The 230686-nt window shown below is 62.6% G+C and carries 196 protein-coding genes, 5 tRNA genes, 2 pseudogenes and 1 other annotated feature (2 of these 204 cut by a window edge); of the genes and pseudogenes, 123 read left to right on the forward strand and 80 right to left on the reverse strand.

From position 1 onward, the window contains the following. Positions 1-964, forward strand: the 3' portion of a protein-coding gene (locus P0Y65_07185) for an energy transducer TonB (GenBank protein ID WEK06031.1). It extends 29 nt beyond the left edge of the window; only the last 964 of its 993 coding nucleotides appear in the window; the start codon falls outside the window, past its left edge; it ends in the stop codon at positions 962-964. A gap of 177 nt (positions 965-1141) precedes the next feature. On the opposite strand, the gene P0Y65_07190 is transcribed toward P0Y65_07185, so the two are convergent. The 3 genes from P0Y65_07190 to P0Y65_07200 form a co-directional block, all read right to left on the reverse strand. Next, entirely contained in the window at positions 1142-2398 is a 1257-nt protein-coding gene (locus tag P0Y65_07190) for a DUF5996 family protein (GenBank protein ID WEK06032.1), read from the reverse strand. 42 nt (positions 2399-2440) lie between these two features. Next, entirely contained in the window at positions 2441-3376 is a 936-nt protein-coding gene (locus P0Y65_07195) for a pirin family protein (GenBank protein WEK06033.1), read from the reverse strand. A gap of 110 nt (positions 3377-3486) precedes the next feature. Continuing rightward, a complete protein-coding gene (locus tag P0Y65_07200; protein ID WEK06034.1) occupies positions 3487-4356 on the reverse strand; it encodes a LysR family transcriptional regulator in 870 nt (289 codons plus the stop codon). A 112-nt stretch (positions 4357-4468) separates the two neighbouring features. Between P0Y65_07200 and P0Y65_07205 the strand changes: the two genes are divergently transcribed. Then, the gene (locus P0Y65_07205) at positions 4469-5149 is read left to right on the forward strand and encodes a type II CAAX endopeptidase family protein (protein WEK06035.1); all 681 of its coding nucleotides are present in this window, start codon (positions 4469-4471) and stop codon (positions 5147-5149) included. Between the two features lie 282 nt (positions 5150-5431). Continuing rightward, on the forward strand, positions 5432-6670 hold the full coding sequence (locus tag P0Y65_07210; GenBank protein WEK06036.1) for an HWE histidine kinase domain-containing protein: 1239 nt from the start codon (positions 5432-5434) through the stop codon (positions 6668-6670). 162 nt (positions 6671-6832) lie between these two features. Here P0Y65_07210 and P0Y65_07215 read toward each other — a convergent pair whose 3' ends face one another. The 7 genes from P0Y65_07215 to urtA form a co-directional block, all read right to left on the reverse strand. Next, positions 6833-7159 carry a zinc ribbon domain-containing protein gene (locus P0Y65_07215; GenBank protein WEK06037.1) on the reverse strand — a complete coding sequence of 109 codons (327 nt, stop codon included), beginning with the start codon at positions 7157-7159 and terminating at the stop codon, positions 6833-6835. A gap of 10 nt (positions 7160-7169) precedes the next feature. Further along, positions 7170-8399 (reverse strand): acetamidase/formamidase family protein, encoded by a 1230-nt coding sequence (locus P0Y65_07220; GenBank protein WEK06038.1) that lies wholly within the window; start codon positions 8397-8399, stop codon positions 7170-7172. 31 nt (positions 8400-8430) lie between these two features. Next, entirely contained in the window at positions 8431-9120 is a 690-nt protein-coding gene (gene urtE, locus P0Y65_07225) for an urea ABC transporter ATP-binding subunit UrtE (GenBank protein ID WEK06039.1), read from the reverse strand. 2 nt (positions 9121-9122) lie between these two features. Continuing rightward, positions 9123-9881 carry an urea ABC transporter ATP-binding protein UrtD gene (gene urtD / locus P0Y65_07230; GenBank protein WEK06040.1) on the reverse strand — a complete coding sequence of 253 codons (759 nt, stop codon included), beginning with the start codon at positions 9879-9881 and terminating at the stop codon, positions 9123-9125. A gap of 10 nt (positions 9882-9891) precedes the next feature. After that, positions 9892-11010, reverse strand: coding sequence for an urea ABC transporter permease subunit UrtC (gene urtC / locus P0Y65_07235; GenBank protein ID WEK06041.1), 1119 nt, complete (start codon positions 11008-11010; stop codon positions 9892-9894). A gap of 14 nt (positions 11011-11024) precedes the next feature. Continuing rightward, the gene (gene urtB / locus P0Y65_07240; GenBank protein ID WEK06042.1) at positions 11025-11951 is read right to left on the reverse strand and encodes an urea ABC transporter permease subunit UrtB; all 927 of its coding nucleotides are present in this window, start codon (positions 11949-11951) and stop codon (positions 11025-11027) included. A gap of 103 nt (positions 11952-12054) precedes the next feature. Beyond that, positions 12055-13320, reverse strand: a complete 1266-nt coding sequence (gene urtA, locus P0Y65_07245; GenBank protein ID WEK06043.1) for an urea ABC transporter substrate-binding protein — start codon at positions 13318-13320, stop codon at positions 12055-12057. Positions 13321-13575: 255 nt separating this feature from the next. On the opposite strand from urtA, the gene P0Y65_07250 reads away from it, so the two are divergent. Next, on the forward strand, positions 13576-16752 hold the full coding sequence (locus tag P0Y65_07250; GenBank protein WEK06044.1) for an ATP-binding protein: 3177 nt from the start codon (positions 13576-13578) through the stop codon (positions 16750-16752). Next, entirely contained in the window at positions 16749-17663 is a 915-nt protein-coding gene (locus P0Y65_07255; protein ID WEK06045.1) for a DNA-binding response regulator, read from the forward strand. The genes P0Y65_07250 and P0Y65_07255 overlap by 4 nt, the downstream gene beginning before the upstream one ends. A 170-nt stretch (positions 17664-17833) precedes the next feature. Here P0Y65_07255 and P0Y65_07260 read toward each other — a convergent pair whose 3' ends face one another. The 3 genes from P0Y65_07260 to P0Y65_07270 all read right to left on the reverse strand — a co-directional run bounded on the left by P0Y65_07260 (position 17834) and on the right by P0Y65_07270 (position 20518). After that, complete coding sequence (locus P0Y65_07260) at positions 17834-19294, reverse strand: SulP family inorganic anion transporter (protein ID WEK06046.1); 1461 nt, start codon at positions 19292-19294, stop codon at positions 17834-17836. A 64-nt stretch (positions 19295-19358) separates the two neighbouring features. Further along, positions 19359-19414 (reverse strand) — a sequence feature (sul1 is cis-regulatory element that is thought to sense ions involved in sulfur or methionine metabolism; They are found in Alphaproteobacteria). A gap of 161 nt (positions 19415-19575) precedes the next feature. Further along, positions 19576-19650 (reverse strand) — tRNA-Lys (locus tag P0Y65_07265). A 79-nt stretch (positions 19651-19729) separates the two neighbouring features. Next, a complete protein-coding gene (locus tag P0Y65_07270; protein WEK06047.1) occupies positions 19730-20518 on the reverse strand; it encodes a hypothetical protein in 789 nt (262 codons plus the stop codon). 137 nt (positions 20519-20655) lie between these two features. Between P0Y65_07270 and glmU the strand changes: the two genes are divergently transcribed. Both glmU and glmS read left to right on the forward strand, forming a co-directional pair. Continuing rightward, complete coding sequence (gene glmU / locus P0Y65_07275) at positions 20656-22017, forward strand: bifunctional UDP-N-acetylglucosamine diphosphorylase/glucosamine-1-phosphate N-acetyltransferase GlmU (GenBank protein ID WEK06048.1); 1362 nt, start codon at positions 20656-20658, stop codon at positions 22015-22017. Positions 22018-22020: 3 nt separating this feature from the next. Further along, positions 22021-23847, forward strand: a complete 1827-nt coding sequence (gene glmS, locus P0Y65_07280) for a glutamine--fructose-6-phosphate transaminase (isomerizing) (GenBank protein WEK06049.1) — start codon at positions 22021-22023, stop codon at positions 23845-23847. A 59-nt stretch (positions 23848-23906) separates the two neighbouring features. Here the strand turns inward: glmS and recG are convergent, their stop codons facing one another. Continuing rightward, positions 23907-26045 carry an ATP-dependent DNA helicase RecG gene (gene recG, locus P0Y65_07285; protein ID WEK06050.1) on the reverse strand — a complete coding sequence of 713 codons (2139 nt, stop codon included), beginning with the start codon at positions 26043-26045 and terminating at the stop codon, positions 23907-23909. 125 nt (positions 26046-26170) lie between these two features. Here recG and P0Y65_07290 point away from each other — a divergent pair, with 125 nt between their 5' ends. From P0Y65_07290 to P0Y65_07300, 3 genes are all read left to right on the forward strand, one after another. After that, positions 26171-26449: a succinate dehydrogenase assembly factor 2 gene (locus P0Y65_07290; GenBank protein WEK06051.1), complete on the forward strand. Its 279-nt coding sequence runs from the start codon at positions 26171-26173 to the stop codon at positions 26447-26449. Next, complete coding sequence (mfd, locus tag P0Y65_07295) at positions 26446-29931, forward strand: transcription-repair coupling factor (GenBank protein ID WEK06052.1); 3486 nt, start codon at positions 26446-26448, stop codon at positions 29929-29931. Before P0Y65_07290 ends, mfd begins: the two co-directional genes overlap by 4 nt. A gap of 145 nt (positions 29932-30076) precedes the next feature. Then, on the forward strand, positions 30077-30817 hold the full coding sequence (locus P0Y65_07300; GenBank protein ID WEK06053.1) for an invasion associated locus B family protein: 741 nt from the start codon (positions 30077-30079) through the stop codon (positions 30815-30817). A gap of 117 nt (positions 30818-30934) precedes the next feature. On the opposite strand, the gene P0Y65_07305 is transcribed toward P0Y65_07300, so the two are convergent. After that, positions 30935-32086 carry an FAD-dependent monooxygenase gene (locus tag P0Y65_07305; protein WEK06054.1) on the reverse strand — a complete coding sequence of 384 codons (1152 nt, stop codon included), beginning with the start codon at positions 32084-32086 and terminating at the stop codon, positions 30935-30937. A gap of 220 nt (positions 32087-32306) precedes the next feature. On the opposite strand from P0Y65_07305, the pseudogene P0Y65_07310 reads away from it, so the two are divergent. From P0Y65_07310 to P0Y65_07320, 3 genes and pseudogenes are all read left to right on the forward strand, one after another. Continuing rightward, a pseudogene (locus P0Y65_07310) lies at positions 32307-33032 on the forward strand (TerC family protein). Between the two features lie 227 nt (positions 33033-33259). Then, positions 33260-34231 carry a quinone oxidoreductase gene (locus P0Y65_07315; GenBank protein ID WEK06055.1) on the forward strand — a complete coding sequence of 324 codons (972 nt, stop codon included), beginning with the start codon at positions 33260-33262 and terminating at the stop codon, positions 34229-34231. A gap of 54 nt (positions 34232-34285) precedes the next feature. Next, positions 34286-34373: transfer RNA gene (locus tag P0Y65_07320), tRNA-Ser, on the forward strand. 151 nt (positions 34374-34524) lie between these two features. Here P0Y65_07320 and P0Y65_07325 read toward each other — a convergent pair. Next, a complete protein-coding gene (locus tag P0Y65_07325) occupies positions 34525-35472 on the reverse strand; it encodes a DMT family transporter (GenBank protein ID WEK06056.1) in 948 nt (315 codons plus the stop codon). Positions 35473-35563: 91 nt separating this feature from the next. Between P0Y65_07325 and P0Y65_07330 the strand changes: the two genes are divergently transcribed. From P0Y65_07330 to P0Y65_07350, 5 genes are all read left to right on the forward strand, one after another. Then, entirely contained in the window at positions 35564-35893 is a 330-nt protein-coding gene (locus P0Y65_07330; protein ID WEK06057.1) for a hypothetical protein, read from the forward strand. 120 nt (positions 35894-36013) lie between these two features. After that, positions 36014-36190 carry a hypothetical protein gene (locus P0Y65_07335; protein WEK06058.1) on the forward strand — a complete coding sequence of 59 codons (177 nt, stop codon included), beginning with the start codon at positions 36014-36016 and terminating at the stop codon, positions 36188-36190. A 285-nt stretch (positions 36191-36475) separates the two neighbouring features. Then, on the forward strand, positions 36476-37132 hold the full coding sequence (locus tag P0Y65_07340) for an allophanate hydrolase subunit 1 (protein ID WEK06059.1): 657 nt from the start codon (positions 36476-36478) through the stop codon (positions 37130-37132). After that, positions 37129-38022, forward strand: a complete 894-nt coding sequence (locus P0Y65_07345; protein ID WEK06060.1) for a biotin-dependent carboxyltransferase family protein — start codon at positions 37129-37131, stop codon at positions 38020-38022. Before P0Y65_07340 ends, P0Y65_07345 begins: the two co-directional genes overlap by 4 nt. 2 nt (positions 38023-38024) lie before the next feature. After that, positions 38025-38795 carry a LamB/YcsF family protein gene (locus P0Y65_07350; protein WEK06061.1) on the forward strand — a complete coding sequence of 257 codons (771 nt, stop codon included), beginning with the start codon at positions 38025-38027 and terminating at the stop codon, positions 38793-38795. Positions 38796-39023: 228 nt separating this feature from the next. Here the strand turns inward: P0Y65_07350 and P0Y65_07355 are convergent, their stop codons facing one another. The 5 genes from P0Y65_07355 to P0Y65_07375 all read right to left on the reverse strand — a co-directional run bounded on the left by P0Y65_07355 (position 39024) and on the right by P0Y65_07375 (position 44170). Then, positions 39024-39776, reverse strand: a complete 753-nt coding sequence (locus P0Y65_07355) for an ABC transporter ATP-binding protein (protein ID WEK06749.1) — start codon at positions 39774-39776, stop codon at positions 39024-39026. Between the two features lie 14 nt (positions 39777-39790). Beyond that, positions 39791-40555 (reverse strand): ABC transporter ATP-binding protein, encoded by a 765-nt coding sequence (locus P0Y65_07360; protein ID WEK06062.1) that lies wholly within the window; start codon positions 40553-40555, stop codon positions 39791-39793. A gap of 10 nt (positions 40556-40565) precedes the next feature. Continuing rightward, entirely contained in the window at positions 40566-41708 is a 1143-nt protein-coding gene (locus P0Y65_07365; GenBank protein ID WEK06063.1) for a branched-chain amino acid ABC transporter permease, read from the reverse strand. 1 nt (position 41709) lies between these two features. After that, positions 41710-42741 carry a branched-chain amino acid ABC transporter permease gene (locus P0Y65_07370; GenBank protein WEK06064.1) on the reverse strand — a complete coding sequence of 344 codons (1032 nt, stop codon included), beginning with the start codon at positions 42739-42741 and terminating at the stop codon, positions 41710-41712. 70 nt (positions 42742-42811) lie between these two features. Further along, complete coding sequence (locus tag P0Y65_07375; protein ID WEK06065.1) at positions 42812-44170, reverse strand: substrate-binding protein; 1359 nt, start codon at positions 44168-44170, stop codon at positions 42812-42814. A gap of 190 nt (positions 44171-44360) precedes the next feature. Here P0Y65_07375 and P0Y65_07380 point away from each other — a divergent pair, with 190 nt between their 5' ends. The 4 genes from P0Y65_07380 to P0Y65_07395 all read left to right on the forward strand — a co-directional run bounded on the left by P0Y65_07380 (position 44361) and on the right by P0Y65_07395 (position 49329). Continuing rightward, positions 44361-45962 (forward strand): short-chain fatty acyl-CoA regulator family protein, encoded by a 1602-nt coding sequence (locus P0Y65_07380; GenBank protein WEK06066.1) that lies wholly within the window; start codon positions 44361-44363, stop codon positions 45960-45962. 76 nt (positions 45963-46038) lie between these two features. Next, a complete protein-coding gene (locus tag P0Y65_07385) occupies positions 46039-46422 on the forward strand; it encodes a response regulator (protein WEK06067.1) in 384 nt (127 codons plus the stop codon). Positions 46423-46435: 13 nt separating this feature from the next. Next, positions 46436-46633: a hypothetical protein gene (locus P0Y65_07390; GenBank protein ID WEK06068.1), complete on the forward strand. Its 198-nt coding sequence runs from the start codon at positions 46436-46438 to the stop codon at positions 46631-46633. Continuing rightward, entirely contained in the window at positions 46633-49329 is a 2697-nt protein-coding gene (locus tag P0Y65_07395) for a sensor histidine kinase (protein ID WEK06069.1), read from the forward strand. Before P0Y65_07390 ends, P0Y65_07395 begins: the two co-directional genes overlap by 1 nt. Here the strand turns inward: P0Y65_07395 and P0Y65_07400 are convergent. Beyond that, positions 49326-50144, reverse strand: coding sequence for an ion channel (locus tag P0Y65_07400; GenBank protein WEK06070.1), 819 nt, complete (start codon positions 50142-50144; stop codon positions 49326-49328). The two genes, P0Y65_07395 and P0Y65_07400, sit on opposite strands and share 4 nt — an antisense overlap. A gap of 80 nt (positions 50145-50224) precedes the next feature. Between P0Y65_07400 and P0Y65_07405 the strand changes: the two genes are divergently transcribed. From P0Y65_07405 to P0Y65_07420, 4 genes are all read left to right on the forward strand, one after another. Continuing rightward, positions 50225-50725 carry a DUF1993 domain-containing protein gene (locus P0Y65_07405; protein ID WEK06071.1) on the forward strand — a complete coding sequence of 167 codons (501 nt, stop codon included), beginning with the start codon at positions 50225-50227 and terminating at the stop codon, positions 50723-50725. A gap of 146 nt (positions 50726-50871) precedes the next feature. After that, positions 50872-51615: a glycosyltransferase family 2 protein gene (locus P0Y65_07410; protein ID WEK06072.1), complete on the forward strand. Its 744-nt coding sequence runs from the start codon at positions 50872-50874 to the stop codon at positions 51613-51615. Positions 51616-51683: 68 nt separating this feature from the next. After that, complete coding sequence (locus P0Y65_07415) at positions 51684-53435, forward strand: flagellar hook-length control protein FliK (protein WEK06073.1); 1752 nt, start codon at positions 51684-51686, stop codon at positions 53433-53435. Then, positions 53432-53704 carry an EscU/YscU/HrcU family type III secretion system export apparatus switch protein gene (locus tag P0Y65_07420; GenBank protein WEK06074.1) on the forward strand — a complete coding sequence of 91 codons (273 nt, stop codon included), beginning with the start codon at positions 53432-53434 and terminating at the stop codon, positions 53702-53704. Before P0Y65_07415 ends, P0Y65_07420 begins: the two co-directional genes overlap by 4 nt. Before the next feature lie 94 nt (positions 53705-53798). On the opposite strand, the gene P0Y65_07425 is transcribed toward P0Y65_07420, so the two are convergent. Next, complete coding sequence (locus P0Y65_07425; protein WEK06075.1) at positions 53799-54227, reverse strand: hypothetical protein; 429 nt, start codon at positions 54225-54227, stop codon at positions 53799-53801. 174 nt (positions 54228-54401) lie between these two features. Between P0Y65_07425 and P0Y65_07430 the strand changes: the two genes are divergently transcribed. Next, positions 54402-54920, forward strand: a complete 519-nt coding sequence (locus tag P0Y65_07430; GenBank protein ID WEK06076.1) for a DUF2076 family protein — start codon at positions 54402-54404, stop codon at positions 54918-54920. A 44-nt stretch (positions 54921-54964) separates the two neighbouring features. On the opposite strand, the gene P0Y65_07435 is transcribed toward P0Y65_07430, so the two are convergent. Both P0Y65_07435 and P0Y65_07440 read right to left on the reverse strand, forming a co-directional pair. Then, the gene (locus P0Y65_07435) at positions 54965-55441 is read right to left on the reverse strand and encodes a cell wall hydrolase (GenBank protein WEK06077.1); all 477 of its coding nucleotides are present in this window, start codon (positions 55439-55441) and stop codon (positions 54965-54967) included. 172 nt (positions 55442-55613) lie between these two features. Then, positions 55614-55949, reverse strand: a complete 336-nt coding sequence (locus P0Y65_07440; GenBank protein WEK06078.1) for a hypothetical protein — start codon at positions 55947-55949, stop codon at positions 55614-55616. A 161-nt stretch (positions 55950-56110) separates the two neighbouring features. Between P0Y65_07440 and P0Y65_07445 the strand changes: the two genes are divergently transcribed. Continuing rightward, positions 56111-56455 carry a hypothetical protein gene (locus P0Y65_07445; GenBank protein ID WEK06079.1) on the forward strand — a complete coding sequence of 115 codons (345 nt, stop codon included), beginning with the start codon at positions 56111-56113 and terminating at the stop codon, positions 56453-56455. On the opposite strand, the gene P0Y65_07450 is transcribed toward P0Y65_07445, so the two are convergent. Further along, positions 56442-57038: a 5'-methylthioadenosine/S-adenosylhomocysteine nucleosidase gene (locus P0Y65_07450; protein WEK06080.1), complete on the reverse strand. Its 597-nt coding sequence runs from the start codon at positions 57036-57038 to the stop codon at positions 56442-56444. The two genes, P0Y65_07445 and P0Y65_07450, sit on opposite strands and share 14 nt — an antisense overlap. A 124-nt stretch (positions 57039-57162) precedes the next feature. Between P0Y65_07450 and P0Y65_07455 the strand changes: the two genes are divergently transcribed. Next, positions 57163-57462: a hypothetical protein gene (locus tag P0Y65_07455; GenBank protein WEK06081.1), complete on the forward strand. Its 300-nt coding sequence runs from the start codon at positions 57163-57165 to the stop codon at positions 57460-57462. Between the two features lie 3 nt (positions 57463-57465). Here the strand turns inward: P0Y65_07455 and P0Y65_07460 are convergent, their stop codons facing one another. Then, on the reverse strand, positions 57466-57627 hold the full coding sequence (locus P0Y65_07460) for a DUF2934 domain-containing protein (GenBank protein ID WEK06082.1): 162 nt from the start codon (positions 57625-57627) through the stop codon (positions 57466-57468). Between the two features lie 199 nt (positions 57628-57826). On the opposite strand from P0Y65_07460, the gene P0Y65_07465 reads away from it, so the two are divergent. Then, on the forward strand, positions 57827-59176 hold the full coding sequence (locus tag P0Y65_07465; protein WEK06083.1) for an MFS transporter: 1350 nt from the start codon (positions 57827-57829) through the stop codon (positions 59174-59176). Here the strand turns inward: P0Y65_07465 and P0Y65_07470 are convergent. Beyond that, a complete protein-coding gene (locus tag P0Y65_07470) occupies positions 59173-60396 on the reverse strand; it encodes an MFS transporter (protein ID WEK06084.1) in 1224 nt (407 codons plus the stop codon). The genes P0Y65_07465 and P0Y65_07470 overlap by 4 nt on opposite strands. Before the next feature lie 151 nt (positions 60397-60547). Here P0Y65_07470 and P0Y65_07475 point away from each other — a divergent pair, with 151 nt between their 5' ends. Together P0Y65_07475 and P0Y65_07480 are read left to right on the forward strand one after the other, a co-directional pair. Continuing rightward, positions 60548-61039: a helix-turn-helix domain-containing protein gene (locus P0Y65_07475; protein ID WEK06085.1), complete on the forward strand. Its 492-nt coding sequence runs from the start codon at positions 60548-60550 to the stop codon at positions 61037-61039. 114 nt (positions 61040-61153) lie between these two features. Then, on the forward strand, positions 61154-61591 hold the full coding sequence (locus P0Y65_07480) for a peptidylprolyl isomerase (protein WEK06086.1): 438 nt from the start codon (positions 61154-61156) through the stop codon (positions 61589-61591). A 64-nt stretch (positions 61592-61655) separates the two neighbouring features. Here P0Y65_07480 and P0Y65_07485 read toward each other — a convergent pair whose 3' ends face one another. The 5 genes from P0Y65_07485 to P0Y65_07505 all read right to left on the reverse strand — a co-directional run bounded on the left by P0Y65_07485 (position 61656) and on the right by P0Y65_07505 (position 67986). Next, positions 61656-64019 (reverse strand): response regulator, encoded by a 2364-nt coding sequence (locus tag P0Y65_07485; protein WEK06087.1) that lies wholly within the window; start codon positions 64017-64019, stop codon positions 61656-61658. Then, positions 64009-64461, reverse strand: a complete 453-nt coding sequence (locus P0Y65_07490; protein ID WEK06088.1) for a response regulator — start codon at positions 64459-64461, stop codon at positions 64009-64011. The genes P0Y65_07485 and P0Y65_07490 overlap by 11 nt, the downstream gene beginning before the upstream one ends. Then, positions 64454-66652 (reverse strand): GAF domain-containing protein, encoded by a 2199-nt coding sequence (locus P0Y65_07495; GenBank protein ID WEK06089.1) that lies wholly within the window; start codon positions 66650-66652, stop codon positions 64454-64456. Before P0Y65_07495 ends, P0Y65_07490 begins: the two co-directional genes overlap by 8 nt. Next, positions 66649-67233 carry a biliverdin-producing heme oxygenase gene (locus tag P0Y65_07500; protein WEK06090.1) on the reverse strand — a complete coding sequence of 195 codons (585 nt, stop codon included), beginning with the start codon at positions 67231-67233 and terminating at the stop codon, positions 66649-66651. Before P0Y65_07500 ends, P0Y65_07495 begins: the two co-directional genes overlap by 4 nt. A gap of 144 nt (positions 67234-67377) precedes the next feature. Further along, positions 67378-67986 carry an NAD(P)-binding domain-containing protein gene (locus tag P0Y65_07505; protein ID WEK06091.1) on the reverse strand — a complete coding sequence of 203 codons (609 nt, stop codon included), beginning with the start codon at positions 67984-67986 and terminating at the stop codon, positions 67378-67380. Positions 67987-68136: 150 nt separating this feature from the next. Between P0Y65_07505 and P0Y65_07510 the strand changes: the two genes are divergently transcribed. Together P0Y65_07510 and P0Y65_07515 are read left to right on the forward strand one after the other, a co-directional pair. Further along, positions 68137-68367 (forward strand): hypothetical protein, encoded by a 231-nt coding sequence (locus tag P0Y65_07510; protein ID WEK06092.1) that lies wholly within the window; start codon positions 68137-68139, stop codon positions 68365-68367. A 46-nt stretch (positions 68368-68413) separates the two neighbouring features. Then, positions 68414-69151 (forward strand): phosphotransferase, encoded by a 738-nt coding sequence (locus tag P0Y65_07515; protein WEK06750.1) that lies wholly within the window; start codon positions 68414-68416, stop codon positions 69149-69151. Positions 69152-69195: 44 nt separating this feature from the next. Here P0Y65_07515 and P0Y65_07520 read toward each other — a convergent pair whose 3' ends face one another. From P0Y65_07520 to P0Y65_07545, 6 genes are all read right to left on the reverse strand, one after another. Next, positions 69196-69744, reverse strand: a complete 549-nt coding sequence (locus P0Y65_07520) for a cupin domain-containing protein (protein ID WEK06093.1) — start codon at positions 69742-69744, stop codon at positions 69196-69198. 62 nt (positions 69745-69806) lie between these two features. Beyond that, positions 69807-70937, reverse strand: a complete 1131-nt coding sequence (locus P0Y65_07525; protein ID WEK06094.1) for a substrate-binding domain-containing protein — start codon at positions 70935-70937, stop codon at positions 69807-69809. A gap of 64 nt (positions 70938-71001) precedes the next feature. Next, positions 71002-71988, reverse strand: a complete 987-nt coding sequence (locus P0Y65_07530) for an ABC transporter permease (protein ID WEK06095.1) — start codon at positions 71986-71988, stop codon at positions 71002-71004. After that, positions 71985-72965 carry an ABC transporter permease gene (locus tag P0Y65_07535; GenBank protein WEK06096.1) on the reverse strand — a complete coding sequence of 327 codons (981 nt, stop codon included), beginning with the start codon at positions 72963-72965 and terminating at the stop codon, positions 71985-71987. Before P0Y65_07535 ends, P0Y65_07530 begins: the two co-directional genes overlap by 4 nt. Next, positions 72962-74473, reverse strand: a complete 1512-nt coding sequence (locus tag P0Y65_07540) for a sugar ABC transporter ATP-binding protein (GenBank protein ID WEK06097.1) — start codon at positions 74471-74473, stop codon at positions 72962-72964. The genes P0Y65_07535 and P0Y65_07540 overlap by 4 nt, the downstream gene beginning before the upstream one ends. Further along, a complete protein-coding gene (locus P0Y65_07545; GenBank protein ID WEK06098.1) occupies positions 74470-75336 on the reverse strand; it encodes a sugar phosphate isomerase/epimerase in 867 nt (288 codons plus the stop codon). Before P0Y65_07545 ends, P0Y65_07540 begins: the two co-directional genes overlap by 4 nt. 301 nt (positions 75337-75637) lie before the next feature. Here P0Y65_07545 and P0Y65_07550 point away from each other — a divergent pair, with 301 nt between their 5' ends. Next, positions 75638-76654 (forward strand): AraC family transcriptional regulator, encoded by a 1017-nt coding sequence (locus P0Y65_07550; protein ID WEK06099.1) that lies wholly within the window; start codon positions 75638-75640, stop codon positions 76652-76654. A 110-nt stretch (positions 76655-76764) separates the two neighbouring features. On the opposite strand, the gene P0Y65_07555 is transcribed toward P0Y65_07550, so the two are convergent. From P0Y65_07555 to P0Y65_07565, 3 genes are all read right to left on the reverse strand, one after another. After that, a complete protein-coding gene (locus P0Y65_07555; GenBank protein WEK06100.1) occupies positions 76765-77022 on the reverse strand; it encodes a hypothetical protein in 258 nt (85 codons plus the stop codon). 766 nt (positions 77023-77788) lie between these two features. Next, positions 77789-81499, reverse strand: coding sequence for a vitamin B12-dependent ribonucleotide reductase (locus tag P0Y65_07560; GenBank protein ID WEK06101.1), 3711 nt, complete (start codon positions 81497-81499; stop codon positions 77789-77791). Positions 81500-81930: 431 nt separating this feature from the next. Beyond that, positions 81931-82707, reverse strand: a complete 777-nt coding sequence (locus P0Y65_07565) for an aminoglycoside 3'-phosphotransferase (protein ID WEK06102.1) — start codon at positions 82705-82707, stop codon at positions 81931-81933. A 192-nt stretch (positions 82708-82899) separates the two neighbouring features. Here P0Y65_07565 and P0Y65_07570 point away from each other — a divergent pair, with 192 nt between their 5' ends. From P0Y65_07570 to P0Y65_07580, 3 genes are all read left to right on the forward strand, one after another. Next, positions 82900-83283, forward strand: coding sequence for an NADH:ubiquinone oxidoreductase subunit NDUFA12 (locus P0Y65_07570; protein WEK06751.1), 384 nt, complete (start codon positions 82900-82902; stop codon positions 83281-83283). Between the two features lie 52 nt (positions 83284-83335). Then, entirely contained in the window at positions 83336-83728 is a 393-nt protein-coding gene (locus tag P0Y65_07575; GenBank protein WEK06752.1) for a DUF2155 domain-containing protein, read from the forward strand. A 91-nt stretch (positions 83729-83819) separates the two neighbouring features. Beyond that, positions 83820-84317 (forward strand): GyrI-like domain-containing protein, encoded by a 498-nt coding sequence (locus P0Y65_07580; protein ID WEK06103.1) that lies wholly within the window; start codon positions 83820-83822, stop codon positions 84315-84317. On the opposite strand, the gene aat is transcribed toward P0Y65_07580, so the two are convergent. The 5 genes from aat to P0Y65_07605 all read right to left on the reverse strand — a co-directional run bounded on the left by aat (position 84301) and on the right by P0Y65_07605 (position 88371). After that, the gene (gene aat, locus P0Y65_07585) at positions 84301-84939 is read right to left on the reverse strand and encodes a leucyl/phenylalanyl-tRNA--protein transferase (GenBank protein ID WEK06104.1); all 639 of its coding nucleotides are present in this window, start codon (positions 84937-84939) and stop codon (positions 84301-84303) included. The genes P0Y65_07580 and aat overlap by 17 nt on opposite strands. Positions 84940-84985: 46 nt before the next feature. Then, entirely contained in the window at positions 84986-86332 is a 1347-nt protein-coding gene (gene accC, locus P0Y65_07590; protein WEK06105.1) for an acetyl-CoA carboxylase biotin carboxylase subunit, read from the reverse strand. Between the two features lie 10 nt (positions 86333-86342). Next, positions 86343-86834 (reverse strand): acetyl-CoA carboxylase biotin carboxyl carrier protein, encoded by a 492-nt coding sequence (gene accB, locus P0Y65_07595; GenBank protein WEK06106.1) that lies wholly within the window; start codon positions 86832-86834, stop codon positions 86343-86345. Between the two features lie 34 nt (positions 86835-86868). Next, positions 86869-87306: a type II 3-dehydroquinate dehydratase gene (gene aroQ, locus P0Y65_07600; protein ID WEK06107.1), complete on the reverse strand. Its 438-nt coding sequence runs from the start codon at positions 87304-87306 to the stop codon at positions 86869-86871. 195 nt (positions 87307-87501) lie between these two features. Further along, entirely contained in the window at positions 87502-88371 is an 870-nt protein-coding gene (locus P0Y65_07605) for a DsbA family protein (protein ID WEK06108.1), read from the reverse strand. 156 nt (positions 88372-88527) lie between these two features. On the opposite strand from P0Y65_07605, the gene P0Y65_07610 reads away from it, so the two are divergent. From P0Y65_07610 to P0Y65_07620, 3 genes are all read left to right on the forward strand, one after another. Next, entirely contained in the window at positions 88528-89673 is a 1146-nt protein-coding gene (locus P0Y65_07610) for an aminotransferase class I/II-fold pyridoxal phosphate-dependent enzyme (GenBank protein ID WEK06109.1), read from the forward strand. 136 nt (positions 89674-89809) lie between these two features. Continuing rightward, positions 89810-90466 carry a DUF4386 family protein gene (locus P0Y65_07615; protein ID WEK06110.1) on the forward strand — a complete coding sequence of 219 codons (657 nt, stop codon included), beginning with the start codon at positions 89810-89812 and terminating at the stop codon, positions 90464-90466. Positions 90467-90493: 27 nt separating this feature from the next. Next, entirely contained in the window at positions 90494-90994 is a 501-nt protein-coding gene (locus tag P0Y65_07620) for a GNAT family N-acetyltransferase (protein WEK06111.1), read from the forward strand. Positions 90995-91027: 33 nt separating this feature from the next. Here P0Y65_07620 and P0Y65_07625 read toward each other — a convergent pair whose 3' ends face one another. After that, the gene (locus P0Y65_07625; protein ID WEK06112.1) at positions 91028-93712 is read right to left on the reverse strand and encodes a ribonuclease E/G; all 2685 of its coding nucleotides are present in this window, start codon (positions 93710-93712) and stop codon (positions 91028-91030) included. A gap of 597 nt (positions 93713-94309) precedes the next feature. Between P0Y65_07625 and P0Y65_07630 the strand changes: the two genes are divergently transcribed. The 5 genes from P0Y65_07630 to prfB all read left to right on the forward strand — a co-directional run bounded on the left by P0Y65_07630 (position 94310) and on the right by prfB (position 101829). Continuing rightward, complete coding sequence (locus tag P0Y65_07630; GenBank protein WEK06113.1) at positions 94310-95566, forward strand: N-acetylmuramoyl-L-alanine amidase; 1257 nt, start codon at positions 94310-94312, stop codon at positions 95564-95566. Between the two features lie 158 nt (positions 95567-95724). Beyond that, positions 95725-98238 carry a penicillin-binding protein 1A gene (locus P0Y65_07635; protein WEK06114.1) on the forward strand — a complete coding sequence of 838 codons (2514 nt, stop codon included), beginning with the start codon at positions 95725-95727 and terminating at the stop codon, positions 98236-98238. After that, positions 98238-98744 (forward strand): peptide deformylase, encoded by a 507-nt coding sequence (locus P0Y65_07640; GenBank protein ID WEK06115.1) that lies wholly within the window; start codon positions 98238-98240, stop codon positions 98742-98744. Before P0Y65_07635 ends, P0Y65_07640 begins: the two co-directional genes overlap by 1 nt. 72 nt (positions 98745-98816) lie before the next feature. Further along, positions 98817-100616: a methyl-accepting chemotaxis protein gene (locus P0Y65_07645; protein WEK06116.1), complete on the forward strand. Its 1800-nt coding sequence runs from the start codon at positions 98817-98819 to the stop codon at positions 100614-100616. 90 nt (positions 100617-100706) lie between these two features. Next, positions 100707-101829 (forward strand): peptide chain release factor 2 gene (gene prfB / locus P0Y65_07650; GenBank protein WEK06117.1). Its coding sequence is split into 2 segments (ribosomal slippage): positions 100707-100775 and positions 100777-101829, totalling 1122 coding nucleotides; the frame shifts between segments, so codons are not numbered across the junction. A gap of 34 nt (positions 101830-101863) precedes the next feature. Here prfB and P0Y65_07655 read toward each other — a convergent pair. Both P0Y65_07655 and P0Y65_07660 read right to left on the reverse strand, forming a co-directional pair. Further along, positions 101864-103018, reverse strand: coding sequence for a M23 family metallopeptidase (locus P0Y65_07655; GenBank protein WEK06118.1), 1155 nt, complete (start codon positions 103016-103018; stop codon positions 101864-101866). A gap of 65 nt (positions 103019-103083) precedes the next feature. Further along, positions 103084-103572, reverse strand: coding sequence for a peroxiredoxin (locus P0Y65_07660; protein WEK06119.1), 489 nt, complete (start codon positions 103570-103572; stop codon positions 103084-103086). A 233-nt stretch (positions 103573-103805) separates the two neighbouring features. On the opposite strand from P0Y65_07660, the gene P0Y65_07665 reads away from it, so the two are divergent. Next, complete coding sequence (locus tag P0Y65_07665; protein ID WEK06120.1) at positions 103806-107198, forward strand: hypothetical protein; 3393 nt, start codon at positions 103806-103808, stop codon at positions 107196-107198. A gap of 40 nt (positions 107199-107238) precedes the next feature. Further along, the gene (locus P0Y65_07670; protein WEK06121.1) at positions 107239-107514 is read left to right on the forward strand and encodes a hypothetical protein; all 276 of its coding nucleotides are present in this window, start codon (positions 107239-107241) and stop codon (positions 107512-107514) included. Between the two features lie 294 nt (positions 107515-107808). Here the strand turns inward: P0Y65_07670 and tyrS are convergent, their stop codons facing one another. Continuing rightward, positions 107809-109059 carry a tyrosine--tRNA ligase gene (gene tyrS, locus P0Y65_07675; GenBank protein WEK06122.1) on the reverse strand — a complete coding sequence of 417 codons (1251 nt, stop codon included), beginning with the start codon at positions 109057-109059 and terminating at the stop codon, positions 107809-107811. Between the two features lie 131 nt (positions 109060-109190). Beyond that, positions 109191-109853, reverse strand: coding sequence for an alpha/beta hydrolase (locus tag P0Y65_07680; GenBank protein WEK06123.1), 663 nt, complete (start codon positions 109851-109853; stop codon positions 109191-109193). Positions 109854-110142: 289 nt separating this feature from the next. Here P0Y65_07680 and P0Y65_07685 point away from each other — a divergent pair, with 289 nt between their 5' ends. The 10 genes from P0Y65_07685 (at position 110143) to aroA (ending at position 119097) form a co-directional block, all read left to right on the forward strand. After that, the gene (locus P0Y65_07685) at positions 110143-111273 is read left to right on the forward strand and encodes an aminotransferase class V-fold PLP-dependent enzyme (GenBank protein WEK06124.1); all 1131 of its coding nucleotides are present in this window, start codon (positions 110143-110145) and stop codon (positions 111271-111273) included. 64 nt (positions 111274-111337) lie between these two features. Beyond that, positions 111338-112843: a Fe-S cluster assembly protein SufB gene (gene sufB / locus P0Y65_07690; GenBank protein WEK06125.1), complete on the forward strand. Its 1506-nt coding sequence runs from the start codon at positions 111338-111340 to the stop codon at positions 112841-112843. Beyond that, positions 112840-113070 carry a hypothetical protein gene (locus P0Y65_07695; GenBank protein WEK06126.1) on the forward strand — a complete coding sequence of 77 codons (231 nt, stop codon included), beginning with the start codon at positions 112840-112842 and terminating at the stop codon, positions 113068-113070. The genes sufB and P0Y65_07695 overlap by 4 nt, the downstream gene beginning before the upstream one ends. After that, positions 113067-113570, forward strand: coding sequence for a cupin domain-containing protein (locus P0Y65_07700; GenBank protein ID WEK06127.1), 504 nt, complete (start codon positions 113067-113069; stop codon positions 113568-113570). Before P0Y65_07695 ends, P0Y65_07700 begins: the two co-directional genes overlap by 4 nt. 53 nt (positions 113571-113623) lie before the next feature. Further along, positions 113624-114373, forward strand: coding sequence for a Fe-S cluster assembly ATPase SufC (gene sufC / locus P0Y65_07705; GenBank protein ID WEK06753.1), 750 nt, complete (start codon positions 113624-113626; stop codon positions 114371-114373). 3 nt (positions 114374-114376) lie between these two features. Then, on the forward strand, positions 114377-115585 hold the full coding sequence (gene sufD, locus P0Y65_07710) for a Fe-S cluster assembly protein SufD (GenBank protein WEK06128.1): 1209 nt from the start codon (positions 114377-114379) through the stop codon (positions 115583-115585). A gap of 48 nt (positions 115586-115633) precedes the next feature. After that, positions 115634-116854: a cysteine desulfurase gene (locus P0Y65_07715; protein WEK06129.1), complete on the forward strand. Its 1221-nt coding sequence runs from the start codon at positions 115634-115636 to the stop codon at positions 116852-116854. An 11-nt stretch (positions 116855-116865) separates the two neighbouring features. After that, positions 116866-117276 (forward strand): SUF system Fe-S cluster assembly protein, encoded by a 411-nt coding sequence (locus P0Y65_07720; protein WEK06130.1) that lies wholly within the window; start codon positions 116866-116868, stop codon positions 117274-117276. A 51-nt stretch (positions 117277-117327) separates the two neighbouring features. Next, entirely contained in the window at positions 117328-117708 is a 381-nt protein-coding gene (locus P0Y65_07725) for an iron-sulfur cluster assembly accessory protein (GenBank protein ID WEK06131.1), read from the forward strand. Positions 117709-117828: 120 nt separating this feature from the next. Further along, complete coding sequence (gene aroA / locus P0Y65_07730; protein WEK06132.1) at positions 117829-119097, forward strand: 3-phosphoshikimate 1-carboxyvinyltransferase; 1269 nt, start codon at positions 117829-117831, stop codon at positions 119095-119097. Here aroA and P0Y65_07735 read toward each other — a convergent pair whose 3' ends face one another. The 3 genes from P0Y65_07735 to parE form a co-directional block, all read right to left on the reverse strand. Beyond that, complete coding sequence (locus tag P0Y65_07735; protein WEK06133.1) at positions 119098-120162, reverse strand: GGDEF domain-containing protein; 1065 nt, start codon at positions 120160-120162, stop codon at positions 119098-119100. It abuts the gene before it with no gap. Between the two features lie 141 nt (positions 120163-120303). Beyond that, on the reverse strand, positions 120304-121752 hold the full coding sequence (locus P0Y65_07740; GenBank protein WEK06134.1) for a DEAD/DEAH box helicase: 1449 nt from the start codon (positions 121750-121752) through the stop codon (positions 120304-120306). Positions 121753-122077: 325 nt separating this feature from the next. Beyond that, positions 122078-124090 (reverse strand): DNA topoisomerase IV subunit B, encoded by a 2013-nt coding sequence (gene parE, locus P0Y65_07745; GenBank protein ID WEK06135.1) that lies wholly within the window; start codon positions 124088-124090, stop codon positions 122078-122080. Positions 124091-124283: 193 nt separating this feature from the next. Here parE and P0Y65_07750 point away from each other — a divergent pair, with 193 nt between their 5' ends. From P0Y65_07750 to P0Y65_07765, 4 genes are all read left to right on the forward strand, one after another. After that, a complete protein-coding gene (locus tag P0Y65_07750) occupies positions 124284-124598 on the forward strand; it encodes a hypothetical protein (protein WEK06136.1) in 315 nt (104 codons plus the stop codon). Between the two features lie 588 nt (positions 124599-125186). Beyond that, complete coding sequence (locus tag P0Y65_07755; protein WEK06137.1) at positions 125187-126707, forward strand: ATP-binding cassette domain-containing protein; 1521 nt, start codon at positions 125187-125189, stop codon at positions 126705-126707. A gap of 135 nt (positions 126708-126842) precedes the next feature. Then, positions 126843-127493, forward strand: coding sequence for a PilZ domain-containing protein (locus P0Y65_07760; GenBank protein ID WEK06138.1), 651 nt, complete (start codon positions 126843-126845; stop codon positions 127491-127493). Positions 127494-127604: 111 nt separating this feature from the next. Further along, positions 127605-128255: a PilZ domain-containing protein gene (locus tag P0Y65_07765; protein WEK06139.1), complete on the forward strand. Its 651-nt coding sequence runs from the start codon at positions 127605-127607 to the stop codon at positions 128253-128255. A gap of 76 nt (positions 128256-128331) precedes the next feature. Here P0Y65_07765 and glnA read toward each other — a convergent pair whose 3' ends face one another. Further along, on the reverse strand, positions 128332-129741 hold the full coding sequence (gene glnA / locus P0Y65_07770) for a type I glutamate--ammonia ligase (GenBank protein ID WEK06140.1): 1410 nt from the start codon (positions 129739-129741) through the stop codon (positions 128332-128334). A 72-nt stretch (positions 129742-129813) separates the two neighbouring features. Further along, positions 129814-130152 (reverse strand): P-II family nitrogen regulator, encoded by a 339-nt coding sequence (locus P0Y65_07775; GenBank protein ID WEK06141.1) that lies wholly within the window; start codon positions 130150-130152, stop codon positions 129814-129816. 339 nt (positions 130153-130491) lie between these two features. Here P0Y65_07775 and P0Y65_07780 point away from each other — a divergent pair. The 3 genes from P0Y65_07780 to P0Y65_07790 all read left to right on the forward strand — a co-directional run bounded on the left by P0Y65_07780 (position 130492) and on the right by P0Y65_07790 (position 133580). Beyond that, a tRNA-Leu gene (locus P0Y65_07780) sits at positions 130492-130576 on the forward strand. 46 nt (positions 130577-130622) lie between these two features. Then, on the forward strand, positions 130623-132002 hold the full coding sequence (gene tig / locus P0Y65_07785) for a trigger factor (protein WEK06142.1): 1380 nt from the start codon (positions 130623-130625) through the stop codon (positions 132000-132002). A gap of 105 nt (positions 132003-132107) precedes the next feature. Continuing rightward, positions 132108-133580: an NAD(P)H-hydrate epimerase gene (locus tag P0Y65_07790; protein WEK06143.1), complete on the forward strand. Its 1473-nt coding sequence runs from the start codon at positions 132108-132110 to the stop codon at positions 133578-133580. On the opposite strand, the gene P0Y65_07795 is transcribed toward P0Y65_07790, so the two are convergent. Continuing rightward, positions 133577-134833: a cytochrome P450 gene (locus P0Y65_07795; GenBank protein WEK06144.1), complete on the reverse strand. Its 1257-nt coding sequence runs from the start codon at positions 134831-134833 to the stop codon at positions 133577-133579. The two genes, P0Y65_07790 and P0Y65_07795, sit on opposite strands and share 4 nt — an antisense overlap. Positions 134834-134980: 147 nt before the next feature. Here P0Y65_07795 and P0Y65_07800 point away from each other — a divergent pair, with 147 nt between their 5' ends. From P0Y65_07800 to clpX, 5 genes and pseudogenes are all read left to right on the forward strand, one after another. Then, positions 134981-135211 (forward strand): DUF6290 family protein, encoded by a 231-nt coding sequence (locus P0Y65_07800; protein WEK06145.1) that lies wholly within the window; start codon positions 134981-134983, stop codon positions 135209-135211. A gap of 8 nt (positions 135212-135219) precedes the next feature. Then, positions 135220-135321 (forward strand): annotated as a pseudogene (locus P0Y65_07805) (type II toxin-antitoxin system RelE/ParE family toxin). A gap of 106 nt (positions 135322-135427) precedes the next feature. Beyond that, the gene (locus tag P0Y65_07810) at positions 135428-135661 is read left to right on the forward strand and encodes a hypothetical protein (protein WEK06146.1); all 234 of its coding nucleotides are present in this window, start codon (positions 135428-135430) and stop codon (positions 135659-135661) included. A gap of 270 nt (positions 135662-135931) precedes the next feature. Further along, positions 135932-136561: an ATP-dependent Clp protease proteolytic subunit gene (locus P0Y65_07815; GenBank protein WEK06147.1), complete on the forward strand. Its 630-nt coding sequence runs from the start codon at positions 135932-135934 to the stop codon at positions 136559-136561. Positions 136562-136733: 172 nt separating this feature from the next. Then, positions 136734-138011 carry an ATP-dependent Clp protease ATP-binding subunit ClpX gene (gene clpX / locus P0Y65_07820; protein ID WEK06148.1) on the forward strand — a complete coding sequence of 426 codons (1278 nt, stop codon included), beginning with the start codon at positions 136734-136736 and terminating at the stop codon, positions 138009-138011. A gap of 287 nt (positions 138012-138298) precedes the next feature. Here clpX and P0Y65_07825 read toward each other — a convergent pair whose 3' ends face one another. Continuing rightward, on the reverse strand, positions 138299-139375 hold the full coding sequence (locus P0Y65_07825) for a citrate synthase/methylcitrate synthase (GenBank protein ID WEK06149.1): 1077 nt from the start codon (positions 139373-139375) through the stop codon (positions 138299-138301). A gap of 78 nt (positions 139376-139453) precedes the next feature. Between P0Y65_07825 and P0Y65_07830 the strand changes: the two genes are divergently transcribed. Next, positions 139454-140569: a citrate synthase gene (locus P0Y65_07830; GenBank protein ID WEK06754.1), complete on the forward strand. Its 1116-nt coding sequence runs from the start codon at positions 139454-139456 to the stop codon at positions 140567-140569. On the opposite strand, the gene P0Y65_07835 is transcribed toward P0Y65_07830, so the two are convergent. Both P0Y65_07835 and rocF read right to left on the reverse strand, forming a co-directional pair. Continuing rightward, the gene (locus P0Y65_07835) at positions 140554-140952 is read right to left on the reverse strand and encodes an ester cyclase (GenBank protein ID WEK06150.1); all 399 of its coding nucleotides are present in this window, start codon (positions 140950-140952) and stop codon (positions 140554-140556) included. The genes P0Y65_07830 and P0Y65_07835 overlap by 16 nt on opposite strands. Beyond that, positions 140949-141923 carry an arginase gene (rocF, locus tag P0Y65_07840; GenBank protein WEK06151.1) on the reverse strand — a complete coding sequence of 325 codons (975 nt, stop codon included), beginning with the start codon at positions 141921-141923 and terminating at the stop codon, positions 140949-140951. The genes P0Y65_07835 and rocF overlap by 4 nt, the downstream gene beginning before the upstream one ends. A gap of 305 nt (positions 141924-142228) precedes the next feature. Here rocF and lon point away from each other — a divergent pair, with 305 nt between their 5' ends. Both lon and P0Y65_07850 read left to right on the forward strand, forming a co-directional pair. Beyond that, positions 142229-144661 carry an endopeptidase La gene (gene lon, locus P0Y65_07845; GenBank protein WEK06152.1) on the forward strand — a complete coding sequence of 811 codons (2433 nt, stop codon included), beginning with the start codon at positions 142229-142231 and terminating at the stop codon, positions 144659-144661. 713 nt (positions 144662-145374) lie between these two features. Further along, the gene (locus P0Y65_07850; GenBank protein ID WEK06153.1) at positions 145375-145755 is read left to right on the forward strand and encodes a hypothetical protein; all 381 of its coding nucleotides are present in this window, start codon (positions 145375-145377) and stop codon (positions 145753-145755) included. Between the two features lie 100 nt (positions 145756-145855). On the opposite strand, the gene P0Y65_07855 is transcribed toward P0Y65_07850, so the two are convergent. Further along, the gene (locus P0Y65_07855) at positions 145856-146500 is read right to left on the reverse strand and encodes a TetR/AcrR family transcriptional regulator C-terminal domain-containing protein (GenBank protein WEK06154.1); all 645 of its coding nucleotides are present in this window, start codon (positions 146498-146500) and stop codon (positions 145856-145858) included. A gap of 93 nt (positions 146501-146593) precedes the next feature. Between P0Y65_07855 and tet (P0Y65_07860) the strand changes: the two genes are divergently transcribed. The 29 genes from tet (P0Y65_07860) (at position 146594) to P0Y65_08000 (ending at position 175462) form a co-directional block, all read left to right on the forward strand. Next, complete coding sequence (gene tet / locus P0Y65_07860; protein ID WEK06155.1) at positions 146594-147778, forward strand: Tet(A)/Tet(B)/Tet(C) family tetracycline efflux MFS transporter; 1185 nt, start codon at positions 146594-146596, stop codon at positions 147776-147778. A gap of 94 nt (positions 147779-147872) precedes the next feature. Further along, positions 147873-149072 carry a Tet(A)/Tet(B)/Tet(C) family tetracycline efflux MFS transporter gene (gene tet / locus P0Y65_07865; protein WEK06156.1) on the forward strand — a complete coding sequence of 400 codons (1200 nt, stop codon included), beginning with the start codon at positions 147873-147875 and terminating at the stop codon, positions 149070-149072. Positions 149073-149281: 209 nt separating this feature from the next. Further along, positions 149282-149554, forward strand: coding sequence for an HU family DNA-binding protein (locus P0Y65_07870; protein WEK06157.1), 273 nt, complete (start codon positions 149282-149284; stop codon positions 149552-149554). Positions 149555-149703: 149 nt separating this feature from the next. Next, positions 149704-149779: transfer RNA gene (locus P0Y65_07875), tRNA-Val, on the forward strand. A 255-nt stretch (positions 149780-150034) separates the two neighbouring features. Further along, positions 150035-150111, forward strand: a tRNA-Asp gene (locus tag P0Y65_07880). Between the two features lie 117 nt (positions 150112-150228). Continuing rightward, positions 150229-151065 (forward strand): N-formylglutamate amidohydrolase, encoded by an 837-nt coding sequence (locus tag P0Y65_07885; GenBank protein ID WEK06158.1) that lies wholly within the window; start codon positions 150229-150231, stop codon positions 151063-151065. Continuing rightward, complete coding sequence (locus tag P0Y65_07890; GenBank protein ID WEK06159.1) at positions 151062-152906, forward strand: flavohemoglobin expression-modulating QEGLA motif protein; 1845 nt, start codon at positions 151062-151064, stop codon at positions 152904-152906. The genes P0Y65_07885 and P0Y65_07890 overlap by 4 nt, the downstream gene beginning before the upstream one ends. Positions 152907-152915: 9 nt before the next feature. Further along, positions 152916-153962 carry a glutathione synthetase gene (locus P0Y65_07895; protein WEK06160.1) on the forward strand — a complete coding sequence of 349 codons (1047 nt, stop codon included), beginning with the start codon at positions 152916-152918 and terminating at the stop codon, positions 153960-153962. Between the two features lie 149 nt (positions 153963-154111). Beyond that, on the forward strand, positions 154112-154780 hold the full coding sequence (msrA, locus tag P0Y65_07900) for a peptide-methionine (S)-S-oxide reductase MsrA (protein WEK06755.1): 669 nt from the start codon (positions 154112-154114) through the stop codon (positions 154778-154780). Positions 154781-155039: 259 nt separating this feature from the next. Continuing rightward, on the forward strand, positions 155040-155567 hold the full coding sequence (locus P0Y65_07905; protein WEK06161.1) for an outer membrane beta-barrel protein: 528 nt from the start codon (positions 155040-155042) through the stop codon (positions 155565-155567). 302 nt (positions 155568-155869) lie between these two features. Continuing rightward, a complete protein-coding gene (locus tag P0Y65_07910) occupies positions 155870-156436 on the forward strand; it encodes an outer membrane beta-barrel protein (protein WEK06162.1) in 567 nt (188 codons plus the stop codon). A 381-nt stretch (positions 156437-156817) separates the two neighbouring features. Further along, entirely contained in the window at positions 156818-157183 is a 366-nt protein-coding gene (locus tag P0Y65_07915) for an NADH-quinone oxidoreductase subunit A (GenBank protein ID WEK06163.1), read from the forward strand. Further along, a complete protein-coding gene (locus P0Y65_07920; protein ID WEK06164.1) occupies positions 157174-157755 on the forward strand; it encodes an NADH-quinone oxidoreductase subunit B in 582 nt (193 codons plus the stop codon). Before P0Y65_07915 ends, P0Y65_07920 begins: the two co-directional genes overlap by 10 nt. Before the next feature lie 10 nt (positions 157756-157765). Further along, a complete protein-coding gene (locus P0Y65_07925; GenBank protein ID WEK06165.1) occupies positions 157766-158383 on the forward strand; it encodes an NADH-quinone oxidoreductase subunit C in 618 nt (205 codons plus the stop codon). Continuing rightward, on the forward strand, positions 158380-159573 hold the full coding sequence (locus tag P0Y65_07930) for an NADH-quinone oxidoreductase subunit D (protein ID WEK06166.1): 1194 nt from the start codon (positions 158380-158382) through the stop codon (positions 159571-159573). The genes P0Y65_07925 and P0Y65_07930 overlap by 4 nt, the downstream gene beginning before the upstream one ends. Further along, the gene (gene nuoE, locus P0Y65_07935; protein ID WEK06167.1) at positions 159573-160901 is read left to right on the forward strand and encodes an NADH-quinone oxidoreductase subunit NuoE; all 1329 of its coding nucleotides are present in this window, start codon (positions 159573-159575) and stop codon (positions 160899-160901) included. Before P0Y65_07930 ends, nuoE begins: the two co-directional genes overlap by 1 nt. An 11-nt stretch (positions 160902-160912) precedes the next feature. Then, on the forward strand, positions 160913-162220 hold the full coding sequence (nuoF, locus tag P0Y65_07940) for an NADH-quinone oxidoreductase subunit NuoF (protein ID WEK06168.1): 1308 nt from the start codon (positions 160913-160915) through the stop codon (positions 162218-162220). Positions 162221-162225: 5 nt separating this feature from the next. Further along, positions 162226-164328 (forward strand): NADH-quinone oxidoreductase subunit NuoG, encoded by a 2103-nt coding sequence (gene nuoG / locus P0Y65_07945; GenBank protein ID WEK06169.1) that lies wholly within the window; start codon positions 162226-162228, stop codon positions 164326-164328. Positions 164329-164337: 9 nt separating this feature from the next. Continuing rightward, positions 164338-165435, forward strand: coding sequence for an NADH-quinone oxidoreductase subunit NuoH (gene nuoH, locus P0Y65_07950; protein ID WEK06170.1), 1098 nt, complete (start codon positions 164338-164340; stop codon positions 165433-165435). Next, positions 165435-165923: an NADH-quinone oxidoreductase subunit NuoI gene (nuoI, locus tag P0Y65_07955; protein ID WEK06171.1), complete on the forward strand. Its 489-nt coding sequence runs from the start codon at positions 165435-165437 to the stop codon at positions 165921-165923. The genes nuoH and nuoI overlap by 1 nt, the downstream gene beginning before the upstream one ends. A gap of 13 nt (positions 165924-165936) precedes the next feature. Then, positions 165937-166545, forward strand: a complete 609-nt coding sequence (locus tag P0Y65_07960) for an NADH-quinone oxidoreductase subunit J (GenBank protein ID WEK06172.1) — start codon at positions 165937-165939, stop codon at positions 166543-166545. A 15-nt stretch (positions 166546-166560) separates the two neighbouring features. After that, entirely contained in the window at positions 166561-166869 is a 309-nt protein-coding gene (gene nuoK / locus P0Y65_07965; protein ID WEK06756.1) for an NADH-quinone oxidoreductase subunit NuoK, read from the forward strand. Positions 166870-166879: 10 nt separating this feature from the next. Further along, positions 166880-168985: an NADH-quinone oxidoreductase subunit L gene (gene nuoL, locus P0Y65_07970; GenBank protein ID WEK06173.1), complete on the forward strand. Its 2106-nt coding sequence runs from the start codon at positions 166880-166882 to the stop codon at positions 168983-168985. Then, complete coding sequence (locus P0Y65_07975; protein ID WEK06174.1) at positions 168985-170553, forward strand: NADH-quinone oxidoreductase subunit M; 1569 nt, start codon at positions 168985-168987, stop codon at positions 170551-170553. The genes nuoL and P0Y65_07975 overlap by 1 nt, the downstream gene beginning before the upstream one ends. 9 nt (positions 170554-170562) lie before the next feature. Further along, complete coding sequence (nuoN, locus tag P0Y65_07980; protein WEK06175.1) at positions 170563-172008, forward strand: NADH-quinone oxidoreductase subunit NuoN; 1446 nt, start codon at positions 170563-170565, stop codon at positions 172006-172008. Further along, the gene (locus P0Y65_07985) at positions 172009-172836 is read left to right on the forward strand and encodes a biotin--[acetyl-CoA-carboxylase] ligase (protein WEK06176.1); all 828 of its coding nucleotides are present in this window, start codon (positions 172009-172011) and stop codon (positions 172834-172836) included. A 72-nt stretch (positions 172837-172908) separates the two neighbouring features. Beyond that, a complete protein-coding gene (locus tag P0Y65_07990; protein ID WEK06177.1) occupies positions 172909-174582 on the forward strand; it encodes a ribonuclease J in 1674 nt (557 codons plus the stop codon). A 95-nt stretch (positions 174583-174677) separates the two neighbouring features. Further along, entirely contained in the window at positions 174678-174926 is a 249-nt protein-coding gene (locus P0Y65_07995) for a DUF1467 family protein (protein ID WEK06178.1), read from the forward strand. 59 nt (positions 174927-174985) lie between these two features. Beyond that, positions 174986-175462: a hypothetical protein gene (locus P0Y65_08000; protein ID WEK06179.1), complete on the forward strand. Its 477-nt coding sequence runs from the start codon at positions 174986-174988 to the stop codon at positions 175460-175462. On the opposite strand, the gene P0Y65_08005 is transcribed toward P0Y65_08000, so the two are convergent. Then, entirely contained in the window at positions 175459-175794 is a 336-nt protein-coding gene (locus P0Y65_08005; protein ID WEK06180.1) for an MmcQ/YjbR family DNA-binding protein, read from the reverse strand. The two genes, P0Y65_08000 and P0Y65_08005, sit on opposite strands and share 4 nt — an antisense overlap. Positions 175795-176115: 321 nt before the next feature. Between P0Y65_08005 and P0Y65_08010 the strand changes: the two genes are divergently transcribed. The 3 genes from P0Y65_08010 to P0Y65_08020 are packed head-to-tail and all read left to right on the forward strand — an operon-like array spanning position 176116 to position 179526. After that, entirely contained in the window at positions 176116-177465 is a 1350-nt protein-coding gene (locus P0Y65_08010; protein WEK06181.1) for a proline--tRNA ligase, read from the forward strand. A 59-nt stretch (positions 177466-177524) separates the two neighbouring features. Then, positions 177525-178847 (forward strand): ABC transporter permease, encoded by a 1323-nt coding sequence (locus P0Y65_08015; GenBank protein WEK06757.1) that lies wholly within the window; start codon positions 177525-177527, stop codon positions 178845-178847. Next, positions 178840-179526 carry an ABC transporter ATP-binding protein gene (locus P0Y65_08020; protein WEK06182.1) on the forward strand — a complete coding sequence of 229 codons (687 nt, stop codon included), beginning with the start codon at positions 178840-178842 and terminating at the stop codon, positions 179524-179526. The genes P0Y65_08015 and P0Y65_08020 overlap by 8 nt, the downstream gene beginning before the upstream one ends. A gap of 122 nt (positions 179527-179648) precedes the next feature. Here P0Y65_08020 and P0Y65_08025 read toward each other — a convergent pair whose 3' ends face one another. The 8 genes from P0Y65_08025 to P0Y65_08060 form a co-directional block, all read right to left on the reverse strand. Continuing rightward, positions 179649-180065, reverse strand: a complete 417-nt coding sequence (locus P0Y65_08025; protein ID WEK06183.1) for an HIT family protein — start codon at positions 180063-180065, stop codon at positions 179649-179651. Positions 180066-180068: 3 nt separating this feature from the next. Next, complete coding sequence (locus P0Y65_08030; GenBank protein WEK06184.1) at positions 180069-181196, reverse strand: hypothetical protein; 1128 nt, start codon at positions 181194-181196, stop codon at positions 180069-180071. Positions 181197-181252: 56 nt separating this feature from the next. After that, the gene (locus P0Y65_08035; GenBank protein WEK06758.1) at positions 181253-182380 is read right to left on the reverse strand and encodes a GNAT family N-acetyltransferase; all 1128 of its coding nucleotides are present in this window, start codon (positions 182378-182380) and stop codon (positions 181253-181255) included. 69 nt (positions 182381-182449) lie between these two features. Continuing rightward, complete coding sequence (locus tag P0Y65_08040) at positions 182450-183271, reverse strand: endo alpha-1,4 polygalactosaminidase (GenBank protein ID WEK06759.1); 822 nt, start codon at positions 183269-183271, stop codon at positions 182450-182452. Further along, positions 183231-183977: a glycerophosphodiester phosphodiesterase family protein gene (locus P0Y65_08045; GenBank protein ID WEK06185.1), complete on the reverse strand. Its 747-nt coding sequence runs from the start codon at positions 183975-183977 to the stop codon at positions 183231-183233. Before P0Y65_08045 ends, P0Y65_08040 begins: the two co-directional genes overlap by 41 nt. A gap of 72 nt (positions 183978-184049) precedes the next feature. Continuing rightward, positions 184050-184508, reverse strand: coding sequence for a RidA family protein (locus P0Y65_08050; protein WEK06186.1), 459 nt, complete (start codon positions 184506-184508; stop codon positions 184050-184052). After that, entirely contained in the window at positions 184505-185827 is a 1323-nt protein-coding gene (locus tag P0Y65_08055) for a DNA polymerase IV (protein ID WEK06187.1), read from the reverse strand. Before P0Y65_08055 ends, P0Y65_08050 begins: the two co-directional genes overlap by 4 nt. Before the next feature lie 3 nt (positions 185828-185830). Then, positions 185831-186109, reverse strand: coding sequence for a DUF3572 family protein (locus P0Y65_08060; protein ID WEK06188.1), 279 nt, complete (start codon positions 186107-186109; stop codon positions 185831-185833). Positions 186110-186206: 97 nt separating this feature from the next. On the opposite strand from P0Y65_08060, the gene P0Y65_08065 reads away from it, so the two are divergent. Then, positions 186207-186578: a response regulator gene (locus P0Y65_08065; protein WEK06189.1), complete on the forward strand. Its 372-nt coding sequence runs from the start codon at positions 186207-186209 to the stop codon at positions 186576-186578. A 94-nt stretch (positions 186579-186672) separates the two neighbouring features. Continuing rightward, positions 186673-188043: a PleD family two-component system response regulator gene (locus tag P0Y65_08070; protein ID WEK06190.1), complete on the forward strand. Its 1371-nt coding sequence runs from the start codon at positions 186673-186675 to the stop codon at positions 188041-188043. Positions 188044-188449: 406 nt separating this feature from the next. Here the strand turns inward: P0Y65_08070 and rpmG are convergent, their stop codons facing one another. After that, positions 188450-188617, reverse strand: a complete 168-nt coding sequence (gene rpmG, locus P0Y65_08075; protein WEK06191.1) for a 50S ribosomal protein L33 — start codon at positions 188615-188617, stop codon at positions 188450-188452. 195 nt (positions 188618-188812) lie between these two features. On the opposite strand from rpmG, the gene P0Y65_08080 reads away from it, so the two are divergent. Beyond that, a complete protein-coding gene (locus tag P0Y65_08080) occupies positions 188813-189094 on the forward strand; it encodes a hypothetical protein (protein ID WEK06192.1) in 282 nt (93 codons plus the stop codon). A gap of 202 nt (positions 189095-189296) precedes the next feature. After that, a complete protein-coding gene (locus P0Y65_08085; GenBank protein ID WEK06193.1) occupies positions 189297-189545 on the forward strand; it encodes a hypothetical protein in 249 nt (82 codons plus the stop codon). A gap of 70 nt (positions 189546-189615) precedes the next feature. On the opposite strand, the gene P0Y65_08090 is transcribed toward P0Y65_08085, so the two are convergent. From P0Y65_08090 to fgd, 7 genes are all read right to left on the reverse strand, one after another. Next, entirely contained in the window at positions 189616-190617 is a 1002-nt protein-coding gene (locus tag P0Y65_08090; protein WEK06194.1) for a TIGR03842 family LLM class F420-dependent oxidoreductase, read from the reverse strand. 81 nt (positions 190618-190698) lie between these two features. Beyond that, the gene (locus P0Y65_08095) at positions 190699-191484 is read right to left on the reverse strand and encodes an ABC transporter ATP-binding protein (protein ID WEK06195.1); all 786 of its coding nucleotides are present in this window, start codon (positions 191482-191484) and stop codon (positions 190699-190701) included. Continuing rightward, the gene (locus P0Y65_08100; protein ID WEK06196.1) at positions 191481-192518 is read right to left on the reverse strand and encodes an iron chelate uptake ABC transporter family permease subunit; all 1038 of its coding nucleotides are present in this window, start codon (positions 192516-192518) and stop codon (positions 191481-191483) included. The genes P0Y65_08095 and P0Y65_08100 overlap by 4 nt, the downstream gene beginning before the upstream one ends. Before the next feature lie 2 nt (positions 192519-192520). Further along, positions 192521-193642 carry an adenosylhomocysteinase gene (locus P0Y65_08105; GenBank protein ID WEK06197.1) on the reverse strand — a complete coding sequence of 374 codons (1122 nt, stop codon included), beginning with the start codon at positions 193640-193642 and terminating at the stop codon, positions 192521-192523. Positions 193643-193827: 185 nt separating this feature from the next. Beyond that, positions 193828-194760 carry a putative F420-0 ABC transporter substrate-binding protein gene (locus P0Y65_08110; GenBank protein WEK06198.1) on the reverse strand — a complete coding sequence of 311 codons (933 nt, stop codon included), beginning with the start codon at positions 194758-194760 and terminating at the stop codon, positions 193828-193830. Positions 194761-194765: 5 nt separating this feature from the next. Beyond that, positions 194766-195593, reverse strand: a complete 828-nt coding sequence (cofE, locus tag P0Y65_08115) for a coenzyme F420-0:L-glutamate ligase (protein ID WEK06199.1) — start codon at positions 195591-195593, stop codon at positions 194766-194768. A 9-nt stretch (positions 195594-195602) separates the two neighbouring features. Beyond that, entirely contained in the window at positions 195603-196601 is a 999-nt protein-coding gene (gene fgd, locus P0Y65_08120) for a glucose-6-phosphate dehydrogenase (coenzyme-F420) (protein ID WEK06200.1), read from the reverse strand. 153 nt (positions 196602-196754) lie between these two features. Here fgd and P0Y65_08125 point away from each other — a divergent pair, with 153 nt between their 5' ends. From P0Y65_08125 to P0Y65_08155, 7 genes are all read left to right on the forward strand, one after another. Further along, positions 196755-197681 (forward strand): MYG1 family protein, encoded by a 927-nt coding sequence (locus tag P0Y65_08125; protein ID WEK06201.1) that lies wholly within the window; start codon positions 196755-196757, stop codon positions 197679-197681. Between the two features lie 47 nt (positions 197682-197728). Beyond that, positions 197729-198034, forward strand: a complete 306-nt coding sequence (locus P0Y65_08130; protein WEK06202.1) for a TM2 domain-containing protein — start codon at positions 197729-197731, stop codon at positions 198032-198034. Positions 198035-198382: 348 nt separating this feature from the next. Continuing rightward, a complete protein-coding gene (locus tag P0Y65_08135) occupies positions 198383-198844 on the forward strand; it encodes a MarR family winged helix-turn-helix transcriptional regulator (GenBank protein WEK06203.1) in 462 nt (153 codons plus the stop codon). Then, complete coding sequence (locus tag P0Y65_08140; protein WEK06204.1) at positions 198844-199956, forward strand: HlyD family secretion protein; 1113 nt, start codon at positions 198844-198846, stop codon at positions 199954-199956. Before P0Y65_08135 ends, P0Y65_08140 begins: the two co-directional genes overlap by 1 nt. Before the next feature lie 128 nt (positions 199957-200084). Next, complete coding sequence (locus tag P0Y65_08145) at positions 200085-201605, forward strand: DHA2 family efflux MFS transporter permease subunit (GenBank protein WEK06760.1); 1521 nt, start codon at positions 200085-200087, stop codon at positions 201603-201605. Positions 201606-202231: 626 nt separating this feature from the next. Further along, positions 202232-212653, forward strand: a complete 10422-nt coding sequence (locus P0Y65_08150; protein WEK06205.1) for an Ig-like domain repeat protein — start codon at positions 202232-202234, stop codon at positions 212651-212653. Then, complete coding sequence (locus P0Y65_08155) at positions 212632-221598, forward strand: putative Ig domain-containing protein (protein WEK06206.1); 8967 nt, start codon at positions 212632-212634, stop codon at positions 221596-221598. Before P0Y65_08150 ends, P0Y65_08155 begins: the two co-directional genes overlap by 22 nt. A gap of 3 nt (positions 221599-221601) precedes the next feature. On the opposite strand, the gene P0Y65_08160 is transcribed toward P0Y65_08155, so the two are convergent. Beyond that, positions 221602-223467: an adenine deaminase C-terminal domain-containing protein gene (locus tag P0Y65_08160; GenBank protein WEK06207.1), complete on the reverse strand. Its 1866-nt coding sequence runs from the start codon at positions 223465-223467 to the stop codon at positions 221602-221604. Between the two features lie 225 nt (positions 223468-223692). Between P0Y65_08160 and P0Y65_08165 the strand changes: the two genes are divergently transcribed. The 7 genes in view from P0Y65_08165 to P0Y65_08195 are tightly spaced (at most 54 nt apart) and all read left to right on the forward strand, a layout consistent with a single transcriptional unit that may run on beyond the window. After that, entirely contained in the window at positions 223693-224727 is a 1035-nt protein-coding gene (locus P0Y65_08165; GenBank protein WEK06208.1) for a polyamine ABC transporter substrate-binding protein, read from the forward strand. A 54-nt stretch (positions 224728-224781) separates the two neighbouring features. Next, positions 224782-225606, forward strand: a complete 825-nt coding sequence (locus P0Y65_08170) for an ABC transporter permease (GenBank protein WEK06209.1) — start codon at positions 224782-224784, stop codon at positions 225604-225606. Next, positions 225603-226394, forward strand: coding sequence for an ABC transporter permease (locus P0Y65_08175; GenBank protein ID WEK06761.1), 792 nt, complete (start codon positions 225603-225605; stop codon positions 226392-226394). Before P0Y65_08170 ends, P0Y65_08175 begins: the two co-directional genes overlap by 4 nt. A gap of 4 nt (positions 226395-226398) precedes the next feature. Continuing rightward, positions 226399-227460, forward strand: a complete 1062-nt coding sequence (locus tag P0Y65_08180) for an ABC transporter ATP-binding protein (GenBank protein WEK06210.1) — start codon at positions 226399-226401, stop codon at positions 227458-227460. Continuing rightward, on the forward strand, positions 227457-228782 hold the full coding sequence (locus P0Y65_08185) for an amidohydrolase (GenBank protein ID WEK06211.1): 1326 nt from the start codon (positions 227457-227459) through the stop codon (positions 228780-228782). The genes P0Y65_08180 and P0Y65_08185 overlap by 4 nt, the downstream gene beginning before the upstream one ends. After that, positions 228779-230170 carry a M20/M25/M40 family metallo-hydrolase gene (locus P0Y65_08190; protein WEK06212.1) on the forward strand — a complete coding sequence of 464 codons (1392 nt, stop codon included), beginning with the start codon at positions 228779-228781 and terminating at the stop codon, positions 230168-230170. Before P0Y65_08185 ends, P0Y65_08190 begins: the two co-directional genes overlap by 4 nt. Next, on the forward strand, positions 230167-230686 hold the 5' portion of the coding sequence (locus tag P0Y65_08195) for an adenine deaminase C-terminal domain-containing protein (protein ID WEK06213.1). Its footprint extends 1280 nt past the window's final position; 520 of the gene's 1800 nt are visible here — the first part of the coding sequence; the start codon lies at positions 230167-230169; its stop codon lies off the right edge, out of view. The genes P0Y65_08190 and P0Y65_08195 overlap by 4 nt, the downstream gene beginning before the upstream one ends.

The raw sequence follows: 230686 nt of genomic DNA on the forward strand, positions 1-230686 counted from the left end.
CGTCGGCTCTGATGCCGTTCGGCGCTTTGGCATCGGCGACGTAGTACTCTGGGCGTTTTCGCTTGCGCTGGTCTGCAGCGTACAGGCTACTGCGCTATATATCGCGACGACGCAGTCGCAGCCGACCGAAGTTACCGGTGCACCGCCGCCGGCCATCATGATCGAACTGGCTGAAATGGCCATGGCGCCGCAGGTGGAGGACATTGCGGTCGATGATGGAGAACTGTCCCTGCCGCCCGAAAGTGCTGCCTCGGAGCCAAGCCCGGCGCAGGACCTTCCGGACGAGACCGAACCCCCTCCCGAGGTGGAGACGCTACCTGAACCGGAGCCGCTGCCGGAACCGGAGGCCGTCGAAGAGCCCGAGCCATTGCCGGAGCAGGAGCCCGAACCTTCGGAAATGGAAGAGGTGGAGGAACCTCCGCCTGAGGTTGCGCCGGCCGAGACGGCCGAGGTCGCCATTCCGATGCCCGTGTCCTTGCCGGCCGAGATCACTGAAGCACGCCGCCAGTTTGCCCAGCAACAGCAGCGCGAACGCGAAGAACGGGAGCGCGCGCAGCAGGCCGCGCAACAGGCCGCGGCAAGCCAGCAGACGGCGCCGCGCAGCGTGCAGGCCGAACAAAGCCCGCAGATGGCCGCGCCGCAACAGACGACCACTACCCAACGCACGCCGACCATCTCGCCGCAACAATGGCAAAGCCAGGTCCTGGGAATGATCGAGCGGGCCAAGCGCTATCCGCAGGACGCACAGCGACGGCGCGAGGAAGGGACCATCAGGGTGAAATTCGTCATCGACCGATCGGGCACTGTCCTCTCGGCCAGCATTCTCCAGTCATCGGGCCATGCAGCGCTGGACGAGGCGGCCCGCGAACTCATCAACCGCCTGCCAAAGCTGCCGCCGCCACCGGCCACCATCACCGCCAATCCCATCAGCCTCGAAGTTGCGGTCAACTTCAATCTGCGCTGAGACGACAATCACGCAGAATACTCAAATGTCCTATATAGGTTCTACGGCGGCTGCCCTTGTTGGCTTCAAACTTTCCCGAAGCCTCAGGGCTCGCTGTCTGGACGGCAAGCCCTGAAGTCTCGAGCGTAATGCTTCCCCAGGGGAGCCGCCGAATATGGCTTTACACTACCCCGACCCTCAAACCGGCGACCGCTGCAGCACATCCTGCCATTCTGGGTGCCGGTTGATCTGCGCTTTGGCGAAGGGACAGAGCGGCAGGATGGAAACGCCGTCGCGCCTGGCATCCTCGACCGCCTGACGCACTAGGCGTTCGCCGACCTTGCGGCCGCGCAGCGCGTCCGGCACGCCCGTATGGTCGATGATGATGAGCTCAGCACTCATTCGGCTATAGGTCATTTCGGCCTCGTAGCCGTTGATCACCAGACGATAGCGACCCTTGCTCGGCCCATCCTCCCGCTCGACAACGCTGTCGGCAACGGCAGGTGCGGCAGCATGCTGACCCGCATCGTGAGGCCGAACCTGGCGCGGATTGCCCGGGCCACACTCAAGCAGGTCGCGGTCCCAGTGACCGAGATCGGCTGCCGCCTCATAGGTCGAAGTGAGGAAAGCCATGAGGGCTGCGTCCGGGTCGGCTGCCGTTTGCACGGCGGCAAAGGGCAGGATGAACTCACCCATCGTGTCATGCCAGAAGGCGCCGTCGGGCTGCACCTGTGCCGTCTTGAAGCCGTCCGGGGTGGGATAGGCATAGGCATAAAAGGCTGGATAGTCGATGCCGCCGCCACCGGGCCAGAAGCCGACCGAGGAGACTTCTCGATCATAGGCTTCCTGCGCCACTGCGAGCGGCAGGGCCGGTACGCCGCCAGGGTGGAGCGGGGCGCGGCGACCCGAAAAGCGCGTAACGGCCAGGTCGAAACTGCCCCAGAACAGATGTACGGGGCTGGACTTGCCGAGGAAGCCGGTGCGGAACCGTCCGAACACGCGATCCATGGCCACGAGGGCTTGATGGAAGCGCCCGACGGCCGCCCGGTCATAGGGGCGGTCGCGATGGTCCTCGACGAAGGGCACTGGATTGGGCACTTCATTGGGTTCGCCATTGAAGGTCGGCGTACCGCCCAGCGCGGTGATCAGTTGCACGAACCTGGCGTGGAAGGCCGCGACCGTCATCGGCTCGAGGTCAAACGAGGTCTTGTGGCCATTGCCGCAGGTGCCTGTCACCAGATGGTTCTTGAAGTCGAACAGGATTTCGATACCCGGACCATCAGGAATGGGCGAGGAGGCCAGCCCCATCGGGGTGACATAGAAGGTCGCGTGCCAGGAATGGTTGAGCCAGGGCGTATGAGCGAGACGATATTTGCCGGCGATCTGCAGATAAAGATGCAGCGCCGAACAGGTGTCGCGCCAGCCGAGATAGTCGAGTTGAGGCCAATTGGTCATGTAACGTCCTATGCTATGTATGGGCCTGCGGAAGTCGGCGGGTCAGTCGGGCAGGGGGATGAACTCGTTGCGATCATCGACCGGCAGGTCGAAGCGCCCTTGCCCCCAGTTCTGGGCCCGCCACTCCGCCTTGGCCTGTTCGATGCGCTCCTCTGACGAGGCGACGAAATTCCACCAGATGTAGCGCGGGCTGTTGAGCGTCGCGCCGCCGAGGATCATCACCCTGGCGCCGCGCTCACCGGCGACGACGGTGATCTTGTCGCCGGGCCGGAAGACCATCATCTGCGGCGCCTCGAAATCCTGTCCCGCCACCGAGATCGATCCCTCCACGATATAGATGCCCCGGTCCTCGTGATTGTCCGGCATCGGCAGGCGGCTGCCGCCCGCCAGCTGCACGTCGGCATAAAAGGTTTCGGAAAACATGGTTGCGGGGGCTTCCGCCCCATAGGCCTTGCCCAGAATCAGCCGCAGCGAAACACCCTTGTCCTCCAGCACGGGCAGCGCCGGTTTGCCGTGATGCTCGAATGATGGTTCCACGTCCTCGTGGCTATCGGGCAGGGCCAACCATGTCTGGATGCCGAAGAGGCTATTGGGGCCGCTCCTTGCCGTCGCCGTCGTCCGTTCGGAATGGGATACGCCGCGCCCGGCAACCATCCAGTTCAGCTCGCCGGGGCGGATGACCTGGTCGGCGCCAGTACTGTCGCGATGATGGAAATCGCCGCGGAACAGATAGGTGACCGTGCCAAGCCCGGTGTGCGGATGCGGCCGGACGTCGATCCCCTGTCCGGTCAGCAGCTCTGCCGGCCCGGCTTGGTCGAAGAAGATGAATGGGCCAACCATCTGTCGCTGCGGAGCAGGCAGGGCCCGCCGGACCTCGAAGCCACCCAGGTCCCGGCTGCGGGGAATGATGAGCGTCTCGATCGCATCGGCGCCGACATCATCGGGATCGCCCGGCTCCAGACTTGGGTTCCAACTCACGCGCCATCCTCCCGCTTGATTGACAAGTGGGTAAGTGACCATGCGAGGCGCAGCTTAACTAGGTCCGGTCCGTGCGGTTCTGTGTTGCGGAACGCGGAACGCTTTGCCGTTCACTCCGACCCCAGCGTTTCGATGAGCAGCTCGGTCAACACACGGACCTTGCGGGTTGGAAACTGGCTTGGCGGTCGCACCACATAAATCCCCGCAACCGGTGGCGGATAGCGGGTCATGATCTCCACGAGTTCTCCGGAGGCGATATGCTGGTCGACAAGACAGTCCGGCAGCCAGGCAATGCCGATGCCGGCCAGGGCCGCAGCGACGAGAGCGGTGCCATTGTCCGCCTTGAAGCGCCCCTGCGGCTGTACGGTCACGACAGTATCGCCATCGGCGAACTGCCAGTTTTCAGTACCCTGCATTAGGGCATTGTGCGACATGATGTCATCGGGTGTCTCGGGCGCGCCATGGGTCGCGACATAGCCGGGGCTGGCGACCAGCTTTCCATAGAACGGTCCGACCCGTCGGGCGATCAGGTTCGAGTCGGGCAGGTAGCCGACGCGGATCGAGCAATCGAAGCCTTCGGCGATCAGGTCGACAAAGCGATCGCTATATGAAGCATGGACGTGCAGCTGGGGATGGCGCCTGGCCAGTTCGGCCAGCAGGGGTGAGAACTCGCTGGGTCCCACCGAGAGTGGAACGGCGATGCGCAGCCGGCCAGTCAGGTCGCCATCGGGCAGGATGACCTCACGGGCGGCCTCTATTTCCGCCACGGCTCTCGCGGCATGGTCGCGAAAGGCGACACCGGCTTCGGTGAGCGCCGCGCCGCGCGTCGTCCGCGCCAGAAGCTGTACGCCGAACCCTGTTTCAAGCCGGGCCAGCCGCCGGCTGACAATGGATTTCGACACGCCAAGGCGCCGTGCAGCGGCGGTAATGCCACCGGCATCGGCGACTTCAACGAAGGTCTGGAGTTCTTCTATATCCACGCGGTGTTCCTCTTTGGGCGACACAGCACTGCCCGATGCGGCACTATCGCATCAAGTTGTGGAACTGCAATACGAGCTGGGGGCTTTGCGTCTGACAGCAGCAGGAGTGAGCATGACCACGCAAAGCGAAAGACGGCCCGGCTGGCCCGAAATTATCGTCGGACTGATCGGCATTGCCATTTTCGGGATTGGACTGGCGTTTTTCGTCGTGCAGTTGCCGTTGGATCCGGTCGCCATCGGCCTGATCATGACGGCGCTGTCGGGCGTCGGTGGACTGGCGGGATTCTTTTTTGCCTACTTTTTGCGCCTGCGCGAGTGGGGTGCGTTCGGGATTCGGCAAACCACGATGAAGTGGCTGCTGATCGGGGTAGGTGCCGGAGTCTTTGCCTTTATCGCCAAGAGCTTGTCGATACTGCTTTATGTAGCGCTGACGGGCGACAACTCCAACATGCAGGCGGTTTATGGCCAAGGTGGCAGCGGAGGCGCATGGTCGCTGGTGCTAGCGACACTCCTGCTGGCTGTACTGACGCCGCTGGGCGAGGAGTTCCTGTTCCGTGGTGTGGTGACCAGTGCGCTGCTCAAATATGGGGCCCTGGTTGGCGTGGTCGGGGGCGCTGTGATTTTCGCGCTGTTCCACGGCATCAATCCGGTCTTTCCCGCGGCCCTGGTGACGGGGCTGATCGCGGGCGAGGTCTTCCGCCGCAGCGGCTCTATCTGGCCAGCCGTCATGGTGCATTCGGTGGTCAATCTACCCACCGTTCCGGCCTTGGTGCTGGCCGGCGCAACGCAGTGACAGTGGTCAGCGCGCCATTGTTACCACGCACGATTATCGAACCCGATAAACATATCTCTTTCCTCACACGCGGATCGGAATTGCAGGCCGTCGCTTCGTCCTGCCCATGTTTGAAGCGATGACATGATAATGTGAAACGACAAGCCGTCGTCCGTAGGCTACTGTTCGGTATTCCGGTCGCCCTTGGCAGACCGTCCGGGTCGCGTTTGGCATCCAGCGCAAGAAATGGGATGAGCTACCTTTGCGATGTCGGTTGCAGAGGGCGATCCGGGAAGTGGCACCATGACTAACCTCAAGCTCGTTCAAGACGGCGCCGATCCGACACCATATTCCCGCGTCAAGGACGGCAATTCCGATATCGAACTGCTCCATGCCATCAGCAACGAGCTGATTGGCGAGCAGGACAGCGACGCGCTTTATGGCAAAATCCTCGACGCTGCGATGGCGATCATGGGTTCCCAATTCGGAACGATCCAGCTTCTGCGCTCGCATTCTGATGGTTCGGGTGTCGGCCTGCACCTGTTGGTTTCCAGGGGACTGACCCCGCGCGACAAGGCGGTTTGGCAATGGGTTTCCCCGTCAAACCATAGCAGTTGCACAGCCGCCCTGAGGTCGGGCCATCGCGCCGTCATCGGCGATTTTGAGACCTGGGACGAGATTGCAAACACACCGGACCTACAGGCCTTCAGGCAGGCGCGTATCCGATCTGCCCAGACCACACCCCTCAGATCACGCAGCGGTCAGCTGCTGGGCATGATCTCCAACCATTGGTCCTATCCGCATCAGCCATCCGAGCGCGATCTGCGGCTACTTGATATTCTGTCCCGGCAGGCCGCCGATCTCATGGATCGGACGCTGGCAGACGAAGCCCTGCGTGACCGGGAAAAGCAACTCGAAGCGTCGGTCAGCGCCCTGCGGGAAAAAGAGCAGCTTCAGGATATCCTCGCAAACGAGCTGGGGCATCGCGTCAAAAATCTCTTTGCGATGGTTTCCGCGATTGCCTCGTTCACACTGCGTGGGTCCAGTGATCAGGCAAGGGCACTGGTTCTGCAACAGCGGCTTCTGGCACTGAGTTCCGCCCATGAAATCCTGTTGCAGTCCGATTGGTCCTCGGCGGCGATTGCGGATGTGGTGACCGGGGCCGCGAACAATGCTGGCGTGTCCGGTCGGATTCAAGTCAACGGCCCCGAAACGCTTATCGGATCAAAAGCGGCGCTTAGTCTGGCGCTGCTGGTCCACGAGCTGGCGACCAATGCGCTCAAGCATGGGTCCTTGTCCGTCGGCGGCGGCAGTGTCGATTTCAGCTGGCGCGTCGAGCCAAGCGATGGAAAGGACCAGCTGCGTCTCACATGGCGAGAGCTCAAGGGACCCGAAGTCGTGCCGCCAACCGAGAAAGGTTTCGGCTCAAAACTAATCAGTGCCGGCCTTAGCGGATCCGGCGGCGTGATCGTATCCTATCACCCCACGGGGCTCATGTGTGAGATCAGTGCGCCGCTAGAAGATCTGCAGGGTGCCGAATAGGCGCGGCAACAAGACCGCAGAGTTTGACGCATCCCGGTCCGACCCCTGTCGAACCAAGATCTGACGCGATGTATCGACAGCAGTGCCCCGACGTTGGGAACTGGTATCAGTCAGGGCCGGCTTCTCGCAGCTGGCCCTGACTACTCGCTTCAAGGACTTGTCTTAGTGGCTGATCATCCACGGTCGTTTACCCGCAAATGTCTTGCTGCCATTTGGCAGGTGTACCGTGCTCGACGGCTTGGATTTACTCGCCGAGCAACACGAGCACCCGGCACCGTGCGAACGCCTGGGCTCATGGCTGGCTTTTTCATTGGTGGCGAAAGCCGTGCGCCGTGCGGCGTCCATGCCGTTGGCATAGGGCATGGAGAAGAAGGCCCGGGCTGATGGCTGGCCGCAGTCCGGACAATCGTGCTTGTCGGCCGATTGCGACATCGGCCGGATGGCCGTGAAGGGCCCGCAGCTTTCGCATTGATAGTCGTAATAGGCCATGTGCTTACCCTCAGAGATCGTGGGCGATCGGCATGTTGATCGAGCCGTCGAGATATTTCTTCGGCCCCTCATTGCCTGGCATGAGGTCGAACTCGAAGATGTCGGTCGGCAACCAGAGTGTGGCGCAGGCATTGGGGATGTCGACCACGCCCGAGATATGTCCCTGCACCGGGGCGGTGCCGAGGATGGAATAGGCTTGGGCGCCGGAATAGCCGAACTTTTTGAGATACTCGATGGCGTTGAGGCACGCCTGACGATAGGCGGTGGTGACGTCGAGATAGTGCTGGGTGCCGCTCTCGTCGACCGAAATGCCCTCAAAGATCAGGTAGTCGTCATATTTCGGCGCGATCGGTGAGGGCCGAAAGATCGGGTTCTTGACGCCATACTTGGCCATGCCGCCCTTGATGAGGGTGACCTTGATATGCAGCCAGCCGGCCATTTCGATAGCGCCGCAGAAGGTGATCTCGCCATCGCCCTGCGAGAAGTGCAAATCGCCCATGGAAAGCCCGGCACCATCGACATAGACCGGGAAATACACCTTCGAGCCGCGTGACAGATCCTTGATGTCGCAATTGCCGCCATGTTCGCGCGGCGGCACGGTGCGGGCGCCGGTGGCGGCAGCCGCATCGCGCGCATCGCCCTTGAGCGCGCCCATGTGGGCGGCGGCGGTTTCGGGCAGCTTGGCGAGAGACGGCACGCGATTGGGGTCGGTGTCGTTGAGCTTTTTCTCGCGCGTGTTCCACATGTCGAGCATCTTGTGATCGGGCAGGCAGCCGATCAGACCCGGATGGATCAGGCCGGCATATTTGACGCCGGGGATATGGCGCGACTGGGTGAACATGCCCTTGAAGTCCCAGATCGACTTTTGCGCGCTGGGGAAATGCTGGTCGAGAAAGCCGCCGCCATTGTTGAGCGAGAAGAAGCCGTTGAAGCCCCAGAGCGAGTTCTCGAAGGCGCCGATATCGAGAATGTCCACTACCAGCAGATCGCCCGGTTCGGCGCCCTTGACCCCGATCGGGCCGGACAGGAAGTGCACCTGGTTGAGGTCGACATCGCGCACGTCGGCGGCGCTGTCGTCGTTTTTGATCTGCCCGCCGGTCCAGTCATAGGTCTCGACCTTGAAGTCGTCGCCGGGCTCGACCCAACAGGCCATGGGGATGTCCGGATGCCAGCGATTGTGAATTTTTTCATTGGTATAGGGGGAATCGTTGAGATCGACCTTGATCAGCGTGTCGGTCATTTATGGCTCCTCTGGTGTTCGCAGGACTGGACTAGACGGATAGGAAGGACGCGACCTTGTCGGCGTCGATGTCGGCGCGCGGGCTCTCGTGCACGAATTCGCCGTTCTCGATCACCAGCACGCGGTCGGCGATATCGAGGGCAAAGCTGAGCACCTGCTCGGAGACGATGATGGAGAGGCCGCGCTCGTCGCGGATGCGCCTGAGCGTCCGGGCCAGTTCCTTGATGATCGAGGGCTGAATGCCTTCGGTGGGTTCATCGAGCAGCAGCACTTTGGGCCGGCTGGCCAGCGCCCGGGCGATGGCCAGTTGCTGTTGCTGTCCGCCCGACAGATTGCCGCCGCGCCGGCCCTTCATTTCGAGCAGCACGGGGAAGATCTCGTAGAGATCCCTAGGGACCTGGGTTTCGCCGGTGACGGTCAGACCGGTCTCGATGTTTTCCCGGACCGTCATGGTCGAAAAGATCTGCCGGCCTTGCGGCACATAGGCGAGGCCAGACTTGACGCGCTGGAAGCTTTCGCTGGCCTGGATTTCGGCGCTACCGATGCTGATCGTGCCGCTGGCTGTGGGCACCACGCCCATCAGCGATTTCATCAGCGTGGTCTTGCCCATGCCATTGCGGCCCATGATGGCGACGATCTCGTTAGGCGCCACATCGAGCGTGACGCCGTGGATCACTTCGCTCTGGCCATAGGAAACGTGCAGGTTGTCGATGGTGAGCATGATCAGTGTCCCAGATAGACTTCGATGACCCTGGGGTCGGCCTGCACGAACTCCATCGAGCCTTCCGACAGAACCTTGCCCTGGTGCAGCACGGTGACGCGGTGGGCGATGTCCTCGACGAATTTCATGTCGTGCTCGATAACGATCACCGAGTGATGCTTGATGATGGTGTTGAGCAGTTCGGCGGTCTTGATGCGCTCGGCCACGCTCATGCCGGCCACCGGCTCGTCGAGCATGAGCAGTTCGGGGTTCTGGATCAGCAGCATGCCGATCTCGAGCCATTGCTTCTGGCCGTGGCTCAAGATGGCCGCTTCGGTGCGCAGATGGTCCTTGAGGAAGACGAGCTCGGCGATCTGCTCGACGCGGTTGATGACCTCGGCATCGCGGCGGAAGGCGAGGGCGCCCCACACCGTCTTGCCGCGAGGAAAGGACAGTTCGAGGTTTTCGAAGACCGTCAGGTCCTCGTAGATCGAGGGGTTCTGGAATTTGCGGCCCACACCGGCATTGACGATCTGGTGCTCCTTCATTCTGGTCAGTTCCTTGCCGTGGAACTGGATCGAGCCAGAGGTCGCTTTGGTGCGGCCGCAGATCAGATCGAGCACCGTGGTCTTGCCGGCACCATTGGGGCCGATGATGACGCGGATCTCGTTTTCCTCGACATAGAAGGACAGGTCGTTGACCGCCTTGAAGCCGTCAAAGGAGACGGTGAGGCTTTCGACCGAGAGCAGGAAATCCTTGGGGCCTGTGGTTTCGATGGTCATGATCCGTCTCCTATTCGGCCGGCTTGGTGATGGGCGTAACGAGCTTGCGGCGCTTGAACAGGCGGGTGAGGTGCGGTTCGACATGGGTCACGTAGATGCCGGCCAGACCGTTGGGGAAGGCCATGACCACGAGGATGAAAAGACCGCCCATGGCGAACAGCCAGAGTTCGGGAAAGCTCTCGGAGAAGGTGGTCTTGGCCCAGTTGACTACCAGCGCGCCGTAGATGGCTCCGAACAGGGATAGGCGGCCGCCGACGGCGCAGAAGATGACCATTTCGATCGAAGGCACGATGCCGACAAAGCTTGGCGACATGAACCCGACCTGGAGGGCAAACATGGCGCCGCCAATGGCCGAGAAGGCAGCGGCGAGGCAGAAGACGAAGATCTTGAAATTGGCGACGTCATAGCCGGAGAAGCGGACGCGATCCTCCTTGTCGCGCATGGCGCGAAGCAGGCGCCCGGCCTTGGACTGCTTGACGAAGAGCGCGAGCAGGATGCAGCCGAGCAGCAGGCCGGCATTGACGAAATAGAGGATGAATTTGGCGCTGTCGCTGCGGATGTCCCAGCCGAGCAGTGTGCGCAGATCGGTGATGCCGTTGATGCCGCCGGTATAGCCCTGCTGGCCGATGATGAGGATGGTCAGGATCGCCGCGACCGCCTGGGTGATGATGGCGAAATAGACCCCGCCGACCCGACGCTTGAACATGGCGACGCCGATGAGATAGGCGAAGGCCGAGGGCACGAGCACGATGGCCACCAGCGTTACCGGGAAGGACTGGAACGGCACCCACCACCAGGGCAGTTCGGTCACCTGGTTCCAGTCCATGAAGTCGGGAATGCCCGGCGTCGACTGGATGGCGGTGTTCTCGGGCGAAGAGGCCTCGAGCTTTAGAAACATCGCCATGCAATAGCCGCCGAGGCCGAAAAAGATGCCCTGACCGAGGCTCAGGATGCCGCCATAGCCCCAGCAGAGCACCAGGCCGAGCGCCACGAAGGCGTAGGTGAGATACTTGCCCACGAGGTTGAGGCGGAAGATGTCGAGAGCCAGCGGGAAGATGACGAGGATCAGCGTTCCGAGGACCAGAAAAGCCAGGATGTCGCGCTGGGACAGAAGTTTGTTGGCATGCATGGATGGAGCTCCTGTCAGCGGCGCATCTTGAGGGTGAAGAGGCCCTGCGGGCGCAACATCAGAATGCCGACCACGGTGAGCAGGGTGAGGACCTTGGCCATGGAGCCGGACAGGAAAAATTCCATCGTCGACTGCGCCTGGCTGATGGCGAAGGCCGAGGCAATGGTGCCGATAAGGCTGCCCGCGCCGCCGAAGACGACGACAAGAAATGTGTCCACGATATAGAGCTGGCCGGCGGTGGGACCGGTCGAGCCGATCATGGTGAAGGCGGAGCCGGCTATGCCGGCAATGCCGCAGCCGAGACCGAAGGTCATGCGGTCGACATGCTTGGTGTCGATGCCGACGGCGCCGGCCATGCTGCGGTTCTGCATCACGGCGCGCACCTTGATGCCCCAGCGCGAGCGGAACATCAGCAGAGCCACGGCCGTGGCGATCAGCAGGGTGAGGCCCATGACGAAGAGTCCGTTGATCGGCACTTCGATGATGTCGGTAAGCGGGAGCGAGCCCATCATCCAGTCGGGCAGGGAGACGCCGACTTCACGGGCGCCAAAGACCGAGCGATAGAGCTGCTGCAGGATGAGGCTGAGGCCCCAGGTGGCCAGCAGTGTATCGAGCGGGCGCCTGTAGAGATGTCTGATCATCGCCCATTCGACGAGGATGCCCAGGCTGAACGAGGCACAGAAGGCCAGGGCCATGGCGACGAAGAAATAGACCGGGAACAAAGCGGGCAGGTAGGCTGTCACGAAGCTCGACACCAGCCAGGTGACGTAGGCCCCCAGGATCATGAACTCGCCATGGGCCATGTTGATGACGCCCATCTGGCCGAAGATGATCGCCAGGCCCAATGCCATCAACACAAAGACTGAGAACAGGATGAGCCCGGCGAAGCCCTGCATCGCCAGGATCGAGAAGAACTGGTCATAGGTATAGTCGCCGATCATCTCAGCCTCGCGGGTCCATCGGTAGGAAGAATGGGAGAGGTGAGCCCCGGCGCGGAGGTGCGCCGGGGCGGGCAGGCGGACTGGACCGCCTGCGAGCAGAGACTTACTGGTAGCCTTCGGGGAAGGGATCGGGCTCCATCAGGTCGGCGGTCTCGTAGACCACGTCATATTGCCCATCGAGGCGGGCATGGCCGATGCGCAGCTTGGACCAGAGGTGATGGTTCTCGTGAACCTTGACATAGCCTTCCGGGGCGGTGGTCAGTTCGATATCGGGCGAGGCTTCCTTGATCCTGTCGATGTCGAAGCTGCCGGCTTTTTCGACGGCGGCCTTCCAGAGCCACGGGCCGAGATAGGCAGCCTGGGTGACGTCGCCGATGACGATGCCTTCGCCCCAGCGTTCCTTGAAGGCCTTGACGAAGGCGAGGTTGTTCTCGTTTTCGAGCGACTGGAAATACTTCATCGCGGCATAGGCGCCGACGATGTTCTCGCCGCCAATGCCCAGGATTTCGTCCTCGGTGACCGAGATGGTCAGGAGGAGCGGAGCCTCCTTGGTGAGATCGATGCCGGCGGCCTTGAGCTGCTTGTAGAAGGCCACATTGGAGCCGCCCACGACGATGGCATAGATCACGTCGGGCTTGGTCAGCTTGATCTTGTTGATGACCGAATTGAACTGGGTGTGTTCGAGCGGGTAATATTCCTCGCCGACGACCTTGAGGCCCTTCATCTCGATATGCTTGCGGGCAATCTTGTTGGAGGTACGCGGCCAGATATAGTCCGAGCCCAGCAGGTAGAAGCTCTTGGCGCCCTTGTTGTCGACGACCCAGTCGATGCCGGCGAGGATCTGCTGGGTGGCTTCCTGGCCGGTATAGATGACGTTCGGGCTCTGCTCGAGGCCTTCATAGAAGGTCGGATAGTAGAGCATGCCGTTATACTGCTCGAAGACCGGCAGTACGGCCTTGCGCGAGGCCGATGTCCAGCAGCCCATGACCGAGGCGACCTTGTCCTGGACGAGGAGCTTCTTGGCCTTTTCGGCGAAGGTCGGCCAATCGGAGGCGCCGTCTTCCTGAATGTATTTGATCTGCCGGCCGAGCACGCCGCCCATGGCATTGATCTGCTCGATGGCGAGGATTTCGGCCTGTACCGATCCGGTTTCGGAAATGGCCATGGTGCCGGTGACCGAATGCAGGATGCCGACAGTGACTTCGGTATCGGTGACCGCGAGGCCGGTCGTGTTGACGGCTGCGGTGGGGAAATCCTGCGCGAAGGCGCGGTTGGCCATGAGGCCCACGACCGGGAGTGCCGCAATGCCCATGAGGAGCTTGCGCCGGTTCATCTTGAAGGGACTGCCGCGGGAAATGTCGTCTGTCATCTGATCGCCCTGTCCTGGGTTGGCGTTGAATGGCTTCAACTGACGCGATCTTGGGCATTTGCGAGGCTTGCTCAGCAACGGGGCATTTGACGTATTCCGGCCCGGGTATTTTCCGGTTACGATCCTATTATTGACGCAGAAGGGACCGGCAGAAGTCCATGTGTCGTAAGACATTGTCCGGGGAGGGCAAAAGCTGCCGGGGGGCAGCGTGGGGCGCTATATGGCTTGGCTTGGACGAGCGGAGCGGACGTTGGCATGACTGCGGGGGCCAAGGTTACCCGCATCAGGCGCACCTACAACAAATGGGTGGCCAACCAGACCTTCGAAGATTTTGCGCTTCGCTTCACCGCGAACAAGGTGCGCCGGTGGTCCGTGGGGCGGATCGCCAATACGGCCATCGGCGCGGTCTCTTTTCTCGCACTGGAGGCGATCGGCGGCGCGCTGACCCTCAACTACGGTTTTTCGACCACGGCATGGGCGGTGCTGTGCACGTGCCTCGTGATCTTTCTGCTGGGCATACCGATTTCCTATAATGCCGCCAAATATGGCGTGGATATCGACCTGCTGACCCGTGGCGCAGGCTTTGGCTATCTCGGCTCGACCATCACCTCGCTGATCTATGCCAGCTTCACCTTCATCTTCTTTGCCATCGAAGCGGCGATCATGGCGACGGCGCTGGAGCTGTGCTTTGGCATACCCATCGCGCTGGGCTATGTGATCAGCGCCGTGGCGGTGATCCCGCTGGTGACGCATGGCATTACCCTGATCAACCGCTTCCAGGCGTGGACCCAGCCATTCTGGCTGGTGCTGCAGATTCTGCCCTTCGTCTATGTCGGCTTGCAGAGCTTTCCTTCGGTGCGGGCCTGGACGGGCTATACCGGGCTGATGGGCCATGGCGATGGCAGTTTCAGCCTGCCGCTGTTCGGCGCCGCCTCCGCCGTGCTGTTTTCGGTTGTCGCCCAGATCGGAGAGCAGGTGGACTATCTGCGCTTCCTGCCACGCGCGACGCATCGCAACCGCGTCGGATGGTGGATGGCGCTGATCGGGGCCGGGCCCGGCTGGATCGTCGTCGGCGGCCTCAAGATCATGGCCGGCTCGTTTCTGGCGTTTTATGCCTTTCAGCATGGCGTCGACTTTTCCGAGGCGGCGGAGCCGACGCAGATGTATCTGGTCGTCTTCGGGCAGATCCTCAGTCAGCCGGAACTGGCGCTGGCCATTACCGGCATTTTCGTCATCATCTGCCAGACCAAGATCAACGTCACCAATACCTATGCCGGCTCGATTGCCTGGTCGAACTTCTTCTCCCGCCTGACCCACAGCCATCCGGGCCGCGTGGTCTGGGTGGTGTTCAACGTGTTAATCGGGCTGATCCTGATGGAGCTCGGGATCTATAAATCCCTCGAGCAGATCCTGGGTCTCTATTCCATCCTTGCGCTGGCATGGCTCTCGGCGATCGTCGCCGACCTGGTCATCTGCAAGCCGCTGGGTCTTGCGCCCAAGCGGATCGAGTTCAAGCGCGCCTATCTCTACGACATCAATCCCGTGGGCTTTGGGGCCATGGTGATTGCCTCTTTGCTGTCGCTCTGCGCCTATTTCGGCCTGTTCGGGTCCATCCTAGCGGCGCTCTATCCCTATGTGGCCCTGGTCAGCGCCTTCATCTTCGTGCCGGTGATCGCCTGGGCCACGCGCGGTCGCTACTATCTCGCCAGGACATCGGTGCTGGACCCCGCCGTCGGCGAGACGATCCAGTGCTGTATCTGCGAGCATCATTTCGAGCGCGAGGACATGGCGCCGTGTCCGGCCTATGGGGGAACGATCTGCTCGCTCTGCTGTTCGCTCGATGCCCGCTGCGGCGATCTTTGCAAGAGCAATGCGCGAGTTACCGATCAGCTGCGGGCCATATCCGTGGCGGTTTTTCCGGCGAGCATCGCCCGCGCCCTCGATACGCGGCTTGCCCGCTATTTCGGCATGCTTCTGCTGGTTGCCGGCATCATGGCCATCGTGCTGCTGGTCGTGCTGCACCAATCGACCTTGGGCGGCACGATCTCGCGCACGGCGATGAGCGAGGCGCTGGGCAAGCTGTTCATCGTGTTCTTCATCATCGCCGGCATCGTGGTCTGGCTGTTTGTCCTCAACCGCGAGAGCCGGCTTTTTGCCGAAGACGAGGCGCGCCGGCACACGACACTGCTGATGGACGAGATCGAGGCCCACAAGGAAACCGACCGCAAGCTGCAGGAGGCCAAGGAAGCCGCCGAAAGCGCCAACCTGGCCAAGAGCAAATATGTCACCGGGCTAAGCCATGAATTGCGCACGCCGCTCAATTCCATTCTGGGCTATGCGCAATTGCTGGGGCGGCAGCGCGAGGCCAATCCACTGGTTGCCACGGCAGCAAGGACCATCATGCGGTCGGGTGAGCATCTGTCCGGACTCATCGAGGGCCTGCTCGATATCTCCAAGATCGAGGCTGGGCGCCTCCACCTCTATCGCGACAAGACGGCGCTGACCGCCAATCTCAACCAGCTGGTCGAGATGTTCTCGCTCCAGGCCGAGGAGAAGGGCATTGGCTTTGTCTTCGAGGCCACCAGCCGCTTGCCGGAATATGTCTATACCGACGAAAAACGCCTGCGGCAGATTCTGATCAACCTGATCTCCAACGCCATCAAGTTTACCGAACGCGGTCAGGTGCTGTTTCGCGTCCGGTACAAGAGCCAGATCGCCATTTTTGAAATCGAGGATACCGGGATCGGCATTGCTGCCGAGGATATCGAACGCATTTTCCTGCCCTTCCATCGTGGTGTCCAGGCGCCGGGCGTCGATCCCATTCCCGGAACGGGCCTCGGCCTGACGATTACCAAGCTGTTGAGCGATATCATGGGCGGTGAGCTGACGGTGACGAGCACGCCGGGGAAGGGTACCCGCTTCGTCCTGCGGATGATGCTGTCGTCCACCTGGCGGCCGGACCTGCCCAAGCACCCGACAAGCGCGCGCATCTCGGGCTATTTCGGGCCGCGCATGACCATTCTGGTTGCCGATGACGATGCGGCGCAGCGCCAGCTCCTGTCCGATCTTTTGGGCACGATCGGATTTGATGTGGTGGCCGTTCCCGACGGTCGCGCCTGCCTGCGCACGCTCAGGGTAGAGCGGCCCGACCTGCTGCTGCTCGACGTCGCCATGCCGCGCGTAAACGGCTGGGATGTCGCGCGCAGGGTCCGGACGTCGGGCGATGAAAAGCTTCCCATCATCATGATCTCCGCCGATGCCGGAGATGAGCGCATGCTGCCCGAATACCGGGCGCTCTATGACGGCTACCTCATCAAGCCCTTCAATATCGACGATCTGCTTGCACAGATCGGAACGGCGCTCGATCTGCAATGGATCGAGGATGACGAGCCCCAGCCTGGCCTGAAGGAGGAGGAATTCGCTGACCAATGAACGACCACACCACCCAGCCCACCGTGCTTATCGTTGACGACGCCGCTGACACGCTCGCCATGCTGAGCGATGCGCTCGGCTTTGAAGGCATGACCCCGATTGCAGCCAGCGGCGGGGAAAAAGCCCTGTCCCTGGTGGCCGAGCTGCGGCCCGACATGGTGCTTATGGACGCCATGATGCCGGGCATGGATGGCTTCGAAGCCTGCCGCATCCTCAAGTCGGAAATGGGTTTCTCCGACCTGCCCGTCATCTTCATGACCGGCCGCAATGACAGCGAGCATGTCGTGCGGGCCCTGGCCGCCGGCGGCGTGGATTTCGTTGCCAAGCCCCTGGTGCTGACGGAGTTGCTGGCTCGCATGCGGGTGCACCTGGCCAATGCGCGCAAGTCCCGATCGGCGCGGGATGCCCTCGATTCGACCGGGAGGCGCATCGTCGCCGTGGCGCGGAACGGCGCTGTCCTGTGGTCGACGCCACAGGCGCAGGAATTGCTGACGCGTGCCGGCATCCGGTCGGATGAGGGCGCACCCTTCCCCTGGGAGATAAGGACCTGGATCGGCGAACAGGGTGGGGTGCCGACGGCCGACCAGGGTGGTTTTCTGCACGAACGCTTTGGCAAGCTGATCGAATTTCGCCTGATGGCAAATCCGCAGGATGGCGAGACGCTGCTGCGCCTGATCGATCGCAATGCCGGCAGTCAGGAGGAGCGTCTGGCCCGCGCCTTCGGCCTCAGCCTGCGAGAAGCGGAAGTGTTGATGTGGATCACCCATGGCAAGGCCAACAAGGAGATCGCCGAAATTCTCGATCTGTCACCGCGCACCGTCAACAAGCATCTCGAGACCATTTTCGAAAAGCTGGGTATCGAGAACCGCACTGCAGCGGCGACAATGTCGGTCAGGATCTTGTGGGAATAGCGCAATCCGGCTTCGGGCACGACCTGCAAGTTTGCTTGTAGGAATGAGGGCGCGCCGAACTGCCGGAATGGGCGCCCGGCGGTCTCTAGAAGCCCCTACCTTTCCTGCGTCTCGGTGCACTCAGCTGCCGTCGGGAGCCGATAGACCAGCATGCCACAAACTATGCCTCACTAGGCAACGCGTTCTGTCGCTTCCAGCTGATCAATCAGCGTGGAGCTTGCTGCGTTCAGGCCTGTCACCACCACACCGATGTCGTGAGCGCGATAGCGCTGAACCACCTTTTCCAGCGCGCCGACTGCCGTGATGTCCCAGAAGTGCGCGCGGGACACGTCGATTTCGACCGACAATGTCTCGGCTGCGGCAATGTCGAAAGCATCGACGAAGGCGTCTGCCGAAGCAAAAAACACCTGGCCGGTGACGCGATAGGCCATTAGGCGCCCAGCCTCATCCCGATGCAAGTCCACCTTCATCAAACGAGAGACCTTGGAAGCAAAGAAGACGCCGCTCAGCAGCACGCCGACGGCAACGCCAAGCGCCAGGTTGGACGTGAACACGGTGACCAGCACCGTCACCACCATGACGGCACTGCTCATTTTGGGGTGGATCACCACGCTGCGCAGCGATGACCAGTCAAAGGTGTCGATGGAGACCATGACCATGATTGCGACCAGCGCGGCCACCGGGACCTGTGACACCCAGGGCTTCAGTGCCACCATCAGGATCAACAGGAAGACGCCTGCGAACAATGTCGACAGGCGTCCACGACCACCATATTTCACATTGCTCACGGTCTGGCCGATCATGCCACAACCGGCGATGCCACCAAAAAGGCTCGAGGCGATATTGGCCAGGCCGAGGCCGGCGCTTTCGCGGTTTTTCGAGCTGGTCGTGTCGGTCAGGTCGTCGACGACACTGGCCGTCATCATGGATTCGAGCAAGCCGACCATAGCAATGGCAAGGGCCGGTCCCCCGATGACCAGCAGCGTATCGATGGTAAGAGGCACTGCGGGCCAGCTGAACCAGGGCAGACCATCCGGCAGGTGGCCGAGATCGGCCACCGTCTCGACCGGCAATTGCAGTGCGCTGCAGGCCAATGTCAGCACAAGGATGCAGATCAGCGGCGAGGGAACGGCCGTTGTTATGCGCGGGACGAGGTAGATAATGGCAAGCCCGGCTGCGAGCACGGCATAAGTCATCCAGGAGCCACCAAGAATATGGGGCACCTGGGCCCAGAAGATCAGGATCGCAAGCGCATTCACGAAGCCTGTGCGCACTGATTTGGAAACGAAGCGCATCAGCACTCCGAGGCGCAACAGACCAAAAACGATCTGGATCAATCCGGCCAGTAGGCCGGCCGCCAGCAGATAGGGCAGCCCATGGCTATGGACGAGGGGCGCTGCGACCAGCGCGACTGATCCGGCGGCAGCCGAAATCATGGCCGGTCGTCCGCCGGCAAAAGCGATGGTGATGCCGATGATGAACGAAGCAAAGAGCCCGACCTGCGGGTCAACGCCGGCCACGAAGGAGAAGGCTATGACTTCGGGGATCAGTGCGAAGGTGGCGACAGCGCCGGCGAGAAGTTCGCGTGTGGGATTGCTGGCCCAGTCGCGGCGGAGGGAGGAAAGTTGCATGTGGGAGATCTCGCAATGCACGCCGTGCCTGATCTTAAGGTCACATGATCGCGTACAGCATTTGCGCGGTCCGGCGGATTGGCGGCCGGAATAGCCACCCGGGTTTCCACCGGGTCCTGTCGAGTAAGCGACTTATAAATGTCCAGTCTGAAGTGATCAACGGCGAAGGATGCCGCGATGCCCGCTTTTGTGTGAACCTCCCCCGCACATGGGGACCACTACCCCAGGCGTCACCCCATACCGGTTCGGTGCGAGCAAAAACCACTAAGTCGTTGAAAGCTTGGTATGCCGGGAGGGGGTCGAACCCTCGACCATTCGATTAAAAGTCGAATGCTCTACCACTGAGCTACCGGCACGCACCAAAGGTGGACGCTTTTGGCGTCGCGGCGGAACATAGCCACGCAGCCCCGCCTGTCAACCGCAATTGCACCGATCTCAATAGTCCAGTGGGGTTCCGGTGTAGGGCACGGGCATGCAGGCCACCGAAATACGCTCCAGGCGCTCGCAAAGCGCAGTGGCTTCGGCCAGCTGGGTGATCGGTCCGGCGATAATGCGCATGTCGTCGCCGCTCGATTCTTCGGCCAGCCGCGGGGCGAGGCCGAACAGCAGCGGTCCGAGCTTCATGGAATAGTCCCGCCAGGCATTTGGTGCCTGTTCGGCGGCCACTGCCGGGCCGACGGCAATGCCATAGCCGCTGGGACTGGCCAGTGTGGTCACAGCCGTATCGCCGATGGGGGCGGGCAGGGGCTGGCTGCTTGCCGGTGCCTGCATCGGCAGCAGCGGCTGCTGGCGCACCAGAACCGAGCCGCCGTCAGCTTCAAACACGGTGGCCGGATCGGCCGTGATGGCGGCGGTGCTCGAGGGATCGATGCGCGGGCCGCTGGCCATCACATAGCTTTCCATGATCTGGGGCAGGCTGACTTCAAGCGCCCCGACGCGGCGGACCACCTCGCCACTCTGCTGTTCCCCGAGATTGAAGCGTTCGGTGAGGACGGTATTTTCGCGGCGCAGGGTCTGGGTGGCCTCACGCAATTCACCGACCTGGACGCGCAGCTGTTCCACTGAAGCGCCCTCGACGCGCGTTTTGTGCAGACCGGAGAGCAGGCCCTGGGGCATGATGGCCGAGACATTGGCACCCATGACAGCCACGCCGCCCATGACCAGGGCAACGATGCCCCAGGTCGTGACGTCCGATTGCCGGAACTGTTCCGATGCTTTAGCCAATGCAAAACCTCAAAGGCGCCGTCGAATCAGAAGATGCACCTTGTAGACCATGCCGCTGCTGTTACCGCTTCGCCAACAGTTTAGCGTCATAATAGTGTGTAAAGCCGCCAGTTAAGCCGCATGTCGGAGACGTATTCATGACCCAATTGCTGTCGATCATCCTCGCCGCGGGCGAAGGAACCCGCATGCGATCGACGACACCTAAGGTTCTCCACCCGGTGGGCGGCATGCCCATGGTTGGCCATGTGATGCGCACGGCGCTCAATGCCGGCTCGACCGATATCTGCGTCGTCGTCGGACCTAACCACGCGGCAGTACAGGAAGAAGTGTCTCGCCACGGCGCGTCGCGCGTGTTCAGCCAGCTAGAGCGGCTGGGCACCGGCCATGCGGTGAAACAGGCCCGGGAGGCCTTCGAGAGCGTGAGCGGCAACGTGGTCGTGCTCTATGCCGACAACCCGCTCGTCTCTGCCAATACTGTCGCGACTATTGCGGCCAGGCTCGATGACGGCGCCGACATTGTGGTTGTTGGCTATCGACCGGCCGACCCGACAAATCTTGGTCGCCTGCTGACCAAGGACGGGCGGCTGCTGGCGATCCGCGAACATCGCGATGCGACTGAAGAAGAACGCAAGATTGGCCTCGCCAATTCGGGCATCATCGGCTTCCGCGCCGAAGCCCTGCGCAGCGTGATCGACCGCATCGGTAACCAGAATGCCAAGGGCGAATACTATCTGACCGACGCGGTCGAACTGGCCAATGAGGATGGCCGCCGGGTAGACTATATCGAAGCCGATCCCGGCGAGGTCATGGGCGTCGATGACCGGACGCGCCTGGCGGCGGCCGAAGCGCAGTTCCAGAAGTTGCGCCGCGATGATTTCATGAAGGCCGGCGTGACGCTCAGGGATCCGGACAGTGTCTGGTTTTCCTATGATACCGAGATCGGCCGTGACGTCACGATCTTCCCCAATGTGGTGTTCGGCCCGGGGGTGAAGATCGCTGACGATGTAGAGATCCGCGCCTTCTGCGATATCGAGGATGCCGTGATCGGGCAGGGCGCGTCCATCGGGCCCTTCGCGCGTATTCGTGGCGGAGCCGAGCTCGGGGCCGATGTGCATCTGGGCAATTTCGTCGAGGTCAAGAAGAGCAGAATCGGCGCCGGTACCAAGGCCGGTCACCTGAGCTATCTTGGCGATGCCGATATTGGCCAGAAGACCAATATCGGCGCGGGTACCATCACCTGCAATTATGATGGCGTAAACAAGGACCAGACCGTCATCGGCGACAATGTCTTCATCGGCTCCAATGCATCATTGGTGGCACCGGTGAGCATTGGCGACGGGGCCTATACCGCCTCGGGCAGCGTGATCACCGATGACGTGCCGGCCGATGCCGTGGCCTTTGGTCGGGCGCGCCAGGAAAACAAACCGGGCTATGCGCCCAGGCTGCGCGACAAAGCGCTGGCGAAAAAAGCGGCCGCTCTCGCGGCCAAGGGGAAGTAGACCATGTGCGGTATTGTTGGAATTGTCGGCAGCGAACCGGTTGCCACCCGTCTGGTCGATGCGCTGAAGCGTCTGGAATATCGCGGCTATGACAGCGCCGGGGTGGCGACGCTGGAGGATGGCGCCATCGCGCGTCGCCGTGCCGAGGGCAAGCTGGGGAACCTGGCGAGCAAGCTCGGCATGGAGCCGCTCGGCGGCCGGATCGGCATTGGCCACACGCGCTGGGCGACGCATGGCGCGCCGACCGAAACCAATGCGCATCCCCATGCCACCGACCGTGTCGCCGTGGTGCATAATGGCATTATCGAGAATTTTCGCGAGCTGCTCGCAGACCTCGCCAGGGACGGCTATCTGCCCCAGACGCAGACCGACACCGAATCCGTCGCGCTTTGGGTCAGCCGCGAACTGGCCAATGGCGCCGAGCCAGAACTGGCCGTCGCCAATACGCTTAAAAAGCTCAAGGGCGCCTTTGCGCTGGCCTTCCTGTTCAAGGGCGAGGAGAGTCTGCTCATTGCCGCGCGCCACGGCGCGCCGCTGGCCATTGGCTATGGCACGACGGAAATGTATCTGGGTTCCGACGCCATGGCGTTGGCGCCCTTCACGTCGCGCCTGACCTATCTCGAAGACGGCGACTGGGCCGTCATCACACCCCGGGGCGTCACCATCCGGGACGGGCAGGACGCCATCGTGCAGCGCGAGCAGCAGCTGTCGCAGGCCTCGGCGCTGATGGTGGACAAGGGCAACCACCGCCATTTCATGGCCAAGGAAATCTACGAACAGCCCGAGACCATTTCGCATACGCTGAGCCACTATGTGGACATGGGAGCCGAAAAGGTCGCCATCCGCGAAAGCCTGCCCTTCGATTTCAAGGATCTGACGCGTCTGACCATGAGCGCCTGTGGCACGGCCTATTATGCCGGTGCGGTCGCCAAATACTGGTTTGAACGCTATGCGCGGCTGCCGGTCGATCTCGATGTCGCCAGCGAATTCCGCTATCGCGAGCCGCCGATGCAGCAGGGCGGGTTGTCGCTGTTCATCTCGCAGTCCGGTGAAACCGCCGACACGCTCGCCGCGCTGCGCTATTGCGCCAGCCAGGGCCAGCATGTCGCCTCGCTGGTCAACACGGTGGAATCGACTATTGCCCGCGAATCCGGCGTGGTGTTTCCGATCCTCTGCGGCCCGGAAATCGGCGTGGCCTCGACCAAGGCGCTGACGGCGCAGCTCACCGCTCTCGCCAGCCTCGCCATCGCGGCGGGTCGCGCGCGTGGCGTGCTTGGCGCCGAGCAGGAGGCCGAGCTGGTGCGCTCGCTGGTGCATCTGCCAACAGCCGTTGCCGAAGCGCTGAATACCGAAGGCCAGATCATCGACATCTCCAAGCGCCTCTCCAAGGCCAAGGATGTGCTCTATCTCGGCCGTGGTCCGATGTTCCCGATCGCCATGGAAGGGGCGCTCAAGCTCAAAGAGATCAGCTATATCCATGCCGAAGGTTATGCCGCCGGTGAGCTCAAGCATGGCCCGATTGCCCTCGTGGACGAGGACATGCCGGTCATCGTCGTAGCGCCTTCGGACGAGCTGGTCGACAAGACGCTTTCCAACATGCAGGAAGTGGCGGCGCGCGGCGGCAAGATCATTCTGATCACCGACGAGCAGGGTGCCGAGACGGTTGGCCATGGCGTCGCCGACATCATCGTCGTGCCGCATGTGTCGAGTTTTGTCGCGCCGATCCTGGCGACCATTCCCGTTCAGTTGCTGGCCTATCACACCGCTGTCTTCATGGGGACGGACGTCGATCAGCCGCGCAACCTCGCCAAATCGGTGACGGTCGAGTAGGCGCCAGCACGCGGCAGATCAGAGTGCAAGAAGTCGTCCAGCATGCTTGGCTGAGCTTGCTAGCCCGCCCGGATCAGCGGGATCGCGAGGTCTTTTCGGAACAGGTAGAGCAGCGTCCGCGCGGCTTCGCCTTCTGACCCGCTGAGAGAGGAATTGCGCGCCAGCAAGGCTTTAGCGTCGTCGTGGGCAAAGTCGAGCAGGTGGCGATGCACGTCGGGCACGGCGAGGCGGTAACCGGGCATGCCGGATTGCCGGGTGCCGAGCACATCGCCCTGGCCGCGCAGTTCGAGGTCCCGTTCAGCGATAAGGAAGCCGTCTTCGGTGGATTTTATTGTTTCGAGGCGGGCCTTTGCGGTTTCGCTCAGCGGGTCCTTGTAGAGCAGCAGGCAGGCCGAGCGCTGTGAACCACGGCCGACGCGGCCGCGCAGCTGGTGCAATTGGGCGAGGCCGAAGCGCTCGGCGTGTTCGATGATCATGATCGAGGCATTGGGCACGTCGACGCCCACTTCGATCACGGTCGTCGCCACCAAGAGCTTGAGTTCATTGGCAGAAAAGCGCTGCATCACCTCCTGCTTGGCGGCGGCGCTCATCCGGCCATGGACCAGAGCCACCTGGTCGCCGAAGACTTTCTGCAATTCGGCAAAGCGGTCTTCGGCGGCGACGACCTCGAGATGTTCGCTCTCTTCGACCAGCGGGCAGACCCAAAAGGCCTGGGCGCCTTCGTCGAGGCGGGCGCGCAGGCGGGCGATGACGCGGCCGTAGTCACCAATGGAAAGGACTGCCGTATCAATAGGTTGGCGGCCGCGCGGCTTCTCGCGCAACACGCTGACGGCCATGTCGCCGAAGTGGGTCAGGACCAGGGTGCGGGGGATTGGTGTTGCCGTCATGACCAAGAGGTCAGTGTGCTTGCCCTTGTCGGACAGGGCGAGGCGCTGGTGGACGCCGAAGCGGTGTTGTTCGTCGACGACGGTCAGGCCCAAGTCCTTGAATTCTATACCGGATTGGAACAGAGCGTGGGTGCCGACCGCGATGGTGGCGGAGCCGTCGGCGAGGGCTGCGAGTTTGGCGCGGCGTTCGGCGGCACCCATCTTGCCGGTCAGCAATTCGCAGCCGAGACCGGCGGCGTCGCAGATAGGCTTGAGGGTCTTAAAGTGCTGAGCGGCAAGGATTTCCGTCGGTGCCATCAGGGCGGATTGGGCACCACTTTCGGCCATGGCAGCCATGGCCATGAGGGCGACGACGGTCTTTCCGGCGCCCACGTCGCCCTGCAGGAGGCGCGACATGCGGTCGGGCGAGGCGAGGTCCGCCTTGATCTCTTCCACCGCCTGCAACTGTCCCGCAGTGAGGGAATAGGGTAACAGACTGCTAACCTTGAGTGTCACCTTTCCGGTGAAAGTGCGACTGATGCCGCGGGCCGCGGTCATGGTCGAGCGGATCAGCTGCAGGGTGATCTGCCCGGCCAGATATTCGTCATAGGCGAGACGCTGGCGGGCTGGGGCGAAGAGCTGACCCTCATCCGGATTGGACGGCAGATGCACCATGCGCATGGCATCGGCGAAAGCTGGCCACTTGCGCTGCGCCATGGTGGATTCGTCGATCCATTCGGGCAGGGTCGGGACGCTGTCGACCACTTGCCGGACCAGTTTGGTCAGCGCCTTGGAGCTTAGCCCCTGGGTCAGCGGATAGACTGGTTCTACCAGGGGGAGCGTGGCGAATTTCTCGGGCTCGACGATATAGTCGGGATGGGTGATCTGTTTATCACCGTTAAAGAAGCCGATCGTGCCCGAAACGAAGCGTTCCTCGCCGACGGGCAGGGCCTTTTCGACCCAGCCGCCCTGCGCGCGAAAGAAGACCAGTTGCATGTCGCCGGTTTCGTCATGGGCGAAGACGCGATGCGGCACGTGTGGCTTGCCATGCGGCGGGGCCTGATGGCGGTCGACATGCAGCTTCAGCGTGACGATCTGGTTGAGATAGGCTTCAGAGATGCCGACTTGGCGGCGCCGGTCCACGACGCCCGAGGGCATGTGCATGAGGATATCGAGCGCCATCGCCTCCTGGCCTTCGGGCGCGCCGAAGAATTTGGTCAGCAACACGGCCAGTTTGTCGCCAACACCCTTGATGGAATGCAGCGAGGCAAAGAGCGGCGATAGGCTGTCGGGACGGGGCAGGGCGATTCTCCTTGGCAGGGAAAGTGCCACAAAAGAACAGGATAGGAACAGGGTGGAGCGATTTCACGCCTTGGCCGTTCAAAGGGCTGACAACTCCGCCGAACCCGCGTAAGACGGGTCCAAATCGAGAACGCAATCAGGATCATGGTCGTCAAATGACAGCCGGTGAAGACATTTCCATGCGCCGCAAGAAGCTGCGCTATCGTGCCTGGCATCGGGGAACCAAGGAGATGGACCTGATCCTCGGGCCCTATGCCGATGCGCATGTCGAGGGCCTCGATGATGCCGGTCTCGACCAGCTCGAAGCGCTGATGAACGAGGAAGATCCGCCGCTGCTCAAATGGGTGATGGGGTCGGAAGAACCGCCCGAGCACGTCGATCGTGTCTTCCTGGCCAAGGTCATCGCCGACCATCAGGCGCGGCTCAGCAAATGAACGACATTACCCCGATCAAGCCGGCGCGCACGATCGCCAATGTGCCCGATGGCATGCAGCCCATGGTGCTGGCCGACCTCGTGCAGAAGCGCATCGAGGCCGCACCGGATGATGCGGCAAGTGTGGTCTTCGTGGCGCGCGACGGCCGCCGCCTGCAGCGCATGGCCGATATCCTGACGGCCATGCTGCCGGGCCACACGATCCTGACGCTGCCGGCCTGGGATTGTCTTCCCTATGACCGTGTCTCGCCCAACAACGTGACCATTGCCGCGCGAATGAATACGCTGGCGGCTCTGACCTCGGGCGCCAAGGGTGCAATCGTCCTGACGGCGGTCAATGGGCTGATCCAGAAGCTTCCGCCGCGCGATGTCGTCGAGACGATGAGCTTTTCGGCGGCGGCCGGGCGCGTGGTGGACAGCAACAAGCTGATCGCCTGGGCGGCCAACAATGGTTATCTGCGCGTGCCGACAGTGCGCGAGAGCGGCGAATACGCCGTGCGCGGCGGACTGGTAGACCTGTTCCCGGCCAGTGCCGAGACGCCGCTGCGCTTCGACTTCTTCGGCAGCCAGCTTGAATCCATCCGCAGCTTCGATCCCGATAGCCAACGCACCACGGGTACGCTGAAGCGCGTCGACCTGACGCCGATGAGCGAAGTGGTTCTCACCGACGAGACCATCAAGCGCTTCCGGCAGAACTATACGGCGACCTTTGGTGGCAATACGGTCGATGACACGCTCTATGCATCGGTCAGCGGCGGTTCTCGCTATTCGGGCACCGAGCATTGGCTGCCGTTCTTCTACGAGCATCTCGACATGCTTGCCGACTATGTCGGCGATGCGCCTTTCGTATTCGATGAACAGGCTGTGGAAGCCTATGCCGATCGCGTGGCGCAGATCCGCGACTATTACGACGCGCGCGAAGCGGCGCGGCTGTTGCCGGTCGTGGCGGGAGCGGGCGCGCCCTACAAGCCGATCAAGCCGGAGCTGCTCTATGGCGTGGACCAGCATCCCTATACGCTGTCCGGCACGACGACGGTGCAGCTCAGCCATTTCATCTCGCCTGAGACCAAGGCCAGCAATGATGCCGGTGGGCATATAGCGCCCAGCTTCGCCGCCGAACGGCAGGCGCAGGACACGAACCTCTTCCAAGCTGTTGTCGATCGGCTGCTGAACGAGAGGCAGAAGGGTCGCCGGGCCATCGTCGCCTGCTGGAGCACGGGCACGCGCGATCGCATGGTGCAGGTGCTCAAGGACCATGGCCTGACCAATCCGCGCATGGCAGAAAACTGGCGCGATGCCGAGACGACGAGTGCGGCGACAACGTCGCTGGTCGTGCTGCCGCTCGAAAGCGGCTTCGAGACCAAGGATCTGTTGGTCCTTTCCGAACAGGATATCCTGGGCGAACGCATCCTCAGGCCCCAGCGCAAGAAGAAGGCGAGCGACGCGCTGACCGAGGCGGCGAGCCTTGCCGCGGGCGATCTCGTCGTTCATGTCGATCATGGTATTGGCCGTTTCCTGGGCCTCAAGGTCATCGAGGCCGGCGGTGCGCCGCATGAATGTGTCGAGCTCGAATATGGCGGCGAGACCAAGCTCTACCTGCCGGTCGAAAATATCGAGCTGCTGACGCGCTATGGCAGCGATGACGGCAATGTCACCCTCGACAAGCTCGGTGGCGTGGCCTGGCAGGCGAAAAAAGGAAAACTCAAGCAGCGCATCCGCGAAATGGCGGAGCAGCTCATCAAGATCGCGGCGGCGCGCCTGCTCACCAAGGCCGATGTGGTCGAGATCAATCCGGGCGCCTACGACGAATTCGCCGCGCGCTTCCCCTATGAGGAGACCGAAGACCAGATGGCCGCCATCGAGGCGGTGTTCGATGACGTGACCTCGGGTCGCGTCATGGATCGCCTGGTGTGCGGGGACGTGGGTTTCGGCAAGACCGAGGTGGCGCTGCGCGCGGCTTTTGCCGTGGCGCTGAGTGGCAAGCAGGTTGCCGTGGTCGTGCCGACAACCCTGTTGGCGCGCCAGCACTTCAAGACTTTCTCGGAGCGTTTCAAGGGCCTGCCGGTCAAGGTGCGTCATGCCTCTCGCATGGTTTCGGCAGCAGAACTCAAGGCGACCAAGGAAGGCCTGGCCGATGGGCAGGTCGATATCGTGGTCGGTACGCATGCGCTGCTCAGCAAGACGGTCACGTTCCACGACCTTGGCATGGTGATTGTCGACGAAGAGCAGCATTTCGGGGTGGGTCACAAGGAGCGCCTCAAGGAGCTCAAGGCCAATGTCCACGTGCTAACCCTCACGGCGACGCCGATTCCGCGGACGCTGCAACTGGCACTGACCGGGGTGCGCGACCTCAGCCTGCTGGCGACGCCGCCGGTCGATCGCCTTGCGATCCGCACCTTCATCTCACCTTTCGATCCACTGTCGGTTCGCGAGGCGCTGCTGCGCGAAAAATACCGTGGCGGGCAGAGCTTTTACGTCGTGCCGCGTATCAAGGATCAGCATGAGATCGCTGATTTTCTCAAGGCACAGGTGCCCGAAGTCAGCTTCGTGGTGGCCAATGGGCAGATGGCGCCGGGCGAACTCGACGACATCATGAATGCCTTCTACGACAACAAGTTCGACGTGCTGGTGGCAACGACGATCGTCGAATCGGGGCTCGACATTCCCAATGCCAATACGCTGATCGTGCATCGCGCCGACCATTTCGGTCTGGCGCAGCTCTACCAGATCCGTGGTCGAATCGGCCGTGCCAAGGCGCGCGCCTATGCGCTGTTCACGGTGCCGGCCGACAAGAAGCTGACCGACACGGCGGAGCGCCGGCTTGGCGTGCTGCAATCCCTGGAATCGCTGGGCGCCGGCTTCCAGCTGGCCAGCCACGACCTCGATATTCGCGGGGCCGGAAACCTATTGGGCGACGAACAGTCGGGCCATATCCGCGAAGTGGGCTACGAGCTCTACCAGTCGATGCTGGAAGAGGCGGTGGCCAATCTCAAGAATGGCGATGCGGACTACGAGGACCGCAACGAGTGGAGCCCGCAGATTTCGCTGGGCATGCCGGTGATGATTCCCGAGCACTATATCCCCGACCTGCAACTGCGCATGCAGCTCTACCGTCGCCTGGGCGATCTGACCGATATCCGCGATATCGACGGCGCTGGCGCAGAATTGATCGACCGTTTCGGCCCGCTGCCGGAAGAGGTCGAGGCGCTGCTCAAGGTGATCCTCGTCAAGGCACTCTGTCGCCAGGCCAATGTCGAGAAGGTGGATGCCGGGCCAAAGGGTGCAGTCATCTCCTTGCGGCATAACGAATATCCAAATCCGGCTGCGCTGGTGAAGCTGGTGAGCGATCCGGCCAACCAGGTTCGCATCAAGCCCGATCAGAAACTTGTGTTCGCCCGCAACTGGCCGACGCCGAATGATCGCCTCAAGGGCACGGCAGCTATCCTGTCGCGCCTAGCAAAACTGGCAGAAAACGCTGCATGACCCATGGGCAGGAACGCCGTGTCGCCATAATCCTTTTGCAAGGTGTATCGGTCATGTTATTGCCCGAATTCAGCACTTGAAGGGCAGTTCGCTATTCAAGGTGGCATCAGGCCACCGGGACTGCCAAAGAAGCCAAGGAAATTCTATGAAGTTCAGGAAACCCCTCGTTGCCGGTATCGCGGCGGCCGCGCTGATGCTGTCCCCGCTGTCGGCCTTCGCTCAGGAAGCCGCTCCCGCCGAGGCTCCCGCTGCTGAAGCTCCGGCTGCTCCGGCCGCCGATGGTGCCGCAGCGCCCGCCGCTGCCGCGGCCGGTGGCCAGCAGAACTGGCTCAAGGTCTGTGATCCGCTGCCCGATGGCCAGCAGGCCTGCATCATGCGCCAAGTGGTGCTGGCCAATGGCCAGTTCCTCGGTTCCTTCCTGCTGCGCGACGATCCGGGCCAGGAAAGCCGTTTGCTAGCCGTTGCGGCTGTGCCGCTGGGCGTGCTGCTGCCGTTCGGCCTGACCTGGCAGATCGACAATGCCAAGCCGGTCCGCGTGCCTTACATGCTGTGCGACCCTACGTCCTGCGCCACGCAGCTGGTGATCAACGAGCAGTATGTGAACTCGCTGAAGCGCGGTGGTACGCTCAAGCTGACCGCCAAGAACCGCCAGAACCAGGACCTGACGATCGAAATCACCCTGGCCGGCTTCACCTCGGCCTATGATGGCGATGCAGCGCTGACCTTCGAGCAGTTCCGCCAGGAAACCTCGGGCGAAAACGCGCTCGAGCAGGTGCTGCAGGATCGTGCCGAGACGCTGCGCCAGCAGCTCAATGGCGGCGCTGCGGCTCCCACGACCGATGGCGCGGCTCCGGCTGAAGCGACCGAAACGCCGCCGGCTCAGTAAGCCAGCGCGACTGAAATCGAGAAGGGCGCCGGAGTGATCCGGCGCCCTTTTTGTTTGGACCTTCTAATGTTGCGTTTTCGGACCGCAAAGGTGGAATGCGCCTTTGCCGGGAACGCTCTAGCGGCCGCCCATGCCGAGGGAGAAGGCTTGTTTCCTGAGGAATGGCGCGAGTTTGAGGGCCCATAGGCCACCGGCGCGCAGGGCCTGGGCGGGGATCATTTCGGCGAGCAGCGAGCGGAACAGCGTATCGACCATGCCACCGGTGCGAGCCAGGTCAGCGCTGCGGCGGGTGGCATAGTCGAGGCTGAGTTTTTGTGCCCAGTCAGGGGTCGAGCGATCGGAGACGGCGAGCGAAGCGGCCAGATCGGCGACGTCGCGGAGGCCGAGGTTGAGGCCCTGGGCGCCGATGGGCGGGAAGGCGTGCGCGGCTTCGCCGACCAGGACCACGCCATCGGCTCCTGCGTTGGGAACGCTTAAGCTGCTGAGGGGAAAGACAAAAACCGGGCTCGCCAGGGTGATCTTGCCAAACAGACGCTGGGATTTTTCCAGCAGCGTGGCGGTCAGTTTTTCAGCGCCGCTTTCCCTGGCCTCGAGCAGGAGGGCGTGGTCGTCGATCCAGACCAGATTGGCGCGGTTGCCGCCGGCCGGAACCAGCGTAAACGGGCCTTGGGAATAGTGAAACTCTACCGAGGTGCCATGGATGGGGCGGCCGAGGTCGAGGTCGCAGACCAGAGCGGACTGGGTGAAGGCGGTCTCGCGGGCCTTGAGGCCGGCCGCAGCGCGGATCAAAGACTTCTTGCCGTCAGCGCCCACAATCAGAGGGGCTGAGAGTGTCGTGCCATCGGTGAGGCTCACCGTGGTGTCGTGCAATTCGGTAGCGCCAAGGTTACGGCCTTCAAGGTTGGCAAGGGTTTGCGCGACGGCGTTGAAGCGCTCCATCAAGCGCATATTGGCAAAATTCCAGCCAAATGCGTCATGGCCGGCTTCCTGCGCATCGAACAGGGTTTCGGGCGCGCGGATCAGGCGGTTGGTGGCGTCGATGATGCGGATCTGCGTCAGGGCATGGCCGAGGGCGGCGGGGTCGTCGACCAGGCCGGCGCCTTGCAAGTAGTCGACACTGGGCAACATGAGCGCGGAGGTGCGCCGATCCGGCGGCGCGGTGGGGGCCAGGTGAATGGTCTTGAGCCCGGCCTGGGCGACGGCGATTGCCGCTGCCACTCCGGCCAATCCGCCACCGACGAGGATGGCATCTGCGTCATACTTGGTCATGGTCTATCCATATCGGCCGGAATCCGGCCAAGGTGTTGCGGCGCTGAACGATTTCACTCTTCGTCCGTTGTGCTGCTCGCGAGCCAGACTATCATCGCGCGCAGCATGGAGACCAGCGTGGGGATGGCTTCCCATTGCCGCAGTGGGGGCTCGTGAGGCCTTGCGGATTCGCGGGGCCCGCATAGAAGTATGAACACCAAGTGCCGCAACGGAGGCCATGATGCTTGAACTGCTCGCCGATCCCAATGTCTGGGTCGCCTTTGCCACGCTGACGATCATGGAGATCGTGCTGGGGATCGACAATATCGTGTTCATCTCGGTGCTGGTGTCGCGCCTACCGCGCGAACAGGCCGAATTCGCCCGCAAGCTGGGCATTGGCCTGGCGCTGGTGTTCCGCATCGTGCTGCTGTTCCTGATCAGCTGGATCGTGCAGCTGCAGGATCCTGTGTTCACCGCCTTCGGCCATGGCTTCTCGTGGAAGGACATCATCCTGATCGCCGGTGGCGGCTTCCTGATCTACAAGGCCACCCATGAAATGCATGCGGCCATCGAGGACGACCACGAGGTCGGCCTCAAGGATGCTGCCGGGGCGACGCTGCAGGCGATCCTCGTGCAGATCGTGGTCATCGACATGGTGTTCTCCATCGATTCGATCATCACGGCCGTCGGCATGGTGCCGGCCGACCAGGTGTTCGTCATGGTTGCCGCAGTTCTGGTTGCGGTCGGCGTGATGTTCGTCGCCTCGGGCCCGATCGCCAAGTTCGTGGCCGATCACCCGACCACCAAGATGCTGGCGCTGGCCTTCCTGCTGCTGATCGGCGTGACGCTGGTGGCCGATGGTCTCGGTTTCCACATTCCCAAGGGCTATATCTATTCGGCCATGGCCTTCTCGGTGCTGGTCGAGGCGATCAATGTCATTGCCAAGGGCCGCAAGGCGAAAACGGCAGGCAAGGCGAAGCACGGCTTCACGCCCTTTACCGGTGATACCGGCTCGGTGGGAACGGAAGAGGCTCTCGCTGCCGTGGGGCGCAAGTCGGCGGCCGTGAGCCAGGCCAAGCTGGCGGCGACGCCAGTCGCTCCGCCCAAGCCGCGCACGACGCCGCAGGGCAAGGCGCAGGCCCGGCCAAAGTCGGCGCCGCGCAAGCCCAAGACCACCAAGTGAGCGGCGAAGCCATGAGCAAGGCAGTCGTCGTTCACCAGACGGGTGGGCCAGAGGTGCTGTCCTTCGAGGATCGTCCGGTGGGCAAGCCGGGGGCAGGGCAGGTTGCCCTGCGCCAGACGGCGGCCGGGCTGAACTTCATCGACACCTATCAGCGCAGCGGGCTCTACAAGGTCGAGACGCCCTTCGTGGCCGGCAGCGAAGGCGCCGGCGTGGTGACGGCGGTTGGCGAGGGTGTGACCTTGTTCAAGGAAGGCGACCGCGTCGCCTATCAGGGGCAGGTCGGCGCCTATGCAACGGAGCGGCTGGCCATTGCCGACCGGCTGGTGCCTATTCCGGAGGGCGTCGATGACCAGACGGCGGCAGCCGTGCTGCTCAAGGGGCTGACGGCGCATTACCTATTGTTCAAGACCTGGGCCTTGGCCAGGGGCGAGACGATCCTCTGGCATGCGGCAGCCGGCGCCACGGGGATGATCGCCACGCAATGGGCCAAGTCGCTCGGCGCGACGGTAATCGCAACGGCGGGCAGCGACGAAAAGGTGGCGCTGGCCAAGGCGCATGGCTGTGACCATGTGATCAACTATCGCAAGGAAGACTTTGCCGAACGGGTGCGGGAGCTGACCGGGGGACGGGGCGTCGATGTCGTCTATGACGGCGTCGGCAAGGATACGTTCGAGAAATCGCTGGACTGCCTGCGACCGCGCGGGCTGATGGTCAGCTTCGGCAATGCCTCGGGTGTGGTCAGTATTCCCGATATCACGGTGTTGTCGCGCAAGGGTTCGCTCTATGTGACGCGGCCCACCACGGCGCACTACTACGCCAACCGCGAAGAGTTGCTGGAAGGCGCCGATCGGCTGTTTGCGGCGATCAAGAGCGGGGCGATCAAGGTGGAGATCGGCCGGACCTTCGCACTGGCCGACGCCGCCGATGCGCATCGGGCGCTCGAAGGGCGCGAAACCACGGGATCGGTGATCCTGTTGCCGTGAGAATACGCGCCGGGCTGGACAGCCCGGCGCTCTATCGGTAAAGGCACACTCTACGGAAGGGTGGCAGAGTGGTCGATTGCAGCGGTCTTGAAAACCGCCGATGTGCAAGCATCCGTGGGTTCGAATCCCACCCCTTCCGCCATAGTCCCGCCGATGCACCACGCCAGACGACCGCGTGCCCGGGAAGTTGTTCCCCACAAATCTCATAGGCGAATTTTGGCCTACCCGCCGCACTTCACCCGGCTGGGGGAACGCGACGAGGCGATCGTGTCGACGGGGCGCGGCAATCCTTCCTATCCGCCGAGTCCTGCGACGTTTGTCACGCGGGCGCGGCGGGTGGTGACGAGCCAGATGCCGGATGTGACGAGGGCGAGCGCTACCAGATTGTTCCACTGCACGATATTTTCGCCCAGGATGACACCCGAGAGGGCGATGCCGAAGATGGGGATGGCGCAATTGAAGATGGCGACCACGCCAACCGGATTGTGCTTAAGCAGCAGGCCCCATAGCGAAAAGGCCAGGGCCGAGATGGCTGCCAGATAGGCGAGCATGGCGATGGCCTCGGGGCTGGTGATGCTGATGCGGCCGCCCGTGGCGAGGCCAATGGCCAACAGGGCGAGGCCACCCAGGAGCAATTGCCAGCCCGTCATCAGGCCGGTGTCCATGCGCTGGCTGATGCGCCGCCCATAGAGCGTGCCGACGGAAAACAGCAGGGCGGCGATGAGAATGAAGCCTTCGCCGATGAAGGAGATGCTGGCATCGACCGGAGAGGCCAGATTGACAATCAAAACGCTGGAAAAGCCGAGCAGGCAGCCGACCGAGCGTTGCCAGGTGAGTTTGTCATCGGTGAAGAGCCAATGGGCCAGCAGGACGGAAAAGAAGGTGCTGGTGGCGCTGACGATTGACACCTTGACGCCCGTCGAATGGGCAAGGCCGACGTAGTAGAAGAGATATTGGGCGGCCGTGGACACGAGGCCCAGCAGGAGCAGGCGGGACATCTGTGACGGCGCCTGGATCAGAGGCTGGCGACGCAGGGCCATGAACAGCAGGAGCGCCACGCCAGCCAGGATGAAACGTGCGCCGGCAAAGACCATGATCGAGGGCGTGTCGGAGGGCGCTATGCCGAGGACCGCATAGCCATGCTTGACCGCCGGAACGGCGCTCCCCCAGAGAAAACAGCAGAGCAGGGCAATGGCCACGACGAAGCGCCGGTCACGCAACCAGCTGGCGGGAATATTCAATTGAGGCGTCCGATCGTAGTCGCGGCGGCGGTGGTCATTGGGGGATGGCTATAGACAATGGCAATGCAGCCGACCACTGGCCACGAGATGGTTGGGCGCAATTGCCGGGAAGATCATTCTCGACCCGATAGCGATCGCCTGCTATGGCGTCGAGCCTGTTAGCCAGCCGCAGGAGTGCACGCCGATGAGCCGCAAGGAATTTGATGCATCGCGGATGCGCCGGTTGAAGCGGTATGCGGCGCGCTATGGGGTGACCATTCTCACCGATGACAAGATGAAGGCCCTGGGCAAGCCGGGTGGCCATGCCATTCGCGAGGATGAGACCCGCAAGGTGATCTATGGTCATGAGCCGACGCCATTTTCGGCGAGCCTCGATGATATCGAGGCCTGGCTGGAGGCTAACACGGCGGGGGAAGAGTAAGACTGACTGTCCTATCTGTCCACCGGGCTTGGCATGGCTAGACGTAAATTTCCGTTATTTATTCTGTAACAGGAATCGCCGCACAATCACTTCCATTGGCTCACTTGGAGGCGCGTTATTGTGTTTACTCTGATTAATGCCGACGCTGAAGACGACGACGCCGAAATCACCGATCCCCAGGAAATCGCAGAGCTTTTTGCTGCCATTGCAGCGGTCGCCATCGAGGCGATCGGTGTGGGGCAGGCCAAAGAGCTGTTCGAAGCCGTGATCGAACAGGACGGCCGAGACCCGAACTGACCGGACATTCCTGACCCGGCAGGTCAAATCTGGCCGTTCCGCCCAGGCGGTATCGGCAGTATCGAACGGTCTTCCGGACGAGGCAGAGTTCCTCGCGCCATTGACCGGGTTGACTGATCCGGGCAGGTCCATCAGGACTAGGTCCTCGGCAATCACCTGAGGCTGGCCTGCAAATGGCGATTTTCTGCGCTTCCGGTCCTCACGTACCCGAACGTACGCTGCGGTCCGGTTCTCAAAAACCACCATTTTCGACTCAGCCTGAGGCGATTGTCATCGGCCCTGATCGTGGCTGATCCCGACATTTTCCCGACGCCGACGATCCTTGCGCTCGGTGACAGTGCCATTCTGGTGCGCTTTGGCACGCGCCTGACGGATGCGGCCAATCGCGCGGTGATCGCGCTGACGGGGCTGCTCGAGCATCATCCGATCGCGGGGGTGGTGGAGGTGATGCCCAACCTTGTGTCGGTGCTGCTGCGCTATGATCCGCTGACGACCTCGCCGACCCTGCTGCAGGGCGAGTTGCGGTTGCGGCTGTTCGGGCTGGCGGGGGCGATGGATGCGCCGGCTGCGTGGGATATTCCGGTGGTGTTCGATGGGCCGGATCTCGACGAGGTTTCCGCTGCGCTGGGGCTGAGCCAAGACGCTTTCATTGCGGCGCATAATGCGGCGCCGTCGCGGGTGCTGGCGACGGGGTTTGCGCCGGGCTTTGTCTATTGCGGGCTGCATGAGGCGATGGTGCTGCCGCGACGGACGGCGGTGCGATCATCGGTGCCGGCGGGGAGCGTGCTGTTTGCCGCGGGGCAGACGGCGATCACTGCGACGGAAATGCCGACGGGCTGGCATGTGATCGGGCGGACCGAATTCAGGAATTTCGATGCGGCTGCGACGCCGCCGACGCTTTTGCGGGCGGGTGACCTTTTGCGTTTTGCGGTGGCACCATGAGTGCCGTCATCCAGATCCAGCGGGCGGGGCCGCTGACGAGCATCCAGGACGCCGGGCGGTTCGGCATGCTGGCGCATGGGATCAGCGCGTCGGGGCCGATGGACCGGGGTGGCTATGCGGCGGCAGGCGCGCTGGCGGGCGCGGGGCTGGGTGGCGTAGAATTCACCATGGCAGGGCTGGAGATTTTTGTGGCCAGCGGACGCTGCCGGGTTGGCTTCGCCGGCGGGCATTTCGTGGCGCATCACAATGGGCGGGCGGTGGACTGGTTCGGGGCGGTTGCGCTCGAAGCGGGTGACCGGCTGGCGGTGACGCCGGGGGCCTGGGGCAATTATGGCTATCTGCGGTTTGATGGTGACATTGTCGCGCAGAGGATGATGGGCAGTATTGCCACCAGCAGCCGGGCGGGGCTTGGCGGGCTGGAGGGGCGGGCGCTGCGGGCGGGGGATGTGATTGCGCTGGAGGGCAGTGGAGGCGCGGTGTCGCAGCCAGCGCCGCTCGAGCCGGGCGCCGGGCCGATCCGCTTTGTCTGGGGGCTGCATGCGGATCTGTTTCCGCAGGCGGCAAGGCAGGGGTTTGTCGAGGGGGCATTTGCCATCACCACGCGGATGGATCGGATGGGGGTGCGGCTGGACGATATCGGAGAGGTGTTCGGGGGGGCGTCTAGCCTCAGCCTTGTGTCGGATGCCATCGTGCCCGGGGATATCCAGATTCTGGGGGATGGGACGCCGATCGTCTTGATGCGGGACCATCAGCCGACGGGGGGCTATCCGCGCATTGCCACGGTGATCACGGCCGATCTCGATCGCTTTGCGCAGATGCGGGCGGGAACAGCTGTTGCCTTCGAGCCGGTGGGCGTGGAACATGCGCAGGCGCTGTTGCGGAGCGGCTGAAGATGACGACGATCGACCTCAACGCCGATCTGGGCGAGGGCATGGGCACGGACGAGGATCTGCTGGAGATCGTCTCCAGCGCCTCGATCGCCTGTGGCGGCCATGCCGGCGATGCACCGACGATCCGGCATATTCTCAAGGTTTGCAAGGCGCGCGGCGTGCGGGCGGGGGCGCATCCGGGCTATGCGGATCCCAAGCGGTTCGGGCGGTTTCGCGTCGTGATGCCGCTTGATCAATTGCTCGGGCAGATCCGCAGCCAGCTGTTCCTCGTGCGCTTCATCGCCGACGAGGTGGGCGTGCCGCTGAGTTATGTGAAGCTGCATGGGGCGCTGGCCAACCAGACGGCGGAGGAACTGGCCTTTGCCGTGGGCGTGTTTGCGACGATCCAGGCGATGGACCCGAAAATGGCGGCGCTGGCGCTGGACAATAGCCAGCAGGTGCGGGCGGCCAAGGCCGTGGGCATGCCACTGATCCGGGAGGCCTATGCAGATCGGGCCTATACGGGTGAGGGCTTGCTGGTGCCGCGGTCGGAAGAGGGTGCGGTGATCCATGACAGCGATGCGGTGATCGAGCGATGCCTGCGGCTGGCCAAGACAGGCGAGATCGTCGCGGTGGACGGTACGGTGCTGAAGTCGTCGGCGCGGTCGATATGCCTCCATGGTGATACGCCGGGGGCGGTGGAGCTGGCGCGGGACGTGCGTGATGCGCTGCAGGACGAGGGGATCACCATCGCGCCGGTGGCGCCGGAGGTCGAGGAAGACGCGGAGGCATAGTGCCATGCCCTCGTGGTTCGAGAGTCGCTTTGCTCCCACCTCACCATGAGGGCTACTGAGAATTCGATCTACCAACAGCCTCATGGTGAGGTGCTTCGCGCAGCAAAGCCTCGAACCACGAGGGCATGGCACACTGCGAGTGTCTGTCCTGAACCTCTCGGCTGGGAGAGTGAAATCGGCGGAATGCCTTTGGGGCCGGGAGGTCCAGGATAGGTCGGATCGCCAGAGCTAGATGGCGAGATATTCGTGGCGGAGCTCGGTGTTATCGAGCACTTCCTTCGCAGTTCCAGAGAAGGCGACTTCGCCGGTGTCGAGGATGACGGCGCGGTCGGCAAGCTTGAGGGCGGCGACGGCATTCTGCTCGACGATGATGGTGGTGATGCCCATGGGCTTGATCGAATGCAGGATGCGCTCGATTTCCTGGACGATGACGGGGGCGAGGCCCTCATAGGGCTCGTCGAGCAGGAGGAGTTTGAGGTCACGGGCCAGGGCGCGGGCGATGGCGAGCATCTGCTGCTCGCCGCCCGAGAGGGTGACGCCCTCCTGCTTGCGGCGCTCGGCGAGGCGCGGAAAACTCTGGTAGATCTGGTCGAGGCTCCAGCCATGGCCGGGGGCGACGCGGGCGAGGGTGAGGTTTTCCTCGACGGTGAGGCCCGAGATGATGCGGCGGTCTTCGGGGACGAGCTGGATGCCGGTGCGGGCGGCCTCATAGCTTTTCATCTGGTGAATGGGCTGGCCGTCGAGCCAGATTTCTCCCTGGCGCAGCTGAGGATCGTCGGTGCGGGCAATGGTGCGCAGCGTGGAGGTCTTGCCGGCGCCGTTGCGACCGAGGAGGGCGAGGATTTCGCCCTTGCGGACATCGAGCGAGACACACTGCACGATATAGCTTTCGCCGTAATAGGCGTGCATGTCGCGGATGGAGAAGAAGGGGCGGGTAGTGTCCAGCGTGGCGGCGTGGGTGGTTGCGTTTTCTGCTGTCATGGCGATGGCGCTCATCAATGCGCTCCTCCCAGATAGGCTTCCTGGACCTTGGGATTGCCGCGGACCTGGTCGGGCGTGCCGTCGGCGATGATGCGGCCCTGGGCGAGGACGGAAATCTTGTCGGCCAGCGAGAAGACGACATGCATGTCGTGCTCGATGATGACCTTGGTCATGCCGCGGCTCTTGATCTTCTTGAGCAGTTCGATGGTGGTATTGGTGTCGTGGCGGGACATGCCGGCGGTGGGCTCGTCGAGCAGCAGCAGGCGCGGATGCTGGATGATGCACATGGCGAGCTCCATGCGGCGCTTGTCGCCGCGGCTGAGGCTGCCGGCGGCCATGTGGCGGCGGGCATGCATGCCGACGTCTTCGAGCATGTGCTCGGCTTCCTGCAGGATGCCGGTTTCGCTGTCGAGGGACCGCAGCATGTTGAGCTTGAAGGCGCCGTCGCGCCTCGCCAGTGCCGGGATCATGACATTGTGCAGGACCGAGAGGTCGGCGAAGATTTCCGGGGTCTGGAAGACGCGGGCAATGCCGAGCTGGTTGATCTGATAGGGTTTGCGGCCGGTGAGCACGGTGCCGTCGAAGATCACCTGGCCGGAGCTGGGCGCCAGCTTGCCGATGATGACATTGAGCAGGGTGGACTTGCCGGCGCCATTGGGGCCGATGATGGCGTGGGTCTTGCCTTCTTCGACCTGGAGGTCGATGTCGGCCAGGGCGTGCAGCCCGCCGAAGCGCTTGTGGACGTCGGCGACATGCAGGACGATATTGGGATTGGTCATGGGTCTCGTCCTATTCGGCAGGTTGCGGTTGGGGCGCGGACTTGTCGGGTGATGGCTTTTGCCGGCGATTGACCATGCTGGCGATGCGGCGCACGCCTTCCATGATGCCGCCGGGCAGGAAGACCACGATCAGCACGAAGACGAGGCCCAGGGTGAGGAACCAGCCTTCGCCGACGAATTTGCTGGTGACGGTGACGAAGGCGGTGTCGAGCCCGTCGGGCAAGACATCGTAGAAGCGGTGCAGCATGCCGTCGTTGATGGCCGAGAAGATGTTCTCGAAATATTTGATCAGCCAGGCGCCGATGACCGGGCCGACGAGCGTGCCGGCGCCGCCGAGGATGGTCATGAGCACGACTTCGCCGGAGGCGGTCCATTGCATGCGTTCGGCGCCGGCGAGGGGATCGGTGACGGCAAGAAGGGCGCCGGCGAGGCCGGCATACATGCCGGAGATGACGAAGGCGGCGAGGGTATAGGGCTTGGTGTTGAAGCCGGTGTAGTTCATGCGCGTCTGGTTGGACTTGATGCCCTTAAGCATCATGCCGAAGGGAGAATTGGTGATGCGCTGGGCGATGAAGAAGGCCAGGATCAGGAAGCCGGCGCAGAAATAGAAGCCGGCAAAGCCGCCGAGCGACTGGCCGAGCAGGGTCGGCACCGGCTGGCCGGCAAAGGTCTGGCCGGTGACGGTATCGAGATAGCGCGGGTCGCCGAGGGTGAGCTGCAGGCCGGTTTCGCCATTGGTGATCGGCGTCAGCACCGAATAGGCCAGATTATAGCTCATCTGGGCGAAGGCCAGCGTCAGGATGGAGAAGTAGATGCCGGAGCGGCGCAGGCTGACGAAGCCAATGAGCAGGGCAAAGAGGCCCGAGACGAGGATGGCGAATAGCATGGCCGGGATGGCGTCGAGGCTCAGGAGCTTGAAGGACCAGACGGCGGCATAGGAGCCGACGCCGAAGAAGGCGGCGTGGCCAAAGCTCAGGTAGCCGGTGAGGCCGAAGAGGATGTTGAAGCCGACGGCGAAGATGCCGAAGATCATGAAGCGCTGCAATAGGTCCGGATAGGCGGCGCCGAAGGGGGCCAGCCAGATCGGCATGGCCAGCACGGCGACGGTGAAGCCGAGGAAAAGCAGAAGGTCGTTGCGTGACATGACGCGCATATCAGGCCTCCATGACGCCACGCCGGCCGAAGAGGCCCCGCGGCAGGACGAGCAGAATGACCACGGCGACGAGATAGATGATGATCTGGTCGATGCCGGGAATGAGGGCCTTCACCTGCGTCATCGAGGCGAAGGATTGCAGGATGCCGAGCAGGAAGCCGGCAGCGACGGCGCCGGGCAGGGAGCCCATGCCGCCCACGACCACCACGACGAAGCTCAGCACCAGGAAGTCCATGCCGATGTGATAGTTGGGCGGCAGGATGGGCGTGTACATGACGCCGGCCAGGCCCGCGACCACGGCGGCAAGGCCGAACATGATGGTGAAACGCCGGTCGATGTTGATGCCGAGGAGACCCACGGTCTCGCGATCGGCCATGCCGGCGCGGACCACCATGCCGAAGGTGGTGAACTGGAGGAAGGCGAAGACGCCGGCGATAATGGCGGCGGAGAAGAGGAAGTAGATCATCCGCCAGATCGGATAGGTGATGACATTGGCCTGCATGCCGAACCAGGCGCCGATATCGGCCGCGCCGCGCAGATCGGTGGGCATGGGCTGGGGAATGGGGTTGGGTCCGAAGACGGACTTGATGACTTCCTGCGCCACGATGGCCAAGCCGAAGGTCACGAGGATCTGTTCGGCATGGGGGCGCTTGTAGAAGTGCTTGATGATGCCGCGCTCAAGGCCAATGCCGACCAGCAGCATGACGGGAATGGTGGCGATGATGGAGAAGGGCACCGAGTAATTGACCAGCACGGCGCCGAAATCGCCGAACCAGGCCTGGACCAGCGGTTCGCGAATTTCCAGCGGTGAGCCCCAGGGGGAGAGCTGTTCGGGATCAATGGTGACGGTTTCGAGGGTCAGCAGCTGGCGGAACAGCACCGCACAGAAAGCGCCCAGCATGAAGAGCGCGCCATGGGCGAAATTGACGACACCCAGGGTGCCGAAAACAAGGGTGAGGCCCAGGGCGATGAGGGCGTAGGCCGCGCCCTTGTCGAGGCCATTGAGGAATTGCAGGAAGATGACTTCAAACATGACGAATACTCCAGGCGCGCGGTGCCGGGACTGAAAGACTTGCCCGCCCCGTGAGGGGCGGGCAGATGGATCAGCACATCGGGACAGGCTCTGCCGGGCCGAGGTCGCCGCCGAACATGGCGGGATCGTAGGCGACGGCGTCGCGCGGGATTTCCTGGACGATGTTGAGTACGTCATATTCGCTGCTCGGGCTTTCGTTGCCCTGCACCACAAGGACATTCTTGATGCACTGGTGGTCTTCGGCGCGATAGAGCGTGGCGCCATTGCCCATGCCGTCGAATTCGTGGCCTTCGAGGGCCTCGATGACCTTGGGCGGATAGAAGGTGCCGGCGCGTTCCACCGCGTCTGCATAGAGCAGGGCCTGGACATAGGCGGTATGGGCGGCCTGGGACGGCGGGGAGCCGTATTCGGCGCCAAAGCTTTTGGTGAAGGCTATCGTGCCCGGATCCTGCAGGTTCCAGTGCCAGTTGGAGGTGCCGAAGATCCCCTTGACGTTTTCGCCGGCGCCCTTGGCCATGAGCTCGGAGATCAGCGGCGTGACGATCTGGAAATCCTTGCCGTTGGCCTGGCGGTCGCGCATGCCGAACTGGATGGCCTGGGTCAGGGAATTGACCATGTCGGTGCCGTAGTGGTTGAGGATCAGCACGTCGGCGCCCGAGTTGAGGATGGGCGTCAGATACTGACTGAAGTCGGCGGCGCCGAGCGGGGTGCGGACGGCCTGGACGGTTTCCCAACCCAGAGCCTCGGTGGCGTTCTTGATGGATTCTTCCTGGGTCCAGCCCCAAGTGTAGTCGGCGGTGAGGTGATAGGCGCGGCGGTCCATGCCATATTCGGCGCCAAGGACTGGGGCGAGGCCGACGCCGGATTGATAGGCGTTGAAGAAGTGGCGGAAGCCGTAGCGGCGCTTGTCCTTGCCGGTGGTGTCGTTGGAATGGGTGAGGCCCGCCATGAAGATGACGCCCATTTCCTGGCAGAGGCCCTGCACGGCGATGGCTTCGGCGGAGGACGAACCACCGGTGACCATGATGGCGCCGTCGCGCTCGATCATGCGGGTGGCGCCGGCGCGGGCGACGTCGGCCTTGGTCTGGCTGTCGGAGGTCACATAGGCGACCTTTTTGCCCAGGATGCCGTTGCCCTTGAGGGCGGTGGGCGTGAGGACGCCGATGAGGCCGCCATCGCCCTCGCCGTTGAGATGCTTGATGGCCAGCTGATAGGCCTTCTGCTCGTCGGCGCCTTCCTCGGCATAGGCGCCGGTCAGCGGCAGGTTGAGGCCGAAGGTGACAGTATCCCCGGTGGGATTGTTGCAGAATTCCTCCTGCGCCCAGGCGCCCCTGGTGAAGACGAGAGGGGCTACGCCGGTGCCGATGATGCCGGCGAGGCCGGTCTGGAGCACCCGACGACGTGTCAATCCACGCTTCAAAAGTGTCATTGATTTCCTCCTTTTGCGCGGGGTCGCCGATACATAGCCAGCAACTCGCCGCAGTGTGGATTATGGGCAGGAGGAGAAAACGACGGCAACAGCGCATTGTAATTGCAGTGATATTCTGTAAATAGTTGTTCTGTCGCGCCGCAGTATTAGTCAATCAATTGACAGACGGGCGCGCGGGAGGACTGGTTTCATGCGTGCGCCCATTGGCTTCCGCATCAGCAACCGCAGGAAATCGCTGAAGATTTCCCAGGCTGCATTGGCGCGGCTGGTCGGCATTTCGCCGAGCTATCTGAACCTGATCGAAAACAACAAGCGCGACATCGGCGGGGCATTGCTCAACCGCGTGGCGAGCCAGCTCGGGGTGGATATCGACGAGCTGGCCGGGACGAGCGAGCAGAAGCTACTGCAGGATCTCGAAGAGGCCTTTGCCGATCCGCTGGTTGAGTCGCTGCCGTTTCAGCCGGACGAAAGACGCGAGCTGGTGGCGCAATATCCGGCCAGTGCGGGGGCGCTGTCGCGGCTGCACCGGGCATATGTGGCGGCGGTGGGCAATGCCGATGCCTATGCCGACCGGCTGCGCTCGGACCCGCTGCTGAGCCAGCTGCTGCATCAGATCTTGTCGGGGATCACCGCCATCCGCTCGAGTGCGGAAATTCTGGAGGATGTGGGGGACCTCGACGAAGCGGAGCGCCAAAAATTTCTGGCGGCGATCGGGCGGGACAGCCGGACGCTGTCGGATGTGGCGCGCAACCTGATCGGGCAGTTCGATACGGCCAGCCAGATGCAGCGCAGCCTGTCGCCGGCGCGCGAGATCGACGACCTACTCATCGAGCGGGAGAACCACTTTCCCATGCTGGAGGCGGCGGCCGAGGGGCTGCGCGACGAGATCGAGCGGGCGGGGGCGTTTGGCATTGGGACGCTGACCGAACTGCTGGAGCAACGATTCGGCGTTTCGGTGCGCGTTGGAGGGGTGCCGGACGAGGCGGATTATCCGGGGCAGTATCGGTTCGATCCGAGGACCAGGCGCATGTGGCTGCATGGGGCGAGCATGCTGGCGACACGGCAGTTCCAATTGGCGCGGCTCTATGGCGAGTTGGCGGCGCCAGAGGCTGTCGCGGTAGCACTGGAGAGCGCGACGCTGTCGACGCCGACAGCAAGGCGGCTGGCGTCGCGGGCGGTGGGATCGTATCTCGCCGGGGCGATGATCTTTCCCTATGCGCGGTTTCTGGAGGATGCCGAAGCCTGCGCCTATGACGTGGATCATTTGCGGCAGGCGTATAATGCGAGCTTCGAGCAGGTGGCGCATCGGCTGGTGTCGCTGCGCAGGCCGGGCCAGGAGGGGATTGCCTTTGGATTTCTGCGCTCGGACCCTGCCGGGCGGCTGACCAAGCATTTTCCGCTGCCGGGGCTGTTGCTGCCCAATAGCGGGCATGCCTGTCCGCTGTGGGCGATCTATGGGGCGTTTCGTTCGCCCGATGCATTGCAGCGGCAGGTGGTGCGGTTTTCCGATGGGTCGCGCTATCTGTTCCTGGCGCGGACGGTGCAGCGGCGGACGGCCTCGTTTCGCGAGCAGGCGGTTGCGGTATCGGTGATGCTGGCCTGCGATGTGCTGCAGGCGGACCGGACGGTTTATGCCGAGGGGCTGGATCTTTCGGATCTGGGCGCGGACATATTGGTGGGGCCGAGTTGCCGGCTGTGTACGCGCTACGATTGCACGAGCCGGCAGGAGGAGGCGCTATCGCCGACGGCGGGGCAGTCGCGGACGCGCGGGCCCTTGTTGCCGCTGCATTAGAGCTTGGCGCTCCCGGACTATTGCGCTCTAATGTCGCAATCTGCGGAGGGGAGACCGCGGGTGCAAAGGGGGGACTTTGGCAATCGACATTCTCATTGCCGAGGATGAGCCGAGCATTCTGGAATCGCTCGACTTCATCCTGCGGCGGGCTGGCTGGAGCATCAGCTCGGTAACCGATGGCGATGCGGCGCTGGATGCGGTGCGGCGGCTGAAACCGCGCGTCTTGGTGCTCGACGTCATGCTGCCCAAGCGCAGCGGCTTTGATGTGCTCAAACAAATCCGCGCCGGATCGGATACGCGGGGGTTACCGGTGCTGATCCTGACGGCCAAGGGACAGCAGCAGGATCGGCGGATCGCCGAGGAGCTGGGGGCTGATGTGTTTGTCACCAAGCCCTATGCCAATGCCGAAGTGGTGGGCGCGGTGCGGCAATTGCTGGATGGCAATGGACCGGCTGCGTAGGATCCGCGGTGGCATGCTGTGGCTGAGCACGCTGGGGGCGTTGCTGATGCTGCCGCCGCTGGTTTTCGTGTTCAACCAGAGGATCACGCATTTCGGCATTCCGCAGATCGTTTTCTATCTGTTCGCGGTATGGGTACTGCTCATTGTGGGGACGGCGCTGCTGGCGCATGCCATGCCGCGGGACGAGTTGCCGCGCGACGGGGATAGCTGATGCTGTCGGCCGATTTCGTCATCGCCACGGCGATCGGCTATGTCGGGCTGCTGTTCGTTCTGGCCTATTTCGGGGACCGGCGGGCGCGGAGCAACAAGCGCTCGTTTCTGCATTCACCGGCGGTCTATACGCTGTCGATCTCGGTCTATTGCACGAGCTGGACCTTCTATGGCGCGGTGGGCAATGCGGCACGCTCGGGGCTGGAATTCCTGACCATCTATCTGGGGCCGACGCTGGTGTTTGTCGGCTGGTGGTTCCTGTTGCGGCGGCTGGTGCGGATCAGTCATCTGCAGCGGATTACTTCGGTGGCGGACCTGTTGTCGTCGCGTTTTGGCAAGTCGAACCGGCTGGCGGTGCTGGTGACCTGCATCGCGGTGGTGGGGATCGCGCCCTATATCGCGCTGCAACTCAAGGCGGTGACCTCGTCCATCCAGGCGGTGGCGGGGGCGTCGGAATTTGGGCAGGGGAGCCTCAAGGGGATCGACGATGTGGGGCTGGCCTTCGGCATTGCCGCGGGCATGGCGCTGTTCACGATCCTGTTCGGGACACGGCATGTCGATGCCAAGGAGCAGCATCACGGCGTGGTGGCGGCGATCGCCTTCGAGGCGGTGGTCAAGCTGACGGCGCTGGTGGCGGTGGGGATTTTCGTCGTCTATGTGGGCGGCGGCTTCGAGGCGATCTTTGCCGAGGGGGCGCGGCTGGGCGTGTCGGTCGATGCGGAGAGCACGTTCGACGCGCGCTGGCTGACGACGCTGGGCCTGTCGGTGGCGGCGATCGTCTGCCTGCCGCGACAGTTCCAGGTGACGGTGGTGGAGAATTCGGACGAGGCGCATCTGCGCGTCGCGAGTTGGGCCTTTCCTGCCTATATGCTGCTGATGAGCCTGTTCATCCTGCCCATTGCGGTGTTCGGGCTGACCAAGATGCCGGCGGGCTCCAATCCGGACATGTTTGCGCTGACGCTGCCGCTGGCCTTCGGGCAGGACGGGCTGGCGCTGTTTGCCTTCATCGGCGGATTTTCGTCGGCCACGTCGATGATCATCCTTGAATCCATCGCGCTGTCGATCATGGTCTCCAACCACATATTGATGCCGCTGATCCTGCGGTTCAGCGCGCCGGGGGGCGATGGCAGGGGGGTGACCAGCCTCGTGCTGTTCGCGCGGCGGATTTCGATCGTGCTGATCCTCTCGATGGGGTTTTTCTACTTCTTCTTCACGCGCGATTCCGATGCGCTGGCGCCGATCGGGCTGATCTCCTTTACCGCCATCGCGCAATTCTTCCCGGCGGTGATCGCGGCGCTGTTCTGGCGCGATGCGTCGCTGAAGGCCGCGACGGCGGCGATTGCGGCGGGGTTTGTCTTCTGGATGTGGTGCAGCTTTTTGCCAAGCTTTGAATCGGTGTCGCCGCAGGTGGCGCTGCTGCTGAGCCAGGGGCCGTGGGGGATTTCCTGGCTGCGGCCGGAGGCGATGTTCGGGCTGGAGGGGCTGGACCCGCTGACGCATGCGGCGTTCTGGAGCATCTCGGCCAATGTGCTGATCCTGACCACGGGATCGCTGCTGACCAGCCAATCGGCGCTGGAGCGGATCCAGGCGAGTGTGTTCGTCGATGTGTTCAGGCGCGGGAATGTGCCGAGCGGCAATTTCGTGCCGGGATCGGCGACGGCTAATGATCTCTATTTCGTTGCCGAGCGCGTGCTGGGGGAGACGCGGGCGGCGGCGCTGTTCGAAACGGAGGCGCGGGAAAATGGCGTTGATCCGGACATGATTGAGCCGTCGCCAGGCTTCATCGGGCGGCTGGAGCGGGAACTGGCGGGGTCCATCGGCGCGGCTTCGGCGCATGTCATGCTGTCCAAGGTCGTATCCGGCAGCGATGTGTCGCTCGAAGAGATGATGCAGATGGCCGACGAGACGCAGCAGGTCATCAGCTATTCGCAGGAGCTGGAAAAGACCTCGGCCGAATTGCGCTCGACGGCGCAGCAGCTGGAAGATGCCAATTCGCAATTGCGCGAGCTCGACAGCCAGAAGGACGAGTTCTTGAGCCAGGTGAGCCATGAGGTGCGCACGCCGATGACGTCCATCCGCTCTTTCTCGGAAATCCTGCTGGAGGGTGACGGGATTGCGCCGGAGAAGCGGCAGCACTTCGTGTCGACGATCCACCAGGAGAGCCTGCGGCTGACCAAGCTGCTGGACGAGATACTTGACCTGTCGGCGCTGGAGAGAGGTGAGCGCAGCTGGGAGAACCAGCCGGTGGATGCGGAGGCGGCGCTGGACCGGGCGCTCACCGTCTGCGAGGCGCTGTTGCGGCAGCATGGCGTGGCGGTGGAGCAGGGTGGGCGGGCGCAGGCGACGATGGTCGAGGGCGATGCGGACCGGCTGTGCCAGGTGTTCATCAACCTGATATCCAATGCGGTGAAATACAATGATGCGGGCAGCCCCGTGCTGCGCATCACCTCTTCGGTGCGGGCGGGCGCCTATACCGTCGATTTTGCCGACAATGGGCCAGGCATTGCCCGGGGCGAGCGCAAGCTGATCTTCGAGAAATTCGCCCGTGGGCAGCGTGGTGCGGTGCAGCAGAGCGGCGCCGGGCTCGGTCTCGCCATTTCGCGGCAGATCGTGACGCGGATGAACGGGGCGCTGGACCTCGTGCAGGGTCAATTGCCCGGGGCCTGCTTCAGGGTGCGTCTATCTGTAATGCGTTAGTGGTTGCCGCTGTCCGGAATGTTGAGCAGGTGGCCGCAGGCCTTGCAATGGACGGCGTCGGGTTCATGCTTGGACAGGCCGCATTGTGGGCAGGGGAAGTTCACCTTGGCGGGGCGGAAGATGGCCTGGGCCAGGCGCACGAAGAGCGAAATGCCGATGATCATAATGACGATGGAGGCCAGCTTGCCGGCGGTGCCGGGCAGGGTCAGGTCGCCGAAGCCGGTGGTGGTGACGGTCGCCACGGTAAAATAGAGCGCATCGATATAGCCTTCGATGCTTGGGTCATCGCCGCGATTGGCAAAGGCGGTATAGACGAAGCCGGTTACGACGAAGAGGAAGACCATCAGGTTGACGACGGCCTGGATGGGTTCCTGATAAAGGCCCCAGCCGCGCTTCTTGAGCGGCTTCCAGAAGGTCGAGGTGCGCGTCAGGGTCCAGAGGCGCAGGATGCGCAGGAAGCCGAGATTGACCAGCCAGATCGGGGCCAGAAGCGTTGCGAGGATGAAGATGTCGATGATCACCGGCATCTGGCGCAGCCAGCGCAGCACGTCGGTGGCGGCGAGGCCACGGGCGATCAGGTCGACGGCGAGGAGCGCCGCGATGGAATAGTCGAACCAGAGGAAGGCCTCCTTGCCGCGCAGCAGAGGCGTGGCGATGAAGAAGGCGATGATGGCCAGATCGACGACCAGAACGGCGAACTGGAAGCGCAGCGCGGTGGGTGAGGAGCCATGGTAGAGCTGACGCAGCGTCGAGCGGAGCCGGGCGAGCCCGGTCTTGTCTTCGTGGTCTTCGGGCTTGTCTTTATCCGCACGCATAAAATCGCCTTGCCAGCTGCACAATGCAGACCCATCTAGTCTGTTCCCGTTCGGGATGCGACAATCAAGAGAACAATGCCATGACGATCTCCGTCTATGACGTGACCGTGCCGGTCTTTACCCGCATGCTCACCAACCTCCTCGCCATCATGGACACGGCGGAAGCCAGCGCCGCCGAACGCAAGTTCGACACCGCGGTGTTTGCCGATATGCGCCTGGCGCCCGACATGATCCCGTTCCGTGGTCAGGTGATGATCGCCACAGACCATGTCAAAGGCTCCGTGTCGCGCCTGGCGGGTCGCGAGGTGCCGTCCTGGCCGGATACCGAGAAGACGTTTGACGAGCTGCGGGTACGCATCCGCAAGGCGCTGGACCTGCTGGCCACCGTCAGCCGCGAGGATCTCGACGGCAGCGAGGCACGCGAGGTGACGCTCAAGCTTGGCGGCAAGGACGTGACGATGAATGGTCTCGCCTATCTGACCGAACGCGCCCTGCCGAACTTTTATTTTCACGTGACCACGGCCTACGCCATCCTGCGTCACGGCGGCGTCGCCATCGGCAAGCGCGACTATATCGGCTGATCCCATGCGGGCTGACGGATCGGCTAGACCGGTCCGTCTCGCCCAATGGGCTTGGGAAAAGCCGGTGCCTCTGTTGCCGTGGGCGCAGACTGGGGCTATTGGCAGCAGATTGCGGCCTGCCGCGTTGAGCCCAGCAAGAGGCATAGATGAAACTGGCATTCGTCATTCCGGCCTATAATGAAGAGGCCCTGATCGGCAAATGCCTGGAGTCGGTGGTGGCCGAGATCGCGCGTTCTGACGCCGATGCCGACATCATCGTGGTCAACAATGCCTCCAGCGACCGCACCGGCGAGATCGCCCGCAGCTTTCCCAGCGTGCGGGTGGTCGACGAGCCCAAGAAGGGTCTGGTCAATGCGCGCGACGCCGGCTTTGCCGCCAGCGAGGGCTATGAGCTGATCGCCAATATCGACAGCGACACGATCGTGCCGGAAGGCTGGCTGGATACGGTGCTGCGCGAGTTCGCCAAGGATCCCAAGCTCGTCTGCCTCAGCGGGCCCTATGTTTATTACGACATGAGCGCCTGGAACCGGTTCCTGGTCGGCATGTTCTATGGCCTCACCTGGTTGATCTATGCGGTCAACCGCTTCGTGCTGCGCGTCGGCTCGGTGGTGCAGGGGGGCAATTTCGTCTTCAAGCGCCAGGCCTGGGCAGACGTCGGTGGCTATGACCGCTCGATCGTGTTCTTCGGCGAAGACACGGACGTCGCCGTGCGCCTGTCCAAGGTGGGAGCGGTCAAATGGACCTTCGCCCTCAAGATGAAGACCTCGGGCCGGCGCCTTGAATCGGAGGGCGTGTTCCGCACGGCGGGCACCTATACGCTCAACTTCTTCTGGGTGACGTTCAAGGGCAAGCCGGCAACCAAGAGCCATACCGACATTCGTCCCGACTAAGTTCAGTAGTCATACATAGGTCTGGGCGCTAGAATGGCGCGCCGCATGGGGCGGTTGAGGATTGAACTATGGTGATCCCTCCGGATCTGCCACGCGTCAGCCCACAGCGGACCGAAAGTCTGCCCAACCTGCCATTGCGCCAAGGACAGACCATCGAGGCGAGGGTCGTCGGGCCCGGCCAGAATGGGGCGACACAGGTCGAGATCCGCGGCCAGGTGGTGAGCCTCAACCTGCCGGTGGCGGTCAATGCCGGGGAAACGATCCGGCTCGAAGTGCAGGGTCAGGGCCAGCAGATGCGCCTTGCCATGCAGGTGGCGGCCCAGCCCAATGTGCCGGCGAGCCCGGCACCGGCCAATCCCACGCAGATCAACATGCCCTTGCCTCAGCAGCCGGCCATGCCTGCTGCGGCGCCCCCACAAGCGGCGGTGCAGGCAGCGCAGCAGGCCATGGTGCAGGCGCAGTTTGGCAACCAGCCGGATGTGACGGCGCCTCAGACACCGACAGCGACAAATTTGACGGGCGGGCAGGCGGCAACAAGCGCCGCTCCCGCGCAGGGCGCACAGGTTCCGCAGACGGGCCTGCCAGCGCAGACAGCAGCCGCACAGCCGGCAGCGCCCATGGCGCCGACGCAGACGCCAGCGGCTCCGGCCAATGCCACTCCGGTGACGACCGCAACTACCGTGCAAGTCACGCAACAGGTCGTGCCACAGACGGTGGCGCCGCTCTATCCGCAGGCTTCGCCGGGCCTGCCCAATCCGGCGGCGGTGGCTGCTGCAGCAACGGCGCTGAACCAGCCGGCCCCGGCTTCGAACACGCCGCGCGGCGATGTGGCGCCTGTTCTGGCGGCGGCGCCGGTGGGCGGTGGCAGCAGCAACGCCTTGGCCAGCAACACGTCGGGTATGCCCAATCCGCAGCAGCCGGCAACGCCCCAGGCGGCGCTCAACCAGATGATGCAGAATGCGGTACCGCGCCAGGCACCGGTGACGGACCTGACGGCGGCGCTGAGCAGCATTGCCGGCAAGGTGGTGTTGCCCGAGCCAGTGGCGCGGGCGGCGCAGATGGTGATGGCAGGCCGCATGGCGATCGATGGCAAGCTGGATGGCGCAGCACTGCAACAGGCGGTGCGCGGCTCGGGCGTGTTCCAGGAGGCGGCGCTGGCCAAGGGGCAGTTGCCCTTGCCGCAGACGGACATGAAGTCGGCTCTCCTGACCTTGCGGCAGACGCTGGTAAACTGGCTGGGCAACCAGGCAGCGCTGACCGCGGTGGCGCAGGTGCCGCCGCCGCTCAAGGGGATTACACCGCGGGCCCGGGCGCATGATGCGCCCATGCTCGACGTAGCCGATGCGCCCGAGGAGATCGGCCGGCAATTGCTGGAGCGGACCGAGTCAGCGCTGGCGCGGACGCGCATGCACCAGCATGCCTCGATGCCCGACCAGGCGGCCAAGACGGCGGACTGGAGCATGGACCTGCCGGTGCTGATCGGCCAGCACCAGACGACCATGCAATTGCAAATCCATCGCGACGAGGGCGGCGAGGGCGGCAGCGAAGGCGAACGGGGCTGGCAAATGCGCTTTGCCATCAACCTGCCCAGCATGGGGGAAGTCGGCGCGCAGGTGTCGCTGCGGGCCGGTACGGCCGGGGTGATGCTGTGGGCCACCGAGCCGGAAACCTCGGCGGCGCTCGATGCCGAAGTCAACGCTCTGCGCGAGGGGCTGGTCGAGGCGGGACTGAAGCCGGGTGCAGTGATCGTGCGCCATGGCGAACCGCATGTTCCACCGCCGCCTGAATCCGCGGGCCATTTTGTGGATGCGCGCACATGAGCGAGGAGGAGCGCTCACGCGCGCTGGCCGTTGCGCTGCAATATGAAAAGGGCAGCCGCGAAGCACCCAAGGTCGTGGCCAAAGGGCGCGGGCTGGTCGCCGAGCGCATCGTGGCGCTGGCGGAGGAGAATGGTGTGGTGATCGAGGCCAATCCGGTGCTGGCCGAGGCGCTGAGCGGCATAGAGCTGGACGATACGATTCCGCTTGAACTCTATGAGGCAGTTGCCGTCGTGATCGGCTATGTACTGCGGGTCGGCATAGCCAAGTAAAAGCCCCGCATACCAGGTGGTTGCGGGGCGAATTTTGCGTAACAGATGAGCTACCGATAACGCGTCCGGGCAGGTGCCGGAAACGTGGCGACGCTTATTCCATGCCGAGCATCTGCTTGGTGGCATCTTCGGCCATGTCGGCAGCCTGAGCGATCTGCTCGTCGGTCAGGCCCTGGGCTTTGCCGGCGTCTTCGGCGGCCTTGCGGGCAGCGGCGACGGTCTCGGCCTTCTGCTCGTCGGTCAGGGTAGCGGCCTGGGCCTGCATCGCCTGCATGGCCTGTTCCGGGGTCATGTTGGCGGCGTCGGCCGGGGTCATGGCGGAGGGGGCGGCAGCAGCGGCGGCGGGTGCCGTGGTGGTTGCGGCAGCAGCCGGGGCCGCGGCGGCGGCCGGAGCGGCTTCAGCGGCGGGCGCTTCGGCAGCGGGGGTGGCGGGCGTGGCTTCGGCAGGGGTCTGCGGGTCGCTGCAGGCAGCGAGGGTCAGCATGGCGAGAGCGGCAATCGGCAAAAGAAACCTGGTCGTCATTGAATGTTTTTCCCTTTAGATTCGGCACGTTGAGTGTCGATCACGGCGTCGTGACAATTGTGGCGGGCAAAGTTTGGGCGAAGTCGTGGCATTTCTGAGGCAGAGTTAACGGGTATTGCAACCGCGCCATGACCTTCCCATGTCTTTGACAAGACAAATCACGGGAGATGCAGGATGGCCAATCGCGAAGACCATGAGGCAATCGAGGGTCTGTTCAACCGGATCGAGGATGTGGCCCGCAATAGTGCGCCGCGCGACCGCGATGCCGAAGCGCTGATCCAGCAGCGGCTGCGCGACTATCCGCCGGCGCCCTATTACATGGCGCAGACCATTCTCATGCAGGAACAGGCGCTGCGCGAGGCACGCGCCCGGATCGAGGAACTGGAGGGTGGCGGCCAGCGTGATGGCTGGGGCGCCGAGCAGCGGCAACCGGCGCGGGCGCGCGGGCCGTGGGATCGTGACGAGGGCAATGACCGGCGTGGTGGTGGCGGGTTTCTGGCCGGCGCAGCGCAGACGGCGCTGGGCGTCACCGGCGGCATGCTGCTGGGCAGCGCCATTGCCGGGATGTTTGCCGGTGGGGCACAGGCAGAGGAGCTTCAGCCGGTCGACAATGGCGAGCAGGATGCGCCCGATGATTTCGACGGCGGCGATGACATGGGCGACGGCGGCTTCGATTTTGGCGGCGACTTCTAGGGCTTTCGCCTCGCAAGGCCGGACGCCCGCCTGCTGGACACACTCTAGAACGTGCCGGGCGTGCGCTTTTCGTAGAACTCGTTGCCGCCAGCTTCGAGCACGTAGTACATGTTGTTATAGGGAAAACGCAGGCCGGCGGTGTGGAAATGCTGGGCGTTCTGCACGCCGGGGTGACGGGCGCCGGCAAGGACCTGGTCGGCCATCTGCGAGGCGAGGATGGCGCCGCTGTCGGTCATCTTTTTGGTGAGCACGCCTTGCGCGAACTGGTTTTTCTGGCCAACGACGCCGCAGACCGAATGGGGATAGCGGGCGTCGTGCAGGCGGTTCATCACCACCGTGCCGACGGCCAGCATGCCGTCAGGGCTCGAGCGGTTGGATTCGAAATACATGGCGCGCATCATGCATTCCTTCTCGGAAAGCTGGGCCATGCCGAATTCTATGCCGAAAAAGCTGCAGCCGCCCAGGCTCGTTGCGACGACGGCCAGCGCGGCGGTTCGCAAAATGGCTGATGAAAGCGCCATGGGGCATCTCCGGTCTGTTGCAATAGTGCAAGTTTGACCAAAAATGCCCCAATAGGCTTAACCTTGGCTTTGCCAGCAGGGTTAGCAAAACCTGAATTTCCACAGGCTGGAAGAGCCTGCATTGTCGCGTTTTCGAACAGCAAAAGTGGCTGCCACTCTTGCTGAAAACGCTCTAGTCGCGGCGGAAGAGCAGTGCCGAGAGCAGGGCAATGGTGCCGAGGACGGCGAGGGCCGGGATCGGGTTCTCCTGCACGGCCTTGGTCGCCACATGGGCCTGCTTGTTGGCTTCGCGCAGCGCCACGGAACCCTGGTGGCGGACTTCCTTGGCGATGGCCAGCGCGTTGTGCTGGATGTCGTCGAAGGTGTTGCCGCCATAGTTGTTGACCGCCTTGGAGAGGTCAGCCAATTCGCTGCGCAGATCCGAAATGCGGTCGAGCAGGGCGTCCTGCAGATCCGAGCCGTCCTTTTCCAGTGCCCTGAGGGTCCGTTTGCCAATAGTGCTTGCCATGATTGACGCTCCGCGTTGATGTGTCTGCACGCTCAACTCAAACTGAGCCGGGAAGTTCCGGTGGCAGGCCAAGGCGTTGCCGGTGAAAAAGTGATACGGCGGCCCTTGGAAGGTCGCGATTGTCATCCCAGATGGTAGTGTAGACGCGCCACAGAGGGGACATGACGATGCATTCCAAGAGCCACGCCCGCCTCAACCGCCAGTTCGAGCGCCTGCAGAAGCGTATTCCCGATGCGGCCGCGCGCCTGCTGGAGCGGCTGCGCCGGCCGGAGTCGCGGCTGATCCGCATTCCGCTGGGCATTTTGTTGGTGCTGGGCGGGGTGTTCAGCTTCCTGCCCGTGCTGGGCATCTGGATGCTGCCGCTGGGCCTGCTTCTCTTGGCCATCGATCTCGTCATCCTGCAGGGGCCGGTCAATTCGGCCATCGTGCGCGGCTCGCGCAAGTGGAGCACGTGGAGCCGGGCGCGGCGGGACAAGAAGGCCGCGGCGGCCGCTAAGCAGGGCTGAGGGCAGAGGCCTCGATCAGGTCGATCGCGGCAGCCAGTTTTTCGTCGATGATATGCAGGTACTGGTACCAGTCATCGACATGGCCGAGCTCTTCGGCGCCATCCGAAATGCCGCGCAGGGCCAGCAGAGGCACGTCGAAGGCCTGGCAGGCGCGCAGCACGGCATAGGTTTCCATATCCACCATTTCGGCAGCGATGCCATCATAGGCAGCGCCGGAGACGACATTGGCGCCGGTGGAGAGCGTCGCTGTGGGAATGCCGGGAATGGTGGTCAGCGGCAGGACGGGCGCGAGGTCGAGCATGGGCGTCTGGCCCTTGGGAAAGCCAAGCGCAGAGGCATCCATGTCCCGGTAGGAGACGGTGCTGGCCTGATAGAGCCCGCATTGCTCCAGCACGCGTGAACCGGCTGACCCGAGCGAGACGACGAGCGTTGGCAGGGCGCTGTTCTGGGTGGCTTGGGCGAGGGCGCGCGTGGTCATCACGGCAGCCTCCACGGGACCGATGCCGGTGAGCAGCGGGGTGATGCGGGCCTGCAGGTGCGGTCCGAATTCGGCTTGGGCAGCCATGACATAAAGGATGGTCATGTATGCCACGCTAGCATGGTCCAGGGCCTTGCCAAGCCCCCTCATTACCGCTTCGGTAAGGGGAGTGTGACATTCTGATGAATGAAATAGCGCCAATCCGGCGCTTCATGTTTCGGAGTTGGAAGTGCGTTTCGCGGTGATCGAGGGTAACAGGGAATGGACTGAGCCGGCCTGGCACGAGACCAGGTCTGCCAGCACAGCGGTTCTCGTCGAAGATGTCGAGGCGGAAGCCCGGCGCCGCCTCAAGTGCTGCAAGCTCCAGGAATGGCGGACCCGCGAATTTATCACCGGTCACGCGATGCCCGCCGACATCAAGCATTTCGCCCTGCAGGTTGAGTTTGCCGCCAAGGCCATTGCCTGCCTGTCGCCCATTCCGGACGATTTCGACAGCGACGTCTACTGGCCGCGCATGATCGGTCTGTAGAGGCTATTTCGCCTTGGCGACACGCTTGCGCGGCGCCTTGGCAGGTTTGCCATCTGGCGCGGTGACTTCGGCTTCTGCAGCGAGCCAATATTGCTTGTCCTTGCCCTCCGGACGGCCGTCTGCTTCCCAAAGCTGGTAGGCACGCTGCTTGACCTGATTTTCCATCGCTGACCTCTCTGTGGCTCGGACACCGCGTCGACAGGGTTTTTGGAAAATTGAGACTGTCGGCACGGCGGGACGCGATGCGTCCTTGATCTGCATACTGACACATGTTGGCGGACTGACATGGCAAATGTCATCGCGAACCAGCATAGTACTATCAGCGTTCAGACAAAATTCTGCAAGCGAGTGCGGCGGGACCGAAATGACCCCTTTCCACCAGATTCTGGGCAATAATCTCATTGCCAACATCACCAATTTTACCGTGTGGTTCGCGCTGACATTCTGGGTCTATCTGGAGACTCACTCGGTTTTTGCTACGGGCATGATCGCCGGCGTCTATCTGATCTTTACCGCCGCCTTCGGATTCTGGCTGGGCAGCATTGTCGACCACAATTCCAAGAAACTAGCGATGATGGGATCGAGCGCGGTTTCGGCAGGCTTCTACACGCTGTCGCTGGCCATGGTGCTGCTGGAGCCGGAGGGAGCCTTCGCCAATCCCTATGGCTGGTATCTATGGGCTTTTGTGCTGCTGATCATGCTGGGGGTGATCGCGGGCAATATCCGCTCCATCGCGCTGCCGACGCTGGTCACCATGCTGATCCCCGAAGGCGAGCGCGACAAGGCAAATGGGCTGGTGGGCATGGTCAGTGGCATCGGCTTTCTGACCACATCGGTGATCAGCGGTTTTCTTGTCGCTTGGGGCGGCATGCTGGCGACGCTGGTGCTGGCGCTTGTGCTGACACTGATTGCCTTTGCGCATCTGCATTTCGTGCCGTTGGACGAGGGACGGGTCGTGCCGGCCGAGGGCGAGGTGGCGGAGCCCAAGCGGGTGGATATCAAGGGCACCATTGCGGTGATCGCGGCGGTGCCGGGGCTGTTTGCGCTGATCTTCTTTGCGACGTTCAACAACTTCCTCGGCGGCGTGTTCATGGCACTGCTCGATGCCTATGGGCTGTCGCTGGTGTCGGTGCAGGTGTGGGGGCTGATGTTTGGCGCCCTGTCGACGGCCTTCATCATCAGCGGCATCGTCATTTCCAAGGTGGGGCTTGGCAAGAACCCGCTGCGGACGTTGCTGCTGGTCAATGTCATAACCTGGACGGCCTGTGTGTTCTTCACCATCCAGCCTTCCATTTGGCTGCTGGCGGCGGGCTGCGCCATCTGGATGTTCCTGGGGCCGTTTGCCGAAGCGGCCGAGCATACGACGCTGCAGAAGGTGGTGCCGCTGGAGCGGCAGGGTCGGGTGTTCGGCTTTGCCCAGTCGATCGAGCAATCGGCGTCGCCGCTGACGGCCTTTTTGATCGGGCCGCTGACGCAGTTCGTGGTTATTCCCTTCATGACCGATGGTGCGGGTGCGCAGGCGATCGGTGGCTGGTTCGGCACCGGGCCGGATCGCGGTATCGCGCTGGTCTTCACGGTGGCCGGGGCGATCGGGGTGGTGGTCACCATCCTGGCAATGAACTCGCCGCAGTACCGGCAGTTGTCCAGGGCCTATGCCGAGGGCGGCGACGACGACGATGGTGATGCCACCGCCGTCGTTGCCAATGTTGCTTAGGCTGGTTGCAGCGTGCCAGTCGGTTCCTCGGGCGTGCTGCGGCCGGGGAAGGTTAGGGCGACCAGGGCTGCGGCGAGGCCGATGGCGGCAGAGCTGACGTAAAGCCAGTGGTAGTCACCAAAGGTATCGAAGAGCCAGCCGCCGCCAACCGGGCCGATGGCCATGCCGATCGATGAGGTCATGGTGATGCCGCCGAGAACGGTGCCCATGACGCGGGGGCTGAAATAATCGCGGGCGAGCACAGCGTAGAGCGGCATGACGCCGCCATAGGCGAGGCCGAGCACCGCGGCCAGCATGTAGAACTGGGTCAGCTCACCAATGTAGATGTAGGAGTATATGCCGACGGCCTGCAGCACGAGGCCGCCGACGATGACGCGCTTGACGCCGATGCGGTCGGCGAGAAGGCCAAAGGCCACGCGACCAACAAGGCCTGCAGCGCCCTCGACGCTATAGATGCTGGCGGCGGCAATGGCCGAAGCACCGCAGAGCATGGCGTAGCTCACGGTGTGGAAGATCGGGCCGGAATGGGCAGCGCAGCAGAGCGCGAAGACGGCAGCCAGCACGATGAATTGCGGGCGCTTCATCACTGAAAGGATGGAATTGCCCTGCGCGGCCTGCTGGGTGCTGCCTGCCCCGACGGGCGTGTCTTCCACGCTTTCGGGCGGGCGGCGGATCAGCAGAGCGGTCGGCAGGATAATGGCGGTCGCGACAAGGGCCGTCACCATCATGGCATTGCGCCAGCCCATCTGTTCGATGAGGATGGTGGCCAGGGGCGTGATCACCATGGGGGCGACGCCGGCGCCGAGCGAGACCAGCGAAACGGCGAGACTGCGGTGTTTGTCGAACCAGCCGATCACCGTGGCCATGAGCGGGGCGAAAAAGGCGCCGCCCGATGCACCAACGAGACCGCCATAGGCGATCTGGAAGACCAGCAGGTCATTGGCGCGGCTGGCGATGAAGAGGCCGAGGCCCAAGGTACAGGCGGCAATCAGCACCACGGGGCGGGCGCCGATGCGATCGGTGAGCGTCCCCCAGAGAAATCCTGCGACGCCCATGACGATGAAACCGATGGTCATGGCGCCGGAAATGCCGGCGCGGGTCCAGCCGGTCTGATCGGAGATGGGTTGAAGATAGACTGGCAGGGCGAACATGGCGCCCATGGCCAGACAGGTGATGACCGCGCCGGCGGCGACGATGACCCAACCGTAATTGCGTTCCATTTGACAGATGCCTCCCGATATCCTGCCCTATAGACGTATGAGCAATGTCATGTTCGACATCGTCTCAACAAATTTGTGAACCGCTTGTAATGTGCAACTAGTCTGCGCCCTGTGCTACAACTTGTAAAGCGGTGCGAAGCAGGAGAGTCGCGTGGACGTGCGTTCTGGTTGTCCGATCAATCTGTCGGTGGAAGTGCTGGGCGACAAGTGGAGTCTTGTCGTGCTGCGCGACATCATGTTCGGCAATTTCCGCAGCTACCGCGAGCTGCATGGCCATTCGCTGGAAGGGATTGCCACCAATATCCTCGCCAACAGGCTCAAGCATCTGACGGAAGAGGGTTTTCTCACGGCGGCCGGTGATCCCAACCACAAGCAGCGCACGATCTATAGCCTGACCGAACAGGCGATCCAGCTTGTGCCGGTGATGGCGGCGCTTGGAGCCTGGGGTTCGCGCTTCCTGCCGGTCAGTGCGGAACTGGCGGCGCGGGCGATGGTGCTCGATGAGGGCGGGCCCGCCTTGTGGGCTGATTTCATGGACGAGCTGCGGCATCTGCATCTGGGTGCAGAGCCGCCGAAGCGGTCGGCTCTGGCGCAGATGCAGGCGGCCTACGAGGCGGCCGTGGCACAATCGGGCGGCGGCTGAGGTTTACATCTGCGGTTCAGTCCCTACATTGGACCCTCGCTGTCGTGCGCAAAGGCGCGCGGCCTCACTGGAAAGGGCGATGATGTTCCGCCCGCATCACAGAAGGAAACAGCCATGAGCGAAGCCAAGATGGGCGACGTTGTCCGCATCAACTACACAGGCCGTTTGACCAATGGCACCCAGTTTGATTCATCGACGGGGCGTGAACCGCTGGAATTCACCATTGGCCTAGGCCAGGTGATCCGGGGTCTTGAGGCCCATGTCGCGGGCATGGAGCCGGGTGACTCAAGCACGGTCACCATTCCCGCCGACGAGGCCTATGGTCCGCATCGCGCCGAGGCGATCCAGACGCTGGACAGGGCCAAGGTGCCTTCGGGGATCGACGTGCGAGTGGGCACGCAATTGCAGGCGCGCACCAGCGACGGCGGCATGCTGCCGATCACGGTGGTGGATATGGACGAGACCAGCGTCAAGGTCGATGCCAACCATCCGCTGGCGGGACAGGACCTGGTGTTCGATGTCGAGCTGGTGGAAATCGTCCAGGCGGCCTGAAGCATCTACTCTTTGAATTCGAAAAGCCCGTTGCGTTGCGCAGCGGGCTTTTCATTGTAGGGGATCAGGCGTCGCCGCCCAGCATGGTGTGGATGCTGCTGGCCAGTTCGTCGCTGCGGAAGGGCTTGGCAAGCATCTTCATGTCGGTACCCAGATAGCCTTCGCGATGCTCGGCGCCTTCGGCATAGCCGGTGACGAAGAGGATGGGCAGGTCAGGGCGCTGCTGGCGCGCCAGGTCAGCAAGTTCGCGGCCGGTAATCCCCGGCAGGCCGACGTCGGACACCAGGAGATCGATGCGGGCATCGGACTGCAGGTGCGGCAGGGCGCTTGGTGCGTCCTGTGCCTCGATGCTGTCATAGCCGAGGTCCTTGATCACTTCGAGGATCAGCATGCGGACGGCGGGATCATCCTCCACCACGAGCACGACTTCGCCCTGGGTCGGGCGATGCGGCACGCTGGTGTCAGGCGAGGCGGTTGTCTCCGCGCTTTCGGCGCGCTTGAGATAGAGCTCGATGCGTGTGCCCTCGCCCTTGCGGGAGACGATGTTGACGTGGCCGCCCGACTGCTTGACGAAGCCATAGACCATGGAGAGGCCAAGGCCCGTGCCCTGGCCGATCGGCTTGGTGGTGAAGAATGGATCGAAGGCTTTGGCGATGACGTCCTCGGCCATGCCTTCGCCGGTGTCGGCAACGGTCACCAGAACATAGTCGCCCTGTTCGAGGCCGCGAACGTGGCGCTTGCTGCGACCCGGGTTAAAATTGGATCCGCTGATGGTGAGCGTGCCACCATCGCTCATGGCGTCGCGGGCGTTGATAGCGAGGTTGAGGACGGCGTTTTCGAGCTGGTTGCTGTCGGTCAGGCCGCGCCAGAGGCCGGGCTTTGCCTCGATGGAGAGCGCGACGTTTTCGCCCAAGGTGCCGCGCAGCAATTCGTCCATCGAGGTAATGATGGCGCCGACATCCTCGGATCGGACATCAAGGGACTGACGGCGCGAGAAGGCAAGCAGGCGCTGGGTCAGTGAGGCGGCGCGCTGGGCTGAGACAGTGGCGGCTTCGAGAAAGCGATCGAGATCGTCATAGCGCTGCTTCTTAAGGCGCCGGCCGATGACATCGATGGAGCCGATGATGCCGGCCAGCAGGTTGTTGAAGTCGTGGGCGATGCCGCCAGTCAGCTGGCCGATGGCTTCCATCTTCTGGGATTGCCGCAGGGTTTCCTCGACTTCGGCCAGCTTGGCAGCCGAGGCCTTTTCGTCGGTAATGTCGCGACCATTGGCGTAGATGGTGCCGGCGTCGTCGGGCGAGGCGGTCCAGGAGAACCAGCGGTAGCTGCCATCGGCGTGGCGCAGACGGCTGTCGAACTGCAGCGGCTTGGCGACTTCCAGTCGGTCGAGCATGGCCAGCTTGTCGTCGGGATGGGCGAAGTCCATCAGGTAGCGACCGATCACGTCGCTGACTGGTGCGCCCAGCAGGCGATGCCAGGATGGGGTCATGTCGCGGACGCGCCCGTCGCGGCCGAGGACGGCGAGCAGGTCCTGCGAATTGCGCCAAAGCATGAGTCGTTCAACGGACTGCTGTTCGACGCTGGCCTCAAGGTAAGCGGCGCGATCGAGCATGGCCAGCTCGGCGCGCTTTTCGCTGGTGATGTCGCGGATGACGCCGACGAAGCGCTGGCAGACGCCGTTTTCGAAGATCGCATTGCCAGTGCTCTCGATCCAGAGCATTTCGCCATTGGCCGTGGTGATGCGAAACTGCTCGATGAATTCGCTATGCGACCATTGCGTGATGGCGAGCTGGATGGCCAGGTGGATCCGCTCACGATCGTCCGGGTGCAGCATGGCGAGGAAGACGTCGTAGGTGATCTCGGTGTCATCGCTGACGCCGAACATCTGGCGGCAGCGGGCGTCCCAGGTCAGCAATTGGGTTGGCGGGCTGAAGTCCCAGCCGCCGAGGCGCGCGGCGCGGAGTGCAATGCGGCTGGCTGCTTCGCTGGCTCGCAGTTCTGCTTCGACCTGCTGACGGCGATCGCGCTCGCGGGCCTCGGCCACGGCGCGCGAGACGGCGCCGCGCAGACGGCGCAGGTTGCGCTTGGTGACATAATCCACCGCGCCTTCCTGCAGCGCTCTGGTGGCAAATTCCTCGCCGACAACGCCGGAGACGAAGATGAAGGGGATCTGGGGCTGCCGTTGATTGGTCAGCGCTAGCGCCATCAGCCCGTCAAAGCCAGGCAGGGAATAGTCGGCCAGGATGACATCGGGCACGGTTTCAAGAAGATTTTCGAAGGCCTCGCGCGTTGTGGCGCGCGACAGCTCGAACGGCACCGTGCCGGCGGCAAGATGGGCTTCGACCAGTTCCGCATCGATGTCGCTGTCTTCCAGCAACAGGATGCGCAATGGTGCGGAATGGGGATCGAGCAGCAGCCTAGCGGCCATTCTGACCCCGCGGCGGCGGCTCGTTGAGCACGGCCCAGAACATGCCCAGGTCCTGGATGGCCTCGAAGAAGACGTTGAAATCGACCGGCTTGACCACGAAGGCGTTGACGCCATTCTCGTAGCTGCTGAGCACGTCGCTTTCCTCGCGCGAAGAGGTCAGCATGACCACCGGGATCTGCTTTTGCATCGGATCCTTCTTGATCGTCTCGAGAACCTGCAATCCATCGACCTTGGGGAGCTTGAGATCGAGCAGCACGACGGCCGGATTGCCCGGATCGCGGCCTTCGTAGGTGCCACGCTCATAGAGATAATCGAGGGCCTCGGCGCCGTCGCGCGCGACCACGATATCATTGGCGAGCTGGCATTTTGCCAGTGCCGCGAGGGTCAGTTCGAGATCGCGAGGATTGTCTTCGACGAGCAGGATTGGACGCAGATCAGGCATGGTCGGACTTCTTTCCCCCTTCTGGCAGACTGAACGTGAAAGTGGCGCCTTTGTTCACGGCGCCTTCCGCTTTTATCGTGCCGCAGTGGCGGTTTACGATGCGCTTGGTGAGGGCGAGGCCGATGCCCGTGCCGGCGAAGTCTTCCATGCGATGCAGGCGCTGGAAGACACCGAACAGCTTGTGCACATATTCCATCTCGAAGCCTGCGCCATTGTCGCGGACCCAATAGGTGGTGTGGCCCTTTACGCTCTCGCCACCGATCTGGATCACGGCGGGCGTGCGGTCGCGGCTGTATTTGACGGCATTCTCGACGAGATTGGCCAAGGCCTGGCGGATCAGCGCGCCATCGCCCCAGGCGGGCGGCAGATTGGCGACCTGCCAGTCGATCTGGCGGTCGACGAGGTCCTGCTCCAGCGAATGGCGGACCTCGTTGACCAGCTTGTTCATGTCGACGCGGGTCTTTTCGAGATTGGTACGGCCGAGCTGGGAAAAGTTCAGCAGGTCGTCGACCAGCCGGCCGGCAGAAAGAGCGGCGTCGATGATGCTGCGCAGATAATGCTGGGACTTGTCGTCGAGGCTATCTTCGCGGGCGGTCAGCAGCTCGGCATAGCCCACGATGTGGCGGAAGGGCGCCCGCAGGTCGTGGCTGACCGAATAGGAAAAGCTTTCGAGCTCCTTGTTGGAACGCTCCAGTTCCTCGGTCATTTCGGCACGCTCTTCGGCGCGGCGCAGCACGAAGTTGATCAGGGCATTGCGGAAGTCGTCGGCGCTTTCGACTTCGGCAGCAGTCCAAGGGACGGCGCGCTCGTGCAATTCCTCCTTCCACTGGGCGAAGGAGGTGCGGGGCGTCAGGCGCTCGCCGGCGTCCTGCGACTTGCGCGGATCGCCGCCCCAGGTAACGGTGCGGACCACCTCGGGGCGGAACCAGATGACGTAGGAGCCGTAGAGCTGGGAGATCGAGACCGCCAGGATGCCGCTGGCCGTATCGGCAACGGCCGAGCCTTCCGGCCAGAGGGTCGAGAGGCGGTCGGTTTCGAAGCGATCCTTGCCTTGGCTTTCGAGGAATGCGGCGAGGCGGATGAGGGAGTCGCGGCCGGGGGTGTCGCCGGCAGTGCGGATTTCCTCCTCGGTAATGATGGCGGCGCCCGATGCATTGGCCAAAGCGAGCCAGGCGTCGGGATTGCGTTCGAGCTCTTCGGCCATGGCGTCGGCGCGGGAGAGCCTGGCGACCAGTTCGGTCTCGCGGCGCTTGAGTTGGATGCGCTGGGCGGCGTGGGCGCCGCGCTCGATGGCGCTAATCTGCAGCGAGAAGATCTTGGCGACAAAATTGCAGGCGGCGCGCACCTGGGGCGGCACACGGCGCGGACCTTCGCTGTGGCACGAGATAAGACCCCAGAGCTTGCCTTCGACGACGATGGAAATCGACATCGAGGCCCAGGTGCCCATGTTGCGCATATATTGCAGGTGCACGGGCGAGACGCTGCGCAGGCTGGCATAGCTGAGTTCGAGCGGCTGGCCATCGACCGGGCTCATGACCGGCACCAGCGGCACCGGCACATAGTCGGCGTCGGGGATCATGCGCAGCGGGCTCAGCGCATAGAGGGCGCGGGCCTGGGCGGGGATGTCGGTGGCGGGAAAGCGCAGGTCGAGATAGTTGGGCAGCACGCCGTCGCTGCTCTGCGCCATGACGGTGCCGTGCCATTCGGGGTCAAAGCTATAGATCATCACGCGGTTAAAGCCGGTGATCGCGCGGACCTGGTCGGCCACGGCGGCACCGAGTTCGCGCGGATCGCCGAGGGGGAGTATCTCGTCGGCAAAGGTCTGCAGCTTGGGGAAAACCTGTTCGAGCGAGCGCGCTTCACTACCGTCGATCAGTTCGAACTCAAGGACTGCGCCTTGCGGCATGTGGTGGCCGCTGACGGTGAAACTGTTGCCGTTGACGGCGATGGATTGCAAAAGACTGGGCGCGTCGCGATCACTGATCCACTGGGTGGTTTCGGCATCGAGCGCGACGAGCGTGCCGCTGGCGAGGTCGTCTCCCAGCAGGGCCTGCGCATTGGCGCTGGCCTGGAGCAGTTTGCGCGTATCGGGATCGACGACAAGCAGCGCGCCATGGGGCTGGATGCCGCCCGGAATGCGGATCGGTTCGGCCGCGCAATTGTCGATCTGTGCTTCGGTCGGTCCGTTCACGCCGTGGTCCCCGTGGACATGAATTGCTGCAGCAGCACGAAGGTGTGCTTGGCGCCATCAACGACGGCGTCGCCGTCTTCGGCGGGCAGGCCGTCGAGATGCTGCCTGAACGCAGACCACCGGGCGCCGGTTTCAGCGCCATAGGGATCAAAATAGGTTGGCGTTTCGAGCGGCCAGTCGGGGAGGCGGCGCAGGGCCTTCATGATGAGCTTGCCGCCAAGGGTGGAGCCTTCCATGACGTAGAGCGCACCCATGGCTTCGGCTTGGGTCTGCGGGCGCCAGGCGTTTTGTGGCGCGGGCAGGGCTGCGATGTCGGATGGGCTCATGCCGAGCTTTCGCAGATCCTCTTCGAGCAGCGGCAGCTTGCTGCGGTCGCGCAGGTCGGCGGGCGCGAGGGCCAGCATGGCGGGTTCAAGATCGCGGAGTACGCCATGGAAATTGCGCAGCATGGCCCGCGCCAATTCGGCGCTTGGCGCATGCAGGTCGAAGCCTAGCGCGGCTTCAAGGCCGCGGTGCTCGAGATCGGTATCCCTGCGGAGGCGTTCCGACAGGGTTTGCGGTGCAGTGTTTTGAGCCGTCACAGGCACTTACTCACGTGAGATCAATTGCTTGAGACGATAAAGAGGGGTGGATGGTGGATCAAGGGGGGCCTCGTTCCCGGGAAGGGACATACAGGCTTTGGCACTCCCCCCGTCCCGTTCCCGGGCGGGCGGCACTGACGCTGGCTAATTCGCCTGGGGTTCGTCTTGGCGCAGAAGGGCGAAGTTGAACCAGACGTGGCCGTATTTCGCATTTAGACGGATCCACATGGGGGCCAGAGATTCCATGGCGCGACAGGCGGAAAGGTCGCCGAGGTCGACGATGTCGGTCCAGCCGAAATCACGTAATAGCTGCGTTACCTTTTCGCGATCGCCGGCGTCATTGCCAGCGACGAAATTGGTATGGGTTCCCTTGAGCTTTTCGGGGTGACCCATGAGCTGGGCGCTGACGAAATTGGTGGCCTTGACGACGCTTGTGCCGGGCAGAGCGGCGGCGAGGCTTTCGCCCAGTGTCTTGTCGATCGGCCCGTCGACGGCGGACTGCCAATTGCCGATATCGACCAGCAGCTTGCCCTCGAGCGGCAGGCCCGGGAAGGTCTTCATGGCGTGCTCCCCATGCAGGGCATTAACAACCCAGTCGCCGTGGGCGGCAGCATCGGCGTGGCTGACAACCTTGATGCCATCCTGATCCTTGCCTGGTTCGCGCGAGCCGAGAACGACATCGTGACCCAGCGTCTTGAGCGCAGTGGAAATGGCCGAGCCAACTTCACCGGTGCCAAATACGGCGATCTTCATGTTCTTGCCTTTCGTTTTGTCAGGGTGGGCTAACGCGGCACGTTCGAGGCCGATCCATCGACGGGGAGATTAGTCGAAAGGCATGGGTGCAGATGTCGCAACATCTCCATCTTCTCGTGGTCCAAGCCGGTTTCACGCATTGGAGATCGCATGAAACCGACATTGATCCTGGCCTTGTTTGCTGGCCTTCTGGCCCTCCCAATCCAGGCACAGGAGGCCGCGCCCGAGTCCCAGCTGTGCCGGATGCAGCTTGACCTGCTGGTAGAGGGAGACAAATTGACAGCCGAAGAGCAGGAGGTGTTCGAGGCGCAGTGTGCGTGCCTTGAAGAGCAGGAGGCTACCGGCGAGGATACGGGTGGTACTTGCGCGCAAGAAGTCTAGTGGCATTGTGCATGCCGGCCGATCGCTGACCGATTTGGAGGATGTCGTGGGCTGGGAGGCATTGAAACATTGGGGAGCGGATGCAGTGCGCATCGAGAAGCTGACCGGTGGCGTGGCCAATGACGTCTGGAGCGTCAGCGTCAATGGCCGACTGGCCGTGGGGCGGCTCGGCAGGAGGAGCGAGGCGGACGTGGGATGGGAGGCTGCGTTGCTGGTCCACCTGTCGCAACACGGCATGACGGTGCCGATGCCGGTCCCCACCACGGATGGCCGGCTGTTTTTCGACGGGCTTATGGTGATGGATTATGTCGAAGGCAAACCACCGGAGACTGACGGAGACTGGGCGCGTGTCGCCGAGACATTGCGTCAATTGCATGGCCTGACGCGGGACTGGCCACAGCGCCCGGGTTGGCGGGGTTCACTGGACCTGCTGCAGCAAGATAGTGGCACGCGGATAGACCTTGCCGCCATGCCGCCGGAAGGCGTTGCCCGCTGCCGGGCGGCCTGGGCGCGGCTTGCCGGTCGCCCGACTTCGGTGGTGCATGGCGATCCCAATCCCCGCAATATCCGAATTACCAATGACCGCGTTGCCCTGATCGATTGGGACGAGGCGCATGTCGATGTGTCGGCGCTTGATCTGGACTTGCCGGGCAATGTCGCCGGGTTCGATGCGACCGAGCAGGACATCGTGCAACAGGCGTCGGCGGCGTGGGAAGCGGCTGTGTGCTGGAAGGACGACTATGCGGAAAAGCGCTTGGCCGAGGTAAGGCCGGTCGTGGCTTGAAGCGAGTGGTGCGGATGTAAGCGATTTTGGGGGAGGTTTGGCGATTAGCCCAGGCTGTCACGATAGTCGTTGAGATCAGCGTCGACAGAGGATGGTGCGTCGATCCAATGCTGCATCACTTCACCCGTGGCCGGATCGCGCGGTGGAATGGGCAGCATCATGATGCGTTTTGCAGCTTCGCGGTGCAGATCGATGGTCAGTTTGTCCTGCTGGCAATTGTCCCAGTCGCGGCCGTCGGGATAGCCGCCGACCATCTGGATGTCGCCGGACTTTTCGGTCATGCAGTGGGAAACGCCCGCTGGAAGCACGATAATGTCGCCTGCCTCGACGCGAACGGTCACGCCGCCCTCGCCGAACAGCACAACTTCCATCCGACCGCGGGCACAGCCCAGGCATTCGTGCGTGGTCGAGTGAAAATGGTGATAGGTGTAGATGCCGGGGTAGCGCCAGTTGTTCAGCCAGCCATTGCTGCGCAGGCGGGCCATGACAGACTCTTCGCCGCCACCGGGTACGGCATTGCGGTGAACAAGGAGCGGAAGGCGGGAATTGGGCAGCATGCCGTTTGGCTTGGACCAATGCTGTTCGGTGCGCATGACAATTACTCCGTGACGATAGTCGGGGCGCCCGGGGGCGCCCCAGTCCATGTTGAGAAGGACTATTCGGTGCCGCCCCAGGCATTGGGGTAGTTGGGCATGTCTTCGCAACCGCACATGGCGTAGTGCAGCGGCGGCATTTTCTCGTTGATGTATTGATCCAGTACGTCCTGGGTGATGGCCGGCTGGGGCAGGACCCATTCCGGGCCGGGGACCTGTTCACCCTTTAGCGTGTTCACGGCGGCGATGATGGCGGTGCGCCATTGATAGGTGGGATAGGTCGGGGCAATACCCTTGAAGCCCAGGTCGCGCCACTTCTGCAGATAGTCCTGCTGGTCCTCGCCGGTCACGACCGGCACATCCACACCCTGGTCCTCGAAGGCTTCCACGGCAGCGACAGCCGTTGCGCCGGCATCCATCCACACGGCGTCGATCGTGCCGCGTTGCAGATAGTCTTCGACGATGGACTTGGTCTTGGCATTGTCGCCGTCGGTGAACTCCTCACCAAGGACGGTAAGGCCCGCTTCGGCAAACATGTTGCGAGCGCCCGAGGCGCGGGTTTCGAGCACGTCGACGCCCGGCAGGATACGCAGCATCAGCACTTTGCCGCCAGCCGGAACATTGGCGATGATGTGCTCGGCGGCCTGAATGCCGAAGCCATAGCCGCCTACCGGATGAACGAAGGTCACCGGGCAGTCGGTGGTGACACCACGGTCAAAGACGATGACGGGAATACCGGCGGCGCAGGCCTTCTCGACCGCCGGCGTCAGGGCCGCGGTCGAATTCGGCGAAACGATCAGGGCGCTGCAATTGCCGCCGGCTAGCAGGTCATCGATATCGGCGATCTGCTTGTCGTCGGAGCCTTCGGCATCGACATGAGTGAAGGTGCCGATCTCGGGGTGAAGCTTCACCTCTTCGGTCATGTCGGTATAGCCGACCACGCGCCAGGGGTTGTTCACGCCGGCATTGGAAAAGCAGATGGTCCAGGGACCTTCTTTCTTGAAGGCTGCGGTATCGACCATCGAGTCACCTGCATAATGCAGATAGACCTGATCCGCCGGGCCGTTGAAGGTCGCTGTCAGCTGTTCCCGCTGCTTGGCGAATTCCTCCGGATCGTCAAAATTAGGAGCCTGGGAAAAGGCGGCCCCTGTCATGATGCCGAACAGGGCTGCCGCCACTAAAATTGTCTTCACATCGTCCTCCCTCGTGAGATTTCTCACATTGTTTCGTGCGGCACACAGGGCCGCCCGTCGTCGCTCATTGGCCCGCGCGCTTGCGCTGGTAGGTGGCAAGTGCCACGGCACCGATGAGTATGAGGCCCTGCACGACCAGCCGGACCGGTTGCGCCAGTCCGAGTAGATTGAGCAGGGTAAAGATGGCTTCCAGCGCCAGGGCGCCGGCTATGGTGGCGGGAACAGAGCCGCGTCCGCCCAGCAACTGCGCGCCGCCGATGACAGCAGCTGTGATGGCCTGGAGCTCGAAGCCCGAGCCGATGTCGACCGAGACACCCGCACGACCGCCCAGGATCACGCCGGCGAGTACGGCCGTCAGGGCGGAGACGACGAAGGCCGAGATGCGGACCCGCTCCACGGGGACTCCGGCCAGACGCGCCGCCTGCTGGTTGTCGCCAACCGCATGCAGCATGCGGCCGAAATTGGTGCGATGCAGGCCCCACCAGAGGATCAGGCCGAAGCTGGCAAGGCAGATGACGGCGATGGGTAGCAGCGAAATGACCGGGACATCGGTGATATTGTAGCGGCCGAAGAAGCGGAAGGTGTCGGGCAGGTAGCCGCGCGGGGCGCCGCCGGACCACATGAAGGCCACGCCATTGAGGGAGATCATCATGCCCAAGGTGGCGATCAGCGAGGGGACTTTCAGATAGGAAACGACCAGGCCGTTGATGAGGCCGACAAACGCGCCGATGCCGAGCATGAGCGGGATGATCCAATAGGTGGAATTGGGATCATTGCTGGCCAACATGGAGGAGCCGATGACAGTCAGCGTCATGATCGAGCCGACGCTGAGATCGAAACCACCAGAGACGATGACATAGAGCGCGCCGCCCGAAAGGATGGCGAGGGCGGCGACGCGCTTGAAATAGTTCATATAGCCGGTGGGTTCGCCAAAAGCGGGGTTCATGACCACGATGGCGATGAGCAGCGCGGCGACCAGAACGTAAACCGGATTGATGCGCGGCATGCGGCGCGGTGTGTCTGGCGGATGGGGCAGCGATTGTGCGCTCATGCGACCAGCCTCCGCGAGCGAACGGCATAGAAGGCGACCGCGGCCACGATGATGATGCCGCGCAGCACTTGCTTGACGAAGGCATCGACGCCGGCGACGTTGAAGATGGAGTCGATCAGCGAGAAAATGATGACACCCGCCATGGTGCCCCAGATGCCGCCGCGCCCACCGGCTAGCACCGTGCCGCCGATCACCACCACTGCGATGGATTCCAGATCATAGACGCCCTCGGCACCGATCCACGGGGCGCCGGAGCGCAGGCGTGAGGCGAGGTAGATGCCGGCGATGGCGGCGCAGAGCGAGCAGATGACATGGGCGCCGATGGTGACGCGGGCAGTCTTGATGCCGGCGAGACGTGCGGCGTCCCGGTTGCCGCCGACCGAATAGACATCGGAGCCGAAGCGGGTGAAGCGTAGGATGAACCAGGCGCAGGCGGCCAGCACGAACATGAAGATTAGAGAGAAGGGCACGATGCCCACCGCGCCATAGGCGAAGACCTGGAACTCGACCGGCACGTTGCCGGCGAAGTTATTGTAATAGTAGGACAGCACGCCCTGGATGATCAGCGACATGCCCAGCGTTGCGATCAGCGGATTGACCTCCAGCTTGGAGATGATGAGGCCATTGGCAAGACCCACCAAGGCACCCAGGGCCAAAACGGCGAGGATGGCGGGCAACATCATGGCCGGATTGCCATTCATCACCACGGAGGTGACGACGGCAGAAGCGGATATGACGCTGGCGACGCTGAGATCGATCGAGCCGATGAGAATGGCGAAGGTCTGGCCAATGGCGGTAATGCCCAGGGTGATCGAGCGGCCAAGGATGGCGACGAGATTGTCGAGCGTCAGAAAGCGCGTCTGGCCCAGCATGAGCACCAGCGCCACGTAGAGCGTGATGGCGGCCAGCAGCAGGATGGTGGAGGCATGCCGCTCGAAGCGGAAGCGTTTCGGGGCGGAGAAGGGCGCGTCGCTCATGCGGCGACCTCCATTTCGCCGGTTGCAGCCAGCATGAGGTCGGCCTCGCTGGCCGAGCGATCGAATTGCTCGACGATGCGGCCCTCGCGCATGACCAGGATGCGGTCCGAAGCACCAATGACCTCGGGCAGATCGGAGGACACCATCAGCACAGCCGTGCCGGCGCGGGCGAGGTCGCGCATCAGGTGATAGATGCTGGCCTTGGCATCGACATCGATGCCGCGGGTGGGTTCGATAAAGATCAGCAGTTTCGGCTTGAGGGCCAGCCAGCGGGCGACCACCGCCTTCTGCTGATTGCCGCCGGACAGAAAGCGCATTTCCTGTTCGTAGGACGGCGCGCGCACCTTCATGCGATCGAGCAGTTCGGTCATGCCCGCGATATCGGTAAAAGGGTTGGACGCAGGCCCGCCGAAGGGGTTGGCAAAGCTGCGGGCGGTCAGCATGGCATTATCGCGCACCGACTGCATCAGAACGAGCGCCTGTGCCTTGCGGTCGCCGGGCAGCATGCCGATGCCGGCGCGGATGGCGTCGCGTGGGCTGGTGATACGGAGGGTGACACCATCCAGAGTCATGGTTCCCTGAGTGAATGGCACGGCTCCGAAGAGCGCCATCGCCAGCGGAGTGCGACCGGCGCCCTGAAGACCTGCCAGCCCGACGATTTCGCCGGCGCGCAGTTCAAGGTTGATTTCGCGCAGCGCGTCGTTGGCGCCGCCCGAGACCGTCAGCACCGTGGGACCTATTTCTTGGGGTCGCGCTGGCTCGGGATAATATTCGGATATGTCGCGGCCCACCATGGCGCGGACCACCGCGTCGGGAGGCGGGACCTGTTCGAAGCTGGCCGACACCTCGCCATCCTTGATGACAGTGACCCGATCGGCGAGGCGCGTCACTTCGCGCATCCGGTGGGTGATATAGACCACAGCCTTGCCCGAGGCGCGCAACTGATCGACGAGGGCAAAAAGCACCTCGCACTCTGCCTCATTGAGAGCTGCAGTCGGCTCGTCCATGACGATGACCTTGGCATTGAGCGAAATGGCCTTGGCGATTTCCACCATTTGCTGGCTGGCCACATCGAGATCGGCCACAAGCGTATCTGGCTCGATGCGGTGACGGATGCCGAAGAGGCCGAGCACGCGGCGGGTTTCGGCCTGCATGGCGGGGCTGTCAATCAGACCATGCTTGAGGGGTTCGCGGCCGAGGAAGAGGTTTTGCGCCACGGTCCGCTCGGGCAGCAGCGAGAATTCTTGATAGATAACGGAAATGCCGGCGAGCAGGGCCTCCTGCGGATGTCGGAACAGCTGCGGACGGCCGTCGATCCGCACTTCACCACCATCGGGCTTGTAGACCCCCGAGAGAATCTTGATCAGCGTGGATTTGCCCGCGCCATTCTCGCCGCAGAGCGCATGAACCTCGCCCTTGCTGCAGGTGAAGGACACGTCCCGCAATGCCTTCACTGCCGGGAAGGACTTGGAGATGCCGCGCATCTCGATGACGGGAGGCTCGATCATGCGGCCACGTCCCTCCCGGCTGCGTCCCAGGTGCTGCGGATGAAGTCCGCACTTTCTGAGAAGAGGGTTTCGTAATCGGAAAACAGCGGTCGCCAGACGCGCGTGGCCGCAGCAATCGCAGGCAGGCCGCCGCCAAAGGCTTCGAGCGTCACCCAGCCATCGTAGCCGGAGCGCCGAACCGCCTGCAGGATAGAGAGGAAGTCGATATGGCCGCGGCCAGGAATGCCGCGATCATTCTCGGAAATATGGACAATGCCGACATGGGGCGCGACCACTTCATAGGCGTCGACCTGGTCTCGATCCTCGATGTTGGCGTGGAAGGTGTCATACATGATCCGGCAGGCCGGATGATCGACGCGGCGGGCATAGTCGCGGCATTGGGCGGTGGTGTTGAGAAAATAGGTCTCGAAGCGGTTGAGATGTTCGAGGCTGAGATAGATGCCGTTGGCCGCGGCGCGGGTGGCCAGTGCATGGTGCGCCTCGGCGCCATGCGACAATTCGCTTTCGGTCGGACCCGAACCGGTAAAATGCCCGATGGGTGCGTGGATCGGACCGCCGACGCTTTGCGCGCCCAGGGCGATGGCACAATCGAGCGCCCAGTCGAGATGCTCGCGGCCACGGGCACGCGTCGCGGGATCTTCCGAAATCGGACTGAGATCCGGGCTGGGGACAATGGACGTCGTGCAGCGTTCGAGGCCCATCGCGTCGAGCTGTTTGCCCAGCCGCGCATAGTGGCTCGGGTCACCGGAAAGCACCGGCACCTCTACGCCGTCATAGCCCTCGGCCTTGATCCGCTCGATCATGGGCAGATGCGCCTCGGTGACGAAATCGGTCAAGCACAGCAGATTGATGCCGAGCTTCATGCCTTACTCCTCATGCCGGAGCGATCTGGGCTGGCGAATATTCGGCCTGAGGCACGTACAACAAAACTTCTGTCGTGCAGGCTCAGCGAATTTCAAACGCCAGTACCGGTCGGCTCGGGCCAATACTCCTCCACAACCCGGAGCGTCCAAGCGGCAGACTTAAGGACTGCTCTGATTGACTTCCGGGCAGCCGACTCTCTAGCTTGGTAGCGAGGAGCCGGACGCGACGATCATTGCGCAAGAAAGCAGGGCGCGCGTTCGAATAGTCACACTGGTAGAATTTGCACATGGAGGGGAGACCATGAACGCAGAAGCCCGTCTGCACGCGCTGGCCCGGCCGGCCGTTTTCACCGCACCTGGCGCCTTGATGTATGCCGGCAATTGCGCCGACCTTTACGCCGCGTCGCTCGAGGGCAAGGTGACCCTCAATGCCTGGACGCGGCGCAAATATCCCGGCAAGCCGCTGGGCGATGCGCTGCCGCAAGTGCTCTCCGTGGGTGGCTGGGACGCTGCGCGCTCGCAGGACTGGGGCCTCAAGGAGCATTGTAACGAGGGCGTCAAGATCGCCTATCTGGCGCGTGGCAGCATGGTGCTCAAGGTCGACGGTCATCGGCACGAGCTGACCGAGGGGCAGATGTTCGTCGTCCGGCCCTGGCAGTTGCACCAGTTCGGCGATCCGCATGTGTCGGCCAGCCAGATTATCTGGGTGCTGTTCGACGTCGGCGTCAGGCGACCGCATGAAGACTGGATCTGGCCCGACTGGGTGGCCTGGCCCGAGCGGGACGCCGAGCGGCTGACGCGCCTGCTGTCGCGCAACGAACAGCATGTGCTTACCGCGAGCCGCGACGTGGCGCGCAGTTTTCACGACATTGCCGACATTGTTTCCGGACATGACGTGGCGGGTAACGAAACGCGCCTGCGGCTGCATATCTCGCTGATGCTGCTGCAGTTCATGCAGCAGCTGGAGCATCAGGCGCCCATCCTCGACGAGGACCTGGCCAGTTCCAAGCGGACGGTGCAGATCTTTCTCGACCGGCTGCCGCATGCGCTGGACGAGAACTGGACGCTAGAAAACATGGCCGCCGAATGCCGCCTGTCACGCACCCAGTTCTCCCAGCATTGCCAGGCAATTACCAATATGACGCCGGTGCGTTACCTGCAGATGGTGCGACTGGAAGCGGCAAAGAAATCGCTAGCGGAACGGGCCAGCGCCACCGTGACCGAAATCGCCCTGGAATGCGGCTTCTCCTCCAGCCAGTATTTTGCCACCTGCTACAAACGCCGCTTCGGCTTCTCACCCCAGCAGACCCGGCTTTGATCCCTTTTTCGCAGCGAGCGATATGGCGGGTCAACCAGCATGCCATCTGATTTCTGTATCGGTTTGCCGCAGTTGCGGACCTGAAGGCAGCACCTCGTCCCTTCTTGCAATTATGCCATGTCTGGGACTTCACCCTCCTGAAAAAGGATCACCGGGTCCCCGAAATCACCGTTGGCCAAGTCGGCGGAGCGCCACCACGCCAGGGCGCCTGCGTACTTGCCTGATGACCAGAGGATGCGAGCCTGCTGCTTGGCCGCGGCTTCGTTCTGAGCTTCGCGCGCTTCAAATGCGGGTTGTAACTCGCCCTCTTCGTCGCGGACAAATGCGAGATAGACGATCAGTTTTGTATGAGTGACAGGTTTTTCCATAGAGCGATGGGTGGCACAGATTCTATCAGGAGGGAAATAGGCGTGGGGTAGGGACTCCACTCCAGCCACTGGCCGTTGTGGCTTCAGCCTGAAGCCGGACACCGCCTGTTGATGATGTCGTGTCAAATGTGCATACAGTCCAGGCGGGTGCCGAAGGGCAATGAGTGCTCAGCTTCAGCCTCCATTGATCATGGCGAAGACTTCATCGAACCGGCCATCCGCTTCTGCACGGCGTGCATGTTGAGAATACTGGACCGTGATTGCGGGTCTGCTCGGCTCACCGACCTCATCTACGCTACTGGTCGAGCTGGCGTCCCAGGTACTGAGTAAATTTGCCACCATCGTTGCGGCTATCGATAAGCGGCTCGTGCCTCTCGAAGAGGGCCATCACTTGCACCTAAGGTCACAGGTATCCGAGTTTGATTGCGTCGGCCTGATGGCACTGGTGGGAGTGCTCGGACGGTTGCTGCTCTCGGATCCGTCGCAGTGGCCCTTTGGAGCCAAGAGCATCGTCAATGATATCGAGGGTCATGCCGACGCGCCGAAAGGACTTGCGCGCGATGACCTAGTTACGAGGGCGGTAGGGTTCCATGCTAATTGTAGACGACCCGGCGGCTCGGGCCGCGCGTCCCCGCCATGTTGGTTAATTTGTCGATTACAACTAACGGCCCTGTTCCGGATCATCGAACAAGGGGGATTGTTATCCAGCCCGATACTTTGGTTGATGGCCCAAAACTTTGGTGTTTTCACCACAAACCAGCTCTCTTTACGAGCACCCCGTGGTCGTTCCACATGTGTCGCACTTCAGACAGGTTCCATTTCGCACCATGGTGAAGTTGTTGCACTCGGTGCATTGGTCGCCGGTATAGCCCTTCATCTGCGCTTCTGCGCGCAGCATGCCGGTGTCCCGTGAGGGTGGTGGCGCCGGGATGGGGTTGAGTTCGGCGGTGTTGAGGGCCGTCGGGGTGGGTTCGATCTTGAGAGCGGTGGCGGCGCGGAGCGCGGTGGCGGGTAGGGCGGTTGTCGTGCCCGTGGGGGCATAGCGGGCGGCTTCGGCGGTGGGCACCAGCATCAGCGAGGCATTGGCCGTCTTGCCGCGGGTCATGCCGCGCGAGACAAAGCGCTCGGCGGGCACCGGGGCCGAGCCGGCGCGCGTGCTCTGTTCCTCGGCCACGCCCTTGCTGAGCGAGGTAGGGCTTTCCGGGTTCACGTGGGCGAGGTCGTTGCGGTCGAGATAGCTGACGGCCAGTTCGCGGAACACATAGTCGAGGATGGACGTCGCGTTCTTGATGCGGTCATTGCCGATGACCATGCCGGCGGGCTCGAAGCGGGTGAAGGTGAAGGCCTCCACATATTCGTCGAGCGGCACGCCATATTGCAGGCCCAGGGAAATGGCGATGGCGAAATTGTTCATCATGGCGCGGAAGGCGGCACCTTCCTTGTGCATATCGATGAAGATTTCGCCGATGCGGCCATCGTCATATTCGCCGGTGCGGACATAGACCTTGTGGCCGCCGACGACCGCCTTCTGGGTATAGCCCTTGCGGCGATCGGGCATCTTTTCGCGGGAGCGGACTTCCACTTCGCGCTCGATAATGCGCTCAACGATCTTTTCGGCAATTGCGGGTGCACGGGCGGCGGCATTGAGCGCCATCAGGTCTTCTACGGCATCCTCGTCGTCATCCGCATCGGCGGCAGCCAGGATCGAGGAATTGAGCGGCTGGGAGAGTTTGCTGCCGTCGCGATAGAGGGCATTTGCCTTCAGCGCCAGGCGCCAGGAGAGCATATAGGCTTCATTGGCGTCTTCCACGGTGGCGTCATTGGGCATGTTGATGGTTTTGGAAATGGCGCCGGAGATGAAGGGCTGGGCAGCAGCCATCATCAGGATGTGGCTTTCGACTGAGAGAGAACGCTTGCCGATCCTGCCGCAGGGCGTGGCGCAGTCAAAGACCGGCAGGTGCTCGGTCTTGAGATGAGGCGCGCCTTCCAGCGTCATGGCGCCGACGACGTGGAGATTGGCGGCTTCGATATCTTTTCTGGAAAAGCCGATGAAGGGCAGGAGCTCGAAGCCGAAGTCATTCATCTGCTCGTCGGTAACGCCGAGGGACTTCAAAAAATCCTGACCGAGGGTCCACTGGTTGAAGACGAATTTGATGTCGAAGGCCGAGACGAGGGCTTTGTTGAGGGCGTCGATCTTGTCCTCGGGAAAGCCCTTTGCGCGCAGCGTTGACGGATTGACGCCGGGCGCCTGGTTGAGATTGCCGTGGCCGACGGCATAGGCCTCCATCTCGGCGATCTGGCTTTCCGCATAGCCGAGTGTCCGCAGGGCCGGGGGCACGGCGCGGTTGATGATCTTGAAATAGCCGCCACCGGCGAGCTTCTTGAATTTCACCAGGGCAAAGTCCGGTTCGATGCCGGTCGTGTCGCAATCCATAACGAGGCCGATGGTGCCGGTGGGCGCGATAACCGAAACCTGGGCGTTACGGAAGCCGTGCTGCTTGCCGAGATCCATGGCGTTGTCCCAGGCCAATTTGGCGCGCTCGGACAGGGCTGCGTCCTTGAGATTGGCGTGGTCGAGCGGGACGGGGGCGATGGAGAGGCCTTCGTAGCCGGTGTCCTTGCCATGAGCGGCGTTGCGATGGTTGCGGATGACGCGCAGCATGTGTTTTGCGTTGCGCTTGTAGTCCTTGAAGGGGCCGAGTTCTTTGGCCATTTCGGCGGAGGTCGCATAGCTGACGCCGGTCATGATGGCGGTGACGGCGCCGGCGATGGCGCGGCCTTCGGCGGAATCATAGGGAATCCCGGAGGTCATCAGCAGGCCGCCGATATTGGCATAGCCGATGCCCAAGGTGCGGTATTCGTAGCTGCGTTCGGCAATGGCGCGGCTGGGGAATTGCGCCATCATCACCGAGATTTCGAGCACGATCGTCCAGAGGCGCACCGTGTGCTCATAGGACGCGGTGTCGAAGCTGCCGTCGGTATTGCGATAGGGCAGCAGGTTCACCGAGGCGAGATTGCAGGCCGTGTCGTCGAGGAACATATATTCCGAGCAGGGGTTCGACGCATTGATCGGACCGGCCTCGGGGGCGGTGTGCCACTCGTTGATCGTGGTGTGATACTGGATGCCGGGATCGGCCGAGGCCCAGGCGGCATAGCCGACCTGTTCCCAGAGATCGCGGGCCTTGAGCGTCTTGGTCACCTTGCCGTCCTTGCGGGCGGTGAGGTTCCAGTCGCCGTCACCCTCAACGGCGCGCAGGAAGTCGTCGGTGACGCGGACGGAATTGTTGGAATTCTGGCCGGAGACTGTGAGGTAGGCCTCAGAATCCCAGTCGGTGTCGTAGACCGGGAAGTCGATGTCGGTATAGCCTTGGCGCGCGAACTGGATGACGCGGTAGATATAGTTCTCCGGCACCAGGGATTTCTTGGCGGCGCGGACTTCACGCTTGAGAGCCGGGTTCTTGGCCACGTCGAAGCAGTCGTCGGCGTTGCCTTCGCAATTGACGGCCGCTTTCATGATAGCCTTGAGGTGCTTGCTCACGACCTTGGAGCCGGTCACGAGGGCGGCGACCTTCTGCTCTTCCTTGACCTTCCAGTTGATATATTCTTCCACATCGGGGTGATCGATATCGAGCACCACCATCTTCGCAGCGCGGCGGGTGGTGCCGCCCGACTTGATGGCGCCGGCGGCACGGTCGCCGATCTTGAGAAAGCTCATCAGACCGGACGACTTGCCGCCGCCCGAGAGCTTTTCGCCCGAACCGCGCAAAGCCGAAAAGTTGGTGCCGGTGCCCGAGCCATATTTGAACAGGCGCGCCTCGCGCACCCAGAGATCCATGATGCCATTCTCGTTGACCAGGTCGTCGGCGACGGACTGGATGAAGCAGGCATGCGGCTGGGGGTGCTCGTAGGAGCTTTTCGACTGCACGAGCTTGTGGGTGAATGGATCGACGTAGAAATGGCCCTGGCTGGGGCCGTCCACGCCATAGGCCCAGTGTAGGCCGGTATTGAACCATTGCGGCGAGTTGGGCGCGACGCGCTGGCTGGCCAGCATGAAGGCGAGCTCGTCGAAGAAGGCGCGGGCATCGGCCTCGCTGTCGAAATAGCCGCCCTTCCAGCCCCAATAGGTCCACGTGCCGGCGAGGCGGTCAAAGACCTGGCGGCTGTCTCGCTCCGAGCCACAACGCTCGTCCTCGGGCAGCCTGGCCAGCGCCGCCTCGTCGGGGACAGAGCGCCATAGCCAGGACGGCACGGAGTTTTCCTCGAACTTCTTCAGCGCCTTGGGAACACCCGCCTTGCGGAAATATTTCTGGGCGATGATATCGGCCGCGACCTGGCTCCAGCCGGCCGGGACGGCGATATCGTCGAGCTTGAACACCACCGAGCCGTCGGGATTGCGGATCTCGCTCGTGGTCGAGCGGAACTCGATCGCGGCGTAGCGATCCTGATCGGCGGATGTGAAACGACGTTCAATGCGCATGCTATTCCCCAAGAAACGGGCGTGCCTTCGCCCATGAGCCGGAAACCGGCTTCACCCATTCTGTTTTGACGCTGTACCAACCTGTGCCGCGACCTGGTGCTGGTCTGGTGCCAGCGCTCTCGATCGGGGTCTTGTCCGCAGCAGAAAGTGTCGCGGGCCGTGAAAAACACTCTGCCGATTCAGACAGGTCGTCAACGCCGGAAGCAACTAGCCCTAGTGGTCAGGCTGTCGCATGAGACAAATTGTAGTGGGTCAAATATGGGAATTGCCAGGACAAAGGTCAAGAAAATCCGGGCTTTTGGCGGCATTGTTTGTGATTCTGGCAGAACTTGCGTCACCGCACCGTCATGATCTGAGAAAGCGCGGCCAAGTGCTGACAAGGCATGACTCTTTTGGGTGCCTTAGACTTTGTTCACCACAATGGCCGGTGCTCAGAACAGCTCGTCGAGCGCGTTGAAATAGTCGTAGCGCTGCTGGTCCCAAGTTGCCCCATAGGCGGCCAAAAAGGGCGCGACATGTTCGGGGCCGCAGTTGTATTTGAGGCTCCGGCAGGCAATGGCGAGATCCTGCCAGCGATCGGCGACGCCGAGGCGGCCACAATCGATGAAGCCGGAAAAGCGGCCATCCCGCGCCATGATATTGGGCAGGCTGACGTCGCCATGGGTAACGACGAGGTCATTGGTTTTTGGCTGGTTGGCGAGGAGCCAATCGAGCACCTGTCGGGTGGTCCAGCCGATATGATTGGTGTCGAAATCACTTTCGTCAACGAGGCCCGCCGCGGCATTGGCGGCACCGACTTCGAGGCGTTTGTTCAGGCGATGGTCGAAGGGACAGCTGGCGATGTCGAGCGCGTGCAGTTGCCGCAGGCTCGTCGCCAGCACGTGGACGATCACCTCCGGCCGGTCGGTCCATTGCGTCAGGTCCGAACCGGGCAGGGCCGTCATCAGCAGCCAGTTCCGTCCGTCTGCCTCGAAGAAATCTTTGACGACCGGCGCGGCAATGCCAGTGCCTACAAGCCAACCCAGCCTTCGCGCTTCGCCGGGTAGTTCTGCCAAAGCGTGGTTCGGCTCGGATTTGAGGAACAGCGCTTCGCCGCCGCTGATGCGCCACACTGATGCGCCGGATTTGCCCAGGGTGATGGGCGTGCGGTCGCCGAGGCCCGCCAATCGGGCGGGCAGGACGATGTCCTCATCGATCATGTCGGTCATGTCCTCCCACCGATCTTCTCCCGTGCAAGCTATGATCCCAGCCGGTTTCAGCACAAGTCCGGGCGTATGAAATCTCGCGGGCGGGCGCGTGGTAAAATCACCGCAAAGCGCTAGGCTCGGGGCGGCGGCCGTGATAAACCCGGCCAAACGCGCATATCTCGACGGCGGAATCGACAATTGGCCAAACCCGGTATCAAGAAGTTCCTGAGTGAAATGTTTGTCTGGTGGAACGGCCAGACCTGGGGCACAAGGCTGTGGATCTGGCGCTTCGGCGACTATGTCGGCAGCGACGAATTCGGCAACAAATACTATCAGGATCGCAAGGCCGACCGGCGCTATGTGACCTATAACGGCTATGCCGACGCCTCGACGATCGGTCAGGGCTGGCATGGCTGGATGCACCACCGCACCGATGTGCCGCCGTCCAAGGCAAACTATGTCGCCAAGTCCTGGGAACAGCCGCACCAGAAGAACCTCACCGGTACGGCCGAAGCCTATCGCCCCGATGGAAGCCTGCTCAACAAGGGCGAGCGTCCGCGCGTCACCGGCGACTACAGCGCCTGGTCGCCTGAATAAGGATAGCGGCGCCTTGCGCCCGTCCGCCTCACGCTTTGTGAATCTGATCAGGATGCTGGTGCCCGTGCTGGGGCTGGCGTCCATCGGCATGGCCATGCCTGCCGTGGCCCAGCCGATCGCCAATCCGGTGGCCAGCTTTGCCGGCCTCGACAAGATCACCGGCCGCATCACCCGCTTTGATGTTTATATCGACGAGACCGTGCTGTTTGGCGCGCTCGAGATCACGCCGCGCGCCTGCTATACGCGGCCGGCGACGGAAGCACAGAGCACATCGGCTTTCCTCGAGGTCGACCAGCGCAGCCTCACCGGCGTCTCCAAGCGCATCTTCACCGGCTGGATGTTCGCCGACAGCCCGGCGCTGCATGCCGTGGACCACGCGATCTACGACGTGTGGCTGGAAGACTGCAAAACCAGCACCGCCGTGCCGCCGCCCGCCGATCGCTGATTTCAGCAATTCCGAGTCGGCATGGGCGGATGGCAAACGTCTTCATCCGGAGCGGCAGCCGCGCTAGGCTCGCCGCACTGGAGGAACCGATATGCTGACTCTGCCCGAGACTGTCGAGCGTCCTGAACGCGCCTATGCCTACATCACCTTCGTGGTTCGGATGAACCAGATGCAAAAGCCGGCGGACGAGGGATTTCCGGCACTGTTTGCGCATCTGGCCCAAAACGGCATCGAGCCGGACGGGGCGCCATTCTACAATTATCGCCGTATCGACATGGCGGGAACGCTCGATGTCGAGGCAGGCGTGCCGGTTTCGCGTGCGGGCTCCGATAGTGGCAACATCCGTTTTGGCACCCTGCCGGCCGGCCGCTACCTGACGGTTACCTGGCATGGCCATCCCGACAAGCTCTATGACGTGACGTCGCTGCTGATCGGCTGGACCAAGGAGCGCAATCAGCCGCTCGATGTGGTGGAAAAGCCCGATGGCGACCATTTCGCCTGCCGGCTGGAAATCTACGAGAGCGATCCGGGTGACGAGCCTGATATGGATAGCTGGGTCACGGTGCTGGAGTTCAAGCTGGCCGATTGACGTCCCAGGCGTTCCAATAGCCTGTCTCGAGAAGGGCGGCGGCGAGCCGCTCTTCATACTCCCCGCGCGGGATTTCCACGCCGCCGAGCGAGGCAAGGTGGTCGGTGACGAACTGGGTGTCGAGCAGCACGAAGCCGCCGGCGTTCAGCCGCTCGACCAGATGCGCCATGGCCATCTTGCTGGCGTTGGTGCGCCGGTGGAACATGGATTCTCCGAAAAAGGCGCCACCGATGGCGAGGCCATAGAGCCCGCCCACGAGATCACCGCCGTCCCAGACCTCCACCGTATGCGCCACGCCGCGACGGAACAGTTCGCCATAGACATGACGGATGGTGCCGTTGATCCAGGTCGTGTCGCGATCAGCGCCGACCGTGGCACAAGCCTCGATGATGGCCTCGAAATCCGTATCGACCCTGACCACGAAACCCGACTTGCGGATCGCCTTGCGCAGGCTGGTCGAGAGACGGAAGCCATCGAGCGGAATGACGCCACGCATTTCCGGGCTCACCCAGAACAGGTCTTCGTCCGTCGCATCCTCCGACATCGGAAAAATCCCTGCCCGATAGGCGCGGATGATCAGCTCGGGCGTGATCTCGATGTCGAAGGGGCTGGGGCGGGACATGATGCTTCCGGAAAAAGAAAGGGGCGCAGAGCGCCCCTTGATCGTCTCAGACCTTGTTCTCGGCCAGGTATTTTTCCAGCCAGTGGATGTCGTAATTGCCGGCCAGCACGTCCGGTTCGCGGATCAGGCGCTGGAACAGGGGCAGGGTGGTCTTGATGCCGTCGATGACGAATTCGTCGATGGCGCGGCGCAGCCGCTGCAGGCATTCTTCACGCGTGCGGCCATAGACGATGAGCTTGCCAATCAGCGAGTCATAATAGGGCGGGATCTTGTAGCCCTGATAGACGGCCGAATCGACACGCACGCCAACACCACCTGCAGGGTGATAGAAGGTAATGGTGCCGGGCGACGGCGCGAAGGTCTGCGGGTCTTCGGCGTTGATGCGCACTTCGATGGCATGGCCATAAAAGCTGACGTTTTCCTGAGCCATCGAGAGCTTTTCGCCCGAGGCGACGCGGATCTGCTCATAGACGATGTCGATGCCGGTGATGCGTTCGGTTACCGGATGCTCGACCTGCAGGCGCGTGTTCATTTCGATGAAATAGAACTCGCCGTTCTCGTAAAGGAATTCGATCGTTCCGGCGCCAGAGTATTTCAGCTTGCGCATGGCGGCGGCGCAGATCTCGCCGATTTCGTCGCGTTCTTCGGGACGGATGGTCGGGCCACCGGCCTCTTCCCAGACCTTCTGGTGGCGGCGCTGCAGCGAGCAGTCGCGGACACCCAGGTGAACCGCATTGCCCTGGCCGTCGCCCAGAACCTGGACTTCGATATGGCGCGGCTTGCCGAGGTATTTTTCCATATAGACGGAATCATTGCCAAAGGCGGCCTTGGCCTCGGAGCGGGCGGTTGACCAGGCAATGAGCAGGTCTTCCTCGGTCTTGGCGACCTTCATGCCGCGGCCACCGCCACCGGCGGTTGCCTTGATCAGCACGGGATAGCCGATTTCCCTAGCGTTGCGCAGCGCTTCCTCTTCGTTCTCCACCGCACCGGCCGAGCCGGGAACGACGGGAATGCCGAGTTCGACAGCGGTCTTCTTGGCCGTGATCTTGTCGCCCATGATCTCGATGTGATGGGCCGAGGGACCGATGAAGGTCACCTTGTGCTCTTCGAGGATCTTGGCGAAGCGGGCGTTTTCCGAGAGGAAACCGTAACCGGGATGCACCGCATCGGCGCCGGTGATTTCGCAGGCAGCGAGAATCGACGGGATGTTGAGATAGCTGTCCTTGGCCGAGTTGGGGCCGATGCAGACGCTTTCGTCGGCGAGGCGCACATGCATGGCATTGGCGTCGGCCGTCGAATGCACCGCAACGGTCTGGATACCCAGCTCCTTGCAGGCGCGCAGGATGCGCAGGGCGATTTCGCCGCGATTGGCGATGAGGACCTTCTGGAACATAGTGTTCCCCTTACTCGATGACGACGAGCGGCTCGCCATATTCCACCGGCTGCGCATCCTGCACGAGAATGCGCGTGACGGTGCCCGAGCGGTGCGCCGGGATCTGGTTCATGGTCTTCATGGCTTCGATGATGAGGAGGGTCTGGCCTTCGCTGACCTTGGCGCCGACTTCCACGAAGGACGGCTTGCCCGGCTCGGGCGAACGATAGGCGGTGCCGACCATGGGGGACGTCAGGGTGCCTGGATTGGACGAGAGATCTTCGGCGGCAGCGGGAGCAGCCGGAGCAACCGAGCCGGCCGGAGCCAGCGGCGCGGCGGCAGCAGCCGGCGGCGCAAAATACTGTGGCGCCTGGGCATAGACCGGCGCTTCATTGGCGTAGGAGCGGGTTACGCGGACCCGGAAGTCCTCCTGCTCGATCTCGATCTCGGCGAGATTTTCCTTGTTGAGCAGTTCGGCAATGGCACGGATCAGGTCCTGATCCACTTGCGATGACTTGGTCATTCTTCTCGGTCTCCCGCGTTTGACGCGTTGATCGTTATTTGAGTTTCTCGGCCAGCGCTGTGAGCGCCATTCTATACCCGCTGACGCCAAAGCCGCAAATGACGCCATAGGCGACAGCCGACACATAGGAATGGTGCCGGAAGCTTTCGCGCTGGTGAATATTGGATATGTGAACTTCGACGACCGGCAGCCCGACGCTCTTGAGCGCGTCGTAGATCGCCACCGAAGTGTGCGAATAGGCGGCCGGGTTGATCAGGATGGCATCGGCAGTTGTGCGGGCCTGCTGGATCCAGGTGACCAGCTCGCCTTCATGGTTGGACTGGCGGAAGTCCACGCTCAGGTCCAGCACTTCGGCGGTCCGCTTGCAGAGTGTCTCGACATCCTGGAGCGTGTCCGCACCATAGATTTCGGGCTCGCGGGTTCCGAGCATATTGAGGTTCGGGCCGTTGAGGACGAGAACGCGCTTAGCCATGATTTTTGCCTTTTGCACCGCCGCTTCCGGCCGGCGCAAGTCCGGTTATACGAAATGCACTGAAAAGGCAAAGCGCACGGGGATTTATCGCACTGCAGCGTTGCCAGCAAAAGTGGTTGCCACTTTTGCGGTTCGGAAACGCGGCAATACAAAGAGTAGAGCTGTTTCGCCGTTTCGAGGAAACGGCGAAAGGCTCTATACGCCGCAGGAGGCCTCGCCGCATTCGCGCATATTGGCAATGCGGGTCTTGAGTTCATCGACGCCGATGGCGCCGGGGATGATCTCGTTGCCGATGATATAGGTGGGCGTGCCGGTAATGTTGAGGGCCTTGGCGATTTCGTAGGAGGTCTGGATGGTCTGGGCCACGGCCTCGGTGCCCATGTCGAGTTCCAGCGATACCGGCGACAGGCCGAGATCTGCAGCGGCGCCGAGGGCGACCTGCTTGTCGACCTTGCCGCGGCTGGTGAACAGCGCTTCGTGGAAGGCCCAGTAGTCGGCATCGGTCTCGTTGACCAGCACGGCCACGCGGGCAGCGTCGATAGACTCATTGGAGAGGATGGGGAATTCCTTGAGGATGACGCGCAGGTTTGTATCCTCGGCCAGCAGCGTCGCCAGGTCGGGCAGGGCGTTGCGGCAATAGCCGCAATTGTAGTCGAAGAACTCAACCAGCGTGACATCGCCATCCGGATTGCCGAGCACGACCTGGCCGGGATCGTTGAAGATTTTGTCGTGCATCGAGGCAATGGCCGTGCTGGCGGTCTGCCGGGCTTCGGCCTGCATGGTTGTGTCGAGCGCCACCGACATGCGCTGCAGGATTTTCGGATCGCTCATCAGGTAGGATTCGATCATCGGATTGAGCACGTCCGGGTCGATAGCAGCAACGTCCTGGGCCGGTGCGGTGACGGGTGCCGGCCGGCTGGTGTCGTAATCGGTGATGGCCTGGTCGATCAGCGCCTGGATGGCAGCTGTATCGGTCTGGGGGGCGGGCTGGTTGATGACGGAATAGCCCAGGGCCCCGGCGAGGATGCCGGAAACGGCGACGAGGGCGAGTGTGACGCGCGACATAAACCTAGGCTCCCAAATGCATATTCGCTTCCGCTTCTAGCAGAGGCGTGGCCAGTTTGGCACCCTTGGGTAAACGCAGCATCGCGGCAGACTTCAATTGTTGTTGAGGGCGGGCGACAGACGGGTTACGGCCTTGGGTGACAGCAAGGACCGAGCATGACCGAGCAGAACAATGATGGCCTGATGCCCTTTCACGCCATGGAAATCCTCAAGCGCGCCAAGGGTATAGAGGCAACGGGTCGGGTGGTCTGCCATCTCGAGGTCGGTGAGCCCGGTGCGCCGCCGGCGCCGAGGGTCATCGAAGCCGTGCGCCATGCGCTGCCCAATGCGCAGGGCTATACCAATTCCAAGGGCCTGATCGAGCTGCGTGAGGGGCTATCCGCCTATTACCACGCCCAGCACGGCGTGGCGGTCGATCCTGATTCCATCATCGCCACCATGGGCTCGTCCTCTGGCTTCATCATCGGCTTCCACACGGCCTTCAGGCCCGGCGCAAGGATCGCCATCACACGGCCGGGCTATCCGGCCTATGTGAACACGCTGCTCGGCCTCGGTTTCGGCATGGTGGAAATCCCGCTGACGGCAGCGAATGGCTGGCGGCTGACCGGGGCGGATATCGCTGCAGCCCACGCCGCCGAACCCTTCGAGGGCCTGCTGTTTGCCAGCCCGGCCAATCCGACGGGCGCGGCGGTCGATCGGGCGGGACTTGCCGATATCATTGCCACCTGCAAGCGGCTCGGCGTGCGGCTGATTTCGGACGAGATCTACCACGGGCTCGACTATACCGGCCCCTCGGTCAGCGCGCTGGAGCTGACGCGCGATGCCATCGTCATCAACTCCTTCTCGAAATACTATTGCATGACCGGCTGGCGCATTGGCTGGATGGTACTCCCCGACGAGCTGATCCGCCGGGCCGAAATCCTGCAGCAGAACCTCTTCATCTCGGCGCCGACGCTGAGCCAGATCGCCGCGACGGTGGCATTGGGCGAGCGCGACTATGCCGAAGAGCAGAAGGCCGGTTACGCCGCAAACCGCACATTGCTCAACGACGGACTGCATGCCCTGGGTTTCGATATCGGCGCACCCTCGGATGGGGCCTTCTATGCCTATGCCGGCATTTCCCGCTTCTCCAATAACTCGATGGATTTCTGCCAGCGCCTGCTCGACGAAGCCGGCGTCGCCGCCACGCCGGGTGTGGATTTCGACCGCACGGACGGTGCCAAGTTCGTCCGCTTCTCCTACGCCGGCAAGCGCGACACGGTGGAGCTGGCGCTGGAGCGGATGAAGGGGTTTCTGAAGTAACGCCGTACCCCGTGGCTGATTGTTGCTGATGTGGTAATCTGACCGGGCCGGCAGGACTAAGGATCTGCTTTGCAGATCATCGGGTCACAGGCGTCTTGCTGGCGAGCTCTTGGAGCTTGCGGAGGGGAGACACCAAATGACCACGCTACAGCGTTCGACGGGACTCGCGATGATCGCGGTGCCCGTCGTCTTCATGGCCGCCTTTACCGGCCTGCAGATGAGTTTTCACTACCCCGACATCCTGCGCGAGCCGGCGGCCGATATTCTCGCCAGCTTCAGCGCCGGCGGACCCACGCTGCTCGCCACTTGGTACGTCTTCATGCTGTCGGCGCTGGCCTTCATTCCGGTAGGCGTCCTGAGCGGCCTCTGGCTTTGGCCGCGCCATTCGACCGCTGCCGCCTTTGCTGCCACTTTCGGCGTGCTGGCGGGCCTCGTGCAGGGGCTGGGCCTGTTGCGCTGGGTGGTGTTGGTGCCCAGCCTTGCGGCCACGGCAGGCGATCCGACAACAGAGGCCGTGTTCAATGCCTTCCACCTCTATGCCGGCGCCGGCATCGGCGAGCATTTCGGCTATTTGTTCACCGCACTCTGGACCGTTTCCGTCGCCATCGCGCTGATGGCCCGCTACCGAATCATCGCCTGGACCGGCGTCCTGCTGGCTCTCGGCATTGCAGCCGGCATGGCCGAACCGTTCGGATTTGCTGCGGCAGGCGCCATCAATGCCATCGCCTATACCGTGTGGGCGCTCTGGCTGGTCGTGCTGGGCGTGGTGGTCTTGCGGGAGCGCGCGGTCTAGTCTGTCCGAAATCATTTTGGCAGACCCATGATCCCGACCCTTCGCACCGACCGCCTGATTCTTCGTCCGCCCGTCATGGCTGATTTTCCGGCCTATCGAGACCTGATGATGTCGGAGCGCTCACGGTTCATGGGTGGGCCGTTCGACCTGCGCGGCGCCTGGGTCTCTTGGTGCCACGATGTGGCGCTCTGGAAACTGTTCGGCCATGGCGCCCTGATGATCGATATCGCGGAAACCGGCGTCTGCGTCGGTCAGATCGGCATCAACCACGGGCCGCTGTTTCCCGAAAAGGAGCTCGGCTGGCTGCTCTATGACGGCCATGAGGGCAGGGGTTATGCCACCGAAGCGGCCATTGCCATGCGCGGCTGGGCCTTTGGCACGCTGCAGCTCGAGACTCTTGTCAGCTATGTCGACGAGAACAACCGGGCGTCCATGGCGGTATGCGAGCGGCTGGGCGGGGTCGTCGATCCCGTTGCTGCCCGGCAGGATGCGGAAGACGTGGTCTATCGCTACCGACGGCCGCAATGAAAAAGGGCGGTCCGAGGACCGCCCTTTCTGTTTCTAGCCAAGGCCGAGGCGGCGCTGCCACCAGCCGGCTTTTTTCTTGGGCGCTTCGGCCTCGCCTTCAGCCGGCTCTTCCTTGGGCGCGGCGCTGGAGGAGACCACGATGCCTTCGGCCGGCAGTTCCTTCTTCACGCGGCGCGACTTGGGTGCTTCGGCCGGGGCCTCCGCGACGGGTGCGGCGGCCGGTTCTGCTGCCACGGGGGCCGTTTCCGGAGCGGCCTGGGCCACGGCGACGGCTTCCACCGCCTCGGCGGCTTCGGCCTTGGGCTTGCGGGCGCGCGGCTTGCGCTTGGGCTTTTCCTCGGCGGCGGGCTCTTCGGCCGCAACAGGGGCTTCCACCGGCGCAGCGTCAACAGGCGCGGCTTCAGCGGTCTCTTCCACCTTCTTGCGGGTCCGTGGCTTGCGCTTGGGCTTTTCGGCCGGCGCAGGCGCTTCCTCGGCCGGCGCGGCTTCGGCTGCCGGGAGTTCGGTCTCGGCGGCGACGATGGCGGGCTGGGCCAGCAGGTCTTCGGCAACGGCCTCGGTCTGCTGTTCGCTCAGGCCCTCTTCGCCCGCGGAGGCAGGACGGGTACCGTCCTCGCCATCGCGGCGATTGCGGCGACCACCACGACGACCGCGACGGCGGCGCTTGCGGGGCTCGTCATCGCCATTGGCCTCTTCAGACGGACGGGCTGAGTCCTCGTCGACCTCGTCCTCGGCATCCTCGATGGCTTCGCCTTCGACAGCGGGAGCCTGGGCGGCGCGCTGCTGCTGCGGACGCTGGCCGCCTTCCTCGCGATCGGCACCGCCACGGCGGCGACGACGACGACGACGGCCACGGCCTTCGCCTTCACCGGCCTCGGCGGCTGCCGCGACGGGTGCCTCTTCGGCCTCTTCCTCGTCCTCGACAATGTCGTCATCGATATCGTCTTCGATGATGGCGCTGTCGACGCGCACATGTTCGGTGACGCGCTGGTCGGTATAGGTGTTGACGCGGGCCTCGCCCTTTTCGATGGCGAACTGGTGCCCCGTCATCTTGCTGTCGGCGGTGATGGTGATCGACAGCTGGTTGCGGATTTCCAGCGAGATCAGCGTCTCGCGCTTGAAGTTGAGCAGGTAGAGCGCGACTTCGACAGGCACGCGCACGTTGACCGACTGGCCCTGGCGGCGCAGCACATGGTCTTCGATATGGCGCATGATCATCAGCGCCAGGCTTTCGGTGGAACGCACCAGGCCCGTGCCGTCGCAGATCGGGCACTTGTGCGTGGAGCTTTCGACGACGCCGAAGCGGATGCGCTGGCGGCTCATTTCCATCAGGCCGAAATGGCTGATGCGGCCGACCTGGATGCGGGCGCGATCGTCCTTGAGCGCGTCCTTGAGACGGCGCTCGACGGCGCGATTGGACCGGTTCTCCATCATGTCGATGAAGTCGATGACGATCAGGCCTGCCAGATCGCGCAGGCGCAACTGGCGGGCCACTTCATCGGCGGCCTCCAGATTGGTCTGGAGCGCGGTGTCCTCGATATTGTGCTCCTTGGTGGAGCGGCCCGAGTTCACGTCGATGGAGACGAGCGCTTCGGTCGGGTTGATGACGATATAGCCGCCAGAGGGCAGGGTGACCGTCGGCGAGAACATCGAGTCGAGCTGGGATTCGATGTTGAACTTGGAAAAGAGCGGCTGATCTTCCTTGTAGAGCTGCACGTTCTTGGCGTGGCTCGGCATGATCATGCGCATGAAGTCCTTGGCCTCGCGGAAGGCATCGTCGCCCGCCACGAAAACCTCGTCGATGTCCTTGTTGTAGAGGTCGCGAATGGTCCGCTTGATCAGCGAGCCTTCCTCGTAGACGAGGCACGGAGCCTGCGACTTGAGCGTGAGTTCGCGCACCGATTCCCACAGGCGCATCAGATATTCGAAATCGCGCTTCACTTCGGCCTTGGTGCGGGAGGCACCGGCCGTGCGCAGGATCACGCCCATGCCCTGGGGCACTTCGAGGTCCGAGGTGATTTCCTTGAGGCGCTTGCGATCGGCAGCATTGGTGATCTTGCGCGAAATGCCGCCGCCACGGGCGGTGTTGGGCATCAGCACGGAATAACGACCGGCCAGCGACAGATAGGTGGTGAGGGCCGCGCCCTTGTTGCCGCGCTCTTCCTTGACGACCTGTACCAGCATGACCTGCCGGCGCTTGATCACTTCCTGGATCTTGTAGTGGCGACGGCTCGGGCTCTGGCGGCGACGTTCCGGCACTTCCTCGAGCGCATCCGCGCCACCGATCGATTCGACGGGCTCGGAATTGGCCGGGGCCTGCTCGATGTGGCTTTCTTCTTCGTGCTCCTGCGGATCGGCCTCGGCGTCGGGCTCGGTCACGCCTTCGGGCAGCGAGATCGCTTCGTCGGCTTCATCGTGATGATCTTCCTCGGCCTCTTCGTCGCGCAGCAGGGCTTCGCGGTCGGCAACGGGGATCTGGTAATAGTCAGGGTGGATTTCGCTGAAGGCGAGGAAGCCGTGGCGGTTGCCGCCATATTCGACGAAAGCGGCCTGCAGGGACGGCTCAACGCGCGTGACCTTGGCGAGGTAGATATTGCCCCGCAACTGCTGACGCTGGGCCGATTCGAAGTCGAACTCCTCGATCCTGTTACCTGCAGTGACGACGATCCGTGTTTCTTCCGGGTGGATGGCATCCACCAGCATTCTCTTGGTAGCCATAATGAACTCCGCGCGCTCGCGCGCCGACAAGAGGCCGCCGGGAAACCGGCGTGCTTGCTGTGGCGCTGTGCGAGGCGAATGGTTTGGGATTGGTGGCGCTCTGAAGCTCTGCCTTGCTGGCGCCGGTCGTAATGGTCATGGCCGAAAGATGCTGCGTGACAAAGCGGCAATCGGAATATTCGATCGCGTCGCGCTGTGTCCGCTTGCGGGCCATCTGACCTCTTCCTATTGGGCCGCCACGTGGCAGCCGTCCGGTCCTTGCGAACCGGAATTCTTCAACGAAGCGATGGATTTGCCGCTTCTGGACCGACTTCGGGGGATAACTCTTCGTCCCCTGGGCCGTCCCCTCTCCGCAACTCTGATCCGGGGCCCTTCGGCCGACTGGATTGGTACTGCGGAAAGCATGCGCTTCCTTTTAAGCGTGTAGGGATGTTGCGTCCGATTGGCAACAGGAAAGTCGAAACCACGGGTACGCCGACATTTCACTCCAGCTTTATTGGCCCGTTTCGCAAATCATCGCATAAGAGCGCTCGCGCCGCAGAATCGCCAGACCAGCGTGGCTGATGCGGCAGAGGTGTTTGTGGGGCCGGTCCGCTGTTGCTGAAATCCATCCGACTGTTGATTGTGCCACTCGCCGCGGTCCTGCTGGCCGGGCTTGCCATCGGTGTTCCCGCGCAAGACGCGGCGCCAGTGGCGCCCGCCGCCGCTGTTGCGCTGCCCAATGTCATGGATGTGCGCGTGTCGGCCACCCCAGAGCGCTCGCGCCTCATTATCGATCTTGCCTCCAAGACCGAATTTGCCATGGTCTCGATGTCCGGGCCCGACCGCATCGCTATCGACGTGCGCGCTGCAACCTTCTCGGTTCCCGAACCATCGGGCGAGCCGGCAGGCGAGGGTGACATGATCTCGGGCTATACGGTGGAGCAGGCGGCGCCCGACCGCGTGCGCACCATCCTCTCCCTCTCCGAGCCGGCCCAGGTGCAGCAGGCCTATGTGCTCGATCCCTTCGAGGGTCAGCCGGCGCGCCTCGTGGTCGATATCATTCCTGCTACCGCCGAAGAGTTCACCGCCAATGTCGCCCGTGACGCAGCGGCCTCCAGCACGGCAACCCCGCCGGTCGCCGATACATCGACGCCCGCCGGCGGTTCCGAAATTGCCGCCGTCACCAAACCGCTGGTCGTCATCGATCCCGGCCATGGCGGCATCGACAGCGGCGCCGAAGCCTCCAATGGCATCAAGGAAAAGGACATTGTTCTGTCCTTTGCCCTGCGCCTGCAGGAGCTGCTGGTCGAGTCGGGCCGCTTTGATGTGGCCCTGACGCGCGAGGACGATACTTTCCTGCGCCTCGAAGAGCGCGTGGCACTCGCCCGCACCAACAAAGCCGACATTTTCATCTCGCTCCATGCCGACAGCTTTCAGCAGCCCGAAATTCGCGGTGCCAGCGTTTATACGCGGGACGAGAACGCCACCGACGTGCTGGACAAGGTCCTGGCGGACAACGAGAACAAGACCGACGTCATCGCTGGTTTCGCCATGCCGCAAATGGCGCCGGAGGTGGTCGATATCCTGCTCGATTTGATGCGCCGCGAGATGCGGCATCAGTCCTGGATGGCGGCGCAAGCCATCGTCCACCAGCTCGAGCCAAGCGTGGAACTGCGACGGTTCCCGGTGCGGCAGGCCGATTTCTTCGTGCTGCAATCGCCCGATGTTCCGTCGGTTCTCATCGAGCTGGGCTTTCTCAGCAATGCCGACGACATGGCAAACCTGTTGCGTGGCGACTGGCAGGATCGTACCGCCAATGCCTTGGCGCGCGGCATATCGAGCTATTTCGACAGCCTGGTCGCCGAACAGTGATGTGATAATTCCGCCACCCTGCGCGGCAACTGCTTGAGAGCCACTACTTTGTTGGTGCGATCTGCTATGATTCTGGAGTGAATCCGGTGCGTTTGGGGGCAAGCGCTGTGGTTCGGATTTGCGGCGGCCAAACGGCTTGCCGGGAGAGATAAGACTATATGCTGCGCTTGCTCGGCTGGATTTTTGGTTTTGGGATGTTCGCGGCACTGGCCGGGATCGGCGTTGCCGCCATCTATCTCACGACCGTCGCCGCAGAATTGCCCGACTATACCGTGCTCAAGGATTATCAGCCGCCGGTGACCACGCGCGTTCATGCGGCGGATGGCACCTTGCTGGCCGAATTTGCCCGCGAACGCCGTCTGTTCCAGCCGATTGAGACCATGCCGCCGCTTTTGGTGCATGCCTTCCTCTCGGCAGAAGACAAGGATTTCTACAGCCATGGCGGCATTGCCATTGACGGCGTGTTCCGCGCCCTGCGCGACAACGTTCTGGCCCGCATGGACGGCAATAGCGCCATCCAGGGCGGCGGCTCTTCGATCACTCAGCAGGTCGCCAAGAATTTCCTCCTGAGCTCCGAGCAGACCTGGGACCGCAAGATCCAGGAAGCGCTGCTCGCCATCCGCATCGAGTCGACCTTTTCCAAGGACCGTATCCTCGAACTCTATCTCAACGAGATTTTCCTCGGGCTGAACTCCTATGGCGTGGCTGCGGCAGCGCTCAACTATTTCGACAAGGCGCTCTACGAGCTGACGCTGAGCGAAGCGGCCTATATCGCTGCATTGCCCAAGGGCCCGAACAACTACCACCCCTTCCGCCGCCCGCAGGCCGCCATCGAGCGCCGCAACTGGGTGATCGATCGCATGGTCGAAAATGGCTATGCGACCGCGGAAGAAGCTGCCAGCGCCAAGGACGAGCCACTCAATGTCAGCCCGCGCGCCGGTGGCAGCCAGCTCTACCAGGCCGAGTATTTCACCGAGGAAGTGCGTCGCGAGCTGGCCAAGCTCTATGGTGAGGACCAGCTCTATGGTGGGGGACTGTCGGTTCGCACCACGCTCGAGCCGCGGCTGCAGGAATATGCCCGCCGGGCGCTGATGGACGGTCTGATTTCCTACGATCACACCAAGGGTTTTCGCGAGCCGGTTGCTTCCATCGAAATCGGCGAAGACTGGGGCGCTGACGTCGCCAAGATCGTGCCGCTAAGCGACGTGCCGGAATGGCAGCTCGCCGTGGTGCTCGAAATGAACGGCAACGAGGCGCAGATTGGCCTGCGTCCGGATAGTCTCGCTGGCGGCGCCGTTGGCGACGAACGTACGATCGGCACTCTGTCCGGCCCCGAGATCAAATGGGTTTCGCGCTCGCTCGACAGCTTCCTCAAGATTGGCGACGTGGTCTATGTCTCGCCGGTTTCCGGCAAGACCGGCATCTATACGCTCGAACAGATTCCCGAGATCGAGGGCGCGCTGGTGGCCATGGATCCGCGCACAGGCCGGGTGCTGGCCATGGTGGGTGGCTTCTCCTATGCCCTCAGCGAGTTCAACCGCGCCACGCAGGCGCTGCGCCAGCCGGGTTCATCCTTCAAGCCCATCGTTTATGCCGCAGCGCTCGACAATGGCTATACGCCGGCTTCGGTCGTGCTCGATGCGCCCGTGGAAATCCGCAATGGCGACGGTTCCATCTGGCGCCCGGAGAACTACGCCCAGGAGTTCTATGGCCCGCAGACACTGCGTCGCGGCATCGAGCGTAGCCGAAACGTCATGACCGTTCGTCTGGCCAAGGATATCGGCATGCCGCTGGTCTCCGAATATGCCCGGCTGTTCGGCGTCTATGATTCCATGCAGCCAGTGCTGGCCATGGCGCTGGGTGCCGGCGAGACCACCGACATGCGGATGACCGCGGCCTATGCGACCATTGCCAATGGCGGCCGCAAAATCGTGCCGACGCTGATCGACCGCGTGCAGGACCGTTACGGCGTTACCGTCTACAAGCATGACCAGCGTCTATGCCAGGAATGCGAGGCCGCATCCTGGATGGGGCAGGGCGAGCCGGTGATCATCGATAATCGCGAGCAGGTGCTCGATCCGATGACGGCCTACCAGATCACGTCCATGATGGAAGGCGTCGTGGAGCGCGGTACCGGCACCGCCGCCAAGGCGCTCAACCGTCCCGTGGCCGGCAAGACCGGTACCACCAATGACTACAAGGACGCCTGGTTCGTCGGCTTCACGCCCGAGCTCGCCGTTGGCGTCTATGTCGGCTACGATCAGCCGCGCTCGATGGGGCGCTCGGTGACCGGCGGTACCTTCTCGGTCAATATATTCACCGATTTCATGGCCAAGGCGCTCGAGGGCGAACCAGCCACGCCGTTCGTCAAGCCGGCCGGCATGACCACGGCCTGGATCAATCCCAATTCTGGCGTCAAGGCCTTCGAGGGTGAGTCGGGTATCGAGGAAGCGTTCAAGCCGGGCACCGGTCCCAATTCGATGACGTCGGTCATCGGCATCGACGTCAATACCTATGATGCCATCCAGCGTCAGCAGATGATGCAGCAGCAGTATGATTCCGGCTTCGTCGATCAGCCCGCACAACCGGCGCAGCAGCAGGGTCAGCCGGTCTATGACCGGACGACGGGCGAGTGGGTCTATCCGGCGCCGGGGCGCGGCGGCCTGTTCTGATGGTTGACTTTGTCATCTATCCCCATGCAGCCCTCAGCATCAAAGCAGAACATCGCAAGATCGATGCCAGCATGCTTGCGGCCGGCAAGGCTTTGCTCGCCGCGGCCATAGAAGTGAAGGCCTATGGGCTTGCCGCGGCCCATCTGGGCCTCAACGAACCGGTGGTTGTCATCAACATGGCGGAGGATCCTCAGCGCCGGGACTATCGCCTGCTGCACAACCCGGAAGTGATTGAGACGGCCCAGGAAACAGCGTCTGGCCCCGAGGGTTCGGTGTCGATGCCGGGCGTGGAAGTTTCGGTCATCCGGCCCGTCTGGGCGGAGATTGCCTATGATGCTGAAGATGGCACTCGAATTATTTCGCGTCTCGAAGGATTTACTGCCCGCGTTGCTTTGCACGAGATAGATCAGATGAGCGGCATATTCTATTTGCGTCGGATCTCGCACTTAAAACGAGACGTGGTGATAAGACGTTTCCAGAAAAATCGTGCAACAATAGCTGTTTAGGTTAGAATTTCTTGCAATCATTTACTGATGCTTAGGTGAAACTACGTAGCTTGCTCCCGGAATGTATAGAATATGGGGGCGATCGTGGTTTCTCTATTTGGCCGCAAAACTAGCGCGCAAAAACATACTGAAAAGGCAACGCTGGACGCCATCGGGCGCTCGCAGGCGGTCATCGAATTTGCCATGGATGGCACAATTCTGGCAGCGAATGAAAATTTCTTGCTGGCAATGGGTTACGTAGCCGAAGAAGTGGTCGGCAAGCACCACCGCATGTTCGTTGCGGCCGATCAGGATCCGATCGGCTATCAGGCCTTCTGGGATCGGCTGCGCGACGGCCAATTCGATGCCGGGGAATACAAACGTCTCGGCAAGAATGGTCGCGAAGTGTGGATTCACGCTTCCTACAATCCTGTCCTCGATGATGCTGGCAAGCCGATCAAGGTCGTAAAATTCGCTTCCGATATCACGGCGTCAAAGCTCGCTGCGGCCGACAGTCAGGGCCAGATCGAGGCCATCGGCAAGTCGCAGGCTGTCATCGAGTTTACCGTCACAGGCGAAATCCTTACGGCCAACGAAAATTTCTGCAAGACGCTGGGCTATCGCCTCGACGAAATCAAAGGCCAGCATCACCGGATGTTCGTGTCACCCGAGGAAGCTGTCAGCAGGACCTATGCTGATTTCTGGGCTGATCTCGCCAGTGGCCGATTCCAGGCGGCCGAATACCTGCGCTACGGCAAGGGTGGCCGCGAGGTGTGGATCCAGGCGAGCTACAATCCGATCTTCGACATGAACGGCGTCCCGTTCAAGGTCGTCAAATATGCCACCGACATCACTGGTCGCAAACATGCCGTCAGCCTGCTCGGGCAGGGTCTCGAGACCCTGGCCAGGGGCGATTTGACCCAAGTCATCAACGAAGCCTTTGTCGGTGAGCTGGACGAAGTACGGCAGGCGTATAATTCGACGCTGGAGCAGTTTGCCTCGATCGTTTCGCGACTGCGCGTGACTTCGGGCGCGCTGAAGCTGGCGACCAGCGAGTTGCTACTGGGCTCCAACAGCCTCGCCGAACGTACCGAGCGGCAGGCGGCTGCCATCGAGGAAACCTCGGCCGCCATGGACCAACTGGCCGCAACGGTCAGTGACAATGCCCAGCGTGCCGATTCAGCCAGAGCCAAGGCGCGCAGCGTGTCCAGCACGGCAGAGGAGACGGGCACGGTCATGGTGGAAGCCAATACGGCCATGGAGCGCATCTCTGCTTCATCGTCGCGAATTTCCAACATCATCGGCATGATCGACGATATCGCCTTCCAGACCAACCTGCTGGCGCTGAACGCTTCTGTCGAAGCGGCGCGGGCCGGAGATGCGGGCAAGGGTTTTGCTGTCGTGGCCGTCGAAGTGCGGCGCCTTGCCCAATCTGCCGCCAGCGCATCTGCGGACGTCAAGAAACTGGTCGAACAATCTGCCGCCGAGGTTTCGACCGGCAGCAAGCTAGTATTTCAGGCGACGGGCAAGCTCACGGCAATGCTCGATGGCGTCAAGGAAAACGACAAGCTGATCCAGGGCATCGCCCAGGCGAGCCAGGAACAGTCGAGCGCCATTGACCAGGTCACGATCGCCATCCGTCAGATGGATGAGATGACGCAGCACAATGCCGGCATGGTCGAAGAAACGAATGCAGCGGTTGAACAAACCGAAGCACAGGCCTCTGAGCTCGACAAAATTGTCGAGGTGTTCGTGACAAATCAGCAGGCCGCGCATGTAGAGAAGCGGCCGGAGCCGAAGGTTGCCCGGTTGTCGCCCCGGAACGGCAATGCGTCCCGGGCCTATCTGAGCGAGGGCTCCGCCGCGATTGCCGCCGATTGGAACGAGTTCTAGGGCTCGCCTCATTCAAACTTGGGCCGCTGGCGGGTTGATCCTGCCGGTGGCCTCGTCTACATGCACCATCACACAATGATGGGTAGCAATATGCGTACGGAAATTGAAAAGACCGTCGCCGAAATCGAGCAGGTTCTGACCCTGCTGAGGAGGCATCTTTGACTGGGATACTGCTGAACTGCGCCTCGACGCGCTGACCGCCGAGACTGAATCCCCCGACTTCTGGAACAATCCCGAGCAGGCCCGCACCAAGATGCGCGAGCGCGACGAACTCGACGTTGCGGTCAAATCCGTGCGCGAGCTCGAGGCCGGCATTCGCGACAATTCCGAGCTCATCGAAATGGGTGAGGCCGAAGGCGATGCCGATATCGTCAAGGACGCCGAGAACGCGCTGATCGAACTCAAGCTCGTGGCCAAGCGCCGCCAGATCGAGACCCTGCTTTCGGGGGAAGTCGACGCCAACGACGCCTATGTGGAAATCCATTCGGGCGCCGGCGGCACGGAAAGCCAGGACTGGGCCAACATGCTGCTGCGCATGTATACCCGCTGGGCCGAACGCCGGAAGATGAAGGTCGAAGTGCTCGAAATGCATGACGGCGAAGAAGCCGGCATCAAGTCTGCGACCATCCTGGTCAAGGGCCACAATGCCTATGGCTGGCTCAAGACCGAGTCTGGCGTGCATCGCCTCGTTCGCATAAGCCCCTATGATTCCGCGGCCCGTCGGCACACCAGCTTTTCGAGCTGCTGGGTCTATCCGGTGGTGGATGACTCCATCGACATCGTGATCAACGAAAGCGACCTCAAGGTCGATACGTATCGCGCCTCGGGCGCGGGCGGCCAGCACGTCAACACGACCGACTCGGCCATCCGCATCACTCACGTGCCCTCGGGCATCATCGTGGCCTGCCAGCAGGAGCGCAGCCAGCACAAGAACCGTGCGACCGCGATGGCCATGCTGAAATCCCGTCTTTACGAAGCGGAACTGCAGAAGCGCGAAGAGGCGGCCAATGCTCAGGCCGCCAACAAGACCGATATCGGCTGGGGCCACCAGATCCGGTCCTATGTGTTGCAGCCCTACCAGATGGTCAAGGACCTGCGTACGGGCGTGGAAAGCGGCCAGCCATCCGTGGTGCTCGACGGTGATGTCGATGACTTCATGGAAGCCGCGCTTGCGCAGCGCGTTGGTGTCGCAACCGATGTGACGGCGAACTAGAAGAAGAAATGCCCGCTGCGGCGGGGATTTTTGTTTAACCTAGGATGTCGAGAAGACGCTTGCCGGCGTCGATAAAGGCCTTCGGATTGATTGCCGTGTCTGCCTTGCGCACTTCGAAATGCAGGTGTGGGCCCGTCGAACGGCCGGTGGAGCCCACCTTGGCGATCGGTGTGCCGGTGTTGACGGCCTGTCCCTCTTCGCTGAGGAAGCTGGAGAGGTGCCCGTAGCGGGTCAATAGTCCGCTGGCGTGGGTGACTTCCACCACATTGCCGTAGCCCGACTTCTGGCCGACAAAGGTCACGGTGCCCTTGCCGGCGCTGGTGACGACAGTGCCGCTCGCGGCGGCGAAATCCATGCCCGAGTGGAAGGCCCGGCCGCCGGTGAAGGGGTCGCGGCGATTGCCGAAGCCCGAGCTGCTGCGGTAGTTGCCGGAGATCGGCATGTGAATGGGGGCGGCATCGAGATTGTCGCGGGCCGCCTTGTAGCGGACCAGAGCGGCCATCACCGCATTGGCGTCTTCCACCATGGGGCTGGCATCCATATCGCCCTCGGCGGGCAGCAGAGGGCCGCCGACACCGTCGAGGCTTTCGGGCAGGTCAACCGCAATGCCGAGGCCGTCCAGTTCGGAGACGATGCTGTCGGTGCGTTCGGTGGCCGTCCGAGCGATGGAGGTCATGGCGGACTGGGTTTCGTCCATCATCTGCGAGACGGCGGCGGCCGTGGCATCGACATCAGGATTGCCGGTCACAGTCATCGGAGCAAGTTCGGCCATGTCGCTTGGGTCGCCGGTACCCGGTGTCAGCGTTGCTGCTTCGATGCCGAGCTGGTCGGCCTTGTCGACGAGGATACGGACGAGTTGGTGCTGTTCCAGCAGCACTTCCTGCTGTTGGGCCAGTTCCTGCAGTTGCAGGTTCATGTCGCCAGCCTGGGCATAACTGCGCGAATGCAGTCGATCGACCTCGACGCGCAATTGCGCAATGCGATCCTCATAGGCATCGACGATCTGTTCGTTCTGGCCGCCGAGCAGCTTGCTGATATCGGAAGACAGCAGCAGAGCCGTGCCCAGGAGTGCATTGCCGGTCAAAAGGACGGTGAACATGCCATAAAACACTGCGGGGTGGATTCCGCGTCGGATATGCGGCGCTTTCTGCCCGGCGTCCGACCTGCCAAATCCGGCCTGCTTACCCACGCGCCTCACTCCACTACGCCCAAAGTCATGGTGACTGGAGTATGAGTGTGCGTGGTTAACAAATGCTATTTTTGAGCGTTTTCCGTGACATGGACTTGCAGCGCGTCGAGCATCTTCTGGGCGTGACCGAGAATGCGCGTGGCCTTGATAATGCGGGCGACCCGACCGTCGGCGCCAATGATGACGGACGTGCGGATCAGGCCCATGAATTCGCGGCCGTAGAGCTTCTTGAGCTTCCATAGGCCAAAGGCCTCGATGGCCAGATGGTCGGGATCAGCGGCAAGCGGCACCTGCAGGTCGTATTTCTTGCGAAACCTGATGTGGCTCTCGATCGAATCGGGAGAGATGCCGACCAGTTTGGCGCCGAGGGCGGCAAAGGCCGCAGCGCGCTGGGAGAATTCGATGTTCTCGTCTTTGCAGCCACCCGAATCGTCTTCGGGGTAGAAGTAAAGCACCACCGGATGACCGCGTTGAGCAGACAGCTGGAATGTGCCGCCATCATCGAGCGGGAGGGTGAAGTCAGGGGCGGATACGCCTTCTGTTAAATCAGGCATAAGGAACTTGGCCCTAGAGTGAAGTGCTGGCATGGAAAGACTGGTGCATCTGCCATATTCCAGCCGGTATCATTAAGCAAGTGACCGCCTTAAGCGGTTGATTCTTGAGGGCGCCCGCAGACCACGGCCAAGCCTCGTTCCGGAAACAATTGAGCGCTCCAACCCAACCAGCAGACACTCCGGACACGTCGTCTGCGCCGCGCAGAAGGCATCCCGTACGGCATGCGGCCAAGATGGTCGTGTGGGTGCTTGGCATCCCCTCTATCCTGCTGCTGCTGCTCTACATTGCCCTTCTCATAACCCCGATTCGACTACCATTTGGCGGCAATGCGGTGCGCTCGCTGATCCAGTCAGCGCTGCCACCCACAAGTACACTGTCGCTGGGTGAGTTGAACCTGGCGCTGGAGAACCGGGTCTGGCCGGTGCTACAGTTCACGCCGGTGATGCTGACGGACAGCAAGTCTGGAGCGAGGGTCACGGTCGAGGCGCTGGAGATCGGATTCTCGCCAGCGCGGGCCCTGTTCGGACAACCGGGCGCCACGGTGACCGTGGTCAGGCCGCATGTGCAGATGGTGCAGGATCTCTACGGCCCACGGCTGGCCAGCTTCGAGCTGGAAGAGGATGGCGTCGACCCGACGGTGCGCGTGCAGGAGGGGGAGGATGCCTTCCCCACGATCGGCATTCGTTCCGACGGCCTCGGTGCCGATGGTGCGCCGCTGGCGATGCGATCTGACAATGACTGGCTGATCTATAATCTCGAAGCCAGCGAGCAGGGCATTGCCGGCATCGTCGAGCAGGCCGCACAGGGGCGCTTCTCCAAGCTCGTGGTGCGTGACGGCGTGGTCGACATGACCGATTCCGTCTATGGACTCTATCGGCGGTTTGACGGGCTTGATGTCGAAATCGGGCCGACACCGGACCGCCGCGATACCAATGGTACCTTCTCGGCGACGCTGGGTGGACGCACCATGTCCGGGACGTTGTCGCGCACGGTGGATGATGCGGGCAATTCACGGCTTGAGGCCGATGTCTCCAATATCGATTTCGCGGCGCTGCTGCCCTTTATCGACGATGCGTCGAGCCTTGCCGCCATGCGGGGCGCGGGAGCGTTGTCGATCGATGTGAATTTCCAGCCCGCGGCCGGCAAGTTGGTTGATGGTCGGTTCAAGATCGACCTGACCGGCACGGACCTGCGGATCGGTGAAGACTATTTTCCGATTGCGACGTCGATCCTCGATATCGTCTGGGCGCCGGAAAAGGGACAGTTCATCCTCAACGAGGGGGCGCTGCAGATCGGGCGGAGCACGACCTACCTGTCGGGGGTTTTTGCCATGGGATTGGACCCGGTCTATGGACCGACCATGGGAATTTCCCTCAAGGCGCGCGATCTGGCGCTGGTGCCAGACGATATGGAGGCTCCCGCACAGCCGCTTGACAGGCTGGATTTTACCGGTTGGTCGGCGCCGCTCTATGGTGCCGTCGGGATTGATCGGGTGGTCGCTACCAAGGGCGATGGCACGGTGGAAGCGACAGGCCGGCTCGATGTGCTGCAGGCGGGGCTGGGGATCGATCTGACCATCGTCGGGCAGGGCATGAGTGCGGATGACGTCAAGCGGCTGTGGCCCTATACGATGGCGACCGGCAGCCGCGACTGGTTTGTCGCCAATGTGACCGAGGGGGTGGTGAGCCATGCCCAGCTCGAATTCGATTTTCCGGTGGGGTCGCTGGGGAAGCCGGGTGAGAACAAGCCCATTCCCGCCGACAGCATGCAGATCGACATGGTCGGCATCGGCGTTGCCGTCAAACCGACGGCGGAAATGGCGCCGATCGCCATCGATGGGGAAACGCGCCTGCAGGTGGATGATGCCAATGTGACGGTGTCGGCGTCGGGGGGGAGCCTCGCTACAGCGAGCGGGCAGATCGATGTGCGCAATCCGGCGCTGGTGATGGACAATTCCGATCCATCCGGCAGCATCATGGAAATTTCCGGCGATATCGCCGCGCCGATCCCCGCGCTGCTGGCGCTGGCCAACGAACAGCAACCTGACCTTCTGAGCAGCGTCGAGCTGCCGATCGATCTCGGGGCGATCACCGGCTCGGTCGACCTGGGGCTGGTGGCGACGGTCGACCTGCCGGACGAGGCGCGTGAGCGTCCGCTCAAGTTGGATTATGTGGTCAATGGCAAGGTGGCCGACTTTGCCAGCTCACAGCCGATCCAGAACCGCCGCATCGGCAATGGGCAATTACAGTTCAGCGCTTCCCAGGATGGCTACCAGCTTGGCGGCAGTGCCGAGATCGATGGCATGGCGGCCGAGATCGAGGTGGCGGGTACGCCGACGACCGACCCGACCTTCCGGCTGTCCTCCACGGTCGAGGTCGCCGATCTGGCCGATTTCGGTTTCGATGTGTCCGAATATCTCTCCGGTCGCGTGCGGTTTGTGGTGCAACCACTGGCCGATGGTGCGCTGCAGATGGCGGTCGACCTGACCGAGGCGGCTCTGACCCTCAAGGACATCGGGGTCAATAAGGCGGTCGGCACCTCGGGAACCCTCAATGCAACGGTGACGCTGGCCGGCGAGATCACTCAGCTCAACGATATCGATCTGTCGTTCGGCAATGTCCGGGCCATTGGCGATATCACCTATGACATGGACAAGGGCCTGCAAGCGGCCAGCTTTAGCCAGTTTGGCCTGAGTTCGGGCGATAATGCGCAGGTTGAAATGGTGCCGATCGAGGACGGCTATGCCGTGCAAATCCGCGGCACGCAGCTCGACCTCAAGCCCATGCTGGGCAAGTTCTTCGGCCTTGGTGAAGGCTCGGGCGGGGTGCAATCGACGCAGTTCGATCAGACGATTTCGCTCGACGTGCAGCTTGATCGGGCGCTGGGCTACTACGCCACGACGGCCTTCAATCTCGATCTCGACCTGTTGCTGCGCGGCAGCGACATGCGCCGCGTGAACCTGGCGGCGCAGTTCAGCGATGGCAATGCCATATCGGTCACCACCAATCCGGCGCCGCGCGGGCGGACGTTGTCGGTTGCCTTCAACGATGCCGGGACGATCCTGCGTCTGCTGGGCGTTTATTCGCAATTGGCTGGCGGTTCGGGAAATCTGGTGATGACCACCGACCGTGATGCCGATGCGGAAGCGGGCCGGCTGGTGATGCGGAATTTTGCGATTGTCGATGAAGCCAATGTCGCGCAGGTGCTCGGCAATCATTCCGACTCCCGCGCTGCCATCGCGCAGCAGAACCGGCTGGATTTCGATCTGGCCGAAGTGAACTTCCAGCGCAGTTCGGACCGCGTTGAGGTCACCAATGCCATGGTCACCGGCACGACGGTCGGCGGCACGCTGCGCGGTTTCATCTATACCGACCAGCGCCAGTATGACCTTGCCGGCACCTATGTGCCGCTGTTCGGCATCAACAATGCCTTCCAGCAAATTCCCATCCTCGGACCAATCCTGGGTGGACGCGAGGGCGAAGGCCTGCTGGGCGTGACCTTCGCCGTCAGGGGCCCGCTGGCCAATCCGCAATTCAGCATCAATCCGCTGTCCGCGCTGATGCCTGGCGCCTTCCGGGAACTGTTCGAGTTCCGGGCCAGAGCCCAGCCGCCCGCTTCTGAATAGAGTGCGGATATGCTAGGGTCCGGTCATTGTGAGGTGCGCAATGACCGTGAAGCGCGAATTCGAACTGAGCGAAGAAGACGCAGCGTTTATCGACAGTCGGGTGAAAACAGACGGAGCTGATCCGGACGGTGTCCTCGGCGAAGCCATCAACCTGTTGCGCGATCGAGAAGAACTCATTGACCGCTGGATGCGTGAAAAGGTCATTCCATCGTACGACCAGTGGGTGGCCGACGGAAAGCCCTTGCTGACAGAAGAGGAGGTTCAGGCTTCGCTGGACTCAATTTTCGATGAGACTGACTCTCGAAGAGAATCCTGACGATGAAAAGGCGGCGCGTTGTCTACACGCAGCTGCACAGCAAGATCGCTTAGGCGTTGCTGCTTGGATCGAGCGCACAGCGTCCAAACAAGTTGCAAGGCGATTTGACAAACGAATTGCCGATTCAATCACAAGACTGCAGTACGGATCAGAACGCGGAAGCATTCGCGAGCCGGAACGAGGGGTGCGATTGATCGGCATCCTGCCCACGATATCAATCGCATTCACAGTGACTGAGGACGCAGTGATTATTCACCGCGTCCTTCACAATGGGCAAAACTGGCAGCCCGACGACTAGACCGGTTTGATCAGCGCGTGGCGCTTCTTGCCGACGGAGAGCTTGATGACGCCTTCGCTGAGCAGGGCGTTGTCGCCGATGCTGAGCTTGTCGTCGTCGATCACCGCATCATTGACCCGAACGGCCCCTGACTGGACATGGCGGCGCGCCTCGCCGTTGGAGCCGGCCAGGCCTGCCGTAACGAGGGCGGCGAGGATGCCCAAGCCGGCGTTGAGTTCCGCATGGGTTACCGTCGCCGTTGGCAACGACAGGTCGATGGCGCCGGACTCGAAGGTTGCTGCAGCCGTCGATGCAGCCTGGATGGCAGCATCGCGACCGTGGACGACGGCCGTGACTTCGGTGGCGAGGATCTTTTTGGCCTCGTTGATCTCGTTCCCGCCCAGGGCGCCGATACGCTCGATCTCGGAAAGCGGCAGGCGGGTGAAGATCTTGAGGAATTTCACCACGTCGGCGTCTTCCGTGTTGCGGAAATACTGCCAGAAATCATAGGGCGAGAAGAGATCGCCATTGAGCCAGACGGCGCCGGAGGCAGACTTGCCCATCTTTTCGCCCGACGACTTGGTCAGCAACGGCGTGGTCAGCGCATAGAGCTGTTCGCCGCCCATGCGGTGATTGAGGTCGACACCGTTGATGATGTTGCCCCATTGGTCCGACCCGCCCATCTGCAGAACCGTGCCGTGGCGGCGGTTGAGCTCGGTGAAGTCGTAGCCCTGCATGATCATGTAGTTGAATTCGAGGAAGCTCAGCGACTGCTCGCGATCGAGCCTCAGCTTGACCGAGTCAAAGCTGAGCATGCGGTTGACCGAGAAGTGCCGGCCGACATCGCGCAGGAATTCGACATAGTTGAGCTTCAAGAGCCAGTCGGCATTGTTGACCATGATGGCCGGGTTCGAACCCTCGTAATTGAGGATGCGGCCGTAAACCTTCTTGATGCTCTCGATATTGGTTTCGATCTGCTCGACGGTGAGGAGCTTGCGCTGGTCGTCGCGAAAGGAGGGGTCTCCAACCATGGAAGTGCCGCCGCCCATCAGGCTGATCGCCTTGTGACCCGTCTCCTGCAGCCAGTAGAGCATGGTGACGGTGATCAGATTGCCGATATGGATCGAGGTGGCCGTGGCGTCATAACCGACATAGCCGGTGATCGGGCCCTTGAGGGCCAGCGCGTCCAGCCCCTCGGGGTCGGAAATCTGATGGATGAAGCCGCGCTCGTCGAGGACGCGCAGGAAATCTGACTTGTATTTGCTCATGTCGAAACCACTGAGATTTGTGAGACCTCATGGTGCGGATCCGGACATGGGCGGACCACGAGGTCGAGAAAACGGCCCCTCATCCAGTCAGGACGAGGGGGCTCCACGGATCGCGGTAGGTGCGCTCGAGTCTAGCGCCCGCCGCCGTCGGCGATCTCCTGACGGCGGCGGTCGAGATACTCGGCACAGGCCGTGGTCAATTCGTCGATCTTGCCTTCGTAGAAGTGATTGGCGCCTTCCACGATCTGCTGCTCGATGGTGATGCCCTTCTGCGTTTTGAGCTTGTCGACCAGCTTCTGCACCGACGTGGGTGGAGCCACACGGTCCTTGTCGCCATGGATGATCAGGCCCGAGGACGGGCAGGGGGCAAGGAACGAGAAGTCATAGAGGTTTTCCGGCGGCGACACCGAAATGAACCCTTCGACTTCCGGGCGACGCATCAGAAGCTGCATGCCGATCCAGGCGCCGAAGGAAAAGCCGGCAATCCAGCAGCCGCGGCTTTCGCGATTGATCACCTGCAGCCAGTCGAGCGCCGCTGCTGCGTCGCTGAGTTCGCCGATGCCGTGGTCGAACATGCCCTGCGAGCGTCCAACACCACGCGAGTTGAAGCGCAGCACGGCAAAGCCGCGCTCGGCGAACATGTAAAAGAGATTGTAGACGATCTGGTTGTTCATCGTCCCGCCGAATTGGGGGTGCGGATGAAGCACGATCGCGATCGGAGCATTGGGCTCCTTGCCGGGCTGGTAACGGCCTTCCAGGCGCCCCTCGGGGCCGTTGAAGATCACTTCTGGCATGGTCTGGTTTCTTCCGGCCGTTCGGCTCTGTTGGTGCGGTTCCGCGGGCTGTTTTCGTGGCGCTGTGGCAGCTTGACTAAGCTGGCTCAGGCTCCTAAAACATGGCTCGCAAAATCTAGTTTAGAATTATTCGAAACTCGGTTTTTAGCGGCCAGGCGGCCTGCAAGTGCGCCCCTTGTAATGAAGTTGGGCGTGCGATTTCAAGAAGTGTTTGGATTCGGAGGCGCGCTGGCGTCCCGTATCGGACATCAATGCTATGAGCGGCGTGCATGCGCCATACGGGTAACCGATGACCAGAGCGGCGATCTATCTCGATCATAATGCCGCGTCTCCGCTTCTGCCCGAAGCGCGGGCGGCGCTGGTTGATGCCCTGGATTTGACCGGCAATGCCTCTTCGGTGCACGGCCATGGCCGTGCATTGCGCAATCTCATCGAAACCGCCCGCGGACAGATCGCCAGTGTGGCGGGTGCCGAGCGCAAGCAAGTCGTGTTCACCGGTTCTGCCACCGAGGCCATCACCCAGGCCATTGTCGGTGGCGCAAAAGCGTTCGCGGCAGGCGCCGTCGTCATCAGCGCCACTGAACATGCGGCTGTGTCCAAGGCGGCGGAAGCAACGGGCCTGCCGGTTGTCATCCTGCCGGTTGATGGCGGCGGGCACATTGATCTCGATCAATTGGCAGAGATTGTTGCCGAGGCTGAGGGCAATCTGCTTGTTGCCCTGCACTGGGTGAACAATGAGACGGGCGTCGTGCAGGAGGTAGCGCGGATAAGCGCTATTGTCGGCCCGACCCGTCACACACTTTTCATCGATGCCGTGCAGGCATTCGGCAAACTGGACCTCGATTTCGCGGCTTCGGCACCCGATATGATGGCTGTTAGCGGTCACAAGGTCGGTGCGCCCGCCGGTATCGGCGCGCTGCTGGTCAAGTCGCATGCCGACGTCGTCAGGCTGATACCCGGTGGCGGGCAGGAGCAGGGGCGACGGGGCGGTACGGAAGCCAGCGCACTGATTTCGGCCTTCGGCGCTGCGGCGGCGGCTATTGCAGATCGCTATCAGGCTGCCGATGTGCAGGCACTGGTGGCTAGGCTCGAGGCCGCACTTCCGGCCGAGGCTGTTGTGTTTGGCGATCGCCGGCTGGGCAATGTGGTCAATTTCGCTGTGCCGGGCATCAAGAATGCCACGGCCATGATGGCGCTGGACCTGATGGGCCTTTCGATCTCGTCCGGCTCCGCCTGTTCTTCTGGCAAGGTTGGCTCGAGCCATGTGCTGGCTGCCATGGGCGTTGCGCCCGAACTGGCCGAGTGCGCCCTGCGCGTCAGCCTGGGCTGGAATTCCACGGGTGAGGACGTTGACGCGTTTCTCGCTGGTTACCAATCGATCCTTGAGCGCCATCGGGCGCGGCAGGGTCAGGCGGCCTGAGGGTCGCATCATTTAGACGGCTCGCGGCGACCTTGACTCGCTGATGGGTAAACAGGAGTGCCTTATGGCTGACGATTACGCCGACATCCCGACGCTCAAGGAAAACATCGATCGAGCCACCGTTGACTCGGTGCGTTCGCTCGATGTCGACAAGTATAAATACGGATTCGAAACCGATATCGAATCCGAAAAGGCTCCCAAGGGCCTGAGCGAGGATACGGTTCGCTTCATCTCCAAGAAGAAGAACGAGCCCGAATGGATGCTGGAATGGCGTCTGGAAGCCTATCGCCGCTGGCTGACCATGACCGAGCCGACCTGGGCCAAGGTGCATTATCCCAAGCTCGACCTGCAGGACATGTATTTCTACGCCGCGCCAAAATCGACGCCGGCGCCGAAGAGCCTGGACGAAGTCGATCCGGCGCTGATCGCCATGTATGACAAGCTGGGCGTGCCGCTGAAAGAGCGCGAAATCCTGGCCGGCGTCGAGCGTCCCAAGGTCGCTGTCGATGCGGTCATGGACTCGGTCTCCGTCGTCACCACATTCCGCGAGGAACTGGCCAAGGTCGGCATTATCTTCTGCTCGATCTCGGAGGCTATCCGCGAGCATGCCGAACTGGTCCAGAAGTACCTCGCTTCGGTCGTGCCGGTTTCGGATAATTACTACGCCACGCTGAATTCTGCGGTCTTCACCGACGGCTCCTTCGTCTATATTCCCAAGGGCGTCCGGTGCCCGATGGAGCTGTCGACCTACTTCCGTATCAACGAGAAGAAGACCGGGCAGTTCGAGCGTACGCTGATCATTGCCGAGGCTGACAGCTATGTGAGCTATCTCGAAGGCTGCACTGCGCCGATGCGCGACGAAGCCCAGTTGCATGCCGCCGTGGTGGAGCTGGTTGCGCTCGACAATGCCGAGATCAAGTATTCCACTGTCCAGAACTGGTATCCGGGCGACAAGGACGGCAAGGGTGGCATCTACAATTTCGTCACCAAGCGTGGCGATTGCCGTGGCGCCAATTCCAAGATCTCCTGGACGCAAGTGGAAACCGGTTCGGCCATCACCTGGAAATATCCGTCCTGCATCCTGCGTGGCGATGGTTCGCGCGGCGAATTTTATTCGATCGCCATTTCTAACGGCTATCAGCAGGTCGATAGCGGCACCAAGATGTTGCATCTGGGCAAGAACACGTCCAGCCGCATCATCGCCAAGGGCATTGCCGCGGGCTTTTCGGACAATACCTATCGTGGCCAGGTCTCGGCTCATGCCAAGGCCAAGAGTGCGCGCAACTTCACCCAGTGCGACTCGCTGCTGATCGGTGATAAATGCGGTGCCCACACCGTGCCCTATATCGAGAGCCGCAATGGCACCGCGATCTTTGAGCACGAGGCCACCACGTCCAAGATTTCCGACGACCAGATGTTCTATTGCCAGCAGCGCGGCCTCAACGAGGAAGAAGCTGTGGCGCTGATCGTCAATGGCTTCGTCCGCGATGTCTTGCAGCATCTGCCCATGGAGTTCATGGTCGAAACCCAGAAGCTGATCGCCATTTCCCTGGAAGGCAGTGTGGGATGACCGACGAGACGACCAATCTGGTTCTGGAACACTTGCGAGCAATCCGTTCGGATATTTCGATCCTCAAGTTGGAAATCCGTAGCGTTCAGGCCGAGCAGACAGCCATGCGTCACGAGATGCGGGCAATGGCTGTACGGCAGGATCAGATGGCGGAAGATATCGCTGGCGTTAAGGTGCGTCTCGACCGCATCGAGCGCCGCCTTGACCTTCATGAGCCGGCCGAATGACTGAGACTTCGCGTAACCCTGTGGTGTCACTTGCCTCCCTCGCACTCGATGCGTGGGAACAGGGAACGCTGTACAAGTCTGCCGATACCTCCTTCGGCAAGCTGCTGGGTGTGCGCGCGTTGGGTATCAGCTATAATGAAGTGCCGGCCGGCAAGTCGAGTTGCCCCTTCCACAATCACCACGTCGAGGAAGAACTCTTCATCGTGCTGGAAGGCGAAGGCACCTATCGCTTTGGCGAGGAGCGCTTTTCGTTCAAGGCTGGCGATGTGCTCGGTGCTCCCAATGGTGGGCCTGAAACGGCGCACCAGATCCTCAATACCGGATCGGTAACGCTCAAGTATCTGGGCATTGCCAACAATGCCGAGACAGAGGTTTGCGAATACCCGGATTCGGGGAAATTTCAGGTGACGAGCCGGACATCGGTCGACCGTCGCCTGCGCCACAACGGCCGCGAAGGCCAAAACGAACTTGATTATTGGGACGGCGAGCCGGGCGCCTGAGGCGCTGCCAGCCGATCCCCACGACATTGGAGACTAGAAACATGACTACCCCCATCCTTGAAATCCGCAATCTGCATGCGCGCATCGAAGAACGCGAAATCCTCAAGGGCGTGAATCTCGTCATCCCGCCAGGTGAAGTCCATGCCATCATGGGCCGCAATGGTTCGGGCAAGTCGACGCTGAGCTATGTTCTGGCCGGCAAGGAAGACTATGAGATCACCGAGGGTGAAATCCTGCTCAATGGCGAGAGCATCCTCGACATGGATCCGTCCGAACGCGCTGCTGCCGGCGTATTCCTGGCCTTCCAGTACCCGATCGAGATCCCCGGCGTTGCCACCATGACCTTCCTCAAGGCGGCGATGAATGCCCAGCGCAAGGCGCGCGATGAAGCCGAGATGACGACGCCCGAATTCATGCGCCTGGTCAAGGAAGCTGGCAGCCAGTTGCAGGTCGATACCGACATGCTCAAGCGCCCGCTCAATGTCGGCTTCTCCGGCGGCGAGAAGAAACGCGCCGAAATCATGCAGATGGCGCTGCTCAAGCCCGCGCTCTGCGTGCTCGACGAGACGGATTCCGGCCTCGATATCGATGCGCTGCAGGTCGTGTCCAAGGGCGTCAACGCCCTGCGTTCTGACGATCGCGCCATGCTGGTCATCACCCACTATCAGCGCCTGCTGAACCACATTGTGCCGGATGTCGTGCATGTGTTCAGCGATGGCCGGATCGTCGAGAGTGGTGACAAGGATCTGGCGCTGCAGCTCGAAGCCAAGGGCTATGCCGACTTCGACGGTGCGGCGGCCTGATCCATGTCCTTTCACGTTCCAGTGCGCCTGGGTGCCGCCGAAAACACCCTGATCGACCAGCTCAAGAGCGTGGGCGCTGACGCCACCGCCGAGCGCATCGCCGTGGCCGGCCTGCCGACCCGCCGCGTCGAGGCCTATCACTATACCGACCTCAAGATGCTGCTGAAGGCAATTCCGCCTCTGGCGGCAGGTGCCGGTGCGTCCGAAACACCGGTGCTCGACATTGACGGAGCCTATCGTCTGCTGATCGCCAATGGCGCGATCCAGGCGGCTGCTGCGGCGCCTGCCGACGTGCTGGTCGGGAAAGCCGAGGGCACGGCGCTCTCGACCCGCGACGACGTCCTGGTTCATCTCAATGGCGCCTTTGCCAAGGAAAGCCTGACCCTCACCGTGGAAGGCAATATCGATCAGGTTATCCAGATCGATCGCCGCATCGAGGGTGACGCCGCCCATGCCACGGATTCGCTGAAGGTTTTCATTGCAGATGGCGCTTCGGCGACGCTGGTCGAGATTTTCTCGGGTTCCGATGCCGCCCATGTCGGCAATCACGCGACCTATGTTGCGCTGGGCAAGGACGCCAAGCTGATCCATGTCACGCTGGACCTCTCGGTGCGCGCAACCAGCCATTTCGCGACCAATGAGTATCATGTCGGAGAAAACGGCCAGCTGCGCACGCTGGTGGTTCACGCTGGTTCGGGTCTGGCCCGCACGCATCTCTTCCCGCGCTATGAAGGTGCCGGCGCCCATGGCGATATCACTGGCCTGAACCTCGTTTCCGACGGCCAGCATTCCGACATCACGATGATGGCCGAACACGCCTTCCCGCACACCACCAGCCAGCCGCTGTTCAAGTCGATCGCCCGTGGCCGCGGCAAGGCCGTGGTGCAGGGCAAGCTGGTCGTGGCTCGCGACGCGCAAAAGACCGATGCCAAGTTCATGCACCAGGGTCTGATGCTGTCGGACGAAGCGGAAATCCTCTCCAAGCCAGAACTGGAAATCTATGCCGACGACGTGGTCTGCGGCCATGGCTCGACCTGCGGCAAGCTCGATGAGGATAGCCTGTTTTACCTGATGAGCCGCGGCATCCCGCAGGCAGAGGCCGAGACCATGCTGGTGCGTGGCTTCCTCGAAGAACTGGTCGACCCGATCGAGGCCGAAGCCCTGGCCGACGCGCTGCATGGGGTGATCGACGGCTGGCTGCTGGGCAAGTGACCGGGTGGAGCCAAGGCTCCGCCCATTCCCCCAACGGGACGACAATTGATGACTTTCGACCTCGATAAAGTCCGCGCTGATTTTCCGATCCTGTCGGAACAGATCCATGGCAATCGGCTGGTCTACCTCGATAGCGGTGCATCGGCGCAAAAGCCGGTGCAGGTGCTGGACCGGATGGACCATGCTTTCCGCCACGAATATGCCAATGTGCATCGCGGTCTCCACACGCTGGCCAATCGCGCGACCGAAGCTTATGAGGGTGGCCGCCACGCGGCGCAGGCCTTCCTCAATGCGGCGCGGCCGGAGGAAATCGTCTTTACCAAGTCAGCTACAGAGGCGATCAACCTCGTGGCCCAGAGCTTTGCCGGTCCGCGGATAGGCGAGGGCGACGAGATCGTCACCACGATCATGGAGCATCACTCCAATATCGTGCCTTGGCACTTTCATCGCGAGCGCAAGGGCGCGGTGATCAAATGGGTCGACGTGCGCGACGATGGCAGCTTCGACCTCGATGCCTTCGAGGCGGCGCTGAGCGATCGCACCCGTATGGTTGCAGTTACCCATATGTCCAACGTTCTGGGGACAATCACGCCGGTCACGCAGATGATCGAAATCGCCCATGCCCGGGGCATTCCGGTGCTGGTGGATGGTAGTCAGGGCGCCGTACACACCGTAGTTGACGTGCAGGACCTGGACGCCGATTTCTACATCATGACCGGCCACAAGCTCTATGGGCCCACCGGTATCGGCGTGCTCTACGGCAAATACGACCTCCTCGCCGAAATGCAGCCCTACCAGGGTGGCGGGGAGATGATCGATGTCGTGACCATGGATAGCGTCACCTATAACGAACCGCCGCATCGATTCGAGGCGGGCACGCCGCCCATCGTCCAGGCCATCGGGTTGGGTGCTGCGCTCAAATACATGACCGAGCTAGGTCGCGATGCCATTGCTGCGCACGAGCATGACGTTGCTGAATATGCGCATGAGCAACTGAGCCGCATCAACTCGCTGCGCCTGATCGGCACGGCGCCGGGAAAAGGCGGCATCTTCTCGTTCGAGATGGCCAATGCCCATGCGCATGACGTGGCCACCATTCTCGACCGCTATGGCATCGCCGTTCGCGCCGGCACGCATTGTGCCATGCCGCTGCTGAAACGCTTTGGTGTCACCTCTACCTGCCGCGCCAGCTTCGCCCTATATAATGGCAAGGATGACGTTGATGCGTTGGTGGACGGCATCAACCGCGCCCAGAAATTTTTCGCCTGATTGGTACTGATATGACCGACGAACCCGAAATCGACGAATCCAAGATCGCTCCGGCGCCGACCATTCCCGAACCGCGGATCACGCCCAATGTCGGCGGCGGTCTGCCCGATGCCGAGGTCGAGCGCATCACGACGGACCTGATCGGTGCACTCAAGACCGTCTATGACCCGGAAATCCCGGTCGATATCTATGAGCTGGGCTTGATCTACAAGGTCGATCTCGATGACGATCGCAATCTGTCCATCGACATGACGCTGACTGCGCCGGGTTGTCCCGTGGCTGGCGAAATGCCCGGCTGGGTGGAAAATGCGGCGCGTGGCGTCGAAGGCGTGCAGGACGTAACCGTCAACATGGTGTTTGATCCGCCGTGGGACGCCTCCCGCATGAGCGAGGAAGCTCAAGTCGCGTTGAACTGGTGGTAATTTCAGGCGTTTCGTCCTATATATCGTGAAACGCCGATAGAAAGTTTGCCGATGGCCTTCAAGATCATGTCGCTGACCGATGCCGCTGCCGAGCGCATCACCGAGATCATCGAGGATTCCGAAAAGCCGGTCATCGGCCTGCGCGTCGGCATCAAGAACTCCGGCTGTGCCGGTGTGGCCTATACGATGGATTATCTCGAGGAGCCGATCAAGGGCGACGACCATGTCACCGACAAGGGCGTCAATGTCTGGATCGATCCCAAGGCGACCATGTATCTGCTCGGCACGATCATGGATTTCGAGACAGCCAAGATGAGCGCCGGCTTCACCTTCAGGAACCCCAATCAGACCGGCGAATGCGGCTGCGGCGAGAGCGTCACGCTCAAGGCCGCCGACCTCAAGGCGATCGCAGAGGCCAGGCAGACGGTCTGATCGCTTCAACTTTGCTCGAGCAAATCCCCGCCCAGTTGCGGGGATTTCTGTTTGAGGCGTTCCCGTTCCCGCGCGTCGACAGTTGCGCAGGGCAGGGCGCTGGTGCATTGATCCTCCATCATGATTTCGCCCCTGCCTGCCGCCCTTACCATTGTCCCGCCCAACCGTCCGCTCAATGGGCGCGTTGCCCCGCCGGGATCAAAATCCATCACCAATCGTGCCCTGTTGCTGGCGGCGCTGGCCAATGGCACGAGCCGTCTGACCGGTGCGCTCAAGAGCAAGGACACCACCCTGATGGCAGCCGCCCTGCGGCAGATGGGCGTGACAGTCGAAGAGCCTGACGCGACGAGTTTCGTCGTCACCAGCACGGGCCGCCTTCAGGCACCGGATGGGCCGCTATTCCTCGGAAATGCTGGGACGGCAACCCGCTTCCTGACCGCTGCCGTAGCAACGGTCGATGGCACCGTGATTGTCGATGGCGACGACGAAATGCGTGTCCGGCCGATCGGTCCTCTGGTTGCGGCACTCCAGTCCCTTGGCATCAAGGCCAGTTCGCCGACTGGTTGCCCGCCGGTGACCATTGTCGGCAATGGCAGTTTCGGGCAGGGCCGCGTGGAAATCGATGGCAGTCTCTCCAGCCAGTATGTCTCGGCTCTTCTGATGGCGGCGCCGCTGGGCGATGGGCCGATCACCATTGCCCTCACCGGCAAGGAGATTGGGGCGCGCGGCTATGTCGATTTGACCTTGGCGGCCATGCGAAGCTTCGGCGCCTCGGTCGAACAAATCGATGCCGGCACCTGGCTGGTTCAGCCCACCGGCTACCGGGCTGCCGACCTGCTCGTCGAACCCGATGCCTCTGCTGCGACCTATCTCTGGGGCATCGAGGCGCTGACGGGCGGCAAGATTGATCTCGGGGTTGCTGCGGATGCCTTCACCCAACCCGACGCCGCGGCCCAGGCGGTCATTGCGCAATTCCCCAATATGCCTGCCGTCATCGATGGCTCGCAGATGCAGGATGCCGTGCCCACGCTGGCCGTGGTTGCTGCCTTCAACGCCCATCCCGTGCGCTTCGTCGGCATCGCCAACCTGCGCGTCAAGGAAACCGATCGCATCCGCGCCGTCGCCAATGAGCTCAATCGCATCCTGCCCGGTCTTGCCACGGAAGAAGGCGATGACCTGGTGGTGGCATCGGATCCCGATCTGGCCGCCCGTAGCCAGCCTGCGCGGGTAGAAACCTACCACGATCACCGTATCGCCATGAGCTTCGCCCTGGCGGGCCTGAGACTGCCGGGCATCACGGTTCTCGATCCGGCCTGCACCAGCAAGACGTATCCGACCTATTGGGAAATGCTGGAAATGCTGGGCGTCACGCTGCAGCGAGCAGACTGATCAGGCCGCTGAAATGCCCGGCACGGCCGACTGCAGGGCCGCCAGCTGGGTCTCGCTGAACACCTTGTTACGGCCGGCATGCTTGGCGGCATAGAGGCAGAGGTCGGCCCGTTCGATCATCGAGGCCGACGTGTCACCAGCGCGATAGGCAGCAATGCCGAAGGACGCGGTGATGCGGCCGAGTTTTTCGTTGGTGGAGCGCTTGAGCAATTCCTTGGCCTGGATGGCCTTGCGGATGTTTTCCGCGACGATGATCGCGCCTTCGAGATCGGTCGAGGGCAGGATGGCGACGAATTCCTCACCACCGTAACGCGCGGCCAGGTCCTTGCCCTTGATGTTGGACTTCAGCGTCATCGCCACCAGACGCAGCACCTGGTCGCCGGTCTGGTGACCATAGCTGTCGTTGAAGCTCTTGAAGTGATCGATGTCGATGATCATCAGGCAGAGCGGCTCGTCAGTGGTGGCAGCATGGGTGACGGCGCTGTCCATGCCTTCGTCAAAGCACTTCCGGTTGGCGATCTTGGTCAGCGGGTCCAGCATGGATTCGCGGCGCACGTCATCGAGATCGCGCTGCAGGGAAGCAATGTCATCGCGCGAGGCGGTGAGTTTTTCCTCAAGCGATGTGTTGGTCGCCTGCATCTGCCGGGTCTCTGACAGCAGGCGATCAGCCAGGTCCTTCATGTCCTGCTGGGTGATCTCGCGGGCCAGGTCGCCGCTCGCCATCTGCAGCGAACCGGAATAGGCATTGGCCGTGACCATTGCGCCATCAATGGCATCGTGCACGGCCTCGATACGCGCATGCATGCGCTCGGACACCACCGACATGCGATCGTTGACGTCAGACTTGAGGAATTCGTTGTAAAGCGTTTCGGCAAGGTCGGCAGAGGGCGAGCTGCCGCCACGGAAAATCGCATTGATGCGGTTGTTCAGCGTCGGGTTGACGCCGGTCGCATAGGTGAACAGCAGTTCGTAGAACTGGGGATATGGCGGGATTCCACTGCGCTTCAAAAGGTCAAATGCCGAGTTGGCATAGCCAAGCGCGCGTTTGAATTCCTGTTCTGACACTGCGTCCCTCGAGCTGTTGCGCTCAAATCCCGTCGCGTGTAGCCACGGCCGGTTCCCGCAGAGAAGATACCGTCGGCGCAATTAAATACAACAGTGCCGGCACAATATTGCGCCGGCACACACAGTCAAATCGCTATGCTTCTAGTTGCTAAGCCGCGTAGGGCGCAGCAAAAATGCTGGAATGGGACCGTCATTGCCAAATGGTGATGACCCGACCTGGGCCGAATCACTAGCCTCGGCCTCAGCACGGGTTCTGCCCCGACTGCGTTTTGGACGCTCCTGCACCGGCTGCGGTGCAGGAGTGCTGTCGGCAACTTCGGTCACAACCTCGGCTGTTTCTGTTACCGTCTCTGCAGTCGTTTCGGCAGTCGGGCGCTTGCGGGCGCCGCCACGACGCGTACGCGCCGGGCGAGCAGGCCGCTCGGCTGCCGCTTCGTCCTGGGCTTCGACGACAGGCGCCGCCTTGCCGGTGTCCAGATAGTCGATCGGCTTCTGGATCAGCTTGAGGATAGCGTCGAGATGCTTGCCATCGGCAGGCGCCACGAATGTATAGGCGACGCCCGAGCGGCCGGCGCGGCCGGTACGCCCGATGCGGTGCACATAGTCTTCGGCATGCACGGGCACGTCAAAGTTGAACACATGGCTCACCGCCGGGATGTCGAGGCCGCGGGCGGCCACGTCACTGGCGACCAGAAGGGTCAGCCGGTTGTTCTTGAAGGCGTCCAGAGTCTCCATGCGGCTTTTCTGGTCCATGTCGCCATGCAGCGCGCCGGCCGAGAAGCCGTGACGCTCCAGCGAGCGGGCAAGGGTCGCCACGTCGCGCTTGCGATTGCAGAAGATGATCGCATTGGTCAGGTTCTCGGAGGCGCGGATCCGATCACGCAGCGAAGCGCGCTTTTCCTCGGGCTTGGACGAGACCTTCACCAGCTTCTGGTCGATGGTATCGGCGGTCGATGCGGCGCGGGAAACCTGCACATGCACCGGATCCTTGAGGAACTTCTTGGTCAGCTTCTCGATCTGCCCATCCATCGTCGCCGAAAACAACATGGTCTGGCGGCGCGGCGGCAGGCGATTGACGATCTTTTCGATGTCGTCGATGAAGCCCATGTCGAGCATGCGGTCGGCTTCGTCGATGACGAGGATTTCAACGCCGGTCAGCAGGATCTTGCCGCGATCGAACTGGTCGAGCAGGCGGCCGGGCGTGGCAATCAGGACGTCGACGCCACGGTCGAGCTTCTTGTTCTGGTCCTCGAAGCTGACGCCGCCGATGATCAGCGCCATGCTGAGGCGATGGTTCTTGCCGTATTTTTCAAAGTTCTCGGAGACCTGCGCCGCGAGTTCGCGCGTGGGTTCGAGAATGAGTGTACGGGGCATGCGGGCACGAGCGCGGCCGTTTTCCAGCAGATGGATCATCGGCAGAACGAAGCTGGCCGTCTTGCCGGTGCCGGTCTGGGCAATGCCGATAACGTCCTTCTTTTCAAGGACATGCGGAATGGCCTGTGCCTGGATTTCGGTTGGCGACGTATAGCCAGCCGCTGCAACAGCGTCAGAAACTTTGGTTGAGAGGCCAAGCGCGGAGAATTCGGTCAAGTTTGGTAATTCCACTCAGATATGTGGCCCGGGGCCAGGTCCAGTCCGAGACATTCGAACGGTGCGCCGGGGTCGTCAGCAGTGGACAGAAAAGGCATACGCGAACGCATCCACAGCCGGGCGGCCACTCGACGTTGGCAATACAGCACGTCGTGGAATGGCCCTGAGGCATTCCGCTCATCCCGGCTGTGTTCAAACACTGGCCGTCAAGCAGGAAATGCTCCAGCGGCGCGGACCATAGCGCAAAGGCCTTGTCTGTCAACGCATTTGGCGCTTTTAGGCTTAATTGCAGCCTTCACGACGCTCCTGTGACACCTCGGCTCCGCTAGACGTCGAGGTCGGTGACGAAGGCCGCGTTTTCCTGGATGAAGTCAAAACGGGCTTCCGGCTTGGTGCCCATCAGGCGATCGACGCTGATGCGGGTGGCCTCGAGATCGTCGCGCACCTTGACCTGCAGCAGCGTCCGCGACTTGGGCGACATGGTGGTTTCGCGCAGATGCGAGAAGGGCATTTCGCCAAGGCCCTTGAAGCGGGTCATGTCGACCTTGCCCTTGCCGGTGAACTCGGTGGCCAGCAACTCTTCCTTGTGGGCGTCGTCGCGGGCATAGAGCGTCTTGCTGCCCTGGGTGATGCGGAACAGCGGGGGCAGGGCGAGGTAGAGGTGTCCACCGTCGATCAGCCTCGGCATTTCCTGGAAGAAAAAGGTGATCAGCAGGGTCGCGATGTGGGCGCCGTCAACGTCAGCATCGGTCATGATGATGATCTTGTCGTAGCGCAGGTCGTCCTCGCTGTAGCGATCGCGCGTGCCACAGCCCAAAGCCTGGATCAGGTCGGCGATCAGCTGGCTGCCAGCCATCTTTTCACGGCTGGCGCCGGCCACGTTGAGGATCTTGCCGCGCAGCGGCAGCACGGCTTGGCTCTTGCGGTCGCGCGCCTGCTTGGCCGATCCACCTGCCGAGTCGCCTTCGACGATAAAGAGTTCGGCGCCCTGAGCTGCGGTCTGCGAGCAGTCGGCCAGCTTGCCCGGCAGGCGGAGCTTGCGCGTCGCGCTGGCGCGGTCGATTTCCTTTTCCTTGCGGCGACGCAGGCGCTCCTCGGCGCGTTCAACCGCCCAGTCGAGCAGCTTTCCCGCCTGGTTGGGCGAGGCAGCCAACCAATGGTCGAAGGCATCGCGCAAGGCATTGTCGACGATGCGGGTGGCTTCGCCCGAGGCCAGCTTGTCCTTGGTCTGGCCAACGAATTCGGGTTCGCGCACGAAAACCGAGAGCATGGCGCTGCAATGAGCGAAAACGTCTTCCGCCGTCAGCTGTGCGCCATTCTTGTTCTTGGTCAGTTCGGCGTAATTCTTGAGGCCGCGCAGCAGGGCCGTGCGCATGCCCGATTCATGGGTACCACCATCGGGCGTCGGCACGGTATTGCAATAGGACGAAACCCCGCCGTCGCCCAGCGTCCAGGCAATGGCCCATTCGACGCCGCCATGCGAGCCGGGCTTGCCATGGGTGCCGGAGAAGACTTCGTCGACGATGCGCGTCTCGCCCTCGATGCGGGCGGACATGAAGTCCTTGAGACCATTGGGATAGTGGAACACGGCCTTGGCGGGCGCGTCTTCGGTGGCCAGTGACTCGTCGCAGCTCCAGCGCAGTTCGACGCCGGCGAACAGGTAGGCCTTGGCGCGCGTCATGCGATAGAGGCGCGCGGCCGAGAAATGCGCGTGCTCGCCGAAGATCTGCGGATCGGGGTGGAAGCGGGTGGTGGTGCCGCGCCGGTTCTGTACGCGGCCGAGCGGCTCGATATCGCCCAGTGGCTTGCCGCGGGAAAAGGACAGCCGGTGCAATTGCTGCTCACGCGCCACTTCCACGATCATGCTGTCGGACAAAGCATTGACCACCGAAACACCCACGCCATGCAGGCCGCCGGAGGTTTCATAGGCCTTGGAGTCAAACTTGCCGCCGGCGTGCAACACGGTGTGGACGATTTCCAGCGTCGAGCGGCCGGGGAATTTGGGGTGATTTTCGACGGGAATGCCGCGGCCGTTGTCGACGACGGTCAGGAAGCCGTCTTCGCCAAGATGCACCTCGATACGCGTGGCGTGACCGGCGATGGCCTCGTCCATGGAATTGTCGATGACTTCGGCAAAGAGGTGATGCAGGGCATTGGAATCGGTGCCGCCGATATACATGCCCGGACGCCGCCGGACGGGCTCGAGCCCTTCCAGCACCTCGATATCTGCGGCCGAGTAGGATCCCGGCGCGGCAGCGGCCTTGGTGGCCGGCTTTACCGGCTCAGGAGCTACAGGCTGGGGCTCGGAGCCGCCGAAAAGGTCTTCTGCGTTGGACATGCAATTTCCGTCTTGGCGCCCGAATCGGGCGAATTGGCCTTTTAGCATATCCTGCCGGTTACAAATCCCGGGCAGGGAACCTGCTCACAAGTGCCGAGTTCTCCACAAACTGAACGGGAAATGAACGGCTTGTGGTCGCCCCATTCAACTGCGCTCAGGCATTGTCGTGGCTTGGCTGAACCAGGAGGCAAGAGTGAGAGGATCTATCGCCTATATCCTGACTGCTTTGCTCATCACATCTGCGCCAGCGCAGGCGCAGGGCTTCGGGTTGTTTTTTGGTGACGAGGAATCCGACTTCTTTGCGCCGCCCGAACGCATCACCTGCATGACGGATCGCCAGATCCGCGATGCTGTCGCCGCAGAGGGCTTTTCCAATATCTATCTCAACGTACCCAATGACGGTCACGTCGAGGTTCGCGCAACGATCGATGGCTGGGTCTACCTGCTCGAATACGACTTCTGCCGCGGCTATATCGAAGAGGCTCGCAAGCTGCGGCGGGCAGGCTAAATATCCGCCAATTCCCAAATCCATACAAAGCAGTCCCAAGATCGGGCAGCGGGTTTACGTTCCGTTTGCTTCTTGAAAGCACTTTCTTAAAGGCGCGCTGATAGAACAGTGCGCATACGGCTTTTGTATGGAGTTCCGTATGCGAACCGAACGGGATCATAGTATTGCGTACCCGCTTCCGGCCGGTTCATTTGTCCATGATGTTGGGCCATCTGCCGGATTTTCAGGTATTGCGTACCGGCTGACCAATATCACTGCACCGCGCTTCGGTCTTGTCGCGCTTGTCTCCACCCTATTCTATTTCCTCTGATCCGGCTGATTGATTTTCGCCCTCTGGGCGGCTAATGATCACTCTCGCCGTCAACACCAGCCAGAGGAGTGCGCCCATGACATTGCAGTATGTGCACCGCTCCCGTGGCCCTGTTCCCGCCCTGTGGCATCAGCTGCAGGGCTGACCGGTACTGGTACGGACGAAACCCTCTGTCTCCCCATCCTGGTTTGCCCTTCGTGGCGGTCTCGATCGCGTCAGTGATCACGACCGCCGTTTAAGGATTTGGCGCCTTCGCGCCGCACCAGTGAGAATAGACGATGGGTTCCATCAGCCTCCGCAATGCCGGCCTCGTGGCCACTGACACGCTCTTTTCCAACCTCAACATGGTCATCGGCGATGGCGATCGCGTCGGCCTTGTCGCCGGCAATGGCCGGGGCAAGACGACCTTGCTGCGCGCCATGGCCGGGCAGGGGGAGCTGACCTCCGGGGAGATCACCCGTTCGCGCGGCCTGACCGTCGGCTATGTCGAGCAGGACATGCCCGCTGCCAGCATGGGCCTGACGCTCCATGACGCCGTGCTCGAAGCCCTGTCGCCCATAGATCGGGACAGCGACAGCTGGCGTGTCGACGTGGTGCTCGACGAGTTCGAAACGCCCGTTGCCATGCGTAACCGAAGGCTGACCGAACTGTCGGGAGGCTGGCAGCGCATCGCGCTGATTGCCCGTTGCTGGGTGTTGCAGCCCGATGCGCTGCTGCTCGACGAGCCCACCAATCATCTGGACCTCGGCAAGTTGTTCCAGCTGGAAAACTGGATCAACCAGGCGGCGCGATCCATTCCCGTGGTCATCGCCAGTCATGACCGTCAGTTCCTTGATGCGACGACCAATCGGACGCTGTTTCTGAGGCCTGACGCCAGTCATTATTTTCCGTTGCCCTATAGCAAGGCGCGCATCGCCCTGGCCGAGATCGACGAGGCGGCTGAGGCCAAGCGCGAACGCGACCTCAAAGAGGTCAGCCGGCTCCGCAAGCAGGCGGCAAAGCTCACCAATATCGGCATCAACTCGGGCAGCGACCTGCTCGTCGTCAAATCGAAATACCTGCGTGAGCGCGCCGCCAGGATCGAGACGGCCGTGCAGTCGCTGCACAAGGAGCGCAGTGGCGACATCAGGCTGGGCAACAGCGGCGCGCAAGCGCGCGTCATGTTGGCGATGGACAATGTCGAGGTTGCCAGTCCTGTTGGCGACAAGCTGTTCCGTATCGAGAAGCTGCATGTCTTCCAGGGCGACCGTTTGGTCATTCTTGGCCGCAACGGCACGGGCAAGTCACAGTTCATCGGTCTCGTGCATCGCGCCATGCTGGGGACGGAGGTGGCCGGCATGCGCGTCAGTCCGCAGGTTGTTCCCGGTTACGTGGACCAGGCCATGAGTTTCCTGCCGCCCAGGGAATCGCCGCTCGGCTATATCACCAGCCGTTTCAACGAAGGCGACCAGCGATCCAAGAGCCTGCTGGCCGGCGCCGGTTTTGCGCTAGAAAAGCAGGACCGTCCGATCAGCGAGCTGTCCTTCGGGCAGCGGGCGCGGCTGGGTCTTTTGGCCATTCGCCTGCAGCAGCCCAATTTCTACCTGCTGGACGAGCCGACCAATCACGTCGACATCCCTGGGCAGGAGCGGTTGGAGCACGAGATCCTCAATCACGGCGCGACGTCAATCCTTGTCAGCCACGATCGCAGCTTCGTCCGCGGGCTGGGCAGCCGATTCTTCGTGATTGAAAACCGGAAACTCAAGGAAGTTGAAAGCCCTGAGCCGCATTTCGCTGCCATGGCGGCGGAACAGTCCTGAAATAGTTCGGGATCGGCCGGAAATCTTTGCGTGCAGTGTTTCGCGGGGATCTTCGGCCGGTTCACTGCCTGAATACTTTGTGAAGTATTTAGAAATTGGAATTACCGTTCGCCTTGGGATGCGGGAGAATTTCAATTGCAAGTTAATCAAACAATAGTGGCGGCGCCCAAGCCTGCGCCGCAGGATAATGTTCGATATGTTGGCGCCATCAACGGGTCATATGCTCTTTCAGATCGCCGTGACGAGGCGACCGAAGCCATTCCAGTCTATGCCTGCCGGCTAGCTTCCATTTCTCCGGAACAGGCGGTTCTCATTGCCCCGGTAATCGCCAGGACAAACGAGACGGTGGTCGCCCATTTCAAGGATTTCGGCATTCTGCGCAGCCAGGTGTCGCGCGAGCTGGCGACTGGCTTCGTGCTGGATATTCAGCTCGACGATGAGGGGCGCAAAAAGCTGGCCGCAAAAATCCGCTGGCGCAAGCAGCATGCCACCAGCCAGGCCGCCGACAAGCGCGACTTTCCGCGCATCATGCCCAAGGATCCGCGCAGCGTGCTGACGATGGCCGACGGCAAGCTGCATCCGTGCTTTGTCATCGACGTCTCCCAGTCGGGCGTTGCCGTATCGGCGGCTATCCTGCCGGCCAAAGACACCCCGCTGGCCGTCGGCAGTATGATCGGTCGCGTGGTGCGCAAGCTCGACATCGGCTTTGCCGTGGAATTTACGCAGATCCATCCGCTAGATGAACTTGAACGGCGCTTGCAGACGCCCCCGTCCTGGTCTGCATAGTTTCCCACCTAGTACGTTGATCAGAAAGTGAAAATTGTCTCCTTTCTGACCTCTTGAAGAATCGATGGCTTGGTTTAATTCTGGTTCCGAACAAACTGGGTCGGGAACCCCATGCTTGGATCGGAAGCCTATGGCGCGCAGGCGCAACCGTCGATTACTGTCCAGCACGATGTGCGGTATATCTGCGCCGTGCCCGGCCGCTATGGCCTGTCGCGTCACAAGTCCGACCCGCAGGGCAAGATAGCCATCTATGCCTGTCGACTGCGCTCGATTTCCACGCGTAACGCCGTCATGACCGGTCCGGTCACTGGCAAGCGCGGCGACATGGTCGTGGCGCATTTCGATCAGTTCGGCATCATGCGGGGCCAGATTTCCCGCCTCTTGCCTTCCGGCTTCACGCTGGACCTGCGGCTCGATGACATCGAACGCGACAAGCTCGGTGCTAAAATCTCCTGGCACAAGAGACACGCGCTGGGGGCGTTGCCGGAGCGGCGGGCACACAAGCGGATGATCCCGCGCGAACCGCGCACCGTCATCACGCTGGCCGATGGCAGGCAAGTCCCGTGCTTCGTCATCGATATATCGCAGTCCGGTGTCGCAGTCTCGGCAGAGGTCTGGCCCGAAATCGGCACGCCGATGGCCGTCGGCAAACTGGTTGGCCGGGTCGTGCGTTATCTCGAGGTCGGCTTTGCGCTGCAGTTTTTGGCAGTCCAGGACCCGGACAAGCTCGAATCACTGATGGCGCCACCTGTCCGGCAATAGAGCAGGGCGCTTCTGTCGTGCAGCTAAACAAAAAGGGCTCCTTGCGGAGCCCCTTTCACATTCACACCACTGACCCTTAGGCCGAGTAGTACATTTCGTATTCGACCGGATGCGGGGTCTGCTCGAACTTGACGACTTCCGTCATCTTCAACTCGATGTAGCTGTCGATCTGGTCCTTGTCGAACACACCGCCGGCCAGCAGGAATTCGTGGTCGTTTTCGAGGGCCGTCAGGGCTTCGCGCAGCGAACCGCAAACATGCGGGATCTGCATCAGTTCCTGCTTGGGCAGCTCGTAGAGATCCTTGTCCATCGGGTCGCCGGGGTGGATCTTGTTCTTGATGCCGTCGAGGCCGGCCATCAGCATGGCCGAGAAGGCCAGGTAGGGGTTCGCCAGCGGATCGGGGAAACGGATCTCGATGCGCTTGGCCTTCGGCGACTGACCGAAGGGGATACGGCAGGAAGCCGAACGGTTACGGGCCGAGTAGGCCAGCAGGACCGGAGCTTCGAAGCCGGGCACCAGGCGCTTGTAGCTGTTGGTGGTCGGGTTGGTGAAGGCGTTGATGGCCTTGGCATGCTTGATGATGCCGCCGATGTAATACAGCGCTTCCATCGAGAGGCCTGCATACTGGTCGCCAGCGAACAGCGGCTTGCCGTCCTTCCAGATCGACTGGTGGCAGTGCATGCCCGAGCCGTTGTCGCCGAAGATCGGCTTGGGCATGAAGGTCACGGTCTTGCCATAGGCATTGGCGACCTGGTGGATGACATACTTGTAGATCTGCACGTCATCGGCAGCCTTGATCATCGGCGCAAACTTGATGCCGAGTTCGTGCTGGGCCGAAGCCACTTCGTGGTGGTGCTTTTCGACAACCACGCCCATTTCGGCCATGGCAGCAAGCATTTCGCCACGGATGTCCTGCGCGCTGTCCAGCGGGGGAACCGGGAAGTAGCCCTTCTTGAGACCGATATGGTGGCCGTTGTTGCCGGCTTCATAGGCAGTGTCGTTGTTGGACGGCAGTTCGGGATGATCGACTTCGAAGCCAACCTTGAACGGGGTGTTGGAGTACTTCACGTCGTCGAACATGAAGAATTCCGGTTCGGCGCCGAAGACGACCGTGTCACCGATGCCCGAGGCCTTGAGGTAGGCTTCAGCCTTCTTGGCCGTGGTGCGCGGATCGCGCGAATAGGGCTGGTAGGTCAGGGGCTCGAGAATGTCGCAATTCACGACAAGGGTCGAAGCGCCGAAGAAGGGGTCCAGATAGTGCGAGTTCGGATCGGGCATCAGAACCATGTCGGACTCGTTGATGGCCTTCCAGCCACCGATCGAGGAGCCGTCGAACATCGTGCCTTCTTCAAACAGGTCTTCATCGACGATGGAAACGTCGAGCGTGACGTGCTGCAGCTTGCCGCGCGGGTCGGTGAAGCGCAGGTCGAGATACTTGATGTTCTCGTCCTTGATCTTCTTGAGGAGGTCAGCTCCGGTGGTCATTAGGTCTTCCCCTGTCTAAATCGGAATGCTTGTTGTCTTACACGGCGTGTCGCGCCAAGGGCCTCGCGGTCCCTAGAGTGCGTCGTCGCCGAATTCTCCCGTACGGATACGGATCGCCTGTTCGATGGAATAGACGAAAATCTTGCCGTCGCCGATGCGACCCGTCTGCGCCGCATTGCGGATCGCCTCGATGGCTTTTTCGGCCAGCTCGTCAGGGCACACGACTTCCACCTTAACCTTGGGGAGGAAGTCGACGACATATTCGGCGCCGCGATAGAGTTCGGTGTGACCCTTCTGGCGGCCAAAGCCCTTGGCTTCGGTCACGGTGATGCCCTGCAGGCCAACTTCCTGAAGCGCCTCTTTGACTTCGTCGAGCTTGAACGGCTTTACGATAGCCTCGATCTTTTTCATGTAAGCCTCCAAGTGCCTCTTTCGGCGGATACCGCACACCCGTATGCATGGTCTGTGCCAGCATGCCAGAATGGCGAAAAGCGCTTTATGTTGAGCAGGTTATGTCTTTGATGCTGGACAATATCGACCAGCTTCCGGGTGAGATGTGTTCAAAATGTAGTCGATCTGCACAAATGTTGAGCAGCAACTGGTGTGATCCTGGGGCAGCAAAACAGAAAATGGCGCAAAAGTCGCCACTCTTTGTGGCTGTAGCAATCACCGCAAATCGCCAAGCAAGGCTTTGACGGGCTTTCCATCTTCATATAGATGCATCGCCAACCCGGCCAACGGGTCCTTTTTGCGGGTGTGGCGGAACTGGTAGACGCACTGGATTTAGGTTCCAGCGCCGCAAGGCGTGGAGGTTCGAGTCCTCTCACCCGCACCAATCAGGACCAGGCCCTTCGAGAACAATGATTACGGGACAAAACCCAATGCAGGTTACCGAGACCCTCAATGAAGGCCTGAAGCGCAAGCTGAGCGTCACCATTCCGGCCACCGACCTCAACACGCGCCTCAACGCCAAGCTCGAAGAGCTCAAGGGCCAGGCCAACATCAAGGGCTTCCGTCCCGGCAAGGTGCCGCTGGCCCACATCAAGAAGATGTTCGGCCGCTCGGCCATGTCCGAAGTGATGACCGACGCGATCAACTCGACCGTCTCCGATACGCTCGACGAGCGCAAGGAACGCGCCGCTGCGCAGCCCAAGGTCGATCTGCCGCAGGATCAGGCCGTGATCAACGAAGTCCTCGACGGCAATGCCGACCTGGCCTTTGAAGTCGAATATGAAGTGCTGCCGCCCGTCGCGCTGATGAACCTTGATGGCATCAAGCTCAACAAGCCGGTGATCGACATCACCGACGAAGAACTCGATGCCGAAGTGGGCCGCGTCTTCTCGCAGAACCGCGGCTACACCGACAAGGGTGACGGCGGCGTTGTCGAAAACGGCGATCGCCTCGGCCTGTCGTTTGTCGGCAAGATCGACGGCGTTGCCTTCGATGGCGGCACCTCCGACCACGCTCACCTGACCGTTGGCTCGAACGAATTCATCCCCGGCTTCGAAGAGCAGCTAGTTGGCATGAAGAAGGGCGAGACGCGCGAGATCGACGTCACCTTCCCGGCCGACTACCAGAGCGAAGAACTGGCCGGCAAGGCCGCCAAGTTCGAAGTTACGATCCTCCATGTCGACGGTCCGAACACCGGCGAGCTGAACGACGAATTCGCCCAGCGCCTCGGCGTTGAAAACGTGGAAGCCCTCCGTGGTGCCGTCAAGACCCAGATGGAAGCTGCGCTCGATTCGATGAGCCGTCAGCATGTGAAGCGTCAGATTCTTGATGCGCTTGATGAAGGCCACAAGTTCGACGTGCCAGCTCAGCTGGTCGAAGCCGAGTTCAACACCATCTGGCAGCGCGTCGTCCACGAAGTGGAAAGCCACGGCCGGTCCTTCGAAGCCGAAGGCACCACCGAGGAAGCCGCGCGCGAACAGTATTCCAAGATCGCCGAGCGCCGCGTGCGCCTGGGCCTGGTCGTTGCCGAAATCGGCAACCAGAACGAGGTCAATGTCACCGAGGAAGAGCACCAGCAGGCGCTCATCGCCGAAGTGCGTCGCTTCCCCGGCCAGGAACAGCAGGTCTACGACTATTACCGCAAGAACCCCCAGGCCCTGGCTGGCCTGCGTGCTCCGGTGTTCGAGAACAAGGTCGTCGACTTCGTCGCCGGCAAGGGCGAAATCACCGACAAGAAGATGACCCGTCAGGAACTGGCCAAGCTGATCCAGGCCGACGAAGACGAAGTACCGGAAGAGCACCACCACTAAAGTGTTGCACCGCTGAATTAAAAGCCGCCCAGAAATGGGCGGCTTTTTTGCTTTATGGATCTGATGCGCCTATCTCTCTGACAGCCCGACCAACAGGATATTTTCATGACCATCGCCCAGACCGACATCCTGCTCACGCCGCGCGAAATGGCGCAGGCCGATCGGCTGGCGGTCGAGGCCGGTGCGCGCTCGCTCACGCTGATGGAGGCGGCCGGCAAGGCCGTGGCTGAGGCGATCATCGAGCGCTACTACCAGCGCTCGGTGCTGGTGCTGTGTGGGCCGGGCAATAACGGTGGCGATGGCTTTGTCATCGCCCGGCTGCTCAAGCAGAAAGGTTGGCCGGTGCAACTGCGACTGATCGGCGACAGGAGCGCACTCAAGGGCGATGCGGCAGCCATGGCCGAGCTCTGGACCGGTCGCATCGAGGGGCCGACCGAAAAGGACATCGAGAACGCTGACCTCGTGGTCGATGCGCTGCTGGGAGCTGGATTGGACCGGGACGTCGAGGGTGACTTTGCCGCCATCATCGAGGCGGTCAATGCTTCGAACCGCCCGGTTGTGAGCGTTGATGTGCCCAGCGGCATCGATGGTGCCACCGGCGCCATTCGGTCGACGGCCATGATCGCCGATATGACTGTGACTTTCTTCCGCCTCAAGCCCGGCCATCTGCTGCAGCCCGGCCGCGACCGCTGTGGCGAGGTCGTGCTGGCCGATATCGGCATTCCCGATGCGGTGCTCGACACGATCGCTCCCAAGGCCTGGCAGAATACCCAGAGCCTCTGGTCGGTGCCAGTCGCCGACAATGAGGGCAACAAGTTCCATCGCGGTCATGTCGTCGTGGTTTCGGGTGGGCCACTACAGACTGGCGCCGCACGCCTTGCCGCCATGGGAGCATTTCGCGTCGGGGCAGGGCTGGTGTCACTGACCGGCAGCGAGGATGCGCTCCTGGTCCACGCCAATCATGTCACCGCGGTCATGCTCAAGCCTGCAGGCGACATCGCAGCGCTCAGCGAGCTTTTGTCGGACAAGCGGATCAACGCCGTGGTCATCGGCCCGGCGGTTGGTGTGGGCCCGGAAACGCGCGACAAGGTGCTCGCAGTCCTGGCCTCTGGTGCCGCCACGGTGCTGGATGCCGACGCCATCACCAGCTTTGCCGACGATGCCAGCACGCTGTTCGATGCCATCAAGTCCAGCGAGCGTCCAGTCGTGCTGACACCCCATGAGGGTGAGTTTCAGCGCCTCTTCGCTGATGTGCCCGGCGGCAAGCTCGACAAGGCGCGCGCCGCGGCCGAGCATTCCGGCGCCATCATCATCCTCAAGGGCAGCGATACTGTCATCGCCAGCCCAGACGGCCGCGCGGCCATCAATGCCAATGCCCCCGCCTGGCTCGGCACCGCCGGTTCGGGCGACGTGCTGGCCGGCATGACGGCCGGATTGATGGGGCAGAGCATGGAGGGTTGGGAAGCTGCCTGTGCCGCCGTCTGGCTGCATGCGGAAGCCGCCAACCGCTTCGGCGGGCCGGGCCTCATCAGCGAAGACCTGCCACTGCTCGTGCCCGGGGTGCTGGCCAGTCTCTAGTCCCAACGGACCATGAGTTTTTCCAGCCCATGGAAGTGATAGACATTGTTGTAGCGCGGCGGCTCGGCCAGGCGGAGCCTCGGTAGCCGACGAAACAGGGTGCTGAAGGCGACCTGCAGCTCGATCCGCGCCAGCGGCGCGCCGATGCAGAAATGGATGCCGGCGCCAAAGCTGACATTGGCACCGTCGGTGCGGGAGGGATCAAAGCGATTGGCATCGGCAAAGCGCTGCGGATCGCGATTGGCCGCGCCCAGCATCAGCCCGATGACATCGCCCTTGCGCAGGTTGATGCCGTTATACTCCAGGTCGCTCAGCGCATAGCGCGTGAACATATGCAGCGGCGCATCGAAGCGCAGGCATTCCTCTACCGTGGCCTCGGTTTGCTCAGGCGTGGCAAAAAGCGTAACCGGATCGATACCGCTTTCGAGAATGCTCTTCACCCCATTGCCGGTGGTGTGGACCGTTGCCTCGTGCCCGGCATTGAGCAGCAGGATGGCGGTCGACATCACCTCCTCGTCGCTCAGCACATCGCCACCCCGATCCGAGGTCAGCATGTGGCTCAGCAGGTCCTCGCGCGGCTGCCGGCGGCGTTCGCGGATCGAATCCCCGATGAAGTCCATGAAATCCTGCGACGCCTGGTTGGCGTCGTGCTCGGTTTCGGTACTGACGCCGAACATATACATGGCCACCATGCGGTTCGACCATGCCAGCAGCTGCGGCGCGCTTTCCGCCGGCAATCCGATCATTTCGGCAATGATGATGGCCGGGATCGGCGCCGCAAAGGCCCTGATCAGGTCGACCGTGTCCTCGCCTTCGAAGCCATCGATCATCTCGTTGGCCAGTTTTTCGATGCGCGGCCGCAACTGTTCAACATGGCGGGATACGAAGGCCCGGTTCACCAGCGTCCGCAGCCGTGTATGGGCCGGCGGCTCGAGATTGAGCAGCGAATGCTTTTCGGTCAGGTCGAAGGCCGTGGTATGCGCCTTGGGCTCGGGCATGCCCAGTTCCTCGCGCGTCGCGACATGGAGGATCTCCCGGCCAAACCGTTTGTCGCGGAGCAGGGCGCTGACATCCCTGAAACCGGCAAAACACCAGTGGCCATACTGGTCCCAAAAGAAAGCAGGATCTTCGGCATGAAGCCGATCATAGAAGGCGTAAGGATCCTGATAGAAAGCCGGATCGCGAGGCTCGGCGCTGACCCGGCGTTGCGGCGGAACGTCGGTAATCGGCTTGATCTGAAGAATGGCGCCCATGAAGTTTGTTCCGAAAGGATTGCTGCTGCTCAAGCTTACGAGGCAGCTGGCAGAACGCAATGGCACTTCATCGGTCCGGTGCGGAACAGCTAGGATTGCTGCCGAAATCCCCGTATATTGCGGGCATTGCCGCCTTGGGACGTCGCCATGACCAAGCACACCTTGCAATTGCCGGATGGCCTGTTCGATTATCTGACCACTGTTGCCGCCGAAGCTGGCCAGTCGCCCGACGAACTCATCCTGGCGGCCATCGAGCAGCATCTCGAAGACGTCTCCGACCTGCGTGCCATCGCCGAATACGAGAAACAAAAGGCCGATGGCACCCTGGTGACGATCCCGTTTGATGAAGTGAAGCGTCGCCTTGGCCTGGACGATTGAGCTGTCCGCGGCTGCGGATCGGCGACTATCGGCTGATCTGCGATATTCAGGACGGCAAGCTGGTGGTGCTCGTGCTCGAAATCGGCCACCGCAGCGACGTTTATCGCTAGATCGAAATGGGTGCCTGTCCGCGAATCTGACGGAAAGGGTTGGCAAGCGCGCATCAATGATGTCTTGAAGGCAGTCAAACTCTAGACTCGCATGCGGAGCCTTCTCATGAGCGACCTGACCCTGGCCCAGGCCACCGACAATATCTACGCCTCGATCAAGAACAACAACGAGGACATCGACCTCCATATCGCCGCGCTGAAGGCCGCCATGGCCCGCGATGGCGTCAAGGAGGCCGTGTTCGAGCCGTCCAAGCTGGCCCAGTCCAACCGGCAGGGCCGCAAGATCATGCAGTCCTATTTCAAGAAAAAGGGCGTCTCTGTCGGCTTCGCCACCGAGTAGCGCCCCTGTCCAAGTGCGGGTGCTGACGGAAAGGATAAAATCCCCGACATTCACCCTTCCGTCACATGACGTGCTTCCGCTATTGAAGCCTGCCGCATTGCCGCCTATCTGTGGCTTTACCCGCTCTTAAGGCGGGATGGGCTGGTATCGAGACCGGTCGATTCGACATTCGGCATGATCCCCGGACCCCCGATGTCCGAGTTCGGGAAGGGATCGTGTTTTCAAGCAAGGCCGGCCAGGTCCGCCACAGGCACGGCAAAGGGGCATCATATGCGGGATCCGCACGATATCTATATGAACACGCTTGTTCCCATGGTTGTGGAACAGTCCAACCGCGGCGAGCGTGCCTTCGACATCTATTCGCGCCTGCTGCGCGAGCGCATCATCTTCGTCACCGGCGTGGTCGAAGACAACATGGCTTCGCTCATCGTGGCGCAGCTGCTGTTTCTCGAATCGGAAAATCCGAAGAAGGAAATCGCGCTCTACATCAATTCGCCCGGCGGCGTGGTGACGGCAGGTTTGTCAATCTATGACACCATGCAGTTCATCCGTCCGGCCGTGGCCACCATGGTCATGGGCCAGGCTGCATCCATGGGTTCGCTGCTGCTCGCTGCTGGCGAAGCCGGCATGCGCACCTCGCTGCCGAACTCGCGCATCATGGTCCACCAGCCTTCCGGCGGCTATCAGGGTCAGGTCACCGATATCCTGATTCATGCCAAGGAAGTCGAGGGCTTGAAGCGTCGTCTTAATCAGATTTATGAGAAACACACCGGCCGTACCTACGAGGAAATCGAGCGTGCCCTCGAGCGCGACAATTTCCTGTCGCCGGAAGAGGCCAAGACCTTTGGCATCATCGACAGCGTGATGGAAAAGCGCGCGGTTCCGGATGTTCAGGCCTGATTTGGCAGCGTTAAGCACAATGCCGATGCGCCGTGGACTGTGATCCCAACGCAATTGCTTCAAGCCGGATCGGTCTTTAGGATCGGTTCGGCTTAGACTTTCTTTAGGCTCGGGCGTTACGGTTTTCGATAATGCCTGGTTTTGGGGGCGCTCTGCTCCCGGGAGTGACTGGATGTCCAAAGAGACAACGAACGGCGAAACCTCCAAGAACACGCTTTACTGCTCGTTCTGCGGTAAATCGCAACACGAGGTTCGCAAGCTGATCGCCGGTCCGACCGTGTTCATCTGTGATGAATGCGTCGAGCTGTGCATGGACATCATCCGCGAAGAGAACAAGACCTCCATGGTCAAGTCCTCCGATGGCGTGCCGACACCTGCAGAAATCTGCAAGGTGCTCGACGACTACGTCATTGGTCAGTTCCGCGCCAAGCGCGTGCTCTCCGTGGCTGTCCACAACCACTACAAGCGCCTGCACCATTCCACCAAGAACCAGGACATCGAGCTTTCCAAGTCGAACATCCTGCTGATTGGTCCGACCGGTTCAGGCAAGACCCTGCTGGCCCAGACGCTGGCCCGAATTCTCGATGTGCCCTTCACCATGGCCGATGCGACCACGCTGACCGAAGCCGGCTATGTCGGCGAGGACGTGGAAAACATTATCCTCAAGCTCCTGCAGGCCGCCGACTACAATGTCGAGAAGGCCCAGCGCGGCATCGTCTATATCGACGAAGTCGACAAGATTTCCCGCAAGTCCGACAACCCGTCGATCACCCGTGACGTGTCGGGCGAAGGCGTGCAGCAGGCCTTGCTCAAGATCATGGAAGGCACTGTCGCTTCCGTGCCGCCCCAGGGTGGCCGCAAGCATCCGCAGCAGGAATTCCTGCAGGTGGACACGACCAATATCCTGTTCATCTGCGGCGGCGCCTTTGCTGGCCTCGAAAAGATCATCTCGGCCCGCGGTGAAGGTTCGGGCATTGGCTTTGCCGCCACCGTCAAGGATCCCAACGATCGCCGCGTCGGCCAGATCCTGGCAGACGTTGCGCCGGAAGACCTGGTGCGCTTCGGCCTGATCCCGGAATTCATCGGTCGCCTGCCTGTGCTGGCGACGCTGGAAGACCTGGATATTGCTGCGCTGATCGAGATCCTGACCTCGCCAAAGAACGCCCTGGTGCGCCAGTACCAGCGCCTGTTCCAGATGGAAGAGGTCGAGCTGACCTTCCACGAGGACGCGCTCAAGGCGATCGCCGAGAAGGCCATCGAACGCAAGACCGGTGCCCGTGGCCTGCGTTCCATCATGGAAGGCATCCTGCTCGACACCATGTACGACCTCCCCTCGCTCGAAGGCGTCGAGGAAGTGGTGATCAGCGAAGAAGTGGTGAAGGGCAAGGACGTCCGTCCGCTCTACATCTATTCCGAGCGCAAGAAGGACGAAGAGCCGGCATCGGCTTGAGTCTTTCGGAAGATCAATTGAAAACGCCGGGCGAGAGCCCGGCGTTTTTGTTTGTGTGTCAGTGTCTATGGTCGTGGTCGCTCTAGTTTCATCTCGTGCTGGATCTTCACACGCTCGATGTCTTCCCGGCCTTGAGCCGGGACCCATCCCGAGATGCTGGTCTTGCCGCAAGGTCGTTGCGCTACGTCAGCGCTACCTTGCGGCTGTGGCGTGATCTCAGGATCGGCGCTGGCTCAAGGCCGGGGTGACACCGTGGGTGTGGAGCGATTGGTGTGCCGCCGACATCATCAAGCCGCATCCCTAACCTTCGGCCCGACATAGATAGACATCGGCCGGATAAGCCGCCCGGTTTCTGCCTGTTCCCGCGCGTGGGCAATCCAGCCCGTCACTCGTCCCATGGCGAAGATGCAGGTGAAAGCTTCGCGGGGGAAGCCAAGCGCTTCCAGCAGCAGCGCCGTATAGAATTCGACATTGGTTTCCAGCACTCGGTCAGGCTTGCGGGCGCGCAATTCCGCCAGTGCTGCAGTTTCGATCGCTTCAGCCAGTGCCAGGCGAGCCGGGTCGATCGCGCCGGCCCGGGTCAGCAGGGCGACCGCGCTCTTGAGCGCATCGGCACGCGGGTCGCGCACGCGATAGACGCGATGACCAAAGCCCATCAGGCGCTCGCCGCTGTCCAGCGTGTCGTTGATCCATTGCTGCGCCCGGTCGGGCGTTCCGACGGCATCGAGCATGTCGAGCACCGGGCCGGGCGCGCCGCCGTGCAGCGGGCCCTTGAGGGCGCTGAGGGCAGCCAGCACAGATGACGCCAATCCCGCCTGGGTCGAGGCAACCACACGGGCAGCAAAGGTCGAGGCGTTGAGGCCGTGGTCGGCTACGGTCACCAGATAGCGGTTGAGGGCCGCTTCCTGTTCGGCGGTCGGGGCTTTGCCATGCAGCATGCGCAGTGCGTCGCCCGCTTGGGACAGGCCTGTGTCCGGCGCGATGGGCGCTAGGCCTTGGCGTTGCCGTAGAATGGCGGGGGTGAAGACGCCGGGTGCTGCGAGGAGGCGCAGGGCGGTCTGCGCCTCTTGGCCATCGCCCAAGCGTGCCAATAGGGCCCGCAAAGCGTCTACGGGTGGCAGCACCGTCAGGTCACCGGCTGAGGCAATGGTCGCAAACACATCCTGTCGTGCCGTGCCGAGCGCCGCCTGCAGGTCATCTGGCAGCGTCAGGAAGCCCTCGAGCAGGAGTGCGGCCACATCCTCGAAGGTCGACCGGGCCAGGTCGTCCAGCGACACGCCGCGCATGATCAGCCGACCATTGGTGCCATCCACGTCTGACAGCACGGTTTCTGCCGCCACTACATCTTCGAGACCACTCTTCATTGCACACTCCTGCACTTGTCGAAAGGCAGGGTAGGCGTGCTAATATTGACGTCAATCTTGATCAATTGGATCAATGTCATGGACTGGCTCACCGCATCGGAAGCATTGGCGCTGCTCGGCACGCAGCCCCAGACGCTCTATGCCAATGTCAGTCGCGGTCGCATCAAGGCGCGTCCCGATCCGGCCGACAGTCGCCGCAGTCTCTATCGCGGTGAGGACGTGCGGCGTCTGGCGCAACGCGGTATGGGGCGTCGCAAGCAGGAGACCATCGCCAGCGAGGCCATGCATTGGGGTGAACCGGTTCTGCCCACTGCCATTTCGACAATACGCGACGGCAGGCTGATCTATCGCGGCCGGGACGCGGGTGAGTTGTCAAAGGCTGCCACCCTGGAAGATGCGGCGGCGCTGCTCTGGCGCGCCGAGGTCGATTTGCCACCGGTCCAAGCAGACGGGCAGGGGTTCGCTGCCGTCTTTGGTAGTCTCGCGGAGCAAGCGAGCCGCGCGCCGGCGGCGTCGCGTTTCGCCAGTCGCCTTGTCAGTGATGCGAACCACATCTTTGCGACGGTCGCCGGTCATCTGGCTAGTGGCGATGTAAGTGAGCCCCTCCATCTCCGGCTGGCCAGTCACTGGCAGCGCCCCGATGCGGCCGATGGCATCCGCCGGGCACTGGTGCTGCTGGCGGATCACGAACTCAACGCCTCGACTTTTTCCGCCCGCGTCACCGTCTCGACCGGCGCCTCGCTATGGTCCGGAGCGCTGGCCGGTCTTGCGACCTTGCGCGGACCGCGGCATGGCCTGGCTTCGCCACAGGTGGCGGCGCTGGCTCTGGACATCGGCGAGGCCGAAGCGAGCGCTGAAGACGCCTTGCGCGACTGGCTGGGGGAAGGGCGCTCCCTGCCGGGCATGGGCCATCGCCTCTATCCCGATGGCGACATCCGCTGCCGGGCGCTGCTGAATGCCTTCGATCTGCCGCCTGACTTCGCTGCCTACTGCGACGCGGCCCGCAGCATTTCCGGCGATGAACCAAACATCGACCTCGCCCTTGCGGCCATGGCATCGCGCTTTGATCTGCCGGTCGACTCCGGCATCACCCTGTTCGCCCTGGCGCGGACTGTCGGCTGGTTGGCGCATATGATGGAACAGGTAACGTCAGGCGAACCGATCCGCCCCCGGGCCCGCTACACCGGGCCCTGAAGCTGTGCCTTGATTGCGGCGATGTCGATGATCGACCAGACGCTTTCGATCCTCTCGTCGACCAATTGGTAGAACACATTCTCGGCAAAGCGGACGCGCTGACCATTGACCGGCAGGCCCAGGAATTCGCCCTTTGGCCGGCAGTCGAAGAGCAGCCGGGCTGCAATCCTCTGCGGGTCGCTGACCAGCAGATCGATAGCGAATCGCAGGTCGGGAATCATCCGATAGTCGTTTTCGAGCATCTCCCGATAGCCAGACAGGCCAATGCGGCGTCCGTTGTGCTGAACGTTCTCATGCACGAAGTGTCCAAGCTGCGCCCAGTCCTTCAGGTTGAGGCAGTCGATATAGCCGCGATAGAGCGTGGCCAGCGCCTCGGGGGTCACGGCAGGTCGTCCTCGGTGACGAATTCCACCGGTCCGGCCTCTTCGCCCATCACCGAACGCCCGAAAAGGCTGGCCACCAGATCGACCAGCAGCGTGGCGCTGGTGCCGCCGTGATCGAGGAAAGGATTGAGCTCCACCACGTCGAGCGAGCCGACCAGCCCGCTGTCATGCAGCATTTCCATGATCAGATGCGCCTCGCGATAGCTCAGCCCGCCCGGCACCAGCGTGCCGCCGCCCGGCGCGATAGAGGGGTCCATGGCATCGACATCCAGACTCACATGCAGGTGCCCGCCAGCTTCCTTGACCCGCGCCAGCACATTGCGCATCAGCGCCACGACGCCGGTCTCATCGATCCTGCGCATATCGAGCACTTCCACGCCGCGCGCATTGAGCAGTTTCCGCTCCTCGCGATCGACCGATCGTGCGCCGATGATGGTCACGCGCTTGGGCGAAATCGGCCCCAGCCATTCGCCCTGATACTCGTCGTCAAAGCCCGGCTCGCCGCAGAGCAGCGCCAGCGGCATGCCATGCAGGTTCCCGCTGGGCGACGTCGCCGGCGTGTTGAAATCGGCATGCGCGTCGATCCACAGCACGAACACCGGTTTCTTCGCCGCCTCGCAATGCCGCGCCACGGCCGAGACCGTCCCCATGGCAATGGAATGGTCGCCACCGAGAAACACCGGAAAATGCCCATCCTTGAGTATCGAAAATCCTTGGTCGCTGATCCGTGCCGCCAGGTCCAGCACATCGGCCCGCCGCTCGTCCGGCAGACGCTGGCTCGCCGGCGAGGTGCCGAGCGGGGGCTGCGGCCGGCGCAAATCGCCGTGATCCACCACCTCGTGCTCCAGCTCGATCAGGGCTTCGGCAAGGCCCGCCACCCGCAGGGCCTCCGGTCCCATGCCGCAACCGCGCACCGAGGCGCCGGCGGCCGTAGCAATTCCGATCAGGTCGATGCGGCGGGGCTTGGTCATGCGTCTCTCCGGAGGTTGGTAACAGTCATGCCGCTTCGCGCGGCCAGAACAAGGCGTGCTCGATCAGTTGTGAACAGGTGTGGTTACATCCGCCTTGCAGCCAAGGCACAGCAATGTTTCCGGGCGTTTCGCATATCTCCTGTGCGGAAGAGGTTTAACCATGACAATTCCGCGTAGGTTGACTTGTGTGGCGCATAGGCGGACCTATTTATTAACCGGAATCAGCGCAGCCTTTACGACTGTAGCTGTCTAGACGGGCGCGCTACCCATCTCCTTCCCACCGCGCGCCCCGGAAAGGATACGAGATGACGGACGTCACCCCCGCCACTGGCGATGCAAGCCGGGACAGGGTTTACCCAGTTCTCCCCCTGCGTGATATCGTCGTTTTCCCCGGCATGATCGTTCCGCTGTTTGTCGGACGCGAGAAGTCGGTCAAGGCGCTTGAAGAAGTCATGCGCGACGACAAGCATATTCTTGTGGTGACGCAGAAGAATGCGCAGGACGATGATCCGGCTCCGGATCAGATCTATGCCACGGGCACCATCGCCACCGTTCTGCAGCTGCTCAAGCTGCCCGACGGCACCGTCAAGGTGCTGGTGGAAGGCCTGCATCGCGCCACCATCGATCGCTATCTGCAGACCGTGGATTATTTCGAGGCCGAAGCCTCCATCCTCCCCGAACCGGAAGAGGACGCGACCGAACTAGAGGCCCTGGCCCGTTCGGCCACCACCGAGTTCGAGAGCTATGTGAAGCTCAACAAGAAGATCTCGGCCGAGGTCGTGGCTGCCGTCGGGCAGATCGAAAACCACAGTAAGCTCGCCGATACCATTGCCAGCCACCTCGTGATCAAGATCAACGAGAAGGAAGACCTGCTCTCGACCCTGTCGGTCGCCGAGCGCTTCCAGAAGATCCTGGGCCTGATGGAAGGCGAGATCGGTGTGCTGCAGGTGGAAAAGCGCATCCGCAGCCGCGTCAAGCGGCAGATGGAAAAGACGCAGCGCGAGTACTACCTCAACGAGCAGATGAAGGCGATCCAGAAGGAACTGGGCGACGGCGAAGAGGGCTCCAACGAGATCGCAGAGATCGAGGAGCGCATCGCCAAGACCCGGCTTTCCAAGGAAGCCAAGCTCAAGGCCGAGGGCGAGCTGAAAAAGCTCAAGTCCATGAGCCCGATGTCGGCTGAAGCCACCGTCGTGCGTAACTATCTCGATACGCTTCTGGGCCTGCCCTGGGGTAAGAAGAGCAAGGTCAAGCGTGACCTGGTCCTCGCCGAAAAGGTGCTGGACGAGGATCACTATGGCCTTGAGAAGGTCAAGGAACGCATCCTCGAGTATCTGGCGGTGCAGGGCCGCACCGGCACGCTGCGCGGGCCGATCCTCTGCCTCGTTGGTCCTCCGGGGGTCGGCAAGACCTCGCTGGGCAAGTCCATCGCCAAGGCGACCGGCCGCGAATTCGTGCGCATGGCGCTCGGCGGCGTGCGTGACGAAGCCGAGATCCGTGGCCACCGCCGCACCTATATCGGCTCCATGCCCGGCAAGGTGATCCAGTCGCTCAAGAAGGTCGGTAAGTCCAACCCGCTGTTCCTCCTCGACGAGATCGACAAGATGGGCCAGGACTTCCGCGGCGATCCGTCGTCGGCTCTCCTGGAAGTGCTCGATCCGGAACAGAACAACACGTTTGCCGATCACTATCTCGAAGTGGATTATGATCTCAGCGACGTGATGTTCGTGACCACCTCGAACACGCTCAACATCCCGGGCCCGCTGATGGACCGCATGGAGATCATCCGCCTCTCGGGTTACACCGAGCAGGAGAAGCATGCGATCGCCAAGCAGCACCTGATCCCCGAGACGCTCAAGGAAAACGGCCTCGCCCATGGCGAGTTCGAACTCTCCGACGAGATGCTGACCTTCCTCATCCAGCGCTATACGCGTGAGGCTGGCGTCCGCAATCTCAAGCGCGAGATCGGCAAGCTGATGCGCAAGGCCGTGACCGAGATCGTCAAGACCAAGGTCAAGTCGGTCACCATCGACGAAGAGAAGCTCACCAAGTTCCTCGGCGCCGATATCTACAAGCATGGCGAGATCGAAGCCGAATCCCAGGTTGGCCTCGTAACGGGTCTGGCCTGGACCTCGGTGGGTGGCGAGCTGCTGACCATTGAAGGCGTGATGACGCCGGGCAAGGGCCGCATGACGGTCACCGGCAACATCAAGGAAGTGATGAAGGAATCGCTGACCGCGGCCACGGCCTATGTCCGTTCGCGTTCGATCGACTTCGGCATCAAGCCGCCGATGTTCGACACGCGCGACATCCACGTCCATCTGCCCGAAGGCGCCACCCCCAAGGATGGTCCGTCGGCTGGTATCGGGCTGGCCACCGCCATCGTTTCGGTGATGACCGGCGTTGCTGTGCGCAATGACGTCGCCATGACCGGCGAGATCACGCTGCGGGGCAGGGTGCTGCCCATCGGCGGCCTCAAGGAGAAGCTGCTCGCAGCGCTCCGCGGCGGTATCAAGACCGTGCTGATCCCGGAAGAGAATGTCCGCGATCTCGCCGAGATCCCGGATATCGTCAAGGAAGGCATGGAGATCGTCCCGGTTTCCCGCATGGATCAGGTCATCGAGCGCGCCTTGGTGCGTACGCCCGAGCCGATCGAGTGGAATTTTGACGAGACGCCGGCTGCCGTGTCGACCACCGTTGACGCCGGCGAAGACGCTGCTACCGGCCTGCCGCACTAAGCGGATCAGCGCCGAATAATCAGACGGCGGCCCTCTCGGGCCGCCGTTTTTGTTTGTCTGACAAAGTGTTATCTCGGGCCAAAGCCTGTTTCTGGAAAAGTTTCACGGTTTGCCATGCCTGCCGTGCAGAGCTTGGATGCAAAGCCGGTTTCGGGGATTTCCAGCCGCTTTTTGCTTCGCAAGGACGCCGCAACAACCTCCTTGGGCAAAAATGCACGGGTAAGACAAATGCCCAGCACGCCCCCGGGAACCCGTTGCAGCAGGCCTGACAGTGTCAACGTCAGGGGAGCTGCTCAAGCTTGACGCAAGCTTGCGTCGCGAGAGATTTAGTTCAATCGATTCAATCAGATGCCTGTGAGCATCACGGGCTTTCGACCTTGATTGTGGTCATCGCCGATACGTCCAGGCGTAGGCGAACGATGCCTGACCTGGCCTGAAACAGGAATGCCCGGCTATCCTGTCAGCGTGAACGGCTCGTTACCGTGATCACCCACGACTCAAGATGATTTGCTGGTTAATTCGCGTAAACCAAAGCAATCTGGTCGAGATGACAAATAGAAATCGGCAAACTAGATCAGCGCTCAGTTCCGGGGCGCCGAGCCAGCAAGCAATGCACTCCCTGATTTAGCAAAATCCGTCCGGCAATTATCGCCATCAAAGATCATCACGAATGGTCGCGATGAATCGCGTCCTCATGGAAAGAAGAAACCCAAATGCGTCTCCGCTCTGCTCTCGCCGCTGCTCTTGCCACCACCGTCCTCGCCGTCGCGCCTGCTGCTTTCGCCACCACTTTCCCGGCCAATCCGGCCATTCAGGAAGTCAGCGCCGATGCCGACATCGCCCTGTGGTGCGCTTCAACCTATGTCGTGGTCTCGCAGATGGGTGGACTGGATGACGCTGCGTCGGCGACAGCCAACGCCTTTGCCGATGTGGCCTTCGGCAAGGCCAATCGTATCCTGGTGGCCGACGGAATTGCCGAGAGCGAGCATGACCGCCTGATCAGCTACTATATCGAAGAAGCCATCCATGGGGTGACCGGCCAGCTCCCCGAGCTGCGCTACAATGATCAGGTCTGCCACGGTCTGGTTTCCTGATCACGTCAGCACTGAAGTTGAACGGCGGCCATCCGGCCGCCGTATGTATTGAAGATGTCACTGCAGGCGGTCCGTTGGACCGCCTTTTCGCTCGCGCAGATCAGTGACTGAGACGGCCGAGGCTCGCGCGCATGCCGTCCACCAGAAAGCGCAGGCCAGTTTCGAAGGCGCGTTCGGTGTTGATCGTACCCTCGCTTACCAGCGAGATGACCGCGGATGCCATCAGCGGGTAGGGCTCTAGTTCCGCCCTTAGGTTGCCCGGGGCCTCGCCGGCCTCTTCGGCCTCGCGGGCGCGTTCTCCCTGTTCCTCCAGCACATAGCCGACCACATAGCGCGCCACGGCCATGGCGACATGGAGGGCTTCCTGCGGCGTGAAGCCGGCATCGACATAGAGCTGGAGCTGCTTTTCCGTATCGGCAAAGTCAGCAACGGTTGGCCGTGTTCCTGCCGTCAGCCTGGCGCCATCGCGCACCGCGAGCAGGGCCCGGCGCTGGCTGCGAGCCGAAGCCAGGGTGAATTCTGCCCAGTCCTGGCTGGGCGAGGGCAGGCGGTCGACATAGTGGCGTTTCAACATTTCGGCATTGAGGGCGTCCAGCAGCGCCGACTTGTTCTTGAAATGCCAGTAGAGCGCCGGCTGCTGCACGCCCAGCCGTTCCGCCAACTTGCGCGTCGACAGCTTGTCTATGCCCACTTCGTCGAGCAGCAGCATCGCCTCGTCGATGATGCGGTCGCGGTCAATCGCCATCGTCAGATTCCTTCTTGACTTATCACTGATAAAGTAGCTTATCGCCGATAAGTGAAATTTATCACCGATAAAGTTCTAGTCGGACATCGCATCATGAACAAGGCCCTCCTCGTCATTCTCGCAACTGTAGCCCTCGACGCCATCGGCGGCGGGCTGATCTTCCCCATTCTGCCGGACCTGTTGGCTGAGCTTTCGGCCGGCGGCGACTTCGCTATTCTCTTTGGCGCGCTGCTGGCCAGCTACGCGGTCATGCAGTTCGTCTTCTCGCCGGTTCTGGGCGCGCTCAGCGATCGCTTTGGCCGCCGCCCCGTGCTGCTGCTCTCGCTGGCCGGTACTATGATCGACTATCTGGTCATGGCCTTCGCGCCCTACGGCTGGATGCTCGTGCTCGGTCGTGCCATGGCGGGCATCACCAGCGCCAACATGGCCGTCGCCAGCGCTTATATCACCGACATCACCCCGGCCGATCAGCGCGCACAGCGCTTTGGCCTGCTCGGCGCCGTGATGAGCACCGGCTTTATCATTGGCCCGGTGATCGGCGGCGTCATGGGTGCCTGGTGGCTGCGCTCGCCCTTCCTCGTTGCGGCCCTCTTCAATGGGCTCAACCTGCTGCTGGCGCTCTTTGTCCTGCCTGAAAGCCGCAAGCCGAGCGACAGCAAGTTTGATTTCAAGGAGCTCAATCCGCTGCTGCCGCTGATCTGGCTTTGGAACTTCAAGCCGCTGCTGCCGCTGGTCCTTGTCTCGATCGTCTTCGGTCTCGTGGCGGCCGTGCCCGGCACGATCTGGGTGCTCTATGGCGCCCAGCGCTTTGGCTGGGATTCGGTCCACATGGGTCTGTCCTTTGCCGTCTTCGGCATCAGCGGTGCCCTGGCCCAGGCCTTCCTTGTTGGTCCGTTGACCCGCCGTTTCGGCGATTTCGAAACGCTGATGATCGGCGTCGCCTTCGACACGGTCGCCTATGTCCTCATGGGCTTGGCCACCCAAAGCTGGATGGGTTACGCTATTGCGCCGCTCTTTGCCCTGGGTGGCGTGGCCATGCCGGCACTGCAGTCACTCCTGACAAGCCGGGTCAGCGACGAGCAGCAGGGTCAGTTGCAGGGCGTGCTGGCCAGCCTGATGAGCCTTGCCGGCATTGTCGGCCCGATCCTCACCACGGCGCTGTTCTTCACCACCAGAGATATCTGGATCGGCACCACCTGGATTGTCGGCGCCGCGCTCTACCTGCTGGTCTGCCCGTTGTTTCTGACGGTAAAGAGCGCGCAGCCCGTCGCTGCCTGAGAGGCGAGGGGGCTGCTGCCAGTGCCTGTCAGCAGCGCTCTTGTAACAGGCCGGTGACCGGATAGATTGCCTGCCCGGCCTGCAGGAGCCTTTGATGAACAAGCCGCTCATCGTCATACTCTTTGCCGTGGTGCTTGATTCCATCGGCATCGGCCTGATCTTCCCGATCCTGCCGCGCCTGCTGCGGGAAGTGGGGCATACCAGCGACATAGCTCTGACTCTCGGCCTGCTGCTGGCGCTCTATTCAGCCTGTCAGTTTCTCTTCTCGCCGATTCTGGGCGTGCTCAGCGATCGCTTCGGCCGACGGCCGGTGCTGCTGGTGTCGCTCGCCGGCGCGGCCATCGATTATCTGGTGATGGCCTTTGCGCCCGAGCTTTGGCTGTTGGTGGTCGGCCGCGCCATCGCCGGCATCACCAGTGCCAACATGGCCGTGGCGACGGCCTATATCACCGATATATCGAGCGAGGAGCAGCGGGCGCAGCGCTTTGGCTATTTCCACGCCATGTTCGGCATCGGCTTCATCATCGGGCCGGTGCTGGGCGGAATACTCGGCGACATATGGGTGCGCGCGCCCTTTCTGGCGGCAGCGGGTCTCAACGCGATCAACCTTGCCGTGGCTCTGTTCCTGCTTCCCGAATCCCGCAAGGGGCAACGCGATGCCAGATTCACCTTCGACACGCTCAACCCGTTCAAGCCGCTGCGCTGGGCGCTGACCTTCAAGGCGCTGATCCCGCTGATGGCGATCTTCGTCATCCTCAACTTCGTCGGCACCGTCTATGGCACCGCCTGGGCTCAGTTCAGCGAAGACATGTTCGAGTGGTCCGGCCTGACCATCGGTCTGTCGCTTGGCGCCTTTGGTGTCTGCCATGCTCTGGCCCAGGCCTTTCTCACCGGTCCGGCTGTTGAAAAGCTCGGCGAACGCTGGGCTCTGGTGGTGGGCATGGCCTTCGAAGGCTGCGCCATGCTGTCGCTGGCTCTGGTCCAGCATGGCTGGATCCTTTTTGCCATGGCGCCAGTCTTTGCCCTGGGCGGCATCGGCATGCCGGCGCTGCAATCGCTCATCACCCGCCAGGTCGATGGCGATCGGCAGGGCCAGTTGCAGGGCGTTTTGGCCAGCCTCGTCAGCCTTGCCGCGGTCTTTGGTCCGCTGTTTTTCAGCTTCCTCTATTTCGAGATTCGTGGCTCGTGGCCCGGGCTGATCTGGGTTGCGGCGCTAGGCTGTTATCTTCTCGCACTGCCGTTGATGTTGGGAATCAGGCGCGGTCCGGCTCTGGTGAAAACCGGTGCGGAATAGGTGCATAATCCGCTGAAATGCCCGGAAAACCGGGTAAAAAATCGCAATTCGGTCTTGCAGGGTCGGGTTTTCCGGTTCATTAACAGTCTCGCACCGTCCGGCCTCGCAAAACGCCCGGAAATCCTTGCCTTTCAATCAGAATCGACCAAGGGTTGCCGCGTTTTAAGGCTTCGCCACCGAGGCGGACAATTCCACTGTGAGGAAACGCTATGAACAAGAACGATCTGGTTGGCGTCGTCGCCGACAAAGCGACGATCACCAAGGCACAGGCCGCTGAAGCGGTTGACGCAGTGTTCGAGGCCATCACCGGCTCTCTGAAGGCTGGCGAAGAAGTCCGTCTCGTCGGTTTCGGCACTTTTGCCGTTTCCCAGCGCAAGGCTTCGACCGGCCGCAACCCGGCCACCGGCGCCGAAATCCAGATCCCGGCCTCCAACCAGGCCAAGTTCAAGCCCGGCAAGGGCCTGAAGGACGCGATCAACTAAGATCGCTTCCGGATACGATTTGATCGGCCCCGCGTGTTCGCACCGGGGCCTTTCTTTTGCCGGTTATCCCATGCCGGCGATTTTGCCGGTTGACGACAGCCGGCGAGGGCCCTAATCAGGGCCACCTTGCAAGGCCGATCCGGCCCGGCGGGCGATTAGCTCAGTTGGTAGAGCGCCTCGTTTACACCGAGGATGTCGGCGGTTCGAGTCCGTCATCGCCCACCATTCACCATCCCCCATCGTCGATGCTAACAGTCTGTTAGCCTATTCGCCGCGAATGCGACGATGGATTAGGACAAGCGTGAATCTCACCCGTCACATCAGGAAATTGTCGTTAGTCGCTGGTAGGGCGATACTTTTCCACAGGCTAAAGCCACTTTCTTGAAAATGTCACGTTGAACCCCTTTTGGTCGCTTGACTTGCCGATAGGGGCTGGGTAAACGACACCCACGTTGCGCGGATGACTTGTTCGCAAGCGCTGCGGGAGTAGCTCAGTTGGTTAGAGCGCCGGCCTGTCACGCCGGAGGTCGCGGGTTCGAGCCCCGTCTCTCGCGCCACCTTCTTCTTGAAGGTGTCGCAACCCAAACCCCTCACAGATCCTGACATTTTTGCGCGATGGAACCCCATCGGCAAGCGCCCGTTGACCTTGGCCTCTTTACCAGCGTCACACGGCCATGTCCTATCCAGCACGTCCCGTCAGGGATGACCTCCATCTGCAAGTCGAAGAAGCCGACCTCTGGTCGATGCATCGCGCAGCCTCGCCGCTGATCGGTACTGCCATCCACAATGGCCATTATGTTCGCGCAGACATCAAACCGTTGATGGCGCTGGATGAATCCAGCCGATTGCGCGAGGAAGATCCCTTTACCGAATATACGATCCGCGATGTCCCCAACCGGATCATCTTCCACCGCTCGCGTTTCGAGATCGATCTCAACCGGGCCAGGGACGGCGCCGTCTACCTCACTCCCGAGCAGGCCTGGGATCTCGACGTCTGGGCGCGGCCACCCGCCGAGCCACAGGTCAACGCCTCGTTGCACATCCACGACAGCTATTATTCTTCGCTGGCTCATATGCTTAGCGAGATCGAAGCCGAATTCGGCCGTTTCGTGCTGCTGGACATGCACAGCTATAACCACCGTCGCAGCGGCCCGCATGGCGAGCCGACCAGTCCAGACGACGCGCCTGTCATCAACATTGGTACGTCGTCCATGGACCGCGCCCATTGGGCCCATGTTCTCGATCCCTTCATGGAGAGCCTGCGCAGCTTCAGTTTTCGCGGGCAGACCATGGATGTGCGCGAGAACGTCGCTTTCCAGGGCAGGGGTGAGCAAACCCGCTTCGTGCATGAGAATTTTCCACAAAGCGGCTGCGCCATCGCTGTCGAGTTCAAGAAGATCTTCATGGACGAATGGACCGGACTGCCCGATCGTGAGGCGCTCGAAGCGCTGCGCACCATGATCCGCCAGTCGCTGCCGGTCCTGCTCACCAGCCTGCGGACCCATGCATGACCTCGTCCGATCAAGTCCTTCTCAAAACAATAGAATCCGCCCTCGCCGATGGCCAGCCGATCCGCCAGGACTTCGGCCGCAATGAACGCCTGCACATCGACCGCCCCATGCCATTTCTAGTGGTTCACGTCGGCCGCGCCCGCGAACCGGCGGCCCGTGATATCGTAACCGCCAGCTCGTCCTACCTGTTGGTTTCCAGCCTGCAGCGGGCCAAGGCCATCGTGGGTCTCGTTGCGGAATCGATGGTCGAACGCTTCGGCGCCTTCATCGTCCTTGATATCGGCGAGTTGAAGCGGGACCGGCTGGCCAGCGATGCCGACTATCTGCCTCCCTTTGAAATGACCCTGTCGGCATCGTCCGATGCCGGCGCCAAGGCTGCGGCCGCGGCTTTCAGTGCGGCCACGGAAAAGGTCCATTCCAAGTTCCGGATCCCGCAGTTGGCCCGCCCCGCCATCGCCAGCGATCCGGCCGCCAAACTGGCGCGGCTGCTGCCAAAATTGCCGGTTCTTACTCTGCGCTTCGCTCCCATTTATCGCGTGCCCGAGTCCGACAATGTCTACCCGCGGCTGCATGAACAGCTGGTCGCAAACCTGGTCGATTCCGGCCTGCAGGCGATCGCTGCCTTCACCGCAAGCACCAAGAGCCTCGCGATTTCGAGCCACCGCGCGCTGGGTCGGCGCGCTTTCATCGATGCAGTCAGCCGCGCCGACAAGGCGATTGACGATGTCGCCCAGTCCTTCGACTTCCTGCTGGCCGTCACGCCGATAAACGCCCGTGCCGCCTGGGAAGAATTTTCTGACACCGGTTTTGAACGAACCCCGCAGCTCCTCTATCGGCCGCTGACCATGGCAGTCGACCAGCAGAAGAAACGTCTGTTCTCTGTCGCGCTGGACCACTTCGAAGACCCGGTGCTGACAACGCTTTACCGCGAAAAGCAGCAGGAACTCGACCTCCAGCTGTCCTTGTTGGCAGCCAGGGAAACGCCGCGTTTCGTCGAGCTGGGCCGGGCGCTTTATGGGCCGGTCGAGCCGAGCCTCCTCAAGGCGGCGCAGGCGATTCTGGATGGCACGAAGTCGGAACGCGGCAAGGGGCCGCGTGATGATGCCGATGTTGCCTTTGTCCAACGCCGGGCGCAGGCAATGATCGAGGCCTATGTCGGCGCTTCGCCGCAGTTCGATGCCACGGTGGAGGTCCGCGACGATCTTCCGGGCGGGATGATGGTGTCGGGTGGGCGGCTTCTCATTGCCCGTAGCACCGTCATGGCCAAGGCTCGCGTCGAGGCGTTGCTGAGCCATGAGGTTGGCGTGCATCTGCTCACTTACTTCAACGGCTCGGCCCAGGGCCTGCGCCTCTTCCGGTCCGGTCTGGCCGGCTACGAAGGCGTACAGGAGGGGCTGGCAGTGCTGGCCGAATATCTCGTTGGTGGCATGACGCTGGGCCGGCTGCGGCTGCTCGCAGCCCGTGTCATTGGCTGCGCGGCCATGCTCGACGGCGCCAGTTTTCCTGACTGCTACAAGACGATCCGCGCCTTCGGCCTGCCTGAGAGTTCCGCGTTCAATCTCGTGCTGCGCGTCTACCGCGGGGGAGGTCTCGCCAAGGACGCCGTCTATCTGCGCGGGCTGCTTGAGGTATTGTCGCATCTTCGGTCGGGCGGATCGCTCGATCCGTTCTGGATGGGCAAGATCGCCGCCAGCCATTTCAGCATCATACAGGAGTTGAGTACGCGCGGCCTGCTCAAGGCCCCACAGCTTGTTCCTGCCTTCCTCTCCCATCCGCAAGCCGGTGATCGTCTGAAAAAAGCCGCCGCCGGCATGAGCCCGATCGACATGATCGGCAACTAGGAGCGTCACATGCGCATCGCATTCTTCGTCAATTCCATCGAGGGCGAAACGGCCAGCTATTCAACCACGCATCTGGCACTTGCAGCGCTCAATCGTGGCCATGATATCTGCTATGTCACCCCAGGCGATTTCGTGCTGCGCCAGGACGACAGTCTTTCAGTTCGCGCCCTGAACCTGCCAGGAACGAAATACAAGAAGGCCGAGACGCTGCATAAGGATTTGCAGGGCGAGGACACCAAGGTCGAAGTCCTGGATGTCAGCGAGATCGATATCCTGCTGCTGCGCAATGACCCCTCGGAAGACTCCGCCGACCGACCCTGGGCCGCGCAGGTCGGAGCAATCTTCGGGCGGCTGGCGGCAGCACGTGGCGTGACGGTTCTCAACGATCCTGACGGACTGATCCGGGCGCAGAACAAGCTCTATTTTCAGGAATTCCCGATCAGCGTCCGCCCCGACACACTGATTTCCAAAAGCATCGAGGAGATCCGCGGGTTTGTCGAAAGCCAGCCCAAGGGTGCGATCCTCAAGCCCTTGCAAGGCTCGGGCGGCAAGAATGTCTTCAAGATCGCCTCGCCCAAGGATGGCAATCTCAACCAGATTTTCGAAGCAGTGAGCGGCGAAGGCTACCTGATTGCTCAGGGCTTCATGCCAGAAGCTGCCGATGGCGATGTCCGCTTCTTCCTGATGAATGGTGTGCCACTGCAGCGCGACGGGAAATATGCCGCCTTCCGCCGTGCGCCGGCCAAGGGCGAAATCCGGTCCAATATCCATGCCGGCGGCAGCGCCGAGACGATCGACGTTTCGGATACCATGCTGCGGATTGCCGAGACGGTACGGCCCAAGCTCATCCAGGACGGCATGTTCCTTGTCGGTCTCGACATCGTTGGCGACAAGCTGCTCGAGATCAACGTCTTCACCCCCGGCGGGCTCAACAACCTGTCGCAGATGTACGACACCGACTTCACGCAGTCCGTGATCGAGGCCTTGGAAAACAAGGTGGCCATCAAGGCCGCCAATGCTGGCGCGATATCCAACCGGGAGTTGGCGACGCTCTAGTCAAAGGCGCGTGATGCCACTGATCTGTGAGGCAGGGAAGCGCATATAAGGAGCACAGAGCTTTTCGCTTCATTCGAGGTCGACCGATGTCCCGTTCCGCCCCTGCCACGATTGGCCCAAACCAGAACCGCCGGTCCTTGCTGGCAGCAATGCTGATCCTTCCTGCACTCGCTTTTGGCTTATGGAGCAAGCCCGTGCAGGCTCAGGAAGAGCCTGTCGAGATCGCGCCGCCTTCAACACAACTGGCTGAAAGCGGGACGAGCGCAACTGCTGTTTTTGCCGGCGGTTGCTTTTGGGGCGTGCAGGGCGTTTTCCAGCATGTGAAGGGTGTGACGCAGGCCGTGTCGGGCTATTCCGGTGGGTCGGCCGAGACGGCGACATACGATCTGACGACGCGTGGCGATACCGGTCACGCCGAGACGGTTGAGGTCACCTATGATCCCGCCGTGGTGAGCTACGGCGAACTGCTGCAGATCTATTTCTCTGTTGCGCACAATCCGACGCAGCTCAATTTCCAGGGTCCTGATCACGGCACGCAGTACCGTTCCACCATCTTCCCGGTGGATGACGAACAGGCTGCCTATGCCAAGGCCTATATCGACGAGCTGACCGCTGCGGGGCGGTTCGATGGTCCTATCGTTACGACGATCGAGCCTTTCGAAGCCTTCTATCCTGCCGAGCAGTATCACCAGGATTTCCTGACGCTGAACCCGACCTGGCCCTATATCGTGGTCAATGACCTGCCCAAGATCGAGGCGCTTAAGCAGCTGTTTCCCGGTGAATACCGGGCGGACCCGGTGCTGGTCGGCACGCTCTAGGGGCGGTAACATGTTCTTGTTGCACATCGGCCACGAATGCGGGCTGCCCTATTTTGGCCGCCTGGGCCGCACGTTTTCGCCCCTTCGAGTTTGCAGATATGTCGTGTCGGCTGTTCCGTGAACCCGGAATCATCCGGGGTCGCATTCCGGAATAGCCTCCACAACCTGCGGCGGAACTCAGGCGATAGCGTCGCGTTCCAACTGCCAAAGGTCTCGAAGCTAGGGAGAACGGCGATGAGCTTGTTCAACAGACTGGCGCTTGCAGCGCTCGCCACCACCACTCTCACCGGTACCCGCCTTTGCGGCTGACCTCATCACTGTCCCCACCAGCACGCCTGCGGAACTGCCGATATACGAAGAGCCTGGCTTTGATTGGAATGGCTTTTATGCCGGTGTCTATGGGGTCGCCCAGAATGGCGAAACTACAGACACGCAATATGGCCTCGGCGTCCAGGCCGGCTACAATGCCCAGTTCGATTTCTATCTGCTTGGCGCAGAAGTTGCTGTGCACGGGGTGACGGACAACGATACCGCCACCGAAACCAGTTATGGTCAGCTGCTGGGGCGTGCCGGTCTGGTTGTGAGCGACAATGTGCTGGTCTATGCGGCCGGCGGTTATGGCATCGATCTTGGCCCGCGGGATGAGGAAGACGCTTTGCTGGGTGGTGGCGTTGAACTCGCGGTGACCGATTCCATCTCGGTTGAAGCGCAGTATTTGCATGGCTTCTCGCTCACCGGCGATAACGACAAGGATCAGTTCACGCTCGGGGCTAACTTCCACTTCTAGCCGGAACACCAGATCCAGAATCACAGACGGCCCCGTTTCGATGGGGCCGTCTTTCTGTGTGGCAGCATGAACTATCCACGCCCTGATCATGCTCAGGTGAGCTGAAAAGTGGCGCTGAAATGGCGAATGGTTCAAATGTGTTTCAAATTGGACCAAAATCGTGGCTTCGAGGCAACGCACCCCTCCAAATGGTCACCCCTCCTTATCCTCGATGCCGAATTTGGGCGACCAAAGCCTTGTCACGCGCGTTGGGGTGCTGCATCTAACCCCTCGACTACGGTAACTTTATTGGAGTGCAAGATATGTTCGCACGTTCGCTTACTCTCGGTGTGGCCGCTGCCGCCCTTCTCGCTGGTGGCGCTCAGGCCGCTGACCTGATCATCCCGACGACCCCGCAGCCGATCTACGAAGCTGCTGGCTTCGATTGGGAAGGTCTCTATGCTGGTGCCCGTATCGGCGGCGTTTTCGCTGACGACGCTGCTGGCGACACCGCTTCGGGCTTCTCGGCTGGTGGCGCTGTTGGCGTCAACTTCCTCCCCGTCGACCCCTTCCTGGTCGGTGCTGAAGTCACCGGCGACTATGTCTGGTCCGATGACTTCCTCGACCAGAGCCAGTTCTTCGCGAACCTGCGCGCTGGCGCTGTCGTGACCGACTCGGTTCTCGTCTACGCCCTGGGTGGCGTTGGCGTCATCACCAACGACGTCGACTCCTACGGCGCTTACCAGCTCGGTGGCGGTGTTGAAGTTGCCGTTACCGACGCTGTCACCGTTCGCGGTGAAGTCGTTGGTCAGGGCTTCTTTGACGACGAAATCCGTGACGATTTCTTCGACTCCGCCAAGGCAACCGTCGGCGTGTTCTACCACTTCTAAGATTTGCAAAAGGGCAGGGTGGTTCGCCACCCTGCTGACCTAGTGTCTTGCAGACCCAATGCGGCGATCCAGGAAACTGGATCGCCGTTTTGGTTTTTGGTGTGCTCAGTTGGTGGGCGCCTGTTTCATCCGCACGGCCCGTTTCGGGAATACCCGAAACAGCACACTTCACGGCCTTCGTCGCACGGCGTGTTAGCAAACATTTCTCCTAGATGATGCCTGCGATATATGATGATTTTGCTCATGTTTTCTTTCCCTTGAAACGCGATAGCCAAAGGTCTAAGCCCAAACCATCAACTGTCGCGTTGGTTCGCTTGCCCCAATTGCTTGCGCAACTCTCGCTCCCCGGTCGCCCGACCGGATTAGAAAACAGGCTGCCGCATGACTGATTTGCTCAGCGCTTATCTGCCGATCGTCCTCTTTCTTGCCATTGCTGGCGTGATCGGTTTGGCGCTTCTGGTTGCCCCGTTCATCGTGGCCGTGAAGAATCCGGATCCGGAGAAGGTTTCGGCTTTCGAAGCTGGTTTCGAGGCGTTCGACGACGCGCGCATGAAGTTCGATGTGCGATTCTATCTGGTGTCGATTCTCTTCATCATCTTCGACCTGGAAGTGGCTTTCCTCTTCCCCTGGGCCGTGGCTTTCCATGACGTGGGTTGGTTTGGCTTCTGGTCGATGATGATCTTCCTCGGCGTGTTGACCGTCGGCTTTATCTACGAATGGCGTAAGGGGGCCCTGGAATGGGATTGAGCGAACAAAACGGCACGCTGGTCGCGCCGCGCCCGACAGGCCTCGTCGATCCGCGCACCGGCAAGACTGCTGGTGCCAACGATCCCTTTTTCACCGATGTCACCGACGAACTGGCCGACAAGGGTTTCCTGCTTTCAACCGTCAATCAGCTTGTCACCTGGGCGCGTACCGGGTCGCTGATGTGGATGCAGACGGGCCTGGCGTGCTGCGCTGTGGAAATGATGCAGATGTCGATGCCACGCTACGACATCGAGCGGTTTGGCACGGCGCCGCGCGCTTCTCCGCGCCAGTCGGACGTCCTGATCGTTGCCGGTACGCTGACCAACAAGATGGCTCCCGCGCTGCGCAAGGTCTACGACCAGATGCCAGAGCCGCGCTATGTCATCTCGATGGGCAGTTGCGCCAATGGTGGCGGCTACTATCACTATTCCTATTCCGTGGTGCGCGGTTGCGACCGGGTTCTGCCAGTGGATGTCTATGTCCCTGGTTGCCCGCCAACTGCTGAAGCACTGCTTTACGGCATTCTGCTGTTGCAGAAAAAAATCCGCCGTACTGGTACAATCGAACGCTAGGTCACCCAGAATGGATGAAACTATCCAGGTCGATCCGCTCGTGGACCTTGGCGAGCACATTGCCGGCTCGCTGGGCACGGCTGTCCTTGCCCAGGAAGTGGCATTCGGCGAGCTCACGCTGACTGTCGAGCGCGACCAGATTGTGGCCGTCGTGACTTTCCTGCGTGACGATGGGCGTTGCCGCTTCGTCAGCTTCGTGGATGTCTGCGGGGCAGACTATCCGGCGCGCGATGAGCGCTTCGACGTGGTCTACCACTTCATGAGCCCCTATCTGAACCAGCGCATCCGCGTGAAGGTTACCGCCGACGATGTGACGCCGGTTCCCAGCATCACGGGCGTCTTCAAGGGTGCCCAGTGGTTCGAGCGCGAAGCTTATGATCTCTATGGCATGCTGTTCTCGGGTCACGATGACCTGCGCCGTATCCTGACGGACTACGGTTTTGACGGTCATCCGCTGCGCAAGGATTTTCCGACGACGGGTTTTGTCGAGGTTCGTTATGACGAGGAGCGCAAGCGCGTCGTCTATGAGCCGGTCAAGCTCATGCAGGAATACCGTTCGTTCGACTATCTGTCGCCTTGGGAAGGTACAGACTATGTGCTGCCCGGCGACGAGAAGGCCAAGCCATGAGTGTTGAAGCCGAAGTCCGCAATTTCACCATCAACTTTGGTCCCGTGCACCCCTCGGCCCATGGTGTGCTGCGTCTGATTCTTGAGCTCGACGGTGAAATCGTCGAGCGCGTCGATCCGCATATCGGTCTGCTGCATCGCGGTACCGAAAAGCTGATCGAATCCAAGACCTACCTGCAGGCCGTGCCCTATTTCGACCGCCTCGACTATGTGGCGCCGATGAACCAGGAGCATGCCTTTGCCCTGGCCGTCGAGAAGCTGCTGGATCTGGAAGTGCCACGCCGCGGCCAGCTGATCCGCGTGCTCTATTCGGAAATCGGGCGCCTGCTGGCACATCTGATGAACGTCACCACCCAGGCCATGGACGTTGGCGCGCTGACGCCGCCGGTCTGGGGCTTCGAGTGGCGCGAAAAGCTGATGATCTTTTATGAGCGTGCGTCCGGCGCGCGCATGCATGCGGCCTATTTCCGTCCCGGTGGCGTGCATCAGGATCTGCCGCAGGCCCTGGTCGACGATATCGAGACCTTCTGCCACGAGTTCCCGAAGTTCATCGAGGATCTCGATGAATTGCTGACCGAAAACCGCATCTTCAAGCAGCGCAACGTCGATATCGGCGTGGTCGATCTCGATGATGCCTGGAACATGGGTTTTTCGGGCGTGATGGTGCGTGGCTCCGGCGCTGCCTGGGACCTGCGCAAGAGCCAGCCCTACGAATGCTATGACGAGATGGAATTCGACATTCCCGTCGGCAAGAGCGGCGATTGCTACGACCGCTACCTCATCCGCATGGAAGAGATGAAGCAGTCGACGTCGATCATGCGCCAGTGTGTCGAGAAGTTGAACGCTGCTGACGGCAAGGGCCCGGTGTCCTCGCTTGACGGTAAGGTTGTCCCGCCCAAGCGCGGCGAGATGAAGAAGTCGATGGAAGCCCTGATCCATCACTTCAAGCTCTATACCGAGGGCTACAAAGTTCCTGCCGGCGAAGTTTACGCCGCCGTGGAAGCGCCAAAGGGTGAATTCGGCGTCTATCTGGTCAGTGATGGCTCCAACAAGCCCTATCGCTGCAAGATCCGTGCGCCGGGCTTTGCGCATTTGTCGGCCATGGATTTCCTGTGCCGCGGCCACATGCTGGCTGACGTCTCGGCCATCCTTGGCTCGCTTGATATCGTGTTCGGAGAGGTTGATCGCTAATGGTTGCGCGTCGCCTTGCGGATGACCAGGTTCAACCTGCGTCATTTGCTTTCAATGCTGACAACGCCAAATGGGCGGATTGGAAGATCGGGCTCTACCCGACCGGCCGTCAGCAATCTGCTGTTATTCCGCTGCTCATGCGTGCGCAGGAGCAGGATGGCTGGGTCAGCCGCGCGACGATCGAAAAGATCGCTGAAATGCTCGGGATGGCCTATATCCGCGTGCTGGAAGTGGCTACGTTCTACACTCAGTTCCAGCTTCAGCCGGTTGGTACGCGCGCCCATGTGCAGGTTTGCGGCACCACGCCCTGCATGCTGCGCGGCGCCGAAGGGCTCATCGAAGTCTGCAAGAGCAAGATCCACCATGATCCGCATCACCTCAATGAGGATGGCACGCTGAGCTGGGAAGAGGTCGAATGCGCTGGCGCTTGCGTCAATGCACCCATGGTCACGATCTTCAGGGACACCTATGAAGACCTGACCGAGGAGCGCCTTGCCGAGATCATCGACGCCTTCGCCGCTGGCAAGGGTGATACGGTAAAGGTCGGCACCCAGACCGAGCGCCTGAATGCTGCGCCGGAAGGCGGTCGTGTGGTGCTTCTCGAAGAAGCAACCACGTTCCGCGAAAAGTTTGTGCCGCCACCACCGCCGCCCGAGGCTGCTCCGGCTGCGGCAGCACCTGCTGCGCCCGCAACGGCAGCGCCTGCCCAGGCGCCGACCACGGCTGCAAAGCCCAAGGACGTGACCGAGGAATCGGCTCCGGCCATCAAGGGTCCGTCCAAGGACGCAAAGGTGTCCGAGGCCAAGGCTGAGGGCGAGCGCAAGGCCGCCAGTGCCTCTGCCAAGGCCAGCGGCGAGCCGAACGAGGCGATGCGCAAGGGTGCGACTGGCGCTGAGTCCGACGCGGCCAAGGTTGATGGCGGCAAAGCTGCTGGCAAGAAGACCAATACGGTCGCAGCCGATGGCGCAACCGAAGCCAGCCCAAAGAAGTCCCGCACGATCATAGCGCCCAAGGCCAACCCCAAAGAGGTCAATCCCGTCGCCGAAAAGGGCGGGGATGCACCGCTATTCGTGGCTCCGGAAGGCGCTGCCGACGATCTCAAGCTGATTGCAGGTGTCGGCCCGGTGCTGGAACGCCGCCTTAACGCGCTGGGCATTACTCAGTGGAACCAGGTGGCCAAGCTTACGCCGGAGCAGATCGACCAGGTTGAAGGCTCGCTCAACTTCAAGGGTCGCGTTGCGCGCGATAACTGGTTGGCACAGTCTGAAGTGCTCGCCCGTGGTGGCGAGGAAGAATATGTCCGCGTCTTCGGCAAGAAGCCGCGTTAGGAGTGTGAGAATTGCTCGCTGACAAGGATCGCATCTTCACCAATCTCTACGGCCACGGTGACTGGGGCCTCGAAGGCGCGCGCAAGCGCGGCGGATGGAGCGGTACGAAGGAATTTCTCGACCAGGGTCGTGACTGGATCACCAACGAGGTCAAGGCCTCGGGTCTGCGTGGTCGTGGCGGCGCCGGCTTCCCGACCGGCCTCAAGTGGTCGTTCATGCCCAAGCAGAGCGATGGTCGTCCGCACTATCTCCTGGTCAATGCCGATGAGTCCGAGCCCGGCACGTGCAAGGACCGTGAAATCCTGCGCCATGATCCGCATCACCTGATCGAAGGCTGCCTGATCGCCTGCCGCGCCATGGATGCCCATCTGGCATTCATCTATGTGCGTGGTGAATTCGTGCGGGAGCGCGAGCGCCTAGAACGCGCCGTTGAAGAGGCCTATGAAGCCAAGCTGATCGGCAAGGACAATATTCACGGCTGGGACCTGGACATCATCGTCCATCATGGTGCCGGTGCTTATATCTGTGGCGAAGAAACCGCCCTGATGGAATCGCTGGAAGGCAAGAAGGGTCAGCCACGCCTCAAGCCGCCGTTCCCGGCTGGCATGGGCGTCTATGGCAACCCAACGACGGTCAACAATGTCGAGTCCATTGCCGTGGTGCCGGAAATCCTGCGTCGCTCTGCGGGTTGGTTCTCGTCGATCGGTCGCCCGAACAATGTCGGCACCAAGCTGTTCATGGTCTCGGGCCATGTGAACAAGCCGGCGACCTTCGAAGAAGCCCTGGGCGAAAGCTTCAAGGACATCATCGAAAAGCATTGCGGCGGCATTCGTGGCGGCTGGGACAATCTGTTGGCCGTGATCCCGGGCGGCGCGTCCTGCCCGGTCGTGCGCGGCGAGGACATGATGGATGCCATCATGGACTTCGACGGTCTGCGTGAGAAGAAGTCGAGCTTCGGCACCGGCGGCATGATCATCATGGACAAGTCCACCGATATCATCAAAGCCATCTGGCGTATCGCGGCCTTCTTCAAGCACGAGAGCTGCGGTCAGTGCACGCCGTGCCGTGAAGGCACCGGCTGGATGATGCGCGTGATGGAGCGCATGGTCGAAGGCCGCGCCCAGAAGCGCGAAATCGACATGCTGTTCGAGGTCACCAAGCAGATCGAAGGCCACACCATCTGTGCCTTGGGCGATGCTGCGGCCTGGCCGATCCAGGGCCTGATCCGCAACTTCCGTCCCACGATCGAGGCGCGGATCGAGCAGTACACATATTCGTCCACCTCCGACGGCGCCGTGCCGTCGATTGCGGCGGAGTAGGGCTGATGGCAAATATCAAGGTCGACGGCACACTCGTCGAAGTTCCCGATTACTACACGCTGATGCAGGCCGCCGAGGCAGCCGGCGCGGAAATTCCGCGCTTCTGCTATCACGAGCGCCTGTCGGTGGCCGGCAATTGCCGCATGTGCCTTGTCGAGGTGAAGGGCGGTCCGCCTAAGCCACAGGCCAGCTGTGCCATGTCGGTCAAGGACCTGCGTCCTGGCCCGAATGGCGAGCCACCCGAGATGTTCACCAACACGCCGATGGTCAAGAAGGCCCGCGAAGGCGTGATGGAATTCCTGCTGATCAACCATCCGCTCGACTGCCCGATCTGCGATCAGGGCGGCGAGTGCGATCTGCAGGACCAGGCCATGGCCTATGGCGTGGACAAGAACCGCTTTGCCGAGAACAAGCGTGCCGTCGAGGACAAGTATATTGGCCCGCTGGTCAAGACCTCGATGAACCGCTGCATCCACTGCACGCGTTGTGTGCGCTTTACCACCGAGGTTGCCGGTATCGCCGAGATGGGCCTGCTGGGCCGCGGCGAAGACGCAGAGATCACGACCTATCTGGAGCAGGCGCTGTCGAGCGAGCTGCAGGGCAATGTCATCGACCTCTGCCCGGTCGGTGCGCTGACCTCCAAGCCCTACGCCTTCAACGCCCGTCCGTGGGAACTGGTGAAGACTGAATCCATCGACGTCATGGACGCCGTCGGCTCCAACATCCGCGTCGACAGCCGTGGCCGCGAAGTCATGCGCGTCCTGCCGCGCATCAACGAAGCGATCAACGAAGAGTGGATTTCGGACAAGACCCGCTTCATCTGGGATGGGCTCAAGAGCCAGCGGCTCGACCGTCCCTATGTGCGCAAGTCCGGCAAGCTTCAGCCTGCAAGCTGGGAAGAAGCGCTGTCTGCGGTTGCTTCTCGGGTCAAGAAGGCCGGCAACAAGGTCGGCGCCATTGCCGGTGACCTCGCTGCCGTCGAGGAAATGTATGCCCTCAAGGGCATGCTTGCATCGATCGGCTCTGGCATGACCGATGTGCGTCCTGCGATGTCGGGTATCGATCCGTCGATGCCGCGCTCGGCCTATCTCTTCAATCCGACCATTTCAGGTATCGAAGAGGCCGACGCCATCCTGATCATCGGCAGCAATCCGCGCAAGGAAGCGTCGCTGATCAATGCCCGTATCCGCAAGACCTGGCGTGCCAAGGGCTTGCCGATTGGCGTGATCGGCGAGCAGGCTGAGCTGACCTATGCCTATTCCTATCTCGGCGAAGGCCTTGAGACGCTGGCCGACCTGGTTGCCGGCAAGGGTTCGTTTGGCGAAATCCTCGCCAAGGCACAGCGTCCTCTGATCATCGTTGGCGAAGGCGCCGTCTCGCATACCAAGCTCGGCAAGCAGGCCGGTCGCGACACCATCGCGATGGCAGCAAAGCTGGCAACCGGTGCAACGGTTGCCGAGGGCTGGAATGGCTTTGCACTCCTGCACAATGCCGCCAGCCGCGTTGGAGGCATCGATATCGGCTTTGTGCCGCACGACGGTGGCGTCTGCTCGGCCGACCAGATCGCGCTTGCCGGCAAGGGCGAGCTCGACGTGCTCTTCCTGCTCGGTGCCGATGAATACGACACCTCGGCCATGGGCAAGGCTTTCGTGGTCTATATCGGCAGCCATGGCGACGTCGGTGCACACCGTGCCGATGTCATCCTGCCGGCGGCGACCTACACTGAGAAGTCGGGTACCTATGTCAACACCGAGGGCCGCGTGCAGGTGACCAACCGCGCCGTGTTCCCGCCGGGCGATGCCAAGGAAGACTGGGCCATCATCCGTGCGCTCTCGGGCGCCATTGGCCAGCCGCTGCCCTACAACTCGCTGACGCAGCTGCGTGCCGCCATCTACGCCGAATTCCCGCATCTGGCGCGAATTGACCAGATTTCGTCTGGATCGGTGGCTGATGTTGCAAAGCTTGCCAAGGCCGCGATCAAGACCAAGTCGGCACCTTACGGCTCTGCCGTCGCCGATTTCTATCTCAGCAATCCGATTGCCCGTGCATCCGCCGTCATGGGCGAATGCGCCGCCATGGCGGCGGGCCTGCGTCAGGCTGCGGAGTAGGGGAGCATAATGGACTTCGTACTTACCGCTCTCGACTATCTGCTCGGCATCCCGGTTCTTGGCTGGGGTGTGCAGGTGGGCTTTGTCTACAAGGCCCTGCTGCTGCTGGTCGCCCTGCTGGTGTTCACCGCTTTCATCCTGCTGGCCGACCGCAAGATCTGGGCAGCCGTGCAGATGCGTCGCGGCCCCAATGTGGTTGGTCCCTTTGGCCTGTTCCAAAGCTTTGCCGATCTGATCAAGTTCGCCCTCAAGGAACCCATCATTCCCGGTGGTTCCGACAAGGTGCTGTTCCTGTTCGCGCCGCTGCTGACGGCCACGCTGGCACTGACCGGCTGGGCCGTGGTGCCGGTCGGGGCGGGGCTGGTCATTGCCGACATCAATCTGGGTATCCTCTACCTGCTCGCCATTTCGTCGCTCGGCGTCTATGGCGTGATCATCGGCGGCTGGGCCTCGAACTCGAAATATCCCTTCCTTGGCTCGCTTCGTTCGGCCGCACAGATGGTGTCCTACGAAGTCTCGATCGGCCTCGTCATCATCACCGTGCTGCTCTGCGTGGGTTCGCTGAATCTCAGCGACATCGTTGTCGCGCAGCAGGAAATGGGCCTGGCTCATATGCTCGGCGTGCCGTGGCTGTCGTTCCTGAACTGGTTCTGGCTGCCGCTGTTCCCGATGTTCGTGATTTTCTACATCTCGGCCCTAGCCGAGACCAACCGCCCGCCCTTCGATCTGGCGGAAGGTGAATCCGAACTCGTTGCCGGCTTCATGACCGAATATTCGGCCACGCCCTACATGTTGTTCATGCTGGGCGAGTATATCTCGATCCTGCTGATGTGCGGCATGACCACCATCCTGTTCCTGGGTGGCTGGGCTTCGCCCATCGATCTGCCGCTCTTCACCTGGATCCCGGGTGTGGTCTGGTTCGTGATCAAGCTGAGCGCAGTGTTCTTCATGTTCGCCATGGCCAAGGCCATCGTGCCCCGTTACCGCTATGACCAGCTCATGCGTATTGGCTGGAAGCTGTTCCTGCCGCTGTCGCTGCTTATGGTCATCATTGTCGCTTTCGTCCTCATGCTCACCGGCTGGGGCTGGCATGGAGGGATGGCCTGATGCGCGCCGCCCAGTTCGTCAACACGCTGCTGCTCACGGAGCTGGTGAAAGCCTTCTTCCTGACCATGCGCTATTTCTTCTCGCCAAAGCCGACCATCAACTATCCCTTCGAAAAGGGCCATGTGTCGCCGCGCTTCCGGGGCGAACATGCATTGCGCCGCTATCCCAACGGGGAAGAGCGTTGCATTGCCTGCAAGCTGTGCGAAGCCATCTGCCCGGCTCAGGCCATCACCATTGAGGCCGGTCCGCGCCAGAACGACGGTACCCGCCGTACAGTGCGCTATGACATCGATATGGTGAAGTGCATCTACTGCGGCTTCTGTCAGGAAGCTTGTCCGGTGGACGCCATCGTCGAGGGCCCGAACTTCGAATTCGCCACTGAAACGCGTGAAGAGCTGTACTTCTCCAAGGAAAAGCTCCTCGCCAATGGTGATCGCTGGGAGCGCGAAATCGCTCATAATCTCGCCGCTGACGCGCCGTATCGCTGAGAGGGAAGAGCCTATGACCCTTCCATTATTCTTCTTCTACCTGTTCTCGGCGATCCTCGTCGCATCCGCGGTGATGGTGATCTCGGCGCGCAACCCAGTGCATGCCGTGCTGTTTTTGATCCTGGCGTTCTTTAACGCATCGGGCCTGTTCATGCTGGCCGGGGCCGAGTTCCTCGCGCTGCTGCTGATCGTGGTCTATGTGGGCGCCGTGGCGGTGCTGTTCCTCTTCGTCGTGATGATGCTCGACGTCGACTTTGCCTCGTTGCGCCAGGGCTTCCTGCAATATGCGCCGGTCGGCATGGTAGTCGGCATCATCTTGCTGCTCGAGCTTCTGCTGCTCGCGGGCAGCTTTGTGGTGTCGCCTGAAGCAGCATCCGGGTCGGGTCTGCCGATGGATGGGGCAACGGACAATATGCGCGCCATCGGCCTCGTGCTCTACACGCGCTACGTTTTCCTGTTCCAGGGCGCTGCCGCCGTGCTGCTGGTCGCCATGATTGGCGCCATCGTGCTTACGCTGCGTCACAAACCAAATGTAAAACGCCAGAACCCCATCGATCAGGTCGCCCGCAAGCGCGCCGACACGCTCGAAGTGGTCAAGGTCAAAAGCGGTCAAGGGCTGTAGGAGGCAAACATGGGCTTGGGTATCGGGCTCGGTCACTACCTGACCGTAGCAGCCATTCTGTTCACGCTCGGCGTGTTCGGCATCTTCATCAACCGCAAGAACGTCATCGTCATCCTGATGTCGGTGGAACTGATCCTTCTGGCGGTCAATCTCAACATGGTTGCCTTCAGCGCGACGCTCAACGATCTGCAGGGCCAGATCTTTGCGCTGCTGATCCTGACCGTGGCTGCCGCCGAGGCCGCGATCGGCCTGGCAATCCTAGTTATTTTCTATCGCAACCGTGGCTCGATCGCGGTTGAAGACGTCAACCAGATGAAGGGCTAAGAAGACCGCTATGATTCAAGCGATTGTTTTCCTGCCCCTCGTCGGCGCGCTGATTGCGGGGCTTCTCGGCCGCACTATCGGCCACCGTCCGAGTGAGCTGATCACCACGGCACTGCTGATCATTGCAGCCGTGTTGAGCTGGGTCGTCTTCCTGCCCGTCGCCTTCGGCGGCGGGTTGATGGGTGCTGAAGTCGACGGCCATACCACCGTTCTCAAGGTGGAAATCATGCGCTGGATCCAGGTCGGTGACATGGACCTGCGCTGGGTGCTGCGCGTCGATACGCTGACCGCCATCATGCTGGTCGTGGTCAACACGGTCTCGGCGCTCGTTCATACCTATTCGATCGGCTACATGGCCGATGATCCGCATCGCAACCGGTTCTTTGCCTATCTGTCGCTGTTCACCTTCGCCATGCTGATGCTGATCACGGCGGACAACTTCCTGCAGATGTTCTTCGGCTGGGAAGGCGTGGGCCTGGCGTCCTATCTGCTGATCGGTTTCTGGTACACCAAGCCTTCGGCAACGGCCGCGGCGATGAAGGCTTTCATCGTCAACCGCGTTGGTGACTTTGGCTTTGCCCTGGGCATTTTCGGCGCCTTCATGGTGCTCGGACATATCGACTTCGACGGCGCCTTCCATGCTGCTGGCGAATTGTCGACGACCGGCCTGCCGATCATGAACTTCCTCGGCTGGCAGCTCGACGCCATGACCGTTGTCTGCCTGTTGCTCTTCATGGGCGCCATGGGCAAGTCGGCACAGTTCCTGCTGCACACTTGGCTGCCGGACGCCATGGAAGGCCCGACCCCCGTGTCGGCACTGATCCATGCCGCCACCATGGTGACCGCCGGTGTTTTCATGGTGGCGCGCCTGTCGCCGCTGTTCGAGACCTCGCCGGTTGCCCTGACCGTGGTTCTGGTCATGGGCGCCATTACGGCCTTCTTTGCGGCGACGGTTGGCCTGGTACAGAACGACATCAAGCGCGTCATCGCTTATTCGACCTGTTCGCAGCTCGGCTACATGTTCGTGGCGCTGGGGGCAGGGGCCTATTCGGCCGGTGTCTTCCACCTCTTCACCCATGCCTTCTTCAAGGCCCTGCTGTTCCTGGGCGCCGGCGCGGTCATCCACGCCATGCACCATGAGCAGGACATGCGGAACATGGGCGGTCTCCGCAAGAAGATCCCGGTGACCTACGCCATGATGCTGATCGGCACGCTGGCGCTGACCGGCGTGGGCATTCCGGGTTCGGAATTCCTCGGCTTCGCTGGTTTCTTCTCCAAGGATTCGATCATCGAAGCGGCCTATGCGGTTGGCGGCAATACCGGCATGTTCGCCTTCTGGCTGCTGGTCATCGCCGCCCTGTTCACGAGCTTCTACTCCTGGCGCCTGATCCACCTGACCTTCCACGGTTCGCCGCGCGACGCCCAGCATGGCCACGGCCATGACGTCGTCGCCCATGATGGCGACAGCCATGACGAACCGCTCGATGATCACGCTGCCCACGCTCATGACGATCATGGCCACCACGATCACGGCTCGGCCTATGATCATGCTCATGAGCCACCCAAGGTCATGCAGATTCCGCTCTATGTTCTGGCGGTTGGTGCGGTCCTGGCTGGTGCGCTCTTCTACGGCATGTTCTTCCACGACGTGGAACACATCGAGCACTTCTTCGCGGGTGCCCTGGTTGTCGACCACGAGATCATCGAAGCCGCGCACCATGTGCCGACCTGGGTGAAGTGGAGCGCCACGATCTCGATGATCATCGGCTTCGTGACCGCCTGGTACATGTATATCCGTCGTCCGGACCTGCCGGGCCGGCTGGCTGCGACCAACCCGGGCCTCTACCAGTTCCTGCTCAACAAGTGGTATTTCGACGAACTTTACAACACGATCTTCGTCAAACCCGCGCTGTGGATTGGTCGTGCCTTGTGGAAGGGCTTTGATGACTGGCTGATTGACGAGACGCTCGCTGAAGGCCTTGGCCGCCGCGTGCAGAATGTCACCTCCTGGGTCACCAAGCTCCAGTCCGGTTACCTCTATCATTATGCCTTCGCCATGCTGATCGGCATTGCGGCACTGCTGACCTGGGCCATCGCGGCCGGGGGACTGATCTGATGAACTTCGAGAACTCCATCCTCACAGTCCTGACCTGGCTGCCTCTGGCAGGCGCCATGGTCCTGCTGTTCACGCCCAAGACGGCGATCGACGCGATCCGCTGGATATCGCTGGCCGTCACCCTCCTGGTCTTCGCGCTATCGCTGCTCATGTGGCAGAGCTTTGACCCGTCCAATGCCGGCTTCCAGTTCGTGGTGAACTACGCCTGGATTGGCGACACGATCGGCTATCGCGTCGGCGTCGATGGCATTTCGGTGCTGTTCGTTGTGTTGACCGCGCTGCTCATGCCCTTCGTGGTGTTGGCAAGCTGGGAGGTCGACACCCGGTTCAAGGAATACATGATCGTCTTCCTGATCCTGGAAACGCTCATGGTCGGCGTGTTCACCACGCTCGATCTGGCCATGTTCTATGTGTTCTTCGAAGGCACGCTGCTGCCGATGTTCCTGATCATCGGCATCTGGGGCGGCGCGAAGCGCATTGCTGCATCCTACAAGTTCTTCTTCTACACCTTCGTTGGCTCCGTGCTGATGCTGCTGGCCATCATGGCCATGTACTGGAATGCCGGTACCACCGACATCTCCCGTCTGCTGACGCATGACTTCCCCTCAAGCTGGCAGCCTTGGCTGTGGTGGGCGTTCTTTGCCTCGCTCGCCGTCAAGATGCCGATGTGGCCCTTCCATCGCTGGCTGCCGGAGGCCCACGTTCAGGCGCCGACCGCTGGCTCGGTGATCCTGGCCGCTATCCTGCTCAAGCTGGGTGGCTATGGCTTCCTGCGCTTCAGCCTGCCGATGTTCCCGGAAGCTTCGGCGCAGTTCGCCAATATCGTCTTCTTCCTCTCGGTCGCCGCCATCATCCTGACGTCGCTGATTGCCCTGGTGCAGAGCGATATCAAGAAGCTGATCGCCTATTCGTCGGTCGCCCATATGGGCTTTGTGACCATGGGCATCTTTGCGGGCAATGCGCTGGGCATCCAGGGTGCGCTGTTCCAGATGATCTCGCACGGTATTGTCTCGGGCGCGCTCTTCCTCTGCATCGGCGTCGTCTACGATCGGATGCATACCCGCGAGATCGATGCCTATGGAGGCCTGGTCGAGCGCATGCCGCGCTACGCCTTCGCCTTCATGGTCTTCACCATGGCCAATGTGGGCCTGCCGGGCACTTCGGGCTTCGTCGGTGAATTCCTGACTCTGTTGGGCATCTTCCAGGTCAATACCTGGGTGGCCTTTGGTGCGGCGTTTGGTCTGATCCTGTCAGCCTGCTACGCCCTCTGGGCCTACCGCCGCGTCATCTTCGGGGCGCTGACCAAGGATAGTCTCAAGTCGATCCTTGATCTCAATCTGCGCGAGAAGATCATTCTCTACCCGCTGATTGTGCTGACGGTGGTTTTCGGCTTCTATCCCGCGCCGATCCTCGACACGACTGCTGCGGCCGTCGACAATCTCGTTACCCACTATGCGACAGCAGTGGGCCTCGACCCGGCGGTATCGCTGGCCGACGCCCAGGCGCCGCTTGCTCACGCCGAACCGGTTGCCGCTGCTGAAGCGCCTGCCGAGCCAGCTGCCCACTAGGAGAGTCCCGTGAACTCAGACGTTACAGATTTCGCGAGCCTGGCTCCTGCCTATCCGGAGATGCTGCTGGCCATTGGTGCCATCGTGCTGCTGCTGGTCGGTGTCGTGGTCAGCAAGGAGAAGTCGCTGCTGGTGTCCTATGGCGCCGTGCTGCTGCTGCTCGTTGTCGGCGCTCTGGTCCTCTTCGCGCCGGCTGAAGGCGTGCTGTTCAACGGCGTCTTCATCGCCGATAGCTTTGCACGCTTCATGAAGGTGCTGGTGCTGGGTGGCTCTGCCTTCTCGCTCATGCTCGCCCTGCCGCGCGCGGAAGAGCAGGGCACGCACAAGTTCGAATATGCGATCCTGGTGCTGCTGGCTACTTTGGGCATGATGGCCATGGTTTCGGCCAATGACCTGATGAGCCTTTATGTCGGCCTCGAGCTGCAGTCCCTATCGCTCTACGTTCTCGCCGCCATCAAGCGCGACGACAGCCGTGCGACGGAAGCGGGCCTCAAATACTTCGTGCTGGGCGCGCTGTCGTCCGGCATGCTGCTTTATGGTGCTTCGATGGTCTATGGCTTTACCGGCCATACCAACTTGCAGGACATTGTCGTCGCCATTGCCAGCGAAGAGCGGTCGATCGGCCTGATCTTCGGCATGGTGTTCCTGCTGGCCGGGGTGGCCTTCAAGATATCGGCCGTGCCGTTCCACATGTGGACGCCCGACGTCTACGAAGGCGCACCGACCCCGGTCACGGCCTTCTTCGCCACGGCGCCCAAGGTCGCTGCCATGTCGCTGATGGTGCGTCTGGTCATGGACACGTTCCAGGGTATCACTCATGACTGGCAGCAGGTCATCATCTTCCTTTCGATCGCTTCCATGGTGCTGGCCGCTTTCGCCGCCATCGGCCAGAAGTCGATCAAGCGACTGATCGCCTATTCGTCCATCGGCCACGTCGGCTTTGCGCTGGTCGGCCTGTCGTCGGGCACCCAAGTGGGCGTCGAGGGCGTTGCGATCTATATGGCCATCTATGTTGCCATGACGGTCGGGCTCTTTGCGTGCCTGCTGTCCCTGCGCACCGATGCTGGTCAGGTCGAGACGATTGATGAGCTGGCGGGTGCAGCGCAGAAGCGGCCCTTCGTGGCGGCCGTAATGGCGATCATCATGTTCTCGCTGATCGGCATGCCGCCGCTGGCCGGCTTCTTTGCCAAGTGGCATGCGTTTCTCGCTGCCATTGATGCACATCTCTACGTGCTGGCAGTGATCGGCGTGCTGGCTTCGGCTGTCAGCGCCTTCTACTACCTGCGCGTGGTCAAGGTTATGTATTTCGACGAGCCGGTGCGTGAGTTCGAGGTGGTTCCCGCCGAGCTCAACATCATCATGGGTGTCAGCGCCTTCCTCGTTGTCACCTATTACTTCACGGTTGGCAGTCCCCTGGCGAGTTTCGCCCATACTGCCGCCGGAAGCCTGTTCTAGGTGACGGGTTTTACCCTCGGGCCCAAGGCACGCGCGGCCGGATACCGGCTGCGCGGCTACGAGACGATCGGATCGACCAATTCCGAGGCGCTCGCAGCCGCTGCCGCCGGTGACCCCGGCGGCATCTGGTTTGCCGCGCTGCAGCAGACAGCGGGCAGGGGCCGTCGAGGCCGGCAGTGGATCAACCCGGCCGGTAATCTCGCAGCGACGCTGTTGATTGTTCCCGATGCCGACGCCACATCTGCCGCAACGCTGGGCTTTGTGGCTGGCGTCTCCCTTAATCGAGCACTGTCGGCTATCCTGCCGGGCGGCATGGTCAAGATCGGTATCGATGGTGCCGATACCGCGGGTGGCGGGCGCATTGCGCTCAAATGGCCCAATGACGTTCTGGCAGATGGTGCCAAGCTGGCGGGCATCCTGCTCGAAGCCAGCAAGCTGCCCGATGGGCGGCAGGCTGTCGCCATTGGCATTGGCGTCAATGTCATTGCCGCGCCGGAGGGTTTGCCCTATCCAGCAACGAGCCTTGCAGCTCTGGGCGCACCACGATCCGTAGAAAGCGTCTTCGAAGCGCTGAGTGATGCCTGGGTCGAGACGTTCGGGCTGTGGAACGATGGCCGGGGCGTGGGAGACGTGCTCAAGCACTGGCGCGCTTCGGCTGCCGGCATCGGTGCACCCGTTGCCGTCAATCAGGACGGCGAAGTGCTGCGCGGCATATTTGAAACCATCGACGACGACGGACGGCTGATCGTTCGCGCCGACGACAATCGTCGCATCGCGATCACTGCGGGCGACGTGCATTTTGGGGCAACGGCCAGCGCCCGAAGCTGACCATCACTATGCGCAGGCGACCGACGACCAAAGATCGACCCGGCGTTGCGCTCGAAAGGACTATTGAGACCCATGGCTAAAACCCAAAGGGATGAACTCGTCTTCGTGCCACTCGGTGGCGTTGGCGAGATTGGCATGAACATGGGCGCTTACGGCTTCGGGCCGGAGCGCTCGCGCAAGTGGATCGTGGTCGACTGCGGCGTGACCTTCGGCGGGCCGGACCTGCCGGGCATCGAGCTGATCATGGCCAATCCAGAATTTTTGGAGGAACGCGCCGACGACGTGCTCGGGCTGATCCTCACCCACAGCCACGAGGACCACTACGGCGCCGTGCTCGACCTGTGGCCCGGCTTTGAAAAGCCGGTGTTCTGCACGCCCTTCACCGCCGCCATGCTGGCAGCCAAGCGGGCAGGGGATGGCATTGTTGAAAATGTCGACATCACCATCATGCGCACCGGCAAGCCATTCGAGCTCGGCCCCTTCACGATCGAGGCGATCAATGTCGCCCACTCGATCCCTGAGGCCAATGCTCTGCTGATATCGACCCCGATCGGCCGCGTTCTGCATACCGGCGACTGGAAGCTCGATCCAACGCCGGTCGGCACGTCGCCAACCGATGTCGCACGCCTGCAGCAGATTGGCGAAGACCGGACCACGCCGCTGGCACTGATCTGCGACTCGACCAATGCGCTCAAGGATGGCGAGAGCCCGAGCGAAGCCGAAGTTGCGGCAAACCTTGCGGCGATGATCGCCGAGTCGCCCAACCGCGTGGCGGTGACGACCTTCGCCTCCAACGTTGGCCGGGTCATTTCCATCGTCCGTGCCGCCGAAAAGGCTGGCCGCCAGGTGGTGATGTCGGGCCGTTCGCTGCATCGCATCATGGGCATCGCCCGTGAACTGGGCATGCTCGAAGGCCTGCCGCCGCTGCTCGACCAGGATGCCTACAAGACCATCGCCCGCAACAAGATCGTGCTGATCTGTACTGGCAGCCAGGGCGAGGCGCGCGCCGCCATTGCCCGTATTGCCCGTGGCGATCACCCGGTGATCGATCTCACCGCTGGCGACCGCATGATCTTCTCGTCCTGGGCTATTCCGGGCAACGAGCGCGAGGTCATCGACATTCAGAACCTGCTCATCGACAAGGGCGTCGAAGTCATCACGGCCAACGATGGACTGGTCCATGTCACCGGCCATCCGCGCCGGGAAGAGCTGCGCAAGCTCTACACATATGTTAAGCCGGAAGTCCTCGTGCCGGTGCATGGCGAAGCCACCCACCTTGAGGCCCACGCCAAGCTGGGCCGCGAGTCGGGCATTCCCAATGTCTGCGAAGCCCGCAATGGCGACATGGTGCGCCTCTTCCCCGAACCCATGGCCTACCCGGCCGAAGTACGGGTCGGCGAGCTCTACCTCGACGGCCTCGTGCTCTGCACGCCCGAGGAATCGGGTGTGAAGGGTCGCCGTCGCCTGTCCTTTGGTGGGCATGTCGTGGTCAGCCTCTGTGTCAACGGCAGCGGTCAGATCGTCTCGGGGCCCGATAGCGTCATCGAGGGTCTGCCAGAGACCGAGGAAGAATCGCTGTCGGAACTGGTGGAAGACACCATTGCCGGGGTGATTAAATCCATGCCGCCAAAGCGCCGCAGCGACACCGAAGTGCTGAACTCGGCGCTGTTCAAGGCGATCCGCAATGAGGTCAATGCCTATTGGGGGCGCAAGCCCAATGTCTCGGTCTTCGTGCACCGGGTCTAGCCGCATAGCGCCGCGACAATAGGAAACGGGCATTTTCGCTTTCGCGGAAGTGCCCGTCGGCCTATTGAGGGACAGAGCGAGTTGAGAGGAAGCCCATGCAGATCGGGTCCTACATTGCCGTTTTCTTCGTCATGTGGTGGCTGAGCTTTGTCGCCGTGGCGCCGATCGGCAATCGCAGCCAGGTGGAAGCCGGCGAAATCGTGCCTGGAACGGAGCCCGGTGCACCGGCCTCGCCGCGCCTGCTGCTGCGCGCCGGCCTTGCTACCGGTCTTGCTATCGTCATGACCGGCCTCCTATTCTGGGGGCTTTCGAACGAGACATTGCACCACTACTGGAATCGTTGAGCGCCACATTCGGGACGATTTGTTCCTTAGGCTCGGCCCCATTCCAAACGGGGGACCCTATGAATAAGACCATCTGGATCATTGCCGCTCTTGTCGTTGTGCAGCCGGCTTTCGGCTGGGAGCTGAGCAGCTCGGATACCAAAAAGACCTGGAGCTACTCAGCCTATCAGGCCGACAAGTCTGGTGGCGTTGAACTGCAGTTCTACTGCGACAATGATTTTCCCGAAGATATCCAGATGCTGGTGTTCACCGACCAGGATGCCCGGCCGGGCGATAGCGATTTCCCGAGTGTCTCCGTCAAGGTAGTTGCCGACAATACGAGCATGACGGGCCTTAGCGGCTATTATGACGAGGTCGATGGAGAGCGGACCCTCGTGGTCGATACCCAGGAAGAAGTGCTATTGCGAGATTTCATCACCGCTGCGAGCACAGCCGAGCGGCCGCTTCAGGTTGAGTTCGACGGGCTTTCCCACCGTTTTGCGGTAGATGGCATTGCGGATGTGCTGGGTGACTTTGTCGACGGCTGCGATCGCTAGAGCGGCTTGGCCTTGCCTCTCGGACCCTTGCCGGCATGGGCATGCGCCATCGCTAACGCTGCCCGAACATCCTGCTCGGAGGCATGCGACAGCGACATGGTCGTCCAGCCTTGACGGCCCCAGGCATTGTCGATCGGCGAAAAGATGTCGGGCGCGAGCTGGCATTTGAAGTCCTGCTCGTCAGGCGTGAATTTGAGATTGGCCGACAGGCCACTGCTGTCGAGCGTAGCGTAGATGCGATCGACGCTGAACGCCGCGCGATCGAAATGCGGCTTCTCCCGTGTGCCCGGAAGGGACAGGGCAATTGCCCGCAACATGTCTGAAATGACCAAGGCCTGCCTCCCGTCGCTCGATCGTCACACAAACTCAGTAGTGGAAATAAAAAAGCGGGGCACACGGCCCCGCTTAATGAGTTAGTTCGACAATACGCTGGTCTTAGGCACGCTATACAGCGGCGGCCAACGCTCCTCCCTTGACGTTGTCGACGTCCGGCGGTTTGTGACCGCCTGTGCTTTATTGCCACAGACCCTAACAACAACAATTGTTCCTGTCACGCAGATTCTGCATGCCTTCCATGCTTGCATCGGGTGGACGAACAGGATTTGAGTGGGCATCAACAAAAGCCACGAGTCGACGGCCCTCCGGAGTATCACATGCGTCTGTCACGCTATTTTCTGCCTGTCCTGCGCGACGTGCCCAAGGAAGCCGAGATTGTCTCGCATCGCCTGATGTTGCGCGCAGGCATGATCCGGCAGCAGGCCTCGGGCCTCTACTCCTGGTTGCCGCTCGGCTACAAAGTGCTGATGAAGGTGCAGAAGATCATCGAGGAGGAGCAGAATCGCTCCGGCGCGATCGAACTGCTGATGCCAACGATCCAGTCCGCAGACCTGTGGCGCGAATCCGGGCGCTACGATGCCTATGGCAAGGAAATGCTGCGCATCGAGGATCGGCACGAGCGCGAATTCCTCTATGGTCCCACCAATGAGGAAATGATCACCGATATTTTCCGGTCCTATGTGAAGTCCTACAAGGACCTGCCGCTCAACCTCTACCACATCCAGTGGAAGTTCCGCGACGAGGTGCGTCCGCGCTTTGGCGCCATGCGCTCTCGCGAATTCCTGATGAAGGATGCCTATTCCTTCGATCTGACCAAGGAAGCCGCGGTTGCCGCCTACGAGCGCATGTTCGTGGCCTATCTGCGCACCTATGCCCGCATGGGCCTGACGGCGATCCCGATGCGTGCCGACACGGGCCCGATCGGCGGCGACCTCAGCCATGAATGGATCATTCTGGCGGAGACCGGCGAAAGCCAGGTGTTCTGCCACCGTGATCTGTTGGACAAGCCGATTCCCGGCAAGGATGTAGACTTCCGCGGCGACCTCAAGCCTATCTTCAACGACTGGACGTCGCTCTATGCCGCGACCGAGGAAATGGTCGACCAGGGCGAATACGAGGCTCAGGTCCCCGAGGACAAGCGGGTTTCTGCGCGCGGTATCGAGGTCGGCCATATTTTCTACTTCGGGACCAAGTATTCCGAACCCATGAAGGCCAGCGTCACCGGCCAGGATGGCAAGGAAACCACCGTGCATATGGGCTCCTACGGCATTGGGCTGACTCGCGTCGTGCCGGCCATCATCGAGGCGAGCCACGACGAGAACGGCATTGTCTGGCCGGTATCGGTCGCGCCTTTCGAAGCAGTCCTGATCAACCTCAAGGCCGGCGATGCCGATTGCGACGCCGCCTGCGACAAGCTCTATGGCGAGTTGACGGCGGGCGGTCTCGACATGCTCTACGATGACCGCGACCAGCCCGCAGGCTCCAAGTTCGCCACGGCAGATCTCGTTGGCATTCCCTATCAGATCATCCTTGGGCCACGCGGCCTCAAGGCTGGCGAAGCCGAGATCAAGCATCGCAAGAGCGGCGAGCGCGAAACGCTGCCGATCGCCGATGCCGTGGCCCGTCTCAAGAGCCTGATCGAACCGCAGCGAAAGAACGACATTTGACCGATACGGCGCAGCCTGCATTGAACAAGGGCACGCGCGCCTTTTCGCGCTTCGAATGGATGATCGCCGGGCGCTATCTGCGTGCCCGGCGCAAGGAAGCCTTCATCTCGGTGATCGCCAGCCTCACCATGGTTGGCGTGGCGATTGGCGTGGCGACATTGATCGTGGTCATGTCGGTGATGAACGGCTTTCGCGCCGAGCTGCTGACCAAGATCCTTGGCCTCAACGGGCATTTTACCGCCTATCCGATTGAGCGCGAATTCACCGATTACAAGGAAACCATTGCCTCGCTGGAGAATATCGCCGGCGTGGGTTTTGCGGTCTATTTCGTCGAGGGGCAGGTGCTGGCTGCCGGGCAGGGGACCTCTACCGGCGCCACCGTGCGCGGCATGGATGCCGAAAACCTCGCAAAGCTGACGCTGCTGGAAAACAGTGTCGAGCAGGGCGGCTTTGACCAGTGGGACGAGAATTCCGGCATCGCCATCGGCTACCGCCTGGCACAAAACCTCGGCGTCTCCTTGGGTGACCAGATCAAGCTGATCAACCCCGATGGGCCGATGACGCCGTTTGGCTCAACGGTTCAAACGCGCAGCTATCCGATCACGGCGATCTTTGATCTCGGCATGGTCGAGTTCGACAGCCTGTTCATCTACATGCCGCTCGATGCCGCGCAGGACTATTTCAAGATGTTCGACGAGGTCCTCAAGCCCGGCATGGAACTGCCGCAACCCGGACCGCTCGATCCGCCTCTGAGCAATGAAGAAATTGCCGAATATTACACGCGGATCGGCAAGGTTTCGGCGGCCGAGGTCTTCATCGACAATCCCGATGACGTCAATGTCATGCGCGAGCGGCTGCAGTCCGACCCGGACACGCGCCCGCTGATCCTTACCGACTGGCAGCAACGCAACGAGACCTTCTTTTCGGCGCTGCAGGTCGAACGCGTGGTGATGTTCACCATTCTCTCGATGATCATCCTGGTGGCCGCCTTCAACATCATTTCGAGCCTCATCATGCTGGTGAAGGACAAGAGCGCCGATATTGCCGTGCTGCGCACCATGGGGGCGACGCGCGGGGCGATCATGCGAATTTTCTCGATCACCGGCACCGCCATCGGCGTCATCGGGACGCTAACCGGCGTCACGCTGGGCCTGATCGTGGCTGCCAATGCCGAGACGCTGCGCGCCTTTGTCTCCAATACGCTGGGCGTGGCCATCTTCCCGCCGGAGGTGTTCTTTCTGTCGTCGCTGCCGTCCAAGACCGATCCGGTGGAAGTGACGGTGGTGGTCTGTGTGGCGTTGGGCCTCAGTTTCCTTGCCACACTTTATCCGGCCTGGCGCGCCGCTCAGTACGATCCGGTTGAGGCCCTGCGTTATGAATAAGCCCCATCTGGTCCTGCGGGACGTGCATCGCCACTATGGCGAGGGTGACACCATTGTTCGGGTGCTGGAGGCGGCAAACCTGACCGTCCAGAGCGGGGAACTGGTGGCGCTGGTCGCGCCTTCAGGCGCCGGTAAATCGACGCTGCTGCACCTCTCCGGCCTGCTGGAAAGCCCGCAGGGCGGCGAGATTGAGATCATCGGGACGCCGACCAGCAAGCTGGGCGATCGCGGCCGGACGCAGCTGCGTCGTTCCACGGTGGGCTATGTTTATCAGTTCCACCACCTGCTGCCCGAGTTTACCGCGCTCGAAAATGTTTCGATGCCACAGTTGATTGCCGGCAAGTCGCCGGCCGAGGCGGACAAGCGCTCGATGGAATTGCTCGATCTCCTGGGTGTCGGTCCCCGCGCCAGCCACCGACCGGCCGAGTTGTCGGGTGGCGAGCAGCAGCGCGTGGCCATCGCCCGGGCGGCGGCCAACCATCCCAAGGTGATCCTGGCGGATGAGCCGACGGGCAATCTGGATCCGGAAACCAGCGATATCGTTTTCGGAGCCCTGGCCAACCTGATCAAGAACGAGGGCGCAGCGGCGCTGATTGCCACGCATAACCATGACCTGGCGCGGCGTGCCGATCGGATCGTGACGCTCAAGGGTGGATTGGTGGTCGATCACACATTGTGATCGAACCCAAGGGGCTCATCGTCGTTTCCTCACGCGAGGAGTATGGCGATGACCCTGCTGATGATTATAGGGACGATGGCGATCGTGGGACTGCTGACCATGAAGGGCAGCAAGCACCTGCGCTAGAGCGCAGCAGCGATGTCCTTGGCCAGGGCCGCCAGTTCGGTGTCGTCGGCCTTGCCACCGCCATGCGCGCCCAATTCGACACCCTCATAGACCGGGATCAGGTGGAAATGCAGATGGAAGACCGTCTGGCCGGCCGGCGCTTCGTTGAACTGCGCCAGGCGAATGCCGTCGGCTTGGGTCGCGGCCTTTAAAGCTATCGACAGCCTCTGGATCAGTGGGATGACGGCTGACAGGGCCGCGGGATCGGCATCAAGCAGGTTGCGCGATGCAGCCTTGGGGATGACGAGGATATGGCCGCGCGACTGCGGGAAAATATCCATCATTACCAGTGCGATATCATCCTCATAGACCTTATGGGCCGGGATTTCGCCGCGCAGGATCTTGGCGAAGATATTGGATGGATCGTAGCTCATGGCTCACTCCGCCGGCTGGGATTGGATGGTCTCGGGCTTCTGGAAGAATCGGAAGCGGAAGTAGTTGAGCACGGCCATGCCGGTCAGGGTAACCGGAACATAGCGGAAGCCACGGCGGATAAAGAAGAGAGCGATGTTGACCGCCGTCGCGGCGCTCATCGGTCCCTTGCCCATGGCCGAGGTGAAACTCGATGGTACGATATGACGATAGATCAGTGCGTCCGACTTGTAATAATCCAGCGCCTTCAATGCGAAAGCGCGTTTGGAGGCGGAGTAGTCCCGGAGCTCGTCCATGCCCATGTCGCCATGGAATTCAACCTCGGAACCTAGTGCCCAGACTTCGGGCGGGGTGAGGCGGGTGTGGCCGATATCGGTGAAGATATCGATCAGGTCACGGAAGGTGACATAGTTGGCGTTCCAGCAGTCATCGGTCTTGGCGCCGTGCGACAGCACGAGGACGTCGGCCCATTCCATTTTTTGGCGCATTGCCAGATAGTTGCCAGCGCTGAAATCTGTCCCGGACTTGGCGGTCTGAACCTCGCCGCCGAGGGCCTGTAGCTTGGCGACAAGCGCTGAACCAAAGGCACCGCCAGCGCCAGTCACGAGGAACTTCCGGCCGGCAATCTGGCAGGTGGTGCCGACGAAAATGTCGAAGGTATTGGCGAAGGATGAGAAGAAGTTGTGCGGATAGATGTGGTGCATGGCGTGATAGCTGTTGCCCACCCAGAACATGTTCTGCTGCCCGCCGACGCGATCCATCGACATATGGTTGTAATCGAGGCCTTCCTCGCGCAGCGTCATGACGAGCATGACGGTGCGGACCACGGCGATCAGCGCCACTGGCTCCCACGGAATTGCCAGCAGGAACAAGGCGATAGCCAGCATGGATGTGAGGTATTCGGGCAGCACGTGATAGATCAGGTTCTGCCGTGCATAGGCTGGGTCGATCTGCATGTCGACGCCCAGGAACTTGTGGTGCACCCAGTGCCAGGATGAGAATTTGCGCAGTAGCGGGATCGAGGAGTTTTCCCAGCGATGCAGCAGCCAGTGCAGGGTATCAAACAGGGTGGTCGAGACCACAAAGACCAGCGCGGCTTCGAGGATGAAGGCGATGATATCCCAGAAATCCAAGGCAAGAACTCCACGCTACGGCAATGCCGCCTCATAGCACGATCGGGGATCGAGACCTAGCGGTCGGTCCGCTTGCCCTTTCGGAAGGGCGTAAACTGCTCAAGCACTTCATTATTATGCTCGACCGAGGCGCGTTCATGTTCGAGGTAGTCAGCCACGGCCTCGCGCAGGCCGGGGTGGGCCAGCCAGTGGACAGACCAGGTCGTGGCGGGGGAATAGCCGCGGGCCAGCTTGTGTTCGCCCTGTGCGCCGGCTTCGACGACGGCCAGCTTGTGGGCAATGGCGTAGTCGATGGCCTGATAGTAGCAGAGCTCGAAATGGAGGAAGGGCACGTCGCGGGTGCAGCCCCAGTTGCGGCCGAAGATACGGTCCTTGCCGACAAAGTTGAGGGCACCGGCGATGGGTATCGGACCGTCATAGGCGAGCATCAGCACGATGCGGTCGGCCATGGATTCATTGAGCAACGAGAAGAACTTGCGGTTGAGATAGGGGCGGCCCCACTTGCGCGAACCGGTGTCTTCGTAGAAGTCGAAAAAGGCGTCCCAATGCTCTTCGCGCAGGTCGGCGCCGGTCAGCCATTTGACCGTCAGACCATCGGCCAGGGCGTCGCGACGCTCGCGGCGGATGGTCTTGCGCTTGCGCGAGGACAGGGTTTCGAGGAAGTCGTCGAAACTGCTAAATCCCTGGTTGTGCCAGTGAAATTGCGTGTCCATGCGCTTGAGCCAGCCGAGTGCTTCGGTGGTTTCGGCCTCAGATTCGGGGACGAAAGTGGCGTGGACGGAAGAGGCGTGGCGCTGGGCAGCGAGTTGCTGGGCGGTCGAGAGCAGCGCCGCTTCGATCGCTAAGTCCCCGGAGGGCACCAGGAATTTTGGCGCCGTCGCGGGCGTGAAGGGCACCGAGCATTGCAGCTTGGGATAATAGCTGCCGCCAGCCCGGTCCAAGGCATCCGCCCAGCCGTGGTCGAAAACATACTCGCCCATGGAATGGGACTTCAAAAACAGCGGCATCAAGCCGAGCGGTTTGTCATCGTCATCGCTGAGAACAATGTGCTGCGGCTGCCAGCCGGTGCGCGCCGTGGCGCAGTCGGACTCTTCCAATGCCAGGAAAAAAGCGTGATCCAGGAATGGGTTATCGACGACACCATCGGTCGACGGGACAAGACTGTTCCACACGGCAGCGGGAATGCTGGCCGTCGTGGGATGAATTGTCGCGCGGAGAGTCGGCTGATCGGCCAAGACAGGTCCCGGTTGGGGTCAACAGGTCTGATAGAAATAGGACGGTTCGCCCGGAATTGTAAGGTTCCTGTCGCGGCGGATCACGGAGATTTTCTCGCCCTGTGCGGCACATGCTGCAGCGAAATGGCTGGCGTCGGTGTCGGTGTATTCGATCTCCAGCACATGCGGGCCATAGGCGGCGATGTAGGTGCCGCATTCGTCATAGACTTGGCAGGATTCGGTGATGACGAAGTCGAAGCCAGCATGCTGGACGACTTCTTGGATCTCGGCTCCGTTCTTCTGTCCGAAGGCCATGCTCAGGCCATGCGCGCGGTCGATCAGCAGGGGGGCAAAGGCCAGGTTGTCATACAAATTCAGCAAGTTGTGTGATCTCGAATAGGTGTCGAGGTTGTCCGCCTCGATCGCGTCAAAGCCATCGCGCGCACATTGATCGATCCATTCGCCGACGATCGCCGCCAGTGCATCGCGTTTTTCGACGGTGCTGGTGTCGAGAAAAATCTCGCCGGGCCAGTTCGGATCCTCGACCAGGGTGTCGCCATTGCGCAGCAGCAGGTCGGGATGGTTGGCGAGCCACCAAGCGGTTTCCTGTGGCTGGGTCTGGAAGGCGTTGACGTAGCAGATGTTGTAGAGGCGTGGCGCGATCGGGTCGGCGCGGTCGCGGCTGACGATCTCGGTCCCGGCCGGTGGCGGGTAGGCGCCACCGAGCTGGGAATCATATTGGCCACCGGCGGGGGGCAGGGTGACCGTCTGGGCGAGGGCCGGACTGCAGAGGATGAGGGTGAGCAGCCCGGCGGTTAGGTTACGCAGGATCGAAGCCTTCGAAGACGATCTGGTCGATATGGGGTTTGGCCTTTTCCGCTTCGGCCTGCGTCCGAATCGTCCATGCGGTGACCGGTTTGCCGAGGGCGCGCCAGAAGATGATGGCGGGCAGTTCGAGCGCTTCCTGGTGGCAGGAGATGAAGTCGAACTGGGTTTCGTGCCAGTGCAGCAGGTTGCGCAGCGTATAGCGCTGCTCTTCGCTGAGCTCGGGCTGCCAGTCGGTACGGTTGTAGTCATAGGTGATGATGCCGCGCGGACCGGTGAAGCCGAACTGGCGGATAGCGGTGAGCAGCTTCGGATCGAAGGACTCGATCGTCACCGGACCGTTGTAACTCTTGAGCAGTTCGGCGACCGAACGGGCGAGCAATTGGGTGCCATGGGCATCGCGCTGGGCCTTGAGCTCGATCTGCAGCAGGGCGCGGCCGGCGATCTGGGTGAGGAAGTCGGCAAACTTCTGCGGACGGTCACCGGCAGCGCTGTCGAGCAGCGGCGTCGCAAGGATATCGGCCGATGCCACATCGGCGACGAGGCCGTCCTTGCCGATGAGGCGCTGCATGTCGTCGTCGTGAAAGATCACCGGCACGCCATCGGCGGTGAGCTGGACGTCACATTCGATGGCGAAGCCGCCGGCAATGGCGGCTTCGAAGGCGCTGGCGCTGTTCTCGATCACGCCATTGGCGCGGTCATGCAGGCCACGATGGGCGATGGGATCGGGAAACAGGGTCATGATGTGCCTCGCAAGTGGTGAGGCGCCCCATCTGGCACCGTTATGTGACGATCGTGTTGCAGTGGGGGTGAGTTAGACCTCCACCACCGCTTCGATCTCCACCGCGGCGCCGAAGGGCAGGGAGGCGACGCCGAAGGCGGCGCGGGCATGCTTGCCCTTGTCACCGAGGATGCCGACCAAAAGGTTGGAGCAGCCGTTGGCGACGAGATGCTGTTCGGTGAATTCGGGGGTCGAGGCCACGAGAACGGTGACCTTGAGGATGCGCTTGATCTCTTCGAGCGGCACGCCGCCCATGTGGACGATCTGCGACAGCACGTTGATGGCGGCCAGTTCGGCGGCATTGCCACCCTGGACGACGTTCATGTTGTCGCCGAGACGGCCCGTCACGACACCATTGGCGTCAGCGGAAATCTGGCCCGAGACATAGATGATGTTGCCGGTGCGGGTGACCGGCACATAGCTGGCGACCGGGGCCTTGGGGGCGGGCAGTTCGTAGCCATATTCGCGGAGTTTTTCGATCGGACTGGTCATCTGGTCTTGCCTTCGTTCTGGTCGTCTGGTTCGGCCGGCGTGGACGCCGGCTTGTGTTGATAGAGCTTGCCGCGCACCACGGCCTCGCGGCCGAAACGGTTGCGGACACGGTCCATGGCACGTTCCGCGGCCGCCTTACGGGCAATGGCTGGTTCCAGCAGGTCTGCCGGATCGCTGCCGTCGGCGACATCGATACCCGAAACGCCGATTCCGATCAGCCGGAAAGCTGTGCCATCGATCTCGCGTTCGAGGAGCGACAGGCCAGTTTCGTAAATCACATTGGCCAGCTGCGTGGGGATCATCAGGTGCCGGGCGCGCGTGCGCAAGCGGAAACCGGCAGACTTGAGCTTGAGCGTCACCGTGTCGCCCACGACATTCTTGGCCTTGAGCCGCTCTGACAGGCGCTCGGTGACTTTCAGCAGCTCGGTGGACAGCTGTTCAATGCTGGAAATATCTGTGTTGAAGGTGTTTTCCGAGGAGATGGTCTTCATCTCGCTGTCGGAAGAAATGCGACGACTGTCTTCGCCGCGCGACAGCCGGGCAAGGCGCGCGCCGGTTTCGCCATAGCGGCGCATCAGGTTTTCCGGCGGCTCGTCCTGCAACTGGCCAATGGTGACCAGCCCATCCTTGCGCAGGGTCTCGGCAAACACCTTGCCGACGCCATAGATCATGCTGATCGGCTTGGGCGCGAGAAACGAAACGGTTTCGGCCTCGCCGATGACGGCAAAGCCGCGCGGCTTGTCGAGGTCGGAAGCGAGCTTGGCGAGAAACTTGTTGTGGCTGAGGCCGACGGAAATGGAAACGCCGATCTCGGTTTCGATGGCTTTGGCGAAGCGCGCCAGCACCAAGGCGGGCGGCGCCTTGTGGAGGGTTGCCGTGCCGGTGAGATCGAGGAAGGCTTCGTCGATGGACAGAGGCTCGACCAGCGGCGTCAGCGCATCCATATGGACGCGAATCTGACGGCTGACCTCGACATATTTGCTCATGTTGGGCTTGATGATCACCGCATCGGGGCAAAGCTGGGTGGCTTTGAACATGGGCATGGCCGAGCGGACGCCGGACTGGCGGGCGATATAGCAGCAGGTCGAGACGACGCCGCGCACGCCGCCGCCGATAATCAGCGGCTTGTCGCGCAGGCTCGGATCGTCGCGTTTTTCGACCGAGGCATAGAAGGCGTCACAGTCGACATGGGCAATGGTGAGGCTGAACAGCTCTTCGTGGCTGCGCAGCCGCGGCGAGCCGCAGGCAGGGCAGCGCGACGGCACGGATGCGCCGGTGGCATGGGTCAGACAATCACGGCAAAGCCAGTCGAAGCCCATGGCCTATCCCGAGGGATTGAGCTTGGCCCAGACGCGCATGAACTGTTCGGGCGAGGTGCCCGAATTTGCGCAGAGGGCGAGCAGAATCGGTTCGTTTGAGGCAAAATAATCGATGAGGCCACGTTGCAGGGCGGGGGAGCCGACGGACGAGCGCAATGCATCGGGATCGAGGCCGGCGTACTGCATGAAGGCCAAAAGCTCGTCGGGATTTTCGGCCAGATAGCCAAGGCAGGCATCGGCCAAAGGAGCAACCGAGGGCTCGGCTTTCTCGGAACGCAGCAAGGTCGGCCTCATTTGTGTTTTGTAAGAGATTCGATGTTACCTGAATGGTGCGGTAATGCGAAGCGCTGCCAGCGTCACGGCACGCGGAGAAGGACAGATGCCAAAGACAGTCATGATCGTTGAGGACAATGAGCTCAACATGAAGCTCTTCAATGATCTGTTGGAATCGCGTGGCTATGCCGTGATCCAGACCCGCAACGGGATGGAAGCACTCGACCTGGCGCGCGCCCATCGCCCGGACCTGATCCTGATGGATATCCAGCTGCCGGAAGTGTCTGGCCTGGTGGTAACCAAGTGGCTCAAGGACGACGACGACCTCGCCCATATTCCGGTGATCGCCGTGACGGCCTTTGCCATGAAGGGCGACGAAGAGCGGATTCTGCAAGGCGGATGTGAAGGTTACATCAGCAAGCCGATCTCCGTACCTCACTTTCTGGAAACTATTGCCCGCTACATTGGCCCGGCCTGAACGGCTGGCTGAGGGGGCATTTGCCAGCTGACCGGTTCACCAGGCGCTGCGGCATTGTTGCCGTTGGCAGAGGTCTGCATTTCGGGGCTCGATAGTGACTGCACGCATTCTGATCGTTGACGATATTCCGACCAATGTCCGGCTGCTCGAGGCCCGGCTTTCGGCGGAATATTATGACGTGGTCACGGCATCGTCGGGGCCAGAGGCGCTGGCGATCCTGAATTCGTCGGATGTCGACATCGTGCTGCTGGACGTGATGATGCCGGACATGGACGGGTTTGAAGTCTGCCGCCGCATCAAGGCCAATGTGCGGACCCAGCATGTGCCGGTGGTGATGATAACGGCGCTGGACCAGCCCTCGGACCGGGTCAATGGGCTGGAAGCCGGGGCCGATGATTTCCTGACCAAGCCGGTGGATGACGTGCAGCTGATGGCGCGCGTCAAATCACTGGCACGCCTCAAGTCCCTGACCGATGAACTGCGGGCCCGCGCCATGACGGGGCAGCAGATCGCCATCGAGGATGCCATCCGCGCGATGGACAAGATCAACACCGCTGGTGGCTCGATCCTGATCGTCGATACCGATCAGCGCCATGCCGAGCGGCTGGAGAATTACCTGCGGCCCGAGCATGATGTCGATATCCTGACGCAGCCGGCCGATGCCGTGTTCCAGGTGACGGGCAAGCATTACGAACTGGCGCTGGTGGCGATGTCGCTGGCCGATTTCGATCCGCTGCGGGTGTGTTCCCAGATCCGCACGCTCGAGCATACGCGCAATCTGCCGATCATCCTGGTGGCCGACGCAGCGGACAAGCCGCGCGTGGTGCGGGCGCTGGACCTGGGCGTCAATGACTTCATCTCGCGCCCGGTGGAGCGCAACGAGCTGGCAGCGCGGGTGAAAACCCAGATCCGCCGGCAGCGCTATGCCATGGAGCTGCGCCAGAGCGTCACCAATACGATGGCGCTGGCCGTGACCGATGACATGACCGGGCTCTACAATCGCCGCTATTTCGACCGGCATCTCGGCGTCATGCTGGGCAAGGCGCAGAGCCAGGATCGCGACATGGCGCTGATGATTCTGGACATCGACCACTTCAAGTCCGTCAATGACACCTATGGTCATGATATCGGCGATGCGGTGCTGAAAGAGTTCGCAGCGCGGTTGAAGAGAAACATCCGCGGCGTTGATCTTGCTTGCCGATTCGGCGGCGAGGAATTCGTGGTGCTGATGCCCGATACCGATTATCAGCAGGCCGAAATGGTGGCCGAGCGCGTGCGCCAGTCGATCTCGGAGCGCGAGTTCGAGGTCAGTGCCGGGCGACCGCTGGCGGTCACGGTGTCGGCGGGCGTGACGCTGAACGAAACCACTTCGGACACGCCGGAATCGCTGATCAAGCGGGCGGACGTGGCGCTGTACCGGGCAAAACGCGAAGGCCGGAACCGCGTAGTGTTTGACGCGGCCTAATTTTCCGATTCTCGAATACCTGCGCAATTCGATGCGTTAGGGTTATCTGTTATAATTAACAAAGCTTTACCGACCGGAGTCCGCCGGATTTCCTTGAGTTTTGCCGAGCAAGGCGTAGGTTGAACGCAACAGAGCAAGTGACCCATTTCGGGACAGGTGCTCGGCAAGTTCCCTACGGCTCTCTCAGGTCCGCCGCAACTCCTGAGTCCCGTGGGGCGGTTGGTCCGGATGCGGACAGAGTGGCCTCTTCGACATGCCGCTCCGGACCAGCCACTCACTTTCACATTTCATGCGCATCCATGTCGAGTTCGCTAACGGACTGTTAGCATCGAGCGCAGCATCAGGCAGCAAAAAGCCCCGCATCGTGGATGCGGGGCTTTTGCAATTTCAGTGAGCAGGCGCCAGATTACTTGATCTTGGCTTCCTTGAACTCGACATGCTTGCGCACAACCGGGTCGTACTTGTTGTACGAGAGCTTCTCGGTCTGGGTGCGGGCGTTCTTCTTGGTGACGTAGTAGTAGCCAGTATCAGCCGTCGACACGAGCTTGATCTTGACGGAAGCGGCTTTGGCCATGGGACTATCCTCGACAAACAAAAGGGCGCCGCCAAAGGGCAGCGCTCGAATTTGCCCGCAACCTACGGATTTGGCGAAAGATGTCAAGTGAAAGACAGTGGCCTAGGCCCACATTGACCTGTCCCTGATGGTTGTTCTGGACCCATCGACTTGAAATCCGTATGTTACGGAACATACGGAATATGGAGGCGATGGATGAGCACGGTCAAATCAACCGAAATCCAGAAGAGCTTTGGAAAATGGCTGGACAAGACCCACGAGGGACCCGTGGCCATTGCCAAATACGACCGGCCTGCGGCTTTCCTGATCTCGGCCACACAGTATCAGGACCTCGTTGAGAACTACAGGCGTCCCATACGGGCGCGTGACCTTTCCGATCGCGACATGGAATTGATCCTCGCAGCGGAGGTCGAGACGGATGCGCCCTATACGCTCGATGACGTGCCCGAGATTGGCGACGAAGGCGGAGAGCGGTGAAGATACCACCCCGACCTCCCGTCGGCTCGCTGATCGCCTATGACTACCTCTGGAGCGCAGAAGCGGGAAGGCGGGATGAAGGCAGCAAAACGCGCCCATGCGCGGTTATTGTGGCCGTCGAACGAGGCGCCCATGGCCTTCCCCTGGCTATGTCGCGGCGGTAAGCCATAGCCCGCCACGCGAAGGACAGCGTGCCCTGCTCATGCCCGCCAAACTGGCGCGACACCTCGGGCTCGATGACGGCCCGAAGTGGATCTATTGCGACGAACTCAATGTCTTCGCCTGGCCAGGGCCGGACCTGCGTCCAGCAGAGCATTTATCGTCGCGGCCTTTGGCAACCGATACCTGCGTCATCGGCGCCTTGCCGGTTGACTGGTTCGAGACGGTGAAAAGCGAAATTGCCGCTGCCCGTCATGATGACCGGATTCGGGTGACCAAACGCACACGCTGATGCGCAGGGGCCGTGCGTGAAAAAGAAAAACCCGCGCCGGGGCGCGGGTCAAGTTGGGTCGAACTCGTGATCAGCGAAAGGCCGGGATGACGTGGCGGCCGTAGCCGGCGATGATTTCTTCTTCGTCGCCACTGTCGAGGTAGATGTTGAACTGGGTGACGCCGGCGTCCTTGAGGGCGTGGATCTTGGCGATGTGTTCGTCGGGTTCGCCCAGGACGCAGAAGTTTTCGACGACGTCGGGGGTGATGAAGTCGAGGAAGGGGTTATCGGCCTGGCCGTGCTTGGAATAGTCGTAGCCGCGGCGCTTCTCGATATAGGAGGTGAGGGAGGCGGGGACCTTGTCGCTGTCGGCGCCGTATTTCTCGACGATATCGGCGACGTGATTGCCGACCATCGCCGGGAACCACTTGGTGGCTTCGACGGCGCGGGCCTTGTCGCCGAAATAGGCTGGTGCGGCGGCCATGGAGCGGAAGCCGGACATGTCCTTGCCTGCAGCCTTGCCGGCATCGAGGCACTGGTCGGTGAACCACTTGCAGAGGCCCGGATCGGCCAGTTGGAGCACGACGCCATCGGCGTGCTCGCCGGCGGTCTTGAGGGCCAGCGGGCCATAGGCGGCGATCCAGGAGGGCATGTCGTGGCCGACGGCCCAGGGGAATTTCACCGGAGCGGGAATTTCGCCATAGGAGACTTCCTCGCCGCGCACCATGGCCTTGGTCTTGTGGATGAATTCGGCGACGCGGGCGAGGGTGGCGGGCTTCTTGCCCATGACGCGCATGGAGCTGTCGCCACGGCCGACGGCGAGATCGAAGCGGCCGCCGGACTGTTTGGCCAAAGAGCCGAAGATGGAGGCAGCGACGGACCAGTCGCGCACGTCGGGATTGGTGACCAGGGGGCCGAAGCGCAGTTTCTCGGTGTGTTCCATGCACATGGCGATGGCGGCGTAGCAATCGCGCCACAGGATGTGGCTGTCATAGAACCAGCAATAGTCGAAGCCGGCGAACTCGGCGGCGCGCACCAGATAGCGCGCGCGCTCGGCGTCGACGAATCCCTTGAAGGTGATCCCGAATTCCATCTGCGTTCCCCTGTTTCCCTCAGGTCAAATATTTGACCATTCGATCAAAATTCTGGGTCGGGTTTGAACGCTTGTCAATCGCTATTGCGGCAGGTCGTAAGCAATGAGCGGGCGGCCGGAGCTGGGGTGGGTGAGGAGGGTGGCGTCGACGCTGTAGATGTCGCGCAGGAGGGCGGGGGTGAGCACCTGTTCGGGGGTGCCCTGGGTGATCAGCCTGCCCTGGTGGAGGACGACGAGGCTGTCGCAGAAGGCGGCGGCGAGGTTGAGGTCGTGCAGGGCGATGAGGACCACGGTGCCGGTTTGTTGCGCGCGGCGCTGCAGCAGGGCGAGCATGGCCAGCTGCGAATGGACGTCGAGATGGCTGGTGGGTTCGTCGAGGACGAGGAGGCGCGGCTGCTGGGCGAGGGCGCGGGCGATATGGATGCGCTGCTGCTCGCCACCGGACAGGGTGTGGTAGAGGCGGGTGGCGAAGGCCTGCATGTCGACGGCGGCGAGGGCTGCGGCGATCTGGGTCTCGTCCTCGGGGGAGGGCATGGATTGCCAGAGGGACTGGAAGGGGATGCGGCCGAGAGCGACGACGTCGCGAGCGGTGAGGCGGGCGTCGGTTTGGCCGGATTGTTCCACATAGGCGGCGGTCTGGGCGCGCTGGCGGCTGGGGAGGGCGAGGAGGTTTTGCCCGTCGAAGGTCACCGTGCCATTGCCGATGGGGCCGAGACCGAGCAGGGCGCGCATCAGGGTGGATTTGCCGGCGCCGTTGGGGCCGATGAGGCCGGTGAGCTGGCCGGGGGCAGCAGTGAGGGAGACGTCAGTGACGATCGACTTGCCGGCGAGCGTGACGCTGAGGGCGGAGACGGTGAGGCCGCTCATGTGATGCGCCTGTAGCGGAGCAGGACGGCGAGGAAGATCGGGGCGCCGATGAGGGCGGTGATGATGCCGACGGGGAGTTCGCGCGGGGCAAATAGCGAGCGGGCGGCGGTGTCGGTCCAGATCATGAAGATGGCGCCGGCCAGCATGGCGAGCGGCAGCAGCAGGCGATGGCGGGAGCCGGTCACGAGGCGGACAACGTGGGGGATGATGAGGCCGACGAAACCGATGGCACCGCCGATGGAGACAAGCACGCCGGTGAGCAGCGCCGTGCTGCCGAGCAGGAGCCAGCGCAGGCGGGACACATCGACGCCGAGGCTCGCTGCGGCGGTTTCGCCAAAGGCGAAGGCGTCGAGGGCGCGGCCGGAGAGGAGCACGGGCGGGCCGATCGCGGCGAGGGCGATGAGCACCATGGCGGCTTCGGACCAGACGACGCCCGAGAGCGAGCCCATCAGCCAGGAGAGGATCTCGCGGTAGGAATCGCCGGTGGCGGACCAGAAGATGAGAAAGGATGTGGCGGCGGCGGCGAGGGCGGAAATGGAAATGCCGGCCAGAATCGCACGGGTGGGTGTGGCGCCGCCGAGGAGCTGGGTGACGAGGAGGGTCAGCGCCATGGCAGCACCGGCGCCGAGGAAGGCGCCGAGGGGCATGAGGAGCGATGCACCGAGGAGGAGGAAGCCGACGGCGCCGAGGGATGCACCGGAGGAGAGGCCGAGGAGATAGGGATCGGCCAGGGGGTTGCGGGTGAGGGCCTGCATGACGGCGCCACAGAGGGCGAGGCCGGCACCGACGGCGGCTGCAGTCAGGACGCGCGGCAGGCGGAGTTCCCAGATGATGGCGTCGCGCAGGCGGGAGACGGGGCTTTCGGAGGCGAGGCCGAGGTGGTGCGCGATAGTCTGCCAGACCTCGGCGGGCGCTATGTCGGCCGGGCCAAGGGTGACGGCGACGATGATGGAAAAGAGGAGCAGGACGGCCAGACCGGCAAAGCCGAGCCCCATCAGGGATTTTCTGGTGCTGGCCGCCTGCTCGTTTGGCATGATCAGGCCGATGGCGGCGGGCAGGCCCGCTGCCAGACATGCTGGGGCAGGAGGTGGACGCCGGGTTCGGCCTGTTCACCCGCGCCGACGATATGGCCGATGCCCTCGGCCATCAGGGCGAGGGTCACGTCGAAGGCATTGAGGCTATCGCCTTCGCCGGCCGTGAGATTGGCCATGGCGCCGCCGGCGAAGAGTTGGACGGATTTACCCGACGGCAGGGTGTAGCGGGTGACCATGGGGATGATCTCGGCGTGCTTGTGCGCGGCCAGCGAGACAATATCGATCTCGTCGATGCGATGGCCGGAATTGAGCAGGAAGCAATTGTCCTTGAGGGTTTCGATGACCGCCATGGGGACGACGTGATGGGCGCCGGTGCCGGTGACCACGACATCGGCCAGGGGCGCTAGCTCGGCGACCGAGCCGGTCAGCCAGCCGTCGTAGGCCGCCTGGAGCTTTCGGCCGGGATCGACTTCGGCGACCATGACCTGGCCGCCATAGGCGCGGGCCGAGGCGGCAAGGCCCTGGCCGACGGTGCCGTAGCCGACGACGAGGACGCGCTTTTCATGGAGGCTCAGCAGCGTGCGGCCGAAGAAGGCCTGCCAGGTGGTGAGGCCGACCATGTGGCGGTTGTGCAGGCCTTCCTTGATCGGCACTTCATCCCAGTTGAAGATCGGCCAGGGCGGCAGCTTGCCCTGGAGGCGATTGAGACCGGAACCTGTGGCTTCGAGGCCTGCCCTGACGGAGGGGAGCGTGGCGCCGGAGGTCATCAGGTAATGGGTATAGTCCGAGCCCATTTCGCAGAGATGGGTGGGGCCCCATTCGACACCGGCCTTGATGGCGGCCTGCCAGTCGGCATCGGGCATGTCTTTCCAGGCCTGCACTTCGGCGCCGCAGGCGCGCATGGCATCGGCCACTTCATTGCGCACGGTGGTTGGGTTGCAGGTGGTGATGAAGAGTTCCGCGCCACGGGCGGCGAGGCCTTCCACCAGCGTCAGCATCTTGAGATCGAGATGCATGTTCATGGCCATGCGAATGCCCGTCAGATCGGGCAGGTTGGCAATGGCGCGGATGGTGCGCGGCATGTTCTGGGCGAGCCAGGCGCGGGTATTGTCGGTGATCGTCATAATGGTCTTTGTGCTGAAATCGGGGCGTAGGGGCCTGCTTTGGGGAGGTGTTCATTACAGGTACCCCGACACCTTGCGGCTGTGGAGCGGTCTCGGGATGGGTCCCGGCTCAAGGCCGGGATGACATCGAGGGTGTGGCCTGTGTAGTGGACTCCCAAAGGGAACAGGTTTCGATCTCCGCCCTATCAGAGTTGCGCCAGTTGCGCAGCCATATCTGCGGTCGCAGGGACGTTGCGGATGCCGGCTTCGGAGGCCGGGAAGGGGATGATCAGGTAGCGCTGGTTGATGACCGCGTCGAGCTGGCTGGTGATGGGGTTTTCGGCGAGGATTTTTTTCTTCTGTTCGGCGGAGTTCCAGACGGCATCGACGAGGACGATGACATCGGGATCGGCATCGACCACGGCTTCCCAGCTGGCGGAGAACCAGCCTTCGTCAACGTCGGAGAAGATATTGCTGAGGCCGAGGGCTCCGAGCATCATGGCGGGCGCGCCGCTGCCGGCGCCGACATAGGGCGCCTTGGTGCCGGAGGAATACCAGACGGCCGTGTAGTCGCGCGTATCGGCGGTGACGGCGGACAGTTCGGCCTTCTGCTCGTCGATCAGGGTCGTTGCGGCTGGGGCAACGTCGAAGATATCGCCCATTTCGGCGATCTCGGCGAAGACGTGGTCGAAGGTCAGCTTGGCGGGCTTGATGGTGCGGCAGGCGGCGGGGGCGACATAGGTGGCGACGCCGAGGTCGCCGAGGGTCGCGCGCTCACCGGCGCCGTCGGCAGCGAAATTGCTCTCCCAGCCGCCATAGATGAAATCGGGCTCGACCTCGAGCACGACTTCCTGGCTGGGAAGCTTGTCGGAGAGGACGTTGAGGGCGGCGGCTTCTGACGTCCAGGGTTCCGGGGCTGCGCCATCCTGGAATCCGACGCCGACGACTTTCTCGCCGAGGCCGAGAGCCAGCAGCATTTCGGTCGAGGTTGATTTGATGGTGACGACGCGATCCGGGGCGGCGTCGAGGGTGAGGCTGACGCCGCAATTGTCCAGCGTCAGCGGGTAGCTGGTTTGGGCGAAGGCGGGCGCAGAGAGGGCAAGGAGCGAAAAACCGAGAGAAAGGGTGAGGGCGCGCATGGCGGTCAATCCTGTTTGACGCGTTTGGATTGGGTTACGGGATCACGCATTTCGGCCTGGGCGGCTTCATAACCCAGGCGATAGGCTTCGGCCGAGCCGAAGCGGAACATGTCGTCGTCGCCGATGCGGACCAAGGTTCGCGCGCCGGGGGATGCCATGTCGGCGACGAGGCGGCCAAGGCCCCGGATGACGGCGACGGGAATGCCGGAGGTCTTGCCCTTGACGAGGTCGGCGGCGCCGGCCAGTTCGTCGGCGACCACGGCAACGGTGACATGGAGCGGGCGGCCATTGGCGTCGTTTTCGCCGCGCAGGTCTTCGGTGAGCTGGATGCCGGCGGCGCCGATGGCCATATCGGTCTGGCCGACGCGCCAGGGGCGGCCGATGGTGTCGGTGATGATGATGCCCAGCGCCACGCCGAGCTTTTCGCGCAGCCCGGCGCAGAGCAGGCGGGCGGAGGCGTCGGGATCGGCGGGCAGGCGCAGGGCAATGCCTTCGGGGACATTGGACATGTCGATGCCGGCGGCGGCCATGACGAGGCCCTGGCGGGTTTCGACGATCTTGGTCACGCCGCCGGGGTGGATGCGTTCGGCGACGACGCGGACGGTATCGAGGGCGATGGCCTGTTCGCGATCGGTGGCGGGGACCTGCATGCCTTCGGACTTGGAGACGATCTTGCTGGTGACGACGAGGATGTCGCCGTCGCGCAAGGCGTTTTCGGGATCTTCATGCAGCGAAAGGGCGACAGCATCGGCGATCAGGGCGACGAGGTCATCACCCTTGACCACTTCTGGCATGCCGGAAATGCCCCAGACGGAATAGCGCGGCAGAGCCATGGCGAAACCTCAGGAAATGGCGCGCAGGCGCGGCAGGATTTCTTTGGCATAGAGCGACAGGAACCGGCTCTGGTCCTCGCCTGGCGCGTGGAAGACCAGATGGTCGAAGCCATAATCCATATAGGTCTTGATCGCCGCAACATGCTCTTCGGGGTCGGACGAAACGATCCAGCGTTTCGCCACGCGCTCGATCGGGAGCTGGTCGGCGAGGCGTTCCATTTCGGCGGGGTCTTCCACCGAATGCTTTTCCTCGGGGGTGAGCGACAGGGCGGCCCAGGCGCGGGTATTGTTGAGCGCGGCCTCGGGATCGGGATCGAAGGAGACTTTTACCTCGATCATGCGCTCGAAGGATTTCTCCTCGCGGTTCGATTCTGCGCGGCCCACGGCGACGTTTGGAAGGAGCTGGTCGACATAGAGTTCGGCGCCCTTGCCGGAGGTGCAGATGAAGCCATCGCCAGCGCGGCCGGCATATTTGGCATTGAGCGGCCCGCCGGCGGCCAGATAGATGGGCACCATTTTCTCGGGCTTGTCGTAGATCGTGGCGTTCTGCGTCTTATAGTATTCGCCCTCGAAACTGACGCGATCCTCGCTCCAGAGCTTGCGGATGAGGGTGACCGCTTCGCGCAGGCGCGCCGAGCGCTCCTTGAGCTCGGGCCAGACCATGCCGGTGGAGGGCACTTCGTTGAGCGACTCGCCGGTGCCGACACCCAGGATCACGCGTTCCGGAAACATGGCGCCCAGCGTGCCGAAGGCATGGGCGACGACGGACGGGTGGAGGCGGAAGGTCGGGGTGAGCACGGACGTGCCGACGACGATCTTTTCGGTGCGCGCCAGGGCCGCGGCCATCCAGGCGGGGGCGAAGGGGGCGTGGCCGTCGGTATGCTTCCAGGGCTGGAAGTGATCACTGATAAAGACGGATTCGAAACCGGCCTGTTCGGCTTCGATGGCGAATTGCAGGAGTTTGTTGGGCGCGAACTGTTCCGCGGAAGCCTTGTAGCCGAAGCGCATCTGTTTCCCCTCAATGCTCGCCGGTTGTCGGAGATAGTTTGACCAAATGGTCAAAAATGTAAATCGGGATTCTGCATGGGTTGAGCCGGCAGGGTTCCAAGGCTATCAGGTGCCGGCATTGTGCGGCAAATCCGCGAAACAGGGGCCTTCGGCATGACCATATCCTATCTCGTCACCCATTCGGGTGGCTTCCATGCCGACGAGTTGCTGTCGAGTGTCATCCTGACCCGGCTGTTCCCCAATGCCGAGATCAAGCGCAGCCGGGCGCCGGAGTGGATCACGCCGGGGGCGGATCGCATCATTTATGACGTCGGCGGCGCCTATGATGCGGCAGCGCAGATCTTTGATCACCACCAGCGCGGCGCGCCTTTGCGCGAGGACGGGCAGCCCTATAGTTCGTTCGGGCTGGTGTGGAAGCATTATGGCCGGGACTATCTCAGCGCATCGGGCGTGCCGGCGGCGCATGTCGAGAGCGTGCATGCCGGTTTTGATGGCAAGTTCGTCTTGCCAGTGGATCTGACCGACAATGGTGCGCTGAGCCCGAGTGGTCCGCTGGCGGATCTGACGCTGCCGGTGCTGCTGGAGACGCTGAAGCCGGTGTTTGATGACAAGTCGGATGGGGCTGACGATCGGGCGTTCCATGGGGCGCTGGCGATTGCGCGGGCGTTCGTCGAAGCGAGCATTGCGCGCAGTGCGGCGAAACTGCGGGCCGAGGGCCTGGTGCAGCAGGCGATTGCCAAGGCAGGGCAGGGGCATGTGCTGGAGCTGCCGATGGGCATGCCGTTCCGGCCGGCAGTGCTCAAGGCGGGGGCTGACCAGCTGCTGTTCGTGGTGCATCCGCGCGACAAGGACTGGTGCCTCACCACCATCCGCAAGGGCGACGAGGGTTTTGAAAATCGCGCCGACCTGCCGGCGAGCTGGGCCGGGCTGACCAATGGCGAGCTCGAGGCGGCCTCGGGCGTGGCAGGCGCGAGCTTCTGCCATAACGGGCGGTTTGTTGCCGCGGCCAGGACGCGGGAAGCGGCGCTGGCCATGGCCGAGATTGCGGTGAAGGAAGCCCTGCAGTCGCCGCAAGCTTGAATCTGGCGGACAGCGGTCCCACGTATCGGTGACCACAAGGAGGCCCCATGGTCAACGATCGCGCCACTGCCCAATATGATATCGAGAAGAAGTCACTGCTGGTGGCTTACCTGTTGTGGTTTTTCCTCGGTTATGTCGGGGCGCACCGCTTCTATCTCGGTCGGGTGCTGAGCGGATTGTTGCAGCTGGCGTTCTCGGGCTTGGTGCTGGTGCTGACCTTCGTCAGCTTCGGCGTGCTGGGTTTTCTGTGGGCCCTGGTGGGCCTGTGGTGGCTGATCGATGCGCTGCTCATTCCCGGCATAGTCGCCGGTCGCAACTATCGTATCGCCGATCAAGTGTTCGGTCGACGCTAGGACCGATCGATCTTCAACTGATGCTGGCCTGCAAACGCCGGTTTTCTGCGCTTCCGGTGCTCACGTACTAAAACGTACGCTGCGCCATAGCCCTACGAGCGTAGCTCTACGGGCGTTCTTCGCTGAGAAAGGTCCACTGGACCTTTCTCGTACAGCTGCGAACGTCTCGAAAACCGCCATTTTCGGCTCAGCCTGAGTTGAATCTCGATCGGTCCAAGGGCGCCGCCCGCCAAATCCCTTTCATTGCTAAGTAATCCATGCGCGCGGCGGATAGCTGTCGCGCAAAAATATGTGTGCATATTATATGCCTACATATTATATGTGTGCCTACGAAAGTGAGGCACATAGATGCACAAGCCCGTCCAGGCTGAAGAATCGGTCGGCTACATCATCCACGAAGTGGCCAAGGCGTTTCGCCGTCGCTTCGAGGAAGAGGTGAAGGTGCACGACCTGACGCTGCCGCAGATGCGCGCTCTGGGCGAGCTGGTGCGTCAGGGCGGCGTGTCGCAGACCGTGCTCGGCGCCGCGATCGACGCCGACCCCATGACCATCAAGGGCATTCTCGACCGGCTGGAAAAGCGCGACCTGGTCACGCGCCAGCAGGACCCGTCCGACAGCCGCGCCAAGATCCTTCATGTCACCCCGGCAGGGGAGGCACTGTTTCTGGCTGCCAAGGCGGTTGGCCGCGGCATCCAGAACGAAGCCATGGCCGGGTTGAGCGATGCCGACCTCAAGGCCGTGACCGACGGCCTCCTCCAAATTCGTAACAATCTCACACGCGCGGCGGCCCCGCCCAAGGATGACCTCTGATGAACGCCCATGTCTCTGAACCCAAGAATGCCAAGGCACAGCCCGAAGTGGTAGTGACGCCCGAAGTGCCGGCCGAGCCGGTCAAGAAGCGCCGTTTCGGCCGGGTCGCGCTGATGGTCAGCGTGCCGGTGCTGATTGCGGCGGCGGGTGGCTATTTCTACCTGACGGGTGGCCGGTTCGAGGAAACCGACAATGCCTATGTGCAGCAGGCCAAGGTGTCCATCTCGGCCGATATCGCCGGGCGCATCACGGCGGTCAATGTGCGGGAAAACCAGCAGGTGCAGGCCGGCGACGTGATCTTCAGCGTCGACCCGGCGCCCTATCAGATTGCGCTCGACCAGGCCGAGGCCGCGCTCGGTACGGCCCGGGTTGGCGTCGAACAGCTCAAGGTGACCTATGCCACGGCGCAGCGGGCGCTCGAAGCGGCCCGGACGACGCTGGGTATCCAGCAGGCCACCTATGACCGGCAGGACCTGCTGGTGGGGCAGGGGGTGTCCTCGGCCTCGGCGCTCGATCAACCAAAACTGTCACTGCAGACGGCGCAGAATGCCGTGACCACGGCAGAACAGCAGGTTGCGGCAGCGACTGCAGCCCTGGGTGGCTCGGCCGATATCGCCACCGACGATCATCCCACGGTCAAGGCGGCGCTGGCCCAGGTCGAACTGGCCCAGCGTAACCTCGGCAAAACCGATGTGGTGGCCGCCGCCGATGGCGTGATCAGCCAGGTCGGGAGCCTCAATGTCGGGCAGTTCGTATCGATGGGCACGACGATTGCGAGCTTGGTCGAAACGCATGGCAGTTGGGTGGAAGCCAATTTCAAGGAAACCCAGCTCGGCGCGATCCAGATCGGCATGAAGGCCGAAGTGGCGGTCGATGCCCTGTCGGGCCGGCATATCGAAGGCACAGTAACGTCCATTGGCGCGGCAACGGGTGCGGAATTCTCGCTGATCCCGGCGCAGAACGCGACCGGCAACTGGGTCAAGGTGGTGCAGCGCATTCCGGTCCGCATCGATTTCGATGCCGATAGCGACATCCAGCTCCGCTCGGGCATGAGCGCCCTGGTCAGCGTCGATACCGGGTTTTCGACCCTCGACAAGATGCAGGCCCACTAAGCCTCTGACCGCAGCCTTGCATTGATGACCGTCGCCGATCGTGGCGGCGGTCCCATGATCCCATTCTGGAGGCCAAAGTGGCCGACGCTTCCGTTTCCCAACCCGCCATCGTGGTCAAGAACAAGGGCATGCTCACCGTCGCGCTGATGCTCGGCACGATCATGCAGGTGCTCGATACCACCATCGCCAATGTCGCGCTGCCGCATATGGCTTCGGCGCTGGGCGCGGCGCAGAACGAGATCACCTGGGTGCTCACGTCCTATATCGTGGCCGCCGCAATCGCGACGCCGCTGACGGGCTGGATGGCCGATCGCCTCGGGCAGCGCCGGCTGTTCGTCATGGCTGTCATCGGCTTCACCGTGGCCTCGGCGCTGTGCGGCATTGCCTCGAGCCTGCCGGAAATGGTCCTGTTCCGCATCATGCAGGGCCTCTGTGGCGCCATGATCGCGCCGCTGGCCCAGACCGTGCTGCTTAATATCAATCCCAAGGAACGTATCGGGCAGGCCATGGCCATCTATGGCATGGGCATCATGGTGGCGCCGATCGTCGGGCCGACGCTGGGTGGCTGGCTGACCGAAACCCTCGACTGGCGCTGGGTGTTCCTGGTGAACGTGCCGGTCGGCGTGCTCTGCGTCGTGATGCTTTTGGCCTATATGCCCAATACGGAAATCAAGACGCGGCGCTTCGACTTCTTCGGCTTCGGCATGCTGGCGCTGGGCGTTGGTGCGTTGCAGCTGATGCTGGACCGGGGTGCGGAAAACAGCTGGTTCCAGTCGACGGAAACCTGGGTGGAACTGGGCCTCGTCATCACCGGCCTCTGGGTGTTCATCGTGCATTCGATGACGGCCAAACAGCCCTTCGTCGACCTGCGCATGTTCAAGGATTTCAACTTCTCGCTGGCCTCCATCTTGATGCTGGTCATGGGCATCACGCTGTTCTCCGGCCTGGCGTTGTTGCCGCCGCTGCTGCAGGGGCTGATGGGCTATTCTGTGGTGTTCACCGGCCTGCTGATGGCGCCGCGTGGCGTTGCCACCATGGTCTCGATGATGATCGTGGGCCGGCTGAGCGGCAAGGTCGATGCGCGCTACCTGATGCTCTTCGGAGCCGTGGTGATGAGTTACTCGCTCTGGGAAATGACCAAGTTCAACCTGGAGATGGATTACTGGCCGGTGATCACCACCGGCATGATGCAGGGCTTTGGCATGGGCTTCCTGTTCGTGCCGCTGTCGACCATGGCCTTTGCGACGATCGCGCCCAAGGTGCGCGCCGACGCGACCTCGATGTTCAGCCTGGTGCGCAACATGGGTCAGGGTATCGGCATCTCGCTGGTGTCGGCGGTGCTGGCCAACATGATGCAGGTCAACCATGCCGAACTGGCAGAGCGGATCACGCCGACGTCCATTGCGGTGCAGACGCAGATGCCGGGACTGCTGACCGGCAATGCGCAGACCATTTCGTCGGTCAATGGCCTGGTGCAGCAGCAGGCGGCGATCCTGAGCTATCTCGACGACTTCTGGCTGATGATGTTGCTGTCGATCGCGACCATCCCGCTGATCCTGATGCTGCGCAGCGCCAAGAAGGACAAGTCTGCGCCGCCCAAGAGCAAGGAAGAGCTGGCCATCGAACGCGCCCATGCCATGGCGGAGTGAGCTTCACTCCGCCGAATGGCTGGATGTCAAAGGCCGGATCGAAGCGGCAAATGTGCCAATCTATTGCGGGCTCGGCGTAATCTTAGTTCCATAATATATATTATGCGAATGGCGGATGTAGGTTTGGCGCAGTCGTTGGTGAAGCTTTGGCTGCACATGGACATGGGCTGCAGTCAGCGCGGTCAGACTGCTCCGACCACCACTCCGTCCCCGCGCCGCGATGGCCGGATTTCTCCCTAGACGGATTTCGGGCCAGACGCGCCGGCAAGCGCATGAGCTTCGGCAGGCCCATTTCGGGACCGGCAAAACATCCGTTCTGGGTCACGGATTAAGACTGCGGCCAGCGTTTTGGTGGCCGTCAGCCCGCGGCGCTTACCCGGAAAGATCGGTTTCAATTCAATTGCCGCCGCTGTCCAGACCACGCGCGAAACCATCGCGGACGCTTCTTGGCAAACTGGCCATTCGGTAACGATCCATCCAGCCAGCAGCGTGTTTAGTCTCTGGACGTGGCGGAAATTATTTCTGTCATGGGAGGGATTTGACTGGGAGGGCGGCTCTTGCTCGCTCGATGGATCAGGCTCTGCGGCGGGCCAATTTCAGCACTGATCCAGCGCGATATGCGCCCCTTGCTCACGCGTGCCGCAAGCAGAATCCAGCGCCTGTCTGTGCAATTGTCGAGTGCCTGCCTCCTGCCCGCATTGATCGCGGCCGGCACTGTGCTGCCGGTCACGCCGGCGCAGGCGGCATCGGTTGGTTGCAATGCGGTCAATGCCGGCGGGCTCGATCAGGTCGGCGCGCCGCTGATCGGGGTCAAATCGGTCGCCGGATCGTTCTATGCCGGCGATGTCCTGACCATGACCTTCTCTTCGTCGGCCGCCCTGCCGCTGTCGGTGGTCAATCTGGTCACTACCGGACCGCTCCGCCTCACGACCTCGATTGACCTGCCGCTGCTCGGCACCGGACCCTTTACCCGTGCCTTGACGGTGACGGGAAACGGAGCAACGGGCGCGGAAGCCAGCATTGTGGCGCTGGGCGCCCTGCTGGGTGTGACGATCAATCTGACGGTGCGCTGTGCCGGCGTTGCCGGGCCCACGACGACGACGCTAGCGACGACGACCAATCCGACGGTCGTCGGGCAGCCGGCCGTGTTGACAGCCTCGGTGGCAACGCCGGCGGGGTCCGGGCAGACGCCGAACGGCAATGTCACCTTCACCATCGGCGGCACCAATTACGGGCCGGTGGCACTCGATGCCAGCGGGGTGGCGACCTATTCGACCACCGCCCTGCCCCCGGGCAGCTATGCCGTGAGCGCGGCCTATGCCGGCAATGCCAATTTCGTCGCCAGTTCGGGCACGTTGGCGGCTGCGCAGGTGGTCAACCGGGCCAATACGACGACGAGCGTGACGGCATCATCCAATCCCACCTTCGGCAGCGCGGTGAGCTTTACCGCGACGACGGCAGCGGTCGCGCCGGGCGGCGGCACGCCGACGGGCAATGTCATCTTCACCATCGGCGGCGTCGACCAGAGCCCGGTGGCGCTGAGCAATGGCACAGCGACATTGACGCGATCGAACCTGGCGGCGGGAGCCGTTTCGGTAGCGGCGCGCTATGAGGCCAGTACCGGCTATAATGCCAGTTCGGGCGGGATCAGCGGCGGCATCACGGTGGCGCCGGCAGTAACGACGACCAGCGTGACGCAATCGAGCACCAGTTCGGCCTTTGGCGAGGCGGTCAGCTTCCAGGCGCAGGTTGCCTCGGGTGGCGGACAGCCGACGGGCTCGGTGATCTTTACGGTCGATGGGGTGGCCCGGCCGGCGGTGACGCTGTCCAATGGCGTGGCGTCGGTCAGCCTCACCGACCTTGCCGTGGGCGCCCATACGGTGTCGGCCGCCTACCAGGGCGTGGCGAGTTTTGCGGCCAGCAATGGCGCGCTGTCGGGCGGGCATACTGTCGGTACGCGGCCAACGACGACGACAGTGAGCGGCCCGGGCTCGGTCGTCTTTGGCACCAGCCCCACGATTACCGCAACCGTTGCCGGGGCCGGTGGTCCGCCGACGGGCACGGTGGTCTTTACGGTTGACGGACAGGCGCGGCCTGCGGTGACGCTGTCGTCTGGAACGGCAACGCTGGCGCTGCCGGGGCTCAGTGTCGGCAATCATACGGTTTCGGCAGCATATTCGGGTGCGGCAACCTATGGCGCGAGCACGGGGGCGCTGGCCGGTGGGCAGGCGGTTGCGGCGGCGCCGACCAGCCTGGCCGTGGCCGCTTCGCCGAGCGCGGGGATTTATGGTGGCTCGAGCACGTTTACCGCCTCGGTCACCTCGGCAGCAGGTGTGCCGAGTGGCAATGTGGTGTTTACCGTTGATGGCGTGGCGCAGGCGCCGGTGGCGCTGACGGGCGGAACGGCTTCCATCACCAGCACGGCGCTTTCGGTGGGGACGCATACGGTCAGCGCGAGCTATCAGGGCGTCACCAATTTCCTCGCCAGCAACGGGGCGCTGGCATCGGCCTATAGTGTTGCCCGCGCGACGCCGTCGCTGGCGGTGAGCAGTTCGGCCAATCCGGCGGTCGTCGGACAATCGGTGCAGCTGACGGCCAATGTGACGGCGCTGTCGGGGACGCCGGGTGGCGAGGTGGTGTTCACGGTGGATGGCGTGGCGCGGCCGGCGGTGAGCCTGACCGGCGGCAGCGCCACGATAGCGCTGCCCAACGCGACGGTGGGCGATCACACGGTTTCGTTGCGCTACGGCGGGGATGCCAATTTCGTCGAGCGGACCAGCACGCTGGGTGGCGGGCAGAAGGTCAATCCCGGCAATACCGCGCTGAGTATCACGACGAGCAATGCCAGCGCTGCCTATGGCGTGCTGGTGACGGTAACGGCCAATGTCGCGGCGGCGGCACCGGCTTCGGGCGAGCCGGCTGGACAGGTGGTGTTCCTGGTCGATGGCGTGGCGCGGCCGGGCGTCGCGCTATCGGGCGGGCGGGCGCAGCTGGTGCTCGATACGCTGGCGCCGGGCGCACATGCCATTTCTGCGACCTATCAGGGATCGAGCGATTTCAACGCCAGCACGGCGAGCCTGGCCGGTGGCGTGACGGTGAATGCGGCCGCAACGACTACGACAATTGCGCTTGATGCCGCTGCTATCAGCTATGGGCAGACGGCGCGGGTGACGGCGACGGTGGCGGCAGCATCGGGCCGGCCCGAGGGGCAGATCGTCTATACGATCAATGGCGTGGCGCAGCCGGCCGTGGCGCTGGTCAATGGCGTGGCGGGGCTGGACCTGACCGGGCTGGCGGCGGGGACCTATGTGATTTCGGCGGCCTATGGCGGGTCGGGCAATCATGTCGCCAGTGCATCGGGCACAACGCAGCTTGTGGTGGGTGCGGCGCCGACGCAGCTGGGGCTGGCAGCCAGCGCGCAAAGCGTGCGCTTTGGCGATGCGGTGACCTTGACCGCCACCCTCACGTCCACGGGGGGCACACCGGGTGGATCGGTGGAATTTCTGGCCGGCGGAACGTCGCTGGGGTCGGTGACGCTGGCGGGCGGCAAGGCGGCGTTGACGGTTTCCAACCTGCCGGTGGGCAGCCCGGCGATCACCGCCCGCTATGCAGGCACGGGCAATTTTGCTGCGTCGACCGGGGCGCTGGGCGCGGGATTTGCCGTGACGGGACGCGTGCCAGAGATGACGGTCAGCGTGTCGCCGGTTTCGGCGACCTATGGGCAGACCCTGACGGCGACCATCTCGGTCAGCAGTTCTGTCGGTACGCCGCAAGGTGATGTGGTGCTGACGGTCGGGGAGCGGCAATATCCGGCGGTGCTGAATGGCAGCGGCGTCGCGACGCTGACGCTGTCGGAACTGCCGCCGGGAAGCCATGCCGTCAGCGCGAGTTATGCCGGGCAAACGCCGTTCCTTTCGGCGAGTGCCAGCGCCAATGCGGTGACGATCGCACGGGCGGTGACGGCTCTGGCGCTGGTTGCGGGGACGGATGCAGTGGTGTTCGGCGCGCCAGTGCAGCTGCGCGCCAATCTCAGTTCCGACTTCGGCACGCCGGCGGGCAGCGTGATCTTTACGGTCGACGGGACCGATTATCCGGCCAGCGTTTCGGACGGCAGCGCGGCGGTTTCGATACCCGGCATCCAGGCCGGCCAGCACGGTGTTTCGGCGCGTTATGCCGGGTCGGCGACGCATCTGCCGGCCACGGTAGCGCTGTCTGGCGGGGTGGAGGTGCGCCCTGCCCCGGTTGCACTGAACCTCAGCAGTTCGGCGGCGACGGTGAGTTTTGGCGGCAGCGTCACGATCAGTGCGGTCGTGAGCAGTTCGGCTGGCGGCGTGGCGGGCGACGTCATTTTTAGCGTGGATGGGGCCGACTGGGGCACGGTTGCGGTGGCGGATGGGGCGGCGCAGCTGCGGCTGGGCGGGCTGACCGTGGGCAACCATGCGATTGCGGCGCGTTACGTGCCGAGCGGGAATTTCGAGGCGGTGAGCGCGCAGCTGGCGGGTGGCGTGAGCGTGGTGGCGGCGCCGGTCTCTGTATCGATTACCCCGCCCCAAGGCGCGCTGACAGTGGGCCAGGCGGCGCGGTTTGCGCTGGCCGTGACATCGCCGGGCGGGGTGCCGGGCGGACAGGTCATTGTCGTGGTGGATGGTGTCGAGCAGGCGGCGGTGACGCTGAGCGAAGGCCGGGCGAGCTTTGACTATAGTTTTGCGACGTCCGGCCACCATTCCATCGGGTTGCGCTATTCGGGCAGCGAGAGTTTTGCGGCCGGTGATGGGGTGGTCTCGGGCGGCGTGACGGTGGTCGGGGCGGCCACGACGCTGGCACTTGCGGCGGAGCCCCCGGCTCCGGTCTTTGGCCAGCCGGTGAGCTTCGTGGCGGCACTGAGTTCGGCGGTTGGCACGGCGGGCGGACTGGTCAGTTTCTCGCGCGGCGGCACTGTGATCGGTAGCGCACCGGTGACCGATGGGGTGGCCGGTATTACGGTCAGCGACCTGTCGCCGGGTGCAATCGAGATCACCGCCAGCTATGCCGGCGACGGGGCGCATCTTGGGGCTGTTGCGGCTCTTGGCCTCGAGGTTGCCGATGAGGCGACGACGCTTAGCCTGGGTGCCGAGCCGACGACGATCTATGCCGGTGCGCCGGTTACTTTCACCGCCAATATTGCTTCGCCGGCGGGAGCGGTTCCCGGGTCGGTGGTTTTCGTCATCGACGGGACGGATTATCCAGCCGAAATTTCGGGTGGTGTGGCGCGGCTGACCGTGACTGACCTGCCGGTCGGAACGCCAGCAGTCGCGGCGCGCTATGATGGACGACCCGGATTTGCGACGAGCGAGGCGGATTTGACGGCGCCGCTGACCGTGGCCCCAGCGCCGACGGATATCGTGGTTTCCGGGCAGGCGCCGCGCAGCGTGGCGGGTGAAGCATTCAGCATGCTGCTGTCGGCGACGGGTGGCGTCGCGCCCTATCGTTTTGCGGTGACGGCGGGTGCGCTGCCCGAGGGGTTGAGCCTCGATGCGGCGACGGGCGTGGTGAGCGGGACCCCGGCCACACCGGGCAATTACAGTTTCACCGTCACTGCCAGCGGTGCGGCGGGACTGCCGGGGAACGTGGCGGTTGATCTAACCGTGCTGACGCCGGCGACGCTGTTGGTGCAGGCGCCAGGTGCTGGCGTTTATGGCGAGGCCTACAGTGCAAGTCTTGCGGCCAGTGGCGGCACGGCGCCCTATCAATATGGGGTGAGCGGCAGCCTGCCGACGGGCGTCAGTTTCGATGCGTCGTCGGGGGTGCTGTCCGGCACGCCGCGTAGCCTGGGCACGTTCGATCTGGTGCTGACGGTGAGTGATGCCAATGGCTTCACGCTGACGCGCAATGTTGCGCTGACCATCGCGGCGCCGGCGATCGTGGTCACGGCGGAACTGCCGGCGGGCGGCGCCTTCGTACCCTATTCCGGGCAGATATCGGTCAGCGGGGGCACCGCACCTTATGGCTTTGCCGTGACCAGCGGGGCCCTGCCCGATGGGCTGAGCCTTGATCCCGCAACGGGGGTGATTTCCGGTATGCCGCGCCGGGTGGGTGAGAGCAATTTCACCGTGACGGCAACGGATACCAATGGTTTTGCGGCCAGTATTGCCAGCAGCATCAGCGTTGCACAGGTGTTCACCGTGGTGCTGCCGGAGGCGATTGCCGAGGCCCGCCAGGGACGGCCCTATGGCCAGGCGCTGGCGGCGTCGGGTGGCACGGCGCCCTATCGCTACAGCGTGGCGGATGGCGCCCTGCCGGAGGGGCTGGTCCTCGACGCGGCGACGGGCACGATTTCGGGCACGCCGACGGCGTTCGGCGCGTTTGACTTTACTCTTTCGGCCAGCGACGCCAACGATGTCGCGGGGAGCCGAGCCTATGTGCTTGAGGTTGCCGAGGCGGCAACGCTGATACCGGACACAGATCTCACGCCGGCCGTGGCGGGCGTGGCCTATGAGCAGGTGCTGGGTGTTTCGGGCGGGGTGGGACCATACAGCTTTGCATTGGTGTCGGGTGACCTGCCCGAGGGATTGCAGTTCGATGCCGGCACCGGGACGATTGCCGGCACGCCCAGCGTCGATGGGCAGTTTCCGCTGGTCGTCCAGATCACCGATGCCAACGGAGACACGATCACGCAAGGCTTTGCGGTGGTGGTCGTGGCGCCGGAGATCGGGCTGACGGTGGAGTTTCCTGCAGCGTTGGCGGGCGAGGCTTTCGTGGGTTCCGTCGCCGTGAGCGGCGGCGCGGGGCCGTTCAGCTATGCGCTGACCGGCGCCCTGCCCGCGGGGCTGAGCTTCGATGCCACGAGTGGGGCGATCACCGGTACACCGACGAGCGTGGGCACTTTCCCGATCAGCATCACCGTCACGGATGCCAATGGCTATGAGCAGGCCGTAACGGGCACGATCGCGGTGACGGCGAGCACGACGCTGGCGCTTTCGGCGGGGCAGACGACCATAACGTTTGGCGAGATGGTCGATCTGCGGGCGAAGGTTGGATCCGCGGCAACGGGTTTGGCGGGTAGCGTGGTGTTCAGCGTTGATGGCAGTGATCATGCGCGCGTGGCGCTGGTGGATGGCGCGGCGGAGCTGGCGCTCGCTGGATTGACGGTGGGCAGCCATGTCGTTGCGGCCCGGTTTGAACCGGCGACGGGCTTTGTCGCCTCGAGCGCTGAACTGACGGGACCAGTGCTGGTCGTGGCGGCGCCAGTTTCGGTGTCGATCGCAGGGCCGCAGGGGGACATCACAGCGGGAACGGCTGCACGCTTCTCGGTCAGGGTCTCGTCTTTTGCGGGCGTGCCGACGGGTTCGGTCATTCCTGTGGTGGATGGGGTGGAGCAGCCGGCGGTCGATCTGGTTGATGGCAGGGCAGAGTTTGACCTCGATTTTGCCAGCAAGGGTAGTCACTCGGTCAGCGTGCGCTATGGCGGGAGCGAGAGTTTTGCGGCCGGGCTGGGGACGCTGCAGGGTGGCGTCACGGCCATTGGGGCGGCTTCGGAAATATCGCTGGCGGCAAATCCGGTGGAGCCGGTCTATGGCCAGTCGGTGACGCTGACGGCATCGGTCAGCTCGGCGTCCGGTAGCCCTACGGGGCTGGTGACATTCGTCCGGGACGGCGTGGAGATCGGTAGCGTCGTGCTGACCGGTGGCGTGGCGAGCCTGGAGCTGACCGACCTGCCGCCGGGTGCGAGCCGGATCACCGCCGTCTATGAAGGCGATGCGGTGCGGCTTGGCGCCAGTGCCGAGCTGGTGCTCGATGTCGGTGATGCGGCGACGGCGCTGGAATTTTCGGTTGCGCCCGTGCGGCTCTATGCCGGTGCACCGGTGACGCTGACGGTCAGGCTGTCGTCGGACGCGGGCGCTCCGAGCGGCGTGGTGATCTTTGGTGTGGGTGACCGGATGCAATCGGCGCCCCTCATCAATGGCAGCGCGACGCTGGCCATCACCGACCTTGGCGAGGGCAATTACCCCGTTACGGCGCGCTATGCCGGCCAGCCGGGCTTTGCCGCGAGCGCGGCGTCGCTTGAGGCGGAACTCATTGTCGACCCGGCGCCGAGCGATATCGTCGTCTCTGGCCAGGCACCGCGCAGCGTGGCGGGCGAGCCGCTGGCCATGGTCATTTCGGCCACGGGCGGTGTGGGGCCCTATGGTTTTGCTATCACGAGTGGTGCCTTGCCGGACGGGGTGACGCTGGATGCGGCGACGGGCGCGATTGCCGGTACGCCGGCTTCGGCGGGCATCTACAGTTTCACCGTCACGGCGACGGGCGTGGCAGGTGCTCCGGGCGATGTGACGGTGAACCTGACGGTGCTGGAGCCGGTGGATTTCGTGACCCTGCCGAGGCTGCCGGCGGGCGTGTTTGGTACGGACTATGGCGCTGACCTGGCGGTGTCCGGGGGTACGGCGCCACTGCAGTATGACCTGACCGGGACCCTCCCCGGCGGGTTGGTTTTCGATGCCGAGACGGGGCAACTCACGGGGGTTCCAACGGCGGTTGGCCGGTTTGCGCTGTCGCTGAGCGTCACCGACGCTAATGGGTTCAGCGCGAGCCAGGACTATGTGCTGGAGATTGCTGCGCCTGACATAGTGGTGACCCCGGAGCTGCCGGAGGGTGGAGCTTTCGTGCCCTATGCGGGGCAGATTGCGGTCAGTGGCGGCTCCGGGCCCTATGGTTTCGTCATCAGCGACGGCGCCCTGCCCGAAGGCCTGAGTCTCGACAGCGAAACCGGGGCCATCAGTGGTACTCCGCGCGCGGTGGGCGAATACGGTTTCACGGTGACAGCCACCGACGCCAATGGTTTTGGCGCCAGCTTGCCCGTCAGCATCAGCGTGGTTAAGGTGTTCACCGTCATCCTGCCGGACGGGTTGGCCGGTGGTCGCCAGCTCCAGCCCTATGGTCAATCGCTCGCGGCCACGGGCGGCACGGCCCCCTATGGCTATGGGATCAGCGATGGCGCGCTGGCGGATAGGTTGAGCCTGGACCCGAGCACGGGTGTTGTTACGGGCACGCCGACCGCCACGGGGGTTTTCGAGTTCAGCGTAACCGCCACGGATGCCAATGGCGTCAGCGCCACCCGGGCCTATGCTCTCAATATTGTCGAAGCCGCCACGCTGGTGATCGTCAACGCTCTTGCGCCGGCCACGGCGGGGATTCCCTATAGTCAGGAACTTTCGGTCACCGGCGGCGTCGCGCCTTACCGGTTTGTGCTGATTTCGGGCAGCCTGCCGGATGGGCTGAGCTTTGATTCTGGATCAGGCACGATTTCCGGAACAGCGACGGAGGACGGGAGCTTTCCGCTGGTTATCCAGGTCAGCGATGGCAATGGCGACAGCGCCACGCATGGCGTTGTGGTGAGCGTTGCAGCGCCCGAGATCGTGCTGTCGCTCGATGTGCCACAGGCGCGGGCGGGCGAAGCCTTTGTGACGACGGTCGTGGTCTCCGGAGGCGCCCTGCCCCTGCGCTTCACCCTCGACGGCACCCTTCCCCAGGGCTTGAGTTTCAATGCCGTGACCGGCGCCATTTCGGGAACGCCACTGGGCACGGGCAATTTCCCGATCAGCATCACGGCGCAGGATGCGAATGGATATGAGCAGTCGGCCGCCGCGGTGATTTCACTGAGCGCGGCGACGACGCTGTCATTGTCCACCAGCATGACTTCAGTAACCTTCGGCAGCAGCGCCGTGGTGCAGGCCCAGGTCAGTTCGACGGCACCGGGCGTGTCGGGAACGGTCATCTTTGCCGTGGATGGCGTGGATCATGCCAGCGTTCCGGTCAGCGACGGCGTGGCGCAGATCGACCTGCAGGCACTGACGGTGGGTCCGCATGAGGTTACCGCCCGCTTCGAGTCGGCCGATGGCTATGACAGCGCCAGCGCCGCGCTTTCCGGCGGCATTACCGTTACGTCCGCACTGGTTGTGGTGAGCCTGTCTGGCCCGGCCGGCGAAGCTGTCGTTGGCGCGAGCGTGCCATTCATGGTGACGGTCAATTCACTGGCGGGTCCACCCGGCGGAGTGATCATTCCGGTGGTGGATGGGGTGGATCAGCCCGGCGTTGCATTGGTCGACAGCGTGGCAGCGTTCGAGCATGTGTTCACCACCTCTGGCCCGCATACAGTGGCAGTGCGCTATCCGGGCAGCGAGAGTTTCGCGGCGGGATCTGCGTCGCTTGGCGGCGGGCTTCTGGTCACAGGCGCCAGTACCAGCATGTCGCTTTCGGCCAGCCCTGCGACGCCGGTTTTCGGCGCGCCGGTGACTATCACGGCGACGGTTGATGCCGGTTTTGGCACGCCGGGCGGGCTGGTGCTGTTCACACGGGACGGCGTCGGGATTGGCAGCGTGCCGCTGAGCGATGGCAGAGCCAGTCTGGTGGTCAGTGACCTGCCAGCCGGTTCGTCGTCCATCACCGCCAGCTATGTCGGGGACACGGCCAATGCGGGTGCATCGGCGCAGATCGACCTGGTTCTCGGTAATGCTGCCACGGCGCTGGCGCTGACGGCCAATCCAACGCGACTTTATGCCGGCATGCCGGTCAGTTTCAGCGCCACGCTGACGACGGACGCAGGGGCGGTCACGGGCTCGGTGGTGTTCAGCATCGGGGGCAGTGAATATCCCGCCGCGTTGAACGGCAATAATGCCTCGCTGACGCTGAGCAATCTGGCGCAAGGCAGCTATCCGATCGCGGTGCGCTTCGATGGTGCGCCGGGCTTTGCGGCCAGCCAGGCGACGCTGGCCAGTGCGATCGTGGTGGAGCCGGCGCCGAGCGATATCGTCGTCCATGCCGGCGTGCCGCGCAGCGTGGCCGGGGAGCCCCTGGCGATCGCGGTTTCGGCGACGGGCGGTATCGGCCCCTATAGCTTTGCCGTGACAGAGGGTAGCCTGCCGGACGGGCTGACGATCAATGCCGACACCGGCAGCATCACCGGCACGCCCGCCGCGGCTGGACGGTATGGTTTTACCGTGACCGGATCGGGCCAGGCGGGGCGCCGGGCGGTGTCGACATCGACCTGCTGGTGCTGGAGCCGGCGACGCTGACCGTGCCTGGCACGCTCGAAGCAGCCACGTTTGGCGCGGATTATCAGGCAAGTCTCGCCGCGAGCGGCGGGACGGAACCCTATCAGTATGCAGTGAGTGGCACCCTGCCCGCAGGCGTGGAATTTGATCCGGTGACCGGTGTGCTGTCGGGTGTGCCGCGTGTACTGGGGACGTTCCCGCTGACGCTGAGCATTGTGGATACCAATGGTTTTTCGCTGGTGCAGGCAGTTGAGCTGGTGGTGGCGGCGCCCGACATTTCGGCTGTGGCGGACCTGCCGGACGGCGGGGCATTTGTGCCTTACAGTGGTCAGGTGACCGCTTCGGGCGGGACGGCGCCCTATAGCTTTGCGGTCAGCAGCGGTGCCTTGCCACTCGGCCTAAGCCTTGACCCGGAGACCGGCAGCATCACCGGCACGCCGCGCGTGGTGAGCGAGGCAAGTTTTGCGGTGACGGTCACCGATGCCGATGGCTTTAGCGTGAGCGTTCCGCTGCGTTTCAGGGTGGCGCAGGTGTTCTCGATCACGCTGCCGGCGGATCTGGCCACGGCGCGACAGTTCCAGCCCTATGGGCAGGTGCTGGCGGCAGCGGGTGGCACGGCGCCCTATGCCTATGCTGTGTCGGACGGAGCCTTGCCGGAGGGGCTTGTGCTGGATGAGGCGACCGGCACGATTTCCGGCACGCCAAGCCTTTCGGGAGATTTCGCCTTTGCGCTGACGGCGACGGATGCCAATGGGGTTGGCGGGTCGGTGAGCTATCGTCTCGTGGTGGCCCAGGCTGCCGATCTGGTGATCGACGAAACCCTCGCACCGGCTGTTGCCGGCGAGGCCTATGATCAGGCTCTGGTGCTGGATGGCGGGACGGCGCCCTATCGTTTCACGCTGGTTTCGGGCGCCCTGCCGGAGGGGCTGTCCTTCGATCCGAGCACGGGGCGGATTTCCGGTACGGCCAGCGAAGACGGCAATTTCCCGCTGGCGATCCGCATCACCGACAGCAATGGCGACAGTGCGACGCGGACGGTGGTGCTCACTGTCGAGGCGCCGGAGATTGGCGTGGTCCTCGAACTGCCTGCGGTTGTCGCCGGGTCGTCCTTTGCCGGTTCGGTGCAGGTTACCGGTGGTGCGGGCCCATTGCAGTTCGCGTTGAGCGGTGGGCTGCCAGACGGGCTGGTCTTTGACGAGGCCACGGGAGCGATTTCCGGGACGCCGGTTGAGGCTGGCGCCTTCCCGTTCACCATCACGGTCACGGATGCCAATGGCTATGTGCAGAGCGCTATGGGAAGCATTGTCGTTACGGCAGAGACGGCGCTTTCGCTGTCGGCCAGTCGCGCCGAGATCAGGTTTGGCGAGAGTGTCGAACTGGCGGCGACGGTCAGCAGCGCGGCCAAAGGGGTCGCGGGCCGTGTGATCTTTGCGATCGATGGCGTGGAGCGTGCCGGGGTGCCGTTGGTCAATGGCGTGGCGCTGCTGAGCCTCGATGGTTTGACGGTGGGTCCGCACAACGCAAGTGCGCGGTTTGAGCCGGCGGAGGGTTTCGTCGGGTCGTCGGCCGAGCTGGCCGGGGGCCTTTCGGTTGTTGCCGCGGATTCGGCCGTCGCCGCCGTCGGGCCGGCTGGCGAAGTGGCGGTTGGCGCGCCGGCGCAGTTTGTCGTGTCGGTGAGTTCCGAGGGTGGTTTCCCGCAGGGCGAGGTTGTTCCGATAGTGGACGGAATTGAACTGGCGCCGGTCGTGCTGGTCGATGGGCAGGCCGCGTTCGAGCATGTCTTTGTCACGGCGGGCAGTCATGCAGTGTCGGTGCGCTATGCGGGCAGCGACAGTTTTGCGGCAGGGATTGGCGTGGTCGAGGGTGGTATCACGGTGTTCGGTGCGGCATCGGAGCTGACCCTTTCGGCCAGCCCGGTGGCACCGGTGTTTGGACAGCCGGTGGTTGTCACCGCCAATGTCAGTTCCAGTTTCGGGGTGCCGGGCGGCCATGTGATGTTTTCGCGCGCTGGCGCCGAGATCGCCACGGTTCCCCTGGTCGACGGGGTGGCGAGCGTGACGCTCACGGATTTGCCAGCGGGTCTCAGCAGCGTAGACGTCAGCTACCAGGGTGATGCGGCGCGACTTGCAGCGGCGGCGCAGATCGAGATCAGCAATGGCGACAGCGTCACGACGCTCGGGCTGTCAGCGGACCCGGCACGGATTTACGAAGGCGCGTCCGTTACACTGACGGCAACGATCGGCTCCGGGGCTGGCCCGGTAACCGGCTCCATGGTCTTTACTGTCGGCGAGGTGGACTACCCTGCGTCGATCACTGGTGGTGTCGCTTCGGTGACACTCGATGAACTTGCTGTGGGCAGCTATCCTGTGGCGGTGCGCTTTTCAGGGCTACCGGGATTTGCGGCAAGCGAGGCCGTGCTGGCAAGTGATTTTGTGGTCGAGCCAGCGCCCAGCGATATCGTGGTTTCGGCGCAGGTGCCGCGCAGCGTGGCAGGCGAGAGCGTGGTCATTCCATTGTCCGTCGCAGGTGGCGTGGACCCCTATGTGTTCAGCGTCGCCGGGGACCTGCCGGATGGGTTGAGCCTTGATCCGGCGACGGGCACTATCTCTGGCACGCCGTCGCAGGCGGGAACTTTAGACTTTACCGTCACGGCAACCGGCAGTGCGGGTGCGCCGGGCAGCGTTGCCATCAATCTTTTGGTGTTGGCACCGGCGGAGATCGTGGTTTCGACGGGTCTCGATGCGGTAACCTTTGGCGCGGTGTTCGAGGCTGATCTGTCGGCCAGTGGTGGTACGGCGCCATATAGCTATCAGTTGAGCGGCAACCTGCCCGATGGGGTGAGTTTCGATGTGCAGACGGGCAGGCTTTCGGGCACGCCGACGGCACTGGGGCAGTTTGATCTGACGCTCATCATCAAGGATGCCAATGGCTTTGTGCTGGAACAAGCATTGGTGCTGAGCGTCGTGGCGCCGGTGGTGACGGTCAGCGCGGAGCTGCCCGAGGCGGGGGCCTTTGTGCCCTATAGCGGGCAGGTCAGCGTGACGGGTGGCAGTGCGCCCTACGGCTTTGCGGTGACCAGCGGCGCCCTGCCCGACGGGTTGAGCCTTGATCCGCAGAGCGGCCTCATCTCCGGCACGCCGCGCGTTGTTGCCGAGGCGGAATTCACCGTGACGGCGACCGATGCCAATGGGTTTTCTGCCAGCCTGCCGATCAGCCTGGCCGTGGCGCAGGTGTTTACGGTGACCCTGCCGCAGGAACTCGCCGATGGCCGGCAGGCGCAGCCCTATGGGCAGACGCTGGCGGCGAGCGGCGGCACAGCTCCCTATAGCTATGCCATCACTGGCGGTGCGCTGCCGGCGGGGCTGGAACTGGATCCGCAGACCGGTGCAATTTCCGGCACGCCTGTCGATGGCGGCAGCTCTGCGTTCAGCCTCACGGCCAGCGACGCCAATGGTGTTTCCGGCACGGCGGACTATGTGCTGGTCGTGGCGCAGGCGGCGACGCTCGTGCCCGAGACTGCGCTGGAGAGCCCGGTTGCCGGGACGCCCTATCGCCAGGTGCTTGCGGTTTCAGGCGGGCGAAGCCCCTATCGCTTTGCGCTGGTATCGGGTGCGCTGCCGGCGGGCATGACGTTTGATGCGGCCAGCGGCACGATTGCCGGCACGCCCACGGAGGCCGGTGTCTTCGGCTTTGTCATTGCCATCAGCGATGCCGAAGGCGACAGCGTGACTCAGAGTTTTGTGCTCGATGTGGAGGCGCCCAGCGTGACCGTGGTGCTCGACCTTCCGCAGGCCGGCAGCAATGCGCCCTTCCAGGGGACGGTCCTTGTGAGTGGCGGGGCGCAGCCGTTCCAGTTTGCCCTTTCGGGTGCCCTGCCCGCCGGCCTGACCTTTGATCCGCAAAGCGGCGGCATTTCCGGGACGCCGACCGAGGCAGGGTCATTCCCGATCAGCATTATCGCGACTGATGCCAATGGTTTCTCGCAGAGTGCGGACGGGGTCATTACGGTGGAGGATACGGCGCCGCCCGTGGTGCTGGAGGTTGGCGAGATCGACCAGGAGGCCAGCTATGATGATGGCTATGTCCAGACCATCAGCGTCACGGGTGGCACGGCGCCTTATGCGTTCAGCGTCGCTGCCGGAGCGCTGCCGGAAGGTTTGACGCTCGATTCCTCGACAGGCGTGATTTCCGGCACGCCGCGGGAAACGGGGCGCTTCAGCGTGATCGTTGACGTCACGGACAGTGCCGGCCGGCGTGTGCAGCGCAGCTTTGCGCTGCAGGTCAGCGCACCGGCGTTCGTGCCTCAGTTCCCCGCTGCCGTTCCACCTGCGACCGGCAGCGAGGCTTATTCGGGTAGCGTGGCGGTTACAGGACCGGGACCCCTTAGCTATGCCGTCACAGAGGGGGCGCTGCCGCCGGGCCTGACACTTGATCCGGCAACGGGCGCGCTGTCCGGCACGCCCAGCGCGGCGGGGCGTTTCGCTTTCGAGATCACGGCTACCGACGTGCATCAGCAAAGTGCCAGTGCCGACTATAGCCTGGTGGTCAGCGCGCCCGAATTCGCGATCGAGGGCGCGCTGCCCGATGCGATGGGTGGCGCCGACTATGGTGCGACGCTGCTGCCCAGTGGTGGCCGGGCGCCCTATCGGTTGGTGCTGACATCGCCACTGCCGGGTGGGTTGCAGTTCGATACGGCCACTGGGCAATTGAGTGGCACGCCGACCGTGGCCGGGACGTTCGAGATTACCCTGGAGGTCACCGATGCCAGTGGCTTCGTCAATACAGTCAGCGTGCCGCTGTCGATTGCGGCCCCTGCGATCGCATTCGATGGCAGCTTGCCGGCCGCGCGGGTCGGTACGGGCTTCCTGTTCACGCCGGCGGTGTCAGGCGGCAGTCCCGACTATCGCTTTGCCGTGGTGGCGGGTGCCCTTCCATCCGGGCTGACCCTTGATCCGGCCACGGGCAGCATTTCAGGCACGTCGACGCTCGAAGAAATCGCTGGCTTTACGCTCGCCGTGACCGACAGCAATGGCTTCTCGGCCGAGCGGACTTTCTCGCTTGCGGTCGCCAGCAATCTGGGCAGTGCCACTCTGCCGGCCAGCGTGAGCGATGGGCAGGTCGGAATGACTTACGTGGGCAGCGTTGCGGCCAGCGGCGGCGAAGGGCTGCGTTATGCGATTTCGTCTGGTGCGCTGCCGGATGGATTGACGCTCGATGCTGCGACCGGGGCGATTTCGGGCACGCCCGAACAGGCGGGGACGGCTCTCTTTACCGTCACGGCAACCGATGGCGACGGGCGGCTCAATGCACAGAGCTATGTGATGGCGGTGGCCGAGCCGGCGATGATCATCGACAATGGCTTCCCGCCGGGCACGATCGGGCAAAGCTATAGCGATGGCATTGCGGTCAGCGGTGGCATCGCGCCCTATCGCTTCACCCTGTCCAATGCGCCGCGCGACCTGACGATCGATCCGCAGACTGGCGTCGTCAGCGGGTTGCCGCGGGAAACCGGCAGTTTCGATGTGGTGATCACGGTGGTGGATGCAGCCGGGCACACCTCCCGGCAGGCCAGCACGCTGACCGTGCAGCGTCGCGCACTGGCTCTGGTGCTGCGCGACATCGATCCGAGTGGCTGGACCGGCGAGGACTATGACTCGAGCATCGCAGCGACCAATGGCGTCGGAACGGTGACCTATGAAATCGTCGACGGCGAATTGCCCGATGGGGTGACGATGACACCCGATGGCGCGCTGGTCGGGTCGCCGCGGCGGGTCGGACGCTGGGCCTTCACCGTTCGGGCAACGGATTCCGAGGGCAATACGGGCACCCGGGCCTATTCGATGGAGACCGCCGAAAGTCCGGAGGCGCCGTCAGACCTCGACATCGACGTAGTGCTGCGGCCGCCCGTCGCCGCGATTGGCAATACGGTACGCGTGGAAGTGACGGTCAGCAATGGAGGCGAAGCTGCCACCAGTGGCTCGGTCAGCCTGCGCGATGCCGGCAGCGGCGAGATCGTCGACAGCACGCTGATCGGCAGTTCCGGCACGGCCACATTCACGCTGATCGCCGAGACGGCCGGCGACCGGAGTTTCGTGGTGGATTATAGCGGCTCGCCCGAGATTGCGGCGGGCAGCAGCGATCCGGTGACGCTGACCACCAATGCGGCCGAAACCGCGCTGTCGCTGAGCGCAGACCCGGACAGCCCGGCTGGTGACGAGACGACGACGCTTTCGGCGCGGGTCGACCGCGTGGCGCCGGCCATGGGCCTGGTTGGGTCGGGCAATGTGGTGTTCTCTCTCGACGGAGCGGAGATAGCGACCGTTCCAGTCAGCAACGGGGTGGCGACGACCACCGTCACGCTGCGGCCGGGTAGCAGGGACATCTCGGCGCGTTTCGAGCCGGATGATGGCAATGACCTGCCCAGCGAAGACGCATTGTCGGTCAGCGTCAGCGGAACGGCGAGCGTGACGCTTTCGGGACCGCAGGGCCCGGTGCCCTTCCAGACGCCGCTGACCTATACCGCGACCGTCGCGGCCAGCCCGGATGGCGACACGGCGCCGACGGGGACCGTGGTCTTCGTGGTCGATGGTGCCGATGCCGGCAGCGCCTCGCTGAGCAATGGTTCGGCCAGCCTGACGCTCGACCCGCTCCCCGCCGGACCGCATCAGGTGAGCGCGCGCTATGAGGGTGATGGCGTCTATGGCACCGCGTCGTCGCAGCCGGTCAGCGTGGTGATCGAGCCTGAAGTGCTGGCGCCACAGGCCAGCACCACGGCGCTCTCGCCCAACACTGCCACGCCGGTGGTCGGCGATGCGGTGACGCTGACGGCCATGGTGACCGGTAGCCAGGCGCTGCGCCCAACGGGCACTGTGCGCTTCATCGACCAGACGACAGGCACGGGCATCGGCACCGGCACGCTGAACGGCGACGGCCAGGCGACGCTGCTGCACCGCTTCACCACGGCCGACACCCGCACCATTTCCGCAGAATATCTGGGCGATGCCTCCAATCTGCCCAGCCGCGACCAGATCGTCTTCAACGTCGTGCCCAGCCCGACCCAGATCAGCCTGACGGCAGGTTCGGATACGGTCAGTCCGGAAGGCACAACCGCGCTTACGGCCGCTTTCAGTCGCATGCCGGATGGCCGCGGTCCGCCGCGAGTGGAAGTGATCGAATTCCGCGCCGACAATGTGGTCTTTGCCAGCGTGCCGGTGGATGGGCAGAGCGAAGTGACCGTGGAAAGTCCGCCCATCGGGATGACCACCGAATTTACCGCGGCGCTGGTGCCCGAGGATGCTGCGCGCACCGACCTGCCCAGCACGTCGGCGCCAGTGCTGGTCGGCATCGATGCAGTGGCGCTCGACCCGACGACGACCGTGCTGACTATCGCGCCCAATCCCAGCCAGCAGGGCGATCCGGTGACGCTTTCGGCCCAGGTGAATGGTACGGCAGGTCCGGCCGAAGGCAGCGTGCGCTTCGTGCAGGGACCCAATGTGCTGGGCACGGAGCCATTGGTGGGTGGGGTCGCGACGCTGACGGTGTCCACCTTGCCGCCGGGCACGTCGGCGATCACGGCGCAGTTCCTGGCCAATGCGACCTATGACACCAGCACCGATACCGGTACGGCAACGGTTACGCTTCCGCCTGGCATGGCCTATCTGACCATCTCGGGTTCGGCACAGCCCAATGTCGTTGCCGGGGCTGGACAGCCGGTGTCACTGACCTTCCAGATCGGCGCCGTGGGCGGCACGGTCAACAACATCGCCCTGTCGATACCCGGCGCGACGGGCATCTCCTGCCCTGCCGTGACGCTGGCCGATGGCGCGACCATGCAGTGCACGGCCACCTATGTCACGAGCTTCAGCGACGTGGGCCAGGGCAATCTGTCCATCACGGCGACCGTGACCGGCGATGGCGTCGAGCCGGCTTCGACGACGATCAGTGTGGCGTCGCGAGTCGATGAAGTGGTCGAGACATTCGAGGACCTGACCAACCAGTTCATTTCGGCCCGTGCCCGCATGGTGACGGGGATCGCCCTGCCCAATGTGTTCGACCGGCGCATCGCCCCGAGCGGCAACCGGCTCGGCTCGGTCAATGCACAGGGCAGCAGCACCGGCCAGACCTTCCAGTTTGCCACCAGCCTCGAGCAGTGGCGCGGCTTTGCCAACAGTTCGCCCGATGGTGGACCCATGGTGCCGCTCGAAGCCTCGCCCTTCAATGCCTGGGTGGATGTGCGGCTGGCGCTGCAGGGGTCGCAGGATGACGAACAGCAGTGGAGCCGGCTTGCCGTGGCGGCGGCGGGCGTCGACCTGCTGGTCAATGACAACCTGCTGATCGGCGTCGCGGCGCAGGGCGACTGGATGGTGGACAGTGCGGCCGGGTCAGAATTTTCCGGCGTGGGTTATCTGATCGGGCCTTATGCCTCGATCGGACTGGCGGAGAACCTGTCGCTCGACCTGGCGCTGTTTTATGGCCAGTCCTTCAACGAGGCGCGCGCCGATATCGGCGGTGTTACCTATCTCGGATCGTTCGAGACCGACCGCCTGCTGGCGTCGGCGGGGCTGAGCGGCTTCTACGAGCTGGATGAGTTCATCCTGCGCCCGAGCGCGACCTTCTTCCTGTCGTCGGAACGCTCCGACGCCTATGTGGTCAGCGATGCCGATGGCAATTCCGTGCCGATCCCGTCGCAGGAAATCCTTGACCTGCAGCTGCGTGGCGGCCTCACCATTGAGCGCACGATCGAGCTGGACGATGGGGCCAAGCTCACGCCCATGGTCGGGCTCAATCTTTCCTACGGCGGCACGCTGGGCGAGAGCGGGTTCGACGATCGCCTGACCGGCGGGGTAATGGCGGGCCTGCTCTATGACAATGGCAATTTCAGCGCCAAGGGCTCCATCGAGGCCGAGTTCGGCGCCGATGGATTTGAAGGCGCCACCGGGCGCATCACGATCAGCGGCAAGTTCTAGCGCTTACCAGACCACGGGATGGGTTTCGCCGGTGGCGACATTGACGAAGCCGTTTGGTGCCAGGGGCGATGGCGCAACCAGCACCCAGCGCCAGGGCGCGCAGGTCAGCGTGGCAAAGGCCAGGCGTTCGGGGAAGCCGGGCCACCAGCGCGGCGAGAAGGTCGGCTCATACATCCACTCGATGGTTTCGCCGGCGCGATAGAGCGCCTGCATTTCGGCATCGAGCTCCTGTGGCGGACGGCAGGTCATGAGGCCGCCGACCTCGTAGCCAACCGTGGCCAGGAGTTCGCCACGACCGACGAGGGCCCAGCCGCCCTGGCTCTTGCGCAGGGCGTTGACAGCCTTGGCCATGGCGGCATCGGAGGAACCGACGACCCAGATATTGTGCTTGTCGTGGCCCATGGAACAGGCGAGCGCCGTGTCCTCGGTTTTCGGGCCTGTGCCGAGCCAGAACATGGCTGCGGTTTTTCCCTCGCCCGAGAAGCGGTCGACGATGGCGAATTTGGTGATGTTGCGATCACTGTCGCGCTGGACAAGGCCATCGGCCACGGCGAGATCGGTGGTGATGAAGTCGTCGGCCCAGTGGAAGGGACGCAGGAGCGCGGCCTTGACGCTGTCGCGGCCGTCGGGCGCGGCGATGGCGAAGTCGGCGGCGGTCATCTCGCGGTCGATCTTGACCGTCCGGGTTGCCCATTGCGGCCAGTCGATCGTCGGCAGAGCGCCGATATAGTCCCTGCCCTGCGAGACCTGTTCGCCGTCGGCCCACACCTCGGCGATGGAGAGCGATGCCACGTCATCGAGCAGCACCAGATCGGCGAAGCGACCGGGCGCGATGGAGCCGACCCACGGGGTCAGCCGCATGTGGCGCGCTGGGTTGAGGGTCACCAGCTGGATGGCGATTTCGGGCGCGAGACCCGCCTCGATGGCGAGGCGGACATTGTGGTCGGTGGCGCCCAGCTTCATCGTGTCCGAGCAGGAGCGGTCATCGGTGCAGAGGGCAAACTGCGACCAGTCCTGCTGCCCGTCGGCAATGAGGCCGGTGATGATCTCTTTGAGAGAATGCGGGCGGAGTTCCATGAAGAGGCCGCGGCGCAACTTGTCGGCGACTTCCTCGGGCGTCCAGGCCTCGTGGTCCGAGGCCATGCCGGCAGCGGCAAAGGCATTGATGTCGTCCATGGCGCGCATGCCGGCAGCATGGCCCTCCACCACGCCGCGCTGTTCGAAGGTGGCGCGGATCATGCCCCATAGCCGCTCGTAGGACGGGTTTTCCGGGTTCCAGACGGCGGGCCAGTCCATCACCTCGTCAAGACCGGCCACCATCAGTTGGCTGGTCAGAAAATCCTTCTGCTCGTCATAGCCGAAGTGGCCGCCGCCCCATTCATAGGCCGTTGGTGGCACGGCCGAGCCGGGCAGCGGGAAAATCTTGGCCGGCGACCCGGCCAGCCGCGCCTTGAGCCAGAATTCGAGGTTGTTCGGGCCATTGACGTTGGAGAATTCGTGGCTCGCCTCGCAGGTCCAGGTGCAGCCGAAGGGTAGCACCAGCGCCGCCTCGTATTCGGGCGTCAGGTGGCTGGATTCGATATGCTTGTGCACCTCGCCAAAGCCGGGCACGGCGCTGAGGTGACGACGATCGACGCGCTCGTCGACTATGCCCGGATATTTGCCGGCCGGTCCGACCCAGGCGATGCGGCGGCCCGAGACGACGATCTCCTGATCCTCGTGCCAGCGGCGGCCGTTGACGTCGAGCAGGCGCCCGACGCGGATGGCGCGGGTGGCTGGGCGCTTGCCCAGGGCGACCAGCGCCAGGTGCTGGCGGATGCGGACTTCGTCCCGGGCGTTGATCAGCAGGTCGGATGGCAGTTCGGTCAAGTCGGTCGGCCCTTTGCGGCAGCGCGGAGTGGTGGCCCCTGTTCTGGCCGCGTCACGCGCGCATGTCCAGCCCGCTGAAGGCTGCAAAAACCGGTGAATCACCGCAACTAGCTCAAAGAATGGGCTTGCAGAGGCGCAGCCACAAAATTAGGCTTTCGCGCGGGGAGCCAGCCATTCTCTAACTCGTCGTCGCCCTGCGTCGCCGACGCAAACAGGAAGCCGTCCATGAACAAGTCCTTCGTCACCGCCCTGGCGCTATCCGCCACGGCACTGCTGTCTGCTGCCCCCGCCATGGCGCAGGGCAAGACCCTGACCATCTCCTGGTGGGGCTTCAACGGCGAAAAGCTCGAATCGATCATCCTCGCGCCCTTCCGCGAACAGTGCGGCTGCGAGATCGTCTTCGAGACCGGCAACAATGGCGAGCGCCTGAACAAGATCCAGATCCGCAACGGCGCGGGCGTGGACGTGGCCTATTTCTCCGACAGCTACAGCCAGCAGGGCATCGAGGCCGGCTTGTTCCAGAAGATCGACCCGGCCAAGCTGCCGAACCTGGCCGGTCTCTATGACCTCGCCCAGGATCCGCAGGGTGGTTACGGCCCGGCCTATTCGATCGGCCGTGTCGGCATCGTCTATGACGATACCAAGGTGACGACCCCGATCACCTCGTGGAACGATCTGTGGCGCGAAGATCTCGCCAGCGCGCTGTCGCTGCCCGGCATCACCACCACGGCTGGCCCGATGGTCGTGATGAAGGCTGGCGATCATGCCGGCGTTGACGCTTTCGCCGATGAAGACGCAGCCTTTGCCGCGGTCGAAGAGCTGAAGCCGAATGTAGTCAAGAACTACAATACCGGCTCGGAAATGATCAACCTGTTCTCGACCGGCGAAGTGTCCGCTGCCATCGCGCAGGACTTCACCCTCGGCCAGATCCAGGCAGCCGTGCCATCGGTCGTCTGGGCCGAGCTCGGCGAAGGCTCGATCGCCACGCTGAACACGGTCAATATCCCCACCGGCGCCGCCGAGCCGGAGCTGGCCTATGAGTTCATCAACTTCATCCTGTCGCCGGAAATCCAGCAGCAGCTGGCCGAACAGGGCGTCGACGCCCCGGTCAATACCGCAGTGGAACTGACGCCGGAGCAGGCTTCCCTGTGGACATATGGCGCCGACGTGATTGCTGGACTGCAGCGTGTGGACTACGTCAAGATGAATGCCGCCAAGGGCGGTTGGGTCGATCGCTGGAACGAAATCTTCGGCATGTAATCGACTGTCTGGGGCGGCTTCGGCCGCCCCGCCTCTTTCTGCAAGGCCTTGAGCATGAAACGTTTCGCCGGCTGGACCCTGGCTACCCCCGCGACCATTCTGGTCGTGGTCTTTCTCGTGTTGCCGGTCCTGGCGACCATCGTCACGACCTTCACCACGCCTGCCGGTCCCTTCGCCACTTACCTGTCCTTCTTCGGCAGCGGCTTCCGGCGCACCGTGCTGTTCCGCACCATCCAGGTGTCGCTGATCACCACGGCCATCGCGCTGGTCGTCGGTTTCCTCACCGCCTATGTGATCTCCCGCGCGCCGGGGTGGCTGAAATCCATCCTGATCATCGCGGCGGTGTTTCCGCTGCTGACCGGCGTTGTGGTGCGCTCCTTTGCCTGGCTGATCATCCTCGGCAAGAACGGCATCCTCAATTCGACGCTGATCAATCTTGGCCTCATCGCCGAGCCGTTCCAGATGCTCTACACGCAAGGGTCGGTCATCGTCGCCATGGTCTATCTCTTCGTGCCGCTGATGATCCTGACGCTGGTCGGCGTGCTTGAATCCATTCCAGATGACCTGATTCAGGCCTCGTCCTCGCTGGGTGCCAAGCCGTCGGCGACCTTCATGCAGGTTACTCTGCCCCTCGCCGTGCCGGGGCTGATCGTCGGCGCCGTGTTGGTGTTCACCGGCAGCTTCACCTCCTATGCGACGCCGCAGCTGCTGGGTGGCGAGCAGGTGATGATGATGGGCACGCTGATGTATCAGCAGGCCATGGTGACCTTTGACTGGGTTGCCGCCTCCACCATTGCCGCCGTCATGGTCGTCATCACCATCGCCATCGTGGCTCTGATGAATGCCTTTGCCCGCCGCCTCAACCCGATGACCGTCTGATGACCCGCAATATCCATCCCCTGCTCATTGCCAGCACCGTGCTGGTCTTCATCTTCCTCGTCGGGCCGCTGATCATCGTGCTCGGTTCGGCGCTGAGCGACACGACCTATCTCACCTTCCCGCCGCAGGGGATCTCCCTGCGCTGGTTCGAGAATATCTTCCAGATCGACGCCTTCCGCCGCACCATCCTTACGAGTCTGCAGATCGCGCTGCTGTCGACGGTGATCGCGCTGATCATCGGCATTCCTGCAGCTTATGCGCTCAACCGCTATCGCATCCAGCTGCCGGGCTGGCTCTCGACATTGTTCGTTCTGCCGGTGCTGGTGCCCGAGCTGGTGCTGGGCTTTTCGCTGCTGAAGAATCTGGCGGTGCAGTTCAACTCACCGATCTATATCGCCCTGCTGTTCGGGCATGCGCTGCTGGTGCTGCCCTATGTGGTGCGGGTGATCTCGGCCTCGCTGGCCTCGTTCGATTTTTCCATCGAGGAAGCCGCGATCAGCCTCGGCTCGCCGCCGCTGAAAACCTTCTTCACCATCCTGTTGCCCAATGTGCGCTCCGGCGTGATTGCGGCCTTCATCCTCGCCTTCATCACCTCCATCAACGACGTTTCCATCTCGATCTTTTTGACCGGCCCGGGGCTTTCCACCCTGCCGATCCAGCTGCTCGCGCATATGGAACAGTTTTTTGATCCCACCGTGGCTTCGGTCTCGGTACTGCTGATGATCCTTACCGTGGCCGTGATGGCCGTCGTCGAGCGCACGCTCGGCCTGACCTTCCTGGCCAAATGATCCCATGACCCAGTCCCTTACCCTCGATTCAATCTCCGCTCACTACGGCTCCACCCAGGTGCTGGAAAACCTGTCGCTGGCCGTCGCCGAAGGCGAACTCGTCTCGCTGCTCGGCGCCTCCGGCTGCGGCAAGACCACGACGCTGCGCCTGATCGCTGGCTTCCTGCAGCCGACCTCCGGCACGATCACGCTGGGTGGCCGCGACCTGACCCGCCTGCCCCCGCATCAGCGCGACATTGGTCTGGTGTTCCAGAATTATGCGCTGTTCCCGCATCTGTCGGTGGCCGACAATGTCGGCTTCGGGCTCAAGCAACGCGGCGTCTCGGGCGATGCCAAGGCCAAGCGCGTCACGGCCATGCTGGAACGCGTCGGCCTGGCGCATCTCGCCGATCGCCTGCCCGCCGCCCTCTCGGGTGGCCAGAAGCAGCGCGTGGCACTGGCTCGTGCGCTCGTCATCGAGCCGCCACTGCTGATGTTCGATGAGCCGCTCAGCAATCTCGACGCCAAGCTGCGGGTCGACATGCGGGTGGAAATCCGCCAGCTGCAGCGCGCCAATGGCACGACCTCGGTCTATGTGACCCATGACCAGGAAGAGGCCTTCTCGATCTCGGATCGCGTCGCCATCATGCATCAGGGCCGCATCATGCAGCTCGATACGCCGGAAAAGCTCTACCAGCGTCCGGCCAATGCCTTCGTTGCGCGATTTGTCGGTTTCGAGAACCTGATCGCCATGACGGTGGTCGCGCGCGATGGTGCCAAGATCACGGCCGAAGCGGCTGGCGGCGTGCGACTGACGCTGTCGCTCGAACAGTTCGGCGAAATCCCCGACAGCTTCATCCTCGCCTGCCGCGCCGATGGCTTGATGGTCACCGACAATATGGCCATGGAAGGCATTCCGGCGACGCTGGGGCTGCGCACCTATCTGGGGCGCGCCTACCAGTATCAGGCGGAAACTTCGGCCGGTGCGCTGATCGCCAATGGACCGTTGACCCGCCCGCTCGAAGCGGGCGTGGCGGCAAAGCTGGTGCCGGTTCCCGAACAGTGCACCATCCTCGCCCCGGAATGACCACGCTTCTCACCAATGCCTGGGTTCTCACCATCGACGATGCCCTGACCGAGCATAATCCCGGTTGGGTGCAGGTGGATGGGACGACCATCACGGCAATCGGTTCTGGTACGCCGCCCAGCGTGCCGGGCGCGGAAGTGGTGGACTGTGGCGGCGACATCATCATGCCGGGCATGGTCAATCCGCATTGCCACATGGGCATGTCGGTGTTCCGAGGCCTCGCCGAAGACGTCGACGATAGGCTCTACCGCTATATCCTGCCGCTCGAGCGCAAGTTCGTCACGGCGGAAATGGTGCGCATCGGCTCGGCCATGTCGGCACTGGAGTTGATCCAGGGCGGCGTCACCACCGTCGCCGACATGTATTATTTCGAAACCGAAGTGGCCCGCGTCTGCGACACGGCAGGCTTGCGCGCCGTAGTCGGGCAGACGCTGGCCGATTTTGATCCGCCGGACCATAAGGACTTTGACGAGGGCTTTGCCCGGGTCGAGGAATTGGTGGATGGCTGGCGCGGCCATGCGCTGGTGACGCCCTCTATTGCGCCCCATGCCCCCTATTCCACCGGGCTCAGGACCATGGAGCGCATTGCGCAATGGTCAGCCGACAATCCGGACGTGCCGGTGCAGATGCATCTGGCCGAAAGCACGTTGGAAGTGGCCTGGGCCAGGGACAATCACGGCAAGTCCACGGTTGCCGTGACCCGCGATGCGGGCCTGCTCAAGCCGAACCTCATCTGTGCGCATTGCCTGCAGCTCGATGATGCCGACATCACCATGATGAGCGAGCATCAGGTCTGCGTCGCCACCAATCCGCGCTCCAATGGCAAGGCTGGTCGTGGCATTGCGCTGGTCGAGCGGATGCGCAATGCGGGCCTCCCCGTCGGCGTCGGCAGTGATGGGGCGATGAGCGGCAATACGCTGGACCTGTTCAGCCAGTTCGCCCCGGTCTCGATGTTCGCCAAGCTCCTCGCCGGATCGCGCAAGCCGCTGCCGGCTGTGGAGGTCATCCGCATGGCCACGATCGAAGGCGCGCGGGTGTTGAGCCTCAACCTCAAGACCGGCTCGCTCGAAGCGGGCAAACAGGCGGACCTGATCCGCATCAGCCTTGCCGCGCCGCGCCTCCATCCGATCTACGACCCCTATTCCATGCTGGTCTTTGCCACCATGCCCAGCGACGTAACCGACACCATGGTCGCCGGCCGCTGGCTGATGCGCGACCGCCAGGTCACGACGCTCGACGTCAGCAAGACCGTCGCCGATGCCAATCAGATCGCCCGCCAGTTCAAGGCCGAAATGGCCCGAATAGACAGCCAGACACTATGACCACACTCGACGCCGTCCTCGCCCAAGCCGATCTTGAACTCGACGCAAGCCTGGAGCGGCTGTTCGAGCTGATCCGCATTCCCTCGGTTTCGACCGAAGCCGAATACGCGCCGGACTGCCGCCGCGCCGCCGAATGGCTGCGCGACCAGTTGGCAGAGCTCGATTTCGACGCGACGGTGCGCGATACAGCAGGTCATCCCATGGTGGTGGGTCATGGGCCGAAGGTGGCGGGACCGCATGTGCTGTTCTATGGCCACTATGACGTGCAGCCGGTCGATCCGCTGCACCTCTGGAACACGCCGCCCTTCGAGCCGTCGCTGGCGCCGCAGCCCGATGGCGAGACTTATATCCTTGGTCGCGGCGCGTCCGACGACAAGGGGCAGCTGCTGACCTTCGTTGAAGCCTGTCGCGCCTGGAAATCGGTCACCGGCACCTTGCCGATCCGCGTGTCCATGCTGTTCGAAGGCGAAGAAGAGGCCGGATCGCCATCGCTCGGGCCGTTCCTCGAGGCCAATGCCGAGGACCTGCGCGCTGATACAATCCTCGTTTGTGACACCGACATGTGGGACCGCGAAACGCCGGCCATCACCACCATGTGGCGCGGCTTCGTCTCGGAAGAATTCGAGGTCACCACGGCCGACCGGGATCTGCATTCCGGCATGTTCGGCAGCGCCGCGCGCAATGCCGTCCAGCTCATTGGTACGATCATCGGCAAGTTCCGCGCTGACGATGGCAGCGTGGCGATACCCGGATTTTACCATGGCGTCGCCGAACTGGCGGAAGCCAATCGGGCGGAGTGGGAGCGCCTGCCTTTCGACGCGGATAAGTTCCTTGGTGATGTGGGCCTTTCCATTCCCGCCGGCGAAGCGGGCCGCTCCGTGCTGGAACAGGTCTGGGCGCGGCCGACGGCGGAAGTGCATGGCGTCTGGGGCGGTTATGCTGGCGACGGCTTCAAGACCGTCATCCCCGCCAAGGCCGGAGCCAAGATATCTTTCCGCCTCGTCGCCGGACAGGACCCGGCCCGCATCCGCGAGCTCTTCCGCGACTTCGTCACGTCGCTGATCCCGGCCGACTGCTCGGTGACCTTCAAGTCCTATGCGTCGGCTGCAGCGCAGAGCATGCCGCTCGATGGTGCATTGCTGACCAAGGCCAAGGATGCGTTGAGCGAGGAATGGCAGCGCCAGACCGCGCTGGCGGGCACTGGCGGATCGATCCCGATCCTGGGCGAATTCAAGGACCGGCTGGGTATGGAGAGCCTGCTCATCGGCTTTGCGCGCTTCGACAACCGCATCCATAGCCCGAATGAAAAATACGACCTGTCGAGCTTCCACAAGGGCATCCGCTCCTGGGTGCGCATTCTGGCTGCTTTTTCGGAGACACGGACATGACGCTGACCCGCTTCTCGGTTGCTCCGCTCCACGCCAGCACCAGGCATTTGGCCGCCGTCGCCGGTGGCCGCGTTGCGGCCGACCTGGTGATCACCGGAACCCGCGTGCTCTCGACCTATTCGGAACGCATCGCCGAGAACCGCGAAGTCTGGCTGGCCAATGGGCGCATTGCCGCCGTGATGCCGGCTGGCGCCCATAAGAAGGGCCCTGCCCCCAAGGCGATCTATGACGCCAGGGGCGGCATCATCGCGCCGGGCCTAGTTGATCCCCACATTCACATCGAAAGTTCGATGGTCACCGCCTGTGCCTATGCCGAGGCGGCTTTGCTCAATGGTACGACGACGATCTTCTGTGACAGCCATGAGATCGGCAATGTGATGGACGTGGCCGGCGTCGAAGCCATGCTGGAAGATGCGCGGATGGCACCGCTGTCGATCTTCCTCACCGTGCCTTCCACCGTCCCGGCCACCTCGCCTGAGCTCGAAACCGCTGGCGGCGACCTGACGCCGGACAAGA

This window comes from Candidatus Devosia phytovorans (assembly GCA_029202405.1).
Lineage (GTDB): Bacteria > Pseudomonadota > Alphaproteobacteria > Rhizobiales > Devosiaceae > Devosia > Devosia phytovorans.

Coding starts and splice junctions, on each gene's coding strand:
- P0Y65_07190 (WEK06032.1), bottom strand. CDS start 2,398: ATGACCAATTGGCCTCAACTCGACTATCTCGGCTGGCGCGACACCTGT.
- P0Y65_07205 (WEK06035.1), top strand. CDS start 4,469: ATGACCACGCAAAGCGAAAGACGGCCCGGCTGGCCCGAAATTATCGTC.
- P0Y65_07210 (WEK06036.1), top strand. CDS start 5,432: ATGACTAACCTCAAGCTCGTTCAAGACGGCGCCGATCCGACACCATAT.
- P0Y65_07215 (WEK06037.1), bottom strand. CDS start 7,159: ATGGCCTATTACGACTATCAATGCGAAAGCTGCGGGCCCTTCACGGCC.
- P0Y65_07220 (WEK06038.1), bottom strand. CDS start 8,399: ATGACCGACACGCTGATCAAGGTCGATCTCAACGATTCCCCCTATACC.
- urtE (WEK06039.1), bottom strand. CDS start 9,120: ATGCTCACCATCGACAACCTGCACGTTTCCTATGGCCAGAGCGAAGTG.
- urtD (WEK06040.1), bottom strand. CDS start 9,881: ATGACCATCGAAACCACAGGCCCCAAGGATTTCCTGCTCTCGGTCGAA.
- urtC (WEK06041.1), bottom strand. CDS start 11,010: ATGCATGCCAACAAACTTCTGTCCCAGCGCGACATCCTGGCTTTTCTG.
- urtB (WEK06042.1), bottom strand. CDS start 11,951: ATGATCGGCGACTATACCTATGACCAGTTCTTCTCGATCCTGGCGATG.
- urtA (WEK06043.1), bottom strand. CDS start 13,320: ATGACAGACGACATTTCCCGCGGCAGTCCCTTCAAGATGAACCGGCGC.
- P0Y65_07250 (WEK06044.1), top strand. CDS start 13,576: ATGACTGCGGGGGCCAAGGTTACCCGCATCAGGCGCACCTACAACAAA.
- P0Y65_07255 (WEK06045.1), top strand. CDS start 16,749: ATGAACGACCACACCACCCAGCCCACCGTGCTTATCGTTGACGACGCC.
- P0Y65_07260 (WEK06046.1), bottom strand. CDS start 19,294: ATGCAACTTTCCTCCCTCCGCCGCGACTGGGCCAGCAATCCCACACGC.
- glmU (WEK06048.1), top strand. CDS start 20,656: ATGACCCAATTGCTGTCGATCATCCTCGCCGCGGGCGAAGGAACCCGC.
- glmS (WEK06049.1), top strand. CDS start 22,021: ATGTGCGGTATTGTTGGAATTGTCGGCAGCGAACCGGTTGCCACCCGT.
- P0Y65_07290 (WEK06051.1), top strand. CDS start 26,171: ATGACAGCCGGTGAAGACATTTCCATGCGCCGCAAGAAGCTGCGCTAT.
- mfd (WEK06052.1), top strand. CDS start 26,446: ATGAACGACATTACCCCGATCAAGCCGGCGCGCACGATCGCCAATGTG.
- P0Y65_07300 (WEK06053.1), top strand. CDS start 30,077: ATGAAGTTCAGGAAACCCCTCGTTGCCGGTATCGCGGCGGCCGCGCTG.
- P0Y65_07305 (WEK06054.1), bottom strand. CDS start 32,086: ATGACCAAGTATGACGCAGATGCCATCCTCGTCGGTGGCGGATTGGCC.
- P0Y65_07315 (WEK06055.1), top strand. CDS start 33,260: ATGAGCAAGGCAGTCGTCGTTCACCAGACGGGTGGGCCAGAGGTGCTG.
- P0Y65_07345 (WEK06060.1), top strand. CDS start 37,129: ATGAGTGCCGTCATCCAGATCCAGCGGGCGGGGCCGCTGACGAGCATC.
- P0Y65_07350 (WEK06061.1), top strand. CDS start 38,025: ATGACGACGATCGACCTCAACGCCGATCTGGGCGAGGGCATGGGCACG.
- P0Y65_07355 (WEK06749.1), bottom strand. CDS start 39,776: ATGACAGCAGAAAACGCAACCACCCACGCCGCCACGCTGGACACTACC.
- P0Y65_07360 (WEK06062.1), bottom strand. CDS start 40,555: ATGACCAATCCCAATATCGTCCTGCATGTCGCCGACGTCCACAAGCGC.
- P0Y65_07365 (WEK06063.1), bottom strand. CDS start 41,708: ATGCGCGTCATGTCACGCAACGACCTTCTGCTTTTCCTCGGCTTCACC.
- P0Y65_07370 (WEK06064.1), bottom strand. CDS start 42,741: ATGTTTGAAGTCATCTTCCTGCAATTCCTCAATGGCCTCGACAAGGGC.
- P0Y65_07375 (WEK06065.1), bottom strand. CDS start 44,170: ATGACACTTTTGAAGCGTGGATTGACACGTCGTCGGGTGCTCCAGACC.
- P0Y65_07380 (WEK06066.1), top strand. CDS start 44,361: ATGCGTGCGCCCATTGGCTTCCGCATCAGCAACCGCAGGAAATCGCTG.
- P0Y65_07390 (WEK06068.1), top strand. CDS start 46,436: ATGCTGTGGCTGAGCACGCTGGGGGCGTTGCTGATGCTGCCGCCGCTG.
- P0Y65_07395 (WEK06069.1), top strand. CDS start 46,633: ATGCTGTCGGCCGATTTCGTCATCGCCACGGCGATCGGCTATGTCGGG.
- P0Y65_07400 (WEK06070.1), bottom strand. CDS start 50,144: ATGCGTGCGGATAAAGACAAGCCCGAAGACCACGAAGACAAGACCGGG.
- P0Y65_07405 (WEK06071.1), top strand. CDS start 50,225: ATGACGATCTCCGTCTATGACGTGACCGTGCCGGTCTTTACCCGCATG.
- P0Y65_07410 (WEK06072.1), top strand. CDS start 50,872: ATGAAACTGGCATTCGTCATTCCGGCCTATAATGAAGAGGCCCTGATC.
- P0Y65_07415 (WEK06073.1), top strand. CDS start 51,684: ATGGTGATCCCTCCGGATCTGCCACGCGTCAGCCCACAGCGGACCGAA.
- P0Y65_07420 (WEK06074.1), top strand. CDS start 53,432: ATGAGCGAGGAGGAGCGCTCACGCGCGCTGGCCGTTGCGCTGCAATAT.
- P0Y65_07425 (WEK06075.1), bottom strand. CDS start 54,227: ATGACGACCAGGTTTCTTTTGCCGATTGCCGCTCTCGCCATGCTGACC.
- P0Y65_07430 (WEK06076.1), top strand. CDS start 54,402: ATGGCCAATCGCGAAGACCATGAGGCAATCGAGGGTCTGTTCAACCGG.
- P0Y65_07435 (WEK06077.1), bottom strand. CDS start 55,441: ATGGCGCTTTCATCAGCCATTTTGCGAACCGCCGCGCTGGCCGTCGTC.
- P0Y65_07440 (WEK06078.1), bottom strand. CDS start 55,949: ATGGCAAGCACTATTGGCAAACGGACCCTCAGGGCACTGGAAAAGGAC.
- P0Y65_07445 (WEK06079.1), top strand. CDS start 56,111: ATGACGATGCATTCCAAGAGCCACGCCCGCCTCAACCGCCAGTTCGAG.
- P0Y65_07450 (WEK06080.1), bottom strand. CDS start 57,038: ATGACCATCCTTTATGTCATGGCTGCCCAAGCCGAATTCGGACCGCAC.
- P0Y65_07460 (WEK06082.1), bottom strand. CDS start 57,627: ATGGAAAATCAGGTCAAGCAGCGTGCCTACCAGCTTTGGGAAGCAGAC.
- P0Y65_07465 (WEK06083.1), top strand. CDS start 57,827: ATGACCCCTTTCCACCAGATTCTGGGCAATAATCTCATTGCCAACATC.
- P0Y65_07470 (WEK06084.1), bottom strand. CDS start 60,396: ATGGAACGCAATTACGGTTGGGTCATCGTCGCCGCCGGCGCGGTCATC.
- P0Y65_07480 (WEK06086.1), top strand. CDS start 61,154: ATGAGCGAAGCCAAGATGGGCGACGTTGTCCGCATCAACTACACAGGC.
- P0Y65_07485 (WEK06087.1), bottom strand. CDS start 64,019: ATGGCCGCTAGGCTGCTGCTCGATCCCCATTCCGCACCATTGCGCATC.
- P0Y65_07490 (WEK06088.1), bottom strand. CDS start 64,461: ATGCCTGATCTGCGTCCAATCCTGCTCGTCGAAGACAATCCTCGCGAT.
- P0Y65_07505 (WEK06091.1), bottom strand. CDS start 67,986: ATGAAGATCGCCGTATTTGGCACCGGTGAAGTTGGCTCGGCCATTTCC.
- P0Y65_07510 (WEK06092.1), top strand. CDS start 68,137: ATGAAACCGACATTGATCCTGGCCTTGTTTGCTGGCCTTCTGGCCCTC.
- P0Y65_07520 (WEK06093.1), bottom strand. CDS start 69,744: ATGCGCACCGAACAGCATTGGTCCAAGCCAAACGGCATGCTGCCCAAT.
- P0Y65_07530 (WEK06095.1), bottom strand. CDS start 71,988: ATGAGCGCACAATCGCTGCCCCATCCGCCAGACACACCGCGCCGCATG.
- P0Y65_07535 (WEK06096.1), bottom strand. CDS start 72,965: ATGAGCGACGCGCCCTTCTCCGCCCCGAAACGCTTCCGCTTCGAGCGG.
- P0Y65_07540 (WEK06097.1), bottom strand. CDS start 74,473: ATGATCGAGCCTCCCGTCATCGAGATGCGCGGCATCTCCAAGTCCTTC.
- P0Y65_07545 (WEK06098.1), bottom strand. CDS start 75,336: ATGAAGCTCGGCATCAATCTGCTGTGCTTGACCGATTTCGTCACCGAG.
- P0Y65_07550 (WEK06099.1), top strand. CDS start 75,638: ATGAACGCAGAAGCCCGTCTGCACGCGCTGGCCCGGCCGGCCGTTTTC.
- P0Y65_07555 (WEK06100.1), bottom strand. CDS start 77,022: ATGGAAAAACCTGTCACTCATACAAAACTGATCGTCTATCTCGCATTT.
- P0Y65_07560 (WEK06101.1), bottom strand. CDS start 81,499: ATGCGCATTGAACGTCGTTTCACATCCGCCGATCAGGATCGCTACGCC.
- P0Y65_07565 (WEK06102.1), bottom strand. CDS start 82,707: ATGACCGACATGATCGATGAGGACATCGTCCTGCCCGCCCGATTGGCG.
- P0Y65_07575 (WEK06752.1), top strand. CDS start 83,336: ATGCTGGTGCCCGTGCTGGGGCTGGCGTCCATCGGCATGGCCATGCCT.
- P0Y65_07580 (WEK06103.1), top strand. CDS start 83,820: ATGCTGACTCTGCCCGAGACTGTCGAGCGTCCTGAACGCGCCTATGCC.
- aat (WEK06104.1), bottom strand. CDS start 84,939: ATGTCCCGCCCCAGCCCCTTCGACATCGAGATCACGCCCGAGCTGATC.
- accC (WEK06105.1), bottom strand. CDS start 86,332: ATGTTCCAGAAGGTCCTCATCGCCAATCGCGGCGAAATCGCCCTGCGC.
- accB (WEK06106.1), bottom strand. CDS start 86,834: ATGACCAAGTCATCGCAAGTGGATCAGGACCTGATCCGTGCCATTGCC.
- aroQ (WEK06107.1), bottom strand. CDS start 87,306: ATGGCTAAGCGCGTTCTCGTCCTCAACGGCCCGAACCTCAATATGCTC.
- P0Y65_07605 (WEK06108.1), bottom strand. CDS start 88,371: ATGTCGCGCGTCACACTCGCCCTCGTCGCCGTTTCCGGCATCCTCGCC.
- P0Y65_07610 (WEK06109.1), top strand. CDS start 88,528: ATGACCGAGCAGAACAATGATGGCCTGATGCCCTTTCACGCCATGGAA.
- P0Y65_07615 (WEK06110.1), top strand. CDS start 89,810: ATGACCACGCTACAGCGTTCGACGGGACTCGCGATGATCGCGGTGCCC.
- P0Y65_07620 (WEK06111.1), top strand. CDS start 90,494: ATGATCCCGACCCTTCGCACCGACCGCCTGATTCTTCGTCCGCCCGTC.
- P0Y65_07625 (WEK06112.1), bottom strand. CDS start 93,712: ATGGCTACCAAGAGAATGCTGGTGGATGCCATCCACCCGGAAGAAACA.
- P0Y65_07635 (WEK06114.1), top strand. CDS start 95,725: ATGCTGCGCTTGCTCGGCTGGATTTTTGGTTTTGGGATGTTCGCGGCA.
- P0Y65_07640 (WEK06115.1), top strand. CDS start 98,238: ATGGTTGACTTTGTCATCTATCCCCATGCAGCCCTCAGCATCAAAGCA.
- P0Y65_07645 (WEK06116.1), top strand. CDS start 98,817: ATGGGGGCGATCGTGGTTTCTCTATTTGGCCGCAAAACTAGCGCGCAA.
- P0Y65_07660 (WEK06119.1), bottom strand. CDS start 103,572: ATGCCTGATTTAACAGAAGGCGTATCCGCCCCTGACTTCACCCTCCCG.
- P0Y65_07665 (WEK06120.1), top strand. CDS start 103,806: ATGGTCGTGTGGGTGCTTGGCATCCCCTCTATCCTGCTGCTGCTGCTC.
- P0Y65_07670 (WEK06121.1), top strand. CDS start 107,239: ATGACCGTGAAGCGCGAATTCGAACTGAGCGAAGAAGACGCAGCGTTT.
- tyrS (WEK06122.1), bottom strand. CDS start 109,059: ATGAGCAAATACAAGTCAGATTTCCTGCGCGTCCTCGACGAGCGCGGC.
- P0Y65_07680 (WEK06123.1), bottom strand. CDS start 109,853: ATGCCAGAAGTGATCTTCAACGGCCCCGAGGGGCGCCTGGAAGGCCGT.
- P0Y65_07685 (WEK06124.1), top strand. CDS start 110,143: ATGACCAGAGCGGCGATCTATCTCGATCATAATGCCGCGTCTCCGCTT.
- sufB (WEK06125.1), top strand. CDS start 111,338: ATGGCTGACGATTACGCCGACATCCCGACGCTCAAGGAAAACATCGAT.
- P0Y65_07695 (WEK06126.1), top strand. CDS start 112,840: ATGACCGACGAGACGACCAATCTGGTTCTGGAACACTTGCGAGCAATC.
- P0Y65_07700 (WEK06127.1), top strand. CDS start 113,067: ATGACTGAGACTTCGCGTAACCCTGTGGTGTCACTTGCCTCCCTCGCA.
- sufD (WEK06128.1), top strand. CDS start 114,377: ATGTCCTTTCACGTTCCAGTGCGCCTGGGTGCCGCCGAAAACACCCTG.
- P0Y65_07715 (WEK06129.1), top strand. CDS start 115,634: ATGACTTTCGACCTCGATAAAGTCCGCGCTGATTTTCCGATCCTGTCG.
- P0Y65_07720 (WEK06130.1), top strand. CDS start 116,866: ATGACCGACGAACCCGAAATCGACGAATCCAAGATCGCTCCGGCGCCG.
- P0Y65_07725 (WEK06131.1), top strand. CDS start 117,328: ATGGCCTTCAAGATCATGTCGCTGACCGATGCCGCTGCCGAGCGCATC.
- aroA (WEK06132.1), top strand. CDS start 117,829: ATGATTTCGCCCCTGCCTGCCGCCCTTACCATTGTCCCGCCCAACCGT.
- parE (WEK06135.1), bottom strand. CDS start 124,090: ATGTCCAACGCAGAAGACCTTTTCGGCGGCTCCGAGCCCCAGCCTGTA.
- P0Y65_07755 (WEK06137.1), top strand. CDS start 125,187: ATGGGTTCCATCAGCCTCCGCAATGCCGGCCTCGTGGCCACTGACACG.
- P0Y65_07765 (WEK06139.1), top strand. CDS start 127,605: ATGCTTGGATCGGAAGCCTATGGCGCGCAGGCGCAACCGTCGATTACT.
- glnA (WEK06140.1), bottom strand. CDS start 129,741: ATGACCACCGGAGCTGACCTCCTCAAGAAGATCAAGGACGAGAACATC.
- P0Y65_07775 (WEK06141.1), bottom strand. CDS start 130,152: ATGAAAAAGATCGAGGCTATCGTAAAGCCGTTCAAGCTCGACGAAGTC.
- tig (WEK06142.1), top strand. CDS start 130,623: ATGCAGGTTACCGAGACCCTCAATGAAGGCCTGAAGCGCAAGCTGAGC.
- P0Y65_07790 (WEK06143.1), top strand. CDS start 132,108: ATGACCATCGCCCAGACCGACATCCTGCTCACGCCGCGCGAAATGGCG.
- P0Y65_07795 (WEK06144.1), bottom strand. CDS start 134,833: ATGGGCGCCATTCTTCAGATCAAGCCGATTACCGACGTTCCGCCGCAA.
- P0Y65_07800 (WEK06145.1), top strand. CDS start 134,981: ATGACCAAGCACACCTTGCAATTGCCGGATGGCCTGTTCGATTATCTG.
- P0Y65_07810 (WEK06146.1), top strand. CDS start 135,428: ATGAGCGACCTGACCCTGGCCCAGGCCACCGACAATATCTACGCCTCG.
- P0Y65_07815 (WEK06147.1), top strand. CDS start 135,932: ATGCGGGATCCGCACGATATCTATATGAACACGCTTGTTCCCATGGTT.
- clpX (WEK06148.1), top strand. CDS start 136,734: ATGTCCAAAGAGACAACGAACGGCGAAACCTCCAAGAACACGCTTTAC.
- P0Y65_07825 (WEK06149.1), bottom strand. CDS start 139,375: ATGAAGAGTGGTCTCGAAGATGTAGTGGCGGCAGAAACCGTGCTGTCA.
- P0Y65_07830 (WEK06754.1), top strand. CDS start 139,454: ATGGACTGGCTCACCGCATCGGAAGCATTGGCGCTGCTCGGCACGCAG.
- rocF (WEK06151.1), bottom strand. CDS start 141,923: ATGACCAAGCCCCGCCGCATCGACCTGATCGGAATTGCTACGGCCGCC.
- lon (WEK06152.1), top strand. CDS start 142,229: ATGACGGACGTCACCCCCGCCACTGGCGATGCAAGCCGGGACAGGGTT.
- P0Y65_07850 (WEK06153.1), top strand. CDS start 145,375: ATGCGTCTCCGCTCTGCTCTCGCCGCTGCTCTTGCCACCACCGTCCTC.
- P0Y65_07855 (WEK06154.1), bottom strand. CDS start 146,500: ATGGCGATTGACCGCGACCGCATCATCGACGAGGCGATGCTGCTGCTC.
- tet (WEK06155.1), top strand. CDS start 146,594: ATGAACAAGGCCCTCCTCGTCATTCTCGCAACTGTAGCCCTCGACGCC.
- tet (WEK06156.1), top strand. CDS start 147,873: ATGAACAAGCCGCTCATCGTCATACTCTTTGCCGTGGTGCTTGATTCC.
- P0Y65_07870 (WEK06157.1), top strand. CDS start 149,282: ATGAACAAGAACGATCTGGTTGGCGTCGTCGCCGACAAAGCGACGATC.
- P0Y65_07885 (WEK06158.1), top strand. CDS start 150,229: ATGTCCTATCCAGCACGTCCCGTCAGGGATGACCTCCATCTGCAAGTC.
- P0Y65_07890 (WEK06159.1), top strand. CDS start 151,062: ATGACCTCGTCCGATCAAGTCCTTCTCAAAACAATAGAATCCGCCCTC.
- P0Y65_07895 (WEK06160.1), top strand. CDS start 152,916: ATGCGCATCGCATTCTTCGTCAATTCCATCGAGGGCGAAACGGCCAGC.
- msrA (WEK06755.1), top strand. CDS start 154,112: ATGCTGATCCTTCCTGCACTCGCTTTTGGCTTATGGAGCAAGCCCGTG.
- P0Y65_07910 (WEK06162.1), top strand. CDS start 155,870: ATGTTCGCACGTTCGCTTACTCTCGGTGTGGCCGCTGCCGCCCTTCTC.
- P0Y65_07915 (WEK06163.1), top strand. CDS start 156,818: ATGACTGATTTGCTCAGCGCTTATCTGCCGATCGTCCTCTTTCTTGCC.
- P0Y65_07920 (WEK06164.1), top strand. CDS start 157,174: ATGGGATTGAGCGAACAAAACGGCACGCTGGTCGCGCCGCGCCCGACA.
- P0Y65_07925 (WEK06165.1), top strand. CDS start 157,766: ATGGATGAAACTATCCAGGTCGATCCGCTCGTGGACCTTGGCGAGCAC.
- P0Y65_07930 (WEK06166.1), top strand. CDS start 158,380: ATGAGTGTTGAAGCCGAAGTCCGCAATTTCACCATCAACTTTGGTCCC.
- nuoE (WEK06167.1), top strand. CDS start 159,573: ATGGTTGCGCGTCGCCTTGCGGATGACCAGGTTCAACCTGCGTCATTT.
- nuoG (WEK06169.1), top strand. CDS start 162,226: ATGGCAAATATCAAGGTCGACGGCACACTCGTCGAAGTTCCCGATTAC.
- nuoH (WEK06170.1), top strand. CDS start 164,338: ATGGACTTCGTACTTACCGCTCTCGACTATCTGCTCGGCATCCCGGTT.
- nuoI (WEK06171.1), top strand. CDS start 165,435: ATGCGCGCCGCCCAGTTCGTCAACACGCTGCTGCTCACGGAGCTGGTG.
- P0Y65_07960 (WEK06172.1), top strand. CDS start 165,937: ATGACCCTTCCATTATTCTTCTTCTACCTGTTCTCGGCGATCCTCGTC.
- nuoL (WEK06173.1), top strand. CDS start 166,880: ATGATTCAAGCGATTGTTTTCCTGCCCCTCGTCGGCGCGCTGATTGCG.
- P0Y65_07975 (WEK06174.1), top strand. CDS start 168,985: ATGAACTTCGAGAACTCCATCCTCACAGTCCTGACCTGGCTGCCTCTG.
- P0Y65_07990 (WEK06177.1), top strand. CDS start 172,909: ATGGCTAAAACCCAAAGGGATGAACTCGTCTTCGTGCCACTCGGTGGC.
- P0Y65_07995 (WEK06178.1), top strand. CDS start 174,678: ATGCAGATCGGGTCCTACATTGCCGTTTTCTTCGTCATGTGGTGGCTG.
- P0Y65_08000 (WEK06179.1), top strand. CDS start 174,986: ATGAATAAGACCATCTGGATCATTGCCGCTCTTGTCGTTGTGCAGCCG.
- P0Y65_08010 (WEK06181.1), top strand. CDS start 176,116: ATGCGTCTGTCACGCTATTTTCTGCCTGTCCTGCGCGACGTGCCCAAG.
- P0Y65_08015 (WEK06757.1), top strand. CDS start 177,525: ATGATCGCCGGGCGCTATCTGCGTGCCCGGCGCAAGGAAGCCTTCATC.
- P0Y65_08020 (WEK06182.1), top strand. CDS start 178,840: ATGAATAAGCCCCATCTGGTCCTGCGGGACGTGCATCGCCACTATGGC.
- P0Y65_08025 (WEK06183.1), bottom strand. CDS start 180,065: ATGAGCTACGATCCATCCAATATCTTCGCCAAGATCCTGCGCGGCGAA.
- P0Y65_08045 (WEK06185.1), bottom strand. CDS start 183,977: ATGACCCTGTTTCCCGATCCCATCGCCCATCGTGGCCTGCATGACCGC.
- P0Y65_08050 (WEK06186.1), bottom strand. CDS start 184,508: ATGACCAGTCCGATCGAAAAACTCCGCGAATATGGCTACGAACTGCCC.
- P0Y65_08055 (WEK06187.1), bottom strand. CDS start 185,827: ATGGGCTTCGACTGGCTTTGCCGTGATTGTCTGACCCATGCCACCGGC.
- P0Y65_08065 (WEK06189.1), top strand. CDS start 186,207: ATGCCAAAGACAGTCATGATCGTTGAGGACAATGAGCTCAACATGAAG.
- rpmG (WEK06191.1), bottom strand. CDS start 188,617: ATGGCCAAAGCCGCTTCCGTCAAGATCAAGCTCGTGTCGACGGCTGAT.
- P0Y65_08080 (WEK06192.1), top strand. CDS start 188,813: ATGAGCACGGTCAAATCAACCGAAATCCAGAAGAGCTTTGGAAAATGG.
- P0Y65_08085 (WEK06193.1), top strand. CDS start 189,297: ATGCCCGCCAAACTGGCGCGACACCTCGGGCTCGATGACGGCCCGAAG.
- P0Y65_08090 (WEK06194.1), bottom strand. CDS start 190,617: ATGGAATTCGGGATCACCTTCAAGGGATTCGTCGACGCCGAGCGCGCG.
- P0Y65_08095 (WEK06195.1), bottom strand. CDS start 191,484: ATGAGCGGCCTCACCGTCTCCGCCCTCAGCGTCACGCTCGCCGGCAAG.
- P0Y65_08100 (WEK06196.1), bottom strand. CDS start 192,518: ATGCCAAACGAGCAGGCGGCCAGCACCAGAAAATCCCTGATGGGGCTC.
- P0Y65_08105 (WEK06197.1), bottom strand. CDS start 193,642: ATGACGATCACCGACAATACCCGCGCCTGGCTCGCCCAGAACATGCCG.
- P0Y65_08110 (WEK06198.1), bottom strand. CDS start 194,760: ATGCGCGCCCTCACCCTTTCTCTCGGTTTTTCGCTCCTTGCCCTCTCT.
- cofE (WEK06199.1), bottom strand. CDS start 195,593: ATGGCTCTGCCGCGCTATTCCGTCTGGGGCATTTCCGGCATGCCAGAA.
- fgd (WEK06200.1), bottom strand. CDS start 196,601: ATGCGCTTCGGCTACAAGGCTTCCGCGGAACAGTTCGCGCCCAACAAA.
- P0Y65_08125 (WEK06201.1), top strand. CDS start 196,755: ATGACCATATCCTATCTCGTCACCCATTCGGGTGGCTTCCATGCCGAC.
- P0Y65_08130 (WEK06202.1), top strand. CDS start 197,729: ATGGTCAACGATCGCGCCACTGCCCAATATGATATCGAGAAGAAGTCA.
- P0Y65_08135 (WEK06203.1), top strand. CDS start 198,383: ATGCACAAGCCCGTCCAGGCTGAAGAATCGGTCGGCTACATCATCCAC.
- P0Y65_08140 (WEK06204.1), top strand. CDS start 198,844: ATGAACGCCCATGTCTCTGAACCCAAGAATGCCAAGGCACAGCCCGAA.
- P0Y65_08145 (WEK06760.1), top strand. CDS start 200,085: ATGCTCACCGTCGCGCTGATGCTCGGCACGATCATGCAGGTGCTCGAT.
- P0Y65_08165 (WEK06208.1), top strand. CDS start 223,693: ATGAACAAGTCCTTCGTCACCGCCCTGGCGCTATCCGCCACGGCACTG.
- P0Y65_08170 (WEK06209.1), top strand. CDS start 224,782: ATGAAACGTTTCGCCGGCTGGACCCTGGCTACCCCCGCGACCATTCTG.
- P0Y65_08180 (WEK06210.1), top strand. CDS start 226,399: ATGACCCAGTCCCTTACCCTCGATTCAATCTCCGCTCACTACGGCTCC.
- P0Y65_08185 (WEK06211.1), top strand. CDS start 227,457: ATGACCACGCTTCTCACCAATGCCTGGGTTCTCACCATCGACGATGCC.
- P0Y65_08190 (WEK06212.1), top strand. CDS start 228,779: ATGACCACACTCGACGCCGTCCTCGCCCAAGCCGATCTTGAACTCGAC.